Genomic DNA, 207,051 nt, shown 5'->3' with positions numbered 1-207,051 from the left:
ACCAATCCCAAAATCCGAAAACCCTGGGAACAAACCAGCCATAAAAGCCAATCTATCGTGATTTCTCCAAAACGAAGCAGTCCGTCGCTAGCAGCGCCGCCGCCCTCGTTCAGTGAGCGGACTTATAGAGGGGACATTGCCTTATCGTCAATAGGCCTTTGGAAAAAAATCATAAAAAATATTCGCTTATGATGACGACCTGTGGGAAACGCGACGTCTACACCCTCCGAAATCCCTGGCTGGCAAGGCGAAAGGGCGCCGTCCCCCCGACGGCGTCCGGGTTTATTCAGTAGCCGGCCTTATAGACAAGCGGCACCCAATCATAATTGCTGTCATCACGACGGACATGGCCAATCCCGGGAAAGGCGTGATGGGCGCCGGCCACCAGATATTTCTGGTCGGCGGCTTCCGCAAATGCGATGGCGCGGCTGGCTGCCGCCGCCTTCTGATCGACGTCAAAATCAACGGTGACTTCGGGTTGATCAAATTGCAGGACGTCGCCATGGGCGATGTCACCCCAGAAGATGATCTTCTCGCCTTTGCTCTCGACGATAATACCACTGTGTCCGGGCGTATGGCCGGCATGCAGCACCGAGCCGAAGCCCTGAATTGGCGCAGCGTCATCAGCAAAAGTCTCGAATTTGCCAGCTTCAACATAGGGACCGACGCATTTTTCCGCCTGGGCAATCTGCGGGCCGAGTACCTTGTCTACCTTTGCCTTAGCATCTGCCTTCAACCAAAAATCGGCCTCGCGCTGGTTTACATGCAGTACGGCATTTTCGAACACCCGCTTGCCGCCAATAACAAGACCACCGGAATGATCGGCATGGATATGGGTGAGGATAACGTGGTCGATCTCAGACGTCTTGTAACCTGATGCTTCGATATTGGCGACCAGCTTGCCAAGCGCCGGTCCCATCAGATCACCTGTCCCGGCATCAACAAGCACAAGTTTTTCGCCAGTATTGATGAGGAAGGCATTGACTGAGGTTTCGGCGTCACCGGCCTGAAAATGACCTTCAAGATAGGCCTCGGCATCCGTTTCCTTGATGTTCCGGTAAATCTTCGCCATCGGTAATTTGACCGTACCATCGGAAAGCGCGGTGATTTCATAATCGCCAAGCTTCAGACGGTAATAGCTGGCGGCTTGCTTGCCAATGATTGCTGCCTTGGCAAGCACGGTGGACGGTAGGACACTGATGACACCGGCGGCAAGAGCGATACCGGCAGAGGATTTCAGTAGGTTGCGACGGGTTTGCATAAAAGGCTCCAGGGATTGTGTTGACATGGTCTTGAACTGACCTGGAGAGCATTTATGTATCGGACTATCAGTGAACAAATCGATGCGGCTCATGGTAACTATCGATCATTTCAATCTTCGCTCTTTTGATCTCAATCTGCTCATCGCTTTTGATGCTTTGATGTCGGAAGGCAACGTGACCAAGGCGGCGAAGCGGCTGAAAATCCAGCAGCCCGCCATGAGCCACTCGCTCTCCACCTTACGGGTACTTCTGCAGGACGAGCTTTTTATCCGCGTCGGTCAGGTCATGCAGCCGACGGCCCGGGCAAGCAGTCTTGCTGTCCCGGTGCGCCAGGCATTGCGGCAGGCTCAACTTGCATTGTCAGGCGGCGTGGCCTTTGATCCGGCGAGCGAGGAGCGCACATTTCGTATCGCCATGTCGCCGGAGATCGAGTTGTTGCTGATCCCTGATCTCACCGCGCGACTGCGGCAGCTTGCACCGGGCATCAAGGTGCTTGCCCGGGTTTTCCCCTATGAGGCGATGGAGCCTTCGCTAGAGGATGGCAGCATCGATCTGGCCGTCGGCTGCACTTACACCAAAACCAGCCGCCGTGCCTTCGAACCACTATATGCGACGGATTTTGCCTGCTGTTTCAACCCTGCGCTTCTGGATCTATCGAACCCGGTAGATCTTGAAGCATATCTCGCCGCCAAACATGCAACGATCTCACAGAACGAAACCTTGCAGGGCTGCATCAAGGACGCACTGGAAATTGCCGGTGTCGAACTCGACGTGGTGATGGCAGGGCCGGGTTACATGTCGGTACTTTCGGCAGCGCAGATAAGCCCGGTCATCGCAACTGTGCCAAGCCGCATTGCCGAGCGTTACGGGCCTCTGCTTGGTCTGGAGGTCAGCCCGCTGCCAGTACCACTCAGCTTTCCACCGGTTAACATGGTCTGGGCGCAACACGCTGATGGCGATGCCGCCAACGCCTGGCTGCGTCAGCAAATCCGTGAGATCGTCGCTGATGTCGGCATAACCAGGGAATAACTGTCGACGACACCTGCTCGTTGAGATGACGAAGGTGAAGCTCCATCCTAAGCGCTTTTCCTGAGCCTTTTAATTGTCCGCTCCCCAAAGGTCCGGGTTCTGTCTGAAGTACTCGACCAGCATTTCGGTAAGTACTCGCACTTTCCGGGTGGGATGCTGGCTGGGTGGTCGCACGACATAGACTGCACCCGGAGGAACCGGAAAACGCGTCATGATCGGAACCAGGGTGCCGGCGGCTTCGTACTCATGCGTGATGCACTGCGGGAGCCAGGCGACGCCGAGACCTGCCGCGGCGGCGGCGGCAAGTGCTATGGCGCTATCGGCTTTGAACTTGCCCTGCGGCTGCACCGTAACGATCCTGTCGCCGTCCATGAACTGCCAGGCCTCCGTTCCCTGCATGAGGGCCGGATGGTTGACAAGTTGTTCTATATTGTCCGGCGAGCCGTGTTCCTTGATGTAAGCCGGGCTGGCGACAAGCTTGCCATGGATTGGCCCAACGCGTTTGGCAATCAGGTTCGAGTCCTGAAGATAGGCGCCCCGGATCGCGCAATCAAACCCCTCTGCGATTAGATCGACAAAGCGATCACTGTAAGAGGTATGGATGTGAAGCTGCGGATGCAACCGCGCCATTCCCGCAAGTACCGGGGCAAAGTGGGTTGGGCCGAAGGTAAGCGGCATGGCAACCCGCAAACGACCATGCAGTTGGCCTGTCGGATGGATGGTTTCCCGGGCAGTATCAATCTCAGCACTGGCGCGGGCTGCGTGATCCCTGAATGTTACTCCCGCCTCCGTCAGCGCAGCACCTCGGGTCGTCCGTGCAAGAAGCTGCACACCAAGCTCGGCTTCAATCCTAAAAAGCCTGCGACTGACAATCGACTTTGATACGCCGAGGCGACGGGCGGCCGCCGATACTCCTCCGGCATCGGCCACGGCAACAAATGTCTGCAGGTCTTCGATATCCATCTCAGCGTTCCTGATTCCGCGACACAGCTAGTCCGACCTCGAGACTATTACAACATCAATAGGAACGGCAAATTGTCTTCGGGCAGCATCGCCCGCTGGCGTGTGTTTCCTGTGAACCCATAGCCGTCCACAACGGCAAAAAAAGGAACTCTTGATGACCCCTCGTAACGGCCTCGATTCTCTTCTTCGTCCCGAAGATTCGGTCCTCGTTCTGATCGACCATCAACCTTATCAGCTCGCGAACCTGAACAGCCACGATCCGCAAGCTGTCGTCAACAACACGACCGCGCTGGCGAAGCTGGCAAAAGCCTTCAATGTTCCAACCATTCTTACCAGCGTCATCGCGGCGCGCGGTGGACTGCTTTTCAAGCAGATCACCGACGTCTTTCCGGGCCAGGATGTCATCGATCGCACCTGGGTAAACACCTGGCAGGACGAGAATGTAGTCAACGCCGTCAAGGCGACAGGAAGGAAGCAATTGATCATTGCCGGTCTGTGGACCGAAGTTTGCGTTGCAATGCCTGTAATCCAGGCCGCTGGAGAAGGTTGGGACGTGACCGTCATCACCGACGCATCAGGCGGGATTTCGAAGGAGTCCCACGAGGTTGCCGTCCAGCGCATGATCTCGGCCGGCGCCAACGTCATGACCGTAATGGCACTGGCAGGTGAATTTCAACGTGACTGGGCACGCACCGAGCATGTCGGTGAGCTGACTGAGATCCTCATTCAGCACTTCGGCGGCAGCGGCATCGCCTACCTTTGGGAGCAACAGCTACTCAACACGCCAGTCGCTGACTGATCAAGCCAGTAAATCAAGCATTTCGGTGAGGGCGGAGATGCCCTCGCCGCCTTTCTCTCAAGCAACGACAGAGCAACCATGAAAGCAGCAGTCTACGATCACGCCGGAGCGCCGGATGTCCTCCGTTACGTGGATATGCCCGATCCAGCCTGCCCAAACGATGGCGTTCTGATCCGCGTTGAGGCCGCCGCCATTGAAGGTGGCGATTTGATCAATCGTGCGTCCACGCCTCCTCCCCATGCAGCCTTCATCGTCGGTTATGCTGCCGCAGGAGAAATCATTGCGGTCGGGAAAAACGTGGCGGACCGTCATGTCGGCGAGAAGGTGACGAGTTTTGATCTTGCCGGGTCACATGCAGAATTGCGCGCTGTTGCGGCCAGCCGGACATGGCTTGTGCCTGATGGGCTGGACATGGCCGCCGCCGCCGCTCTGCCAATCGCATTCGGCACCGCTTACCACTGCCTCTTCGCAAAGGGAGATATCAGGCGCGGCGAGACGGTCCTCATTCAGGCGGGCGCTGGCGGTGTGGGGCTTGCCGCCATTCAACTGGCGCATCAGGTAGGCGCGACGGTGCTTGCAACCGTCTCGGGGGCTAAGAGGACGGAACGCCTCCTACAGCTTGGCCTTGACCATGCAATCGACCATCACTCGACAGATGTCACGGACGCGGTGATGCACCTGACGGCAGGTCGCGGCGTCGATCTGGTCATCGACCCGGTCGGAGCAACCCTGCAAAATTCTCTGGCCGTTCTGCGTCCCGAGGGACGTCTGGTTTTCGTCGGCAATGCCGGCGGTTCAAAGCTCAGCCTTGACCTTTGGCCAGCACTACAGGCAAACCAGTCGCTTTTTGGCGTTTTCATGGGAACACAGTTGGAAAAGCCGGATGTCTACAACATGATTTCCCGAATGCTAAAGTGGGCTGTGGCCGGGACACTCAAAGTGGTTGTAGACAGGACGTTTGCGCTTGAAGCGGCTGCAGAGGCCCATGCCTACGCCGAAAACAATTCCATCCTCGGTCGCGTTGTCCTCCTTCCCTCGGGTTGAACGCTAACGACAAAAAGCAACCGATTTCCAAGTCGCCATTCTGCGGAAAGCATACGGCGAATGGCAGCCCAGCATTTTTATCATGCGCCACCAGACGATGGCTTCCTGTGAAGGAAAGCAGTGAAGTGGCAGGCTGATTACGGCTTCAGGGCTTATCGTGTTGCAGGCGGCCCAATCGCCTCAGACTTTGTGTCTCTCCTGCTTCCGATTGATTGCAGCAAGTTCCAACGCATTGCGAACCCCCATCTTCATCAACACCTTGCCGCGATGGGCCTCGACGGTTCGCATGGCGATGCCAAGAGTGTCGGCGATTTGTTTGTTCATCGCACCAGTCAACATCAAATCCATGACCTCGACCTCGTTGATCCGGTCCATTTCGGGATCATACTGATCGTGAATATGGAAATCGGTCTCGCCACGCCGCCAGTTGGACTTAACCTCTATGTTGGTTCCGCGATTTCACGACTGGGTCTGACGGACGTCTCCAAATCTGTCGTGCCCTGGCTGCTGACAGCCATCGTTTTCCTGATGATGATCACCTACATCCCGGAAATCACGCTCTTCTTGCCAAGGCTACTGGGAATGTAAAAAGCAACCTTTTATTGCCCCAAGCCGCGGTCGACCTTGCGTCAGCCGCGGTTTTGTTTTGAACATGCCATTGCCTTCGTCGCTCCACAAAAGCCGCTTGCCACGATGTTCTTCTGCGGTAGCTTGGTCCTGCAAAAAAACACGGCAACAAGGGGGAATATATATGGAGAGTTTTCGCAAAGGCCTGCTGTTTCCTGTGGCGCTTATCATTGCTGGCGTGGCGATATTCTTCCTCTACCTGTTCATCATCGGCCATGATCCGGATGAGCGCCCACTGACACTCACGCAATGTGTAATCGGTGGAATTTTGATCGGTCCCGGCTTCGGTTATCTGCTGAGGTGGAGGAAAGCGAAGGATAGCCAAACGGCAAAATTGGACTGATCCACCGATCACCTTTTATCATCCAAACAGCCTTACTCTTCTGCACCGGAAAGCAATGCCTCGAGTTGATCCAATTGCTCCGGCAAAGCGGCCGCCGATCCCTGCAGCGCATCTTCAAGTCCGTCACTTGATGGATAGGCCTCATGGTAAGTCAGCAGTGTTTGACCGTCTCGGTCCTCAAAGGTCACGGTCGTGATTGCGCCTCCTTCGCCCTCGTCATTGGTCCAGACAATACGCGCATTCGGCACGACCTCGAGATACTTGCCGTAAAAGGCCATGGTTTCCGCGCCTGCGACGGAAAACTCCAGCCGATATTTACCGCCGGTTCTAACATCCAGCTCACATGAGACAAGCGAAACACCGTGCACCGATTTTGGGAACCACCACCGCTGGAACAGTTCAGACTGGCTCCACGCTTCGTATACCCTACTCGGCGGCGCATCGAACACCCTGATCACAACGAGTTCGCGATCTCCTCTGCGCTCGACTGAAGTACGGTTCCGCGCAGAACCTGCATTGCTAGTGCGCTCGCTCATCGCTTCCTCCTGTTCCACCTCTTGGGTGATGTCATCCAATGCTAGAAATGGATTTCGAAGAATTTGCGGCGGCAATGTCTCCGTCGCTCCCGCATGCACAACACACATATGGTCTTTCACAGGAGCCCTGCGCCCAGCCTTTCCGGCCGGGCGCAGGTTTTAATTGGTTTAGTGAGCCTTCATCTCGCTAACTATCTGTTTTGCGTCCATCGATGACGGATAATAGGTCGGCCAATTTGTGACCTCTTCCAGAAGAGCGGCACGGTCATTACCCCAGTAGAGATGGTAATGGTCGGCTTTTTTCGGTGCGATACCGTGGTCGCTAAACTGAATGAACTGCGGGGCAGCGGCATCACCTTCGGTTTCTTGAAGATAAACCGCACACCACGATTGCCCTTCTTGTAGGTCAGAGTTTCCTTGCCGTCATAGGCATAGCTGCCTTTCGTCGGCTTTCCGTCCTTGTAGAAACTGACAACATCACCCTCGATGGTGATCCGATCCACATCGGTCTTGTAACCAACCTCGTATTCGGCTCGGTATTCCGCGGCACTCATGGAACCCTTCTCGGCCTTATGGGACCAGACTGGATCAAGCGTGCCGTCCTGCAGGAACGGATAAACCGACTGCCAATAGCCGGCATAGTCGGAGAGTGGGCGGTCTTTGACCTGCGCATCTTCGAAATAGCCTGCGTAGATCTTCGGATCACCGTGGCTGTGGCCAGCATGGTCATGGTCTTCACCATGTTCATGAACCTTGCCGCTGCCGCCTGCTACCGCAATGTTGTAGGGTTTGCCTTCAACAGCGATCGTGCCGATTTCCTTGAGATCATCCTTGGAGATCCGGCGTACCAAGCCGGCATTCGGATCGCTCATGACAATCTCATCACCGGCCATCGCGACACGGGGGCGAGGATCATTCCAGTGGCCATCCATGGAGTAGGGTTCGGTCACTTTGGCACTCTTGGACAGTGTACCGTCCAGCACATCAACCTGATGAAGGGATCCATCTTCTGTCAGGACATATCCAAACCGGGCATTGGCCGGATCGAGGACAAAATCGATGCGACGGAAAGGAAGCTCGATATAACGGAAGTTGGGGGCATCGACAGGGTCAACGACAACGAGGCCTTTTGCTCCATAATTTCCAAGGAACACCTGCACGCTTTTGGCACCAAGCAAGGTGCCTGTGGTCTGGCCTGCAGGAAGGTCATCGGGATAGTTCAGCATCCTGGTGACCAAACGACCTTTACCTGATGTCACCGTGATGATCCCCTCCTTGCACCCGGCTGCCAGATAGGCACCTGAAAAAGCTTCGCCGTGGATGCCGGTGCACGTTGCAACATCGCCAACCGGCGTGCCGTCGACGCTTACAACTTGCAAGCCGACGCGTGATGGTGCTGCGTCGCCTTCCACCGGCGCGTCAGAGGCAACTGTCGTTACCCAACCCTTGCCGACCGGTGCGACAAATCCATGATGGGCACGCGCTTGTGTCAACCGTGTTGATTTTATTTCACCTTTAGACAAATCGTGTGCCGCGATGATGTCGGCATATCCACCTTTGTCGAAGTGAACGACCACCTTGCCGTCATGATCGATGACGTGGAATGGGCGCGGACCGATCAGTGTTTCTTTTACCGCAGCCGGGTCAGCAATCTCGATATCGGAATGATCGCCGTGCGAATGAAGGGAAATACCGCTACTGATGAAGTTGACCGCATCATTGTCTGATTGGACGGCAACAATGCCTGCACCCTCATTGACGCTATAGAGTTTGTTCTGGCCGGTGGTATCGAATGTCCAGCGATTACCAGGCTTTTCAAGATCAAACGCGGTAATCTTGCCCTCGTCATGGTCTCCAACAAAGACGCGGTACAATGTTACATTCTCACTAGCGCCATCATCGGCAAAGGCCATCGGTCCGATCAAACTTGCCGATAGCGCAAGGGCGGATACGCCCAGGATTAAGTGTCTCACGTTTCTCTCCTTTTTTAATGATATATCATTACCTTTTAAGGTTGTTTAAAACCGGGGAATATCGGGGTTTCAGCCACCGCTTATTGCAGCCTCCGCTGTCGAGGTTTCATTCCACACCTCAAGAATGCTGAAGGGCTCGAAAAGCATCAGCGACATCGTGTTCCAGGACGTCCGCCATGGCTTTGTGAATGGAGACCTGGATCGTGTCGCCATTGCTCATCACGAGAATGACGGTTTCCTTTGGCGGGCAATCTGGCAGAGCACATGAGATTTCATTGACAGAAACAACCGCATCATCCGGAATTGCCAACACCTGCCGGGCCCATCGTTTGATGGACCGCGCCTTTGCGATGATATCTGAGGTGCCACGCGCCAACGGGTTGTGGAATGCTGCACTCATGTCCTTGCACCTCGTTTTCGCGAAGGACTTGCTGCCACCGCGCGAAACAGGTCACGAATAGGACCAAGCGGCATATCCAGCCCGATCAGTACGACACGACTGGAACGGTCGTGATCAGGCCACGCACTCAGCCGTTCAATCGGGTAGAGTCGGTGTTGCACCGCGTGAGCAATGGCCGGCTTTTCCAGATTGTCCGCAAGGGCGAATATGCCTTTTAATCTCAACAGGCCGGACCGGGTATTCGTCGTGATAACATGGAGAAAAGTTTGCAAGGCTTGCGGAGACAGGGGCACATCATGCGTCAACACCACAGCTTCTATCTTGTCACCATGCCGGTGAATGTCGTGTGTATGGTCTGCATGTTCGGTCAGCGCTTCCATTGCCAACCAGCCGCCCACATCCTCGGCCTTGCCTGAAATGGAATAAGCATCACCGTCCAAGAGATCCGCAATCTTGAAATCGGCATCATTTTTATCGTGAAAATGTGCTGCCGGGTTGAGCAACTTGAGCTCACGCACCCAATCCTTCCTCTCATCGGCCAGATCTGTTTTTGTCAAAACAATATGATCAGCAAAAGCCAGCTGCTTCCAACCTCCGATGACACTTTGAAGTGTCATGCGGCCGTTCAAAACATCGAAAGTGGTCACAACTCCAGAAAGTCGGAATTGCCTGGCAACCACATGGTCTCTCAGAGCGGTGGCAGGCGCACCTCCGGGTATGATGCTGTTTATGATGGGAGCAGGATCGGCCAGTCCGGTGGTTTCTATGATGACACGATCGATAGCCGGTATTTTCCGCTTTTGCATAGCATCGTGCAATTCATATAAGGAAACGCGAATATCGCTGGTCGCGGTACAACAAATGCAGCCGGTTGTTGTTTGAAAATACCGTTCCGATCCGACACGCACCAAACCGTGATCAATAGGCACACTACCAAATTCATTGACGATAACAGCCGTGCCCGCCATGCGTGGATCAGTCAGAATCTCATTGAGCAAAGTGGTCTTTCCAGAACCAAGAAAACCCGTCAGGAGCAATACCGGCACGGAAGCTTCGTTGCTCTGGCCCTCGATTTGAGACGGACCAGACGGTTGCGATCTTTTGAACAGCCGGTGGAGCATTACCATCTCGCAATGACATGAGAATAGTCTAGTTGTCCGCGACACCAAGATCCGTTGAACTGGTTGTGTTGGGTCAATGCAACCCGAATATGTTATGACATTACACGCGTCAAGCATTTTGTCTTGTTATAACATAACTTTCTATCTTGTAATCGATTTTGATAACGCCAGCGACGCTCTTACAGGGTAAAGCGCAGAAACTTACCTGGGGAATTGAACCGCGCCTGAAGCCATCACTCTGATAAATTGAGTGCGATCTTGCTCAGCAGACGCCAGTTCGACTCTCACGAGTTAAGATCGATTTTTCGCCTTACACCAAATATTATGGATGCCGGGCCGAAGAAGGTGGTTCAGGCAAAGGTTTCATGGTCCGTGAAGGCCTTGTTCGACGATGTGGACATTGCTTTTTGCTGGCACCCGGCACCGTTTGCCGGCGTCAATGATCCAGTTTCACTCGCCTGCAATGGACATAACGTTCCATTCCACCGGCCGTGCCGCCCATGCCGCTTCCGCCCCTCACCTGGGCCGAAGCGCACTGGATGCAGTCGAATTGATGAATGTCGGCGCAAATTACATGCGTGAGCACATGCCCTCCTCTGCACGTATTCATTACGCCGTGATGGATATTGGCGGGTTTGCACCCAATGTCGTGCAGGCAAAGGCCGTTGTTCGTTGCCTGATACGCGCCCGCAGCCTTCCGGACATGCAATCCCTGCTCGAACGTGTCAAAAAGATTGCGGAAGGCGCAGCCCTGATGACCGAATCCACAGTACGAAGCGAAATCGTCAGTGGTGACGCCAATCTGATCGGAAATGTCCCGCTCGAACTCCTCATGCAGCGCGCGCTTGAGCGGCTCGGGCCGCCTGTCTTCGATGAAAAAGATCAGGAAACAGCGCGGCGCTTTCAAGCAACGCTGACCAAGGAAGATATCTCCGACGCCTTCCGCCGTTTTGGTGTCGAGCCAAAGGCGGATCTCGCGTTATGCGATGCTATTTATCAGCCCTACCACGGCGATAATTCCCTTGTCGGGTCGACCGACGTTGGCACGGTAAGCTGGGTTGTCCCCACCGTGCAGATGCGTGGTGCGACCTGCGCTATTGGCACGCCGCTTCATTCGTGGCAGATGGTGGCGCAGGGAAAATTGCCTGCTGCTCATAAAGGAATGGCTCATGCTGCCAAAGTCATGGGCAACACGGCGGTCGAACTGTTTCGAAATCCTGATCGGATTGCAGAAGCCAAGCGAGACCACGCGTGTAAGCTGGACGGCGTTACGTTCGTAAATCCAATCCTGACAGCGTGCAGCCGGCTCTGCCCGTCGAAACGAAATGAAAGACAGCTCCTGGAGTTGACGGAAAGTGAAATGACGTTCAATTGCCCCCTCAAATTATGGCCTGATACACCATGAAGGCCTTTTTCGACATTCTCAGCTTCGGTCCTGACGGCTGGGGTTATGTTTTAACCATGGCGGTCCTTGTGACGGTATCGCTGGCGGCGATGGGATTTGCGCTTGGTGCAGCCATTGGCGTCTTTGCCGCCTGGGCAAAGATTTCCGGCGGGCGTACATTGCGGACAATCGCTGATGGTTACACGACGATCATTCGTGGCATTCCCGACCTGCTGGTTATCTACCTGTTTTATTTCGGCGGCAGCGCAGCCGTGACCGCCATCGGCAAGTTTTTCGGGGCGCAAGGTTTTCTCGGTTTTCCGGCTTTCCTTGCCGGGGTGCTGGCCATCGGCATTTCCTGTGGCGCCCATCATACCGAAGTGTTTCGCGGTGCATTCCGTGCCGTGTCGAAGGGAGAGCTGGAAGCAGCCTCCGCCTGCGGCATGGGACAGGCACTGAAGTTTCGCCGCATCATCGCGCCGCTGGCGCTTCGCCACGCATTGCCCGGCCTTGGCAATGTCTGGCAAGTTGCCCTGAAGGAATCCGCGCTCATTTCTGTCGTTGGTGTTGTTGATATTCTGCGTCAGGCGCAGATCGGTGCCGGGTCTACGGGGTTGCCGTTCAACTTCTTCCTGATCGCAGGCGCGCTCTATCTGCTGATCTCCTCGGTTTCAGGCACGATGCTGCAGGCCGCCGAGCGACACTTCTCACGTGGTGTCAGGAGGGCAAAATGAACCTGGAATTTTACACCGAAGCCTTGATGGCAATGATGGGTGGCGTGCCCCTCACTCTGCAACTGGCAGTCAGCGCCATTATCTGCGGCGCAGTGCTTGCCCTGTTACTGGCGCTGATGCGCCTGTCCGGCGTCACTGTGCTTGACTGGATTGCACGCCTCTACATCTTCGTGTTCCGCGGCACACCACTTCTGGTGCAGATATTCATCATCTATTATGGGCTTAGCCAGTTTCCGGCGATCCGTTACTCCTTCCTGTGGCCCATTCTGCGCGAACCCTACTGGTGTGCGATCATAGCGCTGACCTTGAACAATGCCGCTTATGCCGGTGAAATCATCCGTGGCGGTCTTCTGTCCGTGCCTCACGGCCAGGTTGAAGCAGCCAGGGCCTGCGGCATGTCGCGTTTCACCTGCTTCCGACGCATCGTGATGCCACTTGCCATCCGGCAGGCCCTGCCCGGTTACGGCAATGAGATGATTTCCATGGTCAAGGCAACATCGCTTGCCTCGATCATTACATTGATGGAAGTCACCGGTATTGCGGCGAAACTCATCTCGGAAAGCTACCGCGTCATTGAGGTATTCGTCATTGCCGGTGCAATCTATCTGGCCATCAATTTCGTTCTGACCCGCCTGCTTCTGATCGCGGAATACAGGCTTACACCCTATCTGCGCCAGCCAACGGTCAGCATCCTCACCGAAGGAAAATCACTTTGAGTAAAGTTATCTCTGCCAATGCCCCGGTGGCGCTGAACGTTGAGAACCTGCGAAAAAGCTTCGGCCCGAATGAAGTGCTGAAAGGCATTTCGCTTGAAGCGCGAGAAGGCGAAGTCATTTCAATTCTTGGCTCGTCGGGCTCGGGAAAGTCCACGTTGTTGCGCTGTATCAATCTGCTGGAAATCCCGACCTCCGGCACGGTGACTGTTTCCGGCGAGACCATTCGCATGGCCAAAAATTCGAAGGGTGAGGCTTTTCCTGCCGACAAACAGCAAGTTTCGCGCATCCGCTCTGAGCTGGGCATGGTTTTCCAAAGCTTCAATCTTTGGTCACACAAGACCATCCTCGAGAACATTATCGAAGCGCCGATCTATGTTCAGGGCCGCCCCCGTGCCGAATGTGTCGATGAGGCGGAAGCCTTGTTGGCCAAGGTCGGTATCGCGGACAAGCGTGACTTTTACCCGGCTCACCTGTCCGGTGGACAGCAGCAGCGCGCCGCGATTGCCCGTGCATTGGCAATGAAACCCAAAGTCATGCTGTTCGACGAACCGACATCCGCACTCGACCCGGAACTGGTCGGCGAAGTTTTGCGTGTGATGCGTGGGCTAGCCGAAGAAGGACGGACCATGCTGGTCGTCACCCATGAAATGGGTTTTGCCCGCGACGTATCCAACCGTGTCATCTTTGTTCATCAGGGTGTGGTGGAAGAAGACGGCGCGCCGGAAGACGTGTTCACCAACTCCAGATCGGAGCGGTTTCGTAAATTCATCAGCCACGAAAATGCGGGCTGAATATTTTAAACGGCATTCATTCATGCCAAACGCGGTTTGGCATTTAACTGCAGTAAGGGAAGTAAAATGAAGACCAAGGGATTTTTGAAAGCCCTGTTCGTTTCGGCCATCGTTGTGACCGCCGCTTCGGCACACGCTGAAGAAAAGACATGGACCAAGATCACCATCGCGACCGAAGGCGCCTTCCGGCCCTACAACTTCACCAAGCCTGATGGCACGCTGGATGGTTATGAAATTGAGTTGAGCAAAGACCTTTGCGCACGCATGAAGGTGGAATGCACCATGATTGCGCAGCCGTTCGACGGCATCATTCCGGCACTCAACGCCGGCAAGTTCGATGCGATTATGGCAGGCCTCACAGCGACCGCAAAGCGTGAAGAAACCATCGATTTCTCGGTATCTTACGGCCTGACACCACAGACTTTTGCGACGCTGAAGGACAGCCCGTTCGCCAAGCTGCCACACACTGGTGAAACGCTTTATCTTGCCAAGGACGAAGCTGCGGCGCAGAAGGCGATTGACGACGTTGCTGCGGAAATCAAGGGACGGACGATCGGCGTGCAGACTGCGTCGCTGGGCCTGACGCTTCTCGAAAAATATTTCAAGGATTCCACTGATATCCGCGAGTACAAGACCACCGACCAGCACGATCTCGACCTGAAGTCTGGTCGTGTTGATCTCGTTGTCGCATCGCTTGCCTATCTGAGCGACACCGTCAAAAAGCCAGGCAACGAAGACATCGTTATGACCGGTCCATTCTTCAAGGGTGGCATTCTTGGGCGTGGTGTTGCCGTTGGTCTGCGCAAGGGCGAACCTGAGCTGCAGAAGATGTTCAATGAGGCGATCGACGCTGCGAAAGCAGACGGCACAGTCAAGCGCCTGTCTGAAAAGTGGTTCGGCTTCGACGTCACGCCGTAATCTCAGAACACGCTTTTTAAAAAAAGGCCGCCTCAGGGCGGCCTTTCTTTTGAGGCGTTAGGAGATAATCAGGTTCTTCGCATTGATCATTTTGAAGCTCATGGCGCATGGCGCATGCCATCACACATGCGATCGCGTCACATGAACAATCTCATCGCTGCGAAGACAGCAGCTTTTCCAACAACGAAGACAGGGTTTCCTGCTCATCCTTGCTCAAACCGTCCACAATCAGGTGCTGGTTTGCAACATGGGCAACGACAGCTTTCTCAATCAATTCCAACCCGTCTGCGGTAAGCGCAACGAGCGTACCACGCTTATCGGATGGGTTTGGACGACGCTCGATCAGCCCGGCTTTTTCCAACCGATCAATTCGGTTCGTCATGCTGCCGGAGGAGATCATCGCCACTTCGTAAAGTTCAGTCGGCGTCAGCGCGTATGGAACACCACTGCGTCTGAGCGTCGCCAACACATCGAATTCGCCGGGTTGCAGACCAAAGCTTGTAAAGACCGGACCAAGCCGGTCGCGACCAATGACCAAAGCGGCCTCGTTCAACCGACCAAGCAGGACCATGGGACCAGTCTTTATCGTCGGCATTTCATTGGCCCACTGTGTGGCCGCAAACATCGCTCTATCCATACCCCACCTATCTTGACGTCAAGATACATTGTCTCTACATCGAAACATATAGCTCTACATAGAGGTATAATCCTCGAGCCTTCCCGGCAATAGCTCTGGCAGAAAAATGAACAAGTCTCCTTCTCCTCTCCTGTTTTTTACAAGCGTCATACTCGTTGGCCTTAACCTCCGCCCCATTCTTGCATCCATCGGCCCGTTACTCGATGGCATACAACGAGATACCGGCCTTAACGACAGCGCCGCAAGCCTTCTGACAACATTGCCTGTCGTCATGATGGGCGTTTGCCTTCTCGGAACATCATGGCTTCGACGGACTATCGGCGAAGACAGAGGAATCCTTCTTGGGCTGGCGCTCATTTTCTTAGGCGCTCTCGCTCGGATCAGCGGGCCGACGTCGACAAAATTGCTGCTCACGGCAACGTTAGGCGGGGTTGGCATCGCAATCGTGCAAGCACTGATGCCGACCGTTGTCAGGAGACGCGCTGGTTCTCAGACTGCTCAACTCATGGGGCTGTATTCAACCGCTATTATGGGCGGTGCGCTGCTCGCCAGCATGATATCTCCGTGGCTTGCAAACATGTGGAGTTGGCCGTTAGCACTTGGCGCATGGGCACTCCCTGCCCTTTTGGCGATTGTCAGCTGGCTGATAACGCGAGACGGCCCGCAGGTCATAGCAACCTCATCAGCTTTGAACATTCAAAGGTCGCCACGGGCCTGGGCACTGCTTGCTTTTTTTGGATTGGGAACAGGCGCCTACACCCTTGTTCTGGCCTGGCTACCACCATTTTTCACCCAGCTGGGCTGGTCGCCTCAGGCAGCAGGAAACATTCTCGGCGCCCTCACAGCCGCTGAAGTCGTCGCGGGAATTGCCGTCTCCTTATGTGTGGATCGCAGCCATGATCGCAGACCGGCATTGCTAACCGCATTGGCATCTCTGCTTGTCGGAATGCTTATGCTTTGCCTTGCGCCTCTTGCATTGGCCTGGCCAGCTGCAATTTTTGCGGGACTGGGGATCGGCGCACTGTTTCCTTTGTCGCTTATCGTCTCACTGGACCACGGTGAGGGTAATGAAGCTGGTGTAATCCTAGGCTTTGTTCAAGGGGGAGGATATGTACTGGCCGCTACACTCCCCTTTGTCGCCGGCATATTGCGACAAAACCTCTCTGACCTGACACCCGCATGGTGGCTGATGTCTGGGCTTTGTGTGGTGCTTGCCACTATCGCCATTCGTTTGCGTCCCACCGACAGAATTTACTTGTCAGAGATAAAATCCGCTCAATCTGCGTAGGCAACATGAAGCTGGCAGGCGACGCTCAGCAAGGTAAAATCCGCAGCATCGGCAATGTTGCGACCCGTCAGAGTCTCGATACGGGTCAGCCGCTGATAAAGCGTATTGGTGTGGATTTGTAACGCATCAGCTGTGCGCCCCGCCGACTTTCCCTCCTGCACGTAGCGAAACAGGGTCTGGTAAAGGACGCGATGTTTTTGGTCATTGAGAAGTGGATCCAGGACCTGACGGGTAAAGCGCAATACTTCTTGCCGGTCACGCCCACCCAATAGCAGTTCGATGCCCATGTCCCTGTTGGTTAGAATACCTGGACGGCCCCGTCGCAAAAGGCACTCGGCCGCCTTTATGGCTTGGGCCTGTGCAAATCTGTGAAAACCCGGCTGTTCGTAAATATCGCTCGCCCCAATGCATACCGACACCGCACTTGTCGCATCCATCAATACCGCAAGGTTTCTCTCAAGCGCCGCCATGGTCGAGGCCGAAAAAAGCATGACGATCTGCTCGCGCTCATGAAACACAAGAGCATTGGTCAACTTAGTTGCGTTCTGGAGTTCGACCTCATGTTTGTGCAAGGCCAGTTGCGCTCCGACGAGCGCCCGCTCACCGGGAGGCGTCGCAACGAGAATTTGGCTGAAACGATCCGGTCTGAAGCCAAATTGCGATCTGAGAACGTCGCCCTCTATGCCCTCAGCCAGATCCTCGAAATAGGCTTTTTTGCTAGCGTTGAGCACATTGACGCGGGACATGTCACGAACGAAATCCAGCGCGACAAAGGCGGCCAACGTACCAAACAAAGCGCGGTGAAAACTGGTGTCACCAGACACATCGAAATGGAAGTATCCAACCGGCGCCTCAGCCACCTCAACGACTTGCTGCAGTGTTTCGCGCTCGCTGCTCCACTGCCCGGAGTGATAGTCCATACCAAGAACGTTTTCGAACCGAAACTCGACATTGAACAGCTTGGCGACCATGGCAAGTTGTTCAGCCAGCCCGCCGCTGGTCGAGAATATACGCAGCAATGTGTCGTGTAACTGAACCGCACGATCAAGCTCTGCATTCTTGCGGGCAAGATCGCTGCGCATCGCTTCCAGCCGGTCAGATGTCGCAAGCGCGTTCTGGTAGACAAGCGACCTCTGGTAAGCGATCGCAACCTGTGCCGCTAGGGATTCAAGAACCTGCCGGTCGAACACCGAAAAAGCACCGTCGCGTGAAAAACACAGCGTTGTCAGTGTACCAAGGCGCTTACCTTCGGCCATGACGGGCACACACAGTAGCGCATTGGAAATTTGCGAGCGTTCCATGAAGGATTGATTTTCAGGGCGCATGACCCGGTGGGCATCAATAATGTTTTGACGACCGTTATGGATCGATGGCCGGCCGGTGGTGAATACTTCACCGGAAACGGATTCGTTGGGTTGCAGGCGATAGTCTTTGTAATCATCAGGAAGTCCGTCATACGAGACGGGGATAAGATAACCGCTGTCTTCATCAAACAAGCGAAATACTCCGGCATCCGAATGAGGCAAGACATGCATCACTTCGCGCAAGACGTTATCGACAATTTCATTGTCGTCCAGCGAGTTGATGACAGCAGCGTTGACCGATGCCAGCATACTGACCGTCTTGCTTTGAACAGAAATGATTTCATCCCTGACGATTTGCAGGATTTCGGCGACAATCACCTCACTCTTGCTGCCGAAAATTTCAAACCGCGTTTGCTTTGCAGTAAAATGCGAGTGGTCAACAACCAGCAATAAACTGCCACCTGCACGCGTGATGGAGTGGTTCAAAGACAGCGGTGCGTTTTCAATGTCGACATCAAAATCCTGAAAACGGATTATCCCGGATCTCGCCAATTCGCGCAGCCGAGAATGAGAGTGCAAATCGATTTTCATAGACACCTTTATGGCTGAACACACATAACAATAATCATTCTCATGTGAGTTTCAACATAGCTTTATTTTGAGGGGGTGCCACAAAGAACAAAAGCCAAAGCAAGGGGAACTCTAGACATGTTTTCGAATATACAACGCCGCCATGTGATCATAGGAATGTTGTTCCTGTGCTGGGTTGTCGGTTTTATCGACAAGACCGCAATCAACATCGCCATCATCCCGATCAGTGAGGAGTTCGGCCTTAGCTCAGATCATCAGGGCATGATCATCAGCGCGTTTTTCCTTGCATATTCGATGACCCAGCTGATCGGCGGTTATCTGGTGGACCGTTTCGGAGCGCGGCGTGTGCTCAGTTCCGCTGTCGCCGTCTGGTCGCTTGGAACCGCAGTCTCTGGCGCGGTGAGTAACGCGGTGGGTCTTGCCGCTGCGCGTGCCGTTACTGGTGCAGGTGAAGCAGTGTTTCCGGCAGGCGGCTCGGTTGCCATCACGGAACACTTTGAAAAGTCGCAGATGGCGCGCGCCAAGTCGGTGCTACAGTCCGGCGCATCGGTTGGTTTTGCCGTCGGCTCGATCGTCATTACAGCACTGATTGCTGCCCATAGCTGGCAGATGATGTTTTATGTGCTGGGCGGCGTTGGCATCTGCATGTCAATCGCGCTTTTCTTTGTCATGAAGCCAGTCGATGACCAGTCCGTTGCCAAGGCAAAGGTTGAAAAGGTTTCAGAAAAGAAACGCATTGGTGCGTTGCTGAAAAACTCGCTGACCTGGAAAATCACGCTCGTCTATTTCTTCACCAACATCGTCTTCTGGGGTCTGCAGTCCTGGCTGCCGTCCTACTGGGTGAAGGTGAAAGGCATGAGCATGGTGCAGATGGGCGCCTATTCGATGATCCCACCAGCACTCGGGTTTATTTCCTTCCTGACTTGCGGCTGGCTGCTCGACCGCTACTTCCACCAAAAGGAAAAGTATCTCATCTGCATCGGCTCTGCCGTGTCTGCGATCTTCATCTACCTGATGGCCAATGAAGAATCCATTCCGCTCGCCTTTGCCTATCTCTCGGTTTCCAACGTCTTTCTCAATGCGATCTCGATCAGCGTCTTCGTCAGCATTATGAAGCACTTCCCACAGAACACCGTCGGAACGGCGACTGGCCTGATCAACTCGCTCGCCCAGCTTGGTTCCTTTGCATCCCCGATGCTGATCGGAGCTGTCCTTTCGGCCACCAATCAAAATTACGGCATCGCGTTCTCGGTGATTGTCGCCTGTGCGGTTCTGGTCTGCATCATCGCCACCACCTTTCCCGCCGTACACGGCAAAAAGCCTGTCGAACAGACCGCCTGAAGGAATAAAATGACTTACCTCGACATTATCGAACGGACCGTCACGTCCCAATCCGACAATCTCAAATCCGTATCCGATGCGATCTGGTCTTTTGCTGAAATCCGCTATGAAGAAACGCGCTCCGCAGCCCTTCTCGCCGATGAGCTGGAAAAGGCTGGATTTGATGTGACGCGTAATGCCGGCAACATCGAAACCGCCTTCGTCGCCAGCTACGGCGAAGGCCAGCCAGTCGTCGCAATCCTCGGTGAATTCGATGCTTTGACCGGCCTCAGCCAGAAGAGCGGTGTCACCAGCCACGATCCAATCGTTGCAGGCGGTAACGGTCATGGTTGCGGCCACAACCTTCTCGGCACCGGCGCGCTTGCTGCCATTCTGGCGCTCAAGGCCTGCAAGGACGAACTGGGGCTGAAAGGCACGATCCGTTATTATGGCTGCCCGGCCGAAGAAGGCGGCGGCGGCAAGGCCTACATGGCGCGCGAAGGCCTGTTTTCGGATGTCGACGTCGCATTCACCTGGCATCCGTGGGATGAAAATCTCGCCTATAATGCCCGCATGCTGGCGACCAATCAGCTGTATTTTACCTTCCGTGGAACAAGCGCTCACGCAGGTTTTGAACCCCATCTGGGACGCTCGGCGCTGGACGCAGTCGAACTGACCAATGTCGGCTGTAATTATCTGCGCGAACACATCCTTCAGGATGGCCGCATTCACTACGCGATCACCGATACCGGTGGGCGCGCGCCGAATGTGGTGCAGTCGCAGGCACAGGTACTTTACAAGGTGCGCGCCCCGCGCATGGATCAGGTCCGTGACATTACCGAACGGGTCAAGGACGTGGCACGCGGTGCAGCGCTGATGACCGGCACCCAACTGGAAATTACCTTTGATGCGGCATCGGCTGATCTTGTGCCGAATGTCACGCTGGCACGGATGATGCATCAGGAGTTCGAAAAGTTCGGTGTTGCCGGTTTTTCAAACAGCGAAAAGGATTTTGCCGGTAGCATCCAGAAAACGTTTTCGAGTGAAGTTCAGGCTCGAATTGCCAAACGCGGCAAGATCCTGTCAGAGGACCTGAACGCATTTGAGGAGGCGCCAACATTCCTGCATGGTTCGACCGATGTCGGCGACGTCAGCTGGCTTGTTCCAACAGGCCAAGTCTATGTGGCGACCGAAGCCTATGGCACACCTCCACACACATGGCAGATGGTGTCGCAGGGAACCTCGGGCTACGCCCATAAGGGTATGCTGCAGGCTGGCAAGGTGCTGGCAGCTTCCGCCGTGCGTGCACTGACCGACCCGGAACTGATTGCCGTCGCAAAACGCGAACACCAGGAGCAGCTGGGCGGCGAAGCTTACATTCCACTGATCCCAGCAGACGCCACCCCGCAGCGTCTCCGCTGACAGACAATCCTCACCAGATCCAACAGCCCTGACTTGAGAAGCGGGTGATCACGTGAAGCCAGACATGTTGACCCGCCCGCAGCCTCGAATAAGCGCAGTCGTGTGATGAGGGCTTGCCGGGCGTTGGAACCATTTGTTGGTCAGGAAGCGCAAAGCCTTTGTCCTGAAAGGACAAAGGCCGCCTGACTATCTCTTCCGAAGTCGAGACTATCGGACCCCCGTGCGTTTCGTCGTTGGGAAATCAGGCCGCATCTTTCCTGCGGCCGTCGTAGTTGAGCGGGTAGACACCACGCCGTTGCAAAATCGGCACCACTTCGTCAACGAACAGCTCCAGATCATCTGGCAGATAACGAGGCGAGATGGTGAACCCATCCGCGGCACCGGCCTGCCACCAGGAAATCAGATAGTCTGCAATGCCATCGGGTGTGGCGATCAAACCGGGCAGTTTTTCAACCTCCGCCAGTCCACGCAAGGACAGCCCATTATCAAGGGCGACGGTCCGTCTTGCCCGCACCACACCGATGGGGATGACGCTTTGCGACACATCCTGGAAGTCTGATACTGACAGAACCTTGTCAGCAGTTGTTCGCGTCAAATCGACACCAAGTACACCCGCCAACTGTTCTATATCCTTGTCCGTGACCGGTGCTGCGGCAAGCCTTTCGCGTTTAAAGGCGACGACCTCTTCCTCCGTCGATCGAATGATCGGCGATATCGCCGGCATCAACTTAGGCAATGAATTGTTCGGCCGTCCCAGGGCCAGCGCCGCATCTCGCAACTCGGCACGGAAAGCGCGAGATCCTTCGAACGAACCACTGGGCGCATAAACATAATCGGCGTAGCGCGCAGCAAGAGCGACGCCGTCGCGCGAGCCACCCGCCTGCACGATCTTGGGCCGACCCCAGGACGGGCTTGGAAGATTGAGCGGTCCGGCAACATTGAAATACTGGCCTTGGTGGTTGATAGGCTTTACATCGCCGTAGAACGGGCTTTGATCTCCTGCTGTTCCATTCCATGGGAATTGCCAACTGTCCCAGAGCTTATGCACGACGTCCACAAACTCCTCCGCTTTGGCGTAACGGGCCGCGCGATCCGGCAACCCATCGGCTGAAAAATTGGCGGCAATTTCAGGATGCCAGCTTGTGACGATATTCCAGCCGATACGACCGTTTGTCAGAAGATTGAGGCTCTGCAGCTGCCGAGCCATCGTGTAGGGATCGCCATAGGTCGTCGACGCTGTGACGATAGCCCCGATATCCGGCACCTGCGACAGCACCGCAGCGAAAATGACGAAGGGGTCAAATGTCTGTTCAGGGCGGGTATTTTCATTGATCAACAACTGCGGCCTGTCCGACATGAAGATGTTGCTAAACACCCCTCTATGGGCAATCCGCGCGTTATCGACATAATAATCCAGGCTGAAGATACGATCGAGCGGCAGATCCGGGCGTCGCCAGGAATCATTTGCCGAGCCGGACGAATTGATCCAGGCATTGAGTTCAAGTTGCTGCGTCATAATAATTCCCGTTAGGCGGAAAGTTGATGGAACTGGCGCACGGCATGCCGGAACGACGACGTCTCCAATACGTCCTCATCTTCAACTGGCCGCACAGTCGTGATGCCATCCTGCGTGCTGACATCGACTTGCAGATCAAAGACCTGGCTGAGAATATCAGCGTTGAAAACAGCTTGCGGCGGGCCATCACTAACCAGTCGCCCTTCGGCAATAATCACTGCCCGGTTACAGTAGCGAGCGGCATGATTGAGATCGTGGACAGCCATAAGCGCGATGCCACCGCTGCGGGTAAAATCTCTGACAAGCCGCATGGTCTCAACTTGATAACGGAGATCCAACGCGCTGGTCGGCTCATCAAGCAGCATAACGCGTGTTCCCTGCGCCAATGCGCGGGCGATCATCACCCGTTGCTGCTGGCCGCCAGATAGCTCGTTCACATAGCGATCAGCCAGTGCGGCAAGGCCGAGTTTGTCGATGGCGGCGCAAGCCGTCGCGTGGTCCTCCTCATTAAAGCGGATGCCTACGTAAGGGCTGCGGCCAAGCATCACCGCATCATACACCCTCAGATCAAATGGCACGGGTGAGGATTGTGGCACATAGGCGATACGTTTGGCGCGATCACGACGCGATAGTCCCAGCAGATCTTCTCCGGCAAGTTTGACAGAACCGTTGGATATGGGAGCAAGCCCGAGCACGGCTTTCGTCAAGGTCGATTTTCCGGAACCATTCGGCCCCAGCAGTGCACAAAAGTCACCCGGTTCGAGCGAAAACGAAATGCCATGCAAGACCTGCCTGCGCCGGTAGTGCAGGTTCAGATTCTCGATCTCCAGGCTCATAGCGTATTCCTTTTCCGTAAGATGAGGTAGATGAACAGCGGCGCCCCGACGAGTGCCACGACAATCCCCACAGGGATGACGCGAGGGGGCAGGATCATCCGCCCGACCGTATCTGCAAGAAGCAGCAAACCGCCGCCTGTGACCATCGAAAACGGAAACAGGAAACGGTGGTCCGATCCGACGATCAGGCGGGCGATATGCGGTGCCACAAGCCCGACAAAACCGACGACCCCGATGAAGCTGACAACAAGGCTCGAACCGCTGACGGCCAGGAAAATCAGCGAGATACGCAAAAGATTGACGTTTACGCCAAGGCTTTTTGCGGTGTCATCACCAGCAAAGGCCAGACTGTTAACCTGGCCCGCTTTCAGCTGAAAATATGGCGTTATAACAAGGATTGTCGCCGCCAGCACTCCGACATGGGTCCAGCGTGCTTCATTGACCGAACCAAAGGTCCAGCGTGTGATTGCTGCAAGCGCCTCATCATTGGCGATGTATTGCAGACCGGATGTCAGCGCACTGAAAATCGCGGTCAATGCAGTGCCTAGCAGGATCAGGACTGTGATATTCATTGATTTTGCCGAAGCAAGGCCAAGTACTATCAGTGAACAAGCCAATGAAAACGCGATGGCGCTCAGACTGATGGTGATGCCGACGCTTGTTCCATTGGTTTGCGCCACAAGAATAGCAAGCGCCGCACCAAAAGCCGCGGCTGGCGAAAGACCCAACGTATATGGGCTGACCAGGGGATTGCGCAGTAACCCCTGCATGGCAGCGCCGGACAATGACAGTATCGCTCCGGCAAAGATCGCCAGGAGAACACGCGGCAGCCTGAGCTGCAAAAGAACATTGGCAAGGCGCTCATCTTCGCGGGTTAGCTCGACGCCCAACAGCTTTGCGTAAGCAAGTCGATAAAGTTCGCTGAGCGAATAGCTCGATGTCCCCGATAAGGTCGCATAAACAGCCAAGGCGATCAGAAACGCGATGGAAACGAAAATCCAGAATGCCGTTCGCCTATGGCGGTGGATGCTGTCACGCGACAGCACCACATCTTTCCGGCCCGCAAACGCCATGTTCATTGTCCGGCTGTCCCGGCCTTGATGAAGTAAACGCCGTTGTCACCCTTGTACGGTACGCCAAGAAACTCTTCATCCCATCGACGGGCAATGTCTTCGGGACGATAATCTTTGAACGCTTCGGGATAAAGCCAATCGGCCACATAAAGGGAAGTCAGGGTCTTCGCCTGCTGGCCCAGATGATAGGCATTGACGATATAGATATTATTGTTCTTGGCCGCTTCGAGATTGACCCAGCCTGGCCGAGACTGAAGTTCCTTCCACTCTCCGTCAAAGACATCTTTGGTTGAGCCCGTATAGTTGTTGCCAAATTCGCGAATGACGAGATCGGGTTCTCTTGTGAGAATTTCAGCCGCATCAATCGGCGTTTTCCAGACCGTCCCCTGTGTGTGGCCCGCCTCACCAAAAACGACATCCTCAAAGAGGCTGCGTCCGCCACCCTTGACGATTGCCTCATAGAAACCAGAACCCTTGGTCGGCGTCTGGTAGGCGATTTCGTTTTCGTAATAGACAGTTTTTGGCGTCAAACCGGCTGTGCGTTTCGCAATCTCGGCGTAGATACCCTCACGGAAATCCAGAACCTTTTTCGCTCCGTTTTCGCGACCGAAGATCGAGCCGAACAATTCGACATTTTCGTTGAAGCGATCATTGCGCCAGCCGCTGGCAACAACAACAGGGATCCCGAAGGCGCTCAACTGCCGCTCAATCTCTTCCCAACCGCCATTGGCATAGGAAATGACGACATCCGGATCGGCATTGACGATCGCCTCATAGTTGACCTCGCCCGTCTCGCCAATATTATAGGAATTGTCCCATTTACCACCGGCCAACTTGTACTGTTGGACATCGCGACCGGTTACGCCTACGATTTTGTCTCGAGATCCGATCGCAGCGACGATATCGACATTGTAGCTGCCAATGACGATGGCACGTTCGGCAGGTTTTTTGAGTTCAACCGTGCGACCCGCCTCGTCTGTCACGGTAAGCGCGGCAGCGGGTGCTGCCCACACCGTGGCAGCGAGTAAAGCGCCCGTCAGCAAGGCCTTGGACTTTGAAACACTTACAATCACAATCATGATAAACCTCAAAATAATCTACTAATTTAATAGACTATTTTGATGAATGATAATTCTAAAGCGATGGGGTTCTCAAAAACGCCTCAACACTAAAAAAATAATGCGATTGAAGTCTGCACCTCTGCACAATCATCGGGGTTTGAGAAATAGGGGGCGGGAATGAGGATGCAGGGCAAGTTTAAGAAGGTCAGGAATAATGGACATCGACGACGTCCATCCGATGTCCGCCATCAACAGTCATTCCATTGTTCTTCGTGAGAATGTGTGGCGCATAGCGATTGGCGTGTTCAAGATCATGCATCTGGCCCGAGGCTGAAACCATCGCGGTCTTATCAGCACGAAAAAGCCCGGCATTGCTGCAGGGCTTTTCACTAATCGACTGAGCGTCAGATTAGAACGAACGGGTCAGACGAACCCAACCGGAAGTCGCGTCGTCGATATTCGCGCTTTGGTTATAACCTTGTAATTCCAATTCAATCAGTGAAGTTCTGCTGATCAAGCCCGAGAGGCGCGGCAAATGCGCCCGAGCATGAGAGCCAGCGCGCATCATGGGGCAGAGAAATTACAATCTTCCGTTGCAAAGCGTAAAGAGTTTGATAGACAAATAGCCCGATAGGCTTTTTGATGACGAGTGACATATGATCGAAACTGATAGGCTGTTGTTACGGCCATACGTGTTGGCTGAATGTCAGTCTTATCTGGCAATGTGCTCCGATCCCCTCGTACTCAAATTCCTGGGTGGAAAACCCTTTTCACCCGAGGATGCGTGGCATCGGATTTTACGCTACACGGGCCACTGGTCATTGTTGAATTATGGCATCTTCGCCGTCATTGAGAGAAGTTCAGGCGAATATATCGGTGAAACCGGGATCGCAGATTTCCACCGGGGACTTGGTGACGCCTTTGATGGGTACGGTGAAGCCAGCTGGACATTCGCTTCGCGGGTGCACGGGCGTGGATTTGCATTGGAAGCGGCCGAGGCAGCGCACAAATGGTACAATGCCAATTTACGCCAGAACCGAACCGTATGCCTTATCGATCCCGATAACGCAGCGTCTCTTAAAATGGCTGGTCGACTGGGCTACACCGCCTTCGATACGAGAGATTATAAAGGGCAGAGCATGATCGTGCTCGAACGCACGGCCTCTGCTTAGTAAACTATCGGCAGGCCTTTATAGGAGGCAGGTCGACAGAATGGTAAAGTGCGATATCGACAAAACACGCACATTGGTGACCATTTCTGCTGGCCTTGTAGGGTGTTGACCCCAAGCCCCGTCAGCTCACCGCCAAACGCGATGACGCGCTGAATGATTTAAAATCACTCAGCGATTTTATCGATTTACCGTCATCTATCGATGCAGAGTATCACAGCATTGGCAATTGTCATGGGCACGACGAGCAACTGCGACTCACCTGGATCTCCTCTTGAAACCAGGATTTGATGATCCGGTGCGGGATCAATATGGGCGCCACCAACATCTGTAACTGCTAATGTTTCCACTCCTCATTTTGCCGCCAAGTCACGGATTTCCTGAAGAAGCGGCGGCGCCATTCGGACAGCAGGCAACCAGACAACATCGTCCTCAGATAAGGTCGTCAATACCCCTGCCAACTGGTGCATTTGGCTGGCAAGATCGGTTGCGACATAACTGGAGCGGTTGAGGCGGAGGGCTCTAGCGCCTTTGCCTCGCAGACCTATGCTCAACGAGGTCGAATGATATTCAATGATCCGGCAGTTTGAGCCTACGGGTGAGTTTTTCGCAGCGCCAGTAAGAGATTGGTCATGGAAACCCCATAGGCTCCTACCGATATGAAAGGTGGTGGCTGCCATGGTTTTATGGGCATGATCCTTGATTACAGTTCACTTTTGATTGCGCTTGCCGTCTCGGCGACGTGTCTTGGTGTGACCCTGCTCGGCAGTTGGTTCGCACGCCGCTCCGAGACCTTTCTACTCAGCTGTACGCTAGGGCTCGTGCTTATCGTTGGCGGCATTGTGACCTACGGTTTCTATGTAGACGATCCTGCTGTGTCGTTTGGCGTTGTGTCGTTCATACTTCTTCATGCAGGTTTCGCAATTATCTGGGGAGCGGGCTGCCAATTTCGCAGCAACATCTTGCCGCTGCGAGCGACAATTGCCTGGGCTTTGGCAGCAATGCTTGTCTCCATCCCTCCGTTGCTGATCGGTTATGACGGGATCGCATTTATCGCTCAAAATACGGCGATTGCCGCAATGCTCTTCGCGACCGCCTGGCAATATTGGCGCGCCCGCAGGGAAGCACTTGTTCCTCTCATCGGTATTTCCATCCTCTATTGCCTGGCGGCAACATCCTTTGTTGTCTGCGCCGCCGTTCTAGTTGCCGACGGAAAGACCGTACTGGGAGTTGCGCCTAACAATTGGGCCGAGGATCTCAACATCGCTGTCTGCATCGCCGGCATGACCGGCATCGGCGCCCTTTCACTGGCCCTTCACCAATGGCGGCTCGCCGCACGTCACCTTCTGGAAGCCATCACAGATCCACTAACCGGCCTCCTAAATCGCCGTGCGCTATTCGAGCGCTACGGTCAGCGTTTGATCGGGCCGGAAACGGCAGTATTGGTCTTCGACCTCGATCATTTCAAATCCATCAACGACACTTTCGGGCACGCTGCCGGCGACCGGGTGTTGAAGATTTTTGCTGCTGAGCTTGCGGCTAATTGTGGACCCGGCGACACTGCTGCGCGTCTTGGTGGCGAGGAATTCGCACTGATTCTGACCGACGTCATGCCGAATCGTGCCGAGATGGTGGCAGAGAGCATTCGCAAAGCCTTCGAAGATCACAAAATCCATGTGGAAGGCGACACCTTCACGTCCACGGTCAGCGCCGGGATCGCCTTGGGATGTTCTGTCCCGATGGATTTCGACGCTATGCTGAGTGCGGCAGACAAGGCACTCTATATCGCCAAACGCGCGGGCCGTAACCGGATCGAGCTTGCAAGCCACCTGCACGCTGTATCGATTGGTGCCGCTCGAACCGTATCGTAGGCGAATTGTGCATCAAGCGAACCAAGGACAAGGGTGTCACACCGCTCTCATCGTTGATTACAGCCGAAGCAGTTCGACAACTAACTCGACCCTTCGTGCTTGATCGGCCTCGGGCCTGGCGACGACACCATACACGCAAGAAACGCAAGGTCTATTGGCAGGAAGAGCCCATCAGCCACTGCGGACATAAGCGATATCGCCACCATGATTTACCTCGGTTAGCCGAGGCAAACGATTAGGTCCTGGCCTCGCAAACCAAAGATGCGCCCTGGTAGCACACCTAGCCAAGGAAATCAGGGCGTTGTCGGGGCTGCCGTCGTAGAAAAGGCGATCGACCGTCTCCAGACGACTCCGCTGAGAAAATCGAGTTATTCACGACGCGTCAACCGCGGAACAAGGTTCATTCACGCAAATTATGCGCAAAGAAAAAGCCCGGCATCTCTGCCGGGCTTTCATTAATCGACTTTTCGTCAGATTAGAACGAACGTGTCAGGCGCAAGAAGCCAGAAGTGTTGTCGTCGCCAACGTCTGGGCTAACGTAGTCAACAGTCGCACCAACCTTAAGGCCCGTTGCAAGCTGGTATTCAGCCAATACACCAACACCCCAGATGTCGTTGTTGTCCTGCGTGCTCCAGTAAGCAAGGGAAGGAGCGATTGTCAGCTTCTCTGTTGCCTTGAGAGCGTACGAACCGGAAACGGTCCACTCGTAGGAAGTGGCAGCGAAGTCAGAGTCAAAACGGTCGACGTATACGTTGTCACCCGAAGACCAGCCTGCGCCGAGTTCCAGAGTGCCTGGTCCAATCGGTGCAACGAGCGTTGCATAGATGGCGCCTTCTTCAGCTTCGTTGTCGTAAACACCGCGCAGTGCAGCGTTTGCGGAACCGAAATCAACCTGTGCGTAACCCTGCAGACCAAATTCGGAACCTGCACGGTCGGAGTATTCGCCAGACAGATCGTTGATGCCAACACCAATGCGGAATGTACCTGCGTCGTAGAGGTAGCTGACAGTGTTGAAGTTTGTTGCAGCTTCAAACGCGTCAAGCTCACCGTAAATGCCGATGTCATCCCACCAGGTCAGAACTTTACCTGCAGTCAGGCCGCCGATGCTGACCCAGGCCTGCTCAAGCTCGAGAGACGAGGAAGCGTTTCCATCGCGAGGACGGTAGTCACCCTCCAAACGAATGTAGGTGCCGATGGTGCCGAGTTCTGAGTCGGTCTTCGTGTCGAAGAACACGCGAGCACGAACCTGGGAGTTCCAGTCAGACGAACGACCGCCTGGAGCCAGACCACCAATGTCCTCGCCGAATGCGACGGTCGCACGAACTTCGCCACCAATGCGCAGGCAGGTTTCAGTGCCTGGGATGTAGAAGTAGCCAGCGCCAAAAGCGTCGCAAACGCGTACGTATTCCAGAGGCTCTGGCTCGGCAGCGACGATAGCGTCAGCGGCATGTGCGCCAGAAACTGCTGCGAGTGCTGCAGCGGAGCCGATGAGAAGGCTCTTGATGTTCATAGTGACCTCCAGTGAAGGATTAAATTGTTATCGGTCAGATTTGAGAAAATCATCTCAAAACCTAAACCAGTTAAATAAAAACAGGCAAAGCCCGCTTCTTGACGGCAAGAATACGCGACGCACTCACGGTTGCAATCACGTCGCCTCAATTAGTGCAAGTTTTTGGACGCTTCCCACCGGGACGTTGCAAAATACACACAAAAGTAATGAAGCGGCATCAATCGTCACTTATTTCGATATCCATCTAAAAAACAACGAATTGTGTTAGAAATCTGGTCGAATTACGGCAAAAATATGCCATTGTTTTCGGAATGAAAGCATCAGACAAAGAGGCCGACACGCCTCTTCCGTGAAAACTGAGCGTCTACAAATTTAGCCTGACGACAACAATCATAGATTGTATTTCAATTCAAACATCAGGTCCTCCCGAGCTTTTAAAGCTTGTCGTTAAGGAGAAATCTGAGAAGAGATGCGGACCATCGAGAAGCCATCAAGCCGGTAAATTTGACTTATCTTTCGATCCAGCTGATTGCGTCATCTTCTCGGCACGTTACTCCAAGAGAGCGTGCTGCGTGTTGGAAATGAACTTTCGGAACCGCTCTGATTTAGGATTACGAAACACCTCTTCAGTCGGACCGTCCTCCTCAATGACGCCCTCGTGGAGGAAGACAATACGTGTTGCCACATCGCGTGCGAAAGCGATTTCATGCGTCACCAGCAACATGGTCCTTCCTTCTTTGGCAAGCGCACGCATTACGGCCAGAACCTCGCCCACGCGTTCGGGATCCAGTGCCGAAGTCGGCTCGTCGAACAACATGACCTGGGGATGCATGGCGAGCGCCCGGGCAATCGCAGCACGTTGCTGCTGCCCACCGGAAAGATGACCAGGATAGGCATCGCTTTTGTCGGCAATCCCGACCTTTTCCAGAAGGGCACGAGCTTCAACAACACATTCTGCGCGCGGGCGCCCCTGGACGTGGACCGGTGCCTCGATGAGATTCTCAAGAATGGTCATGTGAGACCATAAATTGAAGCTCTGAAAGACCATAGCGGCGCGTGCACGAATACCATCGATCTGCCGACCATCGGCAATGGCAAGACCGTTACCCTGCTTTTTGAGCTTGACGGTTTCCCCTGTCACCACGACCTCACCAGCTGTCGGAATTTCCAACATGTTGATGCAACGCAGCATCGTACTCTTGCCGGAACCCGAAGAACCAAGGATCGCGATGACCTCGCCTTTACGGGCATCCAGCGAGATGCCTTTGAGGACTTCGAGCGTCCCGAAGCTTTTGCGCAGGCTGCGCAGAGAGATAACGGGTTGCATGGCTGCCTCTTCAGTCATTGGGCGTGCTCCATTTTGCCGGTTGTCGGAATGCTGCGCAGATGGGGTGTCAACCACCAATCCAAAATCGAGATTGCGCGCGTCAGGAGGAAATTGATGATCAGATATATTGTCCCTGCAGCAATAAACACTTCCACCGGACGGTACGTCTCGGAGATCAGTCGCGCCGCGATGCCAGTGACTTCCATCATGGTGATGATTGAGACGAGCGAGGTCGCCTTGACCATCAGGATCAGTTCGTTTCCATAAGCCGGCAACGCTTGACGCAGTGCCAGTGGCAGGATGATACGACGGTAGAGTAACAGGCCGGACATGCCGCAAGCACGACCTGCCTCGATTTCGCGTTTGGAGACTGACATCAGGCCGCCACGCAATACTTCGCTTCCATAGGCAGCGCTGTTAAGCGCCAGCGCAAGAATGCCGCACCAATAGGCTTCGCGGAAGAACTGCCAGAGCCCAAAGCTTTGCAAGGTCGGCCGGAACTGACCCAGACCATAATAGATCAGGAAGATCTGGACGAGCAGCGGGGTGCCACGAATGGCAAAGACATAAACACTGGCCGGAGCACGCAATATCCAGAAGCTGGAAATTTGCATCAGTGAAATCAGCACTGCCAGGAGCAAGCCAAGACTGAAAGCAAAAGCGGTTAGCTCGAGCGTCAGGGGCACACCGGCAAGAAGCTGGACGAAGCTGTTGTAGACAAAGCGCGGATCCATCAGGCAAGCCCTCCGGCCATGCGGCGGCGCGCACGTCTCTCAAGCCATGAAAACACCCGTTGCGACACCCAGGTGATGACAAGAAAAATCGCCCCCGCGATGAGATAGAACTCAAACGGCTTGCGGGTAGATCCAGCGGCGATTTGCGACTGGCGAAGCAATTCGACCAGACCCGTGACGGAAATCAGTGCAGATTCCTTCAGGGCCATTTGCCAGATATTGCCGATACCTGGCAGTGCATGGCGAAAAACCTGAGGTGCAATGATACGACGGAACAGCAAAAAAGGGCTCATGCCCGCCGCTTTGCCTGCCTCGATCTCGCCCTTTGCGAGCACGCGGAACGCCCCACGGAACACCTCTGCCTGATAAGCACCGGAAACGACACCGATGGCCGTTGCACCGGCAGCAAAAGGTGGCGTGCCGACAAAGCCGGTCTCGCCCCAAAGGTTGAAGAGCCCGGTCACGGCCATGCTACCGCCGAAGTAGAAAAGGTAAATTACCAAGAGGTCGGGAATGCCGCGCAGGACAGTGGTGTAGGCATCGGCAGACAAGCGGACCGGCAAATTACCAGCCAGCTTGCCCCAGGCGATGAAGGCACCAATGATAACACCGATTAGGAAGCCACATCCCGCCACCGCGACCGTCATGAGAGCGGCTGTGAGCAAGGCTGGGCCCCATCCATCGGGACCGAAACTCACCAGTTGCAAGAGCTCCATCATCTTTGCCCTGTCCTTCTAAAATCGTTCCGGCAGCGGCTCAAACGTTGAACTGGAAACCGTCGACTGTCAGCGTTTGGCCAGTCATGAAGCACGGTTCGGACGTTGCGAGGAATGTTACCAGCCGCGCGACGTCATCGGCACAGCCAAGCCGACCGAGTGCAATGCCCTTGATCACCTCATCGGCACGGTCAGTGACGTTGGTGTCAATCTCGGTGCGAATGACACCCGGGCATATAGCGTTGATCGCGATCACGGGCCCAAGTTCCTTGGCCAGTGCACGTGTCATACCGAGAATCCCAGCCTTTGCGGCAGCATAGGCAAAACGGCTGACGGCCGCAGTGACACCACCCGATAGTGCATTGAGGGACGACATGGAGACGATGCGACCTCCGCCCTGCTTCAACATGTGTGGCGCAGTGTGCTGGATATAGTTGAAGCAGCTCTTCAGGTTGATCGCGATGGCCCGGTCGAACTCATCCTCGGAGATATCAAGGATACCCACTGGCGCCGAACGGCCGGCATTATTGAGGAGAAAGTCAATCCGGCCGAAAGCCTCGATGGTCTGCGCAACAACCTCGCCCGCACGCTGATGGCTCGAAACGTCGGCAACGAATGTCAGGACCTTGCGACCTTCCGCCGAAATCAATGCTGCTGTCTCGGCAAGCTCTTTTTCCAGGAGATCAACGAGAACCAGCGTGTATCCCGCTCGTGCAAGATCCATGGCACACGCCTTGCCGATTCCGCGCGCACCGCCAGTGACGATTGCGACCTTCTCATGTGCACTCATGTCTCAAACTACTCCTTTTCAAAATTTCCCACACATGGTATGGCTGCAACAATATTCTTCAATGAGAATTTGGTTCACATATATGAACAACAATACTGACTCTGAAGTGAAATCCGCCGTTCGTGTTCTGGAAGTTCTGGAGCTTCTTGCCCGCGCACAGAAACCCCTGACCCTGAAGATGATTGTCTCGGAACTGGGATACCCCAAGAGCAGCACCTTCAATTTGCTCGCGACCCTGGTGTCCCGCGCTTACGTCACGCGGGACGAGTCCGAGGCCTACCGTATCCACGAGGCCTTCCGTAACGGACCCGGCTGGTCAAGCGGGCGTGATGCGCAGTTGATCGCGACGGCACAGCCGATCATGGATGCCCTACGCGATACCGAGGGAGAAACAGTCTTTCTTGGCGCGCGTCGCCGCGATGGTCGCATCAAGCTTCTCGCCAAAAGCGTCAGCCACCAACTCGTGCGTTTTGATTCTGACCTGACCGGGTCAGATGCCTCCTTCTGCACCGCGATGGGCCGTGTTCTGCTCGGTTATTGGAAACCGGAAAAAACGGCAGCCTATCTAGCCCGCGAACGCATCGTGCAGATTACGGATCACACCGTCATCGACCGTGTGCAAATCCGCAGGATTATCGAAACAGCCCGTCAGAACGGATATGCAATCAGCGACCAGGAGGCCGTTGCGGGCGGATCCGGCGTTGCCGCACCAGTGCGCGACGCAACGGGTGAGGTAATCGCTGCTCTCAACATCGCCACTGTCACGGCGCGCTTCGATGCAAGCCGTGACAGAATGATCGCCGCCGTTATCCGCAATGCGGACGAACTCAGCTCCCGGCTCGGCTACAAGAGCCCAAACACGGAAAATCAGTGACATGGATATTCAATTTGAAGGAAAGCGCGTGCTCGTCACGGGTGCTGCCCGCGGTATAGGACGCGCCATCTGCGAAGCCTTTGCAGCCGATGGTGCCACAGTCGTGGCAACGGATGTCAATCTGGCCGAATTGGAACCCCTGCGCAACAGCACGATCGCCAAACGCGGAGGCTCAATCATCACTGCCAGGCTGGACGTGACAGATGAGGATAGCATTTCAGAAGTGGTAGCCGAACAAGGCGGTGAATTCGACATCTTCGTTCATGTCGCAGGCGGCGTATTGGGGCAGAAACGTCAGCCGGTCGAGACCGTCCCCGCAGCGGACTGGGACAGCATCTACAACGTCAACGTACGCGGCGCGTTCCTGGTCGCACGCGCCGTCGTTCCCGCCATGAAGGCGCAGGGCGCTGGCAAGATGGTGTTCATTTCGAGTGGTGCTGGGCTCGGTGTCAGCCTCACTGGCATTCAGGCCTATGCCAGTGCCAAGGCGGCCCTCATCAGTCTTGCCCGGCAGCTCGCCCATGAGCTTGGCCCCTTCGGCATCAACGTCAATGCAGTTGCGCCCGGTTTCCTGCGCACCAGCCCGGACTACGAACGCCAATGGGCCTCATATGGCGATGACGGACAGCAAGCCATGCTCGACCAGATCCCGTTGCGTCGTATCGGTCAGCCGGACGACATCTCAAACGCCGTCCTCTTCCTTGCCTCACCCTTTGCCAGCTGGATTACCGGCCAGACCCTTTCAGTCAGCGGAGGACCGGTCTCGTGAGCACCGAAAACACCGTACTCCCCACATGGACCTGGCCTGAAGACCGGCTTCAGGGTTTGATGAACCGTGCTCGCGCCGGGCGTAGTCTCAAACCGACAACCTGGCCAAATGATGCGAAATGTGCCGTCGCGCTTTCGTTTGATTCCGACCACGATACGTTCGAACTGCGCGATGGCGGCAAGTCGATATCCGCCCTGTCGCAGGGTCATTTCGGTCCCCGGCAAGGTATACCGCGCATCCTTCGGCTACTGGCCGAAAAGGCCATCCCGGCAACCTTTTTTGTGCCAGCCATCACTGCCCTGCACTATCCGGACGAACAGCGCGCCCTGATTGCCGAAGGACACGAAATCGGCCTGCATGGCTGGATTCACGAACGCAACACGCTGCTGGATGAAACGACGGAAAGAGATTTGCAGTATCGCGCCGCCGATACGCTGGAACAGATCACTGGCATCCGCCCTGTCGGCATTCGTACGCCTTCATGGGATTTCAGCGAAAACACATTGAAGATTACAGCCGAGATGGGTCTGCTTTATGACTCTTCGTTAATGGCGGACGTGGATTGCTATGAGCTGCTGCTTGACGGCGCGCCATCAGGCGTCATCGAACTACCTGTCGAATGGATCCGCGATGACGCCGCCTATCTGGTCATGGATCGCTGGGGCGGACTTCGTCCCCAGATCGCACCGCACGATATCCTGAAAATATTCATGCGGGAATTTGACGAGGCCTATGATGAAGGTGGCCTTTTCCAGTTGACCATGCATCCCGACATCATAGGACATCGCAGCCGGCTGTGGATTTTGAGGGAGCTGATCGGGCACATCCAGACGCGCCAGGATGTCTGGTTTGCAACGCATGCGGATGTTGTGAGATACGCAAAATCCTCCTGCCCATAAGGGTAGGCCGCGTCTTCCCAAACGCCCCGACCCGGCGCATTCAGCTGCGCCGGGTGTTTTCGTTTTGCATCGAAACATTAGTTGTTTTTCTGAACTTAATTCACATACATGAACGCCATTTCTCTTTTCAGGGACAACGCGCAGGTACAAACTGATTGTTAGTCAGGCCCGGCATCACCTAATCCAGGTGCCGGATGTCGGTCTCCGCTACCCAACCAATAAAAATGAGGGAACCATGTTCAAGAAATCCGCTCTCGCAACAGCCACCGCGCTCTGCGCATTTTCGATGCTTTTCGGCAGCACGGCACTCGCCAAAGACTGGAAGCAGGTCACCATTGGTGTCGAAGGTGCATTTCCGCCCTTTAACTCCACCACCGCCAGCGGTGAACTCCAAGGCCTCGACCTCGATGTAATCAAAGAGGTCTGCAAGCGCGCTCAACTCGAATGCAATATTGTTGCACAGGACTGGGATAGCCAGATTCCGTCGCTTCTTGCCGGCAAGTTTGACGCCGTTTTGACCATGGGTCCGAACGAGGAGCGCCGCAAGGTCATCGACTTCTCTGACCCTTACGTCATCACGCCCAACACGTTCCTGGTTGCCGCAGATGGTCCGCTGACGAAGCTGCCGCACACCGGCGAGCATCTCAACACCGACACCGACGAAGGCAAAAAGGCGATTGCCGAAATCAAGGATGCGCTGAAGGGCATGACACTTGGTGCCTCTCTTTCCACCAGCCAGTTGAAATTTGTTGAGCAGAACTTCGGAGACGTCGTCGAAATCAAGACTTATAAGTCCTCCGAGCAGGTGCAACTTGACATCGAAGGCGGCCGCCTTGACGGGCAGTTCGACAATGTCGTGTTTGCCCGCGACCGCGCAGACGCCAGCAAAGGTACGCTGGCAACCAGCGGTCCACTGCTTGTCGGCGGCATTCAGGCGACCAATGTTTGCATCGGCCTGCGCAAGGAAGAACCGGAACTTAAGGCCATCCTCGACAAGGCACTTGGCGAAATGGCCAAGGATGGCACGCTCGCCGAACTTTCGACGAAATGGTTTAAGGTGGATCTCAGCCCGAAGGGTTAATTCAAAGCAGTTAACTTTAGCGCATCATATCGACCCCGCGAGACAGCGGGGTTGTTCCAATCAGAACCTTTTCACAATGAAAACTTCGGCTCTTGACCCTTTCTAGAGCCCCAGACTTCCGCTAACGCGGATCTTAAACTCGGCATTCTCAACGCATTGACGGCATCAAAGCGAACGAAGACGCCAACGACGTCACTAGTTATGATCTCGCGTCTTCCATCTCATCCACTTCCGGGCCGAATATCATGGCTCGCACGTCCATCTGATCGACCGTGCGTTGTCGCAGATATCCCCTTCAGCTTGGGCCTACTTCGATAACATCGGAACCGAGATCATGGGAGCCGGCAAATTCGGCCTGCACAACCTCCTAGATAACATTCGCCTGCGAAGACGACTTTGGACCGGTCGTGTTGAGGAACTCGTCATTGTCGTAGCGACCGGAACGCTGCTATCTCCTCGCTATGGCAAGGGAACGCAATGCCACCACGGTGGCTTAATGATAAGTGTGGCATCTACGTTTTGTAGCTGGGGTGATACGGGTGCCGAACTGTTCGCTCTATTGTCTAGCCACAACTTGCGCGGTTTCACCCGCACTGGACTCACCCTCTTTAACCCCGGCCAGCGACAGGCTGGCCAAGGGTGATCATCGACAGCTGGTAAATATTGCACTCCCATACGGGATCAACATTTCAGCACCTATTGTCGTCATACGGGGCACAGAGCGCTGCTCCTGCCCCATATGAGTGCAGATTTTAGAAGTGGTAGTTCACGCCAGCCTTTACTGTGTGGTCGCTTACGGTCGTTTCGCTAAGCGGGCCACCGGTGCTGCTGCGCACATCGCCAGTGCGCGCGTAGTTGTATTCCACCTTGCCGGAAATCTGCTGGTTGAACTTGTGTTCAACGCCAGCGCCGACCAACCAGCCAGGCTTCCAGCCGTCGGGACCCTGCGCCGTACCGTCGCGCATGCTGGTAATCGTGGCGCCTGCCGTGCCGTAGACCAGTGTATCGCCAAGAGGCATGCCGGCCTTGGCCTTGGCAGAGACGCGGTAGCGCTCTTCCAGATTGCCGCCTGGTACGAGCACCTTGGTGTCGCCTAGGTGTGACAGTTCCCCTTCGCCGCCGACGACGAAACCGTTCGTTTCCATGTTGTAGCCACCCTGGATGCCACCCATGAATTCACGGTCGCCGGAGAAAGGATTGCCATGGCGCGAAGCCGTACCGGCATGAAGACCGACATAACCACCGGTCCAGCCGGAAGACTGGGATGCCGGCTCGTTGTACGACGGTGCTTCATAGGAATTGGTGAGGTCGGCTGCGAAAGCAGGACCGGAAATGACAGCGGCTGCAAGCACTGATGCGATGTACTTCTTGATCATGACTTTACTCCATACACAGCCCGCAGATGGTGAATGCGCAGGCGAAACATCGGCTTTCGCCACGGGTGAGTTCAAATCGGAACAGCTCAGTCGCTGACCGTAAGCACACCCGCACCGGTATGCCTTTCATTTTCATTAAAACATTAACAGCCTGTTAACCGAGAGAGGCGAGGTGCCGAGATGAAGTGTTCAATTGGTCGGCTTATACGGTGGCTCACACCGCAATAGTGTAGGGGGGCAGAACGCGAGAGACAACGGAATCAAATGCTTGCAATCGATCCAGGGATCGCCATCCTTCGATTTCCAAACAGAGAACATTTTTTCGTGAGCGTTGCGCTAAAATTACGTGATCGCGACGTGTCGAAACACGATTCATAGACTTTCGTCTGCAGGTGGTATGACAATCGGGTTTCTCGCGGTAATAACCGGCGGCCCTTCTATCATCGTACTCCATTGGCACTAATGCGGCGCTCTGACCAACTTCATCGCGCAATGTTCAAACAACGTGCCAACACCAGGGCCGGTATTGCCTGGCACCGTCTTGGGACGACCTTATGAGCGCATGTTATTCTTGAGCCCACCCTAGGCGCCCCTGCGTTCCATCCGGATCATATCCGCTGCCTTTTCGGCAATCATTACCACTGGCGATGCGGTGTTGCCGGAAATGATACGCGGCATGATCGAGGCATCGACAATACGCAATCCTTGAATGCCTTTTGCCCGCAACGCCGGGTCAACGACGGCGTCGGCATCCACTCCCATGCGGCATGTGCCGACCGGATGGAAGATGGTAGTGGCAATGTCGCCTGCTTTTTCCAGGAGCGCGTCATCACTTTCGAACTGGCGGCCGGGAAGAATCTCCTCGGGCTGGTAGGGGCGCAATGCGTTGGCCGCCATTACTTGCCGGGCCTGACGGATCGCTGCGATAGCAACAGAGCGGTCATGGTCGGTCGACAGATAGTTTGGCCGGATTTCCGGTTGCTGGTGCGGATCGGTCGAGCTGATGTGGCATGTACCCACACTGCTCGGGCGCAATTGGCAGACCGAAACGGTAATGGCCGGGAACGGATGCAGCGGATCGCCGAGCTTGTCGGTGGAGAGGGGCTGGACGTGGTACTCGATATCAGGACGGTTTGCGCCGGGAGTGGATCGCGTGAACATGCCGAATTGGCTTGGTGCCATCGACATCGGTCCGGAGCGCATCAGCGCATATTCCGCTGCGATTTTGATCTTGCCCCTCCAGGAATTGGCAAGCTGGTTGAGTGTGATGGTGTCCTTGACTTTAAAGACGGTCCGGATTTGCAAATGGTCTTGCAGATTTTCACCCACAGTGGATTTCGCCAGATTGACCTTGATGCCAAGCGATCCGAGACGGCCGGGATCACCGATGCCGGACAATTCCAGCAGCTTCGGTGAGTTGATGGCGCCGGCCGACAGGATTACTTCACCGCTGGCTTTCGCATGAAATGAGCCTTCGGATGTGCGATACTCGACACCGGTGACGCGGCTTCCCTCCATCGTCAACCGCTCCACCAGCGCATGTTTGATGAGGCGCAGGTTTGGGCGCTTCAGAGCGGGTCGCAAGAAGCCGCGCGCCGTGTTCCAGCGCACGCCCTTATGCTGGTTCACGTCGAAGAAACCCGATCCTTCATTGTCGCCATCGTTGAAGTCCGCACGAGGCTCAATGCCGAGTTCGCGGGCACCCGTCTGCACCGCCTCGAGGATCTTCCACTTCAGCCGCTGGCGACTGACCTTCCAAGGTCCGCCGGTCGAATGCATGTCGCCTTGCGGACCATGGAAATCTTCGGAGCGTTTGAAATAGGGCAGCACATCCGACCACCCCCAACCGTCATTGCCGAGTTCGCGCCAGCCATCATAATCGGCCGCTTGCCCACGCATATAGATCATGCCGTTGACCGACGTGCAGCCACCCAGCACCTTGCCGCGCGGGTAAGCGAGACTGCGCCCATTGAGGCCTGCCTCGGCAGCTGTGCGCATCATCCAATCGGTCCGTGGGTTGCCGATGCAATAGAGATAGCCCACGGGGATCTGCACCCAATGATACCGATCAGAGCCCCCGGCTTCCAGCAGCAGGACACGTATGGTTGGATCTTCGGTAAGGCGGGCGGCCAACACACAGCCTGCCGTCCCTGCCCCGACGATCACATAGTCATATTGGCCTTCCAGGCCAGTCGCTTCCGCCATGGTTCCTGTCCTCATTGACAACGGTAGTCGCGTTACGTCCTTGCGAACTAACTCACCCTAATTTTTCAAAGCGTTCCAGAAATTCCGCATCTGGCCTGTGAGCGCCGCGTAGATGGCATAGCGTCTGCGAAAATGCTCGAAGTGTTTGGCTTCAGGGCGAAAGTCGCGGGCGACCCGGGTCATTGCCTGAACGGCATCTTCGTAAGAAGGATAATGGCCAACGGCGACTGTCACGCCAATCGCAGCCCCCAACGCTCCAGTCTCTCTTGCTTCTGCCACGATCAGCGGAATTTCCAGAACATCCGCCATCATCTGCGGCCAGTGTGGGCTTCGCGAACCACCGCCCGACATGACGGCTCTACTGACCGACAGTCCGGCATTTTCAAGCACTTCTACATGGCGCCGATGCTCGAAGCAGACGCCTTCGAACAGTGCCCTCAGCATGTGCCCTTCACCGTGCCAGCCCGCCAGCCCATAGAAGCCACCGCGAAACTCCGCGCCTAAACGCGAGCCGAAAATGAAGGGATGGAAGAACGGATCGTCGGCGCGTGGCACGACTTTGCCAACTTCCTGATTGCAGCGCTCGAAGGCCTGGTTACCATGGTCACCGCGCATGCGGTGAACATACCATTCAAGATTGGCAGCAGAGGTGGCGCTGGACTCGATGTTGACATATCGGTCCTTGCCGAAGACCGTCACCATAAAGACATCGTCACTGATAACGGGCTTATCGGCAAAGACCTGGTTGATACTCCAGGTTCCAGCCACCACCGAGGCCTCTCCTGCGTGAATGATGCCGGAGCCCAGCGCACTCGACACCACATCGAAGAAGCCACCGATGACGGATGTTCCTTCAGCAAGTCCGGTGACCTGTGCCGCCTTGGCGCTCACACGTCCAACGATCTCGGCCGATTCAACGCGATCAGGAAAGAAGGAAAGCGCATCCTCCAAATGGTAGAGGCTCAGCAAAGCCTCGTCGAGCACGCTTTCCGGCATGGCGAGAAGCCCGGCTCCACTCAGGTCGGAAATGTCGTTGGTCAGACGGTCCGTCAGGCAAAAGTTGATGTAGTCCTTACAGAACAGCACGGCGCCGATCCGGGCGTAAAGCGCTGCTTCGTGACGTTTGACCCAAGCAAGAAGTGTCGGCGTTTGCGATGGCCAGGGTCGTTGCAGACACCGCGCCTGAAGAGCCGCGCCGTTTTCTTGGTCAAGTTCGGTGGCAATATCACAGGCGCGGCTGTCGAGAGACTGGATGCCCTTTAACGGGCGCATCTCCTTATCGAGCAGATAAAGCCCGTTGCCATGGCCGGCGCAGCCGATGCCGAGGATCCGGCTGGGATCGACCCCGGAGCTTGAAATCACCTCGCGGATAGCCCTGCAGCCATTCTCCCAGAGCTCGGATAGATCGCGTTCAACATGCCCAGGTTCCGGGATACTCGATTTTCCGTCGAGCGCGCATTGCGCAACCTGATGCCCTTTTGTGTCGAACAGCACAGCCTTGATAACCGTGTTGCCCACATCGACGCCCAGAACGTAATTTGTTTCAGCCACGGTTGTAGATATCCCACGCTTCTTCGCCACCGGCACGCTGATGAATGATAGCCATCAGCGCCTTTACGACGGCCTTCGGATTATCATGTTGATAGATATTGCGGCCATAGACCATACCGTTTGCGCCCTGCTCCATGATAGCAGCAGATTTTGCCAGCACGGTACGCAAATCCTCCTTCCCGCCGCCGCGCACGAGAACCGGGCAACGGGCCGCTTCGATCACCTTGTGGAAATCCGCAGGGTCCGTCGTCGGATCGGCCTTGATGATATCGGCGCCCATTTCGGATGCCAGGCGCACCAGGGTTACGATCTTTTCGGCATCTCCATCCACCTGATAACCGCCACGTACATCATTGGGCAGCATCACCAGCGGCTCGATCATCAGGGGCATGCCGTAGCGATGGCAATCGGCGCGCACGCGGCTGATGTTTTCGACGCATTGGCGAAACAGTTCCGGTTCGTCCGGCAGCATGAACAGGTTGACGACAACGCAGGCCGCATCCATTTCCAGCGCGCCAATGATCGGCTCTTCGTGATTTTGCAGTTGCGACCACATGCTGCGGTGGCGCGTGGAATTGTAAGGATTGCCCATATCAATGCGCATCACGAGTGCCGGCTTGTCGCGTTCCGGTCTGGATTGCAGCAGGTCGGCCTGACCATAGGCCATCTGAATGGCATCTGGTCCGGCTTCAATGAGTTTGCCAACAACACCGGCCATATCTTCCAGACCGACGAGAAAGCTCGGCTCGTTGCAGACCCCGTGATCGAGTGCGACATCGAGGCAGCCGCCTTGACGAAACAGCCTGTTCATTCTTGCCTTGCGGGAAACGCGTCTCATGATGCCTTGTCCTTTGCTGTACATCTATCCTGAAGCATTTCGATCGACACGCCGTAATAGGCCTGAAGTTCGTCAATCACCTGTCGCCGTTCGGCGAATGCGTTATCAGCTGTCCAGCCGAGTTCGCGCGATGCGACGGCAAGCAGCGTGTCGAGGATGTCGAGATCAAGCTCGCCGGTAATGGCGAGGCTAGTGCGTCGCAGCACCAGATCGGACAGGTGCCGCACATCTTCTGCCTGAATAAGCCAGGCGATCTCGGCGAGCGTCATGGCCGTCGCGGCAGAGAACGAGACATCGTCAGAGCGCGAACGGCAGAAGGTCATCAATTCGAAGGCCCGCGAGCCATAGGTGGTCGCCAGATGATAGGCACGCGCTTTGCCAATGGCAAACTCACGGGAGAGCTGTTGGGACAAGAGATCCGCGCTACCCGGGTGGTTCATGCCGCCGCCAATGGGGCGATTGTCCGTGGAGGTGACGCGGGACCGTCCTATTCCAGCCAACACCTCGTCGGTGAGTTGCTCACCAAATGCGCGGAAGGTCGTCCACTTGCCGCCGACCATGCACAATTGCGGCGGGTTGGAATCGACGCGATGGATCAGGTGGCTGCGCGAAATCTTTCCCGTGAACTCCGCTTCGCTGCGCGGCAGAGGGCGAATACCGCTATAGCTGAAGACGATATCCGAGGCCGCAACATTGACGTTCGGAAAAACGGTGCGCACCGCATCAAGGATGTAGTCGCGCTCTTCCGGTTCGCAGCGTGTCCGGCCAGGCGTGTTCACCTTGATATCAGTCGATCCGGCAAGCACGCGTCCGAGATAGGGAAAGAGAATACAGACCCGATTGTCGACATTCTCAAAGAAGACCATGTGCCCGTTCAACGCCTCATAGAGCGCCTGATTGGCAAGGATGATATGGGAGCCCTTGGTGCCGGTAACGCTCGGCTCACTGGTTTTCGCGGCATTGCCAAGAGCGCCGATCGTCTCGTCGATCCAGGCCCCCGTTGCATTGACGATCATCCCTGTGCGGATCACCAGTGGTTCATCCGCCTCTTCCGCCAGGAGATGATAAGCGTCGCCGCTTCGGTTCAACTGCGCATAGTTCAGGGCGATTGCCTGCGGCGCGTCGCGACGCGTATCCAGCACCAGTTCCAATGCCAGCCGCTCGGGCTGGCGGATCCAGGCGTCGAAATAGGTTGCCGAGAAGCGCACGCGCTCATCCAGTTCTGGCCAGCGCGATCTGGTGGTGCGATTGTTGTGAAACTCGTGCCGTGGCAGGAGACGGTTCTTGCGAGTGACGAAGTCATAAAGCGCAAGCCCGATCTTGATCGCCACCGCCCCACGGCTTGCAGGCTTGCCCGATGAGCCAAAGAACGTCGCCGCAGCATTAAAAAGGCCGCCAAAGATCGAATGAATTGGGATCGTCGTGGGCAAGGGATGAACCAGATGCGGCGCGAGGCGCAGCAGTGTATCCCGCTCCATCAGCGATTCCCGCACAAGGTCGAACTCGCCATTTTCCAGATAGCGGAGACCGCCGTGGATCATGCGGGACGGCGCTGCACTGCATCCGGAAGCAAAATCATCGCGCTCCACAAGAAGCACTCTCAGGCCCTGCAAAGACAGATCGCGGTATGCACCGATACCATTGATCCCGCCACCCACAACGACGACATCGAAATCGGCATCTTGTCGAATTCGTCTGAGCGCATCCTCGCGGAAATTGGACATGGAAATACCGTTCGCTGGTTTTCAAGCCAACGTCCCAATCTGGTGTTGCGGTGTTTAAGACTTAGAGCACCTCCGGTGAACATGAATTCACCTGCGCTGCTCTAACTATTTGTTTTCACGCATTTCCGGGCGCAAAGCCGAGTAAGCGTTCTAGAAATGCTCTAACGGTCCTGATCGACCAGATGCTCTGCAATGCCATCAGATAGTATCGCCACCTCGTGCGCTGTCAGACGCAAGCGCGCCGCTCCAGCATTCTCGATGGCTTGTTTGGGATCACGGGCACCGCACAGGGAAAAAGTGATCCCAGGCTGGGCCACCGTCCAGGCAATTACCACCTGCGCTATTGTTGCCTGATGACGATCCGCCACCGGAGTTACGACCTCCATCAGGCGCGCCACTTTCTGACGATTGCCGGGGCTGAAGCGCGGATTGTCTTTCCTCTGGTCATCACCGGTGAAGACCCTGTCCGGCCCCATCTTGCCAGAGAGAAGACCAAGCGCCAGCGACGAGTAGCTGAGGATGGAGACGTCATTGGCAAGGCACGTCGGCACGAAACTTGTTTCGATGTCGCGCTTGACCATCGAGTATTCTTCCTGGATGGCATCGAGGGCACCGGTAGCGATGTAGGCGGCAAGGTCTTCCTTCGAAACGTTGCTTGCGCCAATCGATCGGATCTTGCCCTCCTCCTTCAGCCGCGCCAGTTCACCGACTGTGTCTGCGATCGGTGTCGTGGCGTCCTGCCAATGGGTGACGTAGTGATCGATGTAGTCAGTGCCGAGCCGTTTGAGGCTGTGTTCGATCTCGTAGCGAATGGAGTGCGGACCAAGGTAGCGGTGCACTGGCCTGCCATCCTGGTGAAAGAAATAGGCGCCTTCCTCCACATTCCAGACCAGGCCGCATTTGGTCACGAGCACGACCTTGTCGCGCTGGTCAGCAATGGCTTTGCCGACGATCGCCTCTGCGAGACCCATGCCGTAAGCAGGCGCCGTGTCGATGAGAGAAATGCCAGCGTCGATGGAGGCCCGGATAGCATCGATCGATGTCGTCTCGTCGGTGCCACCCCACATCCAGCCGCCGATCGCCCAAGTACCGAGCCCGACAGCAGACGCTTCGATGCCGCTTTTTCCGATGGGCCGCTTCAAGACAGGTGCGTCATTCATTCGTGTTATCCTTCCCAAAAGTTTCAAGCGCCTTGGCGATTTCCTCATCGACAACCAGCGATGTCAGGAACCGCCCCGCAAGCGCTGCGGACACCGGGCCCGCCTTCAATTCACCCGCAGCAACCCCGATGACCGAAGGGCAATTGGCAAGTTGCTGCGGATCGAGAGCCACGACCCGCGAGTTCAAGTCACTGTCGGCAAGCGAACCATCCGCGCGGATCAGGTGCGCCAGAAACTCGCCTGCAATACCTGCATCCATCAGCGCCTGGCTGCCTCGGGCCGGATCCGGTAAGAGATCGTAGTAGCCAGAGCCCGGAGCCTGTACGGATCCGATGCCGACCAGCGCTACTGTTGCCTGACGCGCCAAATCGAACACGTCGCGGATCGAGGCGACATTCATGAGCACGTCACGTTGCTGCTTGTCCTCGACGAACAGAGGCGCATGAACCAGCTGTGCCGTGCCGCCGAGCTTTTCCGCCAACTGGGTGGCGAGATGGTTGACGTCGGTATAGTGCTTCCCCTGCACTCCCCCTGTCAGCGGCACCACCCGCACGTCGAAGCGCCGCTCCGCCTCCAGACTGTCTACGACTGCGCTCACTGCCTTGCCGCCGGTGATGGCGATGACATCGCCGTCACGGATCGTTTCAAGCAGATGGTTCGCAGCAACGCGTCCGACCATCTGCAAGGTTGTCTCGGGATTGTCCGAAACGGTTGGCGTCACCATGGCCTGCTTGAGACCAAACCGTCCGACGACGTTATTTTCCAGATCGACGAGCCGCTGGTAGGGGCTTGAGATGCTGATCTTGACCATGCCCGCCTTGCGGCCAGCGGCAATCATTCTGTTGACTTTCGTGTGAGACAGATTGAGCTTTTCAGCGATCTCCGACTGTTTCACACCCTCGATAAAATGCAGAACGAGAACGGAATACATCTGACGCTGCTGATCGAATTCGTCCCTGTAGTCCACCATGATGTATCGTCTCCTTCTTGATCGTCGGCACTTTAGCGGCGGCGCTTCACCAGGTAATGGTCGAAGAGCACGGCGGCGAGCAAGATGCTACCCCGAATAATGTCCTGCCAGTAAACGGAAACGTTGAGCAAGGCGAGCGAGCTTGAAACCACCGAAAGCAGAACGGCACCGAGGATTGCGCCGAGGATCGTACCAGATCCGCCCGAAAGGCTTGCCCCACCGATGACTGCAGCAGCGATCACGTTAAGTTCCATGCCGACACCGAAGCTTGGTTGAGCCGAGCCGAAGCGGGCCATATAGATCACCCCTGCCACACCGCAAAGCATTGAGCAAAGCGTGGTCGTGGCGAAGACGACGCGGCCAACCCGAATGCCAGAATAGGCGGCGGCTTTCGGGTTGCTACCGACGTAGAAGACTTTACGGAAGGCCGTCGTGCGGCGCAGCATCAGATCGAAGGCAACGACGACCACCACGAAGATGATGAGCACGAGCGGAACGCCATAGACCGAACCTTGGCCGATGAACTTGAATTCCGGCGGCAGAGAAAAGAGGCTAAGTGGCCGGCCACCCGTCGCAAGCAGGCACACGCCTCGAGCAATGACCATGACGCCAAGCGAGACGATGAAGTGGTGCAGTCCGACGACCGTCGTCAGAAAGCCCATGGCCATACCGATAAAGGTGGTGGCCACGATTGCGAGCGCGGCGGCGACCCAGGGGTCTACACCGTTCAGGAACAGCCAACCGGCAACCACCATGGCAAGTGCCGTGACCGAACCGACCGACAGGTCGATGCCGCCGGAAATCAACAGGATCGTCATGCCGACGACGACGATGCTTTCCACCGCGAAGGCCATGGCCATCGCTCGAAGGTTGTCGACCGTCAGGAAGTAGGGCGAGATGAAGGACATCACGGTAAAGAGCGCAAGGATGATGACGATAAGGCCTGTCTCGCGCGCCTTGATCGCGGGGGTCCACCACCGCACACGGGCTTCTGCCGCCGTCGGTGCGTGATGCTCTGTATCGATCGTTGCCATGTCTGCTATTCCCCTCACGCTTCGCAGAGCTGCGATTGACTGCTGATCGATGCGAGATGCATGATCTGTTCTTCCGTCATGTCCGCACCGGTGACCTCGCCGGTGATCCGCCCTTCCCGCACCACGAGAATTCGGTCGCTCACACCGATGAGCTCGGGGAGTTCGGACGATATAACCACCACACCGACACCCTCATTGGCGAGATCGCGGATCTGTCGATGGATTTCCGCCTTGGCGCCGACATCGACACCGCGCGTCGGCTCGTCGAGAAAAACAACCTGCGGCTCGACCGACAGCATTTTCGCCAAGGCCACTTTTTGCTGGTTGCCGCCGCTCAGCGTATTGACCGCCTCACCGACACCATTGGAGCGCAACTTCAGCCGGTCGCCGAAGTAGCTCGCACGCGCAGCCTCTTTCCGTCGGCTGATAAGGCCCAACCCGTTCGAGACGCGTCCGACATCGAGAGCCGAAACATTGGCAGCAATCGACATGTTGAGAAACAGGCCGTCTCCCTTGCGGTCTTCCGAAACGTAAACCAGCCCCTCGCGAATGCTGTCGCGATAGTCGCGCAACGAAAGCTTTCGACCTCTGAGGCTCACCTCGCCCTCCGGCTTGCCTTCCAGCCGACAGATGGCGCGCACGATCTCACTGCGCCCTGCCCCAATCAGGCCCGCCAGCCCAAGAATTTCACCGTTATGCAGATCGAAGTTGACATCGCGGACGCGACGCCCCTCGTTAAGTCCGCGCACCGACAGGATCACCTCGTCGGACTTTGCATCCAGCGCCTGTTTTGGCGGATAGAGCTTGTCGAGCACGCGCCCGACCATGCTGTTGACAACATCTTGCGGGTTGATCGAAGCAATATCCGCCGTCTTGATATGGCAGCCATCGCGCATGATGGTGATCCGGTCGCAATGCTGGAAGATTTCCGCCATACGATGGGAAATATAGATAATCGCAATGCCGCGCTCAGCGAGGCGATGCATGATCTTGAACAGTGTCTGCGCCTCGGTCTCGGTCAAGGCGGCGGTTGGTTCGTCAAGGATGAGAATGCGGCAATCGAGCGTCAGCGCCTTGGCGATTTCGACGATCTGCTGCTGCGAGATCGAGAGATCGCCGGCACGGCACCTCGGATCGATATCGCCAAGTTCCGTCAGGATGTTTTCGGCACGCACGCAAAGCGAACGATAGTCCATCAATAGCGTGCGGCTACGGCCTGTTTCCGCCATGAACATGTTTTCTGCGACCGAGATTTCCGGGCAGAGTGCAATCTCCTGATGGACGAAACCAATACCGAGGCGATTGGCGGCATTGGGTGAGGATATGCGAACTGGCGCACCGTCCAGACGGATTTCACCGCTGTCCGGCTGCAGAATGCCGTCGATGATATGCATCAGGGTCGACTTGCCGGCACCATTTTCACCCGCCAAAGCGTGGATCTCGCCGCGGCGCAATTCAAGCTCGGCGCCCCGCAAGGCCCGGACAGGCCCGAATGACTTGTGAATATTCGTCATGCTGAGTACGACCTCTGCCATGACACCCTCCCGATCAATCATTGTTGATGACCCCGGCAGTGCAAGCCGCACCGCCGGAGATCTCTAGGGACGTCGCTCAGCGACCCTTCATGTAGGTGTTGAGGTCGAAGGAGTCGGCGTTGTCCTTGGTGATCACAGCAAAACCATTGTCCATTGACGGGATCTGCATCGGATTGAAACCGGAGACCTTATAGTCGTTGAACGGATCGCTTAGATCGGGATGCGCGCCGAGGAAGGTATTGATGAACCCCATGAAGCCCTGAATGCCCTGGTTAGGGTTGATCGCCATATGGATGTTTCCCTGCTTGATCTGCTCAAGCGTTGCGGGCGTGATATCCGCGTGCAGAATAAGGACCTTCTTCTTGGCGGCAAGGACGGCAGAAACTGCACCTTCGGCAGAACCGGCTTCAGGAATCCAGAGAGCGCCGAGGTTCGGATTGGCCTGCAGCATGGCGGAAACCGCCTGATAGGCCGCGTTGGAATCCTGGTTCGTCGCCTGGCGGGCAACGAGCTTCATGCCAGGATGAGTGGTGCCCATGTAATCGACAAGTGCGGTGACGCGCAGGTCATGGTTGCTCTGGCCTGGATTTTCGAGGACGGCATATTCACCCTTCTCACCCAGAACCTTGACGATTTCGTCCGCGGCAAACTTGGCCTCGGCGACGTTATCGGAGGTGATGTAAGCCGTGCGCTTGGATTTCGGAGAGTCTGCGGCGAAGGTTGTGATGGAAATACCGGACTCGATTGCCTTGTTGATCGGCTCGATGAATGGGTCAGCCTGCATCGGGTGCAGCAGGATGCCCTTCGGCTTCTTGACCACCTCCTGCTCGAAGGAGGCGATCTGCTTGGTGATGTCATATTCCGGCGTGCCGGTGAAAACAGCCTCGCAGCCAAGAGACTTGGCGGCCTGCTTGAAGCCTTCGAAGACTGGCACCCAATAAGGATGGCTCGAGACCATCACGTTCATCGCATAGGTTTCACCTGGCCCGCAGGCAAACTTTCCCTCAGCATTGGCAGACTTAACAGACCAGCCAGCAACAACTGCAGCAATCAGAGCCATAGCCGTCGCGGCTTTCAAAGACTTCAGCATTTTCCCCTCCCAGAGATAATTCGGTCAATGAAATAAAAATCTACATGAGAAATTTATTGCACGGAGGGATAACTAACCTACGGCCCAGCTCGCGTCAATGGCTCTGCATAATATTTCTATCTGTGCAATTTATTTCACATCGGGAAATGATGAAGATAAAAAGCAAATGAATCTCGGTCCGCATGCGCATCAGCTGTACGCCGTCCCAGACCGAAACACCGTCGGAGGCATTGCTTGCTCTGCAGCGCGAGAATTGACGGGAGCCACGTAATGTCAGCTTCGATATTCTCCGTTCCACCGGACAACCTGTAAGCTTTCTATTGCTGGAGGCATTCGAAGATGAAGAGGCGCTTGCTGCAATTGCGTGGATGGCTTCCTGCCGTGCACCACAACGTGAAGTAGCCGCTCGGCGGCGTGCTCATATAAGCCAACGAGCGTGTCGTTTGCTGACATTTCCACATTCTTACGATCGCCTTTCGCGACAAAGTCAGCAATCCGCGAGATGAAGGTGGGCGGAAGCTCGCCAACATTTGCATGCCTCCCGTGCAAGCAGATGCCTACTATCCTCCCTTCAAATTGCTTATTTTACAGGCAACAGAGTTACTGGAGAACGATCATGAAATTTCGTGAAAAGCTTAAGAAAATGGTTCAAAATCGCCGCGCATTCCGCGAACTGTCATCGCTTGACGATCGCACATTGGAAGATCTTGGTGTATCGCGTTCGAACATTCTCGCGGCTGTAGAAGGTCGTCGTTGAACTTCAAAATATGCAAACTGACGAATGTTACATCAGGTTGCAAAAGTCTCTACAGGGCGAACTATCGCCCTGAATTTCCGGAAATCGCGAATTTTTACGGTCCGCATTCGTGAAAATGTACCGACGTATGTTCCAACTTGTTCTACTGCTGTCCTTTATCAAGCCTTTGCGATGGATCGGAGTTGGTTCGAAATGTCTGCCAGATGTATGTAAAACTCTGGTGATGCACGGCGATCTTCGCCATCCGCACCCAGTGACAAACGGATCTCTTTGACGAAGCGACCCGGCGATCCGGCCATCAAGATGATCCGATCGCCAATAATCAATGCTTCTTCCACCGAATGGGTAACAAGAACAGTTGTCATGGATGGTCCCGATGGCAGCGATGTCAGGTTCGTTAACACGCCCTGCATGTCTTCCCTCGCGAGCGGATCGAGATTGGCAAAGGGTTCATCAAGCAGCAAAAGAGGAACTTGCAGAGCCAGCGCCCTGGCCAGCGCCAGACGCTGTTTCATGCCACCCGAAAGTTCATGTGGCCATTTACATGCATGATCCTGCAGCCCAACTCGCGACAGCAACTCATCGATGCGCTGTTTTTTCTGCTGTTTTGAGTGCGATTTCAAAACCACGTCGATGTTGCCTGCAGAATTTCGCCAAGGCAGCAAGCGTGGATTCTGGAACACCAGCGCCGAACTTACACCCGGCTGTGGCGCTTTTCCCTCAATGTCGACGGTACCGCTGCGGGCGGACATAAGACCACTCAGTATGTGCAAAAGGCTCGTCTTGCCGCAACCGGAAGGTCCCAAAATGACGACCCTTTCTCCCGTAGCAACCTCAAGATTGATGTCGCTCAATACCGCGACACCTGAGTAGTCATGGTTCAGAGCCTTAACATTAAAAAGGGAGCGTTGCGCGCTGGTCATTCACGATCCAACGGATCGCCAAGATCGGAAGTGCCGATTTTTGTGAGAACACGATCCATGGGAGAGAAGTTTGCCCAGTTTTCAACCTCGATACGAAATGGTGTATCTTCGCCATCCACTTTCAGAACAACACCTGACTGAGTGTTCTTGGCAGTATAAATCAGCTCTCCAAATTGCAAGCCGCCATTTACGGTCCAGCTACCCTGATAAATTTTTGCCAGTTCGGAAAGTGTTGCGAATTTGACATCGGGTCGCGCCCGTTCCATGGCTTCCACCCATTTTTCAGGTGACTGTGCGTAATCCCTGGCCGCCAGGGTCAGGGCCTCAAGGACCTTGTCCACCTCGTCTGCGCGTGTCTCAAGTGTACTGCGCCGCACGACGTCAACCTTGGTCACCAGCGGAACGGTCTCGAAGAAGTCGGTGACATCGACCAAAATCTTGAAACGGTCACGTTCAGGCATGGCAAGAAACGAACCGATCGACATGGTGGTTGCGTCGATACGTCCAGTCGCCAGCGCCTGGGCGCGAACCTTTGGTTCACCAAGGGGCACAAGTTGCAAGGTGTCGATATTCACTCGATGACCCTCCAGAACTCGGCTGGACAATTCATGGTCGAGGCTACGGATACGACCTATTCCAAATGAGGATCCGGCCATGGTTTCAAGCGTCAAATCTTTTCGGCCGGCGATCACATAAGGAATTGTTTTGCCCGAGGAATGAATGGCAACCACATCATTTGCACCTTCACGATGCAAGGAAATCAGAGCGTCAACCGAGATGTTGGCCATTTCGCCCTGCCCCGAGCGAAGGGCTGCCACCGCCATGGGCGTTTGCGCGGCTGGCACCAGCTCCACATCGACACCAGCCCTGTCGAAGTAACCTTCTTCCTTGGCCAGATAAAGAAGCGAGTTTGGAACAAGCGGTGTTTCGGTTTCCGTCACAATAATGCGAAATGGATCAGCAAGCACAGGCCCCGCTGAAAAGCTCAGGCCGAACGCTATGGTGACACCGATAGCCTTGATAATATGTTTCATCTCAATTGTTGCCTATCAGGATACGGTAAGATTTCAGGCCAGGTAGCGGCGTCGCGATGGCGGTGAAAGACGATTTTCCAGTAAGGATAGCAGGCCGGTGAACACAGTGCCGATAGCCGCATAAGTCAGGACAACCGCCAGATAACGGTCCATGCGGAAACTGTTGCCATATGCCTGCAGGAGGGCACCGAGACCAGTCATTGCGGTGTAGAAATCTGCAATGACCGATGTGACAAGGCCGGCAATCGCTCCAAGGCGTAACCCGGCCATGATCTGCGGCAATGCTGCAGGCAGGTAGAAATGCCTCACGCGGCCTGTCAAAGAAACGTTATACGCGGCGGCCATCTCTCGCAAATCGGAGTCCAGGCTTTGTACGCCTGTCTGGGTGTTTACAAGCACAGGCATGACCGCACCCAGAGCGATAATCAAAACCTTTGCCTGCCAGCCTAACCCAAGAAGCAGAACAATAAGCGGGATCAGTGCAATGACGGGTAACGCTGCCACGGCATGGATGAAGGGCGCGAAGGTTCTCGACAAAAGCGGTATGCCGCCAAAAAACGCACCGAGCAAAATTCCTACCACGGCGGCGAGCAGAAATCCCGAGAGATATACGAAAACTGTTGTCCCCAATGCGAACAGGAAATCCTGACGATTGTCAGCCAGCATCAGGAAAAAAGCATCAACGGTCAGTGTTGGCCCGGCAAAGAAGCCTTTTGGAAGGACGCGAGCCAGCCATATCCATGCCGACAAGACAAGCAGCAATACAGGAAGCCGAAGCCAGACATGCAATGGCACACGCCAAAGCCAATCCAGGTCATCGCGGAACGAACCCAGCTCCTTGCATATCCATGCCTTAAATGAAGTCATGAAATTCATCCCGCCGCAAACGACGCGGCATTTTACAGAATATCACCTGCGACCAACGTGTAACCGGCGCGGTCGAGTTTGCCCGCGCCGGTCTTTCATAGGCTAACTTAATCCAGCCTGTAGGCTATGACGGAGTCTCCGGCAGTGGTGCCCAGCGATCCGTGGCCGCCTGCGGCAATGACAACATATTGTTTGTCGTCTTTACCACGGTAGGTCATCGGGGTCGCCTGGCCGCCTGCTGGCAACTTGTGCTGCCAAAGCGTCTTGCCGGTCTGCATGTCATAGGCGCGGATGATGTCATCAAGAGCCGCGCCCGTGAATGCTACGCCACCTGCCGTTGTCAGTGTTCCGCCATGGGCAAGCATGCCCATTTCGAACGGGATCGGGAACTGGATGCCGGCGACCTTCTGGCCGGCGACAGTGCCGTTCCGGTGTTTCCAGGCGGTCGTGCCATCAGCGAGATTGACGCCAACCCTAACACCCCATGGCGGCGTGTTGCAGGGCACTTGCAGCGACGAACGCATGTGGGAAATGGATACGGCATATGGACCGCCGAGGTTTTCGTTGCCCGGTTTGGACTCACCGCCTGCTTCACCCGGCTTGCCGAACATACGCTTGTTCAAGTCGCCTTCCGGACGCGGAAACAGCTTGTAGACGTATGGCAGATATTGCGGTGTGGCGATCATCCACCGGTTGACCGGATCAACCGCGACCGAGCCCCAGTTGAAGACACCGATATTACCCGGCCAAACAATCGAACCAGTCTTTGTTGGAGGGGTGAACGAATTGCCGTCATAGCGGTTGGAGCGGAACGTGACCCTGCATTCGATCTGGTCGAAAGGTGTTGTTCCCCACATGTCAGCTTCTGTCAGCGGTGCAGGCGTAAAGCTCAGGCCCGACATGGGCTGCACTGGTGACAATTTTTCGTTCGGGATATCGGTTTCAGTCGATACCTTCATGTCCCGAACTGGCTGGATCGGTTTGCCGTCACGACGATCGAGAACCCAAATATTACCAATCTTGGTCGGGATGAGGATCGCCGGAACGTCTGCACCATCATGTGGCAGGTTCAGAAGTACTGGCTGTGACGGGTTATCACGGTCCCAGAGATCGTGGTAGGACGTCTGGAATTTCCAAACCATTCGGCCGGTCTTGACATCGAGTGCTGCAAGAGCATCGACATAGGCCTGATCTTCTTCCGAACGGAACACGCCGACCTGGTCTGGAGACTTGTTGCCAAACGGCACATAGACGAGACCGAGGTTTTCATCTGCGGCAAACTGTGTCCAGGCAACTGCCGAGTTTGGCTCGTAGAGTTCACCGGCTTGTAGCGGACGTGTGTCGTCCGGTTTGCCAGCATCAAACTTCCAGGCGATTTCGCCGGTGCGCACGTCATATGCGCGAATGACGCCCGACGGGTTATTCTCGTAGTAGTTATCGGCAATTGCACTGCCGAGGATGATAAGATCCTTGGTCACGAGTGGAGCGGACGTTTGCTGATAGGTCGCCCGTTGCAGGTTCGGCATCTGCGCTTTGAGGTCAACATAGCCGTTCTCGCCGAAGGTCGTGCAAAGCGCACCGGTATCAGCATTCAAGGCGTAGAGGCGCGCATCGACAGACGAGGCGATAATGCGGCGTGGGCACTCGGCCACCGCGGCAGAAATCGCCTGTACCTTGACAGGATCGGTGTCAGCAGGTGGAACATAGGCGCTGGAATCGTCGTAGGATACACCACGGCACGTCTGATGCTGGAACTGGTTGTCGCGCTGCATCTTCGGATCGAAGGACCATGCGAGCTTGCCGGTTTCCGGCTCCAAAGCCTGGACGATGTTGTGCGGCGTGCAGAAATAAAGCATGCCGTTGACTTTGATCGGCGTCGCCTCAAAAGTGTATTCTTTCGCGTCGACTGCGTCACCTTCGCGAAGATCGCCCGTATGGTGCTCCCACGCAACTTTCAAACCGGTGATATTGGTGGTGTTGATGTCTTTCAGCGCGGAATAACGCTGGCCGAGATTTGTGCCGCCATAGGCAATCCAGTCATTGGCAGGATAGGCCACACCGCTGGGATCGACTGCGGTGTCGCCAGCCGTCGCAACCTTTTCAAGGGTGCCCTGCTTTTCCATCGGATCGATGAACCAGACGGCAAGTCCCATGACGGCGATGAGGGCAACCACAGTGCGTAATGCAAGCGGACCGTTGCTGAGGCTGAAGGACCAGAGTTTTGCAGGCTTGTCGCGCAAACCATTGACGACAAATGGCAGGGAAAGCAGCAAGCCGATGAAGATGATCAGCGCGCCTCGTGGAATCCACTGCCACTTATCAAGCCCAACTTCATAGAGGGTCCAGATGAATGACGCAGCAAGGGTCAATGCATAAATGCCCAAGCCGTTTTGACGTTGCCGGGCGATTTGAATTCCTGCGATCAACAGGCCGATGCCCATAACCACATAGAAAAAGCTGCCGCCGATGATTGCAAGCCGCGCTCCATAATAAAGGATCGCAGCTCCCAGTAGTGCGGATACAATACCGCCTAACCGAGCTAGCATGGCTCAAACTCCTATTTAATTTCATTGGGGAGGACTGAAAGTCCCGAGATGAGTGCTGAGGCAGAATGTCACATCAGCCTCTATTTAACGTGATAAATGTCAATGCTGCATTGCACAATAGATTAATCAACCGATCTTGAAAATGTTGGATTTTTTATCTACTTTATATGCGCCTCCAAGAACCTGCATGCGCTGGCCATCGTTTTAAGTCACGGTAGGCGTGTGTAGATCACTTTGATTTCGCTGACTATTTTTACTGTTGCACCCCATCACGTTGACACGTTTGCCTCTATTCCCGCTACGAGGCTTGTTACTTTTCAAGGCGCGCCGGTGGGTGTCTCGCGCGTGCTCAAGGCTGTGATGGTCGTTAATCAGGTTGCGTTACTGTTAGCCTGTCTGTGGCAAATTGAACGCCCCGCTCTGCTGCCTGTCGCAACCGCAAATCGGATAACCGCAGTGGTTCGTCTCATCGACAGGACTGCTGCGAAATATCGCACATGGCCCGCACAATGTGAGAGATGCCTTGGCAGCGGACATTTTGACAATCACGTGATCATATGAGCAGGCGAGTATGCAATTCACGATACTCCCAGCACCGGTCAACGTCACCATGGCCGCCTCCCGCCATAGGAAACGCTGGCCTGAACTCCTCAACGCATCATCGCGTTAAACCGGACAGGGTTCCTAGGAGAAGCAGTCAGACCAGAAGTGTGCCGAACGGCAGGTCAATGATGATGTCTACACCGTCATTGCGCCATTCGTATGTAATCCTGCCATTCAAATTGCCCACGGTGCGCTTGATCAGCGTCGAACCAAATCCGGTATGATCCGACACGCTTTTTGCCGGTCCATCCCGTTCACTCCAGGTGATTTGCACGCTGTCAACATGTCGACATGAAATGACGAGGTGGCCTTGATCAGAACTTAACGCCCCATATTTCGCGGCATTGGTGGCAAGCTCATGGAGGATCAGGGCAATACCGGTAATGTGCGCCGACGGAACCCGAATATCATCCGTTCCGACAAAGGTGATTTTTTCAGAGGACGCTTCACCGTCATACGGTGCCAGAATATCCGCCATAATCTGCCGAAGCGGAACGGCAGCGTCCGAAACGTTCTGTGTTGCAGAGGTAGTCTTGGGACGAACGAGATCATGGGCAAGTGCGAGTGCACGCAGACGCCCCCTCACCGCTGCAGAAAAATGATCTACGCCGGTCGCAGATTTCGCGGTCATTGCCACCATCGCATCTGCCAGCGCAAACACGTTTTTCACCCGGTGGTTCAGTTCATGGATGAGAAGAAGACGCTGCTCTTCAGCACGTTCGCGGGCCAGTTCGTTGCGATAGCGCTCAATGGCAATCGCGGTCGTTCGCGTCACCATGCCAATAACTTCGAGGTCTCGCTCGGTCGGCTCACGTGGTTCCTGGTAGTAATTGGCGAAGGTTCCCAGGATGGTGCCATCCGCAGCGCGGATCGGCATTGACCAGCAGGCACGTAAACCATGCTTCAGCGCAATATCACGGTAGTTTGTCCAAAGCGGATCGACAGCGATATCGCTGACCATGACCTGCTCTCCCGTAAAGGCAGCAGTACCACAGGACCCAACCCCGATGGCAACTGGGATACCGTCCACCGCCGCGTTGTATTCCGCAGGCAGGCTTGGCGCCGCTCCTTCAACGAGATTTTTGCCATCCTCTGTGGTCAGAAGTATCGACGCAAGCAACTCGCCATTCGCCGGCTTCTCAATGAGAAGAATAATGTCCCTCAGCACATCCTTGAGTGGGCCACCCAAGGCAACACGTGCGAGAATGTCTCGCTCGGCGATTATGAGGTCAGACGAGACCGACGGGCTGTTTATGTATGTCATCGTCCGTTCTTCTCTGTTGAAGAGAGCCGAATGTCAACGACAGCGGCAAGTTTGTTACAATAGGATATTTGAATCAAAAGTCATCCCAATTGCGGCGCTGAAAGAGGCCTGCGCAAAAATGCAACTTGAACAGGAATTCTCATGACTTACCCGTCAAATCCGCAACGCGTCTCGCAAGTGCATCGGCTGCCACTGGTTTGGTGAGAACCTGCATGCCTCGCTCAAGATGGCCATGGTTCAAAACGGCGTTTTCAGCATAACCCGTTACAAACAACACTGGCAGATCCGGCTGACTGCTGCGCGCGGCATCGGCAAGTTGTCGTCCATTTATACCGTTTGGCAAGCCAACATCAGTGACAAGAAGGTCTATGTCATTGCGGGACGCGAGGACCTTCAACGCGGAGGGTGCGTCTTCCGCTTCAAGAACAAAATAACCAAGTTCCTCAAGCACTTCGACCGCTACCATACGGACCAGAGGTTCGTCATCAACGACCAGAATCGTTGTTTTTCCTGACGCTGGCGCCGCAGGGGTTTCCAGCGCAACAACCTCTACCACTTCGCCATCAGCGTGATGTCGCGGCAAATAGATACAGACCATCGAGCCCTTGCCAACCTCGGAATATATTCGTGCCGCGCCACCCGATTGACCCGCGAAGCCGTAGACCATTGAAAGACCAAGTCCGGTTCCTTGCCCGGTCGGTTTTGTCGTGAAAAATGGATCGAAGGCCCGGGATATAACGTCCTGTGTCATACCCGTCCCGGTATCGCTGACGCACATCGAGACATATTGGCCGGGCTGGACGCCGCGCTCCCTGGCGGCACGTTCGTCGAGCCAGCGGTTTCCCGTCTCAATGGTCAGCTTGCCACCGTCAGGCATCGCATCTCGGGCATTGATACACAGGTTAAGCAGTGCATTTTCAAGTTGGCCCACATCAACGAAGGCCGTCCAAAGCCCGCCTGCGCAGGCAATTTCGACATCGATTGCCGGCCCGACGCTGCGCGTCACCAGGTCCTGCATGTCGGTGACGACGCGATTGATATTCGAGGGTTTTGGATCAAGTGTCTGGCGCCTTGAGAACGCCAACAGACGCTGTGTCAGACCCGCGGCCCGTTTAACAGCGCCTTGTGCTCCCGTCAGATAGCGGTCAATGTCACCAATACGCCCCTGAGCCATTCGCATCTTCATCAGCTCAAGGCTACCGCCAATACCAGCCAAAATGTTGTTGAAGTCGTGAGCAAGTCCACCCGTGAGTTGCCCAACGGCCTCCATTTTCTGAGACTGTCGCAAAGCATCTTCGGCCTGCATGAGGGCTTTCGTTCGATCCTCGACGCGCTGTTCAAGCGTTTCGGTCAAGGCACGAAGTTCACTTGTCGCCCTGTCCCGTTCCTGCTCAATGGCACGGCGATTTTCGATGTCGAGCAGCACTCCGGGAAAAAGCATCGCACGGCCGTCGGGGCCAAGATCAACACGACCATTTGCCTCCAGCCATCGGTAGTGTCCGTCCGACCGCCTTGTTCTATACTGGTGAAGAAACGGTCCTCCCCGTTTCAGCGCCTCATCAATCGCTTTGGACAAACTGGCCTGGTCGTCAGGATGGACCGTCTCGACAACCTGCGCCAGACTGAGCCCTGTCCTGCCAAGCGAATGGTCAAATCCGAATGCTGTTGCAAAGGCATCATCGACGGTGAATTTGTCCGCTTGAACATCCCAAGACCATGTGCCGATAATGGCCCCGGCAGCCAGCGCAAGCTGAACACGCTGGATGTTTTCTCTCGCCACAGCCTCGCTTTCGCGCAGAGCTTTTTCCGCTTGTTTGCGGGTCGTGATATCCCGGAAGAGAACAGAAACCTGCTTGAGGCTTGCAGGCTCAAGTCGCGTTGCAGATACTTCAATGTGGCGATTGATCGCCTTGAACTCCTGTTCGAAGCGCACCGTCACGCCAGTTGTCAGAACATCCCCGTAAATCTTCAGCCAAACGTCGGCGTTATCAGGTTCGATCTCGCGAAGACGCTTTCCCACAATTCCTTTGATACCAGTCTGGCGTTCATAGCCCGTATTGGACTCCACATGTACATAATCACTCATCGGGCCATCGGGACCGTCGATAAATTCTATGATGCAAAAACCGTCATCAATCGCTTCGAACAAAGCACGCCTTCGAGCGTCGCTGCGAAATAGCGCATCATCGTCATCACGTTCGGGCTGCTTGACCAAGTTTTCGTTTGTCACCGATGATCCTCAAGGCACACTCGTCCGCTAATAGATATGTGGCTTCGTCTCGAAGTCAATGAAAACACTTGACGATTCGAAAAATTACAAAGGCCAGTAAGCCTCTTGGCTTAAGGGTTGCGTACAACTTTGGCCTATTCTAGTTTTTGCGGCTCAGGAACCAAAATCAACCAGCTTCATTGTGAAGTAAGTTGTGCAGAGTACGGAACCAGAATGACGGATAAAGAGCAGCAACAAACTGATGCCCGCAGTGCCGGTGATCGCCTAGTGTCCGGGCACGTTAGCGAAGATCCATTTGCTGCAGCCTTCAAGGCAACACGGATGCCGATGATCGTCACCGACCCCAATCAACACGACAATCCCATCATCTTCTGCAATGCTGCGTTCAATAAACTCACCGGCTACACCAATGAAGAAATCATTGGGCAGAACTGTCGCATCTTGCAGGGTCCCGAGAGTGATCCCAAGGCCGTTGAAAAGATGCGAAAAGCAATTGCGGCCGGTGAAGACATCGCGGTCGACGTCACCAATTACCGCAAGGACGGGTCGACATTCTGGAATGCCGTGTTCATCAGCCCCGTGCGAGACGATAGTGGCAAGATCATATACTTCTTCGCTTCGCAACTTGACTTCACGCATGTGAAAAGCCGTGAGGCAGACCTTGCCGCCGCTCGACACAAGGCCGAGGAGGAAGTGGCCAGCCAAACCGCCAACCTTCGATCTGCACTGTCTGCCAAATCACTCCTGGTTCATGAAGTTGATCACCGCGTAAAAAACAACCTACTGACGATGGCCTCCATCGTAAAAATGCAGGCGCGCGTAACTACTGACCAGGGGCAGAAGCAGGCTCTTGAATCCGTTCTTAACAGGATCGAGGCCCTGAGTACCGTTCAGCGCAAACTTTTCACCTTGGATGATGTCTCGAAGTTCGACATTTCCGAGTTCACCCGTGAACTCGTCACCGACCTGGTCGAGGCAACTGGCCGAAAAGACATACACCTTTCCCTTGATCTCTCACCCGTCCATGTTCCGGCCGTCAAAGCAACACCACTATCGCTTGTCGTCAACGAGCTGGTCGGTGATGCGGTATTGCGAGGTCTGAGCCAAGGGGGAGACATACATGTTGTCGTCCGACGGACTAACGGTCATTTTATCATCGTGGTTGAAGATACATCAGAGCCGATTGAGGTGGATAAGGAGCGCGCGCAGTTCAGTCGCAAGCTGCTCGAAGCTTCCGCTTTGCAGCTTGATGCAAAAATCGAGCGGACCGTACAGAACCGAAAGACAAGTGTAAGCGTTACTGTGCTTGTTGATGTAAACTTGGAGACGACGCATTGAAGGTAATGATAGTTGAGGATGAAATGCTGCTCGCAATGGAGCTTGAGAGCGAAGTCGAGCTGGCAGGTCATGAGGTTACTGACATGGTAATGAGCAGCGACCAAGCCCGAAAGGCACTAGCCTCGACAAAACCAGATTTTGCATTTGTCGATATTCATCTCATGGACGGAGCTACCGGGATAGATTTCGGACGCGAACTATCCCAAAACGGCGTACCCTACGTCTTCGTCAGCGGAAATATCAAAAAAATCCCGGACGATTTTGCCGGAGCACTCGGCGCGATCGAAAAACCGTATACCGCAAACGGGATGAAAAATGCTCTGACCTATCTCTCGGCAATCGTCGACGGAGACGAAAGTCTTGAGCCGCCAGCAAGCCTTGTATTGGCGGATGATGCGCGGGCAAGCCGTCGCTCTTAAAAGTAAGACCAGCGTCTGCCACCGGGCTGGCTAACTCTCAGCGACCAGCCCGTCAGCCGTACGGAAACGACCTCGAATAGCGAACGCAGTTGACGCGGAAAATCTGAAATACCTACCGAAGTGGATCAGATCTCCTCTACCTCGTCCTGGCTGCTCTCTTCGTCAACAGCCGAATGTGCGACAGTCTTGTGATAGCTGTCATCGGAAAGCTCCGCCGCTTGCTCTGTATTCATGATGCCGAATGGCGTGAGATTTCCGTCCGAGTCAGATACGGACACCTCGATTAGCGTTTTTTTCGTCAACGTCATTTCCTCAGCAATTTCCTGGAGCGGCCACAGACCGATCAATCAAAAAGTCAGCAACCTGTGCAGAAAATGCGCTCGACGAATCATTGTTCCATGATGTGGTACCGCAAAGAGACGATTTCTGAGCTAAAGCCTGCTGTGTGTCTGGGATACATCGGCGAACAGAACGAGGCCCATGATGACCTCGCCGATTTGCGCGAATTAGCCGTGGAATTGCGTTGCAGTCGACTTCGCAGTTGTCGCACTGAGCCTAGAGTGCTGGCTCGAAAAGATCGACAATTTCGGGCGTCCCTGCAACATATGCAAGCCTGTCTTCCAAGCCTGTCGCATTCCAGTCGATTGAACATTTACCGCCCATTCGATCAACAATTGCCAGTCCTGCCATCACGTCCCAGCTGCGTGCGCCAAAGCCAAGAACTGCATCGATTTGACCCGTGGCCATCATCATGAAGGCGACTGTTGTGGAGCCGCAGTTGCGGTAGGAAAACTTCAGATCCTCGAGGATAAAGCGCAGTGCCTCAACTTCCGAAGCGACGGGGGTGTCGGTGCTAAAGCCAAGCGATACCACCCCTCTTGAACGATCAAGAACCGCCAGTTGGTCCAATCGCTTTCCGTTGAAGACAACGTCAGCACCTACCCCCCCCGAAATGGTCTCCTGCCGTGCGGGGGCGTGGATCACGCCGTAAATGGGTTTTCCGTTTTCAAAAAGGCCAATTGAAACAGCCCATTGATCCATTTTTCGTACGAAATTGAATGTGCCGTCTATCGGGTCGATCACCCACTGCCGTGCCGCCGCGGGATTGATCACAGATCCTTCCTCGCCAACTATTCCGTCGTCCGGATAGCGTTTCAGCAGTTCTGCAACGAGGAAGCTCTCCACATCCTTGTCGGCGCGGCTATGCTACCCACCTGTTTACGGACATGCCGACTGCGGCAGGTATTTTGCGCTTGAACCAGTAGGAAACGCTGATCCCGGCCGTTGCGGCCACCGTCAAATGTCTATGTGTCTGCAAAGCGGGAACAACATCTGCCCTCGATGGTTCGGCTCAATAACCAACAGCCGACGGTTTCACCGAGGAGATGCCACATGCCACTGAAAGCTCTTGCCCTGAACGGAACTCTGAAACCATCCTCGACGAAAGACAAATCCTCCACGGAAAAGATGCTGCAGCTTATCGCTGACGAATTCTCCGCCCATGATGCGCAAACAGAAATCCTGCGCCTGGCCGATTACGACATCAAACCGGGCGTCACATCAGACGAAGGCGACGGCGATGCATGGCCGGAAATTCGTGGGAAGATTCTTGCCGCCGATATACTCGTTGTCGGAACTCCAATCTGGCTTGGACAACCATCCAGCGTCTGCAAACGCGCACTTGAACGCATGGATGCCTTTCTCGAGGAAACCGACGAAAACGGAAGAATGGTGTCCTACGGAAAGGTCGCTGCGGTTGCGGTCGTGGGGAACGAGGACGGAGCCCACCATGTATCTGCCGAGTTATTCCAGGCCATGAACGACGTCGGTTTTACACTTGCCGCCAACGCAGTGTCATATTGGGTGGGTGAAGCCATGGGCAATAAGAACTTCGTGGATTTCAAAAAGCCGCCTGAAACGGTAACAACCATGGTTTCCATGTTGGCGCGCAACACGGTTCACCTCGCCACGCTGCTCAAGAACAAACAATATCCTGGAGAAAGCGCGAATTGAGGCACATTGTGAGCGAGTAAAGACGGCGACAACGTATCGCTATTTTGACTGGTATCGTTGGGTGCGATTCAAGGCCTTGCACTCCGTTTAATGCTTCCCATCTGAGCGGTATTACAGAAGGGAGCATCGTCATGAAACAGTCCAAAGCCGATACTCTGTCGGAATGCAAGATCGAAATCCTGCCACCTGACCGCAGATGCGCACCGGGTCCCAAAACCGTCACCTGCCCTTGCTGCCAAAAAGCGCGGCCCGCCTCGACCATGGACGCCGATGGCTGCGGTATTTGCGACGAATGTCTCGCACCATGATAAATGATGCAGTTAATGAGCCAAAATCTCGACAACGTCTCCTTTTTGGAACTCCAGGGCGTTCGCGGCGTTTGTGATGAGAGTATTTAAAGAAAGGTATTTCATGACGCCGAACGCCCCTGACGACCCAATCTTGCGCAAAACGGAACCGAACGACAGCAAACCGGAAAAGCGGCGGGCTGGTAAATTCGTTATGGCGGCAATCATCATTGTCTGCGTGGTGGTCGTCATAATTTACGCAGCTCTCATCGGCTTCAGTGTTTCGGGGGCTTAGGTGTCTAAATCGACCGATTGCCACGACCCATCGCTGACAGCTTCGCACCGCGAGCTTCCAATTGAGCCCCTGCAATGCGGGGGCTTATCCTTATGATCGAATGGCTAAACTCGCTAGGCGTTCAAATCAATATCGTCCCACACCTGGTGGCACTCCTTTTCGCCTACCTCCTCGCATTGCCGATTGGGTGGGACCGGGAACGCAACGAACGGAGTGCAGGCCTTAGAACGTTTCCGCTGGTGGCAATTGCTGCCTGTGGCTTTATCCAGGCAGCCGAAACAGTGACAGCCGACAATCCCGAGGCCACAGCACGCATTGTTGAAGGCCTTATCAATGGCGTTGGCTTCATTGGTGGTGGCGCCATCCTTGTGGGCAAGGCAAGTACCCGTGGAACCGCGACAGCCGCCAGTCTTTGGGCAACCGGGGCAGTGGGCGCCGCTGTAGGCTTAGGGGCTTACGACACTGCAATCGTATTATCGATCATGACATTTGCAACCTTGCGGCTCTTGTCCGGCTTCAAGTCGGAAACCAATGACAAGGAACCACCTGCCGGTGATAGCACTGGCGAAAAGGTGGTTTCCTCCGTCAAGAGCGGTGCCGAGACATAGGCAGTAACTCGCCGTTATTGTGTGGTTATCGGTCTCGCAAATAGAGATAACCATAGGTTACGCCGACGATCGCACCCCCGAGGATGTTTCCAAGTGTCGCGGCTGCGATGTTGCTGGCGATTGCCGACATCGCAATGCCGGACAACTCATCTGAGCCGAGCTGAACAATATACCCGTACGGCAGCAAAAACATGTTTGCAACCGAGTGCTCGAACCCACCTGCCACGAAGGCAGCAACAGGCAAAAGCAAACCCAGCAGCCTTTGCGAAACAGTATGTCCGGCAAGTGCCAGCCATACACCCAGACACACAAGGAAATTGGCAATTACGCCGCTGAAAAACACCGCGGTAAATGCCTTGTCACTCTTGGTGACGGCAAGTTCCACTGCAGCACCGGCCACGGCATCATCGCCGCCAAGATGAAAGCCGGACAGAAACACTATCCCTGCCAGTAACAGAGAACCGGCAAAATTCGCCAGGTAGGCCACGCTTAGAACACGTATAACGGGCCAGAAGGCCAGTTTGCCAAAGGCAACTGACCCAAAGAACAGAGTATTGCCGGTGAAAAGCTCCGCTCCCGCGATTACGACCGCCACTAGGCCAAGCGCAAAAACCAGTCCGGAAAGCAACTGGGCAACACCAAACGGCATGGCGTCAGCACCCGATAAGACCGTGATCGCGAAAACGCCCCCCAGACCAATGAACACGCCCGCAAGGGTGCCGAGGATTGCTACCGTCTTCAGCGGTTGAGAGGCTTTGTCCTCAAGCGTTTCAAAATTCGACGCTGTCAGTTGTGCAGGTGTCGGGAATGTACTCATACCGGCGCCACGCGCACCGGGACCGATTTGGCGGCGGGTGTTTTACTCTCTTCAGCAAATTGCCACAGAGGGATCAGATTATTGCATTCGGGGTAATAGGCTGCGCAGCTGCCCGGAGGAATATCGTAATCGATAACCTGCAGAACGATATCCCGGATGATGCCGTCATCAACGGCAGTGGACACTTTCGCAAATCCGTCCTTTTGAATGCCTGCGCGAACTCGATCATCGGCGTTCATCATGATGATTGATCGGGACTTGTGAATGCCCCTCAGACGGTCATCATAGCCATAGACCGTGGTGTTGAACTGGTCATTCGATCGAAGGGTTATCAGCCGGAAGATGTCACTGTCGTCAATGCTTGCGAAACTCGAAGAGAGCGCCTTCGGCAGCAGGAAGTTCGCCTTGCCGGTTTCCGTCTCCCACTCGCGGGTACGCGCTGCCACAGGTCTGGGAAATCCTCCTGGAATGTCCAGTCGGTTGTTGAATTCACGAAACTGCTCTGGGAAGGTCGCTTCAATCGCATCTCGAACCAGGGCGTAATTACCAACCCATTCGTCCCACGGCACCGCCGGGTTTGGTGGCAGTGCATGTTTGGCGATCTCTGCAACAATGGCCGGTTCCGACAGAAGCGTATCGCTCGCTGGCTGGTATTTGCCGCGGGATGCGTGAATACATGTCGTCGAATCCTCCATCGACACGATCTGTGGTCCCGATGCCTGCTTGTCGATCTCGGAGCGCACAAGGGTGGGCAGGATATAGGTCGTCGCGGCGGTGATCAGGTGGCTGCGATTGAGCTTGGTGGCAATCTGCACGGAGAGATCGAGGTCACGCCATTTTTCTTCCATCAGGTCGCGCTCAGGAATGGCACGCACGAAGTTGCCGCCGAGACTGATGAATGCCTTGATGTGCCCTTTGACGATACTTTCACACGCCTCGACAGTGTTGAGGCCGTCATTGCGTGGTGGCTCAAAGCCATACTGCTCTGCAAGCCGGTCCAGCGGCACCAATTCGGTTTTTTCCGCAATGCCGACTGTTCGCTGGCCCTGGACATTCGAGTGCCCGCGGACAGGACAGATGCCGGCGCCCGGTCGACCGATATTGCCGCGCATCAACAGCAGATTGATCAACATCTGCACATTGCTGACACCGTAACGATGCTGTGTCAGCCCCATGCCGTAGATGGCAATGACGGATTTCGCATTCGCGTAGGTACGTGCAGCGGCCTCGATCGACGCCCGGCTCAAGCCGCTGACGTGGAGAATATCCGTCCAGCTCGTGGTGCGGACCATTGTCTCGAAATCAGAAAAACCGTGTGTATGCTCTTGAATGAACGTTTGGTCGATGACCCTTTCGCGGCCATGTAGCTGTGCCTCATCATCCCATTCCAACAGGAACTTGGCCATTCCCATCATGACCGCGATATCGCCACCGGCATTGACCTGATAATATTGCGTGGCAATTTCGGTAGGCTTGTTGGTGATCATCTGGCCGGGTCGTTGTGGATTGACGAACTCTTGCCAGCCGCGTTCTTTCAGCGGATTGAAAACGATCACTGGAGAGCCGCGCTCCCGCACCTCCTGCAAACTGTGAAGCAAGCGAGGCGCATTTATTCCGACATTTTGACCGAAGGAAAGGATGCAGTCCGTATGAGCGTAATCCTCCAGCAGAATGGTGCCGACAGGCGTGCCGATACTCTGGGGAAGTGCAACCGAGGTTGTCTCATGACACATGTTGGAACTGTCGGGCAGATTGTTGTTGCCATAAAGTCTGGCCAACAGCTGATACATGTAAGATGTCTCGAGAGATGCCCGCCCCGAGGCATAAAATACGACGCTCTGCGGATCGTAGCTTTTCAGCTTTTGACCAATATCGGAAAAGGCCTCCGCCCAACTCACTTCGACATATTTGTCACTTGAGGGATCGAAGCGTAACGGGTGCGTCAGGCGCCCCTGGTTTTCCAGTTCGTAATCAGACCAGCCAAGCAATTCAGTAACGGTATGACGCGAAAAGAAATCGGGTGTTGTTCGTTTCGCCGTTAAATCCCAGAAGGTTGCTTTGGCACCGTTTTCGCAGAATTCCGCCAGATGTGGCTTGCCAGGCTTTGCCCACGCACAGCTAGTGCACATGTAGCCGCCGGTCTTGTTATGATCCTTCAACAGTCCTGGCAAAGTTTTCACGGCCCGTTGCTGCACCGCGTTTTTTGCCAGCGACTTGACGGAGCCCCATCCTCCCGTTGGCATAGTGTATTTGGCATATTTGACTTTGTCTTTCACTGGTACAACCTTTCGCAACTGGCGGGGAGAGCGCCATTCTGACAACCTGCTGGGCTCGATTTGGGCAGCCGCGCTATTGGGCGTTGGCCAGCTTTTGAAATGCATCCTTCACTTCGAAGAAGCGCTTTTCGGGCACCATCACCCTGACAATGGTCGAGCCTTGTTTGAGTTTACGGACCACATCTTCGGGTTCTTCGAAGCCACTGCTCATCAGAAACCCAAGTGCCCCCCCTGCGGTTCCCCCGGTCGCAGCACCCGCCATACCTCCTGTGATCGCAGTCACCAGCCAACCGGATGCAACGAGGGGGCCAGCACCAGGTATGGCGACCAGCCCAAGGCCCGTGAGAGCACCGCCAACCGTACCCAGAACACCTCCAATCCCAGCGCCGGCTGTTGCGCCCTGCTTGGCGTCCGGATGCGGGGCCAGATCGGCAGTTGGGTCATAAGCGATGATTGAAATTTCGGCGGGATTGATGCCGATATCCTCAAGGTATTTCACCGCGCGGCGGGCACCGTTGAGATGTTGAAACAAACCTGTGACATCTGGCATACGAAACTCCTTAAGCACAATCCAAGGTTAGGTAACGGGCAAAACTCCTGCATTGTTCCGATGAAATGCCTATTTCAGGTTGTCTCTCACATTTTCGCGACAAATCTTGGAACCGTTGGGAGCCGGACGCGTTGCGATAACTGAACGGATCTCCGAAATCGGACCAAAGGGGGCACAAAAATTTGTCGCGCGTGTTTGAGCCCTACTGCGGCGCTGCTCCCATGCCTGCTAACCTGTCCTCTTCGTGGAATTTTGATCCCGCCCTGATCATCATCTTGGCTGCGGGGCTAATTGCGTTGTATTACGCGCAACCGCGCGCGCAACGCGGATTGACGACAGCACTTGGCATGGTTGTGTTTGCCGCCTTCATCTCTCCGCTTTGTGCCCTCTCAAGCGCCTTGTTTTCAGCCCGCGCGGTACATCATATTCTTGTTGGAGCAGTCGCCGCACCGATGATTGCGATGATACTGCCCCTTAGGCTCACCTCTCGTGTTAAAGTACCGGTTGAGCTGGTATTTGTGCTGCACACCGCAATTTACTGGTTGTGGCACTTTCCCGTCGCCTACGACTTTGCGCTGTCTGGCTCATGGCAATACTGGCTGATGCAAAGCGGGCTAATTCTCGCATCTGTCTGGCTTTGGACTGTCATGCTGTCACAGCGCACATCTGTTTTTGCAGCGATCGGTCTGTCAGTCGGCACGATGGTCCAGATGGGATTTCTGGCCGCAGTCATAACCTTCGCGCCTTATCCGATTTTTGAAGCGCACTTTTTGACGACCGAAGCATTTGGTCTCAATCCACTTCAGGATCAGCAACTTGCCGGCCTTTTAATGTGGACCGTTGGTATTTTGCCTTATGCCGTCACTGCGATCTGGATGGTAAGTTCACGGTTGATGGCCCCCGTTGAGCGACGGGGCGGCAACTGATGGTGACGCTCGTTAAATTTATTCATCTGGCTGCAATATCGATCTGGGCCGCCGGCATCGTCAGTTTACCGGGTCTTTATGTTCAAAGAGCCCATATCCGCAAAGATGATGAACTGTACCGTCTGCAGAAGATCGTCCGGTTTTCCTATGTCAGGATTTTGTCTCCCGCAGCCTTCGTCGCCATCGCCACAGGCACAGGCCTGACGTTCCTGCAACATCCCTATAGTGGCTGGTTCTCTGTGAAGCTGGTACTCGTCGGGATGCTGATTGTCATACATGTCCTGACGGGCCTCGTGATTATCCGCCTGTTTGGAAAGGGAGAGGTATATCCCGTCTGGAGATTTATCATTGCCACCATGCTGAGCTGCCTGGTGGCTGGCGGCATCATTTTTGTGGTGTTGGCACGGCCAGATATCAACTTGACCCTTCCACCTGGCGTTTTTGAACCTGGTGGGCTGAAAAAACTCGTGTCGGAAGTCAGTCCTTGGGAGATACCATGAGGCCGATACCGTGATCAAATATCAGCTTACCGCCGTGCCAGCCTGCCAGTCCTGTGAGCATTGTCGCCAGCACCGACAGACCCAAGCCATGTGGCAAGACAGCAATCACATCCGTGACACGCCCTCCCCAGTTCGCTCCCGCGACGGCGATGAGGCCCATGGCTGCGATGCCATGCGCCCAGCTTGCAACCCGTGCCCTTATGCCGGCTACCAGCAAAAGCTCGGCGGTACCGATCAAACCAGCGGCAACACCACTAAAGAAAGCACCACCCGCCGCCCACAGCCCGGCTCTTTGCCAAAAGGTGTCAGCCGTCCACCAGAACATGATATCGGCAGCAAGGGTGGCGATGACCAAAGCAATTGGAAAATGAACCGTCATGGCATGAAGTGGATGACCGGCGACGGCCACTGCAGAACTGGTCGTTTTCTCTTCGAGTTTGGAAATGACCGGGTTCGGACCTTCAGTATCTGGCATATCTTCTCTCCTGTGTTCAGACCAACACGCGAAGCACTGATCAGGTTCCAGCATCTCTTGGTTGCAGGCCTCGCCACATCCCTGTTATCCAGCTGCCGCAGTGATCTGTCGACACTCGACCCTGCTGGACCTTCCGCAAGCATGGTCGCCGATCTTTGGTGGGTCATGTTCGGTGGGGCCGCAGTTATTTTTGTACTGGTCATGGCTCTGTTCGCGATGGTGATGTTGCGCACAGACAAGGTACGCCACATCAGCGCAAAACACTGGATTGGAATTGGCGGCATCGGCATGCCTGTTCCGGTCCTTATCGCGCTTCTGATCTTTGCATTTTTTCAGGGCGAAACGCTTTTTGGGACTAACGCGCCGAAACCCGACGTCACGATAACGGCGACATCGCGCATGTGGAGTTGGGAGTTTACCTACACCATCGATGGAGACCAGGTGCACAGCCGTGACGTTCTTCATATGCCGGTAGGACAAACAGTCCAGATCGACACGACAAGCATCGACGTCATCCATAGTTTCTGGGTGCCAAGGCTGGGCGGCAAGATCGATTCCATACCTGGACAGGTCAACAGCATCGTCCTGAAGGCAGATGTCGAGGGTACGTTTGGCGGTATCTGCTCAGAATATTGCGGAATAGGCCACGACCAGATGAGCTTCCGCGTCAACACGCACAGCCCGAATGATTTTGAAGAATTGCTGAGGAATTTGCGCCAGTGATGGATCGAACAGAAACCCGACGAACATCATCTTTGGCACTGCACCGCCAGCTGGAACATATCTGGGAAACGGGAACGGGTCTGCGCCGCCTTTCAGCGGTCAATCACAATGTCATAGGCAAACGGTTCATGGTAACGGCCCTGGCTTTTTTCGCCATTGGTGGCTTTCTCGGCATGCTCATCCGCACACAGCTTGCAACCTCTGCAAGCGCCTTCATGGACGCTGGCCAGTATGCCCAAGTGTTCACCATGCACGGCACCATCATGATGTTTCTGTTTGCCATACCATTCTTCGAGGGTCTGGCGATCTATCTTTTGCCCAAGATGCTTGGCGCGCGTGACCTCGCATTTCCCCGCCTGTCAGCATACGGCTACTGGTGTTACCTGTTTGGCGGCTCGATGCTTGTTCTTGCCCTGCTGGGTGGTGTGGCGCCATCGGGCGGTTGGTTCATGTACACACCGCTATCGTCGTCAAAGTTTAGTCCTGGCATCAATGCCGACATATGGCTACTGGGCATCACCTTCGTTGAAATCTCGGCAATCAGCGCCGCTATCGAAATCGTCGTGACCATCCTGCGCATGCGCGCGCCTGGCATGTCGCTGGTTCGAATGCCAATTTTCGCATGGTATATGCTGGTCGTTGGCGGCATGATGCTGGTTGGTTTTCCGCCACTTATTCTGGGCTCAATCCTGCTTGAGGCAGAGCGGGCATTTGATCTGCCATTTTTCGATCCAGACAGGGGTGGTGACCCCTTGTTATGGCAGCATCTGTTCTGGCTGTTCGGGCACCCCGAGGTCTATATCATATTCCTTCCGGCAGCCGGCGCACTGTCAACGATTATACCGGTTCTGGCCCGCACGACATTAACGGGCTACCACCTGATTGTTGCGTCTCTGATCGCCATGGCATTTCTTTCGTTCGGCCTGTGGGTACATCATATGTACACGGTGGGCATTCCGCACGTTGCCCTCTCGTTTTTTTCTGCCGCCAGCGCTTTGGTTACCATACCAACGGCCATTCAGATTTTCAGCTGGCTGGCGACACTTGCCCAGGGGCGCCCTCAACTCAACGTCCCGATGCTTCACGTCTTTGGGTTCTTTTTCGTCTTTATCATCGGCGGCTTGACCGGCGTCATGCTGGCAATGGTGCCGTTCGATCAACAGGCCCATGATACCCACTTTGTCGTGGCTCACCTGCATTATGTACTGGTTGGCGGTTTCCTGTTTCCCATGCTTGCAGGCCTCTATTACTGGCTGCCCCACATGAGTGGTCGCCAACCCGTTCAGCACCTCTCTCGTGCGGCATTCTGGATGATATTTTCAGGTTTCAACCTGACATTTTTCATGATGCATCTGACCGGTCTGCTTGGCATGCCGCGCAGGATTTCTACCTATCCCGACGCGTCACCATGGGAGTGGCTGAACCTGTTGTCATCCTTTGGCAGTTTCGTCATGGCGATGGGCTTTGTTCTCGCCGCCCTGGATATCGTGCTGATCTTCCTCTACGGCAAACCCTTCAGGAGAAACCCCTGGAAGGCCGGAACACTTGAATGGGCAATGCCTACGCCGCCAGCGTCCTACAGTTTTGCATCGATCCCGCATGTTTCAAAGAGAGCGGACGATTTGCCAATCGATCAATTGGGAGCAGAGTTGGCAGCGGGAAAGGGCTACCTCGGTTTCGCACGAAACGGCTGGATGGAATCCATCGGCGTGGATGCGGTATCCGGAGAGGCCAATCAGATCATCATCTTGCCCAGACCGACCTACCTGCCGCTACTGACAGCTATTGCGACTGGCGGATTTTTCGTATGTCTCCTGTTCAAATTATACGGCCTCGCGGTCGTGTTTCTGCTCGCCACGCTCGGCATCTTTCTGCTGTGGACAAGAAATGGCGATGCGCGCCAGGATCGCGGCCCTGTGTCTGCGTCACCTGAAAGCACGCTTCCCTTGAACTTCGAGAGCCGGGATGCGCCCAGCATACTTGCAATGCGCCTGACACTGGTCGCTAACTCCACCTTATTTTCGTCCCTGCTGTTTGGCGGTCTTTTCCTCTGGGTTTCCGCAGCACCGGCGACAAGCGCGATCGCGTCCGAAAACAACATTATCTGGATCACGGCCACCGCCATGGCCGCGAGCCTATCCGGAATACTGGCCGGATATCGCAAAACATGGAATTACGCGTTTCTGGCAGTCGCTTTTGTCGGTTATCTGATCGCTTCGGCCCTGACGTTGAATGAGTTGCTTCAACAGACATTGGCAACCTCGCACGCGCTTGAGGCGGTGAAGTTCGCCGTTTTCACCTATTTGACAATTCATCTCATGCTGGGGGCGGTGTTTTCCGCCTTTTGCGGCTTCAGACTGTATCGCGGCTACATTTCGTCAGTCCGCCAAAATGACCTGCTGATTGCACGCCTGTGGCACGGTTACTGTCTGGCAGTCACTATCGTTGCAGCCATCTACCCCTTCATTTTCACGGTCGCGCTGAAGGGGAGCTGACGATGACGCGTTATCGAATCATGATGATTTTGATCGGACCTCTCCTGCTTTGGGCCATGTTCTTCAGCCTGTTTTATGCAGTGCAATCCGTTGGCTGCCGGGCCGGTTGGGATCTCGTCCTGTGGGGAGACATCAGCCAGTTGCGCGTCCTCATCGTCGCCGTGCTGGGTTTGGCCTTGATCGTGTCGGCCTATGCCTATTTCGCGGTGATCAAAAGCGAAGCGGCAAGCGGCGGCATCAACCGTATAGGACGGTATTGCGCCATCGCCGGAATGGCATCGACCATACTGGTGTTCCCGGGGATATTCTGGCTGCAACTGTGCTGATAGATGGCGGCCGGGTGGCGCAGAAGACCATGAACATGCTTTAGACGGGAGCCGTCAAAGCCGGTTACGATAATGCCCTCGGCGGTATGGTGTCACCGAGGGCATACTCAACAATGGCTTTTGCGACTAGGCAGCATTGACCCGATCAGCGACAATTTTCCAATTGATCAGATTGGTCAGCACAGCTTTGATGTGTTCTGGTTTTCGATTTTCATAATCAACGTAATAGGCGTGCTCCCAGATATCGATGCCGAGATAGGCCGGGCGTCCGACTGCCACGGGATTGTTGCCGTCTTCATATCCGACAAGTGCCAGTTTGTTGCCATCGTCTCGTGTCAACCACACCCAGCCGGTGCCAAATACCTCGTCGGAGGCCGCCACGGCCTTGTCGATAAAAGCTTCATAATCGCCGAACGTCGAGGTCAGCTCTTCTGCAAGTTTACCGTCGGGCCTGTTGGGGCCACCCGGTGTGAACTGCTGCCAATATACCACGTGGTTCCAAGCCTGTGCAGCGTTGTTGAAAATCTTAGTGTCCTTGTTCTTGGCGGAAGCAACGACGATGCCTTCGAGGTCCATATCCGCGTAGGGCGTGCCTTTCACCAAGGGGTCCAGCTTGTCAAAATATCCCTTGTGATGTTTTCCGTAATGCAGGGCGACGGTTTTGGCCGAGATATGCGGCGCAAGCGCATCCTCCTTGAACGGAAGGGCAGGAAGCTCAAACGGTGCCGCGGCAGAAGCCACATGTGGACTGCTCAAGATGCCCGCAGCCGCAGCTGCACTTGTGACGACCATTAGGTCGCGTCTCGTCATATGCATGGATCTGTCTCCTGTTCCGGTTCTAGAAGTAGGGCTAACCATTCTGCGGATCAAAAGTTCGCCATTTCTTTTTGTCTCACCGAAAAATCTGACAGACCGGGCACGATCGCAAGTTCTGCGATGGCTGTATATTCCGATACGCGACTTTAGACCGCGTTTAAGCTGCTTTGCAGCCCATCCAATCTTCCAGGTTTAAATGGGCTGCAGGACTTCGCTAGTTACTTGCGGCAGGTAACGCGTAGGCTATGAAATAGTCCCCTATCGGTGTTTCCATGAAATCGTGACCACCCGCGTTGATAACCACTATTTGTCGGCCTTTGGCTTCATAGATCATCGGCGTTGCCTGGCCACCAGCCGGGAGCTTTTCCTGCCAAACCTCTTTACCCGTGCGGATATCCACGGCACGCAGTATGTCATCCGTCGCGGCAGCGATGAAAAACAATCCTGATGCAGTGACAACCCCACCCCCATTATTTGGTGTTCCGATATCCACTGGCAACATCGAAGGGATACCAAATGGCCCATTTTTGCGAGCGGAACCGAATGGACGATCCCACAGAACTTTTCGGGTATTGAGGTCGATCGCTGTCAAACCGCCATAGGGGGGCTGTTTGCAAAGAAGACCTGTCAACGGCACCCGCCAACCTGCATTCACACGAATTCCATAGGGCGTAAGGGCTTGCGGATTGATGCTGCCGTGCGAACCGGAGCCGGCGTCAGGATTGTAGTTGGGATCGGTAATCGGCAACACACCCATGGCATCAACTTCCTCTCGCGGAACCAGCTGATTGTAATTGGGCATATTGTTGTAATTGGCGATCATAATGTTGTTGACCGGATCCACGGCTACGCCGCCCCAATCCGAGCCGCCGTTGTAACCGGGAAACTGTATCCAGGGCCTGTCGACCGTCGGCGGGGTGTAGACGCCATCATAGGCAGCCTGGCGGAACTGTATCCGGCACCAAAGCTGATCAAGTGGTGTTGCACCCCACATATCGGCTTCAGTCAGCTGTGGTTTGAGCAGGTTCGGAAAATCGGTGACAAACGGCTGGGTGGGCGACAAACGCTCCGGCTCCACACCACCGGTCGGTGCAGCTCGCTCCTCGATATTAACGAGAGGTTCACCAGTCGCCCGATTGAGAATGTAGAACTGTGCCTGTTTCGACGGCATTATGATGGCCGGTACCGGTCCATTCGGTGTAGGGAAATCGACCAGACTTCCCTGCCCACCCAAGTCATAGTCCCATACGTCGTAGTGCACGGTCTGATAATGCCATGCGACCTGCCCTGTCTCGACGTTCAAGGCAACGATGGCAGTCGAGTAGGTGTTTTCTTCGTCGGAGCGATCACCACCCCAATAGTCGACAGCTGAGTTACCCATGGGAAGGTAAACCAGTCCCAATTGGTCATCGCCAGAGGCTATGGTCCACACGTTGGGTGTTCCCGGCGTGTAGATTTCGCCCTCTGGCGGAGCTCCGGTCTGCCCGGGCTTTCCCATATCCCAGGCCCATGCAAGTTCGCCCGTCACTGCATTGTAGCCACGGATAACGCCTGAGGGGGCTTCCCGTGTTTGTCCGTCACTGACCTGGCTGCCGACAACCAAGATGTTTCGAACTAGGGTTGGTGGTGATGTGGGCGAATAAAAGCCTGGCGCAGAGTCGCCGATGCCATCCATCAGGTTGACGATGCCCTCCTTACCAAAGCCGGAGCAAAGTTGACCGGTTTCCGTGTCGAGGGAAATCAAGCGCGCATCAAGGGTTTGAACAACTACACGAGCAGCACACATTTCGTCTGTTTCAGCTGCCGGGTTCTTGTAATACGCAAGACCACGGCAAGTGGCGTTGTATCCAATTGCGTCCGTGGACACTTCGGGATCGTAGGTCCAGAACTCTGTTCCCGTTGCAGCATCAAGTGCTGTTACCTTGTTCAGCGCTGAACATACGAACAACCGACTACCAACTTTTACCGGCGTGTTCTGATTACCGAAAGCTTCATTTCCCTCGGGCAGGTCGCCGGTTCGGAACTCCCATATTTTCTCAAGCTTTCCAACATTGTCAGGTGTTATCTGATCAAGGGGGGAATAGCGCTTTGCTTCATGCGTCCCGCCATAGGCGGGCCAGTCAGATCCGGTTTCCAACACTTCATAGCTTGCCTGTGTGGCGGATGGCTGAACAGCGGAAGAAGGTGGTTGAACACCTTGCGCGTCGCTTGGTTCAGAGTTGTCGGGCTGCGGCTGTGAGGGGGAGACATCTTGCGCAAGTGACGGAGGAGCGCCGACGTCCCTCAGGACTATTGCACCTCCCAGAAGGAAAAAACCGATGCCTATCGAAGTCAATGCGGTTCGCAGCCTGGTTGGGCCCCGTAACATCGGAAATGCAGACACGACAAGAAGAAGAACAACAGTCGGCGCAACGAGCCTCGGAACTTGTGCCCACCCGTTAAAACCGGCTTCCCACAAAGCCCAAATGACCGTCGCAGCAAATGTGACGAGATAGACCCAAAATGCCGCTTTGTCCCGGCGTATCAAGAAATAGGCGGTCGCCAGCAATCCCAGTCCAGCCGGCACGTAATACCAGGAGCCGCCGAGTGTTATAAGCCATATGCCACCCGCAAATATCGGTACACCGAAAAGTATCAGGACAATTGCTACGGCGACTGGCCACCAAGATCCATTACGCACGTCTCGAACCGTTCCTGTCACTTCCGACATCATCCACCTCCAGTTGTATCTTTTTGCGAACGTCGCAGGACCGACATTGTTCCGACTTTTTTTGTTTGACTGGAGGATCATCCTGTTATCGTGGTTGTCAGAGGAGAACTTGGCGAACATTCCGAATAATGTCGCCTAGCGTACCAAGCTCTTGTATTGAAGGGCCGCCGGGAACCAACCACGGCCCCTTCAGTTACCCTACAGAGCGCGAACCGTGTCAACCGGACGCGACAGGGATGGTGAACATCGCGGTTTTTCCGGTTTCTCGCGATGGCCAACGAAACGGCAGACGAGCGCCCCACCTGTCCGGCTTCGCACTCGACCCATCATGGAAGGGTAAGATTACATCACCAAGTTGATACATATCGTGGGGCTTGCATCACGTGTCACACTATCATCTGGATGCAACCCCTTGACAAAGGTTTCGTATGAAATCGTTTCCGTTGGCGGCAGCCGAACAATTTACGACATCTGCCCTCCCCGCAGCATTTGATGCCGGCGATCAAAGTCAAATGTTTCAACACCCATTGCCTCAAGGGGGCGCGAGTTTCTCCAGTTGTTTTCGGAGTTTCCGGGCAGTGATATCTCTGGCAATTCTAGTAAAACCTATTGGTTTGCCCTCGTGATAGAGCTAAAACTCTCCCTTTCGCGCGATCCCTGTGATTTCACCGCTATCAGCTTTGCGAATACAGTACTTCACCTCGGTGGCTGCATCGCCATAACGAGACCTTGATGGGCGGGATACCAAGCTTTCGTCGTTCCTTTATCTGTGCGAGCAAGCGGAAATTCATCTTCGTCAGCGAAATGACGTGTTTTGATTGGCCCCTAGCACCCCCCACAATTTGCCACTCGGGTGGATATGACTGCCTAAGGCATCGATGCCGAGCGGAGCGAGCTTTGCAAGTTCAAACCGTGCATGGCGGGAAAGACTTGCTGAGATAGTTGGATCCGCTCAGTCCAAACCGCCAGGGCACATCTTTGGCCTTTGAAATTCCTATCCGAGGTCCGCATTGCAGCGGCGAGTGCAACACAGGGATCGTCAGCGAAAAAATTGGCAACTCGAGCGACAGGCCATTGAACTTGCCGGTGATGTCCAGTGCCTGGCACAGTCTGCCCGGCCCGGCACACAGCAGTGTGTCATTATGCATTTTCCTGCGCGCATACATCTGGGCCAGTCCGTGCTCGGGTGCAATTGCCCGGATCAGGACGGCACTTGCAGGTAGGCACACGAAATTGAGACACCAATGAAGGCCATAGGAACGATAGACATAAATATCCCCCGGCTTGCCAAACATCACGCTGTTGCCTGGCGTTTTACCCCTGAAGCTGTGGGAGGCCTCGTCATCGGCTGTATAGGCTTCTGTCTCGACGATGACGCCGCCAACCTCGTCGACGGTGAAGGTCGCACCAACAAGGTCTCTCGCGACATCAGCAGCATGTCTGGCAAAAAACTGTTGGTGTGACATCGACCTTAACCTCGCCCGGTTTGCCTCAAGCAAGCATGTGATCCCCTACATATTTCATGCCTCAGTCTGATCGCAACAAAACAACACTGCGATCGGACACCACATACTCATTGGCGTCTAGCTGCTGCTCCTTGACATCTGGATCGGTCGTGGTCAGCACCGCCGTCCATTTCCCGTTCGCTTGAGGAAGAACGAAGGGTACAGCGGCATCATGAGGATTGAACAATATCAGAACGTCTTTCCAGCCCTCTTCGTCACTGTCATCTCGCGATAAACGCAGCGCCATGGTCCTGCTTCTCGCATCTGCCCATTGTTCGCCACCACGCTCACTTCCATCGGGATTATACCACGTCACAACTGTTCCGTCGTGCCAGCTGTCGCGCCGGAGGATGGAGTGATTTTGCCGCAGCGAAATGACCTCCCTGGTGAACTCGCGCAAGACATGCGTGCTTTCAGGAAGGTTGTCCCAATGCACCCAGCTCAATTCGTTATCCTGGCAATATCCGTTGTTGTTACCCATCTGGCTGCGGCCGAACTCGTCGCCTGCCAGCAGCATGGGCGTGCCGTGAGAGAAAAGGAGCGTCAGGAGGAAATTGCGCTTCTGTCTTTCGCGTACCGCAATGATATCCTGATTATCGGTGGGGCCCTCCGCGCCGTAGTTGAAGCTGCGGTTATGGTCGTGGCCGTCCTTGTTGTCTTCGCCGTTGGCGTCATTGTGCTTGTCATTATACGAAACGAGGTCGTGCAGCGTAAAGCCATCATGGGCCGTCACGAAATTCACACTGGACCACGGACGCCGGCCGCGCTGGTCATAAATATCGGCTGAACCCAAAAGTCGCGACGCGAATTCCGGGGCAGTGCCATCTTCATTTTTCCAGTATTCGCGCACAGTGTCCCGGTATTTGTCATTCCATTCTGCCCATCCCGGTGGAAAACCACCGACTTGGTAGCCCCCTGGGCCAATATCCCACGGCTCTCCGACCAGTTTCAGGCGAGAAAGCACCGGGTCCTGCCCGACCGCATCGAAAAATCCGCCGCGCTGATCAAAACCCTCCGGTTCACGTCCCAGAACGGTCCCAAGATCGAAGCGGAAACCGTCGACATGCATCTCCTGCGCCCAATAACGCAGCGAGTCCGTAATCAGCTGCAAGACGCGCGGATGCGAGGTGTTTACCGTGTTCCCGGTCCCGGTATCATTGATGTAATACCGCGCTTCATCGGGCATCGTGCGATAATAGGAAAAGTTGTCGATGCCTTTGAATGAAAGCGTCGGCCCAAGCTCGTTACCCTCGGCTGTGTGGTTGTAAACGACATCGAGGATCACCTCGATCCCGCCGTCATGGAAGGCACGTACCATATCACGGAAGCCCGCAAGGCCGCGCGGCCCGTAATAGCGGGGTGCGGCGGCAAAAAATCCAAGCGTGTTATAGCCCCAGAAGTTTTTAAGCCCATTGTCGAGCAGGTGCGCATCATCTGGAAACCAGTGGATGGGCAGCAACTCGACGGAGCTGATGCCAAGACTTTTGAAATAATCCACGATCTGTCGGTGACCGAGGCCCTCGAAAGTGCCTCTCACCTCCTCCGGCAACTCAGAGAAGAGCTGCGTGAACCCTTTGACATGGGTCTCATAAAATATGGTCTTGGACCATGATATTCCGGGCTTGATATCGCCCGCCCAATCATACTCCTTGGGATCGATGATCCGCGCCTTCGGCATAACGGGCGCGCTGTCCGTTTCATCGAATGACAGATCCTTGTCTTCACTGTCGAGACCATAACCAAAATGCGGTTGGCCCCACTCGATGTCGCCAACAATTTCGCGTGCATAGGGGTCAACGAGCAGTTTGTTGGCGTTGAAACGGTGACCCTTTGCGGGCTCGTAGGGGCCATGGACGCGGTATCCATAAAGGGTGCCCGCCTTTAAAGCGGGGACAAAACCGTGCCAGACCTCGTTGGTGTATTCTGGAAGCTCAATGCGTTCGATTTCACTTTTTCCATCCTCACTGAAAAGGCAAAGCTCGACCCGTTCCGCATGGGCGCTGAAAATTGCGAAATTCACGCCGTCATCATTGAGCGTTGCCCCTAAGGATGTGTAGTCTCCCGCCGTTATGCGGGCATTGTTTTTCGGCATCGATCGACCTCGCGTAGATCCAACAAGAAAGAGATGAAGACACGCGAAGCTGATTAGCCTGCGATGAACCGAAAGACAGCCGGTTCACGGTTGGCATAACCACATCAGGCGAAAATGGTTCCCGCGATGCAAACGCGACAGCGGTTCTCACTCCAGGTCTGTCTGAATCCAGCGCGGCGAATGGTGAATGTCGATCGTCTGCAGTCGACCAGGCCCAAGATTGATGAAACGATGCGGTAAGCCTGCGGGTCCCAGAACTGCCTGCCCGGCTTCGGCCTCGATGACCTGATCTCCGACAAAAAAGCGGGCTCGACCGGCGACAATGACGAAGGTTTCATCATAGGGGTGAACGTGGAGGCGCGGACCTTCACCCGGCGTGTCGTTACCATAGGCCAAAACGGTAACCGGTGAGCCCAGCATTTCTCCAGGCAGCGAGCCACGCCATGGACCATCTGTTTCGAGACTGAAAAACGTAGCTTTAGCAGCTGGCCGACCATCTTGTCTGACTGTATCGGGATCAAAGTCCTTACGTGCCATCGCAACCGTCCTCCGCACTGGTTTCCATCCTAAGCGGAATTTCGCCAACAGCGAAGTGAATTGATCATCGCGACCAAAAGCTCAACTATCTCGAAGGTCGAACGTGAGTGGAAGTGGGAGGACGTGTTGGCATCACACCATTCATCAAAGAACGACTGTATCCGACGGAACAGAATGCCTCGCATCCGGTTTGTTGTTCACAACAGGAGGAATGCCCCATGAGTATCAGCTATAACAACGATGCGCCTCGATTGGGAGACGCAGCGACCACGAGCAACCTGACCGCCCTATTCGATAGTCGCGCCGATGCCGACAGTGCCGTAAATCGACTGAAGGCGGCTGGAATTGATGAAGTCCGGCTACTGCCCGGATATGAAGTCAGCGAAGGCGCGGCAACGACGCTCGATCAAAGTGGCTTTTGGGCCAAGCTGGAGGACTGGTTTTTTCCGGACGATGACCGGGCGACTTATGCTGAAGGATTGAAACGAGGCGGTTTCCTTGTTTCAGTCGATGTCGATCGCGAAAGATACAACGCCGCCCATGACATCCTCGATGATGACGGCACGATCGACATCGATGACCGGGCCGATCTCTGGCGGCGTGAGGGCTGGGATACCGACAAGGCAATCTCGGAATTCAGACAAGTGCAAACGGACCCGGTTTCCACTGTCGCTGACGCGGACCGACGTCAACAAGCCGCAGGCGCGACGGATGATATTTTTGCCGGAGATCCATCAGGCAATGCTGGCGTCGGGCGGCTTACGCGGACAGCAGAGCCCCGCTCGGGGCGGGTCCGGTCTTATGATGTCGATATTTCGGAGATCCCAGACGATCTTAGAGACGATATCCTACCGACCGGCCATCAGCTTTCGGTAGACGAAGCTAACGACACGGCTAAGAGGGAGATGCGTCAGTCTCAGGACATTGACGGACTGCGGCAGGATCAAATCCTCAACCGTGATCGATGACAAAATATCGGGCGTTCATCCCGCAAGTGAGCGCCCAACATTGTCTGCTGGTAAACAACCCGAACGAATTTTTGACTGGTGAGGTGAGGATGATTGAGAAAGTCGAGGCCACACGAGGCACAGAGCGATCAACCGCAACACGGGTCGGCGAGAGCATGTCGATCACGTCAGAGCCGGACAACACGTGGTTTGCCAAACGCCAGTCGACAATCAATGAAAATCTGCACAAGCGTTCCGTGCTGGCAGACACTGATGATGATCGCTCACCCGGTGAGGAAAATGACGCCAGTCAGAATTCAGCCGACGGCGACAACTCCAACGACGATAAACTGTTGTCAGGCGAAAGCCCTCGAATTGGAACTGGTAATTGGGATGACGATGTCTCGGATGGTGAGCACGTTGGATATCTGTAACCTCCGCCTTGGATAGGACGCGGGCACACCAACCTTTTGACGAATTTACTCATCATAGACGGATAATATTGCTATCAATGATGTCTCCCGCCAAGTTGGAGAAAAGGGGCGGCAGATATGATTTCGACAAAAGCCATCGCAAAAACGCACATTAAGAGTGCTCTTTCTTGCCGACCTCGTGGTCGACCTGTAAAAGGTAGTGAGATGGCGGTGGTTCAGGACATCGTTACCGCAGCCCAGACATTATTTTTCCAGAATGGTTATGAGCGCACAAGCATAGACCAGGTGGCAGCGCTCGCGAAGAGTTCAAAGAGAACTGTGTACTCGAAATTCGCGACCAAGGCTGAATTGTTTGATGCCGTGGTCCGACGCTTCATCGAAGAAAAACAGGCTATTGCAGATCCGTATGTTCTATCTGGAACGACGCTACGAGAACGGCTGATGAACATGGCTGAAAAATCGGTTGAAGGCTTTTTGCAGGAGGATGTAAGGGCACTGTACTTTCTCGTGCATCGGGAAGCCGACATGTTTCCAGAGTTGGTCCGGATCGTCGAGGAGGCAGGGCGTAAACCCGCTCAGAGGCGGATCATGATTTTACTCGCCGAAGGTGGAATTGAGGGGGACCACAGCTTCCTCGCTGAGCAGTTTTCATCTCTCCTCTATTGGCCACTGACGCGTCGCGTCATTGCAGGCGACACAGACGTCACCGATGAGGTGCTCGCCAGTGCCCGATCATCTGTAGAATTTTTCTTACGAGGCTGCGGCTATAGCGACCCTTAAGAACCCCGGCCCTTACAGACCGAGGTCATAATCACGACTACTGGTAATCAACGTAATCAATAATAGGGCGACTGGCACGTTGCACGGACGCCAACTCGCGGTACGTATGTGTTATCGTAGGCGCGATATGTGCGGTAGCGCGCAGAGCACCACTGATAATGACGTGGGTTTACACCAGAAGCTGATGGCCGCGAGTTACTGATTGCACCACCGATCACCGCACCTGCTCCGAACGCGGCCAGCGGATACCACCAGCCATCGGAATGACGACGATAGCCGTGGCGATACTCGCGGTGTCCGCGGTGACCACCATACCAGCCTCTACGATCATGACGATCATGGCGTCGGAAATCTCGGTGGTCTCGCCGAAAATTACGATGGTCGCGACGGTACTGAACAGTCTCCACGTCCTTATGGTCTGAGATTATCGGCTTCATCACAGTCATTGGTACTGCGGATGCGGGAATGACAGACGTCATCACGGTGACAGCGGACAATGCTGCGATCAAAGTCTTCTTGAAAAGCATCTCGTTCTCCTGATTTCCAAGTCCCTAACTATCGATGGATAAATATTGTTCCCGACAATATAAACTCATCAGTACCTTTTTTATGTCACGTTACGGTGAGCACCGTATTTTTGCCGATCCCAACGAGGGGTTCTTTTTTCAAAAATTCGAGATAGATATCAGGCAGTTTCAGTCAGAGGTTTTTTCGTGCTCCGTATCGTGGTCCTGTTCTGCGTTCTCTTCCTCAGTGCATGCGCGCGTCCTGGGCCAGCCACCCTCGCCCTCGTGGCACCACTCCCTGATGCGAAGACCGTATCGATCCTCGTGGCTTCAAATCGCGTTCCCGCCAAAGACGACTTCCAGTCTTTTACCTCCGGCAGGTCGGATCGGCTCCGCTATCTGGAAGTGACGGTGTCCATCCCGCCGGGCCACAAGGCGCCGAACATCGAATGGCCTACCGCCAAGCCTGATCCCCGCACATCTTTCGCAGTCGTCTCGCACCGGAATCTTACGAAGACCGAGTTCATCTCGCGTGCGAAAGAACGCGCCAAGGCAACTCCAACCGGAATATTTGTGCACGGCTATAACTACAGCTATCAGGAGGCTCTGTTCCGGCTTGCGCAGATGGCCGCAGATTCTTCCGCCGCAGATGTTCCGATTTTGTTTGACTGGCCGTCGCAGGGATCCGCGACCGGCTACCTCGCCGACAGAGATTCTGCTGCATTTGCGCGAGATTATCTCGCATCCGTACTGACCGATCTTGGCAGAGCCGATGTTCGCAGCATCGTGCTGGCCCACAGCATGGGAGCCTGGCTTGCCGTTGAGGCGGTCAGGCAATTAAGCCTGACAGGACGAAAGGATGGCCTCAGTAAGATCGATCAAATTGTACTGGCGGCGCCAGACATCGATGTCGATCTTTTGAGCAAACAACTTGCCATGACCGGTCGTCTCAAAAACCCGATCGTCATTCTGGCGGCCAAGGACGATCTCGCACTTAATTTGTCACGCAGGCTCGCAGGCTCGGAATTCAACGCCGGTGCTCTTGATGTAAATGACCCACGAACTCGCGCTCTTGCCGTACGGGAAAACCTTCAGATCATTGACATTTCAAGCCTTCCATCTGCCAATGGGAGTAACCATGACCGTTTCGCAGCACTGGCGGCAGCTTACCCGCAATTGCGGAATGAAAGAATTGCCAATCCCGTGGCCGGAACCGGCTCGCTTGTCCTGAATGGAGTGGGCGCGGTTGTCTCTGCTCCGTTCCGGTTGGGCGGCGCGCTACTCAGCCAATGACATCAATCGATTATCGCGGGAGCAATCTTCGCTCTGCTTGGATCTCACAACAAGTATGAACAATTATCGACCTGCGAGGGTGCATTTCGACCTTGTGACGGAACTGCAAACATCTTCCGAGGGTTATGTCTGCTTGCGAAGCAAGCCGGCGGCTGACAATGTGAAAATTCCGGCCGACTTTATCTCAAACGGGGCCATATGAACGTTGAACACGTAATTTTTCAATCAAGCGCCTGGGTCCCGAACAATCCAAACCTCCCGGTTTTACTTTATCGAGCCGCGTTGCAGGAGTTAGACTGGTCGGACTTCGAAACGGCCTTCGCCGCCAACGGCTGGACGGGAATATGGCGAGACGGCGTATTTGATTTCCAGCATTATCATTCTGGCGCTCATGAAGTGCTTGGTGTGGCCAGCGGTGACGCAGAGCTTTTGATTGGTGGTGTTGGTGGTCACGTCTTCCATGTCGTGAAAGGTGACTGTCTCATTCTGCCAGCAGGTACCGGTCATCAGAATTTGGGAGCATCACCCGACTTCGAGATTGTTGGGGCTTATCCGAAGGACCAGTACGCCGATATTCAAACGGCCGCCCCTACGCAGGCAATGCAAACGACAATTTCAACACTGCCAATTCCCGATACAGACCCTGCGTTTGGTTCGAACGGTGGGGTGCTGGAATACTGGCGCTAGAACGACAGAATCTGGTCGCAGAGAACGGGCCTGTCATGAGCTTCGCCACAACCAGCGAGCCCTTCTTGTCGTACTTTATCGCTTAACAGGAACCACAGCGTTAGCGCGAGCATTATAAGTGGGAAATATTGCAAAGGAGCGTATTGAATGGCACTTGTTACCTATCACGTCGACGAGCATGACGGCGGTTATGCATACCGGTATGGCGATGTCTGGTCTGAAACATTTCCAACTCACGATAATGCGCTGGCCGCTGCCAGATCTGCGGCCGAGCGACAGCAGCTTGAAGGCAGCGATGCAGAAATTTCATTCCAGCTCGCCGACGGTAGCTGGAGGACCGAACATGCATCGGGTGGCGACCGGCCAGACACAGAGATCGTTGACGACACTAAGGCGAGCAGCGAATGAAAGCCGTCAGGTTCTTACAGTAGCCCTTCAAAAATGGAGCGACTGACAGGGCTGCTACATACGTAGCAGTCCGCCAGCCGAGACGATAGCTTGAGCAGTGTCTACGTCACACCTTGCAGCGGCTCCGATATCGACCAGACTGGTATCCAAACCACTCCTTTTGATCGCCATTTTACCCCCATCTTCGTTCTCCAGCATTTGCATAGCCCTGAACAATATCCTTGGAATGATGACCGGGTGTCCGGGCATAATGCCATCGGCTCCTCGCACAACAACTTGGCCGTCAGTCGACGTGAATGCTAGCAGCAACTGATCGATGTGCTTGGCCTCTATGGTGGGCATATCCGCCAGCATAATGAGGACACCGCCACAGTCGGACAAACCCTGATACCGAAATCCGCTGGCGATCGATGTTCCGAGGCCTTTCGCAAAATCGGGGTTGTTCAATGTGATGACAGGGAGTCCACGAAGGGCCGCTTCTACCTCATGTCCCCGATGCCCGGTAACGGCAACAACAGGCGACAGTTTGCTCTCCAATAATGTTGATGCAGACCGCCGAACAAGGGGTATGCCATCAAACTCAGATAGCAATTTATGAAAGCCTCCTGCGACCCGACTTGATTGTCCCGCAGCGAGAAGTAGTCCCGCGACATTGATACCATCTGGTCTCATCGACGTCATGCAAATGCCTCAAGCCGGGCTGCGGCGACGTCGGCCAGGATCGAAATGGCCAGCGAAACGGCATCACGTGTCGGGCCAAATATACCGATAGGTGCTTTGATCCGGTTGAAACTCTCTGCGGGTACGCCAGTGGACCTTAACCTTTCTACACGAAGGCGATGGGTACGCGTACTGCCGAGCGCCCCGATGTAAAACGCCGGCGATGAGAGCGCCCGATCCAGAACGCGCGTTTCCCGATCGAGATCATGATGTAGTAGAACAACCGCAGTAAACGGATCAATGTTCAATGGTACTCCCTGATCAGCGCAAACGACTTGATAACCCGTAGCTTCAGCAAGGCGGCAGACCACCTCCACCTCCGCGGTCTGGCCTGAAACGACCAGACGCGTCTGCGGGCGATAAACCGTCAGAAACTCGCCTCCTCGCCATCCGCATCTGGCAGGTATTCTGTCAGAGAGCGTCAGCTGCTGGGCCTCAGTGTCCAGGACAAGTCCGACCGACTGACGTTCGGAAATTGCCGCAAGTATTCCAGAGATAGGGTCAATCGTGCGCAGCACATGGATCGCCACCGTTATGCCTCCACCGCAAGGCAGAGCGATGTCGAAAAACGGCGAGCCTTCACCAAATTTGACGATCCGGTCAACACCCTCAGCAATGGCTTCCAAAGCTTCTGCAGCAACAGCGGTTTCAACGCAGCCCCCTGAGACATAACCGCAATATCTGCCGTCGGCCGCCACCGCAACCTGCGCACCCAGTGCGCGAGCGGCACCTCCCCTGATTTCAACAAGAGTGGCAAGCGCCGCCCCGCCACACCGCATTGCCTCCACAGCGAACTGCAGAATCTCTCCCGGATCATCTCCAGCACGAGCTCGAACAGGTATAACTCTCGTTGTTGATGTGACATCACACAACATGTTGCCTCCGACACTTGACGCTTGTTCGGTCCACTCCTTGAGTCCAATCATCCGACTTCGGGCAGCTTGCTTATCAGCTTATCCAGGGTGATGGGGTACTGCCGAACTCTGATGGCGGTAGCGTTGTAGATAGCGTTAGCGATTGCGGCTGACACACCACACAGGCCAAGCTCTCCGATGCCTTTCGCTTTCATGGGTGATGAATACGGATCCGTTTCATCCATGAAAATGACGTCCTGGTGTGGAATGTCTGCATGGACAGGCACCTCGTAACCAGCGAGGTCATGATTGACGAAGAAACCGTGGCGGGTATCGACAGCCAGTTCCTCCGACAAGGCCGCTCCGGCCCCCATTGTCATTGCGCCAATGACTTGGCTTCGAGCCGTGATCGGGTTCAAGATACGGCCCGCTGCACAAACCGCGAGCATGCGCCGGATCCGCGTTTCGCCGGTTGCGATATCCACGCCAACTTCAACGAAGTGACTACCGAAAGTCGATTGCTGGTGCGTTTCGGTCAACTTCCCCCATTCAATCGTGTCTTCGCCAACCAGCCCCTCAGCTCCCGCAGCATCTGCCAGAGCTACCATACGGTTGCCACTTCTCACCTGTCCGTTCTCGAAAACAACCTCAGAGGAGTTGAAACCGAGTTTGCTCGCTACGGCCTCTCGCAACTTTACACAGGCAGCGTAAACGCCAGACGTTGCAGAGTTGGCACCAAATTGTCCACCTGACCCTGCCGACACTGGAAAGCGGGAATCCCCCAGCCGCACGTCGACACGTGTAACATCAACGCCAAGCATCTCTGCTGCGGTCTGGGCAATGATGGTATAACTGCCAGTTCCAATATCGGTCATATCGGTTTCGACGGTGATCATTCCGGTTTTATCGAGCATCACCCGAGCGCCGGAAGGCATGACGAGATTGTTGCGAAATGCCGCCGCTACTCCCTGCCCGATCATCCAAGTACCTTCGCGCCGTTGAGCAGGTAGCATGCGCTTTTCCCATCCAAATTCTTGGGCACCTCGTCTGAGGCAGCCGACGAGGTCACGATGGGAAAATGGCCGTCTGGGATTTTCGGGGTCCACAAGTGTGTCGTTTAAAATACGAAACTCGATCGGATCCATGTTAAGCTTCTCAGCCATCTCATCCATTGCAATCTCGAGCGCCATCAATCCCGGAGCCTCGCCAGGTGCACGCATTGCATTGCCCTCAGGAAGATCAAGCGTCGCCAGTTTCGTCGCAGTCATCCGGTTTTCGCCTGCATAAAGAAGGCGTGTTTGCATGACCGCTGTTTCCGGTCCACCGCCTGGCAGATCGCCTGACCAGCTCTCATGTGCGATTGCCGTGATCTTCCCGCTGTTTTCGGCGCCGATGCGAATTCTCTGAATTGTCGCTGGCCTGTGGGTGGTGTTGTTTGCGATCATAGGGCGTGGAAGGGCAACTTTGACCGGGCGCCCCACTGCCTTCGCGGCAAGGCAGGCGAGAACACAATCTACCCTGAGAAACAGCTTGCCCCCAAAACCTCCGCCGATGAACGGTGACTTCAGGTGAATTTTTTCTTTGTCTACTCCAAGCGTGATCGCCAGGTCAGATCGCCACCAATCGATCATTTGACTTGAAGTCCAAACGGTAAGCTCATCGCCGTTCCACTGAGCGATAGATGCATGCGGCTCCATCATTGCGTGAGATTGGTCAGGAGTGGCGTACTCGGCCTCCAGCGTGACTGGTGCGGTTGCGAAGGCTGCTTCGAAATCCCCTGACGACGATTCAGGCTCGGTTGACGGATCAGGTGCGGTCGCATTTGCCATCTCCGACCGGAGATCAAATCGCCCTTTTTCGGCTGCATATTCAACATCGAGCAGAGCTGCGGCGGCGCGCGCTTCCTCAAACGTATTGGCAACTACCACGGCAATAGCTTGGTGATAGTGCTGAACTTCAGTGCCACCAAACAGCTTTGCCGTATTGAGTTTGCCCTTTTTCAGCTCCGGATTATCGAGGGTGGTGATGATGCCCAGCACGCCGGGAGCGGCTTGGGCGGCCGCTGTGTCTATAGAGATGACATGGCCTTTGGCGATAGTCGAGCCGACAGGATAGCCATAGGCGTAAAGCAGGTCTGGATCTGACCACTCGTAGGCATAAACTGCACGCCCAGTGGTTTTCAGCTCGCCATCGACCCGGTGGACAGGTCGTCCAACCACTTTGAGCTGATCGATTGGGTTGATTGTTGCTGGCTTGTCAAATTGCATGACTTATCCCCTTGCCTCAGCCAGAACGGCCGCAATTGTTCGCTGGACCAGCTCGATCTTGAATTGGTTCTGATCTGTGGGATGGGCACCCGCCATGAGTATGGCGTTCACGTCACGCGATCCCTTTGAAATCTCCTCGTCGGCGGCTTCGTCCCGCCATGGTTTGTGCGCTACGCCCCCAACGGCGATTGCACCTTTTCCATCGGGTTGGATAATCGCAGCGACCGAGACCAGGGCAAAGGCGTAAGAGGCGCGATCACGAACCTTGCGGTAAATCTGGCGACCACCCACTGGTGGCGGCAACACAACGCCGGTAATCAACTCATCTCTGGCCAGTGTGGTGTCGATGTGGGGTTTGTCTCCTGGCAGCCGATGGAAATCGGCTATTGGAATTGAGCGTTTCTGGCCATCAGGCTTTACGGTTTCAACCACCGCATCCAGAGCCCGCATGGCAACTGCCATGTCGCTTGGATGCGTCGCAATACAAGCCTCACTGACACCCACAACGCCAAGCTGGCGACTAAAGCCGCCAATTGCCGAACAGCCACTTCCGGGACTACGTTTGTTGCAGGCTTGGGCAGGGTCGTAAAAATACGGGCAGCGTGTGCGCTGCATAAGATTGCCCGCGGTGGTGGCCTTGTTGCGCAACTGGCCAGAGGCACCGGACAAAAGGGCTCGAGACAACACGCCGTAGTCGCGCCGAACGGTGTCATCGGCAGCAAGATCGGTATTGCGCACGAGCGCCCCAATTCGAAGGCCACCGTGCGAGGTCTTTTCCACTTTGTCGAGACCGAGACCGTTTACATCAACGAGGTGGCTTGGGGTTTCGATTTCCAGCTTCATCAGATCCAAGAGATTGGTACCGCCGGCGATAAATTTTGCATCCGCATTATTTGACACCGCAGCCGCGGCAGCCTGCGCAGATGAAACTCGTTCATACGAAAACGCTCTCATGCTGGCACCTCTGCGACTTCGTTGATCGCGTCAAGAATGTTTGAGTAGGCTCCGCACCGACAGATATTGCCACTCATACGTTCCCGGATTTCCTCCGATCCTATAACAACCGTATCTGTCAGGCATTTGGTGACGTGGCTGGGTATATTTGACCTCATTTCTTCCAGCACCGCCACCGACGAACAGATTTGTCCGGGCGTACAGTAACCACACTGGAAACCGTCATGCTTGATGAATGCCGCCTGCATCGGATGAAGGTTGCCAGGGGCTCCCAATCCTTCGATCGTGGTGATTTTATCATCCTCATGCATCACCGCCAGCGTCAGGCAGGCGTTGATGCGACGCCCTCCTACGATCACCGTACAAGCGCCGCATTGGCCATGATCACAGCCTTTTTTTGTCCCAGTCAGGTGTAAATGTTCGCGCAATGCGTCGAGCAGTGTCGTTCGATTATCCAGTGTGAGATGAACGACGTTTTCGTTGACCTGGAAGGAAACCTCGGTTTTCGTTTGCAATATTACCACTCCCTAAACGGGCGCGCCAAAGAAGTGCCGCTGGCGCTGAGTTTCATGACCCTGGACAAAAGCAGTTGCGGTCCCGAAAGTTCCATGAAGCGCAGGCTGCGCTTAAGCCATTTCAATGGCTAAGAAGTACCTCTTCGGCCGAGAGCGGCTGAAAGCTAAGGTCCATCACGCTTGGCGATGGAACAATCCAATACGCAAAACAATTTAGCCCCGAATATCAGTCTCAAAACTGACTGAAGTGTTTTGGAGGAAACATCATTATGATCTTTAACCAGCCCACATCCCCTGACGAACAAGATACTGGCACATTCCCCGACGGTCTGATCCGCTTCGACAAGCAGCAAATTGTACCAAGCAATCAGTTCAAGCGCCGCGAAACGGCACATGAGCGTGACTATGGAGAGCGTCGCACTGTCAACAGATCAGCGATCGGGTTGGTGTGACCGGTATCTCTCACAACAGCAGATTGCAGCATTCCCTCATAAGACTATATCTTGAATGCTGCGCAACCTAGTGCCGGACAAAGCGGTCAATCCGGAGTTCGGGATCGGATACCAATATTCTTAGTTGAGGGTTGATCCAAATGACACTTTCTCCACCTGTGCCCTTTTCTCCAGAACTCGAAACCTTCAGAGCAAATGAAACGGAAACAATCGACGGTCTGAAAGATGCTTTTGACGCGATAATGGATAAGACAGCAAACGACTATGGTCATGCTGTCCGGTCTGTTCACGCAAAATCTCACGGCATTCTCAGCGCGAAGATGACTGTTCACTCGGATTTGAGCAATGAGTTGGCGCAAGGTCTGTTTTCCCAACCTGGCACCTACGGCGTCCATATGCGGCTTTCTACGAACGCCGGCGACATCCTCCCCGACACCATTGCTTTACCGCGGGGGTTGGCGATGAAGGTTGTGGGCGTGCGTGGCAAGCGCCTGCCTGACGCAGATGGTACAAGCCAAGACTTCGTGATGGTCAACGGTCCGGTCTTTCAAGCGGCAAATGCAGAGAAGTTTCTCGGTAATCTCAAACTGCTCGTGAAGACGACCGACAGGCTGGAAGGGACCAAGGAGGTCCTTTCCAGCGTCTTGCAAACGGTCAATAAAGGTATGGAAGCCATAGGTATTTCCAGCCCCGCGATCCAGTCACTAGGAGGCGCGCCCAACGTTGATCCACTTGGCGAAACTTACTTCAGTGTCACTCCATTCCGATATGGTGATTTTGTCGCGAAGTTCCGATTGAAGCCTATCTCAGCGGGTCTCGTTGAACTTTCCGGCCGGGAAGTCGACACGAGTACCGGTGACGACGCAATCCGGAACACTGTTCAGGCCGAGATGCTCAGCATTCGGGCCGAATGGGAGTTCCAGGTGCAGCTCTGTCGCGACGTGAGTAAACAACCCATAGAAGATCCAACAGTGGAATGGAGCGAAAGTGACACACCTTTCGTCACTGTCGCGACGGTCGCGGCCGACCCTCAAGACACGTGGCGTGCAGAAAGCGTCCAGGAAGTCGACGAAATGATGCGCTTCAGCGTATGGACAGGGCTTGCCGCTCACCAACCGCTGGGTAACATCAACCGGGCCCGAAAAGCCACGTACCAGCGTTCCGCAGAGTTTCGCCAGTCATTTAATCGCTGTCCGATCCGTGAACCCGACTAGATACAGCGAGTGGCTCCTTGAATGACAAGTGCTCATTCGGTTTTCAGATAATCGCACGGCGCGCCAATTGGAAGTAAAGCATGGTAAATTTTGATCTTTACTACTGGCCGGTTCCTTTCCGAGGACAATTCGTCAGAGGCATTCTGGCCCATGGAGAATGCTCCTGGGATGAACATGATGCCAACACCATTGAAGAAATCATGGGCCGTGAAGTCAACAAGCAGCCGATTGGGTTTATGGGACCGCCAGTTCTCATTGACCGAGATAGTGGCTTTGCAATTTCTCAGATGCCGGCCATAGCGATGTATCTTGGAGAGCGCCTTGATCTCCTCCCCACTACCCCAGAAGGTCGAGCCCTGACTGCGAAAATAGTAAACGATGCCAATGACGTCCTTGATGAGCTCACCCTCGACGGCGGGCGAGAAATGTGGACGATCGAAAAATGGACTAATTTTGTCCCCCGTTTACAGAGGTGGATCACTATTTTCGAGGATAGTGGAACCCGAAATGGTCTTTCGGCAGGATCAGGGTTTATGCTTGGCACTGAAAATCCCGGTGTTGCTGATATCGTTACCTCCATCCTATGGATAACTGTCGCTGACCGATTTCCTGTCATCAGGCGTATAATCGAAGACACCTCGCCGACGATATGGTCACTTTCCAAACGAGTTGGAGATACCGCACGCTTGGCCGCGTTAAATCAAAAAAGTTTCCAAGATTATGGAAATGCTTATTGCGGCGGGGAGATCGAAAAATCTCTCCGCCATGTATTGGCCTAGTTAGCCACATGTATTGGTCTAGTTAGCAAATAGAAAAGTCAGCACCACAGGCCGTTGAGTGAGGGGATCACCCACGTCCTGAGAAGCATCGCCCCTAACAGACAATAGATCGTCGGCATAGACAGGAGAAAAACTCCTGTCTTTCGTTAACGATCAGACTCTTCCTCTTGTTTCAGGGGCACAGGGTTGGCCACGTATAATGCGCTCGCCTTCGACAAAGTAACCGTTAAATCTGCGTGATCGTAAGGTTTTGCGAGAATGAGCGCGTCATGCTGCCCCTTCACTGCCGTCGGATCGCCAGTCGCAAATACAATTGTTATTGATGGTCGTAGTTTCCTCGCCTCGCTTGCTAGCTCAACGCCTGACGCGCCCGGCAGATTGAGATCAGTGACCAGAATATCGACCGGCAACGTCTGCAGTGCTGTGAGGGCATCTTCAGCGCTTGCGGCATCGACGACTATATAGCCTGCATCCTGCAACATTTCAGCTGTCGTCAGTCGGATCAGTCCATCGTCCTCGACCAGCAGCACCGTCTTTGCGTCAGCTGTAAGCCGAGCCGATGTGATTGGCGTGGCAATCTGCTCCACGGTATCTGAAACCGGTGTCGCCGTATTCTCTACGGCCCGCTGTTTCTGGTTTGCCAATACATGGCGGAACTTTCGAGCGAGCGCCTCACGGGTATAAGGCTTGGACAGCAACTCGACCCCCGCATCAAGCTTGCCCCCATGCACGATCGAATTTTCCGTATAGCCTGATGTGAACAGCACTGCGATATGAGGCAGGCGTTCTTTGGCCTTGCGTGCCAGTTCCGGGCTTTTCAAGGTCCCGGGCATGACGACATCGGTGAACAGAAGGTCAATCGGTATTCCGCTGTCGATTACTGTCAAAGCACTCGCCGCGTCCACTGCTTTCAACGTGCGATATCCGAGGTCAGCCAACAGCGCTACCACAGTTTCCCGGACTTCCTCGTCATCCTCAACAACAAGAACGGTCTCCGTTCCACCGGTGATCGGACCATTGTCGACGACAACCTCGACATCCTCGGATTCCAGTGCGCGAGGCAGGTAAAGTTTGATCGTCGTGCCGTGACCTACTTCGGAATAGATTTTGACATGGCCGCCCGACTGTTTGACGAAGCCATAGACCATTGAGAGGCCAAGCCCCGACCCCTTTCCCTCTCCTTTGGTGGAGAAAAACGGCTCAAAAACCTTGTCAATGATGTCTGGCGCCATCCCGCTGCCAGTGTCTGTCACAGCCATCATAACATACTGGCCGGGTGAAACTTCGTCGTGACTGCGTGCATAGGCATCATCTAGATGTGCATTGCACAGCTCGATCGTCAGTTTACCTGTTCCCTGCATCGCATCGCGGGCGTTGATCGCCAGATTGAGAAGGGCATTTTCGATCTGGTTGGGGTCGATAAAGGTATTCCACAAACCGCCTGCGACAACCGTTTCAACCTCGATAGCCTCCCCGATCGCCCGGCGGATCATGTCATCCATATCACGCACAAAACGACTGACGTTCACAACCTTGGGCTCAAGTGCCTGTCGTCGACCAAAAGCAAGAAGTTGGCTGGCCAGCTTTGATCCGCGACTAACACCCGCCAATGCATTCGAGATCCGCATTTCGGCACGTTCGTTGCCGACAACTTCTTTCGACAAGAGCTGGAGATTGCCAGATACGACCTGAAGAAGGTTATTGAAATCATGCGCAACTCCACCCGTCAGCTTGCCCACGGTCTCCATCTTCTGCGCCTGGGCGAGTTTGGTTTCCGCTTGCCGCCTTTCGGAAATCTCTGCGATCACCCTTGTTTCAAGAGTATCGTTCAGTTGTCGAAGCTGCTCTTCCGCTCGCTCCCGATGTCGAATCTGACGCGACAGGTTTTCTGCCTGTTCACGGAGTGCTCTTTCGGCAGCTCTTTGATGAGTGATGTCCGTATGGACGCCGACCCATTCGACAATTCTGCCAGACGAGCCTAACAAAGGCAGTCCTCTTATTGCGAATTGCCGCCATTCGCCGTCATGCCGACGCACGCGATGCTCATGCACATACATGGATTTGGTGGCGACCGCATCATTCCATGACACGGTCGACGCTTCTCGATCGTCTGGATGAACCGCATTTACCCAGCCAAACCCTTGGTATTCATCAAAGCTCTGACCTGTGAGGGCCGCCCAACCCGGTTGTTCGCCGACCATTTGTCCATCCGCGGAATTGGTCCACAGCACTCCATGAACCGCATCCATCGCAGTTCGGAAACGGCTATTGCTGATTTCGAGTTCGGCCTCGCGTACCGCACGTTCCTCGATATCAATGCCAAGGATATGCACGCCTGGTATCGAACCGTCAGGCTCGACATGAGGAACATACCGGATTTCCAGCCGTCGGGGCGCACCTCCCCCATATGGCATATCTGCCTCTGCAATACATGCCTCTCCGGCGAGAGCACGATCAAGGTCCGGACGGCGATTGGAATAGGCCTCATCACCAACAACTTCCGACACATGTCGCCCCACCATATCGGCAGGTTTGGACCCGAACCAACTGTCGTAAGCCGCGTTTGCAAAACGATAGACATGGTCCCGGTCCACATAGGCAATCAGCATGGGAATAGCGTCAGTCACGCGACGAAGTTCTGCTTCATTTGCCGCAATCTTGGCTTTCATCGCAGAGCGATCGCTGTTGTCAACCACGGTACACAGCACGCCACCAACCGTCCCATCCGCTTCGTAAACTGGCGTGTAAAAGAGGTCGAAAATAAATGTTTTCGGAATGCCTTCTCGGACAAGTTCCATGGGCTGGTCGCGGTAGGAACGGAGTTGCCCGCGAAAGCCAGCTTCAAGCATTTCCCTGTTCCAGTCCCATATCTCAGGCCATATGCCCGGGACGGTACCACCCAGAGCATGTGGATGGTTGGCACCGGCTATCTCCGCGTAACGATCATTGTAGATCATCACGTGGCTCTCACCCCACATTAAAACTTTTGCCACGGGTGAATTCACGACATTTGCAACGGTGGTCCGCAGTTCAACAGACCATGTTTGAACAGCGCCAAGCGCCGTTGATGCCCAGTCAAACTCGCGGATCAGTTGGCCGCACTCGCCGCCACCAATTGGCCAGTCTATTGTGCTAACCGGCTTTGCTTGAACTGGTGCAGCACGCAGGGTTTGAAGAGCCGCGCAAACCACTTCGCTTGCATTGGCATACTCCCCCTTTTGAAGGCACTCATCAATGAACGCCTCGAACTCGGAGGTCAGCAAAATGTCGTATGAGAATTTATTGGCCATGAGCTTTCGTCGCAGTTGGATGATGGTGTGTCAATAACCACCGGACACGAGAAAATGCCAGCCAGACTTATTTCACACCTTGTCTGGCGTTGCGCATCCAAACACTCAGCTCGGAAAGGTCGTAGGGCTTTTCGAAAAACTTGACGCTACCTGGCAGAGCAGACTGTGATGGCCGAACCATGCCAGAAGTCATAACCACGCTCATCGAGGGCCATCGCTGACGGATGACCCCTGCCAGTTCCATTCCGTCGATTGAACCAGGCATGTTCACATCGGTAAACACGACTTCAATATCTTCCCGGTGCTCGAGTATTGAAATTGCTTCGTCAGCATTCGCAGCTTCGATGGTCACAAACTGATCGTCAGACAGATAGTCTGCGACATCCATGCGTATAAATGCCTCGTCCTCGACGATGAGAACCGTGATGGGGGGAGAGATCGCTTCTTTCAAATCTTGCATCCGTACCAGTTCTTTTCTCGAAAATCGCGATTCCAAGACATGACTGCGATTTGATCGCTTGCCACAACGTGGAAGCACACAAATGGTTCCAGCGCTTTTTGATTAAGCAATCAATACTCAAAAAACGTTGATGTTTCCCAACCAAGCTCGTCAATGTTTGCAGAACGAAAGCGCGATGTCATTGCAGGTGAGCCACTGGGTCCCTTCGAGTTTTCAATAGGTGATAATGGTATCACCATTAAACAGTGTTGCTGCGCACCGTGTCACGACAACTCCAGTGAACAATACTTGCACGATCGGGACTGGCGCAAACATCTGCCCGCGTCGATAACTGCGATCTCGACACCATTTGCGATTATTCGAAATGCCCCCTTGTAGAGACGGATATGCAGGCGACTACCAGAAGCCAAGAGAAATGGCCATGTCGGCACACAAGCCGCCTATCTTCGTCAAGCAAATGGCTTACGGTGCCCAGTTGTCTTCGCGCACCGTGTTCACGCAGTTGCTATCGATGTTTATATTCATGATAGGTCCGTCATTTGGCAGTCTCTTGCTTCATCTTGGCTATGCTTCGGTCTCGGGTCAGCAAGCGGCCGTTCAAGCCGACATAGGCGACGAGGCCGATAACCAGTCCCCAGAATGCGCCACCAATCCCAAACAGATTGATGTTCGCCGCCGACGCGAGGAAGGTTATAAGTGCTGCCTCACGGGTGACGGGGTTTGCCAGGGCGGTAGCAAGGCTGTTACCAATGGTACCTAGCAAGGCAAGCCCTGCCAGCGCGGTAATGAAGGTCGAGGGAAACGCCATGAAAACGGCCGCCAGCGTCACACCAAATACGCCGACCAGCACGTAGAAGAAGCCCGCCGCAATACCGGCGATCCAGCGCCTTGAAGGGTCTTCATGGGCCTCCCGTCCTGTTGCGATGGCGGCGGTGATCGCGGCAATGTTGAACGCATGCGATCCGAACGGCGCCATAATGAGCGAGCCAAGGCCGGTCACCGCGAGTATGGGATTGGCACTCGTCCTGAAACCATCACTCCTTAAAACAAGCATTCCCGGCATATATTGACCTGTCAGAGTAATGAGAAACAATGGCAGCGCAACGCTTAACAATGAATTCAGAGAAAAGACCGGCATGGTCAAGACAGGTGCCGCGAACTGAAGCTGCAGCCCGGACAGATCAACTCGCCCCTGCATGACCAGCAACCCAAGCCCCAGACCGAGAATACCGACAACTGCATATCGAGCAGAAAAACTCTTCAGCAGGACGTAGGCGACAATAAGAAGACCAACGAGTAGGGGATCGACTGTTACACCGGCGAAGGCACCAATGCCGAATTGAAGAAGGATGCCGGCGAGCAGGCCCGATGCGATACCAGACGGGATCAGGCGGACGATTCTCTCAAAGCCGCCCGACAGCCCCAGCAGGACAAACGCAGCCGCCGATACAATATAGGCGCCGACCGCTTCGGCATAAGGGGTTGTACCGAGTGCTGTCGCAAGGAACGCCGCAGCCGGCGTCGACCATGCGGTGATGATGGGCTCACGGTAGCGCCAACTGAGGATCACCCCCGTCACACCAACGCCGATCGAAACCGACCAGACCCAGGATGCGGTGAGGTCGGGTGTGAGACCCGCGACGCGCGCGGCTTGAAATACCAGAATGAAAGTCCCTCCGTAATTAACGATGACGGAGATCAGTCCCGCAACGATCGGGTACACGAGATCGGATAGGTATGTGAGATATGGTGATTTCAGACGAGTGGACATGGATTTTAGATGTTCCTTCAATCGCGGCATTTGCAATTCTTCTGCTTGACTTCTAGGCGGAAAATGGACGGATATTCCCATCCATTTTTCGAGAGAGATGCAGACCAATTGTTCAGGCATTCACAACTGGAAACCGTACAGGCTTGGCTTGCCTATCCCGGCCATGCCGCGATGCCTATTCATGCCAGGATACAACGGGCAATCCGCCAAATGATCATTGACGGGGCACTTCGCGCCGGCAAACCGCTGCCCGCATCGCGGTCGCTCGCACGATCACTTGGTGTTTCGAGAGATACAATCGAATCAGCCTATGCCCAGCTTCATGCCGAAGGTTTTATCGAACGGCGTGTGGGCAGCGGCAGCTTCGTCTCGGCGATGACTGAGTTTGCACAGCATCACCGGCTCCAGCAGCGTGGCACTTTATCGCGCAATCAGGCCCCTGACCTCAGCAAGCGTGGAGCGGCCATGTCGCACAGCGGGGGCGTGCGAGAGATTCTGGCGCCTCGCCCTTTTGCGCACGGTGTTCCAGAAACACGCAATTTTCCGCTGCAGCTCTGGGAACGACTGGAGCGGCAGGTGCTGAAAGAGCATGGCACCAGTGCACTTCTTCACGGCGACCCGCAGGGAACGGAACCCTTGCGACGCGCTATCGCCGATTATGTAAATCTCGAACGAGGTGCTAGCGCGACAGCCGACCGAGTACTGGTACTGACCAGTTCGCAACAAGCAATGACGCTCTGCGCAAACATGCTGTTTGATTCTGGCGACCGAATATTCATTGAAGATCCGGCCTATTATGGCGCCCGAAAGGCGTTTGACGCCGCGGGTCTTGAATGTATTCCGGTCAGCGTTGATCATAACGGGATCGTTGTCGACCAGATCAAGGCTGAGCCACGCAAGGTCAAAGCGGTATTCCTGACCCCGTCCCATCAGTTCCCGACCGGTGCCACGCTTTCCCTGGACCGTCGCCTGGCCTTGATCGACTGGGCGGCCCGGCAACGGGCATGGATCATCGAAGATGATTACGACAGCGAGTTTCACTATGCTGGGAAGCCAACCGCGTGTGTGCAGGGTTTGGATCCTCATGACAGGACAATCTACATCGGCACCTTCACAAAGGCACTCTTTCCGGGATTGCGCATTGGTTACGCTATCCTTCCATCGCAACTCGTCAAGCCGATGACTGTAGGACGCACCCTTCTGGACGGTCATACCGCTTCCATAGCGCAACTGACGCTAGCCCGTTTCATGGAAGGTGGACATTTTGGCTCGTACGTACGTGTCATGCGCAGCATGTATGCGCAGCGGCTGGACGTCGCTTCGCAACTGGTTCGCAAACATCTTTCGGATTTTGTTGAACCGGCACCACCCGCCGGTGGCTTGCAAATGCCTTGTCATCTCATCGGCGACATTTCAGAGCAGGCTGCCGTCAACGCCGCCCGGCGCTTGGGAGTGGAACTTCTGGGTCTGTCTGCGCTTTATGCCACCGGAGACGCCAAGCCCGGGTTACTGATGGGCTTTGCCGCCTATACACCGCATGAAATTGAAATTGCCGTCAGAAAGCTGTCTATTGCATTCAGATCGCTCAGCCTTTCATAGCCGGGCTTTCGCCAAACTGGTGGTGCCCCATGTCTTGGAAACTGGCACATTGTGGGCGACTGGGGCAAAGAAATACGGATGGTAAATGACGCCTGCGCTGTTTTGTTTGGAAAAGTGCGGAGAATTTCGCCTGCTGCCCATCAGAAACCATTCTGGAATCTGTGGTATCTGAGAAAAGTTCACAATAAGCATTTTGGCATTTGAAAGCGTAACGGCATGGATCCTGACATTTTCGACCACACGAGATCAATACCCTGCACAATCGATGACCGCACATTTGTCATTTTTGAATCCACCCAGACCCGTTGAACCCTCCCACGTCACGCGCCCTTTGCCGGAGGAAATCCAAGCGCTGCAGCGGAACACGTTCGAGTATTTCTGGTTGGAAAGTCACCCCAGTACGGGTTTTCCGCGTGATCGGCTGCGATCGGATGGAAAGCCCATCCACGAGATCGCCTCTATCAGCGGGATCGGTTTTGCATTTCTTGCAATCGTTGTTGGCGCGTATCGATCCTGGATCACTGCTGCCGATGCCTTGGAGCGGACAAACCAGATCTTGTCATCGCTTGGGAAGGTAAAGCGTTACCATGGCGCCTTTCCTCACTTCGTGAATGCCGCGACATGCGAGTTGATACCATTTGCGAAGTTCGATGACGGTGGCGATCTCGTTGAAACCGCCTTCCTTATGCAAGGTCTTATCTGCTCACGTGAATTTTTTTCAGGATCGACGCCCGCTGAACGCAAACTACAGACCGCAGTTGACGAGTTGGTGCAGGCTGTGGAGTGGGACTGGTATACAAAGGGAGAATCCGGGCCTTTATGGTGGCACTGGAGCCCTCGCCACGCCTGGGCTCGTAATCTGCCTATACAGGGCTGGAATGAGGCCCTGAGCTGTTACGTCCTTGCTGCCGGTTCCTGCAAATATGGGATTGATCCCGCCTGCTATCATTCAGGGTGGGCACGAAATGGAGCAATATCAAATGGCAACGAATACCTGGGCGTTCGCCTACCGCTTGGCGACCCGTTTGGCGGGCCGCTTTTCTTATCCCAGTATTCATTTTGCGCCTTAGATCCAAGGGGTCTGGGAGACGGCTATTGCAGTGATTACTGGATGCAAATCCATGCACATGCCAAAATCAACTATCTGCATTGTCGATCTCGATACAAAGATGCCGACGGATGGGGATTGTCTGCCTGCGACGGCCCAAGAGGTTACTTGGTCAATTCGCCTATCAATGACAGCGGGGTAATTGCTCCGACAGCCGCCCTCTCCAGCATTCCGTTTTTGCCAACGGAAGCAATCGAGACCGCACATCAATTTCTGCATTGGAGAGGCGGACGCATTGAAGGCCGCTTTGGCCTCATGGACTCTTTCAAGCCGTCTACGGGATGGGTGTCCAAAACTCATCTTGCAATTAATCAAGGCCCAATTGTCGCGATGATAGAAAACTATCGCAGCGGCTTGCTTTGGGACTTGTTTATGGGCGCGCCGGAAACAAAATCTGGTTTGAAACGGCTTGGATTTAGCAGCCCTGGACAACAGCTCATGACTTGATCATGCGGAGCGATGTTTGCTGCAACTGACGCTCTGTTATCGTTGCGCAGTACTGACCCTGTCGATGTCTGACGCAGGTGCCCGCCCGAACCGCGACACGATTATGCTGCTGTGAAAGAAAAGATTATTCACCGATTTCTTTTTAAGATGACACCATTCGATCATCCGGTCGATGAGATGCAGCACAGATATCACCGCCTAGTAGCCTCAACTCACCAGTATCTTGTTCCTCGGGCCGTGATCAAGCGCGCCTTTCCTTTGCCACTGCGAGTGACCATAACGACCTTCGCGCAAAACACTTGTCAGCGGAAAGATGAACTCGGGAAGAACACCACCATGCGACCGAATGCGGTGCCCTGCACGTTTATTTGCAGCTGAGGAACGATATGTTTGCAATGGCGTTTGCTAGTGCCGCATCACGTGGCAAGGAGTACGTCTTATGACTGACACTCGCAAACCTGATCAAAAGAACGATCAGAAATCGGACCAACGCTCCCAGACTGCCAATCCATCGAAAAAAGACCACGGCCAAAAATCGGGTGGATCAAAGTCTGATGAACAAAAGCGTGGCCGTGACGAACGGTAGGCCCCGGTGTTGGCTGGGTACAACCCCAGCCGGAATGATTTTCATACTGATGTTGGTAGATCACCAGTCACCGATGTAAAACGAAGTTTGCCAATCCGATGATAGGGAAACGGGATAACATGCGCTATTATCCCTAGACGTTTTTGTTCACTGCTGGCTCGTTTTTGAGCATCTCGTTTGTTCCGATAACCAAACATCAGTGTTTCGAAGCCATCAACGACTTCAACCATCCAGGCATCGTGAGATTTATAGAGAACCACGCTGGAATTCACACGTATACGCGTTACCATTTGTCCGTCCTTTTGTGAGAAAAGGCGAGACAATGCTCCCGCAGTCGGCAACGTCCTGATGAATTTGCTGTCGATTGCCAGAGTATACACATTCTCAGTCAGATAACCAATCCGATGGCTCTTACAACAAATCACTAATCCTGAGGTGTCGTTGTTATTTTTGCAGTACCAGTAGAAACCAGTGGAGGACCTCCATGCGCGCTTATATAATTGGCAGTATAGTCATCTGGTGCGGGGTGTTTCTGGCTTGGTATTGCTTGACAGTCTTTACACGCCAGGACAGCCCTCAGGACGCAGCTTCCCCCGCAGCAAACGTTGCAATCCTGTCCGCCTCACAGTGCCGTTTTGCAGTTGAGACGCTTTTTTCGATGACCGACAAACTGTTGCAAGCCGGCGGCCCGGAAGTCCCCACGGAGTTACGTCGAAACATCGAATCTTGCATTTCGTCGGATTCTGTCACCCGCGACAAAATCACAGCAACACAACTCATCCGACTTTTTCCGTGAAGAACACGGCAAACAGTCACAGCTGCTGCTTCCCCTAAGTCATAACCGGGATAAACCATGGTAGAAAATGTTTGAAACATATGCCCACCCGCGTCCACACGGTCTGCTGACACGACGTTTACATCATATGTGATGGTTTGATTGCTTGTATCTCGCCCAGACATTCACGAAGAGGACGCTTTCCGCACCCATGGCCGAGGAAATGAGCGCCAAGAGAAGGTCAGCCAATCTAAGTTAAGCAAGATCGCTGATTGTCAGAACATTCAAATTGCGCCCGTATTTCGCATATACCTTCTTGGCCGCCTCATGGATGGGCTTGAGCATTGTGTCAAAACTCGAGAGATACTGGGCTTCCGACATTCGCGTTCTATGTGTCGTGCCCTTGGCCAAGGCCTCGGCTTCGACAAAAAAACGAATTTCGAACATGCCATCATAGCCGAGAAACCGCACGGCGTTTCGCACGTCATCGAAGCTGCGCGCACGGTTGGGGAAAGCCAGTGTCATGATTGACACCTGCTGCGCTCTTGTCTGAGGGTAGCATTGCGTCGATTGAGTGACAACATCCCGTCAGTCGCCTCAGATATGCTCAGGTCAATGAGCGTGCAGTCCCCTATTCGTACCGGCACTCCCGTGAACACATGGTAGATCGTCCATGAGCGATCTCTCTCGATCCTTCTGCCGTATTGGTTATCAGGTGTATCCGTGATGCAGGCCCCACCCTCGTTTTCCCAACGCTCTACGCTCAGTGCTTGACGTCTGTGTTTGCCGTTCGTGTTCATGGTTTTGGCCTTTCGTTGCAGTTCGAACAAATTCGTCCGCGTAGAGCCAGTTTTCAGCATGAGCGCGCGCACTGGAGAAAGTCCAGCACAAGACGAGCCGATAAAAAAAGCAGATCAAAAGCGCGTGTAATTCATACAATGCGGCTGTAATGGAAAGAAGTTCCGGCGAGATATCACAAGACACGCCGGTATGTTTTCCAATCATGCGCCCTGATTGCGCACAAAACAAGGCCGTATTGAAAGTATTTGGGACCAACCACTTGCGATCATTGGCCATTTCATCGGGAACAATCTCTTTCAGTTCAGCCCCCGTGCAGCAAACTCTTCGGTAACCCCAGCGGCTTGGGGCGCAAAAGAGTTCTTCAACTCACTCACGCGGATCGCCACTTTTGCGCGAACAAAATAACGACCAAAAACTTTTGGTTGACAATCATTGCAAGACACTTTACGAAGTGTGATCGAGTTTGCTTGCTTAGCTTTGATTATCTCGCGATTGGCACCGCGGTCTGAACGAACCTCTCCTTTCAAAATCGTTATCATCATATACGGCACCGAGTGCTGTGTTTTCTTTATCGTTATGAAAGGGTTCATCATGAACACTGGCACAGTAAAATGGTTCAATTCCACAAAAGGCTTTGGCTTCATACAGCCTGACAATGGGTCCGCAGATGCGTTTGTGCACATCTCCGCCGTTGAGCGCGCTGGGATGCGTGACCTCGTCGAAGGCCAGAAGATCGGCTTTGATCTGGAGCGGGACAGCAAGTCCGGCAAAATGTCGGCCTGTAATCTTCACTCAGCCTGAGGAGATCGTGCTTTCCCTTGACCACGGATGTGCTGGCACTTCTGAAAGCACGTCACGTTTTTTATAAAAGGCCAGGCAAATCACCTAGCTTTTTAGCTGGGCCTCGTTGGCCAACTTTGCAACAGGAATTCAAATGACCGAAAAGTACAGCATTTCCCGACAGAAAGCGGAAATTGCTTTCAACGATATCCAAACGCCCTTCTTCGGGAAGGAAAAAGCGTTTGATGAGCTTGAGGCAATAACGCAGAACCGCGAAGCAAAGACTTTGCGGCTCAGGCAAGCGCGCCTTGAAAAAGAGCATTCTGACCGTGTCTCTGCAACTTCCGCTCTTGTCGCGAAACGCAAACGCACAACTTAAATGTGAAAAGGCTTGAACCGCCAAGAGCGCAGGCGATGGCCGCAGCTTAATGCGCTTTCGACACTGAGCACGCCAAAGCCGCAAGGCGACACGGCGGTCGTCCCCCGATGGAACGTCCCTTACTTGAGTGCGTTGCAATTGAACGGCTTGATGCCTTTCACTAGGAACACCTCTATGAAAATACGTGCCGGCTTTAATATCGGTTATCAGTGCGAGCATGAGACGGCGATGCTGCTTGTCCTCAATATTCACCCCAGCCGGCGCGCCGACCTACTTACTGAACAAACGCTCACCTTTGATCGGCCGATTGAGGCTTGGGGTTATCTCGACATATTCGGTAATGTCTGCAGTCGTATATCTGCTCCACCCGGCCTTACGACGATTTCTACCAAGTTCGATATATATGACAGTGGCCTGCCAGATCCGGTTCCTGAAAATGCCTTTCAGCACGACATAAAGGATCTACCTGATGATGTGCTGGTTTTCCTGCTAGGCAGCCGCTACTGTGACACCGACAGATTGGCAGACTTCGCCTGGGAGACATTTTCCGGTACCCCGCTTGGCTGGCAACGCGTGAAAGCAATTGTTGATTTTGTCCACGAGCACATAACCTTCGATTATGATAGAGCAGATCCCCTCAGAACAGCTCACGGAGGGTTCACCGACGGAAAAGGTGTTTGCCGGGACTTTGCCCATCTGGCTATTACGCTATGTCGTTGCATGAATATCCCTGCCCGTTACTGCACTGGATACCTTGGAGATATCGGCGTACCCAAGAACCCGCACCCGATGGATTTCAGCGCATGGTTCGAGGCCTACCTGAGTGGACGGTGGTACACGGTCGATGCCCGCCACAACACACCACGCGTAGGACGAATACTGATGGCCATAGGGCGGGATGCGACCGACGTTGCGCTATCGACCGCTTTTGGCCCCGCGATTTTGACGAGCTTCGAGGTCTTTACAGACGAACTTCCGTCATGACCGAAGCCATTTGAGACAGACCGAGCCGTGTTGCTCGGAAAATCACGACACTGCTATAGTACTACCAAAATCTGTACTTGCTGAAGAGAAAGCTAGGTTCGGCTAGCCAACAAAGGCACACATGTCTATTCAACGAACAAGCTTCTACATCTTGCTGGCGGTAGTGACGATCGCGTTTTTCTGGCTTTTGTTGCCATATTACAGTGCCGTGCTATGGGCAGTTATTCTTGCCATCATATTCTTTCCGGTACACAGGCGGGTCGAGCATGCATTAAAAGGGAGAAGCGGGATAGCGTCGTTGCTAACCGTATTGTTGTGCATTTTTCTCGTCATCCTGCCCTCCATGATTATCTTGGGGTCGCTCATTCGTGAAGGCTCCAACCTTTATCAACGGATCAATAACAACGAGATTGATTTTAGCGCATACTCCACGCGCATCGAGGAGGCTTTGCCCGCGTTTGCCAACGACTGGCTAAGATCAATTAGGCTGGATGGCTTCACAGATTTGCGGGAGAGTGTCTCTGCTGCCTTTATGCAAGCAGGACAGTCGATTGCCGGAACAGTTCTCAGCCTGGGCCAGAACACACTGCAGTTTTTTATTGGTTTCGGCATAATGCTTTACCTCATGTATTTTTTGTTCAGGGATGGTGCGGAACTTGCCAGAACAATCCAGCAGGCAATTCCATTAAGCGATGACTACACGCGCCAATTCGTCGATAAATTCGCAGCAGTTGTGCGCGCTACCGTGAAGGGTAACGTCATCATCGCGATCATTCAGGGAACGATTGGCGGTATTGCTTTCCTATCTCTTGGTATCGAAGCTCCTTTATTGTGGGGCGTGGTAATGACCTTTCTGTCAATGCTGCCGGCCGTTGGAGCAGCTCTTGTCTGGGGCCCAGCTGCTATCTGGCTTTTCCTCACCGGAGCATGGTTGAAGGGGCTCACCATGGTACTCATCGGAGTGCTGGTCATAGGGCTGATCGATAACCTCTTGCGACCATTGCTGGTAGGTAAAAGCACCCGGTTACCAGACTACATTGTTCTGGTTTCCACTGTCGGCGGCATTTCACTTTTCGGAATTAACGGATTTGTCATCGGGCCGCTCATTGCCGCCCTGTTTATGTCGGCATGGTCGCTTTTTGGCCGACAACAGAACGCCAAAAAAGCTGAAGCAGCCGACGAAGTGATCATGTAGGGCCGCAGACGACTGGCTCGCCTTTTTGCATCCCGGTTTTGCTATCTGAGTTTGACGACAGACGATTTAATTGTCCGGAGAAGACAATTTGGAACACAACAGCAAGAAATTGTGTTGAACCGACGACTGGTGCGTTAATGCACGCGCTTTGTACTTGAGGCCGATCGCCGCGGCAAACTACCCCAAAAAATATTAGCTTCACTGCCTATTTGTAGTGCTGCCGGGCGACCGAGAGTGAAAACCGTACTCACCGTCGAAGGGAACTATAATGACCGATAATAAAGAGTTTTCAATCAGCAGTAATGGTGATCGTTGGTCGATTGAGACAAATGACGGAGACATAGTCGTCCTGCACACAGCCAATAAGCCTTCCGGAGGTCAGCAGACCCGCAAGGCTCTTTCTGATTTCCTTGAAGAGAGTGTTGGCAAACCTGAGCACACGGCGCTTCTTCAAATTTTGGGGCAATCCAAAAACGAGATCAACGACCAACTGGGGAATGAAGTCGTAGATCCGTCTGTTTTCGATAAAGGATGATCGGAAATGAATGAGGCCGTTAGCGAACTCAAGTGTCGTCACACTCTGACAACGCAAACGCAGACATCATAAACCTAACCGCCAGATAGGATCTCATAGGGCGAAGCTGCGTTTATGGCATGGTTGGTCATATGAACACCGTCTCCGACAATACTTCCCTATGATCGCCACAACCGCTGAGACATTATGTCGGCCGTATCATCGATAAGAACCTGGACACATGCGCCTTTCGTCACAGCGTTCTCCCCTTCTTTTACGGGTCAGTAATTGGGTGGAACGCAGTCCCGTTCATAGCCGTTCTATCCACCGATACTTCAAAGACTTTCAGGCATATTGATTACAGTTCGGGAATTCGTCGTGAGTAACATCCGCGCGTCAAAATACTTCGTAGTAGACATGATTTCCTGGAAAACCAGACGCTGGAAAGATCAAAACCTATGAAGCCTTTCGTCATAAACCCTCCAGTCTTCTATGGGTCACTCTTCATCATCGGTATCTTTCTCGCCATAGGTGTCTTTATGCCGGGAGAGGCCGGGTTGCTGTTCAGTGCGGTGCAAAAGTCAATTTTGAGCGCTTTTGGATGGTTTTACCTTCTTGCAGTTGCAATATTTCTGCTTTCTGTCCTGGTACTGGCATTCGGACGTTTCGGGCAGCTGAAACTCGGTCCTGACGATTCAGTTCCTGATTTTCGTTTCACGTCATGGGTGGCCATGCTTTTTGCAGCCGGGATGGGCATCGGCCTCATGTTCTATGCGGTAGGTGAACCCATGACGCATTACATGGCACCTCCCACAGCAGAACCACGTTCGATTGAAGCCATGCGGGAAGCGATGACAGTGACGTTCTTCCACTGGGGAATTCACGCCTGGGCAATCTACGCTGTCGTGGGTCTGTCTCTAGCTTATTTTGGCTACCGCTATAACTTGCCACTCACGATCCGTTCTGGCCTCTATCCCCTCCTCAAAAATCGGATAGATGGGCCAATCGGGCATGCTGTAGATATTTTTGCAATTGTGGGAACAATGTTTGGCATAGCAACCTCTCTTGGAGTAGGCGTTGCGCAAATCAATGCGGGGCTAAATCACCTGCTGGGCATCCCTATTGGCACAGAGATTCAGTTGCCTTTGATCGCCGCTGTGACCCTGGTTGCGACCTTGTCAGTGGTCTCTGGCCTCGACAAGGGTGTGCGGATCCTTTCCGAAACCAACCTGCTACTTGCAATACTGCTGATGATCTTCGTGCTGATCGTCGGACCAACTGGCCAGATTTTCAGGGACTTCGTGCAAAACCTCGGAATGTATCTGGACACGATCGTTTTACGCAGCTTCAACATATATGCCTACAAACCCACTCCATGGATCGACATTTGGACATTGTTCTACTGGGCTTGGTGGATTTCGTGGTCGCCATTTGTTGGCATGTTCATCGCCCGCATATCGCGAGGTCGCACAGTGCGCGAATTCGTGATGGCGGTACTTTTCATACCGGCAGGCTTCACTTTTTTCTGGATGACGGTGTTCGGCAATACAGCTATGTTTATCGATACCGGTGTGGCATCTGGCGCCTTGGGCGATGCTGTGGCCAATGATATGTCGGTCGCGCTTTTCCGGTTTTTCGAATATCTCCCCCTTCCCGCCATCACCTCAACCTTGGCGGTGGTTCTGGTTTCGATCTTCTTTGTCACGTCCGCAGATTCTGGTGCACTTGTCGTCGACGCAATAGCAGCAGGCGGCGAAACCACCACAACCACTGGGCAACGCGTCTTCTGGTGTATGATGGAGGGATTGGTAGCGGGTTGCCTGCTTCTGGCCGGCGGCCTTGCGACTCTGCAGTCTGTTACAGTTGCGAGCGCGCTACCCTTTACAGTAGTGATGCTCGCTTTGGTATGGTCCCTGTTTAGGGGTATGAGGGAAGATCTCGCACAGCGGGAGGCTCATCAAGGCCAGAGTGTCCTTCCACCGGCGCAGCCTGCCAGCGGGCAAACATGGCAACGTCGTCTTGGTTTAATGTTGACTGCAGCCACCGAACAAGACGTTCGCCGCTTCATGGAAAAGAATGTGCGGCCCGCCCTTGTGCAGATGGCGGAAGAACTCACTGCACAGGGCAGAATTTCAGAGATTTTGACAGAAGACGCCGATGCAATTGTCCTGCGATCACCAGCTGAAGGCGTGCGCGACTTCGTATATGGCGTGTCCCTGACGAGCCACCGTGTTGCAAGTTTCACAACAGTACGTGCAGGGCAACCGGAGCTCAGGTACGAGGCAAGGACTTATTTTTCGAGTGGCAACCGGGGGTACGACCTGATGGGAATGTCACGAGATCAAATTCTAGCCGATGTGCTTATCCAGTTTGAACGATACCTGCATCTGGTTAACTCTCCCGATATGCAGCTTGTCCACGGTGCCCCGGAACATCCCTCCGGAGTTTGATACAATCTCACAATGCAGGAAATCAACGGCAGGGCTTTGCAAAAACATCCAGTAGACCAACGGTCCCATATGCTGATCGAAACCGACATGCTGTTGTTGCAGCCGCAACTAGCCCCGCCGTACAAGTGACTTTAACCCCACAGGGCCCATATCAGGTGATCAGTATAGCGCGAAAATCGTTGACGTTAACACCGGTTGGCCCACAGACGAACAAATCCCCGGCCAGGGAGAAAGCCGAATAACTGTCGTTGGCGGCAAGCAGGGCCTGCCCATCAATGTGTTTCGTGCGAAAGCGCTCCACACTGGTTCCGTCGACAAATGCTCCAGCATTGTTTTGCGAACCATCGATGCCATCAGTATCAGCGGCCAAGGCGTGCACCTCTAAACCGTCGATGGAAAGGGCCAGCGAGAGAGCAAATTCGCCATTGCGCCCTCCCCTGCCACCTTCAGATTTTAATGTCACGGTAGTTTCTCCGCCTGAAAGCAGCAGGCAAGGTTTTGCAAATGGACTGTCACGTGTGGCAATTTCACGGGCTATGGCAGCGTGGACGCGCGCAACATCCCGCGCCTCGCCTTCAATGGCATCGGACAATATCACCGCGTTGACACCATCATGCTGTGCAAATTCTGCGGCAGCATCGAGCGCCACACGCGCCAAAGACAAAACGTGCCATGTGTTGCCCTCAAAGGCAGCACTTTTCGGACATGGAGCATCTGCAGCGGGCGTGCTGAGAAAATCCAGCAGTTTGGACGGCAGCTCCATGCGGTAACGCGCAATTATGTCCAGTGCCTCCTGACGGGAACTGTCGTCGGGAATCGTTGGACCAGACGACACGAGAGCAGCAGTGTCCCCGGGAATATCCGAGACGACAAAAGTGACGACGCGTGCTTTCGTCGCCGCAGCAAGGCGCCCACCCTTGATGGTGGAGAAATGTTTTCGTACCACATTCATTGCTGAGATTGGTGCGCCTGACGCAAGAAGTACCTCGTTGAGACCTATCTCGTCGGCTAGAGTAAAGCCATCCGGTGGTGATGGGAGAAGAGCTGAACCTCCTCCGCACACCAGAGCAATTACGAGATCGCAAGCAGAAAGGCCTGACAGGATGGATTTCAGCCGCTTTGCAGCGGCAAGCCCGGATTCATCAGGCACCGGATGAGCCGCACCGACAACTTCGATATCACGCGTTTCGCACTCGTAGCCATAAGGCGTCACGACAAGTCCGCTGAGCGGACCGTCCCAGACATGTTCAAAGGAGCGTGCCATCTGGGCGGCTCCCTTCCCGACACCGATCACCACGACGCGACCTTTGGCCGGTGGCACAGGCAGGAATTTCGTCATGCCATTTGCAGGATCTGCCGCCTTTACAGCCACATCATAAAGAGAAGTCAGAAAGCGGCGTGGATCTAAAATCACAGCAGTTTCCTTTCTAAGGCCATCAGCGGGGATCGACTACAAAAGCTCAAACAACGCCGAGTGATCCTTGTCTCCGAAGCCTTTGGCCAATGCACTGTTCATGAGTTGTTGCACCAATGCTGCGTTTGGCAACATCAGCTCGAGAAGTCGTGCCGATTCCATGGCAAGCGACAAATCCTTGTGATGCAGACGCATGCGGAAGCCTGGTTCAAACGTTCCCTTGATCATACGTTCGCCGTGCACTTCAAGAACACGAGACGCAGCGAAACCACCCATCAACGCCTTACGTACGATCGCGGGGTCGGCGCCTGCCTTTTGAGCAAACCTGAGTGCCTCTGAAACCGCCTGGATATTGAGAGCAACAACGATCTGGTTCGCAACCTTCGCAATCTGGCCGTCCCCGACGCCACCAATCAAGGTGATGTTCTTGCCCATGCGCTCAAATAGCGGTCTGGCACGCTCAAAGACCTCAGTCTTTCCACCAACCATGATGGTCAGAGACGCTGCCTTTGCGCCAACCTCGCCACCCGACACCGGCGCATCCAGATAGTCGCAGCCCAGGGCTTCAACTCGAGCCGCAAAGTCCCTGGTTGCCAACGGTGAAATGGAGCTCATATCGATGATGAGCTTGCCGCTGCTGAGACCTTGCTGAACGCCATCCTGGCCAAACAGAACTGTTTCGACATCAGGCGTGTCGGGCAGCATAAGAATGATTACCTCGGCCGACTTCGCAACCTCCGCCGCTGTGTCGCAGGCAACCGCACCACTCTCAACGAGATGCGAAGAGACGGGCTTGACCCGATGCACATAAAGGTCATGACCGGCTTCAATCAAATGCTGCGCCATCGGGCGACCCATAACGCCCAGTCCGATAAATCCAACTTTCAACGTACCTTCTCCCTTATTGATATGCCTTCAGCCAGCCGAGCCCCTGGCTGGTATCGCCCGCCGGGCGGTACTCACATCCGACCCAGCCATCGTAGCCAAGCGCGTCCAGACGTTTGAAAATGAAATCGTGATTGATCTCGCCTGTGCCAGGTTCGTGGCGCCCTGGATTATCGGCGACCTGAACATGGCCAATGGATTTCTGCAGCCTCTCGAACGTTCTGACGATGTCGCCCTGCATGATCTGCATGTGATAAAAATCGTACTGTATCAACAGATTGGGATGGTTGACCCGCCCGATGATACGTTCGGCATGATCTGTGTTGGTCAGATAATAGCCAGGAATGTCGCGGGTGTTGATCGGTTCGAACACCAAGGTCACGCCTGCATCCGCAAGCCGCGTTGCCGCATAACGCAGGTTTTTTACCAAGGTCTCTTCCAGAATGTCGGGAGCAACATCCTTGGGAGCGATGCCGGCAAGACAATTGAGTTTGTGACAATCAAGAGCACCAGCATATGCCAGTGCAGTGTCCACCGACACCTCGAACTCGGCGACCCTGTCGGGCAGGCAGGCTATGCCACGCTCTCCTGCCGCCCAATCACCGGCAGGCAAATTGAAAAGAGCTTGTGTTAAACCGTTTTTCTTCAATTCGGCGGCGACCGCCTCGGGTGTTTCCTCGTACGGGCTGACATACTCGACGGCCTTGAAACCGTCCGCAGCGGCGGCAGCAAAACGCTGGATTAATGGGTGCTCCGTATAAAGCATGGAGAGATTGGCTGCGAATTTGGGCATGTGCTGGCCTCAGGTTTGCTCTGCGCGCAGACGATGAAGCATGCGCTTGTTGCGTGGATCGGGATTTGGAACGGAGGAAATCAACCGCCTCGTATAGGGCTGCGATGGGTTGGTGCAGATCGTCTGCGCATCTCCAACTTCAACAATCTTTCCCTTGTGCATCACCGCCACGCGATCACAGAAGTAGCGCACGACCGAAATATCATGAGAAATGAAAATGAAGCTGAGATGCAGATGCTTCTGGATATCAAGCAGCAGATCGAGGATCTGACTACGGATCGATACATCGAGTGCAGAGGTTGCCTCGTCTGCAACGATCACTTTGGGATCAACTGCCAGCGCTCTTGCTATGCCGATGCGCTGCCGTTGGCCACCAGAAAAGGCGTGCGGATAACGCTCCATCGCCAGTGGGTCCAGGCCCACTTTTTCAAGCAGTTGGGCAACGCGTTCTTCGAGGGCTTGCCCGCTCATTTTCCCCGATACGATCAGTGGATCCGCAATGATCTGCTTGACTGTCATTCTCGGATTAAGAGATGCAAAGGGGTCCTGAAAGATCAGTCGCACATCCTGATGGTAGCGACGCAGATCAGTTTTACCGAGCGAGGTTACCTCAACAGGTGCAGTGTCACCATCGGGGCGGAAATGTACGCTGCCCGCGGTTGGCTCTATCACACGCAACATCATGCGCCCTAAGGTCGTCTTGCCTGAACCGCTTTCGCCAACAATGCCCAGATTTTCACCCGGAAAGAGGTCAAGAGTGGCATTGTCGACCGCAACCAGTCCCTGACCAGCGCTTGCGCCGAAAAGTTTCGATGCCCCACCGTAAATTTTCGTCAGTCCGCGTATCGATAGTACCGGCTCGACCGAAGAACTGAGGGACGAAGGTAGTGCCCGTTTTTCGGCAGCGCCCTCTAGCTTCACGGTCGCGTTCAAAAGTTGGCGCGTGTAGGCATGCTGGCTGGCGTGAAAGATCTCATCGACTGGTCCCTTCTCAACGATCCGCCCAAACCTCATCACTGCAACATCGTCAGCTACCTCGGCGACCACGCCCATATCATGGGTGATCAGCAGCATTGCCATGCCACGCTCGTCTTGCAGGCGTTTAATGAGGTCAAGGATTTCCGCCTGGGTGGTCACGTCCAGCGCGGTCGTGGGTTCGTCAGCAATCAACACTTCAGGATCGCAGGCCAGAGCCATGGCAATCATAGCTCTCTGGCGCATTCCGCCCGAGAACTCGAAAGTGTATCGCTTGGCCATCAAATCTGGCTGTGGGATCTCGACCTGCCTCAACAGATCGATACAACGCTCCCAAGCTTCTTTCTTCGAGACCTTGTTGTGCAAGCGGATAGCCTCGACAATTTGCGATCCGATCGTGTGGACGGGCGAAAGTGAGCTCATCGGCTCTTGGAAAATCAACCCGATGCGACCGCCACGGATCGCAAGTACCTCGCGACTGCCCTCTGCCATTTTTGCGACATCAACCGGACCGCCTGGTCCGTCGAGAAGGATCTCGCCGTCGATCATGCGACCAGGTTTGTCGATGAGCCGCATCAATGAGCGGGCGGTAACCGATTTTCCCGATCCACTTTCCCCGACAAGTGCCAGTGTCTTGCCGCGTTGCAAATCGAAATTCACGTCACGCACGGCATGAAGGATGTGTGTTCGCAAATGGAAATCGATGGAGAGATTGCGCACCGAGAGCAATGTTTCAGATTTTATCATCGTGATGCACCTCATGTGTCATAAGGGTCGGCCGCGTCGCGCAAACCATCGCCAAAGAAATTGAAGGACAGCACAGCCAGCACGACGGCCAGGCTTGGCCAGATCAGCAGCCACGGGGCTGTTGCGACCGTACGGACATTTTGTGCGTCCTGAAGCAATACGCCCCAACTGACGACAGGCGGTTTGAGCCCGACCCCTAGGAATGACAGCGACGTTTCCGCAACGATCATCGTGGGAATGGCGAGCGTCACGACAGCAAGGATATGGCTGGTAAGCGACGGAAGAATGTGACGAAAGATGATGCGGCGCTCGCTTGCTCCATCCAGCCTGGCGGCCGTTACAAAATCTTCGCCACGCAGCGAGAAGAACCGCCCCCTGACCTCGCGGGCAAGTCCCGTCCATCCCAACAATGAAACGATCAGCGTGACCATGAAATAGACAGATAAGGGTGACCATGTCAGAGGAATGGCGGCGGCCAGCCCTAGCCACAACGGTATGGTCGGCATGGCGCTGACGATCTCGATGATACGTTGTATCAGGGTGTCGACCCAGCCTCCGTAATATCCGGAGACCGCCCCCATGATAACCCCAAGAGTGAGCGAAATGGCCACACCCACGAGGCCAATCGACATTGACACTCGAGTTCCGTAGATCAGTCGGCTCATCAGATCTCGTCCAAGACGATCCGAGCCGAGAAGATACATCGGTTCCCGCTGATCGAGCGGTCCCAACAAACGAGTTTGCATCGGGATAAGCCCCCAAAGCTTATAGGGCGAACCTTCCACAAACAGGCCAATGGGAATGATCTTTGTTTCGTCAACGACAAAGCTGCGGCGCAGGGCCTTCGGATCAATCTCGATCTTGTAACCTTTGACATGGGGAAGAAACTTGCTTCCGCCATCCGCCGAGGGTGCAAACAGGGCAATTCTCTGCGGCGGGGCAAACGTGTATTGCGGCCTTGATGCGTTGGGCAGACCCGGTGCCAGGAACTCGGCAAAAACACCAATGACGTAAAGAATGAGAATGATCACACCAGCAACGGCGGCGACCTTATGTCTGAAAAAGCGCTGGCGGATCAGTGTCCATTGACCAGCTGCCACCAGACTCTCGACTTTGCCGCTACGTTTCAAAGGACTGATTGCGGGACCTGTTTCCAGCGTGGAGACGCTATTTGTGTCACTCAACATGGAGAGCCCCTTCAGTTGAAACGGATGCGCGGATCAAGCGCAGCCAGAAGAATGTCGGAAATCAGCATGCCAACCAGGGTGAGCACGCCCATAAGAAGAATGAAACTGCCGGCGAGATACATGTCCTGCCCCACAAGCGCCCGAAGCAGTAGCGGGCCTGCGGTTGGCAGATTGAGGACAATTGCAGTTATGGTCACACCGGACACAAGATCGGGCAAAACCCAGCCAATTGAGCTGACGAAGGGGTTCAGCGCGATACGCACCGGATATTTTACAATGACTTTCCGTTCGGGAAGCCCCTTTGCACGCGCCGTAATCACATAGGGTTTGCTCAATTCGTCGGAGAGATTGGCGCGCAGAATGCGGATCATTGCCGCAGTACCGGACATTGCGATGACAATGATCGGTATCCACATGTGGCTAAGCATGTCGGTGAATTTGGCAACACTCCACGGCGCATCGACAAATGCAGGAGAAAAAATGCCTCCGACGCTTTGGCCAAGAAAACGGTAGCTCATATACATCAAGGTCAGTGCCATGATGAAGTTGGGCACTGCCAAGCCGATAAATCCAAGTAGGGTAAAGGCGTGATCACCGAACGAATGCCTTTTTACCGCTGAGTAGATACCGATGGGCAGTGAAATGGCCCAGACCATCAACAGACTGGCAAACGAGATGAGCAGGGTCGAGCCCATGCGATCCCAGATCAGCGTTGACACAGGCTGGTTCCACTCGAACGAGTAGCCGAAATCGCCCCGCGTCAGAATACCCGTCATCCAAACGAAATACTGGACATAGACGGGTTGATCGAGACCATACTGCGCGCGCAGCCGGGCAATGGTTGCTTCATCCAGGTTCTGTCCCCCATCAGCCATGGTGGACAGAAGCGAGGTTAGATAATCGCCAGGCGGCAATTGAATGATCATGAAGGCGATTAAAGACATGCCGAACAATGTCGGTATCATGTAGAGAATACGTTTCAGCACATAGGCCAGCATGGCTTCCTCCCACTGGTTTTCTCGGCTTATGAATGCCAGGTCAGGTGGACCGTCTCCATGGCCTCGACCGATGGCACCTCCACCTCGACCCGGTCGCCCACGATACGGCAGGTGCACTCCTGACCTTTCACCAGCATCTTTGCGACGGCAGACCGCTTTCCTTTCGGCAGTGCTACTGAAAGCGTCTGGACCCCAATGGGGTACGCCTCCCGCAGCGGTCCCTTCATCATCATCGGGTTGGTCAGATTGACTAGGAACACCACCAGTGCGTCGTCCTTTTCGTAGATCGCAATATCGATGATCCCCTTGCCATCAATTCTAACACGATGATCTTCACCGAAAGCCCAGTTGACTGCATTAGCAATCAACCGCCCGTGGTCCGGTGCCAGCACTTTCCAATAGACTTCACCGAGGTTGAAGGGGATGTAAACCACTCGACCGCCATACCCTGTGTCCCTCGCGACAACGGCTGCGCCCGTCGGCTCTTGTCGCGGATAGACCTCTTCCATAGGCAAATCAGGAAAGTCGGGAACGTAGAGAAACGGTGTGTCTGCAGCTTTTTCTGCATTGACGGCTAACAGGTGCGTACCACCGATGATGCGGGCAGCGCCGTCGTAACCTATGTTGATTGGATGGGGACCTGAAAGAGCAATGTAGGTGTTTTTGACCGGCCCGCGGGTCGACGAGGTCAAATGTGCCCCAAAGACGTTTGCCAGACCAAAATCAGTGCGCGGCTTGCCCACCTGGTCGTAAAGCGACGTTTCGTATGCAGCAACAACCGATCCGCCGCGCTGGACGTAGGCTTCGATCGCGCTACATTGTTCATCGGAAAGGTAGGCGGCGTTTGCCAATATGATTAGCTTGAAGCGATCCAGCGTTTCTGCTGTCATGACTTGATCGGACACAAACTCGAACGGAATACGTGCCTCGACCAGAGCATGATAGAAGCCGAGATCGTTTTGCTCGGCAATATGCCGTTCTTCTGGCGCCCAGTGCCGCAGCGTGGTTGAAGGATCGATAATCGCAATCTCGGCAGTTGGTTGCATGCCGTCGATGTGCGGCTCGATGTCAGCATGAAGATTGAAGGCCTCGACGACCGGCTGCACCCAGCGATCGTCTGGAACACATGCATTGAATTTCGTGAACCACGGGAAAAGTCCCTGCGCCATGCCGTCATGGATCCAGAGCTTAATTTCCTCTCCGCTCTGAACGGAATCCTTCCAGCGATATTCCTCCTCTGGCCCGATGGACGTAATCAAACCAACCGGCCGGTCTCGAAATGTAGCGCGGATACGTTTGCCGTTTCGCCCCGCTGACCAGCCAACCTCAACGCCTTGACGTGCCTGATGGTCAACGAAAAGAATAGGGCAATGTTTCTGAATAAGTGAAAGGTCAAATTCCATGAGCGATGAGCCGCTCATGTTGGGGATGAAGCTGGCATGTGGCCGAATGCCTTTTACGGTCTCGTCCCAATAAACAACCAGCTCTGTCAGAATACGCCTGCGCCACGCAGCCCATGCCTGCCAGGCAGGATCACTCGCATCCGGTTTTAGCGGCAAGTCAAAGCCGGTTTCATCCTTGAAACGCCTCTGGTTATCCTCGCTGTAGGATACCCCATGACCTTGCCATCGATTGGCAAACACCGCGTCAATGTCGTATTTCGAAACAATCTCACGAATGACGTCGGTCGTAAAATCGCGGTTGTAGCTTCCTAATGCGTCGGTCACATAAATGCCGGGAAACGCCCAGTGCTCGCGCGGACTGCCATCCTTGTTGATTGCAACCCATTCAGGGTGGGCCTGCGCTGCATCCGCATGAATTGCATGTGGATCGACACGTGCCATCACGTGCATTCCCAATTTGCGTGCACCCTCAACGATCGTGCCAAATGGGTCTGTGCTGCCAATGAACTTGGACACATAATGCAATGGGATTTCGCTGGGGTAATAGGCAATGTAGCCGCCCGCCGAAAGGCATAAGGCATTCGATTTCGTGCGCCGGAAAACATCGATCCAGAATTCTGGATCGTATTTTTCCGGATCGTCCTCCGCAAATGTAAGCTGTGTCCATCGGGTGGCAGATTTGTACCACTCATGGGAGCGGCTGGCTGTATCGGTGGACGTATTTGGTCGATGAAGCATGTTGATATCCATGGCAATAGGTTGCCGTCGCGCCGGGGACGGCACGTGCGACACGTGGAGATTTACTCTCCCCGAACCGGTTTCTCAGTCCGGGGAGGGAGAGCGATCAGGCTTTGAAAAACGTCTCGGGATTGGCTGGCGCAGGTGTCGGATAGCCCCATGAATTCGGCATGGTTTCAGGAACGTTGCGCATGTCCTTTTTGACGACCCCGTAACTGTCCGTTGGCAGGCATATGCCAAAAACGTAGAATTGATCGGCTGCAATTTCCAGAATCTCAGCCATCAGTTTCTTCTGCTCGTCAGGATTGGCCGAACCAAGCACGCGGTCATAAAGGGTCAACGCATCCTTGACCGGTTGAGGTGGCTCAACTGCGCCCTTGGAACTGGGATCTCGATACCACAACTGCCATCCCTTGGCGTAAAGCGCTTCGGTGGTATTTGGAATGTAGTAGCGAGGATCAAGAATGGCGGCAATTCCGCCGTTACCGCCGAAGCGGTGAGCCGTCGCATCATATTCGATACCCTGACGCACCCTTACTTCCCACAACGAGCGGTCCATCGTTCGCATTTGAACATCGACACCAACAGCCTGGAACATAGGCAACGCTAGCTGAAAAATATCGAGGAAGGTCGCACGCGCCTGATCAATTTCAAATATGACCGTTACACGTTTACCGCTGTCATCCAGACGGTAACCCTCACCGTCCTTGTTGGGAAGGATCTTGTCGAGAAGGGCATTTGCGCCTTCCGGGTCATATTGTGTGAACTGCGTTGCGAGGCGCTCGTTGTAGAGTGGATCTTCTGCTCTGAGTGCGGGTTGTGATACTGTGCCCTGGCCGATGAAAACCGTGTCGATGATGGCTTGGCGGTCAAGCGACATCGATAGAGCAGCCCTGAAATCCTTGTTGTTGTAAAGCTGGCGCTTGAACTCGTTGGGGTGATTGAGGTTGAGCTGGAACACCATCTCGTTCGTTTCGGTTGACGTCAGGGTATAAAAACCGAAGTTGCCCTGCTCCTGTGCGTCATAAAGTACGGCGCGATTGGCCGGGGTTGCGATGTACTGGTCCATCAGGTCAATCTCGCCCTGCATCGCTTTCAAAAGCAACACCTGGGGATCGGCGACCATCTGGTATACAATGCGGTCCAGATAAGGCAGCTGCTTGCCGTCAGTATCGACCTTCCAGTAGAAAGGATTGCGCTCGGCAATTGCCCTATCGGTGCTTTGTCCGGGAGCCACGGTCATCTTCCAGGCGTGGATGACGGGGCGTTGCGAATTCTGGAAGAATTCATTGTCGACAACCAGCCCGGCCTCGCGCTGGAATAACTGGATCCAACCGGAGGCGCCCTTTTTCTTCGCCTCTTCCTCAGCATTCTTATTGTACTTGATGTGGAACTGTTTGAGATAGTGCTTTGGCGCCCGGGTCGTCTGATCATCATTCGCCCACGCCAGTCTCAACGGGAAAAGCCCGTTTGGCGCGGCGAAGATTACCTTGAATGTCACGTCGTCAACGGCTTCAAACCGTGCTTTCTTTCCACCGGAACGCAGGTGGTTCTGGCCGACATCATCCAACCCCTCATAGTTGAAGATATCTTCGTACCAAAACAGGATGTCTTCGGTGGTAAAGGGTTCACCGTCCGACCATTTCATACCCTTACGAAGCCTGAAGGTGAATTCTGTCGCATCAGCATTGGCTTCGTAATGTTCGGCGACGTTTGGCACAACGCCCGACCAGTCTGGCGAATATCGCAACAGCGGTTCATAGGCTTGGTACCGGAAAAGCATCGACAAGGAACCGCCGCCAACAATGGCACTGTTCCAGTCGCCACCGTGTGAGCCGACCCGCTCAAGCGGTGTGACAATCAACGGGTTCAGCGGCAAACGATCCGCCAGCGCAGGCAGTTTTCCTTCGCCGACAAGGTCTTTCAGCATTTCAGCTTCAGTGAAAGTCATTTGAGCCCAAACAGGTAGGGCAGGCAGCAAAACAGCTGCTGTTCCCGCAGCGAGAAACGCGCGGCGTTTTAATCCTTGCATGTTTTCCTCCTCGTTTCATACGCCGAGTGAATCTCCCCTCCTCTGGGCCGACACCTCAGCTTTCTTGCAGATAATTCTCCGTTGAGTTTTTGTTTTGTTATTTTGTTAGCTTGCATTATGTATTTTGTTAGGTAAAGCGTTATGTTAAATTTTTTTATTCACTGCGCGATGCGTCAATATTCAGGAGGGTTCGACATGGGTCGGGTCACGCTGCAGGACATTGCCAGCTACACTGGGCTGTCCAAATTTGCCGTCTCCCGCTCCCTTGCGGGAAAGGAAGGTGTGAGCGAAAGCACGCGACAGCGGGTTGAGGAGGCTGCAACCGCACTCGGGTACAACCGGCAAAAGCCGATTGAGGAACAGCGCGAAATCACCCTCATCTTCCATGATAAAGTGGATAGTGTCAGCTATGAGCTGCGCACGATGCTGCAAGATGGCATGCAACGGGAGGCCCACCGGCTCGGCCAGCCGGTTCGGTTGCAGTGGACCCACGATGCCAATCGCGTAGAGGCAATGGCCAAAGATAGCGCTGGCATCATTCTTGTTGGCCCTCACGAGCAGACCACGCTTGATATCGTCAAAGCGTCAGGTGTACCCGTGGTCCGGCTGGGCTGGGTTTCCCCTCTGGAGCAGGCGGATCATGTGGGCGGAACCGATCATGAGGCCGGAATTGCTGTGGGTGAATATCTGCTTGGTCTTGGCCACCGCAAGATCGTCTTTCTTCAGGGGGAAGAAGGATATCGCGGACGACGGGAGCGATACTATGGTCTGAGGGAGAGCCTGGAGGGTTGCCCGGATGCAGAACTCCATGACCTGCGTTTTGCAGAAGACGGCGGCTTTATCCCGGCCCTGTTAACACTCCAGAAATCCGGCGTCCTCCCCACGGCAATGTTTTGCGCTCATGACGGGTTGGCACTGACCGCGGTTTCCGAGCTTCTAGCCCGCGGCTTCAGGATTCCCGAAGATATGTCGGTTGTCGGCTTTGGCGACTTCTCCGCTGCAACCCAGATATCTCCACAACTTACGACGATTAAAGTACAGGGCCTGGAAATGGGTGCAACGGCGCTTCGGCTTTTGCTGGAACGGCTTGAAACGCGCGACCTCTCGGTTCCGGCAAGACGCATTCTTATTGCATCGACATTCATTGAGCGGAGATCATCGGGGCCGGCTCCCGTGCAAGCGAAACAACTCAACGAGGCTTCGAGGTAACTTGCCTTTGGCCGGGTTCGAACCGGCAATCCAACAGCATGTTGGTTAGGCCATGGAAGCAGGAGGCGTGAAGAACTCACGATCATCCAGCGAGACACGATGGCCATTTTCACGCGTGTGGTGAAATCAATCGCCAGAGGCGTAGAGTAAAGAAATATCGCGGTGGTGTAGCTGACAGTTGGCACTTTCACTCTTCACCACAGCACGCTTTGGCTCCAGTACGACCAAGCAACCACTTCGATAAGCATATTCCCGATCTCCGTTCGGCAGGGTCTTTTGAACTGGCACTTCGTCCATTGGCCGTACTTCCTGCGCCGTTTCTTTTTGCACATCAGCAGAGGAGCAAGCGGCGAGCGTTGCCATAATCGGGAGGGCAAAGATGAGGCTATATTTCAGCATGTCTGTCTCCTTCTTGATGTCTTACGCTAGGAGCAAGATGAGGCGAAAAGACGAGCGCGCCCGCCTCTCGGTAAACCATCGATCGCCGGGCCACACAGCTCAAATCGGCGGCACTGGCATGTGCAAAGCACTCCGACACTGACGTCGCCGATCGGAGCAAGGTTTTCAGCAGGCTAAGCTGAGTTGGAACAAGCCGTGTCCCATCTCAACTGGTTTCGGCCATTCATGCCGTCCTTGCCCAACGAAGTAGTCGCGCCAGGGGTACGAGAGAACCCGAGACAATGCGTCAGCACTTCACGCGTCCACCATGAAACTCGATGAAAGCTTTTATCCCCTTAGATATTCGTCAGGCAGATGGTCAAAGCACCAGTGGTCGGTCGCCCTGGCGTCCCCGCGACATCCGTGCCCCCCATTATTTCCGCTGTTGGTCTGTGAGCGCTCTTCAAAACCGGGCGTGTGGCCCGCTCAGGTCAGTCGGCAAGTCAAACTAGTCTCCAGCAGCATGGAACAATTGCCGGGTCCTGGGGTTAGGGACTGAGGAGTTCGTAACTACGAGCTCCAAACGAGAGGAATACCCCAGTGAAAAATTATATGCTTGCCGCGGCGCTGCTCAGCGCCAGCGCGGTTTGCGCATTCGCTCAGACAGCGCCGACCGCGAACTCTGATGCAACGACACCAGCTATCGCCACACCGCAGCCTAGGAATGCCACCGCACCCGTTGAAGGGGCAAACAGCTTCACCGAAGCACAGGCGAAAAAACGGATCGAAGAAGCAGGGTTCTCCGTCAAGGACCTGAAAAAGGATGACAATGGCATCTGGATGGCCACCGGCGTGAAGGACGGCAAGTCCGCTTCGGTCGCACTCGACTATCAGGGCAATGTCGTCGCGAAGTAACCCAATATAACAATAGGAATTTCAATTATGAAAACTGTAACCGGCCTTTTCGACAACTATTCCGATGCAAGCGCAGCTGTCGGCGCGCTTGAGTCAGCGGGCGTAAAATCCAGCGACATCAGTATCGTTTCTCACAATGCGGACGATCGGCACGCGGACAATTCAAATGCAGCCGAGGGCGCTGGCACAGGTGCCGGCATAGGTGCCGCCATTGGCGGCACTGGTGGCCTGCTCACGGGTCTCGGTCTGATGGCAATCCCAGGCGTTGGACCGGTCGTGGCCGCCGGATGGCTGGCCGCCACAGCTGCCGGTGCCGTTGCAGGCGCAGTCGCAGGCGGCGCGACTGGCGGGATAATCGGTGCCATGACAAGCTCGGGCGTAACCGAAGACGACGCGCACGTCTATGCCGAAGGCGTTCGCCGCGGCGGAACGCTGGTAACGGCTAAAGTCGAGGACACGCTCGCTCCACAAGCAGACGCAATTCTGAAGCGCTCGAACCTGGTTGATCCGACAGAGCGGCGAGCCGCTTACCAGGAGCAGGGTTGGACGCGTTTCGACGACACCCTTGACCCCTACCCCGCCGAGGAAATCGAGCAGGAACGTAACCGCTATCGCCGCACAGGCGCTGGTCTCTAGCCCGACAAAGCCCGCCAATAAGAGGCGTGTTTTCAAGTTTCAGTTCACCCCCTTTAAGAAATAGGACAACACCAATGGCTAACGAAAAAACATTGAACGACCTTTTCCTCGAGACGCTCAAGGACATTTACTTCGCTGAAAAACAGATCCTGAAGGCCTTGCCGAAAATGGCGCGCGCCGCGCAATCAGAAGAAGGCAAGGCTGGCTTCCTCCAGCATCGCGACGAAACTCAGGTTCAGATCGAGCGTCTGGAGCAGATTTTCGAGCTTCTTGGCAAGCCCGCTCGCGGCAAGACATGCGAAGCTATACAAGGCATTCTCGCAGAAGGCGAAGAGATCATGGAGGATTACAAAGGCACGGCAGCGCTCGATGCCGGACTGATTTCTTCCGCGCAGGCTGTCGAGCACTATGAGATCGCCCGTTATGGCACGCTGAAGTCCTGGGCCAGCCAGCTTGGAATGAAGGAGGCGGCCTCGTTACTGGATGCCACCTTGCAGGAAGAGATTGCCACGGACCAGAAGCTCACGGCGCTCGGTGAATCTTCAGCCAATGCCAAAGGCACGATGAAAAAAGCCAGCTAGACTACCGACACTACGGATCAGGCCGCCCTTTGGGGGCGGCCTTTCTGCTTTCGGGCCGCAGGCGCCCGTCGAACCCAGTTCATCAGGAGCCCACCATGGCCAAGAACACAACCGCTAAATCGCCGCATTCCGCACCCGATACCGCCACGATACACGATGTGACGCTACAGCGCGGGCCGGGTGGCGAACTACACCAGATAGCCGAAGGCGACACACCCATATTGACCACCGCCCAGGGCGGACCAATTGCGGACGACCAGAACTCACTGCGCATCGGGGCCCTGGGACCACTCGTCGTCGACGACTTTCACTTCCGTGAGAAGATGTTTCATTTCGACCACGAGCGGATTCCCGAACGGGTCGTGCATGCGCGCGGTTATGGTGCGCATGGATTCTTCGAAACGTACGATTCTTTTGCCGCCTACACGAAAGCTGATTTCCTACAGCGTAAAGGCGAAAAGACGCCCGCCTTCGTACGTTTCTCGACCGTAGCCGGAAACAAGGGGTCTGCCGACCTCGCACGCGATGTGCGCGGGTTTGCCGTCAAGCTCTACACACAGGAAGGCAACTGGGATCTGGTGGGCAACAACATTCCGGTCTTTTTTATCCAGGACGCCATCAAATTCCCGGACCTCATTCATGCGGCCAAGCAGGAGCCGGATAGGGCTTTCCCCCAAGCGCAGACGGCCCATGACAATTTCTGGGATTTCATCAGTCTCACTCCGGAGAGTATGCACATGGTCATGTGGACCATGTCCGACCGTGCCATACCGCGGTCCTTCCGCTTCATGGAAGGTTTCGGGGTGCACACCTTCCGCATGGTGAATGCCAAGGAGGAGTCGACTTTCGTTAAATTCCACTGGAAGCCAAAACTGGGCCTTCAGTCCGTGGCCTGGAACGAAGCGGTCAAAATCAACGGCGCCGACCCGGACTTCCACCGTCGCGATCTCTGGAACGCCATCCAGTCAGGCAACTTCCCGGAATGGGAGCTGCAGGTCCAGCTTTTCGATCAGGCGTTCGCCGACAGCTTTGATTTCGACGTACTCGACCCGACGAAACTCATCCCAGAGGAAATCATCAAGCCTCAGCCGATCGGGCGGCTGGTCCTTGACCGCATGCCAGACAACTTCTTCGCGGAAACCGAGCAGGTTGCCTTCATGACGCAGAACGTACCTCCGGGCATCGATTTCAGTAACGACCCTCTTTTGCAGGGCCGCAACTTTTCTTACCTCGACACACAATTGAAACGCCTGGGCGGGCCGAATTTCACGCACCTGCCTATCAATGCCCCGAAGTGTCCGTTTGCACATTTCCAACAGGACGGTCATATGGCAATGCGCAATCCTGTCGGTAAGGTCAATTACCAGCCGAACTCGTTTGGCGAAGGGCCGCGGGAATCGCCGACCCGTGGGTACCGGCATTTCCCCGCCGAAGAACAGGGGGCAAAAGCCCGGCTACGTCCGGAGAGCTTTGCTGACCACTATAGCCAAGCAAGGCAATTCTTTATCAGCCAAACACCACCGGAACAGCGCCACATCGCCGCTGCTTTGACATTTGAACTCAGCAAGGTTGAAATCCCGGTCATTCGCGAGCGCATGATATCCCATCTTTTAAACATCGATGAGACGCTTGCCACGACTGTTTCCCAGAAGCTCGGCATCAAGAAACTGCCAAAGCCTGCTGACGCTGCGGTACCAACGCGCCAGGATCTGGAGCCATCCCCCGCGCTCAGTATCATCGAAAACGGGCCCCAGCGCTTCGAAGGGCGAAAACTTGGTATTCTGGTCACCGATGGTGTGGATGCCAGGCTGCTGAAAGGTCTGACAGATGCCATCATAAAGGAAAAAGGTGTTGTCGAGCTGATTGCGCCCAAGGTAGGTGGGGTAGAAGCCTCTGATGGGAGTTGGATCGAGGCTCAGCATATGATCGATGGCGGACCGTCGGTCCTGTTCGATGCCGTGGCCATTCTCACGTCGACCGATGCGATTGACGACCTGGTGAATGAGGCGACTGCCAGAGACTTTGTGGCCGACGCTTTTCAGCACTGCAAATTCATCGGTTACGATCAATCAGCGCTCCCGCTGCTTGAAAAAGCGGGGATTGCAGACCTTGATGAAGGCGTTCTGGCTTTGCCCGGAGAAGAGGGCCTGTCAGCTTTCGTTTCGGAACTTGGCAAACTTCGTGTCTGGGGCCGTGAGCCATCGGTAAAGCTTGGTAAGGCTTCTCCGCCAATCAAGTAGCCTAGATGGGCGGGGTTGTCCCCGCCCATCAACCAGCAAACGATCGCACATCCAAAGTGACACACGGAGCGCTGCGAGCATGAAAATACTACGGTCGTAGTATTGGAATAACACCCGTTTCAATGGACTTCGTCTAATCTGTTGCTGCAATCATCGCGGCTATAGGGAGGGATGTATGATGGCGAAGATTCTTATGATTACCGGTGACTTCACCGAGGACTATGAAACGATGGTTCCGTTCCAGACGCTTCTGGCCTGCGGCCACAGCGTCGATGCCGTATGCCCCGGCAAAAAGGCGGGCGACAAGGTCAAGACCGCGATACACGATTTCGAAGGCGACCAGACCTACTCGGAAAAACCCGGCCACAATTTCACTTTGAATGCCGATTTCGCATCGGTCGATCCAGCGCATTACGATGCGTTAGTCGTCCCGGGCGGCCGTGCACCGGAATATCTCCGGATGGACGCCGATGTACTAGCCAAGGTGAAGCATTTTTTTGACGAGGGGAAACCGGTTGCCGCAATATGCCACGGTGCCCAGTTGCTCGCTGCAGCAGGCGTTCTGAAGGGTCGTATTTGCTCGGCGTACCCGGCCTGCGCTTACGAAGTAACGGCATCTGGTGGGACATTCGCTGAGATTGCAGTGACAGAAGCCGTCACCGATGGCAATCTGGTGACGGCGCCAGCATGGCCCGCCCACCCGGCATGGCTCAAGCAGTTTCTTGCGATTTTGTAAGAGCAGTCTCCAGCTCCGGGCTAACAGGTAGACAGTAGGGTTGTTGTCAGCTCGAGTAATGGTCACACTGCTCCAACATTAAAGGGAAGGGAGGCCCTTGCGATGTGCGAACTCTTTATCAAAGCCGATGCCAGTCAGTGGCAAAGCTGCACACATAGTCTGCGCATTGATGGTGTGACCACTTCGATCCGGATCGAAAATCATTTCTGGTATACGCTCAGCGAAATCGGCCTGCGCGACGGTATGACTGTCGCGCAGCTCATAACAAGGCTATGGCATGAGGCGATGGATGCCGATCATGATCTCGGCAACTTCACCTCATTCTTGCGCGTATGCTGTGCCCGTTACCACGCCCTCATCGCTGCGGGCGAAATTTCGGCAAATCTAAGCATCCCGATTGCCGATCACGCGGCCCGCGAAATACTTGCCCGGGAGGCACAGCAGTATAGCACGATAGTCAACTGACAAGGGTGCTCTGCCGTGATTTGCCTTCTAGCACGCACCTCACGCAACTGGCCTGCCCGGACGTTTCAGATCCTGTGTGGCGAAAGTGCAGTTTCGCTAAATCCCGATCTGCCGATCACCGACAAGATGGAAATGACGTGGCGGCCGCATTAACACTCATAGGTAGAATCACCCATAGACAAAACTAAAAGTTGACAATCAGATTAAGTTCCACTATCTAATCATTATCGATATTTTCTTGCTGAGCTTTGGTTACCGCGCGATTAGCACCGCGCTTTCAACGAACCCTCCCTTTAAAACAATCGTTATCATCATCCGCAGCGCAGTCGCGCTGAGGTCATCTATATTGCTATGAAAGGGTTCATTATGATCACCGGCACAGTTAAATGGTTTAATTCCACCAAGGGCTTCGGCTTCATCCAGCCTGACAACGGCAGCGCTGACGCGTTCGTTCACATCTCTGCCGTCGAGCGCGCCGGAATGCGCGAAATCGTCGAAGGCCAGAAGCTTAGCTACGATCTGGAGCGCGACAACAAGTCCGGCAAAATGTCGGCTTGCAATCTTCAGGCTGCTTAAATCGGTATCTGCTTTCCTTTGACCACGGATGTACTGGCACTGTTGAAAGCACAATACCTACTGAGGTCAGGCAAGTTGCCTGGCCTTTTTTTTGCCTGATGACACCGCAATTGCGCGGGTGGCCCAGGTGGCCAGTGGCCGCAATAACAGGAGTTCTCGATGACGAACCAAGCCAACGAACTTCAGGCAATCAACACGGCTTGGCAGATTGCCGTGCAGGAAATTCTGCGGATGGTCGTTCGAGACCTGTACAAATCAGGGGATGAGGCGTCCTTCCAAGCGCATATCAAGAGAGTTGAAGAGGCGGCCGTCGACAGCATCTACACCGGACTGATGCTTCGCGGGACTGATGAATGGACGGAAGTGCTTGTCAAGGAAAAGGCCAGTAACTTCGTCACGACGCTTTTGACGTCCTTCACCTATGACAAGGTCTAATTATGTCAGCACTAGCGACGCTGCCATAGCGTTCCAATGTGCCACTTCATCAATAGATGATGGACCACACGGTATCACCACTTCCCAGTTAGATGATTCTTAGAAATCGTTCTTAACAATCTCTGTTAAGCGAAAACTGGTTACAACGGTCTTCGCAACGGTAGACCGGGCAATTCTGTACATCGCGCGTCGGAACGCTGTTTCGGGCAGCATATTCACCAATCTCGCATTGCCGGGCACTGCTGACGTAACGGTCGTAGAGTGTCATGTGACGAACGCGTGTTGATGGATAACGGAGAATGACGGCACCTTCCCTGTCAATCGCACTTTGTACCGCTGCGCAGTTCATTGAGGGCGTTTCATAGCGGGATATGGCAGATGCTGGTGAAGCTGCAAGAGTAGCAAGTACAATCATAAATGTTGTCTTGAGCATGGGTTTGCCTTTCCTTGACGTCGAGACCACTTGCGTCAACCGCAGACGCTGCCCAACCGAGAGTCGAACAATCGAAACACCAATTAGTTCCTCAGCCCCATGCAATCGCTGAGAAGTAGGCGCCTATGCCGCCTGGCGGCAGCGGCCTCGCCCGCGGTGTGGCAATTCCGTGACCAACATATTGAAGAACGTTGCCAACCAGACCGTCACGGACGAAGGCAGTTGCAAACCCACCATCACGATTGAGGAAAAGCAACAGTCTGCTGCAAAATCTCTTTCACCAACCGAGGCGAAGTGGCTTTCCGGTGCGTTTCGCTCGCTCGACCCCAAGCCCAGGTTTTTGTCTCGTGAGATGGTAGAGCACAACGCACTATGACATGAAACCCTGGCGACTTGACGCAATCGGCCAGACATTGCTTGCCTGGCCGATCCATCTAAAGCAGGTACTTATTCCTTGCGGAGCAGAAATGTCCGCGATCAGGCAGCAGCCTTGACGGGCGCGCCGATCGTCACGGTTAGCGTGCCGAGATTGTCGATGCTTCCCACGAGTACATTTCCCTCGGTAACGGGCCCTACCCCGTCCGGCGTACCGGTCATAATGACATCTCCCGGCTCCAGCGAGTAATAGCGCGATAGAGTTGAGATGATTTCCGGTGTGCGCCATATCATCAGGCCAAGGTCTGAGTCCTGATGCGCCTTGCCGTCGACTTCCAGTTTAATACGGCCTGTTGCCGGGTGACCGACCTGTTCAACGGGATAGACTGGACCGCAAGGTGCAGACAGATCGAATGACTTTTTCAACTCCCATGGCGAACGTGGCCCTTCTGCGGTGTCGAGAAGCGTCCGTCGTGTCATGTCGAGGCAGATGCCATAGCCGAATACATGCGATAACGCCTCGGCTTCGGGAATGTCATATCCCCCTGACTTCATGACGACCATCAGCTCAAGTTCGAAATGAAAATCATTGGTTTTGGGCGGATACGGCACGGTCCCCCCATCCTGAACCACGCAGTCGCGGGGCTTTTGGAATACAAGCGGAAAATCGCGTGTTTCGTCTCCGCCCATTTCACGCACGTGGGCAACATAGTTGCGCCCGATGCAATAGATGCGTCGGACAGGAAATCGTTTGTCACTGCCAACGACAGGCAGGCTCGGTTGCTCCGGTGCAGGCACGGCAAAGGTGGCTTCTGGCTTCATTTAGGCAATCCTGAGAGTTTGATACGCCTCAGAACAATATGCATGTTACTGCGTCTGTCTATCAAAATCTGCATATTTTTAAAAAAAAGAAAAAAATATGAATATTGATTGACAGTCCGCAAAGATAGTGACTTCCTGAAGACGTTGCAGAAGACAACGAAGGGGAACAGCAGATGATCACACGCAGAACACTGATGGCCTTCACGGCATCCGCCGCGATGTTTCTATCCGGCCATGCCATGTCCCAGGAGAAAAAGGAGCTGGTCATTGCCTATCCCAGCTCCATGGGACTGGGTTATTTCGCCCTCTACAACGCAATCGGAGAGGGATATTTTGAGGAGGAGAATATTACGATCCGTCCCGAAAGCCTCAATGGTTCCGCCCAGGTAATCCAGGCTCTGCTTGCTGGTCAGGCGCAGCTTGGCCATCCCGGCCCCGGTCCGCTTTTGAATGCCCGTGGCCGCGGTGAGGATCTGGTCTATATCTACAACTACTTTGCGCGCAGCCAGTTTAACCTGGTAACGACAGAGGATTCACCCTTCCAGACACCTGCAGATCTCAAGGGCAAAGTCATTGGTGTGGGTACGTCGGACGGAGCCGAAGTCGCTTTCGTGCGATCGATCTTCGATGCCGCCGGAATGAAGGAAGGCAGCGACTATACCTTTATTACCGTAGGTGAAGGAGGAATGGCCGTTGCCGGGTTCGCAAACAAATCAATCGATGCATACGCCGCCGATACTGCCGGCACCGCGACGCTGCGTTTGCGCGGTGTAAAACTGCGCAATCTGACCCCACCCGACTTCAAGGCCTATTTTGGCAATGGATATGTGACGACACGGGCGTTTCTCGATGACAACAAAGATGTACTTGAGGGCTTCGGGCGCGCACTCGTCAGGGGAGTGAAGTTCGGCATCGATCCTGCAAACCGCGAAGCAACGCTGCAACATGCACAGATGGGCAACCCGCAGCAGCTAGAGGACAAGGAATTCGCAAGCGCACTTTTGGATATCTACTTCGATCTCACCACACCGCTCGATCCCACGAAGGGTTATGGATACCAGAACCCCGTGGCGTGGCAGCAGTGGCAGAGCACCCTTGTGGCGGCAGGCGATTTGAAGCAGCCTTTGGACAATCTCGAGCAGGCCTACACCAACGAGTTCATTGAAAAGTGGAACGCTCCGAGATGATAGCTGCACAGAGGAAAGCTGTGGTGGAAAAGCCTGACAAGCCGGTCTTTCAGTTGAGTAATGTCAGCAAGATCTATGGCCAGCGCGACGTTGTTGCGCTGGAGGCTGTCGACATAACGCTGAACAAGGGGGAATTTCATTCGGTCATTGGCTCCAGCGGGTGCGGAAAATCAACGCTTCTAAAGATCATGGCGGGTCTGACACCTCCATCCCGAGGCAGGGTCATGCTATCGGGAACGCCGGTTATGGGGCCACGTCCGGATATTGGCATGATGTTCCAGCAAGCGACATTATTTCCATGGCGAACAACACTGGAGAACATCCTTTTACCCCTCGAAATCCGCGAGGGACGCGCCGTGGCTGCCGCGGCGCGAGCAAAAGCCGAAGCTCTTTTGTCGCTGGTCGGTTTGAAGGGATTTGAACACACCTATCCCGGTCAGCTCTCAGGCGGCATGGCACAACGGGCAGCAATTTGCCGGATGCTGATTGCAGATCCCGATGTACTGCTGCTGGATGAGCCGTTCAGTGCGCTCGATGAAATCACTCGCGATTTCATGAACATGGAATTGCAAAGAGTGTGCCTCGAACGCGGCGCCTCGGCATTTCTCGTGACGCACTCCATTTCAGAGTCTGTCATCCTGTCGGATATTGTCCACGTCATGTCCGCAAGGCCTGGACGCGTTGTCAAATCCATCAAGATCGACCTACCTCGCCCAAGAACACTTGAAATGAGCACGCTGCCGGAATTCGGGCATTACACGTCCACCATTCGCAACCTTCTCGACAAGGGGGCTTTCCTATGACCGATGCAACATCCTCCGGCTTGATGTCAGGCTCGGAAGACGACACCGTATGGACAGAGCGGGTTTCATGGATATCCCTGCTCCCCAGGTGGGTCTCAATGACCATCCTGATGCTGGCATTTCTGTCATGCTGGCAGCTTGTGTCGTCGGCAGGCATCGTTTCCCAGCTGATCTTGCCATCACCGCTGGCCACACTTTACGACCTCGGATTTGTGGGCCGTAACCTGCTGTCTGGCCAGTACATGCTTCCCGCACTGTGGGTCACCGCGCAAGAAGTCTTCTGGGGCTTCATCCTTGCGCTGGCAATCGGCGTTTTTCTTGGAATGCTTGTCGGTGAGACCTCGTTCGGCGAACGCGCAGTGATGCCCTATGTCGTAGCAATCGATACCATGCCCAAGCTTGCATTTGCGCCATTGTTTGTTGCGTGGCTGGGTTTTGGCATCACCTCCAAGGTCGCACTTGCAGCCTTCATATCTGTTTTCCCCATTGTGGTAGGTACGGCTGCAGGGCTGCATGCCGCAGATGAGAATGCCAGAATGCTCTTTAAAAGCATCGGCGCATCACGGTTGCAGACACTGCTCAAACTCAAAATTCCCACCGGACTGCCACAGTTCTTTACAGGTTTGAAAATTGCTTCGATAAGCGTTGTATCTGGCGCGATTGCCGGTGAGTTTCTGGGTGGGGGCAAAGGATTTGGAGAACTGATCCGCATCGCTGCTGCTCAACTCGATACGCCGCGTGTATTCTCGCTAATTATGTATCTCAGCCTTCTGGGCCTGCTGATGTTCGGACTGGTTTCATGGATGCAGTACCGGTTTGTTTTCTGGCAGAGAGGCCCGGATGCGGTCAGAAAGACAAAGAAAAAATGAAGCTTCTGTCTCATGGAAAGAATGAATGGCAAAGGTGAGCGACAAGACAACGCTGGCAACCGCAGTGTACCAGAAGTTGCGAATGGATATAATCAATGGCTCATTCAAGCCTGGCGAAAAGCTTCGCATTGAAACGATTGCCGCCAATTATGAAGTGGGTAGCAACGCGGTTCGGGAGGCATTGTCGCGGCTTTCCTCCGAGCGGTTGGTCGATCGCCACGAGCAGCGCGGTTTTTCTGTCCCGTCCATAGCGCTAGAGGAATGGCGCGTCTTGGTGAAAACACGCTGCTGGCTTGAAACCAGGGCGCTGGAAGAATCCATCAACAATCGCACCGCAGTCTGGGAAGAAGGCATCGTTGTCGCATTCCATCGGCTGTCACGCTATAAGTCGTCGGGTTTTCCCGATGACAGGCCAGGCTGGGAAGATGCGCACCGCAGTTTCCATCGCGCGCTGTTGTCGAATTGCGGCTCGCCCTGGTTGCTCGACTTCTGCGACATCCTTGCCGATCACGCCGCACGCTATGTCTCCATTTCCAATGCGTATCGCACCGTCCCCCGTGACGGCACCGCCGAACATGAAGCCCTTATGAGGGTTGTGATCGACGGCAACAGCCAGGATGCCTGTGCAGCGCTCATCACACATTACACAAGAACGCTCCAGTTGATCGAGCACCTGTTCGATGGAGGTGTCATGACCGGTAATCCCGGAAAGACAACCGATCTTCCCGCGATTGATCCTGCAGAACTGTTGAAACTCAATTTTTGAAAGATTAAAATGAAGTTCCCGGTTTCCCCGAAATACGTTTCCCGCCGCTCACCTGTCATGGCGCGCAATGTCGTTTCGACATCGCATCCGCTGGCCACTGAAGCCGGTCTGTCGATGTTGCGCAAGGGTGGTAATGCGGTTGACGCCGCACTTGCTGCAGCGATTACCCTGCCTGTGGTAGAGCCTACTGGTAATGGGCTTGGCTCGGATGCGTTCTGCATTCTTTGGGATGGCAAGGAACTTCACGGCCTCAATGCCTCGGGACGTTCACCCGCCGGTTGGACGCCGGAACGCTTCACTGGTTCTTCAATGCCCCGCAGAGGCTGGGAAAGTGTTACGGTCCCGGGCGCTGTTTCCGCCTGGGTTGATCTTTCGTCGCGCTTTGGCAAACTTCCGTTCGAAACTCTGTTTGAACCGGCGATCCATTACGCCTCGCACGGCTTTCACGTAACGCCGATTATTGCCGACCAATGGCAACGAGGAGCTGATGAGCTGAAAAGCCAGCCGGGGTTTGCGCAAACCTTCATGCCTGGAGGACGGGCTCCGGGTGCTGGCGAATTATTCCGCTCGGCTGATATGGCGCAAAGTCTGCGCCTGATTGCGCAAACGAAAGGCGAGGCATTCTATAGCGGCAGCCTGGCTGAAAAGATCGCGGCATTCGCAAGAGAAAATGATGCTGTACTGAATGTTGATGATCTCGCGCAGCATAAAAACGACTGGTGCGGGACCATCAGCCAGAACTTTGGCGACACAAGCCTTCATGAAATTCCCCCTAACGGACAGGGAATTGCAGCGCTGATGGCGCTCGGCATCTTGCAAGGCACCGAAATTGCGGATCTGGACCCCGACAGCCCCGAAGCAATGCACTTGCAGATCGAGGCCATGAAACTGGCATTTGCCGACATTCACGCCTATGTCGCCGACCAACTGCATATGACCGACGTCACCATTTCACATCTGCTAGAGCCAGCTTATCTGGCCCGACGCGGCCAACTAATTGATCGCACAAATGCGACAAACTTCCCGACCGGCGCGCCGAAAGACGGTGGTACGGTATGCCTTGCCACTGGTGACGAGAGCGGAATGATGGTCTCGTTCATTCAGTCGAACTATGCCGGTTTTGGCTCGGGCGTGGTTGTGCCTGGGACGGGTATCAGCCTCCAGAACCGTGGCTTCGGCTTTTCGACCACCGATGGTCATCCAAATCAGGTCGGTCCTTCGAAACGGCCATTTCATACCATTATTCCAGGCTTCGTGATGGGCAAATCGGCACCGGTCATGGCTTTTGGCCTTATGGGGGGACCAATGCAGGCTCAAGGTCATCTCCAGATGATGCTACGTACGCAGGTATGGGGACAGAACCCGCAAACCGCCGCAGATGCTCCGCGCTGGCGGGTGATTTCAGGGCTTGATGTCGCGCTGGAGAACTCAATGGATGCGGCGACAATCGAAGGACTTGCTGCACTGGGCCACCGCGTTACAGCCGAGGCCCCCGAGGCAAGCTTCGGGTTCGGCGGCGCTCAAATGGTCCATCGCATCGATGGTGGCTATGTTACGGGGTCAGACCCACGCAAAGACGGTTGCGCGGCGGGATTTTAAGGGAAACATCGCGGTTGCAAGGCTTCTAGTTGTTTGAGCCTCGACCGTCGCATGGCTTGACGGACGGATGAGCTGTGCAGGAGCGCCAATAGGAAAACTGATGCCTAACTTTGTTCACTCGAACGAAGAGGCCTTGTAATCGGACAAATCGGCACGACCTTCGGTTATAGTGACAGCTTGTTTTCGGACCGCTGTCGCCGAGGGGCAAAACCTTGCTCCCAACCAAGGAGGCCAGCATGTCTTCCAGTCCAGCAGAAACAGTGCAGATCGACAATGCCGGCTTCAAGCTGATCAGGGACGTCCTGAGGGCTGCCGGTCTTCGGGGTATTGAAGCCGACGCCAGTTCCGACATGAAACGCGACGCACTGATTTTTCTTACCACCGAGTTCCGTGATGGAACCAGGACGAAAGCTCACCTTTTGAAAGCTCTCACTCGGAGAAACCGTTCTGCAACAGCCACGGTCCGCGTTGGGCACTTGTCGACGGAAGATTCCATCGCCAGGTCACAGGATAAAGGAGGCTTTTGATGGCTATCACCTTTCCAAATGAAGCACGCAGTTTCGACGATAAAAACAGGTGTGTGCGATTCAGCGGTTATGACGGAATGTTCGAGGTGAAATTCTATCTCGCGACTGAGGTACTCGCCTGTGAGAAATCACACCGAAACGCAAGCGAGAGCGACTATCTGACATCGTTCGACACGCTGCGACCGAGAATCTTGAAAGCAGCTGCCTCTGCCTATGCGAAAGAAGGAAGCAGTGCCATTTCCCTCAGTCTCGAGAATTTCCGCTGAGGAGATCATTACACGGGAAGGGACGACTGTGCACCATTCAGCCACTGAAACACCTCCCTCATCAGCAGAGGTAAAAACCGTCCTGGTCAGCGAGTTCGCAAGACGGTTTCGCCTGGATCAGATCGAGGAAAACAGATTACGGAAGCTCCTCGGCCCAGTTGCCAAAGAAATAGATCTACTCAGAAACGCGGGCCGATAGGCGCGGATAACTATTGGCCTTTTGCACTCAGGTCAGGACGCCCATGCCCATGCAGCCGTGATTGTTGTGTGATGAAAGCGTAGCTTCTGATGCTGCGGACGACAGCCTCGACCTTCAAAAACAAAGGACAAGCAGCATGAAGTCAATTCAGGAATGGCTCAATGACAAGTGCGAGGAAATGGCCACTTCTTCAGGGTTCTCCAACGACACAGTCTATTTCGAGCGACAGGCGGACATCTTGTGCACTCAAGCCCGGGAAGACGGCTACGGAACTCTGGAGCTCGCGGACCATTGTGAGGGCAATATCGCCACCTATCTCATGAACCGGGTCAATACTCTGAACCGAGCCGAGATCGTACGCGCAGTCGAGAACGCACCGTATGGAGAATGACCACTATAGCTCAGGCCGGTCCGAGCCCGTCGTCTGAGATCAGCAGGTGAGCCGTCAACCAAGTTAAAGTCGTGGGTCAACGGGCAATTACCACTCGTGTCATGCCTGATACCTTCAAATATCGCGTAACCGCTTAACAGGAGCAATCATGACCAAGGACAATGCAGACACAACAGCGCAAGAGGCTGTTGAGGAGACGGCAAAAAAGGCACCGATTGCCTCGGACAACCCAGCCGCGGGTCCCCACGCCAAGCAGCACTTGATGGACAAAAGCAAAACACCGGGCACTGGCACTTTGCCCGATGTTGAAGACAAAAGCGTTTCGCCCGACGGCGGCTGATATCGATGAACACACAGGAGAAAGCGACAGGATCGCCAAACAACGCGCGGTCTTTAATGCTGCATACCGCTCCTCTGATTGGCGACACCATTCGTCGGCACCTGCGCCCAAGGTAGGATCACAACCAGGAGGCATTGGCCGATTACATGAAGCGATAATCCGCTCGATGTTTAGCAGCAAGGGAACCGCTTACTTCCAGGCTTGTTAGAGCTACGTACCAATGCTGGTACGGTCATGGCGGCGATCCTGCTGTTCAATTCAGTGAGGGAGCGGGCGCTACGCGCAGTGGAGAGTGGACGATGTCAAATGTGACCAAAACAAGCGGCCTCGAAAACGATAATAAAACGAGTGAAACACATTTTGGGCAATCAGTAGAAAGCCTGGCGCAAATGCGGGATAGCGCGTCAGCCGAAGGACCGGCCGGTGAACCCCTCAATATCTACAGGCTGGAACCAACCGCCAGCATTGACGATCCGAGGTGGCAGAATGCTCCTCCGAGCGGTCCCATCACTGTTGCTGCTCGCACTTCAGGCGACGCCCGGTTTGTCGCATCGAGCCGTGAAGTGGACTTCATGGAAATCGATTCCGCTCCAGCCGAAGACGTCACAACCGTCAATGCCAGTGCATTTCGAGACGAGAAGCTTTATACCGTCATCGAAATCGAGCACGGCCGGACCGATGTCCGTCGAGGTGTAATGGAAGGAACCGTTCGGGTCGATGCAATCCGGCCTCTGAAGGACTAGCAGTGAAACGGTGTTAGTTTTACCACACTTGGCGAGGCGTCACCATAGATGGCCTTGGGACGTAGATATGTCTCGCAGGCTTTCGGCTGGAAACTCGGGATCGCGACCGATCATCCCCAAGAAGGATATTGATAAGTCGAGCGATGTGCGGGGCAGAGCACCACCTATTAACCTGCGAGACCATGTTGGGAACTACGCGACCCCGGCCCTGCACGACGCTGGAGCGGGCTGCGCGCGCGAGCCCGCTCTAACACCAGATTACCCGTTTAAGGCTTGAGGTGCTTGAGCATTTCAAGCGGCCGCTTATGCGGCGGCTTGCCTGCGGGGCCCAGCGCCTCAGTGCGTCCATCTTCGTGAACGATGTAGCTTCCGTGCAGGAAACCATCGTCAAAGCGGCCCTGTATCGTTACAAGTTCACTTGATGCGACAAGTTTACCGCCCTCGCCTTGTGGCCCAGTTTCGACAAGTGCACGACCGGAGTCGTCCTGAACGATGAACTTGTTGCCAAAAATCTCGGCCACCTTGCCTCTGATTGTAACGAGGCTGTCATCCGCCATAGCGGAGATTGCGACAGGCGTCATCGGAGCCACCTCGACGCTCGGCCTTGCCAACTTCATGGCGCCCGCGCCTCCTGCGAGGCCGACAACGAGCCCAAGCGCGGCCAGTCCAAATGCACCAGCGCGCCTGCGTCTACGGCTCGGATCATGTGGCAGATGCGGCTCAGTTGGATCAACGGTATTAATGTTATCGGATATAGACATCGTCGTCTCCTTTGGTTCAGACAACACCGTTCTACGCCACTCTTCCCGGCAACAGCCTGAACCAATCGGTTCAGCTTGAGTTAAGCGTGAAACTCATAGAACATTGCTAATCTTAGCCAGGATCGGACCTTTGGATGCGCGTACTTCTTGTCGAGGACGATATGGATCTCTCCAGCCGTCTCGCAGCGAGCCTCCGGACGGAGAATTTCGTTGTCGATATCGCACGCAATGGAGAGGACGCCGAGCATGCCGGCCTTACAGAGATCTTCGACGTCGCAATTCTCGATCTCGGCCTTCCGAAAATTGATGGCGTTTCAGTCCTGAAATCCTGGAGGGACGCAGATCGATCCTTCCCCGTGTTGGTTTTGACCGCGCGTGATGGCTGGCCCGATAAGGTGGCAAGTTTCAAAGCTGGCGCCGATGATTTTCTCTCCAAGCCATTCAAAATTGAGGAGCTTGTCCTGCGCATCCGCGCGCTTGTGAGGCGCGCCACGGGCCATGCAAGCGCTCGAATCAACTGCGGGCCACTGACGTTTGATGCACAGCTTGGCACGTTCGAGCATAACGGCGTACCCCTGAAGTTAACGGCGCTCGAATGGCGCGTACTGTCCTGCCTGACGCTGCGAAAAGAAACAGTGGTCGACAGGCGTGAGCTTTTTGAAAGGGTCTATGACGGCGACGCGGAGGTAGATTCAAATTCGATTGAAGTGATCATAGCACGCCTGCGCCGCAAGATCGGCCCGCAGCATATCGAGACCGTGCGGGGTCGTGGCTACATGCTGACGGCAGCATCATGAATATCTCAAGGCTTCTGCAGCGCTCAACGATATCCGGGCGGTTAATTGCGTTCTCCGCTATCTTTGTTGTTGCCGCAATCGTCGTCGCTTCAGTCGTCCTCTGGCTGATCGTCGCTGGTGTCGTCCGTTCGCAGGTCGATCAGCGCCTCGACACTCAGATACAGGCGTTGCGGAGCGCCATCACCACCGCCCCCGACGGTGCAGTAACACTTTCCATTCAGCTCGACGGGCCACCCTTTGATAGGCCGGGATCCGGGTGGTACTGGCAGGTTTCCGGACAGTCCGTTCGGCTTACATCTCGCTCACTTTCCAACGGCACGATTGAGACACCAGGTCACGCTTTCGAATGGCGCCAGCTTTTCGCTGGCATGCCCAGGCCCGGTGGCACCACAGCACTACGCGGACAGGCCTTGCACTCGAGAAGGGCAGAGGCAACCGTCGGCGACAGGATCGTGACGATCACCGCCACCGCACCAGAAACTGCCCTGACCTCCCCCGCATTCCGGTCATTGATGTGGCTTCTTCCCGTCATGGCGCTGCTTGGCGGCAGTCTCATCGCAGGTACTATCTTGCAGGTTAGGTTTGGTTTGCGCCCCCTTCGCCAAATGACGGCAGATATTGGATCTGTGTTGACCGGCAATCGTTCGACCCTCCCCGAGCCGGGCGTTGAGGAACTTCGACCTGTCGCAACTGAGATCAATCGACTGATCGATCAAAGTGCGCAGCGTCTTGCCGACACGCGCGTGCATTTTGCAAACATGGCCCACGGGCTTAAAACACCGGTGGCCAGTATGATGCTGGCTCTCGATGATACAAATGACCCAGATAAAAGCATGAGAAAGCTGATTGAAAGAATTGACCGGCGTATTCAACATCATCTCGCCGACGGTCGTAAGGCAACAGTTGGCGATATGGCTCGCTCAACATCAACGGTCAGACCTCACCTTAAAGACCTGCTTTTTGTTTTGGAACGGATCTATGCACACAAACATCTGTCTGTTGAATGCAACATCGACCCTTCTGTTGTTGTAGGCTGTGCAAACGAAGACTTCGATGAAATTTTTGGCAACATTCTCGACAACGCATTCAAGTGGGCAAATGAAACCATCCGGATTTGTGCTCGGATCGAAGGTTCAGCCGTAACGATCGGTATTTTCGACGATGGACCAGGCATGCCCGATTCCAGCATCGAAGACGCGCTTCGCCCCGGATTTCGACTTGACGAAACTGTTGCAGGAGATGGCTTTGGCTTAAGCATATCGAAGGAGATTGTAGAACTGTACGGCGGCAGCATTGAATTGGCACCGATGAACCCGGGCTTGATGGTTAATGTGAAGCTCCCTGGCTCCCAAGATCTTAGGTGACGTAAGGTATTACCCACTTGGGACAATCCGGCCAGCGACAAGGTGTGCAACATGGAGTTGGGTCTGACCCTGCAATCCGCAGCGGCGGCATTTAGACCTGTTGGCAGGATGGCACAAGGAATTTAGCTGCATCCAGTCCTTTGAGGCGGTTATCTGGCACCCTCAGGCCAAAACAATTTTCTAAACACAAGTCCGAGGAAACTTAAAAAGATCTGCGGTGTTACTGCATATGCTGAGCGGGTACCCTGGATTTCCAAAACGAACCCCGACCCGTCCGGCAAATCGTCGCCTGATGCTCACGATGGCTCCCGCAGGTTGTGATCGCTTTTTTCAGGCAATCCGTTACAGCACGAACTCACATATTGGAAACCATGGCAACTGAAAGCACCATCAAGGTTCGCGACCAGTCAAGCGGCAAGAAGCTGCGGCGGTTAGTGGTGATCAGTGATTTTCAGGAAGGGCCGCCCAGTTCTGTGGACACGCTATCTGTCGAGATGTCTCGCCAAAAGTGGATCAGCGGTTCACAAGGCCCTCCTCCCAGCCCTGTATCGTCACCACATCAGGTCATCGTTGAAGGCGGTTACATTGAACGCCTTCCTCTCGCCGCGCTCAAGAATGAGCTTGTCGACTGCGCGGAAGTCTGGACACACTGGCGTGGAGATCTCCCTCCGAAAGACCTGATATCTGCTAGCCCTTTCTTGAGGCGTCGCTCCTTCAGGATGAACGGTCCAGAGGCTCCGTTCTCGTCAAACGACATGCTGGGTCATATACAGGCCTTCGGGCCACCTGCAATATTGTGTGTCTGGGGTCTTGGTGTGAGTGAAGACATTCTTCTGGCATGCAGCGAAAGCTTCAAGATCTACAATTCCATCGATGCTCCCGCCCTTCGGGTGCCTGCAGAAGTAAGCCGCCACTTTGATCTTGTTATCACCGGTGCTGAGTGGCAATCGGAAATTGTTCGAGCTCGTCATCCAGGAATGCGAACCGCAGTCATGCCCATCGGCCCTGAATTCGCTTCCGAGATCACGTTCAGACCTTTGAACCTGCCCAAAATATATGACGTGATCTACGTCGCGGCAGCGCAACCTTACAAACGGCATGACATCCTGTTTCAGGCTCTCCACAAACTGCCGCGAACCTTAAAATCGCTTTGCGTGTGCGGTTATGGCGAAATGATGAGCGATTTACGCCGCCAGGTGGAAGAACTCGGCATCAACGTCGACTTTGTAGATCCTCCAGGCGTACCCTTCGCGGAAGTAAATCGGCTGATGAACCAGTCGCGCATGGGGGTCGTATGCGGTATCGACGATGGTGCTCCGGCGATACTAACCGAATACATGCTGGCTGGCATCCCTGTCCTTGCCAACAGCCTTCTGTCCTGTGGGTTGCAGTATATAACCCCAGACACAGGCCGGACCGCAACGGCTGAACTTTTCCATGAAGGCATCAGCCTTATGTTGAATATCCCAGATGCCTTTCATCCGCGCAAAACTGTGTTGGAAAACTGGACCTGGCCACACAGCATCCAGAAGCTGCAAAACATAATCGACGAAACATAGCCAGATATCTTCAGCAACTGGAACATTATCTGACAATTGTTGTTAGGGGGCTGTCTGTTGCGAGGTAAGTTATGAATCGCCTGAGCTCATTCCCCGAGAAGTTTCTACCCGAAAATGCCCCGCTCATCTGTTTTTCACATCTGAGATGGGATTTCGTGGTGCAGAGACCTCAGCATCTCATGCAGCGCTTCGCTGCAGATCGCCAAGTATTTTTCTTTGAAGAATTCATCCCAACGGATCATCACCTCGCCTATCTCGAAATCCACCCTTTCGATGGCACTCCAGTCAAGGCGGTTCGCCCACGGATTCCGCACTGGTGGAACGAGACCGAACGCGAGGCTGGCCTTGCAGGTCTTCTCAGCGAGCTCCTTGCGCTACACGGCGGCGAGCGGCCAGTGCTGTGGTTCTATACACCAATGATGTTTGGTTTTGCCAAGCATGTTGATGCTGCAGCAGTGATTTATGACTGTATGGACGAACTTGCAAACTTCAAACTGGCACCACCACACCTTAAGTCGACGGAAGCCGAGTTGATTGATCGTGCGGATGTTGTCTTTACGGGCGGCGTAAGCCTGTATGAGGCTAAAAAGCATCGTCACGACAATATCCACCCGTTTCCATCAAGCGTCGACAAATGTCATTTTCTGTCCGCTAGAGGCAAGCTGCCTGAGCCGCTCGACCAGGCATCGATTCCTCACCCGAGGTTTGGTTACTACGGTGTCATTGATGAAAGGCTTGATCTGGAACTGATTGGTTCACTAGCCGCTAGCCGTCCGGAGATGTCGTTCGTCTTTCTTGGACCTGTGGTGAAAATCTCGACGAGTGACCTGCCGCAAGCACCAAATATCCATTATCTGGGCCAGAAACGTTACGACGATTTGCCTGCCTATCTGTCAGGGTGGAATGTTGCCCTTATGCCATTCGCACTCAATGAAGCGACACGGTTCATAAGCCCGACCAAGACCCCCGAATATCTTGCAGCCGGTCGCCCGGTTGTTAGTACCGCAGTGACAGACGTTGTGCGCGGCTACGGAAATGTGCCTGGGGTGTTCATTGCCGATGGGACTGAGGATTTTTGCAATGCTTGCGATAAAGCGATCAAGATTGCAAAGTCAGGTACTTCCTGGCTGCGCGATGTTGATCGTGTCCTCGCATTATCGTCCTGGGATATAACATTCCGCTCCATGTCCGCTCTGGTGGACGAAGCAGTATTGCGAAATGGCAGCGCGCGCGATGCTGCTAAAAAGCCGCTCCTGAGGGAAAGTAGCCAGGTCCAGAGCGATACATATGACTACCTGATCGTTGGCGCAGGTTTTGCGGGTTCAGTTCTTGCCGAGCGGTTGGCTGCAGACGGAGACAAGAAGGTTCTCGTTTGCGACAGACGTCCTCACGTCGCCGGTAACGCCTATGATCACTATGATGAAGAAGGGGTTCTTGTTCACAAGTATGGCCCACACATTTTTCACACCAATAGCGACGAAGTCTTTGCCTACCTATCCCGCTTTACGGCGTGGCGCCCTTATGAACACCGGGTATTGGCGCAGGTCGGCGAATTGCGCGTGCCGATCCCGATCAACCGAACCACACTAAACATGATTTACGGGCTCGACCTGCCGAGCGAAGCAGCAGCTGCACTTTTCCTCGCTGGCCGCGCCGAACCATGTGATCCAATCTCGACGTCAAAGGACGTCGTCATTTCGCAAGTCGGCTCTGAGCTCTATCGGACATTTTTCGAAGGATATACCCGCAAGCAATGGGGTCTTGATCCCTCCGACCTGGACCGCTCTGTGACCGCGCGTGTTCCAACCCGCACCAGCACCGACGACCGCTATTTCCTCGACACATTTCAGGCCATGCCGCTCAACGGTTACACCCAGATGTTCGAGCGTATGCTGGATCACGATAATATCACCTTGATGCTGGGCACGGATTTTGCCGAACTCAAGCAGGCACGCCTTGCAAAACATATTATTTTCACGGGTCCGATCGATGGGTATTTCGACTATCAATTCGGGCGCCTTCCCTACCGAAGCCTGAAATTTCGGCATGAGACACACGATGCCGAATGGGTATTACCAGTCGCGGTCGTGAATTACCCCTCCGAGGAAGTCGAGCATACTCGCATCACTGAATACAAGCATCTGACAGGCCAGTCTCACGAGAAAACCAGCATAAGCTATGAATATGCCTGCGCAGACGGAGACCCCTATTATCCTATACCTCGGCCCGAAAACCAGGCTCTCTACAAGCGATACGAGGCACTCGCGCGTCAACTGGGTGACGTGACCTTTGTCGGTCGGCTTGGCACCTACAAATATTACAACATGGACCAGGTGGTTGGTCAGGCGCTTGCGACGTATAGACGCCTGAAGAAACGACACGATGTCGGCGCGGTACTGGCCGATATCCATCGTGACTGACAAGCTGCGAATAGTGCTCGCCACAGACAGCCTCGACCCATCAGGCATGGGCGAGCACATGATTGCACTTGGTCGAGCACTCAGTTTGGACTGGGATGTAACTCTGTCTTTGATAACGGAAGACCGGACAGGCGTGTTACCCCGCGCTGCGCGTCATGGTCTCGGCATACGGCTTTCTGGCAATCACGAAGAATTCGGCAACTGGCTGACCACAGCCGATATAGACCTCCTGCATGTCCACGCCGGGATCGGATGGGAAGGACATGATCTTGCAGCGGCAGGCCGTGAAAAAAACATTACGGTTATTCGAACGGACCACCTCCCGTATTTGCTGACAGATCCTGCACAAAAGGAGCACTACAGGCAGCAGACCCTGGGCGTCGCGCACCACATAGTCGTTTCCGCTGCATCAGCGGAAAGCTTCCGTAGCAGCGTCGATCCTGCCCGTCTATCAACCATCCGTAACGGTATTTTTCCTTTCGAGCCCAGCCTCGAAACTTCCAATTTTAAACAGGAGTTAGGGGTTGAGGGACGGATCGTTCTGTTAACCGTCGCGCGTTTCACGGCACAAAAAGACCATGCAACCCTCCTGCATGCACTGCCGAAGATTGTTCGGACTTACCCGACCGTGATTCTGCTGTTGGCAGGCTCCGGAAGCGAGCGGCAAAAAATCGAGACCCTCGTCAAAGAGCTTGGCCTTGAGGACCACGTCCGCTTTCTCGGGCAAAGACAAGATATTGCCCGGCTCATGGAAATTACCGAACTTTTGGTTCTCCCGTCGCTTTTTGAGGGCCTTCCCCTCGCGATACTTGAGGCCATGTCGCTTGGCGTTCCAGTCGTTGCCACGCGTATTGGTGGCACTGTTGAGGCTCTGGGCGACACTCACCCGTTCTTTGCAGAACCAGGCGTTCCGGATGCCATGGCCTGCGCCGTCATCGAAGCCCTCGCCGATCCTCGCCGCATGGCAGAGGCCGGGACAATGGGTCACGATCGCTTCTGCGACAACTTTTCTGCCCACCGCATGGCAGCGGAGACGGCCTCGATCTATCAGCGATTTATCAGCAAGCCAGCCAAGCGCTTTCACAAGGACAACTCCATGCAAAAGACACGTCTGGCCTTCATCGGTGCCGGGGGGATTGCCCAACGTCATCTGGATATCCTCGCGCAGTTTGCCGACGTGGAGATGGCAGGATTTGCTGATCCTGATTTGGCCAAAGCAGACCAGGCCGCGATCCGGTTTGGCGCGAGATCGTTCGAGCATCACCGAGACATGTTGGACGCAGTAAAACCTGATGCTGTTTATATTTGCATCCCGCCGTTCGCCCACGGGAAACCGGAACATGACCTGATCGAACGCGGGATCCCGTTTTTTGTTGAAAAACCGGTTTCGCTCCATCTGCCGACTGCCGAAGAAATCTCAGCGGCCGTCATCGCCAAAGGGTTGATCACGGCCGTCGGCTATCACTGGCGTTATCTCGATATCGTTGATGAAGCGCGGGCTCTTCTGGAGAACAATCCCGCCCAGCTCCTGTCGGGTTACTGGCTGGATTCTACCCCCCCACCCGAATGGTGGTGGAAGCAGGACAAGTCAGGCGGACAAATCATCGAGCAGGCGACGCACCTCCTTGATCTGGCTCGGTTTCTTTTCGGCGAGGTGACCGAGGTCTACGGCCGTGTTGGACACAAAGACCGACCAGACTTCCCCGGTTTGGATGTTCCAACGGCCACAACAGCCAGCCTCACCTTCCAGACCGGAGTGATCGCCAACATCGCATCCACCTGCCTGCTCGGCTGGAACCACCGCGTCGGCCTGCATATCTTTGCCGATCGACTTGCTATCGAACTGACAGACCGCGAAATCATGGTTGACGTTGGGAGCGGTCGACCGGTGCGTGCTGCCGACGGCGATCCCGTCTGGCGCGAGGATCGCGATTTCGTTGACGCCGTTCGCGGCGGCGAGAACCGTATCCGCTGCTCTTACGAAGACGCGCTTGCAACGCACAGGCTGGCGCTGGCTGTCATGTCTTCTGCACGTGCGGGGAAACCCGTACGGCTCGAAGCAGCACCTGTGCCGCGAACGCCAGTGGCACCCCTGATACACCAGCCGCGATCAGAAGAACCGCAGGCAGTGATGCCGCCTGGCCACCGCCATATTCGTTCTCTCGGTGTGGAGGCGCCCGGGCGGACCTACTTCTTCGAATATGAGGAAGGCCCTCCCGTCGATGGTCAGGTCAGGCTGGACACGCTCTATACTGGTCTTTCTGCGGGCACCGAACTGACTTTTCTTAAGAACACCAATCCCTATTTCCGGTCTCGGTTCGACCGCGATCGTGGCGTGTTCATCGAAAACGAGCCCGATCTGCATTATCCCGTTCCCTTTCTGGGATACATGGAGGTGGCGCGAATATCTCAATCCCGCGCCTTCGGACTTTCCGATGGCGCACTTGTCGGATCAGCTTACGGGCACAAAACCGGCCACACCGCTGACCTTTTCCACGACGTGCTGGTACCCTTGCCGAACGAACTTGATCCCTTGCTTGGCGTCCTGGTCGCCCAGATGGGCCCTATTTGCGCCAACGGTATCCTTCATGCTGATGCGGAAGCCTTTGGGCTACACGTTCCTGCTCTCGGGGCCGGCGTCAACGGTCGCCCCATTATGGTAATCGGTGCGGGAACCGTTGGCCTGATGACGGCATTGTTTGCCCGCTCGCTGGGTGCTTCGGACGTGATCATTACTGATCCGTCTGAATTCCGGCGGGGCAAAGCCGACGCAATGGGCCTCACGGCCATGACAGAGGAACAGGGCTGGCAGCATGCAAAGGCACGCTGGCATGATGGTGCGATGGGGCACGGCGCTGACCTTGTATTTCAGACGCGAGCCCATGCTGGCAGTCTGCACACGGCGCTAAAGTCCTTGCGTCCTCAAGGCACGGTGATCGACCTGGCGTTCTATCAGGGCGGAGCCGATCACTTGCGGCTCGGTGAGGAGTTTCACCACAATGGCTTGAACATTCGCTGCGCACAGATCAATCGAGTTCCCCGCGGGCTGGCACCGCTCTGGGATCGGCGCAGGCTGGCCCAAGCCACGGTGGATCTTTTACTCACTGAAGGCAAAATCATCCGTGAGCACATGATTTCGCATGTGCTTCCTATCGATGACGCGCCTGGCTTTTTAAACGACTTAATCAAGAATCGACCAGAATTCCTGCAGATTGTCTTTCAGGTGAACGAATGATTGGGGAGGCCGCACCTGTGCGAATTCTGTTCGTTTTTGCCTGGTTGGTCGTAGGCGGTGAGGAAACCGAAGTACGGCTGCTTGCAAAGAATCTGGATCCCAAGCGGTATCGTATCGATGTGACAGCATGCTTCCATAGACCTGGAATGACAGAGCAAACTCATGAGCAACTCCGCGCACTTGGCGTCGACGTTGACACGACACCCTACGGGCTGTCCTTCGATGATACGGTCGAGTATCTGGCCGGGAAAATTCCTCTCTACGACGTCGTAATATCTTGCCAGAACGTTGCTGACATTTACCCGGCACTCGAGCGATTACATCTGCGCCCGCCGCTAATCGAGCACGGCGGGCTTGTATCGGAGGCGCTGGCGGGACCTAAGCACTACACGACCAGATATGTTGGCGTCTGTCAGACCATCCGCGATGCAGCAGCTTCCATGATGCCAGGGCGAGAACATCATGCCTTGGAAATACCCTCCATGGTGGATCTTATTGCCTTTGATGCGAACGACCGTAGCGCCATGCGCAAGACGCTGGGAATTCGCGACGGTGATATGCTGGTAGGATGGGTCGGACGGCTGGATCCCAAAAAGAATGTTGAGGATTTTATCAAGGCGGCGGCATTCGTTCACGATAGGCATGAATCCGCACGCTTCGTCATTGTTGGCGGCCCGGACGCTTTTTACCCCGACTATGCAGAGCAGTTGAAGGAACTCGTGGCCACCCTTGAACTGGACAATACCCTGCAGTTTCTTGGGGACCGCAAAGATGTCCCCACCCTCCTTTCGGCTTTCGACATTTTTGTCTGGCTATCAACTGGTGAGGGCATGCCGCATGTTATAGCAGAGGCGGGTGCGGCAACACTGCCCGTCATCGCAACACCTGACAACGGCGTGCTCCAACAAATCGATCCTGGCACGTCAGGACTTCTCGTACCATTCAACGATCCGGCTATCGTTGCGCAATGTATTAGCGATCTGATTGTCTCACCGGAGCTGCGCAATGCCCTGGGTCAGGCATTGCGTTTGAAAGTAGAGGCAACCTACTCCGTCGAGGCGGTGCTGCCGCAATGGGAGAACCTTATTGACGAGGTGGTGAAAGAACGTCGGCCAGCTAAGCCGACGGGTCTTTTTCACTCCTTCCTACAGGGAGGATTTGAATGTTCTACACATCGTCTGCGTCCCAATGAAAATCAACCTACCGGGCGGCGCCTCGACCTAATAGCATCGACTGGTCACGATACTTATGCTGCTCAAGACTACCGCCAGCTTTCTGATCTTGGAATACGAACAGTAAGGGACGGTTTCCGTTGGCATCTGATCGATCGGCCAAGCGGCTATGAATGGACAAGTGTCAGACGGATGTTACGGGCGGCCTCGGAGGTTGGAACACAGGTCATCTGGGACTTGATGCACTACGGATGGCCAGACGATGTCGATATCTGGTCTCCCCGGTTCATTGACCGTTTTGCGGATTATGCCGCCGGCTGCGCACGAATTGTTCAAGAAGAGAGTGATGGTATCCCTTTTTATTGCCCCGTTAACGAGATTTCGTTCTTATCCTGGGGAGGTGGTGATGCAGCCTATCTCAATCCGTTCGCACATGGTCGCGGTTTCGAGCTCAAGGTGCAGTTGGCACGTGCAGCGATTGCTGCCATGGACGCAATTCTGACTGTGGACCCGCAAGCTCGTTTCGTACACTGCGAACCAGCTATCAACGTTGTCACGGATCCAGAACGCCCTTGGGAGGAACGTTTAGCCGACGGGCACCGGAAGTCACAGTTTCAGAGTTGGGACTTGATTGCAGGACGGTTATGGCCCCAGATCGGTGGCGCGGAACGCTATCTCGACGTCGTGGGTGTCAATTACTACTTTAATAATCAGTGGATCCACGGGGGACCGCCACTCGATATCGGGCACAGTCTATACAAACCCCTCAGCAAAATATTGATAGAGACTTACGCCCGCTACGGCAGGCCAATGCTGATTTCCGAGACAGGTATCGAAGATGAGCGAAGAACCGTCTGGTTCGAATATGTGACGAGGCAGGCTGACATCGCAATGGAAGCCGGCGTACCGTTGGAAGGCATTTGCCTGTATCCCATCGTCAACCATCCCGGCTGGGACGACGAGCGGGCCTGCCAAAACGGCTTGCTGTCTGCGGTGGCCAAACCTCCGAAAAGAGACGTCTATCAACCTCTTGCAACCGCCATAGAGATGTATTCCCTGACTCACCCGTGTTCACAAGCCAAATGACTTCTGCAGCAGGAACACTGGGAGAACCCAGACATGTGAGATTTTCGTTATCGCGATATTGATTTTCGCGATGCGAGAACGTAAATCTTTGAGTGACAGGAGCACTCAAATGACTGATAAAGCCAATCCCCCGCCCCCTTTAACCGCGCAACTCTGCTACTCGATCTATTCGGCCGGGATCGCAATACAGCGAGCATACAAGCCTTTTCTTGACGAACTCGGTCTGACTTACCCCCAGTATCTCGTGCTGAATATTCTTTGGGCTCAAGACGAGCAAACGGTTGGATCGATTGCCAACAGCCTTGCCCTGGAATCCAGTACACTGACACCACTCCTGAAACGACTTGAAGTTGCGGGCCTGTTGCATAGAACTCGCAGTAAAGAGAATGAACGGCAAGTTGTTGTGGCGCTTACTGACGAGGGGCGCGCCTTGCAGCGAAAAGCTGGTTGTCTAAGCGACGCTTTACTATCAGCGTCTGCACATAGTCCACATGATCTGGCCCTTCTCAACCGCGACATCAGAAATCTACGCGACGCAATTTACGCGAATATTGAAGGTTGGAGTGCTCCCGTCTGACCGACGAGAGCCCTGCATCTGTGCCAAGCACCATGACGACACTGTAAATGCATCCCGCCAAGATCAGTGCGTTCGCAACGTGGGCCATTAAGAAATGGCCCACTGCATTTTCTTAAGGCAGCTGGCCTAATTCTCTGATTTGAGCGCCGTCCACAGCCTGTTCAGCACACGCTGTTGCGTAGCGTCGTATGGTGAAATTGTAAAAAGCCTGTCGAGGACCGCCGCTGAAGGATAGATTGAGGGGTTTTTGCGAACTTCCTCATCTAGAAACTCTTGAGATGCAAGGTTACCATTTGCGTATTGTACGTAATTGGAAGCTCTGGCAATGACTTCGGGCTTCATCAGATAATTGATGAAAGCATGTGCTTCATCCACGTTTTTTGCATCGGCAGGAATGGCCAGATTGTCAAACCACATATAAGTGCCCTCTTTGGGAATGACGTAACCCAAATTGACCCCGTTGCCAGCTTCTTCCGCCCTTGCCTTCGCCTGCAGCACGTCACCCGAGAAACCGATCGAAATGCAAATGTCGCCTGTTGCAAGCTCATTGATATAGGCCGACGAATTGAACGAGCGCACCGACCGACGGATTGATTTGAAGACCTCAACACCACTCTTGAGATCATCCGATTGTTTGCTATCGGGATTTTTACCGAGGTAAGACATGGCAATAGCGACCGTCTCGTCAGGCGCGTCCAAAATATTGATGCCGCACGCTGCCAGCTTTTTTGCATTGTCGGGGGCAAAAAGTACGTCCCAGCTGTCGATTGCGACATCGCCTAACGCAGTTTTGACCTTGTCGACATTATATCCGATGCTTGTCGTGCCCCACATGTAATTGACGGCATATTGATTTCCAGGATCATAAGCAGCAAGCCGTGTCATGATGTCCGGCCACATATTGGGGAGATTGGTGAGCTTCGATTTATCCAGTTTCTGGAAAACCCCTGCGTTGATCTGTCTGGCAAGGAAGGGGCCGGTCGGAACAACAACATCGTAGCCTGATGCTCCTGCGAGGAGTTTTGTCTCAAGCAGTTCGTTGTTGTCGAATACGTCGTATATAACCTTTATTCCTGTTTCTTTTGTAAAATCATCAAGTATTGACTGTTCGATATAGTCGGACCAGTTGTAAACGTGCACAACGCGGTCAGCAGCGATGGCGGAAGTCGCACTACCGATAACGGCAGCGCCGAAGATTACGCGCAACAATATTTCGTGCATAAATGCCTCTTTTATGAAGTTGATAACATAGCGTCGCGAGTAATTCAGTGTGAGACGGGCCCTTCGACGGTGCCGACAAAGAATTGCCAGGCCGCGCCCCTAAGAGGCTAATGGCTGCAGCCAAGACGTTTCTGGATCAAACTGGGCACACTTGAAATACGGACGACGGCCAAAAATGCGTGCGACCTGTTTCCTCTGTATTTCCGTTTTGTGGATTCACATTTCAATTGCAGTACGACACCTGCGCGTTGCGCTATGTGACTGGCGAAACTAAAGCAAAGAATGGTGCGCGCAAAACATCATCAATGGCACAGAATAAAATATAGAACGGCCATGATGCTCAGCAGAGATAAGGCTGCCGCGCCGATCGTGTATAGTTGTCGGAATTCATCTGGTTCACCGTCGGAAGAATGGAATGACTGTTCATTGCGTTGCCTCAGATCCAACGTAACGGGCAAATCAGGAGCGCATTTAGCACCAAATTTCTGGCCAGATTTATCAAATAACCGATCTTGATAATCCCACGATATCAGCTCTTTCCTGCGTCTCTCGGATCGCTTTGGATTGAGGTCTTCAGGTCTGTCACTACTTGGCGCTTTTTCAGCGTAGTCCTCGGGTCCAACTCCCATTCCCTCACCTCCGTCGCATGAGAGACTAGAATTTCATGGCCGCTTTTCAGCCGAGTTACATTTCATTACTTATGTCTTATAAATGAAACATGCCCGGTTATTTGAAAGGTCTGCTCACACAGGGTAGCGAAGGTTTTCTGACGCTTACTGACGGGCAACAACAGGGCGACATTGCCGCCAGCACCCCACAATAGGACGCAGCTTACAGGCTCTGAGGAGCCTGTAAGCCAGTCATAAAGGTCAGGACGAAATTCCGTTATCCGCCTTTAACATGTCTGCCGCACGCTCGCCGACCACCACACATGGAGCCATCAAATTGCCCACGGGTATTCTCGGCATAACCGAGGCGTCGGCAATGCGCAGATTTTTGACACCATACACACGCAGGCGTGAATCAACGACTGACATGGCATCTCGTCCCATTTTGGCCGTACACGACTGGTGCCAATACGTGACAGCGGAGTTGCGTATAAAGTTCTCCATACTCGCGCGATCGCGTATGGCGGGAATGACTTCCCGCTTGATCAAGGACCGAAAACGATCACTGTTGCCCAATTCCCTGCACAATTCGATAGTGCGAAAGGCTGTCTCCATATCCTGAGGATCGCTCAGTGAGTTGGGTGTAACAATGATCGGGTCGTTGGGTTGCGAGCCGGACAGGCGAACGCGTCCACGGCTCTTGGGCTGAGCAAGCCCGGCGAACATCGTCCAACCATGTTCAGGCGCTTGCAATCCTACCTCAGGTGGCGGCGGCACTGCGAATTCCAGCTGGCACTGCACCATATCAGGCGCAGGCAAGCGCGCATCGCTCTTTGCATAGAGCACTGCTTCGCAGCCGCCACCACCCACCAATTGAGGTTTCAAATATTCCCAGGTGCAGCCGAAGGCTATGTGGTCCTGATGATTTTCCCCAACCCCCGGAAGGCCCTGGACCATAGGAATACCGTGGCGTCGCAATTCATTTTCCGGTCCAATACCGGATTGCATAAGCACTTTGGGCGTATGTACCGCCCCAAGAGATAGCACAACTTCGCGATCGGCACCGACGCGCAAAATCTTATCACCAACCATGGCTTCTACGCCGACGGCTGTCTTGCCTGAAAAAATGATCCGAGTGACAAGCGCGCCCGTCAAGACCGTGAGGTTTGGCTGGCTCATGATCGGTTGCGTATATGAACGAAAAATCGACTGCCGCTTGTTGTCACGGATTCGCAACTCAGCAATGGCGGCTCCGCCATCACCCTCCATCATCTCGCCATTGGCGCTTTCAAATTTTGCGATGCCGAGATCCTTCGCGGCATCAACCGTGATCTCCGCAAGCGGCTGAGGGGAATGGGGCTGTGCAACATATACCGGTCCACCCGCCCCCCGTCGTGTAGGATCAGCTTTACCCTGCCAATCTTCAATACGACGGTAATAGTTCAGAATAGAATCGTATCCCCAGTCCGGATCACCTGTCTCGTCAGCAAAATAGTCCCAGTCAGCCTTGTGACCGCGGGCCCAAACCATGACATTGATACTGGACCCACCGCCGAGTACCTTGCCCATGTTCAAGGGAAGACGACGACCATTAAGGTGTGGTGAGGGCTCGCCCTCGAATGCCCAGTCGTGCGATGAACCAAGATTAAGCGGCCATTGTGCCGGGTCTGAAATCGAAGGCGCGTTGTCGTCGCCACCAGCCTCAATAAGAAGGACCTGAACGTTTTTGTCCTGGGCCAGGCGAGCAGCGACCACAGAGCCGCTAGAGCCAGCTCCGCAGATGATGAAATCGAAATGGGTACGAAATTTAGTGCGATGAGCCCGTGCTTCCGGACCGTCGCGGTCTGTTGTGGCGTGTTCCATAAGTCACCTTGTATGTTGAATTAAATGTGTTGTTGCGCCGAGCGCAATGCTCAACCGATCTATGTCGGGAGCCGCGTTAGACAGAGATTTCAGCTTGTGGTCCGTCAGTTTCATTTGAAGTGAACGGGCCGAACTCGTCTGGAAAATGCATTGGTGTTTTCAAGCGAGTGCATTTTTGCACTCGCTTGATGTTTCTGTTGTCAGTTTGCTTTGTTGTTGTCAGTTTGCTTTGCTTTGAATTGTCTTGGCGGCCTCATCGATCGTGTCTGCGACAACCTTTGGCTGTGTCATGAACAGCGCATGGCTGGCTGAGACCTTGGTAATCTTCGCCTTGATCCGCTCAGCCATGTGAATGAGCATCGCCTGATCAAAGGCCTTGTCTTCCGTAGCAATGACAGCCCAGCTGGGCTTGGTGCGCCAGGCAGCATTTTTGAGCTTTGTGCCGAACACCTCCAGATTGATAGGAACCTGGGAGTCTCGCATGAAGGCAGCATCTTCATCACTGACATCATGGGCAAACCCGGCTTTGAATTTCTCGGGGCTGACAAAACCGAAGCCGTCATCGGCCTTGTCGATCACAAATTCGGAGGCTGGGGCAAAACCCTCATATTGCTGGCCGGTCGTTTCACCAGCATCTGGAGACAGGGCCGACACATACACCAGGCCAGCGACATTGGCGTGAATGCCTGCCTCCGTGATGACGGTACCGCCCCAGGAGTGACCGACAAGAATGGTTGGGCCGTCCTGACGGTCGAGTGCGCGGTTTGTCGCGGCAACATCGTCGTCAAGAGAAGTCAGGGGGTTCTGGACAATCGTTACCTTGTAGCCACGCCGGGTGAGCTGATCGTAAACGCCGCGCCATCCCGAACCGTCTGCGAATGCACCGTGGACGAGGACGACATTCTTGACGGGCTGGGCTGCTGATACTGAAGTTGCATGTCCTGCGGCGGCGATAGCGATAGCGGCGGCAGCTGTGAGGAATTTGTTGTCGGTCATCTGCATCACTCCGTTGTTATGCGATAACTATTATCGCGATAACTATATAAAACCAGACATCACCATCTCAGTCAACTCCTTTTTTTCGAGACGGGTTTATTGGCGCTCGCAAGTGCGGCTGGTTATGGTTTTACCGCTGCACCTTATTTTTGTTTTGTCGTCAACGACTAAGGGAAAACCGCGGCTTTTCAAATAGTTGGGCGGTGTTCGCAGTAATGCCATCTATTCAAGTTCAAACATGGGCAGACGCGTGCGCCAAGCCACCTGCCTCGAAAGTCAGCGGGATATTGTGCTGCGCCACCACGCGGTCATTCATCGTTGGGAGAGAATTGTCTCAACGAGACGAACCCAGTAACTCACGCCGAATGGGATGGCGTCATCGTTAAAATCATAGGCGGGATTATGTAATCCTGGCGTATCGCCGTTTCCTATGATTATGAAAGCACCCGGTCTGCTTTCCAGCATGTAGGCGAAGTCTTCTGCTGCCATGCGGGGCTTGATGTCAGACGCTACCTTCTTTTCGCCAACGACCAGTTTTGCCGCCTCTAGAGCGATCTCGGTCTCTTTCTCATGGTTGAATGTTACGGGATAACCGTGGTTATAAGAGACGTCTGCTGTGGCCCCAAAGGTGCTTGTCGTTAATCGCGTCACATCCTTCAGCCTCCTTTCCGCAAATGCGCGCATTCCAGCGTTCAACGTTCTCACGGTCCCAGTCAATCTCACTGTGTTCGGGATTACGTTATGGGCATTCCCCCCTTGAATGGATGCGACCGTAATCACCAGCGCATCGGATGGTTCGGTTTCGCGCGACACGATAGTCTGGAGCGCGATGACAAGGTGGGAGGCGACCACAATGGGATCAATTGAAAGATGTGGTTGACCAGCATGCCCGCCACGACCGTGAACAACGATATCGAAAGTGTCGGCAGCAGCCAGAATTGCTCCTGCCCGGATTGCAAAATATCCAACAGGAAGCATGGGCTCATTATGCATCCCAAACACACGTTCTATGTCAAACCTCTCCATGAGCCCGTCCTTGACCATGGCAAGCGCCCCAGCCCCACCTTCCTCCGCTGGCTGAAAGATAACAGCCACTGCACCTCGGAAATTGCGCGTTCCACTGAGGTATCGCGTGGCTCCAAGGAGCATGGCCATGTGACCATCGTGCCCGCAGGAATGCGCACGACCGGATATCTTCGACGCCCAGGATTTGCCGCTTCGTTCAAGGATCGGCAGGGCATCCATATCTGCCCGCAACCCGATGACCGGCCCCTCGCCCAACCTTCCTTTGATAAGCCCCACAACCCCGGTTTCGCCGATACCAGTCTCAATCACATCGCAACCGAATTGCGAGAGTTTGTCAGTGATGAAACGGGCAGTCGCATGGACGTCGTAGAGAAGTTCCGGGTTCTGGTGGAGATGTCGCCGCCAGGCAATCACGTCATCACCCATCTCGCCAATACCGTGCGCAAGCAGCATCTTGAAAATCCTATGTCTTGAATAATGATAGACCGCCATGCTGGTCTCACGTTCGCCACCAGCACATTCGAGCCGGGTGGTCAGTCGGTGTGATCTGGTTCTAATGGGGCCACCTTGTCTTCACAGTCCGTCAGGCGGCCGTCGACTTGCAAATGCAGAAAATCACCCTCGTCAGGCCACGGGTAATAAGGAGAAAAGTAGTAGGCTACACTACCGATACCGACGCTTTGTTTGAGAAACGAAAACGCTCTGCTGGCGCCCTTGAGAAGCGCAGAGTACAGCGGGCTAAGCCGCGAAATGGTTCCTGAAGAAACACTCAACTTCATGACAAATCTCCCGCCTATAGGCCGCTTTAGGAGCCTGCAGGTTGGCGAGGTGAGGTTTCGCTTTCGTATCAGCGATGGGTGTGTTGATTACAAATGGAATAGATTGCCAATTCCAACACTTCTTGCATATTTTCCATATTTTACTATATCTAATGTTCAATTAGTGGGTAAGTACGTGAAAGATATTCTGACTACGGCGGACGCCGCGGAGTTATTAGGTGTTTCTGTGCGAACTGCCCAGTTATGGGTGGAAAGCGGTCAATTGCCGTCTTGGAAAACACCAGGCGGACACAGACGAATTCCCCGACAGGCAGTTCTGGATCTGATTGATGATCCCCATTCCGATGATATTCGGGTTTCAGCCCGGGGTGTGGTTGTCGCAGCTCAAGGTCGCGGTGCCCACTGGCAGCTGACCGGCCTTCCCGGATCAGGCTTGCTCCTGGATGTCGTGGAAGATGTCGAGGCCTTGTCCAAGTTGATCGCGGTCATCCCTCCTATGCTGATTATCGTTGAAAACGCAGATGAACCTGATCGAAAGCGGCTCATAACCGCGCTCGGCAACGATGTTCGCTACAGACAAACGCTTATCGTCAGTGCAACCGAAGCCGACGTTAATCATCCAGCGACGCGGATGTCCCGGCGCGTACAAGTGAAGATGTCGAGCGACGTCTCGCAGATGAGCGCAGCGGTCGTGGATTATCTGCGATCGACCAAGCCAGCTGATAATTTGTCCGCCGGCTTTCCGACGCCCTGGAATGAACGTGCGCGTCTGGAGGCAGTGAAGCAGTCCGAGTTGCTTCAATCGCCACCCGACACGAGCTTTGATCGCCTTGTACGCCTGGCAGCCGACGTCACGCATGCTCCTGTCGCAATGTTCACTTTGATCACCAAGGACGCACAGTGGTTCAAATCGCGAATAGGGTTTGAAGGAGAACAGACCCCTCGAGACTGGGCATTCTGTAACAGTACGCTCATGGCGAACAAATTTACGGTGATAGAAGACCTGTCGAGAGTTGAGATATTCGAGGGCAATCCGGCGCTTGCAGCGCCATTTGGCTTTCGATTTTACGCGGGCGCTCCCGTTCGCGACAAATTCGACTTCGCGCTTGGCTCAATATGCGTCATCGACGTTGTACCGCGTACCTTGGCCCCTTCTGAATTCGAAGCGCTGACAACTATCGCCGAGGCAACTACCAACTTAATTCGCGTTCGCGCCCAACAACGTGAAGAGCAAAACGCGTATTCTGCCATCTGAGCGGACACACACGTCGACAGCGCTTACGTAGCCACGGATGGGTAGGTGAGGCCCTGCCAATGCGCCAGCTTACCCGCAAATTCCCGCTGAAATGATAGCGGTCCTGACCTCGCGGCATATGGCTCGTCGTAGATGCCTATGAAAAGAGTGAGATTGAGAAAGAAATGTGCTCCCATCTCAAACAAAGCCACGAAGTCATGTGCGGTGAGCGCATTGCGCTCATCTACCGTCAAGCTCAAAACTGTCGATTCCTCTGCTGAATTTGACAGCAGAGTCGCACCGATCGTTTGTTCCCAACGTGCGACAAGGCCATGTGGATCGATGGTATACTGCCGCAACAATGCGGGATCTCGGTCCACCATGAAGAGAAACTTGTTGACGAAATATTTGCTCACGCGGCAGGCTCCTTTGGATACCAGGTAAAATATGCTTCCATTGTGTGAAACAGATCGAGATTGTCGACGTAATCAGCACATTCCGCACCAGCGACCCCCAGCATCAGTATAAAATTCAGAAAACCGTGCGTCGCGTTTCCGCTTTTTTCCATACTCTCGTGGCTGACATTTCGAAGTATTGCTTCGACATCACCAGCACGAAGCCACTCAATAGCTTGCCGGTCAAATACCGGATCCGGTCCCGTCTCCGTGAATTGACGAGGTCCGCCCAACTCTAGGGAAAGATGGCCGGTACCGATTGCTGCGACCCTTTTCGAAGATGGAAAGCCCTCAATCGCTCGGCGAATAGCCAGGCCAAGGTCATAAAACCGTCTGACTGACGGCAAGGGTGGTGCAAAGATATTGGTGTATATTGGCACAATGGGCAGGTCGTTTTGGGGCCGTAAAGTAATGATCGGGCAAACGATCGAGTGGTCGATCTTCAATTCATTGGAGAATGCAAAGTCAAAGTTCTGATCAAGCAATGACGTGTGCATGAACGCCGACATAGCCTCATCGCCCTGCAACATGTATTTCGGCAGGCCAAATTCGCGCTCTTCGTTATAAAATGTCGCGTCATACCTTGGAGCCTTCCCGATCAGAAATTGCGGACAATTATCCAGAAAAATCTGATGAAAATGGTCAGATCCGACCATGACGAGGATATCAGGCTGCGCGCGTGCCAAAGTCTCGCGATACGCTTCAACTTTGAGTCTCCATTCCGGCGCCTGAGGCATCTGCTCCTCAGCAGGCGCTGTGGTCGCTCTAAGATAAAATGGGTGGTGAGTGGATGCCAGTGTGGCAACTAGTTTAGCCAATGCCCTGCTCCTAAATAAACAGATAGGGTTAAGTCGGGCCAGACTGAAGCATTGAGAATGCTAGTGCGATTTAACCTACCCGAACTGTGAGGTTTGCATCAGCTTTCTTAGGCAGGAACGCTTTCGCGGTTGTTTCAGATATGCATGTTTCTGTTGCGGGTGTAACAGTTTGTCGGGACGCGCGGAGATAGCCGCGCGCCGTATTTCGAGGACACCCTTGTCCTTGATCGCTTCATGACACTGCAGGGAGCGACAACCTAAGCTCTGCCAACCATCCTGCTAGTCGCGCCTCTGTACGTCGCGGTTACATCCGCATCAAACATGTAACCGGCGCCCCTCTCCGTCTTGATTAACGCTGGCTGTGAAGGATCCTTCTCCAGCTTTCGGCGTAATCTCAGGATCAGAACGTCGATACTCCTATCGAACACTTCTTCATTGTAAATTCGACTTGCCGAAAGGAGCTGCTCACGTGACAGGACCTGACGCGGCGATCGCAGAAAAGCTGTCAAAAGGTTGAACTCACCTGCTGTCAGCTTCACTTCTTGTTCGCCGCAATACATCAGCTTACGAAGCTTGATGTTGAGCTCCCATTCGTTAAATGAATATATTTTCTTGTCTTTCTTGACTTCTATGGCAGGTTTTTCTCGCAATGATGAGCGAACGCGTGCCAACAACTCCCGCGTGCCAAAGGGCTTAGTGATGTAGTCGACAGCTCCCAGTTCCAGACCAACGACTTTGTCGGCCTCTTCAAGCCTATCTCCGCTTATGATTATAATAGGATAATCTGACGTGCTTGATAGCTTTCGAACAATGTCGAGACCGTCTTCATTTCCCAAATTCAGATCGACGATGATTAGGTCAATCGGGTCCGTGCTCAGAACTCTGGCAAGGTCCTGGCTTCCGCTGAGAACAGTTACCCTAAAGGCGTGTTGCGACAGGTAGTCCTTCAACAAGCTGCGCATGGCGGAATCGTCGTCTATCACCAATATGTGTTTCACGGCGCGGCTCCAATCTCCGCAAGGCAAATGACGGCTAATTGCTCGTCTCGACCTAAAACGTTGCAGTCCATGGGTCTTCGGTTCGGGACGGATTGTTTTGACGGGGACGGACCCACTATCAGATCTTCCTCCCTTGCAGACCCGCAAGCCATTTGATGGCAGTGGCCCGAGAGGCGTTTCAGCAAATCATACACTTTGAGTTTCCTTTTTTGACCTATCAAAAAGCTACGTCTATCGAAGGTTGAAATTACCGTAAATATCATTTGTATCAATTTTATCATTTTGTAAAGCGCCCTTGAAGTTATTAATTGTCCGGGTTTGCGTTCCGCGACGATATTTTTGGGCGGGGTATGTGCTCTCCCTCCTGAGTTTCGTGTTCATGTCCGGAAGCTGGTGAAGGATTGCAAATGCAACATTGCAAAGGGCTCCCAGCCAAGGACCGTTGAGACCGAGACTGTGAGCGATGGCCTGTTAACTGATGGCTGATTTTTGAGTTTGGCGCTTTTTTCGAGGGGGTAGCCAAAGCTAACTGATGTTAGGAGACCGCAAATAAATGCCCATCCAAGAAGCAGACATTTAGTAATTTTTTTGTTCGAAGCATCGACAGGCAACTATAAGGGCAATAGCTAAGCCACTGAAAGGACCAGAATATATCCTTCCGTGGCTCCATAAATCCATGAAACACCATGCGACGAAGAGGATGTGTTTTGTTGAAAGCCAGTTCGAGCGGCACAGGCTTTTTAAGGCTCAGTCATTGATGACCGTGGCTGCCAGACAATATTAAGTACCGTGTCATATGGGACGGGTCAGACTGTCGAAAATGGCATTTGCCAACGAAGCGGAACTGAACGGGGTTTTCAATATCCGCGATCGCAGGTGAGAAAGTTCCGGGGTAAGTTCGAGGGTTCTGTCGCCCAGTAACAACATTCTCCCCTGCCCAAACAGAGTTTCGATATGACCAAGATCAGCCTTGGCGATAACGCATTTTTGATTGAAGATAGCGAGATCGGCACGCATACCGCGATCAAGCTCCCTGCGCAAATCGACGATGTCTGTGTAACCAATCGGCTCGTAGCCTAATGCGGCGACCTTCTCCTCATAGAGTTCCCGCAGCATCTTGTCCTCCTCAACAATAATCACCTGCTCCCCATTTCCGGTCGGCACCGCTCGCTCATTAAAGAAACTGTCTATCGGTAGCGGCGCTTTGGCTGTGGACGGAAAATAAAGCGAAAACTCTGTGCCTTTGGCGCTTTCACTTTCCACGTTGATGCAACCACCCAAAGCACTGACTATTCCGTGGACGGCAGAAAGGCCAAGACCCGAACCACCAGAACTGGAATTCGTCGTAAAAAATGGCTCAAATATATGGGGCATTACATGTTCTGGGATACCAGGCCCCTCATCTTTGACCGAAAGGCAGACATATGCACCTGGCGCAATTTCGCCATGGGACAAAGCCTTTGTGCGAGCGACATCAAAAGTTTGAACCTCGATTTTCACTCTTTGCCCACGAGCCGATGCCTGACTGGCATTTTTGCACAAGTTCATAGCCAACTGGTGGATCTCCACCGGATTGCCTTCGATAACGGCTGACGTTTGGCAAAGGTACCAGTCCAGCACAACCTTGTTGCCCAAGGTAACCTGCAGGAGAGGCAGGATGTCGGCAATGGCATCAGCAACGTCAAATGGTTTGACAATCCGCTCGCGCTTGCGGCTGAAAGTCAAAATCTGATCCACGATATGTTTCGCCCGCGCCCCGCTCTTGAGTATTTCCTCGACATAATTGCGTGTCGCTGACGGTTTTCTAAGAAGCTGAACTGCCATCTCACCGTATCCGAGGATAGCACCGAGGACGTTGTTGAATTCGTGCGCAATGCCTCCAGCCAAAGTCCCGACGGCCTCAAGGCGTTGTGCGTGCTGCAGCCGCGTTTCCAGCCCGTCGCGCTCCTGCCGTCCCTTAATTGTCTCGATGAATTCCATGAACGTCTTTAATGTCGCCAGCAACAGGTGCATCTCATCTGTCGTGAAGTGCGCGCGTGCATTGTCGAGCGCAAGAACAAGTACCGCAATGTCCTGTTCACCCACTTCAGCGCCAACAACCAGATGGCAAATGTTCCTGTCGCGGACATCAAAGAGGTTGCCCAATCTCATAGAATGGCAGCAGGAAGTCTTGTCGTAGAAGCGAAATGTCGGAGCGCCTTTCTGGCGAGTATGATTGCGGGTGAAATCCTTCAGGATAGCCCTGCTTTCACTGCTGTCTGGAAACTGGTGTGCGTCTCTCAGTTCGGACCGATCGGAGTTGTAGACGGCAAAACTGGCGTGATGAGCACCAAATATGGTTGAGATACGGGCCAGAGCGCGATCCATGAAGTCAGGGAATCTTGTAGGACAGCAGTCAACCATATCGTCTTTGATATCCGCTATGACTTGCTCATAGTGCAGTCGTCGCTTCAGACGGGTCGTTTGTGCACGAAGTCGATAGACAAGAACACAAATATAGACAGACAGAAAGGACGCTATGATCCCCAGCATAATGCGGCTGGTAGACGCTCGCGACGACGCATCGGCCGCAATGCTAACGTACTTTGACTGAAGTTTTTCCGCACGCAGTGGTGTTGGCGATGCCTGAATAGCTGCGATCTTGGAGTCAACCCGCGGCAACACGGCCAAGATCATCTTTGCGTGCACAATCACGGTGCCAAAACTTTTCAAGACCGGAGCTGCGGTGTCGAATTCGGGCAAGTGGGACAGCCTTGCCTGGATCAGGGACTGGAGGCTTTCGTCAGGCCTTGTTGAAAACCGCATCATGAGGTTTCCAAGGTCGCTTGCACGGGCCAGCGCACGTTTAACCACCTCGTTGTCGGATTCGTGTAAAGTCGTTAGTGTCTGGCCAAACACACTAATCGAGTTTTGCAAAAGAGCGTTGCGTGTCTTGAACCCTTCAACCAAGACCTCATCTGAATCTATGCCTTTTGCCAAGTCCGTCAGCAGCTGGTGCAATTCGTCGTCATCATTGAAGGGCGGGGTTTTCAGAAGCTCGGTAAGTTCGCTGATGGTACGCCTGAGATTTGAAACAGAATGGACGAGCGCGTCATATGACGGCAATAATCCTGCTCTGGCGCGCAGCACGTCGCGCTGCAAAGACGCATGATTGACATCAACTGCCCTCAAGTTCTGCATAACGGCTTCATGGACAGCACGGCCGGGATCTCTGCCTGCTACCACAAGCGCCAGAATGATTGCCGATATCGTCAGGATCCCGATTGGGAGGATTTCACCGAGACTCGTCAGTGACAGCCGTCGAGAGACGCTTACCATTATAAACCCCGGTCAAACTTTTCAGGAAAGCTTCTAAAGCTGCAATATCTTCGTCGTTGAGCTGGCGACCTAACTGGCTCTCCCCCATGATCGCGATCGCCTCCCTCAACGTTTCGGTTCGACCATCATGAAAGTAAGGCGCGGTGACCTCCACGTTGCGCAGACTTGGCACGCGAAAGACGTTCTCTTCTTTATCGTGGCGCTGCAGCCGCTTTTCCAGATCTTCAGGCTCATGCAAGGAGCGCGCATCCGGATCCCCGAAAACGCCAAATATCTGGAACATGTTGCCACCGACGTTGGAGCCTTGATGACAAGACACGCAGCCATACTCCATAAACAATTTCAGGCCCTGTTTCTGGATAGGAGAAAGAGCCTGTTGATCACCTTCAAGGTACTGATCAAACGACGAGTCCGGGGTAACGAGTGACAGCTGGTATGCCACTAGAGCATCTAGAACGTTTTCGCGGTCTGCCTGCCGTCCATATTGCGCCGTAAAAACCTCGATGTAACTTTTTTGCCCATTGAGCCTTGAAAGCAAATCAGGCCATTCAATCGCCATCAGATTTGGATCATGAAGAATGGTCTCGTTCTGCGCCGCTAAAGACGTAAACCTGCCCCGCCAACCCAATCGGTAATTGTTGCCTACGTTAAATATCGTGGGCGCGTTGAACTGGTGCACTTTCCCCTGGTATCCAACCGTTCTGGAAAGACGGATCGTGCCACCTGTTTGCAGATTGTGACAGGTACTGCATGACATCGCATTCTGCCCCGACAGAACAGGATCGTGAAAGAGACGTCGGCCAAGCGCAATCTTACTTGCATCAAGAACCGGCGGAGGCGGCAGCGGCGCCAAAGCCTCCTGATGGCCCGGATAAGGCTCTAGGCTCGCCGCAAATGTCGTGACAACACTGCACGATATTACAGCCGCCATCGCCAGAGGTTGGACGTACCGTTTTTCCGGGAAGCGACGGCGTACTTCATCCATACAGCGTTTCGCTCCCTACGGCTCAACTTTGAAATGACAATCAGGCTCATCACCCAAGACGGACTAGCCTCCTAAGCTGCCGCAAGTAAGGATATCAAATTTCAATTATTTCACAAGTATCAATTTATTCATTTTTTACGTCATCTATGCATGTCTGATTGGGGTTTATGGGTGAGCGACGGGTGCTTGAAAAAGAGCGGCGAAATGATCGCCGCGCACAGCCAACCTAAGATACAGCCGCCGAGTACGTCGGTGGGCCAATGTTGTTCAGTAACAACACGTGACAGGGCAATAACGACCATCATCCCGACAGCAGCTCCCCGCCACCCGGGCAACCTCGAGACGATGCAGTAACAAACGGCGCCAGAAAGGGCAGCTTGGGCGGATGGAAACGATTCAAAGGCCCGCGAAACAGAAAATGGGCTGAAGAAAAACATATCGGGCACTGCCAACGTCGTTGGACGAGCCCTGCCAATGGATACTTTTGCAATGATGGCGACTAACAGTGCAAATACGCCGCTGACTAGAACAAAACCAAGAAGTTTTGCAAATGCTGAAGCCAAACTACGTCTCACGACGAATGCGAAAAGCGTTGTGAGAACGAGTAACGTCGCGATTGCGGACAATAGGTTTGTCGGTTCGGTAAATTCAGTCAGATCCTGAAAAAAACCCTTAACGATTGCTGGCGTTTCTCGAGCAGCCATCACGACGGCTTCGTCCAAAAAAGCCACAGTTCCAAATGTGATGACCACGATGCAAGCCCTAGTTATTCTGGCTTTACGCGAGGCCGGAATTTGCGGACTGTCTTTACTGGTATCTGTTGATAGGCCGGACAGCCATTTTACGGATTTCAACACCATGGGTTCTCAAGCCTTAATTATACGATGGGCTAGAAATGCATGTCGCATCACGTGTGATTCACGACCGCAAGGCCGCAATGCGTTTCAGACTTTTGAACTTCAGCATTATGTCGGTGAGGTGAAAAATCATTACACTTGAAATATGAGACTGCGACGCGCCGGGTAAACATTCGCGCATCAAAGGGGCACCGCTAGCTGTCGATGATGGAGAGTATGCGCTGTTGTAACGTTGCCCATCCCACGACATCCAACAGGTCCCCGATGGACGTCACTGGCCAGGTTAACAGCTAGGTACGCCCGTTAACCGGCTTTTCACTCATTCGGCTGTGCCGTTGAGGTTGTACGATCCCCGCCCGGCGCAACAGACAGGCACGTCACCGCTTAAGGGTACCAGTCTGGATAGAGTGGCGCAGACTGCAGGAGAACGGAAAAGATGGTAATGTGAATTATGCTGAGAGCAAGCAAGAGGATTAGGGGAAAAATGCCATTGAACCAAACGTCTTCTGCACTGTTTTCAACTGCCGTCTCACTGCCTGAAGCCGTGGTTGCAGTTTCATCAACGTGCTGAGACATCACAATTGGCTCGGTTGGTTTGAACGACGGTTCACCCAGTATGGCGATGATGCTCTCAGCGGTTTGTGTATAGTGCGGATCGTTAACTTCCGTCCGAAACCGCGGCCTGCGCAGTTCATCTTCAGATCGAACGCTTACCAGATGGAGATGGCTGCTCTGAGGTTTTAAACTGGCTTCTTCGCGGTAATCTTGCATGCGGATTTCTCCTTTGAAATAAAGGTTTGGTGTTCAGGTAGTGCTGTGGGGGGTGAAGTCAGGAATTGTCCTGGGCGCACAATCAAGCTTAAGCCGAGCCGCCGTTACGCAGGCGCTTGGCGTCACGCCGCTGGGATCGCGAACCCTATCAATGTGGATATGTTTGCAGTCGGCGAAGACAGCTCAGATATCTTCGAGAAATCTTTCCAGATAGCCATTAAACTCTTCGCTGTTCTGGAGAAACGGGGCATGCCCGGCCCGCGGAATACGAAAGCACGTACCCTTCCATAGTTTTGAATAAGGCACGCTATCAACGTAATCCAGGTTAATGATCGGATCGTCAGCGCCATTGACAATGGCTGTGGGAATGGTTGTCGAACTCACAATGGCGCGCTGATTGCTTTTCTCCGTAATTCGCGCAGCGGAGAACAGGATTGTCCGGAAACTGAAATCTGTTCTCATCGCCGCCTGCTCCAGTTGGTACGTTGCTTCATCGCCGAAAACTCTGTTCACGAACTGCATCGCCTCCAGTTCGGTGAACTTTCCCCGAGATGCCAGACCCTTCAGCAGACCGCCGCTGAAACCTTCCGATATATCGGGCCCCACTGGTGGCGTACCTGTGAGAAACAGCCCGCGGAGTGGGTACGAACGCGCTGCTACTTCGATTGCAACGTGTCCGCCCAAAGACCAGCCAACAAGGACGGGTCTTTTAAGATCCAGCTTTTCAAGAAGTTCAATGCACGCGTCTGCGAGGCCGGGTAACGGATATGTTCTCTCCTTGACCTCAGCGTCATCGGACTGTCCGTGCCCGGGCAAATCTATGCAGATCAAACGATGGTCTCGGCCAAGGTGGGAATTTAACTGTCGGTGAAAAACCCTGCGGCAAGAAGAGTTGCCGTGGATAAGCACGACGTCCAAACCCTTGCCAAGTGTCATCTCGGCGACAAGATTGCCATGGGACGTATCTACGTTCTGAATTACGGTATCAAACATGTCAGCCTGCTCTCATGCGTTGAATTGTTATGCGGGTAATCCGTCTGAACTTCTTTTCATTGCAGGAAGTTCTACGATGAAGGCTTGGCTTCGCTGTTTCGGATTCCGAAAATCGGGTTACAACTGAAAGCCATGGATCTCTTGAAATACGATAAGGCTCAGTGTGCTTACCCCCGTCCTGAAGGATGACATCCACGCGAGTTGACCCAAGGCGCGGACACGCGTGTTTGGCAGACTTGAGTTGGACTAAACTAAGCCGCCCAGTCACACGTGTTGGTCTCACTGCGCAGATCACTGCTGTTGCTTTACTTTATCAGGAGGCACCAACCGCAGCGTGTGAACGGGAACTGCCTCCGCGCGACCAAATGGCCCGGGCACCTTGTTTTTCACCGGCTTGAGAGATTTCAGATATTCCACAAGCGCGAGAATATCGGGTTCTTGCAGTTGAGCTAAATCAGCCCACGGCATGACCGGAGACAGAAGTCGGCCATCGGGACGCTCCCCTGTTGTAAGGGCCAATCTAATGTCCTGTGGGGTCCAGGTACCGATCCCCGTCTCATCATCAGGTGTTATGTTAGGGCCGATCACAGTGCCGAGATTGGGGTCCCAGAAACCAACGTCGGACCCAGACAGTGTTTTGCTTTGATCACGTTTACCTAGAAAATGCCCGGGCGTATGACAGTGCTCGCAATTACCAAGCTGAGAGAGATAGTAACCACGGCTCACCAACTGCTGGTTTAGTTTGTCTGTCGCTCCAGCAATCCCCGCAAAACATGTCGTTAGCACGCACACGCTGGCGCAAGAGCTGAAAAAGGTGAAGAAGCTGGGTAATTTCATCGGTTTGATATCTCTTGTCATATGGATCAAAGTGCTGGTTGAAAAACACAGCCAGTGAGGCGTTGTGGCTGGCGGGGCGCTAGCCGCTTGGGATGGATAAATCGGACAACCGCCTATTCACGACCTTGTCGCCGCGAAATGGAGGAATTTTCGCCGCCCCGTTCATCTGCATCTCGCGCAGAGACAGACACGGGATAAACCAGACAGGCTGCCGGGCCAAAAAGGGAAAAGAAACGGAAACAGAGCGACGGACGAGACACGTGAGCGGGGTCTAAATGCTGGTCGCTATGACTTCCAGCACGCTCGTTAGTACGAACCGACCCAACCAAGCCCGTCTCGTGGCCGACACAGGAGAAATCGTCTTCTGAAAAAGAGCGTCTCTCTCTATTTTGCCGTTCAACCAGCCAAGGGTGGTCAACACGCCTCACTTTCCCGACATCTTCTAAAGGCAGGCCGAGACAGCTAACTTCTTGACGGCTCATGCCCAAGTCGCGAAGAATATGGTCATCGAGTAACCGCAACTGCTCGATTTGACGGCGAATTTTGCGCTGAAAATTCCACCAAGACAGTGGTGCTGTAAGAGTCTGCGTCAGTCGTTTTGCACGGTGAGACCAAATAGATCTGCAGCCGTACAGTGATTCGTTGCGAGAGTTCGTATTCATCAATAGGGCGCTCCAAGCGGTTTTGATCGCTTGACATTGCCCATCTGTATTTGTTGCAAGATTGCGATATCAGACAACTCGATTACAGACGTAATCGCATGTGCCGCCGAACAATTTGCGCTTGATTTGACGCAAAGCGCCGTCTTTTGAACGTGTATTGTGGACGTCCTTGAAAACAGGACAGGCGCACTTGCAGAAAGTGCGCCTGTCTTCACAGTGTTGATCCTACTCAACTTTATCGCGATATGCTTTAAGCGGGGCTGACAATCAATTCGTCAACGTTTCTGATGCCTGCATGTCCACTGACGCGCAACGACGCATCCCCCAAGCGCAACTCCTGCATGCAATCGAGTAAGGCACCCAATGCTTCTTCCAGTTCTATTTGCGCTAAGGCTTGTCCAAGGCAACGATGCTCGCCGTCGCCATAAACAGGATGCCATCGTGGTCGATTGCGCTCGAGTGAAAACACATCCGGCTCAGGAAAGACGCAGGGATCACGCAGAGCTGACATGGTGGACAAGATAAGCATGCTTCCACGCGGTATTACGTGGCCGGCAATTTCTATATCCTCCACTGCGAGGCGTGGGATCGATCCCACAGCGGGCTCCAGTCGCAAGCACTCTGCAACAGCAGGTACAATAAGGCGGCGATCCTCCTTCAATCGCAGCCAGATGTCGGATTGTCCAAGCAACAATCCGGTTTGAATCACGATTGCCGCACGTGTGGTATCTGTTCCACCCAAGATCACGCTAGCGAGTTGCATGACTGCCTCAGAAGGTGAAAGCTCGCCCTCTCTATCCACGTTAGCAACGTATTCGGAAATAAAATCGTCGTTCGGCGACTTGCGGCGTTCCGCGATCAACTCTTCGCAATACGATATGAAAATGGCAGTTGCCGCTTCCATTTCCGGTACGTCCTGGTCAGTCCAAGACGTGGTCAGCACCCTGGACACCTGATAAACCAATGCGGTGAAATGCTGGACATCCGACGCGGGAATCCCAAGTATCGCAGCAATTGTGATAGCGGGTATTTGAGCCGCGAATTCATCGCGCAATTTCAATCCATCTTCGCGCAAATGTTTGGATAGCAGATTTCCTGCCAAAGCTCGTACTTTGGGCCGTAGGGCCTCCATCATTCGGAAAGAAAAACACTTGGTCATTGGCTGACGTCGTCGGCGATGTACGTCACCATTCGAAAACAACATGCTTTTCGACAGAAACTCCAGAATCGGTCCACTGGTTATTCCACGAGCGCTCAAATATTCAGTTTCAATCTGTTTGGTGCGTGGGTCCTTGACGAAACGCTGAACATCTTCCCCGCGCAAAAGGAGATATGCTCCATCCTCCCGCTTCAGGAACGGCATGTTTGCACGATATTCTGCAAAGATTTGGTGGGGTCGGGAGTTAAGCTCGGCGTATGTAAGGACTGGCGGAGTTGGCATCATCGAATAATATGTCAAATGTAGATCCTTGGATGAGAGGGGCCACCCTTCTGATCCGGCAGTACTTTCTGATCATTACAAGGACGCCTGAATCTATTGCATTTGACATGAGTTCATTACGCTGACCTTGGCTCGAGCTCAGCTTGCCGGTGGCAGATCATCGATCGTGGAGAGCGTCAGTCTGGAAAATGCATTGGTGTTTTCAAGCGAGTGCATTTTTGCACTCGCTTGACGTTTCTGTTGTCAGTTTGCTTTGTTGTTGTCAGTTGGCTTTGTTCTGGATTGTCTTGGCGGCCTCATCGATCGTGTCTGCGACAACCTTTGGCTGTGTCATGAACAGCGCATGGCTGGCTGAGACCTTGGTAATCTTCGCCTTGATCCGCTCAGCCATGTGAATGAGCATCGCCTGATCAAAGGCCTTGTCTTCTGTGGCAATGACAGCCCAGCTGGGCTTGGTGCGCCAGGCAGCATTTTTGAGCTTTGTGCCGAACACCTCCAGATTGATAGGAACCTGGGAGTCTCGCATGAAGGCAGCATCTTCATCACTGACATCATGGGCAAACCCGGCTTTGAATTTCTCGGGGCTGACAAAACCGAAGCCGTCATCGGCCTTGTCGATCACAAATTCGGAGGCTGGGGCAAAACCCTCATATTGCTGGCCGGTCGTTTCACCAGCATCTGGAGACAGGGCCGACACATACACCAGGCCAGCGACATTGGCGTGAATGCCTGCCTCCGTGATGACGGTACCGCCCCAGGAGTGACCGACAAGAATGGTTGGGCCGTCCTGACGGTCGAGTGCGCGGTTTGTCGCGGCAACATCGTCGTCAAGAGAAGTCAGGGGGTTCTGGACAATCGTTACCTTGTAGCCACGCTGGGTGAGTTGATCGTAAACGCCGCGCCATCCCGAACCGTCTGCGAATGCACCGTGGACGAGGACGACATTCTTGACGGGCTGGGCTGCTGATACTGAAGTTGCATGTCCTGCGGCGGCGATAGCGATAGCGGCGGCAGCTGTGAGGAATTTGTTGTCGGTCATCTGCATCACTCCGTTGTTATGCGATAACTATTATCGCGATAACTATATAAAACCAGACATCGCCATCTCAGTCAACTCCTTTTTTCGAGAACTGTGTGAATTGGTTCGCGTTGCCGCTCCAGCCAAAGGTTCTCAGGAAACGATTTCAAACAAAAGCGGCACTCACGCATTATTTTTCGAATGGTCGCCTGATCTGTAGCGGCAGCAATCGACACTACATTCAAGGACACCCGATACGGTGTCGCTGAGGCCGTAACAGTACATTCGCGGCCACAGTCAACGGTCACATACCTTTGCAACCGATTTCAATGGAAACGTTATGGGCAAGTTTTGTAACCGGAACGCAATGCCGACCTTTCAACACCGGAATGAGCGTGACGCAGTGTCATGCAATACTCGAAAGGAAATTCGAATGGATACGTCGGTAAAAATGGTAAACAAGTGCCCTGGGGACGACAGTGAATGGTGGGAGGTCACCCCCGGTGAACGGTTCACGATCCGTACCTCTGTCGCGGTTACCGGAGGCCTGTACACGATGATCGAAGTCACTGCGGAGTCACGTAACGGTGTACCCGTTCACACTCATGCCAACGAGGAGGAGCACTTCATTGTTCTTGAAGGCAGTATTCACCTTACAAATGGTAACCAGAGTGTGACATTGTCAGCGGGGGACTCTGCAACAGTCAAGCGCGGCGCACATCACGCATGGTGTAATCTGTCAGACAATCCTGCCAGAATGTTGATCATTTTTTCCCCGGGACATATGGAACAGGCATTCAGGCTCATCGGCTCCCTAGAGGGTGGCGATCTATCAGCGATCGCTGAGTCAGCCGAAAATGGCGGCTCGACGATTGTTGGGCCACCACCTTTCGATAACATTTATTCTGTTATGTCACCTCGTCCAAGTCGATGACCCCTACAATAAATGGGCTGGCTGAGATCGGTCCATTTCCAACATTGCCTTATAGGGCATGTATTTAAGCGGCTCAAAGCACCTATTAACGCTGATCAGCTTGCCCGCAACTGGCATTCTCATGCACCCTCGCCCCATTTTGGTGGCAGCAGCGCATCGAAGACTGAAGCGTCGGCAAGACGACGCTTACATATACAACAGGAAGGTTACACTTGAAGCTACTAAACGTTTGCTTCAAGCGCCTCGCAAACGTAATTGAGCATCAGGTGATCTGTATAGACATCCAGTGATCCTGTTCCCCTAGAGGTTATACCTCGAACTTAAGCCTGGGCAACCAGGCTTTTTTTTCGCGTGGATAAAGCATGCAGCCTCATGAGCGCCTCTTGAGACCGTCAGTCCTTGCTCGGTCTTCGCCAAGCTTATCTGGCAACTGGCCGACCCGGGTTACATTTGAAACACAAAAAAATTAGCAATATCGGCAAATTTGATAAATATGATAATCCAGGTATTATTCGTGACACCTCATGATGAATTACATCACACATGGAGATATTATGCTGACCGTAGCGGAACTGGACTCAGACCCTCACAAAGCATTTGCCCGGCAGAGGCCTAATCATCGTATCGTTGAATATGAAGGTGGCGGCTTCTTTGTGCTGCACCATGCCGATGTTATTCGGTTGAGCAATGATCCGCGCCTCGTTTCAACAGAGACGGCCATTCCCGACTCCAGAGGGGTGTCTGAAGGAAGTCTGCACCAGTTTTTCAGTCACGGAATGTTGACGGCGAATGGTGCACACCATGAAAGACGTCGCTCGCTCATATCGCGCTCATTATCGATGTTTGTGGCAACGCAATTGCGAGCGCATGTCCGCGACGCCACTGAAAGTTTGATCGACGCAGTATATGAGGACGGAGAGGTCGAGTTCGTCAGCCATTTCGCCGACCAAATTCCTGTCCTCGCCTTGGCTGGCCTACTGGGAGTGTCCGACCAGGAACGTAGTTCTTTCATGGTCAACATTCGCGAACTCAGTCGTTTCTTCAGCCCTTCATCCAGCGAAGCAGACATCAAAAGATCGTCAGAGGCAATGGATTTCCTACGCGACTTCCTGATGCAAAAAATCGCAGAGCCAAATGGGGCCGACGATCAGGCATTCATTGCCGCGTTCAAAAGCGCCTGTTTTGCCGAAGGCGTGCCACCGCTTGAAGCTGCTATCCAGATCATTCAACTGATCATAGGAGGAACGGAGTCTGTTCGAGCGTCCATTGTCGCTCAAACCTCCCTTCTCCTTTTAAATCGAAGCCAGTGGAATTCGGTGTGTGATGATCCAGACCTCATCCCCGCAGCCGTTGATGAAGCTATGCGTTACCAGCCGGGCATCGCGGGACTGGTGCGGCTGACTACGGAGAAAATTGAATTGCAGGGAGAAACACTTCCTGCGCAGGCCCTGGTAATACTCTCAACATTATCTGCATTGAGGGACGAGACAGTTTACCATCGCCCTGACATATTCGACATCAGACGTGCGGATTCCACTCGAGAGCATTTGGCCTTCGGTGCGGGCCCGCATCGATGCGTAGCAGATCATTTAGCACGCATCGAACTGGAAGAATGCCTGCATGTCCTTTCGCAACGGCTGCCGAAGCTTCGGCTTGAGGATATTCCTGTCTTCAATGGGCATGTTTTCATCCGGGTCCCAAGCTGTTTCTGCGTGAGCTGGCCAGTCTGAATGGACTAGGCTCCCTCTTATGAGTGCCGCTATTCCATGAACTCCCAAGTCCGGCGAGAGCCTCGTCGGACACATATATCGCTGTTCTCCAGCCACACGTCCCGTCGTGCCTGGTCACTAAGTTCTTGCGATCGAGGCATAAGGACTGCGGCCATGGCTGGTTGCACAGTTCCTGTCACTCTGGTCCGCGATCAACTGAGCGACAACACATCTGCTTAAAGAACAGTGTGAAAAAGCGGGCGTTACAAGCGTAATCCGTTCAGTTGAATTCTGAAACGGTGCTGCTTTTTTTGAGGAGCAAAATGTTCCTCCCGACAATCTCGATATTACAAATCATTACCGGAGTCACAATGAAGTTAACTGCTCTGACGGTCGTACTGACTACCATTACCGCTGCACCTACCTCGGCTTTCGAGCCTTTTCCCTTCAGCCTCACCTACCCGACACAGTCACGGGCAAAGGCATCAAAACCCTCGGCGAACCAGCCGAAACCGTCATTTAAAACTATGTTCAAATACGACCGTGTGCATAGGGAAAAACCACCGGTCGCAAAAAACGCTCGTCAAAATGCCAGACAGGACGACCGTTGAAGGCAACAGTATCGAGCCTCCATATATCGATATCGAACAAGAGCTGCACACTTTTTTGCATGTGGATGTCACGCCGGATGAGCAGCCGTTGATTTGACCCGGCGACATGTCATTTAGACAGTTGCGGTGACAACGAGACATTCGGCGACCGGTCACGCCGTTGTTCATTCTCTGTGATCCAGAATTAGTATTCCGTTGAGGTGATCAATCTCGTGTTGAATTCCTCTCCCCAAATCGCCCTCTGCAATGATTTCGCGCTGCTCTCCGGTGAGGAGAGAATATCGGACCCTCACTTTACTTGGTCGCGTAACATTTATTATTACCCCAGGGATGGACAGGCAGGCTTCGCGCGCGGTGACCATATCACCAGCGGTCTCAATGATCTGCGGGTTCACGAAGGGCTGAGATTGCCGCAGGCCACTGCCAGTTGGATCGACGATAATTACCCGCTTGAGAATACCGATCTGGATAGCAGACAATCCCGATCCTCCCGCAGCACACATTGTGTCACACATATTTCTGACGAGCCGACCTATGCTGTCGTCGTCTCCTGACACAGGCAGAGAGACCTGGCGTAGGACACTGTCCAGTGACGATACTATTTTCTTTACAGCCAGCTTTTGCTCCATCGCATTAGGATTAATTGCCAAGAAGCAGTTTTTCTCTCCCCATTGCGGAAACGGGATTTTGAAAAACCTGGATATGACTACAGCTGAAACAGGGTGGCGCCACGCTGCCCGCAGTCATCCAGTGCGCATGAGATAGGATTATCCTGCTCCGTGGCCGCAGCGCAGGTGGCGTTACATCGGCTACAGCGCCACCAAAACACATTTTCAAATGCGAGGCTGTCACGGCAGTGTTTTCTTGATCATACAGGCGGAATGGCCCAAGTCCGCAGACCCGGAGTGCGACCTGCACTGTGCGATTTCCATGCTGGAGCCCTTCCTACAAATGCAATCAAATATACAGCTCGTGAAACGAGTGAGCAGCACGTCTCGCCTAAATATTGATCGTCTGGCGCAAATCATTTGTGCATTCAGATTATTTTTAATGCGCGGGAGAGCGTGATGAGAACTCAAAATTCGAAATTATTCTGGCCACTCGGGCAAATCATTGCTGGCGTCGAGCGCAGGTGGAGGTTGCGAAATGCGGCAAACCATCTTGCAGAACTGGATGACCATATGCTTCGCGACATTGGAGTAGGCCGTTGCGATATTGAATATATCGTGCGTCGTGGGCGTGATGGACACTAGGCCTATCTACACCGAACACCCTTTGCCGCCACTTTGAGCTATCGCATATCATGATATTGGAATTCACCTGGGATTATCCCGGATATTGCGATCCGGGATAATCTATTCATGCACGAACCACGATCTTCGCATCGGCCGTTATGATCAACTCAGCTACGACGCTTGCGCGAATCCGCCTACCCACCCATCTTAGGCAGATCGATTTTGAAGGCAAAAAACTGGCTTTTCTGGCGCTTAGAGAAATTGTTGTCAGCCGCCAAGATCATTACATCAGTCCCATCCTTCGCCTTACCAACAGCGATGCCCTCAATATTATCGGGCGTCAAACCGATTGCGCGCAGGTCAAGCACCTGGGATTTGCGAACGGGTACAATTCGCTCAGCGGTCTGAGCAAGTGACGTGATGTTTGAAACATCAGTCGCCCCTTCAACATCAATCATGAAGACCTTGATATTATTTCCAAAACCCTGAGAGAAATTGCGTTCGACGACCAGAAGATAACGATCATTGAGCGCTATCATGTCTGAGGCACCGTTGTCGTTTGCTCCGTCTGCACTGTCCGACGCCTGAGGAATAGGCGATACCGGATAGATGTATTGGGCCTTGGGTGTGCCAGTTGAGCCATCGTATCTGATAATCCGCGCAAGGCTGCCCTTTGTCAGGCTTGCCACGTCACCATCTTGAAAAAGTGCAGCCTCAGTCCCAACAAATACATCTCCTGACGGGGCAACTGCCAAATTTTCGAACGAAAGATTTTCCCGCACTCCATGGGCTTTGTCGGCGGTCGGAAAAAACTGCGCAGGAAGCGAAAACTGCCGGATAAATTTCCCACTTCTTGAGGCAACTTGAACGGATGGAGGGTTCATTGGATTGGCACCTCCTTCGCTGGACCAGTAAATTCCATCCGGGCTGATCCGAATTGCCTCGGGATCCACCTCCGCTTTGGAAAAGGCGTCCCCTTCAGTGTTCAAAAACGCAATATGTTTGTTTACCCGGACACCTTTTAAGCCGTCATGGCTGACGTCGATGTCAAGCTCATAGAAACGGGCCGGACCTTTTTCGGAACGATCATCACTTATTGCAATGTAACGGCCACTGGCCGCATCGAAGTCAATGCCGGATATCCCCCCAAACTCAATTCCATATTCCGTGCTGCCGGTGGGAATGACGAAGTCACCGAGATATGTAAATGAGATCGATGCTTGGCACTCTCCAAACGGGCAAGGCGTGGAACTAACGGGGAAGTTTTCATCTGCGTGCAATGTTGAAGCGCCCAACAGCAAGGCAACAAATGTGGAATGGACTAAACGTTTATGCATGAAAGGTTCCAATCTGTTTCAGTTGATGATCCGCGCCACTAAAAGTTGCCTCCACGATGATCGAAAGCGGAACAAGCGCGTGCCGTACTGAACAACACACTGGCTGACGAAACCGGCGTTCAATTCGCTATAAGGGAACGGTTGGCATAGCTTGCTGTCGGCGCGCATACATGGTTGGTGGAACGGCACGCCTTCAGCGCGTGCCTTCTATGCCGCGTAAGTTGGCGACGTCGAAGCATCTCCAATCTTCAGACATGGTCGATTTCACAAAAGCCCGACACGGGCTTCAAATGAAACGCGGCCTTGCATTCTGCGTTGTGCCCCACCTGGATTTAATGCCCGCGCGATGCGCCTGCATACCAAATGATTTCATCGCCATGTCGCGGAGCAGGACGAACGACGCTCGTCATGGAGCCTCAAGGGCGAGCGTTCTTGCCAAGAAAATTACGTCTGAAACCTTGATTGCTCGGCAAGAAATCTGCCTGAAGCAAATAACCATCACAAAGCACTCCTCAACAAAGGAGGTACGCAATGACTAAGTTTAAACTCGAGTACATCTGGCTCGATGGTTACAAGCCGGTAGCAAACCTGCGTGGCAAAACGCAGGTCAAGGAATTCGACGAATTCCCGACACTCGAGCAGCTTCCGCTTTGGGGCTTTGACGGCTCCTCCACCCAGCAGGCCGAAGGCCACAGCTCGGATTGCGTTCTGAAGCCAGTTGCCATTTATCCTGATCCAGCCCGTACCAACGGCGCGCTCGTCATGTGCGAAGTCATGATGCCAGATGGCGTTACGCCACACGCATCCAACAGCCGCGCGACCATCCTCGACGACGAAGATGCATGGTTCGGCTTCGAGCAGGAATACTTCTTCTACGAAGACGGCCGTCCGCTTGGCTTCCCTGAGCAGGGTTACCCAGCTCCGCAGGGCCCATACTACACAGGCGTTGGCTACAAGAATGTCGGCTCCATCGCCCGCGAAATCGTTGAAGAGCACCTCGACCTCTGCCTCGAAGCAGGCATCAACCACGAAGGCATCAACGCCGAAGTGGCCAAGGGTCAGTGGGAATTCCAGGTATTCGGCAAGGGCTCCAAGAAGGCCGCTGACCAGATCTGGATCGCTCGTTACCTGCTTCTTCGTCTTTGCGAAAAGTACGGCATCGACGTTGAATTCCATTGCAAGCCGCTCGGCGACACCGACTGGAACGGTTCGGGCATGCACTGCAACTTCTCCACCAAGTTCATGCGCGAAGTTGGCGGCAAGGAATATTTCGAAGCCCTCATGGCCGCGTTCTCCAAGAACTGGCAGGAGCACATCGACGTATACGGCCCAGACAACCACCTGCGTCTGACCGGCAAGCACGAAACAGCCCCATGGAACAAGTTCTCCTACGGTATCGCTGATCGTGGCGCGTCGATCCGCGTTCCACACTCCTTCGTCAACAACGGTTACCGTGGTTACCTGGAAGACCGCCGCCCGAACTCGCAGGGTTGCCCTTACCAGATCGCATCTGTCGTTCTGAAGACGATCGCCACGGTACCGGGTTGGACGAAATCCGCAGTGGCTTGAAAACATTGGCGAGGCACGGTCACAACCGGCCTCGCCTTTTTTACTTCAAGCAGAATAAAAAAGGGGGTTATTTTTTGCGTCTCATTTTAGATAGTGCCTTGTTTTGCCTGACGGTTTAAACGAAATGGCACATTGTTCTTTAGAGAATAAAAAAATATCTATGGTTCCGCGCAATTCAGGGGCGCTCTCAACCTGCCCGATTGCCTTCTGCTGACAAACAGCCACATACGCCGATAAAAGGAGCGTGGCAGCTGTAGAGGATCCTTATGGATTCTGCGAGAGTTCCAGTTGCCCAGACCCGCCATTCAGGGCTGCGACAGGAGGTGCAGCAGTGACTTTACCGTTCTGAACGTTGCGAAAACGCGCAACGTTGGAAATCGTCTGAACAACGGGCATCGAAATTCTCTCTAGGGCCGCCAGCTCAAGAACAGCGTCGCAAATGCTTGATAATTCGAGACGTTGACCCCGTTCGTAGTCCTGCAACATCGACGTTTTTACATCGCCCATGCTTTTCCCCATCTCAAGTATGGCTTCCGGTTCGACCTCGAGTTTAGCTTCGTACGCGCTGACAACAGGGAGAACCTCATAGAGCATTTTACGGCTGATGTCTGAAAGATAGGGATCTCCAAAATTTTCTCTTAACGTGGCACCAGTTATAGCGGTAAGTGGGTTGGAAATCAGATTCCTCGTCACTTTGGTCCACACAGAATCTCGTATTCGCGACGCGATATTCGTTGTAATTCCAGATTGCCGCAGGATCTCGGCGATAGCTTCCAGCCGCCAACTCCTCCGATTGTTCAGCTCACCTATCGTCATCTGGAGTGGATTGAATGTGACCGCCGAGCCCCGATCAATACGCTGAGCCGTCATGACCGTGGTGGTGCCAATAACTTGATGAGACGGAATTATCTTCTTTAGGACGTTTTGCGGATCGACAGAAAATATGGTCTTTCCTTCGCGCGCGCCATCAATTCCATCGAAATACCACCAGGGTATCCCATTGATGACGGGAACCACCGTCGTATCAGGCCCAATCAGATGAGCAATTGACTGTGCAAGAGCAGGTAGATCATGCGACTTCGAGCAAAGGAAAAGAAGGTCGGTTCTGTGAAAATCTGCCGAGACCCCTATGTCTACCTCAAGTTCATGATGCCCTTCAGTGTCGTCAAGGCGCAAACCATTCTCGCGAATGAAATCAACGCTTTCTTGTTTGGCGATCAGTCCAACGTTATGTCCACCAATTATCAATCTGGCCGCGAGCGTAATGCCAATAGCGCCAGCCCCAGCCACGCAGATGCGGGTTTTGTATCCGAGAGATTTCATGAGCCAGTCCTTCCTTATCGTAGAGACTGGATGATCGGCTGCTCACATGCATCGTTTGTTTCGATATGCAGGCAATACGCTACAGTCGAAATAGCGCGTCCCCTTTGGATGGCGCTGTAGAGCATGGGTGGCAGCGGAACGTTTTCCCAGCTGCCGCAGAAATGGCGGCACTAAAAACACCTGTTCGATGTCACCGTGGAAAGCAGGCTTTTCACCTGTACAGGAGGCTGGTGCCCACCCTACGATCAGCGTTTCGCTCTAGCGACTGGTCCCTGCGTAAAACCTAGTTGAATAGGGAGGCTGTCAGAACTGTGCAACGGAAGAATTGCCTACGGCGTTGCTGGCGGACTGTGACCCGGGCCCAAGACACTGTTTTCGAGTTCCTGTGAAAGGCTGGTACGTGTTGTCCTCTACCCGATAGGAACTATATCGATCCATACACCACCGGGCATTTCCGTCCAGGCCTATTGCATCTCGAACACCCGCTATGTGCTCGGGTGCCTGCATTCCGGTCGGAGGCACGCAGGTGCGGCGAGGTCCTCCGCCGTATGGCTGGTAGGTATTGCTCCCAGGATCGTAAGAGCGGTAGCGCGAACTGCACCATACGCCGGTATCTATACTCTGCGCTTTGACCGGCGACGCACTTGATAATTCGCCTTCGTTTGCCAATTCTTGAGGTATGGAAAAGCGATTGACAGCTTTCGCGCTGCTAGCAGGTTTGGCGTCGGCGGCCATAGCAAAAGAAGAAAGGCGAGCTGGAAGTCGCTCATATGATTGGTCGCTGAGATCGACACGCCTTACCTGCGATGTCCAAAGCGGTTCATCGTCAAGATTTGTAAAAGCATGCGGTTTCGAAAACTGCATCATGTGAGATGACACCTTCATAGCGCCAGCAGTCATTGGAAGAAGGCAGGAGACAAGAAGCAAGCTTGTGAGAAGTTCACGCATGGTATCGACGGCCCGATTATCTTGCAGGCGCAAATGCCTTTGCGGAAAAATTGTTCCCGATTACAAACGCGGTTTGTCACGGCGTTCACTTTTCTTCGCCACAAGGCGGAACGCTTGAAACTCAGCCAGGGGTCACTGGTCCCTTCAGCGCAGATTCGCTACGGATACCCCCGCTAAAGCAATCTCTGCGCGCAGCCGCGAATGCCAGACGCCCGACTGGGGTGGCATATTTACTTGTAAAGCACACCGTCGTCTTGTGCGAATGCGCCGACCCGAGCGCGAGTGCCCTTGATCAAACTGCAGTTCTGTCGCGTGTCGCGCAGACTTTGAGCTTCAAGTTGGCAGGCTCTCGAGAGACGTCGTGCAGACGAGGCGCTGGTGCCAGTCGAAAGGTGGCCTGAGTGCGGGCTTGAAACAGTTCTGCCAAGCCCGCCCAAGTGATCAATTCGACGCTTTGATCTTTGTGACCTCTTCTGCGCTCAACTCTCCGACTGTCGTCACTTCACCATTAGTAATTTTCCAAAGGCGGAACGGGCCTGTGATATCGCCATACTGGTCAAAGCTGACAGGACCGATAACGCCCTCATACTTTATCGGCTTGCCGTCTTTTATAAGCTGCAGCGCCTTGGCAAATTCTTCCTTGCCGGCATGAATCGGTGTCCCTCCATCGGCCACAACCTCCGGCACCGCAGCCTTGATGGCAGCGGCATCCGACTTGCCTGCCTTGGCAATAGCCAGCGCCACGATCGCCCCGGCATCATAGGAACGATCAGCTGCCGGAGCAGATGGGGATATACCGCCAGAGAAGGCTTCGTAATTGCTGTTGAAATACTCCGTCGATGCCGTAGGGCTTGTGCCAGAAGACGTGCCGTAGGCATTTTCGAGATATTGCGCGCCCACGCTTTCAACGAAGTCCTTGGAGTTCATGCCATCGTTTAAGAGAAAGGTCTGCTTGCCGCCGCCGGAAATCCAGGCGCGTGCAATCGTTGCGCCGTCCACCGGCGTGCTGACAAGATAAAGCGCATCAGGCTCGCCCGCCATCGCAGCACTGGCTTCAGAAGCATAGCTCGACTGCTTTTCGTTGTAAGGCGTCGTCGAGGTGATGGTCCCGCCTAGTTTCGTATAGGCAGTGGTAAACTCCTTCACCATGTTAACGCCGAAATCGTTGTTGACGTTGATAATGGCGATCTTCTTCAGGCCTTGATCCATCGCATACTTGGCAGCCGCAGTGCCCTGCAGGGCGTCAGAGGTGATTGTGCGGAAAAACACACCATTGGTCTTGCCTTGTCGGCCAAGCTCGGTGAGCGTCGGTGAGGACGAAGCAGGCGAAACCTGCACGACCTGGGCCGGAGCTGTGACCGAGGTCAAAATCGGGATCGACACCGACGAGATGATACCCCCGATGATAACCGGCACCTTCTTAATGTTGACAAGCTGCGTTGCCTGATCAACGGCGACGTTGCCCTGGCTCTGGCTGTCTCGCGTATCGGCGACCACCTTGCAGCCATCGACACCACCGGCATCGTTGAAGTCACGAAAAGCCATCTCGACAGATTTTGCCCCCGCCTGACCGTATTCGCCGGCAGGCCCTGTCAACTCCATGACGAGGCCAACAGTGATATCGCAATCGGCTGCGAACGCTGGTGCCGTGGACGCCGCCAGTGCTGCAACAATGGCTGAAAGCAGAAATTTCGTTCCCATTTTTATTCCCCTTTATTGAGATTGTATTTCATGATGCTGCCGTGACGGCCCTCCCGGTCCCGCTCCAGCGTATAGACGTCACCCTCGAGCTCTTTGGCTTGACGCAGGATCAACTCGATCTCTGCTAGGTCGGTGTCGGTAAGTTTGACATTTGCGATGGCGAGATTGGACGGCAGGTGGTCGCGGTTGCGCGCACCAACAATCACAGCGGCCACGCCGGGCTTGGTCAGCATGGCTGCACTGGCGATGGTCGCGATATCCACATCATGCCGATCAGCGATCTTGCGGAGTGTCGACAGCAGGGCCTGGAACAGCTCCCAGCCGCCGAAATCGTCGATAATCAGCTTGTATTTGGTGAGCGAACGGTTTTCGAGCGGATGTTCGGGCTCCGGCTGGCCCAGCCAACGATCACCGAGAAAGCCGCCGGCCACCGTGCCGTAGCAGAACAGCGAAAAATCCTTATCGGCAGCGAGCTCTACCATTCGCTTTTCCGGGCGAAGGTCGAGTAACGAATATTGCAGCTGAAGTGAAGTGAACGACACCCCAGATGCAACGATCGCCTCGATATGATCGGTATCGAAATTGGTAGCACTGACCTTGCCGATCTTGCCGGCCTGCTGCAGTTCCTTTAGCCAGCCAGCTGTCTCCTGCCAGCCTGGAATATCGTACGCCCACCAGTGGAACTGGACGAGATCAAGGCAATCAAGATTGAGGCGCTCGCGCGAGGTATCTATGACGCCCTCGACATATGCCTTTGTGATGACTGGCAAAACGGCCAAATCAGGAACGAACTTTGTGTGCACCCGGATGCGCGACAGAGCTTCGGTGCCGCGCTGGTTACCATAGGCCAGACGGAAGCGGCCAATCAGCTCTTCAACGCCAGTATAGATGTCAGCGCAATCAAATGTGGTGATGCCTGCATCGGCAAAAGCGATCATGTCATCGATCGCACTTTCGCTATCAATCGCGCCATGCCCGCCCGCCAGCTGCCAGCCGCCACGGATGACGCGCGATATTTCATAACCGGGGGCGATGGTGATGCGTTGCATGTCTACTGGCCTATTCTGCTATCAAGGGAACCGCTGTCGTCGCGGCGTGGCTGAAACGGCGGAGACCCGTACGGATGATCCTTAGCCGGGTGGAACAATTCGGATCGGGGCAAGCGATATCGGTATCCGTCGTCATCCAGTCGTTGCGATGGGTCGCACGCTGCTTTGCGGCCAGCAAGGGCAAAACGGATGCCAGCGAGTAAATGGAGATGCCCTGTCCGGGCGGTAAGTGCAGCATTTCGCCACGCAGTTCGAAGTGATCACCGGGCTTTGCTCCACAATAGACGGCCCCGCCTTCGGGAAAGACCACATCGATGCGCAGGTCGAAAAGGTCGAAACCGTCATCCAACGGATCAGCCATGGTTGTGCCCTTTCCCTACCTCGTCTTCCAGTCGCCCTCGGATCAGATCGAAAGATCGGCTGATGTCGTTGGTGAGCGATTGCGTCGCCCCTTCAACATCGCGTCTTTCCAGCGCATCGATCATGGACCAGTGGTGGTTGGTCGCCGCCAGTCCGCCCTGTTCATCATGGATATGCGCCGCCTTGCGGATGATCGCCCCCGACTGCAGCCAGAGGCTTTCAACGATCGGGATCAGTACCGGCGAGCGTGCGGCCTGATAGATGTGGAAGTGAAAGCGCTGGTTCAGCGCAGAGGTGACGTGGCCGATATCCTTGCCGTGCTGCTCGAAAGCCAGATCGCAGTCGACATTGATCTGCTTGAGGACGGCGAAGTCGTCGGCTGTCAAGTTTGGCAATGCGAGAGCGACCATTTGCCCCTCGATCAGAATACGTGCCCGGGCAAGGTCATCGAGGCGACTGCGAGTGATAAGCGGTACGCGCACCGACCGGTTTGGCAAAGATTCAAGCGCCTGCTCGGACACGAGCCGACCCAGCGCCTCGCGCACGGGCATGGTGCTGGTCTGCAACCGTTCAGCAAGATCGACAATGCGCAAGATGTCGCCAGCATCGAACATGCCATTGATCAGCGAATTGCGCAGCTGCGTGTAGACGCGATCTTGCAGCGTCTCGCGACCAACCGGCGCAAGTGCATCACCGCGATCAAAGCTGCTGGCCTCAGAAACAATACTCATCTTGATTACCGTCCCATTTGCATCGCCTGAAACAACTTTTTTTGGGTTGATTTTCTTCATGAGGTAAAGTTTGATCAAACATCACCGATCAAATCAAGAGACTTCTTTCGTTCATGCACTCTTCCGCGTCATCAGCCCCCGTGACCAATGCTCCCGATCTGCGGGCCGTGATCGATGCACGCGACCTCGTGAAGCGTTTCGAAGGCCATACGGCCGTCGAGGGCATGTCGCTAAAACTCGCAGCTGGCGAAATGTTGGGACTGATCGGTCCAAATGGAGCCGGTAAGACAACGCTTTTCAATCTGATTGCTGGCAGTCTAAGGCCGACATCGGGAGAAATCTGGATCGGTGGCCTCGACGTCTCCCAAGAGAGCCCTGAACAGCGCATCGGGCGCGGTGTCGGGCGCACCTTCCAGATCCCAAAGCCCTTCCTCGAAATGACTGTGCTGGAAAACGTTATGACCGGGGCGCAAGCCCAGGACGGCGAGCGTCTTTTCACGAATTTCCTGCGGTTCGGTCACGTCCGAAACCAAGAGAAGCTAGCGATCGAAAAAGCACGGGGCCTGCTGGAGTTTGTTACGCTGTCAGGCCTGGAGGCCCAACCGGCAAAAGTGCTCTCAGGTGGCCAGCGCAAGCTTTTGGAACTGGCCCGCATCCTGATGGCCGACCCGCAGGCCATCCTGCTTGACGAACCTGCAGCGGGCGTCAACCCAGCCCTGCTCGAAACCATCATGGAGCGGGTCATCGATCTCAACAAGCAGGGCAAGTCCATACTGCTGATCGAGCACAACATGGACATGGTTTCGCGGCTATGCTCTCGCGTTGTTGCCATGGCGCTCGGCAAACCTCTGGCTGAAGGCACACCTGCCGAAGTGGCTGCCAATGCCGACGTGATCAATGCCTATCTCGGGATTGCAGCATGACGGCGCCCGCGCTTCGCACCCAAGCGCTCGTCGCAGGGTATGAACCAGACCTGCCGATCGTGCGTGGTGTAGACCTGTCAGTCGCCCCCGGGGAGCTGCTGGTGCTTCTCGGACCCAATGGAGCCGGCAAGTCGACATTCGTCAAGGCGATTGCCGGTGTCGTCCCTGTGCATTCCGGCAGCGTCTTCCTGGGGGAGAGCGACATCACGCGCGTTACTACCCACCGCAAGATCGGAAAGGGCCTCGCCTTCGTACCCCAAACGGAAAACATCTTCGCAACGCTTACTATTCACGAAAACCTCCAGCTTGCTGCCGCCGTCCTGCCAAAGCCCATCCGCGCTGAAAAAATCGCTGCTCTTTACCATCGCTTTCCCGATCTGATGACAAAACCATCGCGGCTGGCGGGGGCGCTTTCCGGCGGACAGCGCCAGATGCTTGCGGTAGCCAGAGCGCTGATTGTTGATCCTCCAGTCCTCATTCTCGACGAACCATCGGCCGGTCTGTCGCCGAAGATCGTGGCGGAAGTCTTTGCGATGCTGCAGGAAATCAATTCCGGCGGCGTCACCGTCATTCTGGTTGAGCAGAACGTCAAGGCTGCCCTTTCGATTGCCAATCGCGCCGTCATTCTGGTCGAAGGTAAAATCCGCCATGAAGGAGATGCATCAAGCCTACTTGACGATCCTCTGATCGCCAAGCTCTATCTCGGCACATCGCAGCAACATGAGGCGCCGCAGCCATGAACCCACAATTCCTGACGGATGGCCTGATTGCCGGCGCAATGATTGGCCTTGGCGCCATCGGCGTCACGCTGACCTACTCGATCCTGCGCTTTGCCAATTTTGCCCATGGCGAGCTTCTCTCCTGGGGGGCATATCTGGCGCTCGCAGTGAGCGGCGGCCTCGGCCTGCTCTTCTCCACTCTGACAAAGCCTGTCGGGCCCTTCTCCTTCGGCTGGTCTCTGCCGCTTTCAACCGTGCTCGCAATCATCCTCACAGGTGCTTTGGCACTCGCCGTGGACGCGGTATTGTTCGGCCGCCTGCGGGCGCGCGGCAGCGCCGTTATCATTCTGGTGATGGCAAGTTTTGGCGCCTCGCTTACCCTGCGCAGCCTGCTTGAGTTCATATTCACCTCGAAACCTGCCTATTACACCAAGGCACTGCAAATCGCCGTTCCGATCATTGGCAGACTGCGCGCAACGCCCGATCAGCTTCTATCGCTCGGCGTCTCTCTCGTTGCCGTCATCGCCATCCACCTGCTGATGACGCGAACTGATGTTGGCCGCTCGATGCGGGCTGTCAGCGAAAACCCCGCACTAGCGGGAATTGCCGGCGTCGATGTACGCCGGGTAATTCGCTGGGTGTGGTTCGTTGGTGCAGCGCTCGCCTGCATCGCGGGCGTCATGACCGGGCTGCTGGTTCAGATACGGCCCTATCTGGGTCATGACCTGTTGCTACCATTGTTTGCCGCCGCGATCCTCGGCGGCATCGGTAGCGTACCCGGTGCCATGATCGCAGGATTGATCGTCGGGATTTCAGAGGCTGCGGCCGTGCAAATGATCGGCGCGGAATGGCGCGCTGCGGTCTCCTTCGTGATCCTTGTTGCGGTCCTTCTTCTGCGTCCACGCGGACTGTTCGGGAGGGCGACATGAGCCTGGACCTGATTGCCTACTCCGCCTTCTTCCTCACGATGGCACTGACCTATGCCATCATGTGCCTCGGTCTCAACGTGCAGTGGGGCCAGACGGGTTTGTTCAACGTCGGCATAGCCGCTTTTGTGGCCATCGGCGCCTATGTCTCGGCCCTGCTGACCACACCTGATGCTGCCGGTCGTGTCGGCGGCTTCGACCTGCCAATCCCCATCGGCTGGATCGGAGGCGCGCTTTTCGCAGGCCTAGCCGCCTGGCTGGTCGGAGCGCTTACCATCCGGCTTCGGTCCGATTATCTGGCAATCGCCACTTTCGGTGTGGCCGTCACAGTGCAGCTTTGCGTGCTCAACCTGCAGCCGCTCACAGGCGGCGCTTTCGGTATCGGTTTCATTCCGCGTCCGTTTGGCGATCTGGCCGGCGATCCGCTTGCCTTTGGCCTTTCTAATCTCGCGCTGATGGCCGCCGTCGTATTGGCACTGTACCTCGCACTCCAGCATCTGGCCAAAAGCCCGTGGGGGCGCGTGCTAAGGGCTATCCGAGAGGATGAAGCTGCCGCGCAGGCGCTGGGCAAGCGCCCGATGCGCTTCCGGCTGCAGGCCTTTACCATCGGTGGCGCCATCATGGGGCTGGCGGGTGCCGCACAAGGGCATTTCATCGGCTTCATCGCACCCGACAACTATCTACCGATCTTGACCTTCCAGGTCTGGGCAATGCTGATAGTCGGTGGCTCCGGCAACAATCGCGGCGCCATTCTTGGCGCGGTGATCGTTTGGGGCCTCTGGGCGCTGTCGGCCGCAACTGTTTCCGCTTTCGTCCCGCCGGAGCAGCAGGCGCGCGCTGCATCACTGCAGATTGTCATGATCGGGGTAGGTCTTTGCCTAATCCTGCTCCTGCGCCCTCGCGGCATTCTCGGCGCGTCGAACACAATTGCATCTCTCACGCGCAAGCGCGCGGCAAAATCTAAGGAATAGACCCATGGCAAAGCGGCCCGATCGCATCGCGATCACCAAGGACCTCTCAATCAGCCGTCTTGTCTGCGGGCTCTGGCAGGTTGCCGATATCGAAAAGAACGGCACGGTAATCGACCCGGACAAGGGCGCCGATGCACTTCAAGCCTACACGCGCGACGGCTTCGACACATTCGATATGGCAGATCATTATGGCTCGGCCGAAGTGATTACCGGACGTCTTTTGGCGCGTTATGACAGCAACGCCAGACCAGTCGCTTTTACCAAGTGGTGCCCCGAGCCCGGCCCGATGACTGCGGATGTCGTGCGACGCGGCGTTGAGGAACGCCTGAGCCGACTAGGGGTCGACAGTATCGATCTGCTTCAGTTTCACTGGTGGAGTTTTGAGCACCCCGCATGGCTCGACGCCCTTCACGAAATGCAGCGCCTTCGCGAAGAGGGCCTGATCGGCGCGTTAGGACTGACCAATTTCGACGCCGGACATCTGTCGTTGGCCTTGGCCGATGGTATCGAGATCGCCACCAATCAGGTCTCGTTCTCTCTCGTTGATCGCCGGGCGGCCGGAGCGTTGTCCGATCTCTGCGCCAAAAGCGGTGTCAAGCTGCTGGCCTATGGCACACTTTGCGGCGGTTTTCTCTCCGAAAAATGGCTCGACCGGCCCGAACCCGTCAACATCCCCGACTGGAGCCGCTCGAAGTATAAGCGCTTCATTGACACCGCCGGCGGGTGGGACGCGTTTCAAGGCATTTTGCGGGCGGCCTCCGGTATCGCGGTCAAACACAGTGTCTCGATCTCCAATGTCGCCAGCCGGTGGGTCCTCGAACATAATGCTGTCGCCGCGGCCATCGTCGGCGCGCGGATCGGAGAAAACGAGCATCGTGACGATAATCTGAAGGTATTTTCCTTCGCGCTGGATGGTGAGGACCATGCGGCCCTTAACGCAGCTTTTGCAAAAACACATCCCATTCCTGGTGACTGCGGCGATGAATACCGCAAGCCACCGTTCCTAACGGCATCTGGCGATCTCAGTCACCATCTGGACGCCATCCCGTCTATCTATACCGCAGTCCCTGTCCCCGGCCGACCTGGTCGTTCCCGTGTATCGTCGGGCAGCATCTGGGAGCCGATCGCTGGATATAGCCGCGCGGTCCGGATTGGCAGTCGCATACTCGTCTCCGGCACAACAGCGACCCATGGCGCGGACCGATGTGTTGCGCCCAAAAATGCTGGCGCACAGGCCACCTACATTCTTGATAAGATCGCAGCATCCATCTCCGCGCTGGGCGGCAGTATGGAGGATGTTGTACGAACCCGAATCTACTTGCGCGATGCTAATCAGTGGGAACCAGTTTCCCGGGCTCATGGTCGTGCCTTTTCATTGGTCCTGCCGGCCAATACACTGATCGAGGCCGGCAATCTGATCGGGGATTACGAGGTTGAGATCGAGGTGGAAGCGATCTGCGACTGAAGCCGATAATAATCCCTGTCGCGCCTGGCAAAACAGTTGCATCGCGGATACCAGATGGGCGCGCCCAAGGGTTTTCTGGCTCCACCCCCGCTGATGTCAGGCCTTGCCCCTGCAGGAGCAAGGTTTAGGGTTCCAGTGGCTGCAACGAGCCTCCAACAGCAAGCGCCATCACGCCAGCACTGGCTGTCTTGACGCCTGTGTGTGTTCTCGTACTATCGGTACAGAACCATCCACAACGATGGCAACGAAGCCATGCGCGTCACGCTTCGTGACCTTTCTGCTCGCAACGTAAAAAATACGTAATTTCCAGCCTGTTGGCCGGAAGACATCTTCGCACACCTGCTCGCTACCGCGCTTGGCCGATTTTTTGTAGAGCAGACCTCATATGCGCGAGCCCACGGAACCGGGACGGGCCAATGCCGAATAGCGAATTATGGTTCGCCAGATAAATGCACCATATGGTCAAACACTGCGGCCGGATCGTCATGATCCGGGTCAAGCATATCTGCAACCCGTTCAAGCGACGCAACAAGTGTCATTTGCTCCCAATCTTTAAGCCGGGAAAAATGTTTCTGGAATTCGGCATGCACCGCATTTGGCGCTTTGGCCAAAATTTTCTGGCCATGATCTGTGATCGACAAGAGAGCTTGTCTGCGATCTCGCTCGCCGCGGCGGCGATGGATCATCCCGATGGCTTCCAGCTTTTTCAACAGAGCAGTCGCCGTTGCCTGAGTGATCCCCATGTGAGCAGCAACATAACCCGCGGTCTGTTCACCCTGCCCGTCCAACACCTGCATGAAGATAAGTTGTGACGGCGTCAGGCCCGTTTCTAGCATAAGCTCTTTTGAATTAAGCTCAGACGCGCGCAAGATTTTTCGAATTGCTGTCAGTGCAAGCTTGGTACGATCTTCCATCGTTTTTCCCTGTCGGTTCACTGCGCTGTAACTCTAGAGGGAACCAAAGACAATAGGAATGCATTTACATGCCCTCCACATCCTTAGATAAGCTAAGCATTATCGAGCATCAAATCAAAAAATAGAAACGATTGAAATTATATACGAGGATAAAAGTCCGTCTATTCAGGCATTTAGACGATACTTTAGAGAATCGAAGTTTAATTTGCGGCTTTTTTGTGGTTGATATTTAGTTCGATTAATCTAAATAAATGGCGTGTTATCGAAAGCAGAAATCTGCTTTTTTCAGATTTTACACATTGGAACAGCCTGTCGACTACGGGCACGCGCGCACCGCGCGGGATGGAAATGCGGCGACGAAATCAGCTTTGTCACTTGTCCATCCAAGCATGAAATCAGGAGACGTGTATGACCAAATTTTCACAGCAAGTTTTGACCCTGCTGACACTAGCCGCAACGACAGCATTGGCGGCTAATCCCGGCAACGCCGCCACCCTGGAAGAGATCAAAAAAAGCGGAACCGTGCGTATCGCCGTCGCAAATGAAATTCCTTATGGCTATGTCGACCCATCAGGTGAAGCAAAAGGCGCCGGTCCAGATGTGGCAAAGGTCATCATGGAAAAGCTGGGCGTCGAAAAGATTGAATGGGTTGCCACCAACTTCTCGTCTCTTATCCCTGGTTTGCAGGCGAACCGCTTTGATATGGTCGCCGCAGAAATGGCGATCTTGCCAGACCGGTGCAACCAGGTCCTTTTTTCCGATCCGAACACGTCTTACGGCGAAGGTCTTTTGGTCGCCAGTGGCAATCCAAAGAACATTCATGCTTTCGAGGACTTTGCCAAAAACGGCGATCTGAAAGTGGCAATTATGGCTGGCGCGGACCAGCTTGAGATGATGCAGAAACTTGGCGTGGACGAAGCCAATCTTGTCACCATCTCGGCCAACGCAGATGCCATATCGACTGTATCCACAGGACGCGCCGACGCATATGCCGCGACAAGTCTCACGGTCGGCAACCTGGCTGAGCAGAATAATGGCGTCGAACTTGCAGAAAACTTTACTGACCCGGTCGTTGACGGAGAGGCCGTGCGCAGCTGGGGCGGGTTTACCTTTGCAAAAGACAACGTGACATTGCGTGATGCCGTCAATCAGGCGCTTGTTGACATCAAGAAGACTGAAGACTGGGCGGAGATCGTCACCTCCTATGGTTTCACTCAATCCGATCTGGATGGCTCACTCAAACGCAGCACACAGGAACTCTGCTCTGTGTCAAATTAATCCTGTTAAAGCGCCTCGGAAGCTCAACTTCCGGGGCCAAAAAATCTTAGTCTAAGGATCATTCGATGCATTGGACCGAATATTTCGGACCGCTTCTCGAGGGAGCCTGGGTTACAATTCAGTTGACCGTTTATTCCACCGTGCTGGGTGCAATCCTCGCATTTCTGGCGGGAATCGGAAAACTGAGCAGATTTGTGACCGTCAGGGTTTTATCTATTGCCTATATCGAGATATTTCGCGGCACCTCGCTCTTGGTGCAATTGTTCTGGCTATATTTCGCGCTGCCGCTGGCAGGTATGGCAATCGGAATTGATTTGCGCCTGCCCCCCATACTCGCTGGTGTTCTGGCGCTCGGTTTGAACATAGGCGCCTACGGAGCCGAAGTCGTGCGTGGTGCTATTGTGGCCGTGCACCGGGATCAGCGTGAAGCTGCGCGAGCGCTCAATTTTACGCTGCGCCAGACATTATTGACAGTCATTATACCCCAGGCGCTGCCGGAAATGATGCCTTCCTTCGGAAATCTCGCAGTGCAAAACCTAAAAGACACAGCACTGGTTTCGCTCATAAGCCTCGGCGACTTGGCTTTTCGCGCCGAACAGATCCGTAATTTCACCCAGGACAGCACGACGATCTACACAATGCTTTTGTTTGCCTATTTCGGGATGGCCCTGGTCCTCACGGCGATCATGCGCAGTGTGGAACTCTATGTGAGCCGCTGGCGCACAGGAAGGAGCTGATCGATGCTCTTCGGTTATGAATGGGACCTGTCCAGTCCCTCTGCGTTTGCGGCTTCCATCCTGCCGATCTTGCTCAATGGCCTTGTGGTCACAATCCAGGCAGCTGTGTTAGGTTTTGTCGTAGCACTGGTGCTTGGTCTGGTGTGGGCAGTTCTCAAGAATGCACCGTCGCGTTTCATCTCCTGGCCCGCCAAGGCAGTTACCGAGTTCATACGCGACACGCCATTGCTCGTGCAGTTGTTCTTTCTCTACTATGTGCTGCCGGAACACGGCATAGTTCTGCCGGCATTCATGACCGGTGCCCTGGCCCTTGGCATTCAGTACAGTGCCTATACGGCCGAGGTCTATCGCGCTGGTCTGGAAGCTGTTGGCAGGGACCAGCGCGAAGCGGCGCGTGCGCTTAATCTGAGTTCCCGACGCACGTTCAGCCACATCGTATTGCCGCAAGCGGTGCCGCGCATCATTCCGGCCATGGGAAACTATCTCGTTTCCATCATGAAGGACGTTCCCGTCCTCTCGGTAGTAACCGTTCTGGAAATGTTGAACGTCGCCAAAATAGTTGGAGACCGCACGTTCGACTACCTTATCCCACTGTCGATGGTCGGCCTCATTTATCTCATCATGACCATCATTGCGTCTGCCGGGGTTCGCCTTGTCGACGCCTCGCTACCCACTCGAGGAATTCCCCTGAAATGACTGATACAATCGTAAAGTTCGACAAGGTGGTAAAACGCTTCGGTGACCTCACCGTCCTCAACAAATTGGACTTTAACGTCCGCAAGGGTGAGAAAGTCTCCATCATCGGCCCTTCTGGCTCGGGCAAATCCACTGTCCTGCGAATTCTCATGACATTGGAAGGTATCAATGAGGGAAGCGTCACCGTGGATGGCGAGCCTCTGTGGCACGAACGAAATGCCAGTGGCGAACTGATCACGGCAAGCGAAGCGCACCTTCGCAAAATGCGCAGCAAACTTGGTATGGTGTTTCAGCACTTTAATCTGTTTCCCCACATGACGGTGCTGCGGAACATAACGGAGGCCCCAGTCCAGGTTCTTGGATTATCAAAAGCTGACGCCCGGTTGCGCGCAGAGGAATTGCTGGAACTTGTAGGCCTTTCTGATCAAGCCAACAAATATCCCAGCCAGCTTTCGGGAGGACAAAAGCAGCGCGTGGGAATTGCCCGCGCGCTCGCCATGCGGCCCAGCATATTACTGTTTGACGAACCAACGTCAGCGCTCGATCCGGAACTTGTCGGTGAAGTTTTAAATGTAATTGGCAAGCTTGCCGATGAACATGATCTCACAATGCTGCTGGTAACGCACGAAATGCGCTTTGCGCGGGAAATCTCCGACCGCGTGTGTTTTTTCGACCGCGGGAGAATTCGAGAAGAAGGTGCACCTGAAGATATCTTCACCGATCCCACCGAGGAGCGGACAAGAGAGTTTCTCCAGGCGGTGTTGAACTAGGTTCGGCAACCCTGCCCGGCACGACACTCATCTTGTCAGCAGCGGCAGTCATGCTGTCCGGTCCGCGGCCAGCGACCATTCGAACCTTTTTATTTCAGCCCAGACTTCGAAAGCCAGCATGCGTGCATGTAATATCGTTGCCAGTTTCATTCTCTTTCTATCGATGATCCTGCTATCCGCCCCATCATTCGCTCAAAACGGACGCGAAGCCGTTTCAAAGCAGGCCAGCAGTGTCGATGACCTGATCCGTATCCTCGAGAACGAAGAAGCACGTCACGCACTGTTGAGCCGCCTGAAAGGTGAAGCTGCAGCCCAAGCCTCGACCACATCAGATCCCGGTGAGCCCACGATTGCTCGCCAGATCGCAGAACAAACAAAAGCGGCGGCAGAGCATATCGTCGCTGGAGGCGAGGCCGTTTGGGAGGGTGTCTCCAGCATAGCGACGATTATCTCCGAACCAGACAGTATGAATTATCGCGCTTTTCAGGCGTTTGTTCTCAACGTCCTTCTGGTCGGGGCAGCGCTGTTTGCGTCTTATCTCGTGTTGCGCATGACAACTCATTTTCTACAGCACCGTTTTGCAAGCCGAGCCGATGGCAGACACTGGTCTTTGCGCGTGCTCTTCACGGCAGTATCAACGCTCATCGACATTATGGCTATCGCTTTGTCTTGGGGTGCAGGCTACATTATTGCCCTTCAGGTGGTTGGCGGCGGCACGGGCCGAATGGACATCAACCAGACACTGCTTCTCAATGCATTTCTCATGGTAGAACTGCTGAAGGTCGCCATGCGGACGATGCTGCAGCCGCGCTTTCCAGCTCTTCGCCTGCCTCCTGTATGCGATACGACTGCAGCCTATTGGTATTTCTGGCTGGCGCGAATAATCTCGCTCGTTGGCTATACGTTCTTGTTCGTGGCACCCGTTATCGCCTCGCTTGCCTCTGACACGGCAGCGCAAGTGGTTCGCGTCGTGGTAATGCTCACAGTTTTGCTCATCGCTGTGATCATTATTTTACAAAACCGTGACCGGGTGAAACAAACACTCTCTGCGAGAGCGGCAAGCGGTCGGGTCGACTTCATCAGTCGTAGCGGAGCTTTTTTGGCCGGCATATGGCACCTTCTTGCAATCGCTTATGTCGTCTCGGCTCTTATCGTTTGGCTCGTCAATCCGGCAATTGCGCTGCCCTTCATGGTGGCAGCAACGGTTAAATCGATCCTTGCATTCATTTTTGGGAGCTTGGTGATCGCGTTCGTGGCGCGCTTTGCAAATGCTGGCCTTCGACTGCCGGACGACGTACGGCTTCGTCTGCCAATGCTTCAGGCGAGGCTACAAGCCTTCGTTCCGCTGATGATGCAGATCGTCCGTTCTCTGGTGTCGGCCGGGGTTCTGATCGCGGTGGCTCAGTCCTGGGGATTGATCGATTTTCTAGGCTGGTTGGCATCGGAGACCGGCCAACGCTTCACTACATCAACCATTGCAGCACTGGTCATCCTTTTGCTTGGCTTTCTAGCCTATTTGTCTATGGCATCATGGATCGAATACCGGCTCAATCCCGAATTTGGTTCGATACCGACAAGTCGCGAGAAGACGCTACTTTCCCTGTTTCGTAACGCCTTCAACATTGCACTTGTGATCCTGGTGACAATGCTTGCACTGGCACAAATTGGTGTGAACATCGCACCACTCTTGGCGGGCGCTGGCGTACTTGGTCTTGCCATTGGTTTCGGTGCACAGAAGCTCGTGCAGGACATAATTACTGGCGTCTTCATTCAACTTGAAAATGTCATGAACGAGGGCGATATCGTCAGCCTTGGTAACGTGACCGGCGCCGTGGAGAAGCTTACCATTCGCTCCGTTTCCATACGTTCACTGGATGGCACACTTCACCTCATTCCATTTTCCTCGGTCGACACTGTCTCCAATCTCATGAAGGATTTTGGCTATCATGTTGCGGAAATCCGTGTGGGGCTCAGGGAAGACATTGGCGCCGTCAAAAGTGCCATGCAGGAGGCCTTTGATTTGCTGATGCAGACGGAGTGGAAAGACAAGGTGATTGACGACCTGGAAATGCACGGCATCACCGCTTTCGGCGACAGCTTCATAACGGTCAGAGCACGCATCAAGACGTTGGCTGGCAGTCATTGGGGAACTGGGCGAGCCTACAACGAAATCATCAAGCAGGTTTTCGATCAGCGCGGTATCAACATCCCGTTCCCTCACGTTTCCCTCGCCGTTGACGCCAGCGGTTCGGGCTACCTACCAAGTACCAACATTTCATAAGACTTCCATCACGGTCAGGACCTGGCACGACCAGGCCGGGTCGTCTGCGTCGGCAGCACTTGTTAGGGACAACACAACTTCGTTGCGCCCAGTAAGTCACGCCCACGTGTTGTCCGTTCTTTGCGAGCAGTCAGAGACCAGCTCAGCCTTTGGACGTAATGGCGGCGTTTCACCTGCCATTTATTCGACGCCATTCAGCAAACAGGGCCAGGTTGCTTTCATCCGTTGCCGGATAAAGACCGATAATCGTCTGGCCTGCCTTAACCCGTTCAGTGACGAAATCCTCATACGCCGTCATCTCGACGGCCTCATCAGCAATTTCATCGGCGATCTCCTCGGGTATGACGATAACGCTGTCGTCATCACCCACCATGATATCCCCTGGAAAAACGGCCACGTCACCGCAGCCAATCGGCACGTTGATATCAATAGCCTCATGCAGCGTCAGGTTTGTCGGGCTGGATGGTCGGTTGTGATAGGCTGGAATGTCGAGTTCTCCAATCGTCATTGCGTCGCGAAAGCCGCCATCTGTGACGACACCCGCGCCGCCACGTACCATCAACCTTGTAATCAGAATATCACCAGCCGAAGCCGCGCGCGGATCTTTGCGGCTATCCATGACCAGTACCGAACCTTCAGGGCAGGTCTCGATGGCATGGCGTTGTGGATGCTTTGGGTCGCGAAACACGGACATCGGATTACGATCTTCACGCGCCGGCATATAGCGAAGCGTAAATGCCGGGCCGACCATGTTGCGGCCCTTTGGTCGTACCGGCCGCACATCCTGGATAGTCTGGTTTTTCAAGCCGCGCTTGTAGAGCGCCGAGCACAGCGTTGCAACGGATACGCCCATCAGTTTCTCACGGGTATCGGGGTTCATATTATCCTCGTTCCTAATACGTGTTGCTCAATTGATGGCAGGCTCGGACACTTTTGCGCCGAACTCGGTTTTCAGAAAATCGAAATCACAACCCTTGTCTGCCTGCTCGATGTGCTTGGTGAACATAAAGCCGTAACCGCGTTCATACCGTGGCTCAGGCGCGGCCCAGGCGGCGCGGCGCGCCTCAAGCTCCGCTTCTGGGACGAGCATGTTGAGACTGCGAGCGGGAATGTCGAGTTCGACCATGTCGCCGCTTTTCAACAGCGCCAGAGGACCGCCAACAAATGCTTCAGGTGAGGCATGCAACACGCAGGCGCCAAAACTCGTGCCGGACATGCGGGCATCCGAAATGCGTACCATGTCTCTCAGTCCGAGTTTCAGCAGGGCCTTAGGCATGGGTATCATTCCCCATTCCGGCATTCCCGGGCCACCCTGCGGTCCGGCATTGCGCAGTACCAGCACAGTCTCAGGCGTCAACGGATAATCAGGATCATCGATGATCGCCTTCAGTTCGGGGTAGCTGTCGGCGACAAGTGCCGGCCCTTTGTGCCTGTGAAATTTAGGATCACAGGCGGCCGGCTTGATGACTGCACCATCCGGGCACAGATTGCCTTTTAACACGGCAAGCGAACCCTGATGATAAACAGGATTTGACAGCGGCCGGATAACATCCTCATTCCAAACTTTTACCGTATCCAGCCCTTCCACCAGAGGCTTGCCCGTCACGCAGATGGCGCTCGGGTCAAGCTTGTCACCGAGTTGTTTCATCAACGCGCGAAGGCCTCCAGCATAAAAAAAGTCTTCCATCAGATAGGTCGTGCCGGATGGGCGGATGTTGGCGATGACAGGCGTTGTGCGACCGATACGATCAAGATCATCCAGTTCCAGCGGAACGCCGGCACGCCTGGCCATTGCAATCAGATGAATGATCGCATTGGTCGAACAGCCTGTTGCCATGGCGACCGTCACTGAGTTGTTTACGGCCGCTGGCGTAATTATTTTGTCCGGAGTGAGGTCTTCCCACACCATGTCGACAATGCGCCGTCCGCACGCGGCAGACATGCGTTGGTGGTTGGCGTCAGCAGCTGGAATAGACGAGGCTCCGGGAAGCGTAAGTCCCATAGCCTCGGCAATCGCGGTCATCGTTGATGCCGTGCCCATTGTCATGCAGTGGCCATAGCTTCGGGCAATACCACCTTCAATGCCCTGCCATTCCTCTTGGGAAATTGTTCCGGCGCGCCGCTCATCCCAATATTTGAAACCGTCCGTGCCAGAACCCAGTGCCTTGCCTGCATAGTTACCACGCAACATCGGGCCTGCAGGCAGATAGATAAACGGAATGCCCATCGACACGGCGCCCATGACGAGACCTGGCGTGGTCTTGTCACAACCACCCATCAACACGGCGCCGTCGACCGGATGTGAACGCAGCAATTCCTCTGTCTCCATCGCAAGCATGTTGCGATAAAGCATTGTCGTCGGTTTCACGAAATTCTCCGACAATGAGAGCGCTGGCAACTCCATCGGAAAACCTCCGGATTGCAGTACGCCGCGCTTGACCCAGTCAACGCGCTCGCGGAAATGCATGTGACAGGGCTGCGCATCCGACCACGTGTTGATGATCGCGATGATTGGTCGACCTTCCCAATCTTGCGGCGCGTAACCCATCTGCATCGTGCGCGATCGGTGTCCGAACGACCGTTGGTCGTCCGGTATCATCCAGCGCGCTGAGCGCAACTCATTGTAGGTTTTCCGGTCTGCCATTTCATACTCCCGTGCCACAGGGCACCCAAGCTGGATCGATAATATCCGTTATTCAGTGAATGCCTCATCCCGCTTGCGACTGATGCTCGGCGACAATACGAGAGCCAGTACGACAACGGCAAAGACCAGCAATGACAGACTAAGAGGGCTGCGTACGAAGATGGTCGGATCACCCTGGCTGATCAGCATGGCTCGCCGCAGATTTTCTTCCAGCATCGGCCCGAGGATAAAACCCAGAAGCAACGGTGCCGGTTCAAAGCGCATCTTGCTGAGTGCAAGACCGATAACGCTGAAGGCAGCCATGACAAAGACATCAAACACACTGTTGTTGATGCTGTAGGCGCCGATACAGCAGAAACCGATAATCGCCGGAAACAGCAAGTGATACGGCACCGTCAACATGCGCACCCAAAGCCCGATCAGTGGCAGGTTCAGGATGACGAGCATGAGATTGCCCGACCACATTGAGACAATCATGCCCCAGAACAGCGCCGGTTCATCCGAGATCACATTCGGTCCGGGTGTGATACCCTGAATGATCATCGCACCAACCATCAGCGCCATGACAGGGTTTCCGGGAATGCCAAGGGTAAGCATCGGAATAAACGATGTCTGCGCACCGGCATTATTTGCAGATTCAGGGGCAGCAACGCCTTCGATTGCGCCTTTGCCGAATTCGGCTTTGTTGGGAGAAATCCGTTTCTCCACCGCATAGGAAGCAAAGGACGCAAGCATCGCGCCACCACCTGGAAGAACGCCCAGAAAAGACCCCAGTGCGGTGCCGCGCAGAACCGGAGCACAAATCCGCCGAAAATCATCCTTCGACAGCATCAGTCCTGTGACCCGTTTGACGCCGACCGAACGCTCCTGCTCATTTTCCAGATTGCGCAGGATTTCACAGATTCCAAAAATTCCCATGCTGACTGCCACGAAATTCAGGCCGTCATAAAGCTCCGGAACATTAAACACGTAGCGTGGCGTACCGCTTTCCACGTCAGTGCCGATGGTACCGAGGACGAGACCGAACACGATCATGGCAAAGGCCTTCAGCAGTGAGCCGCTCGCGAGTGCAACAGAGGCGACAAGCCCCAGCACCATTAGCGAAAAATATTCTGCGGGCCCAAATTTGAGCGCAACGGATGCCAGTGGCGGCGCGGCTACAGCAAGCAGGATGGTCGCAACCGAACCGGCAAAAAATGAACCAAGGGCTGCGGTTGCCAGCGCGGCACCTGCACGGCCATTTCGTGCCATCTGGTACCCGTCAATGGCGGTAACGACAGACGAACTTTCACCTGGAAGATTGATCAGAATTGCGGTTGTCGATCCGCCATATTGCGCGCCGTAAAATATGCCCGCCAACATGATAAGTGCAGATTCCGGCGGTAACCCAAAGGTAATCGGCAACAGCATTGCAATTGTGGCGGTCGGACCAAGGCCCGGCAGTACGCCGATCGCAGTCCCGAGAAGACAGCCGATAAAACCGTAAAACAAGTTCATCGGCATGAAGGCCGTTGAGGCACCGAGCCAGAGGTTAGAGAAGATGTCCATGTGTAATCCAATCCGGTTGCGCGGCTGGCTGGCAAACCTTAGAAAAAGTCACCGACGAAAGGAATCCAAGGCCCGAAGGCACTGACGGGAAGCGACAAGAGCTTCGTAAAAAGCAGAACCGAACAGGCCGCGAGAAACAAACCAAGTAAGATGGCATGACGCCAGTTGGCATAACGACTTGCCGTGGCAACCCCGACGATGAGCAGGAATATTGTGACGGCAAGACCCAGTCTGGCCAGTAGAAGTCCGAAGCCGATGGGCGCCAGAATGACCAGAAAATAGGCCATCCAATTCCACGCTTCAGGCCCATCATCTTCCACCTCAACTATCAGTGACTGCACAATGATCAGAGTTCCAAGGGCCATCAGCAGCAGGCTCAGCATGGTTGGGAAATAGCCAGGGCCCATCTGGAAAGAGTTGCCTACCTGTAGATCCCGCCCGAACCAAATGAACAGGAGACCGGTACAAATCATTGTTACGCCGCCGACGAAGTCGCGGCCGTTTTTTATCTTCAGCATGGCATGATACTCGCGTGTGTAAAATGTACCGGCCGGAACTGCGTTCAACTCCGGCCGGCAGATAACATCACTGCAGCGGCACGTTGGCAGCCTTGATAACCTCGGCCCACTTGGCCGTTTCACTGTCGATGAAGGTCTGGAATTCAGCCGACGTATTGCCGACAGGCGTTACGCCCATGGCTTTAAGTTTCTCCTGCATCGCCGGGTCTGCAATGATCGCCTGAACTTCCTTACTCAGTTTTTCAACAATCTCAGGCGGAGTACCGGCGGGCGCAAACAGACCGTGCCATGAAGTTGCTTCAAATCCCGGAATAACGCTTGCCATTGTTGGCACATCTGGCAGCAGGCTGGCTTTTTCCAGACTTGTTACGGCGAGCGCCTTGACCTTTCCGGCTTTCACCTGCTGGGCGGCGGTCGGGATATTGTCAAACATCATGTCCACGTGACCGGCCACGACATCGAGAATGGCCTGGCTGCTGCCCTTGTAGGGCACATGGGTGATTTTAAGATCGGCCTTGGTTGCCAGAAGCTCGCCAGCCAAGTGGATGGATGTACCAACCCCGGACGATGCATATGTATGCTTTCCCGGCTCGGATTTCAGAAAAGTGATCAATTCTTCAACGGAGTTGGCTTTGATCTTGTCTGGATTGACAACCAGAACGTTGGGCAAGCTCGCAATCAGCGAAATTGGCGCAAAGCCTTTTTCCTTGTCATAAGGCAAAGTTTTGTACAGCGTCTGATTGATGGCGTTAGAGCTCACCGTGCCCATGCCAATCGTGTAGCCATCCGGCTTCGAACGGGCCAGATCACCAAGACCGATATTGCCACCGGCACCGGGCTTGTTTTCAACGATAAAACGTTGCCCCAGCCTCTTGTCCAGTTGCTCGGCGACCAGACGGCCAAAGGTATCTGTATTTCCGCCAGCTGCAAATGGAACGACAACCGTGACGGTCTTGGATGGATAGTCATCAGCTTGGCTCGACTGTGAACTGGCTACAGCCAATATGGCGGTAGCGGCCGCCAACGTCATGAAACGTTTGAGGTTCATTATAATTCCTCCTCTTTTCTGGCCTCCCGCCAGCGTTACCTACCCACCCTTCGAAATCCTCCGACGAAGGAATGGAAGCGCTTTCATTATAAAATTAAAATCCTGAACTTCAACCAGCGAGCGTATTTTTTAAAGTATTTTGAATCAATGGATTAACAAGCCAACTATGAGATTTTCTATATTGCCACTTGATTATACATAAAATGAAAGCGTAAATCATTTTAATGGGGACTATTGCGATGACCGAACACGACAAGACCAAAAACAATGTTACAAATGGTCCAGTGACACTTGCCGACATCGCCAAGCTGGCAGGTGTGTCGCCAGTGACAGTTTCACGGGCTATCAACACGCCTAGCCTCGTTAAACCCCGGACGCTGGAAGCCATTGAGCGAGTGATCGCCAAGACCGGTTATGTGCCAAATCTTCTGGCCGGCGGTTTGGCGTCCAGGCGGACCCGGTTGATCGCTGCCATTGTTCCCTCGGTTGCGAGTACAATCTTTGCCGAAACCATCGAAGGTCTGAATGCGGAACTCGTCTCCGCCGACTATCAGCTGCTTCTTGGTCTCTCCGGTTATGATGCCAGCCGGGAACTGGAATTAACCCGTGCGATCCTGGCACGACGCCCCGACGGCATCATTCTGACCGGTATCACTCACCTTAAAGAGACCCGCGCCATGCTGACGGGGGCAGGCCTGCCCATTGTCGAAATCTGGGATTCCACACCCTCGCCGCTCGATACAGCGGTTGGTTTTTCTCATGCAGCGGTCGGCGTTCTGGTGGCTGAACATTTGCTGATC

190 protein-coding genes and 3 pseudogenes (1 of these 193 cut by a window edge) are annotated in these 207,051 nt (G+C 54.3%); 91 read left to right on the top strand and 102 right to left on the bottom strand.

Annotation, left to right across the window (positions count from 1 at the left end):
* The coding region (locus IB237_RS26215) for a hypothetical protein (protein WP_210324019.1) at nt 1–192 on the top strand (192 nt) is incomplete at its 5' end.
* A 94-nt stretch (nt 193–286) separates the two neighbouring features.
* Here IB237_RS26215 and IB237_RS19260 read toward each other — a convergent pair.
* On the bottom strand, nt 287–1,261 hold the full coding sequence (locus IB237_RS19260) for an MBL fold metallo-hydrolase (protein WP_192490298.1): 975 nt from the start codon (nt 1,259–1,261) through the stop codon (nt 287–289).
* A gap of 91 nt (nt 1,262–1,352) precedes the next feature.
* Here IB237_RS19260 and IB237_RS19255 point away from each other — a divergent pair, with 91 nt between their 5' ends.
* A complete protein-coding gene (locus IB237_RS19255; protein WP_192490297.1) occupies nt 1,353–2,291 on the top strand; it encodes a LysR substrate-binding domain-containing protein in 939 nt (312 codons plus the stop codon).
* 69 nt (nt 2,292–2,360) lie between these two features.
* On the opposite strand, the gene IB237_RS19250 is transcribed toward IB237_RS19255, so the two are convergent.
* Nucleotides 2,361–3,254 (bottom strand): LysR family transcriptional regulator, encoded by an 894-nt coding sequence (locus IB237_RS19250; protein ID WP_192490296.1) that lies wholly within the window; start codon nt 3,252–3,254, stop codon nt 2,361–2,363.
* Between the two features lie 154 nt (nt 3,255–3,408).
* On the opposite strand from IB237_RS19250, the gene IB237_RS19245 reads away from it, so the two are divergent.
* Both IB237_RS19245 and IB237_RS19240 read left to right on the top strand, forming a co-directional pair.
* Nucleotides 3,409–4,053 (top strand): hydrolase, encoded by a 645-nt coding sequence (locus tag IB237_RS19245; protein WP_192490295.1) that lies wholly within the window; start codon nt 3,409–3,411, stop codon nt 4,051–4,053.
* A 78-nt stretch (nt 4,054–4,131) separates the two neighbouring features.
* The gene (locus IB237_RS19240; protein WP_192490294.1) at nt 4,132–5,097 is read left to right on the top strand and encodes a zinc-binding alcohol dehydrogenase family protein; all 966 of its coding nucleotides are present in this window, start codon (nt 4,132–4,134) and stop codon (nt 5,095–5,097) included.
* Nucleotides 5,098–5,277: 180 nt separating this feature from the next.
* Here the strand turns inward: IB237_RS19240 and IB237_RS19235 are convergent, their stop codons facing one another.
* On the bottom strand, nt 5,278–5,472 hold the full coding sequence (locus tag IB237_RS19235) for a LuxR C-terminal-related transcriptional regulator (protein WP_210324018.1): 195 nt from the start codon (nt 5,470–5,472) through the stop codon (nt 5,278–5,280).
* 24 nt (nt 5,473–5,496) lie between these two features.
* On the opposite strand from IB237_RS19235, the gene IB237_RS19230 reads away from it, so the two are divergent.
* Together IB237_RS19230 and IB237_RS19225 are read left to right on the top strand one after the other, a co-directional pair.
* Nucleotides 5,497–5,685, top strand: a complete 189-nt coding sequence (locus IB237_RS19230) for a TRAP transporter large permease subunit (protein ID WP_246788114.1) — start codon at nt 5,497–5,499, stop codon at nt 5,683–5,685.
* A 163-nt stretch (nt 5,686–5,848) separates the two neighbouring features.
* On the top strand, nt 5,849–6,067 hold the full coding sequence (locus tag IB237_RS19225; protein WP_192490293.1) for a hypothetical protein: 219 nt from the start codon (nt 5,849–5,851) through the stop codon (nt 6,065–6,067).
* A gap of 32 nt (nt 6,068–6,099) precedes the next feature.
* On the opposite strand, the gene IB237_RS19220 is transcribed toward IB237_RS19225, so the two are convergent.
* From IB237_RS19220 to IB237_RS19205, 4 genes and pseudogenes are all read right to left on the bottom strand, one after another.
* Nucleotides 6,100–6,603 (bottom strand): SRPBCC domain-containing protein, encoded by a 504-nt coding sequence (locus IB237_RS19220; RefSeq protein ID WP_192490292.1) that lies wholly within the window; start codon nt 6,601–6,603, stop codon nt 6,100–6,102.
* 168 nt (nt 6,604–6,771) lie between these two features.
* Nucleotides 6,772–7,442 (bottom strand): annotated as a pseudogene (locus IB237_RS26340) (ZinT family metal-binding protein).
* A 1,252-nt stretch (nt 7,443–8,694) separates the two neighbouring features.
* Nucleotides 8,695–8,976, bottom strand: a complete 282-nt coding sequence (locus IB237_RS19210) for a hypothetical protein (RefSeq protein WP_192490291.1) — start codon at nt 8,974–8,976, stop codon at nt 8,695–8,697.
* A complete protein-coding gene (locus tag IB237_RS19205; protein WP_192490290.1) occupies nt 8,973–10,097 on the bottom strand; it encodes a GTP-binding protein in 1,125 nt (374 codons plus the stop codon). The genes IB237_RS19210 and IB237_RS19205 overlap by 4 nt, the downstream gene beginning before the upstream one ends.
* A 317-nt stretch (nt 10,098–10,414) precedes the next feature.
* Between IB237_RS19205 and IB237_RS19200 the strand changes: the two are divergent.
* The 5 genes and pseudogenes from IB237_RS19200 to IB237_RS19180 all read left to right on the top strand — a co-directional run.
* A pseudogene (locus IB237_RS19200) lies at nt 10,415–11,426 on the top strand (peptidase dimerization domain-containing protein); the annotation flags it as partial.
* A gap of 72 nt (nt 11,427–11,498) precedes the next feature.
* Nucleotides 11,499–12,215, top strand: coding sequence for an ABC transporter permease (locus IB237_RS19195; protein WP_192490289.1), 717 nt, complete (start codon nt 11,499–11,501; stop codon nt 12,213–12,215).
* Complete coding sequence (locus IB237_RS19190) at nt 12,212–12,931, top strand: ABC transporter permease (RefSeq protein WP_192490288.1); 720 nt, start codon at nt 12,212–12,214, stop codon at nt 12,929–12,931. Before IB237_RS19195 ends, IB237_RS19190 begins: the two co-directional genes overlap by 4 nt.
* Entirely contained in the window at nt 12,928–13,722 is a 795-nt protein-coding gene (locus IB237_RS19185) for an ABC transporter ATP-binding protein (RefSeq protein ID WP_192490287.1), read from the top strand. Before IB237_RS19190 ends, IB237_RS19185 begins: the two co-directional genes overlap by 4 nt.
* A 66-nt stretch (nt 13,723–13,788) precedes the next feature.
* A complete protein-coding gene (locus IB237_RS19180; protein WP_192490286.1) occupies nt 13,789–14,640 on the top strand; it encodes a transporter substrate-binding domain-containing protein in 852 nt (283 codons plus the stop codon).
* A 151-nt stretch (nt 14,641–14,791) separates the two neighbouring features.
* On the opposite strand, the gene IB237_RS19175 is transcribed toward IB237_RS19180, so the two are convergent.
* The gene (locus IB237_RS19175; RefSeq protein WP_192490285.1) at nt 14,792–15,277 is read right to left on the bottom strand and encodes a MarR family transcriptional regulator; all 486 of its coding nucleotides are present in this window, start codon (nt 15,275–15,277) and stop codon (nt 14,792–14,794) included.
* A gap of 106 nt (nt 15,278–15,383) precedes the next feature.
* Between IB237_RS19175 and IB237_RS19170 the strand changes: the two genes are divergently transcribed.
* Nucleotides 15,384–16,565, top strand: coding sequence for an MFS transporter (locus tag IB237_RS19170; RefSeq protein ID WP_192490284.1), 1,182 nt, complete (start codon nt 15,384–15,386; stop codon nt 16,563–16,565).
* On the opposite strand, the gene IB237_RS19165 is transcribed toward IB237_RS19170, so the two are convergent.
* A complete protein-coding gene (locus IB237_RS19165) occupies nt 16,553–18,448 on the bottom strand; it encodes a GAF domain-containing protein (protein ID WP_192490283.1) in 1,896 nt (631 codons plus the stop codon). The genes IB237_RS19170 and IB237_RS19165 overlap by 13 nt on opposite strands.
* A 129-nt stretch (nt 18,449–18,577) precedes the next feature.
* Between IB237_RS19165 and IB237_RS19160 the strand changes: the two genes are divergently transcribed.
* Both IB237_RS19160 and IB237_RS19155 read left to right on the top strand, forming a co-directional pair.
* Nucleotides 18,578–19,801 carry an MFS transporter gene (locus tag IB237_RS19160; protein WP_192490282.1) on the top strand — a complete coding sequence of 408 codons (1,224 nt, stop codon included), beginning with the start codon at nt 18,578–18,580 and terminating at the stop codon, nt 19,799–19,801.
* A gap of 9 nt (nt 19,802–19,810) precedes the next feature.
* On the top strand, nt 19,811–21,202 hold the full coding sequence (locus IB237_RS19155; RefSeq protein ID WP_192490281.1) for an amidohydrolase: 1,392 nt from the start codon (nt 19,811–19,813) through the stop codon (nt 21,200–21,202).
* A gap of 241 nt (nt 21,203–21,443) precedes the next feature.
* Here IB237_RS19155 and IB237_RS19150 read toward each other — a convergent pair whose 3' ends face one another.
* The 4 genes from IB237_RS19150 to IB237_RS19135 are packed head-to-tail and all read right to left on the bottom strand — an operon-like array spanning nt 21,444 to nt 25,706.
* Complete coding sequence (locus IB237_RS19150) at nt 21,444–22,718, bottom strand: NtaA/DmoA family FMN-dependent monooxygenase (RefSeq protein ID WP_192490280.1); 1,275 nt, start codon at nt 22,716–22,718, stop codon at nt 21,444–21,446.
* A gap of 11 nt (nt 22,719–22,729) precedes the next feature.
* Nucleotides 22,730–23,554, bottom strand: coding sequence for an ABC transporter ATP-binding protein (locus IB237_RS19145; protein ID WP_192490279.1), 825 nt, complete (start codon nt 23,552–23,554; stop codon nt 22,730–22,732).
* Nucleotides 23,551–24,633 (bottom strand): iron ABC transporter permease, encoded by a 1,083-nt coding sequence (locus IB237_RS19140; RefSeq protein WP_192490278.1) that lies wholly within the window; start codon nt 24,631–24,633, stop codon nt 23,551–23,553. The genes IB237_RS19145 and IB237_RS19140 overlap by 4 nt, the downstream gene beginning before the upstream one ends.
* On the bottom strand, nt 24,630–25,706 hold the full coding sequence (locus IB237_RS19135; protein WP_192490277.1) for an ABC transporter substrate-binding protein: 1,077 nt from the start codon (nt 25,704–25,706) through the stop codon (nt 24,630–24,632). Before IB237_RS19135 ends, IB237_RS19140 begins: the two co-directional genes overlap by 4 nt.
* Before the next feature lie 638 nt (nt 25,707–26,344).
* Here IB237_RS19135 and IB237_RS19130 point away from each other — a divergent pair.
* The gene (locus IB237_RS19130) at nt 26,345–26,860 is read left to right on the top strand and encodes a GNAT family N-acetyltransferase (RefSeq protein ID WP_192490276.1); all 516 of its coding nucleotides are present in this window, start codon (nt 26,345–26,347) and stop codon (nt 26,858–26,860) included.
* A gap of 689 nt (nt 26,861–27,549) precedes the next feature.
* Complete coding sequence (locus tag IB237_RS19125) at nt 27,550–28,728, top strand: GGDEF domain-containing protein (protein WP_192490334.1); 1,179 nt, start codon at nt 27,550–27,552, stop codon at nt 28,726–28,728.
* 475 nt (nt 28,729–29,203) lie between these two features.
* On the opposite strand, the gene IB237_RS19120 is transcribed toward IB237_RS19125, so the two are convergent.
* The 5 genes from IB237_RS19120 to IB237_RS19100 all read right to left on the bottom strand — a co-directional run bounded on the left by IB237_RS19120 (nt 29,204) and on the right by IB237_RS19100 (nt 33,805).
* A complete protein-coding gene (locus tag IB237_RS19120; protein WP_192490275.1) occupies nt 29,204–30,238 on the bottom strand; it encodes a porin in 1,035 nt (344 codons plus the stop codon).
* 550 nt (nt 30,239–30,788) lie between these two features.
* Complete coding sequence (locus tag IB237_RS19115; RefSeq protein WP_192490274.1) at nt 30,789–31,583, bottom strand: ABC transporter ATP-binding protein; 795 nt, start codon at nt 31,581–31,583, stop codon at nt 30,789–30,791.
* Nucleotides 31,580–32,299, bottom strand: coding sequence for an ABC transporter permease (locus tag IB237_RS19110; RefSeq protein WP_192490273.1), 720 nt, complete (start codon nt 32,297–32,299; stop codon nt 31,580–31,582). Before IB237_RS19110 ends, IB237_RS19115 begins: the two co-directional genes overlap by 4 nt.
* Nucleotides 32,299–33,015 carry an ABC transporter permease gene (locus IB237_RS19105; protein ID WP_192490333.1) on the bottom strand — a complete coding sequence of 239 codons (717 nt, stop codon included), beginning with the start codon at nt 33,013–33,015 and terminating at the stop codon, nt 32,299–32,301. Before IB237_RS19105 ends, IB237_RS19110 begins: the two co-directional genes overlap by 1 nt.
* A 40-nt stretch (nt 33,016–33,055) precedes the next feature.
* A complete protein-coding gene (locus IB237_RS19100; protein WP_192490272.1) occupies nt 33,056–33,805 on the bottom strand; it encodes an SDR family NAD(P)-dependent oxidoreductase in 750 nt (249 codons plus the stop codon).
* A gap of 82 nt (nt 33,806–33,887) precedes the next feature.
* On the opposite strand from IB237_RS19100, the gene IB237_RS19095 reads away from it, so the two are divergent.
* From IB237_RS19095 to IB237_RS19080, 4 genes are all read left to right on the top strand, one after another.
* Nucleotides 33,888–34,679, top strand: coding sequence for an IclR family transcriptional regulator (locus IB237_RS19095; protein ID WP_192490271.1), 792 nt, complete (start codon nt 33,888–33,890; stop codon nt 34,677–34,679).
* Between the two features lies 1 nt (nt 34,680).
* Nucleotides 34,681–35,448 carry an SDR family NAD(P)-dependent oxidoreductase gene (locus tag IB237_RS19090; RefSeq protein WP_192490270.1) on the top strand — a complete coding sequence of 256 codons (768 nt, stop codon included), beginning with the start codon at nt 34,681–34,683 and terminating at the stop codon, nt 35,446–35,448.
* 59 nt (nt 35,449–35,507) lie between these two features.
* The gene (locus IB237_RS19085; RefSeq protein WP_192490332.1) at nt 35,508–36,347 is read left to right on the top strand and encodes a polysaccharide deacetylase; all 840 of its coding nucleotides are present in this window, start codon (nt 35,508–35,510) and stop codon (nt 36,345–36,347) included.
* A gap of 235 nt (nt 36,348–36,582) precedes the next feature.
* A complete protein-coding gene (locus tag IB237_RS19080; protein ID WP_192490269.1) occupies nt 36,583–37,428 on the top strand; it encodes a transporter substrate-binding domain-containing protein in 846 nt (281 codons plus the stop codon).
* Between the two features lie 752 nt (nt 37,429–38,180).
* On the opposite strand, the gene IB237_RS19075 is transcribed toward IB237_RS19080, so the two are convergent.
* The 10 genes from IB237_RS19075 to IB237_RS19030 form a co-directional block, all read right to left on the bottom strand.
* Nucleotides 38,181–38,804 (bottom strand): outer membrane protein, encoded by a 624-nt coding sequence (locus IB237_RS19075; RefSeq protein ID WP_192490268.1) that lies wholly within the window; start codon nt 38,802–38,804, stop codon nt 38,181–38,183.
* Between the two features lie 582 nt (nt 38,805–39,386).
* Nucleotides 39,387–41,009 (bottom strand): GMC family oxidoreductase, encoded by a 1,623-nt coding sequence (locus tag IB237_RS19070; RefSeq protein ID WP_192490267.1) that lies wholly within the window; start codon nt 41,007–41,009, stop codon nt 39,387–39,389.
* 57 nt (nt 41,010–41,066) lie between these two features.
* The gene (locus tag IB237_RS19065; protein WP_210324033.1) at nt 41,067–42,539 is read right to left on the bottom strand and encodes an FGGY-family carbohydrate kinase; all 1,473 of its coding nucleotides are present in this window, start codon (nt 42,537–42,539) and stop codon (nt 41,067–41,069) included.
* Between the two features lie 13 nt (nt 42,540–42,552).
* Complete coding sequence (locus IB237_RS19060; protein WP_192490265.1) at nt 42,553–43,398, bottom strand: class I fructose-bisphosphate aldolase; 846 nt, start codon at nt 43,396–43,398, stop codon at nt 42,553–42,555.
* Complete coding sequence (locus IB237_RS19055) at nt 43,395–45,122, bottom strand: glycerol-3-phosphate dehydrogenase/oxidase (RefSeq protein WP_192490264.1); 1,728 nt, start codon at nt 45,120–45,122, stop codon at nt 43,395–43,397. Before IB237_RS19055 ends, IB237_RS19060 begins: the two co-directional genes overlap by 4 nt.
* Before the next feature lie 161 nt (nt 45,123–45,283).
* Nucleotides 45,284–46,282 carry an aldo/keto reductase gene (locus IB237_RS19050; RefSeq protein WP_192490263.1) on the bottom strand — a complete coding sequence of 333 codons (999 nt, stop codon included), beginning with the start codon at nt 46,280–46,282 and terminating at the stop codon, nt 45,284–45,286.
* A complete protein-coding gene (locus IB237_RS19045) occupies nt 46,275–47,252 on the bottom strand; it encodes a sugar-binding transcriptional regulator (protein ID WP_192490262.1) in 978 nt (325 codons plus the stop codon). The genes IB237_RS19050 and IB237_RS19045 overlap by 8 nt, the downstream gene beginning before the upstream one ends.
* A gap of 32 nt (nt 47,253–47,284) precedes the next feature.
* Nucleotides 47,285–48,286, bottom strand: coding sequence for an ABC transporter permease (locus IB237_RS19040; protein ID WP_192490261.1), 1,002 nt, complete (start codon nt 48,284–48,286; stop codon nt 47,285–47,287).
* Between the two features lie 14 nt (nt 48,287–48,300).
* Complete coding sequence (locus tag IB237_RS19035) at nt 48,301–49,821, bottom strand: sugar ABC transporter ATP-binding protein (RefSeq protein WP_192490260.1); 1,521 nt, start codon at nt 49,819–49,821, stop codon at nt 48,301–48,303.
* Nucleotides 49,822–49,897: 76 nt separating this feature from the next.
* Nucleotides 49,898–50,881 (bottom strand): substrate-binding domain-containing protein, encoded by a 984-nt coding sequence (locus IB237_RS19030; protein WP_371815365.1) that lies wholly within the window; start codon nt 50,879–50,881, stop codon nt 49,898–49,900.
* A gap of 646 nt (nt 50,882–51,527) precedes the next feature.
* On the opposite strand from IB237_RS19030, the gene IB237_RS19025 reads away from it, so the two are divergent.
* Complete coding sequence (locus tag IB237_RS19025) at nt 51,528–51,668, top strand: DUF1127 domain-containing protein (RefSeq protein ID WP_192490258.1); 141 nt, start codon at nt 51,528–51,530, stop codon at nt 51,666–51,668.
* Between the two features lie 158 nt (nt 51,669–51,826).
* Here IB237_RS19025 and IB237_RS19020 read toward each other — a convergent pair whose 3' ends face one another.
* From IB237_RS19020 to IB237_RS18995, 6 genes are all read right to left on the bottom strand, one after another.
* A complete protein-coding gene (locus IB237_RS19020) occupies nt 51,827–52,591 on the bottom strand; it encodes an ABC transporter ATP-binding protein (RefSeq protein WP_192490257.1) in 765 nt (254 codons plus the stop codon).
* Nucleotides 52,588–53,625 carry an ABC transporter substrate-binding protein gene (locus IB237_RS19015; protein ID WP_192490256.1) on the bottom strand — a complete coding sequence of 346 codons (1,038 nt, stop codon included), beginning with the start codon at nt 53,623–53,625 and terminating at the stop codon, nt 52,588–52,590. The genes IB237_RS19020 and IB237_RS19015 overlap by 4 nt, the downstream gene beginning before the upstream one ends.
* 33 nt (nt 53,626–53,658) lie before the next feature.
* A complete protein-coding gene (locus IB237_RS19010) occupies nt 53,659–54,492 on the bottom strand; it encodes an ABC transporter permease (protein WP_192490255.1) in 834 nt (277 codons plus the stop codon).
* Nucleotides 54,493–54,599: 107 nt separating this feature from the next.
* Nucleotides 54,600–57,038 carry a membrane-bound PQQ-dependent dehydrogenase, glucose/quinate/shikimate family gene (locus IB237_RS19005; protein ID WP_192490254.1) on the bottom strand — a complete coding sequence of 813 codons (2,439 nt, stop codon included), beginning with the start codon at nt 57,036–57,038 and terminating at the stop codon, nt 54,600–54,602.
* 697 nt (nt 57,039–57,735) lie between these two features.
* On the bottom strand, nt 57,736–58,905 hold the full coding sequence (locus IB237_RS19000; protein WP_192490253.1) for a sensor histidine kinase: 1,170 nt from the start codon (nt 58,903–58,905) through the stop codon (nt 57,736–57,738).
* Nucleotides 58,906–59,044: 139 nt separating this feature from the next.
* The gene (locus IB237_RS18995; RefSeq protein WP_250985800.1) at nt 59,045–61,135 is read right to left on the bottom strand and encodes a response regulator; all 2,091 of its coding nucleotides are present in this window, start codon (nt 61,133–61,135) and stop codon (nt 59,045–59,047) included.
* A 213-nt stretch (nt 61,136–61,348) separates the two neighbouring features.
* On the opposite strand from IB237_RS18995, the gene IB237_RS18990 reads away from it, so the two are divergent.
* Together IB237_RS18990 and IB237_RS18985 are read left to right on the top strand one after the other, a co-directional pair.
* Complete coding sequence (locus IB237_RS18990; RefSeq protein WP_192490330.1) at nt 61,349–62,473, top strand: PAS domain-containing protein; 1,125 nt, start codon at nt 61,349–61,351, stop codon at nt 62,471–62,473.
* A complete protein-coding gene (locus tag IB237_RS18985) occupies nt 62,470–62,892 on the top strand; it encodes a response regulator (protein WP_192490252.1) in 423 nt (140 codons plus the stop codon). Before IB237_RS18990 ends, IB237_RS18985 begins: the two co-directional genes overlap by 4 nt.
* A gap of 125 nt (nt 62,893–63,017) precedes the next feature.
* Here the strand turns inward: IB237_RS18985 and IB237_RS18980 are convergent, their stop codons facing one another.
* Together IB237_RS18980 and IB237_RS18975 are read right to left on the bottom strand one after the other, a co-directional pair.
* On the bottom strand, nt 63,018–63,194 hold the full coding sequence (locus IB237_RS18980) for a hypothetical protein (protein ID WP_192490251.1): 177 nt from the start codon (nt 63,192–63,194) through the stop codon (nt 63,018–63,020).
* Between the two features lie 253 nt (nt 63,195–63,447).
* Nucleotides 63,448–64,080: pseudogene (locus tag IB237_RS18975) on the bottom strand (inositol monophosphatase); the annotation flags it as partial.
* 204 nt (nt 64,081–64,284) lie between these two features.
* Here IB237_RS18975 and IB237_RS18970 point away from each other — a divergent pair.
* Nucleotides 64,285–64,905: a flavodoxin family protein gene (locus tag IB237_RS18970; protein ID WP_192490249.1), complete on the top strand. Its 621-nt coding sequence runs from the start codon at nt 64,285–64,287 to the stop codon at nt 64,903–64,905.
* 131 nt (nt 64,906–65,036) lie between these two features.
* Nucleotides 65,037–65,213 (top strand): hypothetical protein, encoded by a 177-nt coding sequence (locus IB237_RS18965; protein WP_192490248.1) that lies wholly within the window; start codon nt 65,037–65,039, stop codon nt 65,211–65,213.
* A 12-nt stretch (nt 65,214–65,225) separates the two neighbouring features.
* Here IB237_RS18965 and IB237_RS18960 read toward each other — a convergent pair whose 3' ends face one another.
* Nucleotides 65,226–65,444 (bottom strand): hypothetical protein, encoded by a 219-nt coding sequence (locus IB237_RS18960; protein WP_192490247.1) that lies wholly within the window; start codon nt 65,442–65,444, stop codon nt 65,226–65,228.
* A 135-nt stretch (nt 65,445–65,579) separates the two neighbouring features.
* Here IB237_RS18960 and IB237_RS18955 point away from each other — a divergent pair, with 135 nt between their 5' ends.
* Entirely contained in the window at nt 65,580–66,095 is a 516-nt protein-coding gene (locus tag IB237_RS18955) for an MgtC/SapB family protein (protein ID WP_192490246.1), read from the top strand.
* A gap of 25 nt (nt 66,096–66,120) precedes the next feature.
* Here IB237_RS18955 and IB237_RS18950 read toward each other — a convergent pair whose 3' ends face one another.
* From IB237_RS18950 to IB237_RS18940, 3 genes are all read right to left on the bottom strand, one after another.
* A complete protein-coding gene (locus IB237_RS18950) occupies nt 66,121–66,912 on the bottom strand; it encodes a formate/nitrite transporter family protein (RefSeq protein ID WP_192490245.1) in 792 nt (263 codons plus the stop codon).
* Entirely contained in the window at nt 66,909–69,188 is a 2,280-nt protein-coding gene (locus IB237_RS18945) for an FdhF/YdeP family oxidoreductase (protein ID WP_192490244.1), read from the bottom strand. Before IB237_RS18945 ends, IB237_RS18950 begins: the two co-directional genes overlap by 4 nt.
* Nucleotides 69,189–69,261: 73 nt before the next feature.
* On the bottom strand, nt 69,262–69,738 hold the full coding sequence (locus IB237_RS18940; RefSeq protein WP_192490243.1) for a hypothetical protein: 477 nt from the start codon (nt 69,736–69,738) through the stop codon (nt 69,262–69,264).
* 221 nt (nt 69,739–69,959) lie between these two features.
* Between IB237_RS18940 and IB237_RS18935 the strand changes: the two genes are divergently transcribed.
* Nucleotides 69,960–70,664: a cytochrome c oxidase assembly protein gene (locus IB237_RS18935; RefSeq protein WP_210324017.1), complete on the top strand. Its 705-nt coding sequence runs from the start codon at nt 69,960–69,962 to the stop codon at nt 70,662–70,664.
* A complete protein-coding gene (locus IB237_RS18930) occupies nt 70,664–71,164 on the top strand; it encodes a CopD family protein (protein ID WP_192490242.1) in 501 nt (166 codons plus the stop codon). The genes IB237_RS18935 and IB237_RS18930 overlap by 1 nt, the downstream gene beginning before the upstream one ends.
* Here IB237_RS18930 and IB237_RS18925 read toward each other — a convergent pair.
* On the bottom strand, nt 71,142–71,639 hold the full coding sequence (locus tag IB237_RS18925) for a DUF2231 domain-containing protein (protein ID WP_192490241.1): 498 nt from the start codon (nt 71,637–71,639) through the stop codon (nt 71,142–71,144). The two genes, IB237_RS18930 and IB237_RS18925, sit on opposite strands and share 23 nt — an antisense overlap.
* On the opposite strand from IB237_RS18925, the gene coxB reads away from it, so the two are divergent.
* Genes coxB through IB237_RS18910 form a run of 3 tightly spaced genes read left to right on the top strand, consistent with a single transcriptional unit; the run spans nt 71,532 to nt 75,183 of the window.
* On the top strand, nt 71,532–72,362 hold the full coding sequence (gene coxB, locus IB237_RS18920; protein WP_371815359.1) for a cytochrome c oxidase subunit II: 831 nt from the start codon (nt 71,532–71,534) through the stop codon (nt 72,360–72,362). The genes IB237_RS18925 and coxB overlap by 108 nt on opposite strands.
* Nucleotides 72,362–74,857, top strand: a complete 2,496-nt coding sequence (ctaD, locus tag IB237_RS18915; RefSeq protein ID WP_192490328.1) for a cytochrome c oxidase subunit I — start codon at nt 72,362–72,364, stop codon at nt 74,855–74,857. The genes coxB and ctaD overlap by 1 nt, the downstream gene beginning before the upstream one ends.
* A gap of 2 nt (nt 74,858–74,859) precedes the next feature.
* Nucleotides 74,860–75,183, top strand: a complete 324-nt coding sequence (locus IB237_RS18910; RefSeq protein WP_192490239.1) for a hypothetical protein — start codon at nt 74,860–74,862, stop codon at nt 75,181–75,183.
* 126 nt (nt 75,184–75,309) lie between these two features.
* Here IB237_RS18910 and IB237_RS18905 read toward each other — a convergent pair whose 3' ends face one another.
* From IB237_RS18905 to IB237_RS18885, 5 genes are all read right to left on the bottom strand, one after another.
* Nucleotides 75,310–75,999 (bottom strand): superoxide dismutase, encoded by a 690-nt coding sequence (locus IB237_RS18905; protein WP_192490238.1) that lies wholly within the window; start codon nt 75,997–75,999, stop codon nt 75,310–75,312.
* A 214-nt stretch (nt 76,000–76,213) separates the two neighbouring features.
* Nucleotides 76,214–78,679 (bottom strand): membrane-bound PQQ-dependent dehydrogenase, glucose/quinate/shikimate family, encoded by a 2,466-nt coding sequence (locus tag IB237_RS18900; protein WP_371815358.1) that lies wholly within the window; start codon nt 78,677–78,679, stop codon nt 76,214–76,216.
* A 935-nt stretch (nt 78,680–79,614) separates the two neighbouring features.
* A complete protein-coding gene (locus IB237_RS18895; protein WP_192490236.1) occupies nt 79,615–80,175 on the bottom strand; it encodes a DNA-3-methyladenine glycosylase in 561 nt (186 codons plus the stop codon).
* 61 nt (nt 80,176–80,236) lie between these two features.
* The gene (glgX, locus tag IB237_RS18890; RefSeq protein WP_192490235.1) at nt 80,237–82,306 is read right to left on the bottom strand and encodes a glycogen debranching protein GlgX; all 2,070 of its coding nucleotides are present in this window, start codon (nt 82,304–82,306) and stop codon (nt 80,237–80,239) included.
* Nucleotides 82,307–82,453: 147 nt separating this feature from the next.
* Nucleotides 82,454–82,843, bottom strand: a complete 390-nt coding sequence (locus tag IB237_RS18885; RefSeq protein WP_192490234.1) for a cupin domain-containing protein — start codon at nt 82,841–82,843, stop codon at nt 82,454–82,456.
* Between the two features lie 218 nt (nt 82,844–83,061).
* Here IB237_RS18885 and IB237_RS18880 point away from each other — a divergent pair, with 218 nt between their 5' ends.
* From IB237_RS18880 to IB237_RS18870, 3 genes are all read left to right on the top strand, one after another.
* A complete protein-coding gene (locus tag IB237_RS18880; protein WP_192490233.1) occupies nt 83,062–83,811 on the top strand; it encodes a hypothetical protein in 750 nt (249 codons plus the stop codon).
* Nucleotides 83,812–83,900: 89 nt separating this feature from the next.
* Nucleotides 83,901–84,224 carry a hypothetical protein gene (locus tag IB237_RS18875; RefSeq protein ID WP_192490232.1) on the top strand — a complete coding sequence of 108 codons (324 nt, stop codon included), beginning with the start codon at nt 83,901–83,903 and terminating at the stop codon, nt 84,222–84,224.
* Nucleotides 84,225–84,341: 117 nt separating this feature from the next.
* Entirely contained in the window at nt 84,342–85,004 is a 663-nt protein-coding gene (locus IB237_RS18870; RefSeq protein WP_192490231.1) for a TetR/AcrR family transcriptional regulator, read from the top strand.
* A 56-nt stretch (nt 85,005–85,060) separates the two neighbouring features.
* Here the strand turns inward: IB237_RS18870 and IB237_RS18865 are convergent, their stop codons facing one another.
* On the bottom strand, nt 85,061–85,531 hold the full coding sequence (locus IB237_RS18865) for a BA14K family protein (RefSeq protein WP_192490230.1): 471 nt from the start codon (nt 85,529–85,531) through the stop codon (nt 85,061–85,063).
* A gap of 186 nt (nt 85,532–85,717) precedes the next feature.
* Here IB237_RS18865 and IB237_RS26330 point away from each other — a divergent pair, with 186 nt between their 5' ends.
* From IB237_RS26330 to IB237_RS18850, 3 genes are all read left to right on the top strand, one after another.
* Nucleotides 85,718–86,803 (top strand): alpha/beta fold hydrolase, encoded by a 1,086-nt coding sequence (locus IB237_RS26330; protein ID WP_192490229.1) that lies wholly within the window; start codon nt 85,718–85,720, stop codon nt 86,801–86,803.
* Between the two features lie 198 nt (nt 86,804–87,001).
* The gene (locus tag IB237_RS18855; RefSeq protein ID WP_192490228.1) at nt 87,002–87,490 is read left to right on the top strand and encodes a cupin; all 489 of its coding nucleotides are present in this window, start codon (nt 87,002–87,004) and stop codon (nt 87,488–87,490) included.
* A gap of 147 nt (nt 87,491–87,637) precedes the next feature.
* Nucleotides 87,638–87,898 (top strand): DUF2188 domain-containing protein, encoded by a 261-nt coding sequence (locus IB237_RS18850; RefSeq protein ID WP_192490227.1) that lies wholly within the window; start codon nt 87,638–87,640, stop codon nt 87,896–87,898.
* Nucleotides 87,899–87,952: 54 nt separating this feature from the next.
* Here IB237_RS18850 and IB237_RS18845 read toward each other — a convergent pair whose 3' ends face one another.
* Genes IB237_RS18845 through paoA form a run of 5 tightly spaced genes read right to left on the bottom strand, consistent with a single transcriptional unit; the run spans nt 87,953 to nt 93,208 of the window.
* Nucleotides 87,953–88,579, bottom strand: coding sequence for an NTP transferase domain-containing protein (locus tag IB237_RS18845; RefSeq protein ID WP_246788090.1), 627 nt, complete (start codon nt 88,577–88,579; stop codon nt 87,953–87,955).
* A complete protein-coding gene (locus tag IB237_RS18840; protein ID WP_192490226.1) occupies nt 88,576–89,493 on the bottom strand; it encodes an XdhC family protein in 918 nt (305 codons plus the stop codon). The genes IB237_RS18845 and IB237_RS18840 overlap by 4 nt, the downstream gene beginning before the upstream one ends.
* Before the next feature lie 47 nt (nt 89,494–89,540).
* Complete coding sequence (gene paoC / locus IB237_RS18835) at nt 89,541–91,739, bottom strand: aldehyde oxidoreductase molybdenum-binding subunit PaoC (RefSeq protein ID WP_192490225.1); 2,199 nt, start codon at nt 91,737–91,739, stop codon at nt 89,541–89,543.
* A gap of 3 nt (nt 91,740–91,742) precedes the next feature.
* Nucleotides 91,743–92,693: a xanthine dehydrogenase family protein subunit M gene (locus IB237_RS18830; protein WP_192490224.1), complete on the bottom strand. Its 951-nt coding sequence runs from the start codon at nt 92,691–92,693 to the stop codon at nt 91,743–91,745.
* Nucleotides 92,690–93,208 (bottom strand): aldehyde dehydrogenase iron-sulfur subunit PaoA, encoded by a 519-nt coding sequence (gene paoA, locus IB237_RS18825; RefSeq protein ID WP_210324016.1) that lies wholly within the window; start codon nt 93,206–93,208, stop codon nt 92,690–92,692. Before paoA ends, IB237_RS18830 begins: the two co-directional genes overlap by 4 nt.
* A gap of 269 nt (nt 93,209–93,477) precedes the next feature.
* On the opposite strand from paoA, the gene IB237_RS18820 reads away from it, so the two are divergent.
* From IB237_RS18820 to IB237_RS18810, 3 genes are all read left to right on the top strand, one after another.
* The gene (locus IB237_RS18820; RefSeq protein WP_192490222.1) at nt 93,478–93,660 is read left to right on the top strand and encodes a hypothetical protein; all 183 of its coding nucleotides are present in this window, start codon (nt 93,478–93,480) and stop codon (nt 93,658–93,660) included.
* A gap of 140 nt (nt 93,661–93,800) precedes the next feature.
* Entirely contained in the window at nt 93,801–94,874 is a 1,074-nt protein-coding gene (locus IB237_RS18815) for a catalase family protein (protein ID WP_192490221.1), read from the top strand.
* A gap of 80 nt (nt 94,875–94,954) precedes the next feature.
* Nucleotides 94,955–95,653, top strand: a complete 699-nt coding sequence (locus IB237_RS18810) for a glutathione S-transferase (protein ID WP_192490220.1) — start codon at nt 94,955–94,957, stop codon at nt 95,651–95,653.
* A gap of 146 nt (nt 95,654–95,799) precedes the next feature.
* Here IB237_RS18810 and IB237_RS18805 read toward each other — a convergent pair whose 3' ends face one another.
* From IB237_RS18805 to IB237_RS18795, 3 genes are all read right to left on the bottom strand, one after another.
* Nucleotides 95,800–98,943 carry a PAS domain-containing protein gene (locus IB237_RS18805; RefSeq protein WP_192490219.1) on the bottom strand — a complete coding sequence of 1,048 codons (3,144 nt, stop codon included), beginning with the start codon at nt 98,941–98,943 and terminating at the stop codon, nt 95,800–95,802.
* A 67-nt stretch (nt 98,944–99,010) separates the two neighbouring features.
* Entirely contained in the window at nt 99,011–99,403 is a 393-nt protein-coding gene (locus tag IB237_RS18800) for a response regulator (RefSeq protein WP_246788088.1), read from the bottom strand.
* Nucleotides 99,404–99,938: 535 nt separating this feature from the next.
* Nucleotides 99,939–101,174, bottom strand: coding sequence for a benzoate/H(+) symporter BenE family transporter (locus tag IB237_RS18795; protein WP_192490218.1), 1,236 nt, complete (start codon nt 101,172–101,174; stop codon nt 99,939–99,941).
* A 108-nt stretch (nt 101,175–101,282) separates the two neighbouring features.
* Between IB237_RS18795 and IB237_RS18790 the strand changes: the two genes are divergently transcribed.
* Entirely contained in the window at nt 101,283–102,773 is a 1,491-nt protein-coding gene (locus IB237_RS18790) for a PLP-dependent aminotransferase family protein (RefSeq protein WP_192490325.1), read from the top strand.
* Nucleotides 102,774–103,194: 421 nt separating this feature from the next.
* A complete protein-coding gene (locus IB237_RS18785; RefSeq protein WP_246788107.1) occupies nt 103,195–104,328 on the top strand; it encodes a glucoamylase family protein in 1,134 nt (377 codons plus the stop codon).
* Nucleotides 104,329–104,955: 627 nt separating this feature from the next.
* On the opposite strand, the gene IB237_RS18780 is transcribed toward IB237_RS18785, so the two are convergent.
* The 3 genes from IB237_RS18780 to IB237_RS18770 all read right to left on the bottom strand — a co-directional run bounded on the left by IB237_RS18780 (nt 104,956) and on the right by IB237_RS18770 (nt 107,032).
* Nucleotides 104,956–105,204 carry a hypothetical protein gene (locus IB237_RS18780; protein ID WP_192490217.1) on the bottom strand — a complete coding sequence of 83 codons (249 nt, stop codon included), beginning with the start codon at nt 105,202–105,204 and terminating at the stop codon, nt 104,956–104,958.
* A 740-nt stretch (nt 105,205–105,944) separates the two neighbouring features.
* Nucleotides 105,945–106,214, bottom strand: coding sequence for a DUF1488 domain-containing protein (locus tag IB237_RS18775; RefSeq protein ID WP_192490216.1), 270 nt, complete (start codon nt 106,212–106,214; stop codon nt 105,945–105,947).
* A 572-nt stretch (nt 106,215–106,786) separates the two neighbouring features.
* Entirely contained in the window at nt 106,787–107,032 is a 246-nt protein-coding gene (locus IB237_RS18770) for a hypothetical protein (RefSeq protein ID WP_192490215.1), read from the bottom strand.
* A gap of 49 nt (nt 107,033–107,081) precedes the next feature.
* On the opposite strand from IB237_RS18770, the gene IB237_RS18765 reads away from it, so the two are divergent.
* The 6 genes from IB237_RS18765 to IB237_RS18740 all read left to right on the top strand — a co-directional run bounded on the left by IB237_RS18765 (nt 107,082) and on the right by IB237_RS18740 (nt 112,792).
* Nucleotides 107,082–107,291, top strand: coding sequence for a cold-shock protein (locus IB237_RS18765; RefSeq protein ID WP_192490214.1), 210 nt, complete (start codon nt 107,082–107,084; stop codon nt 107,289–107,291).
* Between the two features lie 133 nt (nt 107,292–107,424).
* Nucleotides 107,425–107,649: a hypothetical protein gene (locus IB237_RS18760; RefSeq protein ID WP_192490323.1), complete on the top strand. Its 225-nt coding sequence runs from the start codon at nt 107,425–107,427 to the stop codon at nt 107,647–107,649.
* 174 nt (nt 107,650–107,823) lie between these two features.
* The gene (locus IB237_RS18755) at nt 107,824–108,633 is read left to right on the top strand and encodes a transglutaminase family protein (RefSeq protein WP_192490213.1); all 810 of its coding nucleotides are present in this window, start codon (nt 107,824–107,826) and stop codon (nt 108,631–108,633) included.
* A 121-nt stretch (nt 108,634–108,754) separates the two neighbouring features.
* Nucleotides 108,755–109,828, top strand: coding sequence for an AI-2E family transporter (locus IB237_RS18750; protein WP_192490212.1), 1,074 nt, complete (start codon nt 108,755–108,757; stop codon nt 109,826–109,828).
* Between the two features lie 268 nt (nt 109,829–110,096).
* Nucleotides 110,097–110,363 (top strand): hypothetical protein, encoded by a 267-nt coding sequence (locus IB237_RS18745; RefSeq protein ID WP_192490211.1) that lies wholly within the window; start codon nt 110,097–110,099, stop codon nt 110,361–110,363.
* 437 nt (nt 110,364–110,800) lie between these two features.
* Nucleotides 110,801–112,792 (top strand): BCCT family transporter, encoded by a 1,992-nt coding sequence (locus tag IB237_RS18740; protein WP_192490210.1) that lies wholly within the window; start codon nt 110,801–110,803, stop codon nt 112,790–112,792.
* 151 nt (nt 112,793–112,943) lie between these two features.
* Here IB237_RS18740 and IB237_RS18735 read toward each other — a convergent pair whose 3' ends face one another.
* The 8 genes from IB237_RS18735 to IB237_RS18700 all read right to left on the bottom strand — a co-directional run bounded on the left by IB237_RS18735 (nt 112,944) and on the right by IB237_RS18700 (nt 123,964).
* Entirely contained in the window at nt 112,944–114,206 is a 1,263-nt protein-coding gene (locus IB237_RS18735; protein ID WP_192490209.1) for a glycerate kinase, read from the bottom strand.
* 36 nt (nt 114,207–114,242) lie between these two features.
* Nucleotides 114,243–115,094 carry a 2-hydroxy-3-oxopropionate reductase gene (locus IB237_RS18730; RefSeq protein WP_192490208.1) on the bottom strand — a complete coding sequence of 284 codons (852 nt, stop codon included), beginning with the start codon at nt 115,092–115,094 and terminating at the stop codon, nt 114,243–114,245.
* 13 nt (nt 115,095–115,107) lie between these two features.
* Entirely contained in the window at nt 115,108–115,884 is a 777-nt protein-coding gene (gene otnI, locus IB237_RS18725; protein WP_192490207.1) for a 2-oxo-tetronate isomerase, read from the bottom strand.
* Nucleotides 115,885–115,893: 9 nt separating this feature from the next.
* On the bottom strand, nt 115,894–117,606 hold the full coding sequence (locus IB237_RS18720; protein WP_192490206.1) for an ABC transporter ATP-binding protein: 1,713 nt from the start codon (nt 117,604–117,606) through the stop codon (nt 115,894–115,896).
* Between the two features lie 11 nt (nt 117,607–117,617).
* Nucleotides 117,618–118,793 (bottom strand): ABC transporter permease, encoded by a 1,176-nt coding sequence (locus tag IB237_RS18715; protein ID WP_192490205.1) that lies wholly within the window; start codon nt 118,791–118,793, stop codon nt 117,618–117,620.
* An 11-nt stretch (nt 118,794–118,804) separates the two neighbouring features.
* The gene (locus tag IB237_RS18710; RefSeq protein ID WP_192490204.1) at nt 118,805–119,791 is read right to left on the bottom strand and encodes an ABC transporter permease; all 987 of its coding nucleotides are present in this window, start codon (nt 119,789–119,791) and stop codon (nt 118,805–118,807) included.
* A 26-nt stretch (nt 119,792–119,817) separates the two neighbouring features.
* Nucleotides 119,818–121,932 carry a family 10 glycosylhydrolase gene (locus tag IB237_RS18705; RefSeq protein WP_192490203.1) on the bottom strand — a complete coding sequence of 705 codons (2,115 nt, stop codon included), beginning with the start codon at nt 121,930–121,932 and terminating at the stop codon, nt 119,818–119,820.
* Nucleotides 121,933–122,038: 106 nt separating this feature from the next.
* Complete coding sequence (locus tag IB237_RS18700; protein WP_192490202.1) at nt 122,039–123,964, bottom strand: ABC transporter substrate-binding protein; 1,926 nt, start codon at nt 123,962–123,964, stop codon at nt 122,039–122,041.
* Nucleotides 123,965–124,159: 195 nt separating this feature from the next.
* On the opposite strand from IB237_RS18700, the gene IB237_RS18695 reads away from it, so the two are divergent.
* Nucleotides 124,160–125,173, top strand: a complete 1,014-nt coding sequence (locus IB237_RS18695; protein ID WP_192490201.1) for a LacI family DNA-binding transcriptional regulator — start codon at nt 124,160–124,162, stop codon at nt 125,171–125,173.
* A gap of 126 nt (nt 125,174–125,299) precedes the next feature.
* Here the strand turns inward: IB237_RS18695 and IB237_RS18690 are convergent, their stop codons facing one another.
* Nucleotides 125,300–125,572 (bottom strand): hypothetical protein, encoded by a 273-nt coding sequence (locus tag IB237_RS18690; RefSeq protein WP_192490335.1) that lies wholly within the window; start codon nt 125,570–125,572, stop codon nt 125,300–125,302.
* 591 nt (nt 125,573–126,163) lie between these two features.
* On the opposite strand from IB237_RS18690, the gene IB237_RS18685 reads away from it, so the two are divergent.
* The 8 genes from IB237_RS18685 (at nt 126,164) to IB237_RS18650 (ending at nt 132,135) form a co-directional block, all read left to right on the top strand.
* Nucleotides 126,164–126,466, top strand: coding sequence for a PepSY domain-containing protein (locus IB237_RS18685; RefSeq protein WP_210324030.1), 303 nt, complete (start codon nt 126,164–126,166; stop codon nt 126,464–126,466).
* 27 nt (nt 126,467–126,493) lie between these two features.
* Entirely contained in the window at nt 126,494–127,102 is a 609-nt protein-coding gene (locus tag IB237_RS18680; protein ID WP_192490199.1) for a general stress protein, read from the top strand.
* A 74-nt stretch (nt 127,103–127,176) separates the two neighbouring features.
* Entirely contained in the window at nt 127,177–127,683 is a 507-nt protein-coding gene (locus tag IB237_RS18675; protein ID WP_192490198.1) for a ferritin-like domain-containing protein, read from the top strand.
* A 95-nt stretch (nt 127,684–127,778) separates the two neighbouring features.
* Entirely contained in the window at nt 127,779–129,923 is a 2,145-nt protein-coding gene (gene catE, locus IB237_RS18670; protein WP_192490197.1) for a catalase C, read from the top strand.
* Nucleotides 129,924–130,098: 175 nt separating this feature from the next.
* On the top strand, nt 130,099–130,659 hold the full coding sequence (locus tag IB237_RS18665; RefSeq protein WP_192490196.1) for a DJ-1/PfpI family protein: 561 nt from the start codon (nt 130,099–130,101) through the stop codon (nt 130,657–130,659).
* Nucleotides 130,660–130,761: 102 nt separating this feature from the next.
* On the top strand, nt 130,762–131,124 hold the full coding sequence (locus IB237_RS18660; RefSeq protein WP_192490195.1) for a ribbon-helix-helix domain-containing protein: 363 nt from the start codon (nt 130,762–130,764) through the stop codon (nt 131,122–131,124).
* 366 nt (nt 131,125–131,490) lie between these two features.
* Nucleotides 131,491–131,700 carry a cold-shock protein gene (locus tag IB237_RS18655; protein WP_192490079.1) on the top strand — a complete coding sequence of 70 codons (210 nt, stop codon included), beginning with the start codon at nt 131,491–131,493 and terminating at the stop codon, nt 131,698–131,700.
* A gap of 159 nt (nt 131,701–131,859) precedes the next feature.
* Nucleotides 131,860–132,135, top strand: coding sequence for a hypothetical protein (locus IB237_RS18650; RefSeq protein ID WP_192490078.1), 276 nt, complete (start codon nt 131,860–131,862; stop codon nt 132,133–132,135).
* A gap of 112 nt (nt 132,136–132,247) precedes the next feature.
* On the opposite strand, the gene IB237_RS18645 is transcribed toward IB237_RS18650, so the two are convergent.
* Entirely contained in the window at nt 132,248–132,568 is a 321-nt protein-coding gene (locus IB237_RS18645) for a hypothetical protein (protein WP_192490194.1), read from the bottom strand.
* Between the two features lie 169 nt (nt 132,569–132,737).
* On the opposite strand from IB237_RS18645, the gene IB237_RS18640 reads away from it, so the two are divergent.
* Nucleotides 132,738–132,944, top strand: coding sequence for a hypothetical protein (locus IB237_RS18640; RefSeq protein ID WP_192490193.1), 207 nt, complete (start codon nt 132,738–132,740; stop codon nt 132,942–132,944).
* A gap of 101 nt (nt 132,945–133,045) precedes the next feature.
* Here the strand turns inward: IB237_RS18640 and IB237_RS18635 are convergent, their stop codons facing one another.
* Entirely contained in the window at nt 133,046–133,765 is a 720-nt protein-coding gene (locus IB237_RS18635; RefSeq protein ID WP_192490192.1) for a fumarylacetoacetate hydrolase family protein, read from the bottom strand.
* A gap of 173 nt (nt 133,766–133,938) precedes the next feature.
* On the opposite strand from IB237_RS18635, the gene IB237_RS18630 reads away from it, so the two are divergent.
* From IB237_RS18630 to IB237_RS18585, 10 genes are all read left to right on the top strand, one after another.
* Nucleotides 133,939–134,952 carry an ABC transporter substrate-binding protein gene (locus tag IB237_RS18630; protein WP_192490191.1) on the top strand — a complete coding sequence of 338 codons (1,014 nt, stop codon included), beginning with the start codon at nt 133,939–133,941 and terminating at the stop codon, nt 134,950–134,952.
* Complete coding sequence (locus IB237_RS18625; RefSeq protein WP_192490190.1) at nt 134,949–135,755, top strand: ABC transporter ATP-binding protein; 807 nt, start codon at nt 134,949–134,951, stop codon at nt 135,753–135,755. The genes IB237_RS18630 and IB237_RS18625 overlap by 4 nt, the downstream gene beginning before the upstream one ends.
* Nucleotides 135,752–136,624, top strand: a complete 873-nt coding sequence (locus IB237_RS18620; protein WP_192490189.1) for an ABC transporter permease — start codon at nt 135,752–135,754, stop codon at nt 136,622–136,624. Before IB237_RS18625 ends, IB237_RS18620 begins: the two co-directional genes overlap by 4 nt.
* Before the next feature lie 25 nt (nt 136,625–136,649).
* Complete coding sequence (locus tag IB237_RS18615; RefSeq protein WP_192490188.1) at nt 136,650–137,390, top strand: GntR family transcriptional regulator; 741 nt, start codon at nt 136,650–136,652, stop codon at nt 137,388–137,390.
* Nucleotides 137,391–137,399: 9 nt separating this feature from the next.
* Nucleotides 137,400–138,989, top strand: a complete 1,590-nt coding sequence (locus IB237_RS18610; RefSeq protein WP_192490187.1) for a gamma-glutamyltransferase family protein — start codon at nt 137,400–137,402, stop codon at nt 138,987–138,989.
* A gap of 236 nt (nt 138,990–139,225) precedes the next feature.
* Nucleotides 139,226–139,516 (top strand): hypothetical protein, encoded by a 291-nt coding sequence (locus IB237_RS18605; protein ID WP_192490186.1) that lies wholly within the window; start codon nt 139,226–139,228, stop codon nt 139,514–139,516.
* Nucleotides 139,516–139,782, top strand: a complete 267-nt coding sequence (locus IB237_RS18600) for a DUF1488 domain-containing protein (protein ID WP_192490185.1) — start codon at nt 139,516–139,518, stop codon at nt 139,780–139,782. Before IB237_RS18605 ends, IB237_RS18600 begins: the two co-directional genes overlap by 1 nt.
* Before the next feature lie 335 nt (nt 139,783–140,117).
* Nucleotides 140,118–140,372 carry a hypothetical protein gene (locus IB237_RS18595; RefSeq protein WP_192490184.1) on the top strand — a complete coding sequence of 85 codons (255 nt, stop codon included), beginning with the start codon at nt 140,118–140,120 and terminating at the stop codon, nt 140,370–140,372.
* A gap of 148 nt (nt 140,373–140,520) precedes the next feature.
* A complete protein-coding gene (locus IB237_RS18590; protein WP_192490183.1) occupies nt 140,521–140,712 on the top strand; it encodes a hypothetical protein in 192 nt (63 codons plus the stop codon).
* 299 nt (nt 140,713–141,011) lie between these two features.
* Nucleotides 141,012–141,455 carry a hypothetical protein gene (locus tag IB237_RS18585; RefSeq protein WP_192490182.1) on the top strand — a complete coding sequence of 148 codons (444 nt, stop codon included), beginning with the start codon at nt 141,012–141,014 and terminating at the stop codon, nt 141,453–141,455.
* Nucleotides 141,456–141,721: 266 nt separating this feature from the next.
* Here IB237_RS18585 and IB237_RS18580 read toward each other — a convergent pair whose 3' ends face one another.
* Nucleotides 141,722–142,216, bottom strand: coding sequence for a hypothetical protein (locus IB237_RS18580; protein ID WP_192490181.1), 495 nt, complete (start codon nt 142,214–142,216; stop codon nt 141,722–141,724).
* 134 nt (nt 142,217–142,350) lie between these two features.
* On the opposite strand from IB237_RS18580, the gene IB237_RS18575 reads away from it, so the two are divergent.
* The 7 genes from IB237_RS18575 (at nt 142,351) to IB237_RS18545 (ending at nt 154,426) form a co-directional block, all read left to right on the top strand.
* Nucleotides 142,351–143,013 carry a response regulator transcription factor gene (locus IB237_RS18575; RefSeq protein WP_192490180.1) on the top strand — a complete coding sequence of 221 codons (663 nt, stop codon included), beginning with the start codon at nt 142,351–142,353 and terminating at the stop codon, nt 143,011–143,013.
* Nucleotides 143,010–144,377, top strand: a complete 1,368-nt coding sequence (locus IB237_RS18570; protein ID WP_192490179.1) for a HAMP domain-containing sensor histidine kinase — start codon at nt 143,010–143,012, stop codon at nt 144,375–144,377. Before IB237_RS18575 ends, IB237_RS18570 begins: the two co-directional genes overlap by 4 nt.
* A gap of 371 nt (nt 144,378–144,748) precedes the next feature.
* Nucleotides 144,749–145,936, top strand: coding sequence for a glycosyltransferase (locus IB237_RS18565; protein ID WP_246788082.1), 1,188 nt, complete (start codon nt 144,749–144,751; stop codon nt 145,934–145,936).
* Between the two features lie 71 nt (nt 145,937–146,007).
* Nucleotides 146,008–148,356, top strand: coding sequence for a UDP-galactopyranose mutase (gene glf / locus IB237_RS18560; protein WP_192490178.1), 2,349 nt, complete (start codon nt 146,008–146,010; stop codon nt 148,354–148,356).
* Nucleotides 148,349–151,591, top strand: a complete 3,243-nt coding sequence (locus tag IB237_RS18555) for a glycosyltransferase (RefSeq protein ID WP_371815364.1) — start codon at nt 148,349–148,351, stop codon at nt 151,589–151,591. The genes glf and IB237_RS18555 overlap by 8 nt, the downstream gene beginning before the upstream one ends.
* Complete coding sequence (locus IB237_RS18550; protein ID WP_192490176.1) at nt 151,588–153,849, top strand: glycosyltransferase family 4 protein; 2,262 nt, start codon at nt 151,588–151,590, stop codon at nt 153,847–153,849. The genes IB237_RS18555 and IB237_RS18550 overlap by 4 nt, the downstream gene beginning before the upstream one ends.
* 109 nt (nt 153,850–153,958) lie before the next feature.
* Entirely contained in the window at nt 153,959–154,426 is a 468-nt protein-coding gene (locus IB237_RS18545) for a MarR family winged helix-turn-helix transcriptional regulator (protein WP_192490175.1), read from the top strand.
* A 126-nt stretch (nt 154,427–154,552) separates the two neighbouring features.
* Here the strand turns inward: IB237_RS18545 and IB237_RS18540 are convergent, their stop codons facing one another.
* From IB237_RS18540 to IB237_RS18515, 6 genes are all read right to left on the bottom strand, one after another.
* Nucleotides 154,553–155,647 carry a polyamine ABC transporter substrate-binding protein gene (locus IB237_RS18540; protein ID WP_192490174.1) on the bottom strand — a complete coding sequence of 365 codons (1,095 nt, stop codon included), beginning with the start codon at nt 155,645–155,647 and terminating at the stop codon, nt 154,553–154,555.
* 302 nt (nt 155,648–155,949) lie between these two features.
* Nucleotides 155,950–156,276, bottom strand: a complete 327-nt coding sequence (locus IB237_RS18535) for a hypothetical protein (protein WP_192490173.1) — start codon at nt 156,274–156,276, stop codon at nt 155,950–155,952.
* Between the two features lie 240 nt (nt 156,277–156,516).
* Nucleotides 156,517–158,118, bottom strand: a complete 1,602-nt coding sequence (locus tag IB237_RS18530) for a GMC family oxidoreductase (protein ID WP_192490172.1) — start codon at nt 158,116–158,118, stop codon at nt 156,517–156,519.
* 219 nt (nt 158,119–158,337) lie between these two features.
* Nucleotides 158,338–159,114 carry an alpha/beta fold hydrolase gene (locus tag IB237_RS18525; protein WP_192490171.1) on the bottom strand — a complete coding sequence of 259 codons (777 nt, stop codon included), beginning with the start codon at nt 159,112–159,114 and terminating at the stop codon, nt 158,338–158,340.
* Nucleotides 159,115–159,426: 312 nt separating this feature from the next.
* Complete coding sequence (locus IB237_RS18520; RefSeq protein WP_192490170.1) at nt 159,427–160,593, bottom strand: M20 aminoacylase family protein; 1,167 nt, start codon at nt 160,591–160,593, stop codon at nt 159,427–159,429.
* A gap of 80 nt (nt 160,594–160,673) precedes the next feature.
* Nucleotides 160,674–160,919: a hypothetical protein gene (locus IB237_RS18515; RefSeq protein WP_192490169.1), complete on the bottom strand. Its 246-nt coding sequence runs from the start codon at nt 160,917–160,919 to the stop codon at nt 160,674–160,676.
* A gap of 175 nt (nt 160,920–161,094) precedes the next feature.
* On the opposite strand from IB237_RS18515, the gene IB237_RS18510 reads away from it, so the two are divergent.
* Nucleotides 161,095–162,174 (top strand): helix-turn-helix domain-containing protein, encoded by a 1,080-nt coding sequence (locus IB237_RS18510; RefSeq protein WP_192490168.1) that lies wholly within the window; start codon nt 161,095–161,097, stop codon nt 162,172–162,174.
* A gap of 23 nt (nt 162,175–162,197) precedes the next feature.
* On the opposite strand, the gene IB237_RS18505 is transcribed toward IB237_RS18510, so the two are convergent.
* The 12 genes from IB237_RS18505 to IB237_RS18450 form a co-directional block, all read right to left on the bottom strand.
* Nucleotides 162,198–162,569 carry a hypothetical protein gene (locus IB237_RS18505; RefSeq protein WP_192490167.1) on the bottom strand — a complete coding sequence of 124 codons (372 nt, stop codon included), beginning with the start codon at nt 162,567–162,569 and terminating at the stop codon, nt 162,198–162,200.
* Nucleotides 162,566–163,426, bottom strand: a complete 861-nt coding sequence (locus IB237_RS18500; protein ID WP_192490166.1) for an extradiol ring-cleavage dioxygenase — start codon at nt 163,424–163,426, stop codon at nt 162,566–162,568. Before IB237_RS18500 ends, IB237_RS18505 begins: the two co-directional genes overlap by 4 nt.
* A gap of 257 nt (nt 163,427–163,683) precedes the next feature.
* A complete protein-coding gene (locus tag IB237_RS18495) occupies nt 163,684–164,424 on the bottom strand; it encodes a response regulator (protein WP_192490165.1) in 741 nt (246 codons plus the stop codon).
* Between the two features lie 792 nt (nt 164,425–165,216).
* Nucleotides 165,217–167,742 (bottom strand): two-component system VirA-like sensor kinase, encoded by a 2,526-nt coding sequence (locus IB237_RS18490; protein ID WP_192490164.1) that lies wholly within the window; start codon nt 167,740–167,742, stop codon nt 165,217–165,219.
* Nucleotides 167,699–168,727, bottom strand: coding sequence for a cytochrome-c peroxidase (locus IB237_RS18485; protein ID WP_192490163.1), 1,029 nt, complete (start codon nt 168,725–168,727; stop codon nt 167,699–167,701). Before IB237_RS18485 ends, IB237_RS18490 begins: the two co-directional genes overlap by 44 nt.
* 140 nt (nt 168,728–168,867) lie before the next feature.
* The gene (locus IB237_RS18480; protein WP_192490162.1) at nt 168,868–169,587 is read right to left on the bottom strand and encodes a phosphatase PAP2 family protein; all 720 of its coding nucleotides are present in this window, start codon (nt 169,585–169,587) and stop codon (nt 168,868–168,870) included.
* 381 nt (nt 169,588–169,968) lie between these two features.
* Complete coding sequence (locus tag IB237_RS18475) at nt 169,969–170,355, bottom strand: hypothetical protein (RefSeq protein WP_192490161.1); 387 nt, start codon at nt 170,353–170,355, stop codon at nt 169,969–169,971.
* 183 nt (nt 170,356–170,538) lie between these two features.
* Nucleotides 170,539–171,348: an alpha/beta fold hydrolase gene (locus IB237_RS18470; protein ID WP_192490160.1), complete on the bottom strand. Its 810-nt coding sequence runs from the start codon at nt 171,346–171,348 to the stop codon at nt 170,539–170,541.
* A gap of 291 nt (nt 171,349–171,639) precedes the next feature.
* Nucleotides 171,640–172,206 carry a cytochrome c gene (locus IB237_RS18465; RefSeq protein ID WP_192490159.1) on the bottom strand — a complete coding sequence of 189 codons (567 nt, stop codon included), beginning with the start codon at nt 172,204–172,206 and terminating at the stop codon, nt 171,640–171,642.
* 92 nt (nt 172,207–172,298) lie between these two features.
* Complete coding sequence (locus IB237_RS26590; protein WP_192490158.1) at nt 172,299–172,847, bottom strand: DUF1127 domain-containing protein; 549 nt, start codon at nt 172,845–172,847, stop codon at nt 172,299–172,301.
* Nucleotides 172,848–173,097: 250 nt separating this feature from the next.
* Complete coding sequence (locus IB237_RS18455; protein WP_192490157.1) at nt 173,098–174,306, bottom strand: cytochrome P450; 1,209 nt, start codon at nt 174,304–174,306, stop codon at nt 173,098–173,100.
* A 244-nt stretch (nt 174,307–174,550) separates the two neighbouring features.
* Nucleotides 174,551–175,327: an alpha/beta fold hydrolase gene (locus tag IB237_RS18450; RefSeq protein ID WP_192490156.1), complete on the bottom strand. Its 777-nt coding sequence runs from the start codon at nt 175,325–175,327 to the stop codon at nt 174,551–174,553.
* Nucleotides 175,328–175,739: 412 nt separating this feature from the next.
* Between IB237_RS18450 and IB237_RS18445 the strand changes: the two genes are divergently transcribed.
* The gene (locus IB237_RS18445; RefSeq protein ID WP_192490155.1) at nt 175,740–176,240 is read left to right on the top strand and encodes a cupin domain-containing protein; all 501 of its coding nucleotides are present in this window, start codon (nt 175,740–175,742) and stop codon (nt 176,238–176,240) included.
* 524 nt (nt 176,241–176,764) lie between these two features.
* Nucleotides 176,765–177,970 carry a cytochrome P450 gene (locus tag IB237_RS18440; RefSeq protein WP_192490154.1) on the top strand — a complete coding sequence of 402 codons (1,206 nt, stop codon included), beginning with the start codon at nt 176,765–176,767 and terminating at the stop codon, nt 177,968–177,970.
* A gap of 754 nt (nt 177,971–178,724) precedes the next feature.
* Here the strand turns inward: IB237_RS18440 and def are convergent.
* A complete protein-coding gene (gene def / locus IB237_RS18435; RefSeq protein ID WP_246788104.1) occupies nt 178,725–179,189 on the bottom strand; it encodes a peptide deformylase in 465 nt (154 codons plus the stop codon).
* A 438-nt stretch (nt 179,190–179,627) separates the two neighbouring features.
* Here def and IB237_RS26585 point away from each other — a divergent pair, with 438 nt between their 5' ends.
* Nucleotides 179,628–179,813, top strand: a complete 186-nt coding sequence (locus IB237_RS26585) for a DUF1127 domain-containing protein (RefSeq protein WP_192490152.1) — start codon at nt 179,628–179,630, stop codon at nt 179,811–179,813.
* A 176-nt stretch (nt 179,814–179,989) separates the two neighbouring features.
* Here IB237_RS26585 and IB237_RS18425 read toward each other — a convergent pair whose 3' ends face one another.
* The gene (locus tag IB237_RS18425; RefSeq protein ID WP_192490151.1) at nt 179,990–181,132 is read right to left on the bottom strand and encodes an esterase-like activity of phytase family protein; all 1,143 of its coding nucleotides are present in this window, start codon (nt 181,130–181,132) and stop codon (nt 179,990–179,992) included.
* A 531-nt stretch (nt 181,133–181,663) separates the two neighbouring features.
* Here IB237_RS18425 and IB237_RS18420 point away from each other — a divergent pair.
* Nucleotides 181,664–182,701 carry a glutamine synthetase beta-grasp domain-containing protein gene (locus IB237_RS18420; RefSeq protein WP_192490150.1) on the top strand — a complete coding sequence of 346 codons (1,038 nt, stop codon included), beginning with the start codon at nt 181,664–181,666 and terminating at the stop codon, nt 182,699–182,701.
* Nucleotides 182,702–182,965: 264 nt separating this feature from the next.
* On the opposite strand, the gene IB237_RS18415 is transcribed toward IB237_RS18420, so the two are convergent.
* The 6 genes from IB237_RS18415 to IB237_RS18390 form a co-directional block, all read right to left on the bottom strand.
* Nucleotides 182,966–184,024 carry a ketopantoate reductase family protein gene (locus IB237_RS18415; RefSeq protein ID WP_192490149.1) on the bottom strand — a complete coding sequence of 353 codons (1,059 nt, stop codon included), beginning with the start codon at nt 184,022–184,024 and terminating at the stop codon, nt 182,966–182,968.
* 303 nt (nt 184,025–184,327) lie between these two features.
* On the bottom strand, nt 184,328–184,759 hold the full coding sequence (locus IB237_RS26580) for a BA14K family protein (protein WP_371815363.1): 432 nt from the start codon (nt 184,757–184,759) through the stop codon (nt 184,328–184,330).
* A gap of 654 nt (nt 184,760–185,413) precedes the next feature.
* Nucleotides 185,414–186,673 (bottom strand): ABC transporter substrate-binding protein, encoded by a 1,260-nt coding sequence (locus tag IB237_RS18405; RefSeq protein ID WP_192490147.1) that lies wholly within the window; start codon nt 186,671–186,673, stop codon nt 185,414–185,416.
* Between the two features lie 2 nt (nt 186,674–186,675).
* Complete coding sequence (locus IB237_RS18400) at nt 186,676–187,722, bottom strand: aldo/keto reductase (RefSeq protein ID WP_192490146.1); 1,047 nt, start codon at nt 187,720–187,722, stop codon at nt 186,676–186,678.
* Nucleotides 187,723–187,732: 10 nt separating this feature from the next.
* A complete protein-coding gene (locus IB237_RS18395; RefSeq protein ID WP_192490145.1) occupies nt 187,733–188,083 on the bottom strand; it encodes a TIGR04076 family protein in 351 nt (116 codons plus the stop codon).
* On the bottom strand, nt 188,076–188,813 hold the full coding sequence (locus IB237_RS18390) for a GntR family transcriptional regulator (RefSeq protein ID WP_192490144.1): 738 nt from the start codon (nt 188,811–188,813) through the stop codon (nt 188,076–188,078). The genes IB237_RS18395 and IB237_RS18390 overlap by 8 nt, the downstream gene beginning before the upstream one ends.
* Nucleotides 188,814–188,926: 113 nt before the next feature.
* On the opposite strand from IB237_RS18390, the gene IB237_RS18385 reads away from it, so the two are divergent.
* From IB237_RS18385 to IB237_RS18365, 5 genes are read left to right on the top strand one after another with little or no spacing between them, the layout of a single operon-like run.
* Nucleotides 188,927–189,736, top strand: coding sequence for an ABC transporter ATP-binding protein (locus IB237_RS18385; protein WP_192490143.1), 810 nt, complete (start codon nt 188,927–188,929; stop codon nt 189,734–189,736).
* Nucleotides 189,733–190,476: an ABC transporter ATP-binding protein gene (locus IB237_RS18380; RefSeq protein WP_192490142.1), complete on the top strand. Its 744-nt coding sequence runs from the start codon at nt 189,733–189,735 to the stop codon at nt 190,474–190,476. Before IB237_RS18385 ends, IB237_RS18380 begins: the two co-directional genes overlap by 4 nt.
* Nucleotides 190,473–191,384, top strand: coding sequence for a branched-chain amino acid ABC transporter permease (locus IB237_RS18375; RefSeq protein WP_192490141.1), 912 nt, complete (start codon nt 190,473–190,475; stop codon nt 191,382–191,384). Before IB237_RS18380 ends, IB237_RS18375 begins: the two co-directional genes overlap by 4 nt.
* Nucleotides 191,381–192,352: a branched-chain amino acid ABC transporter permease gene (locus IB237_RS18370; RefSeq protein ID WP_192490140.1), complete on the top strand. Its 972-nt coding sequence runs from the start codon at nt 191,381–191,383 to the stop codon at nt 192,350–192,352. Before IB237_RS18375 ends, IB237_RS18370 begins: the two co-directional genes overlap by 4 nt.
* 4 nt (nt 192,353–192,356) lie before the next feature.
* Nucleotides 192,357–193,817 (top strand): aldo/keto reductase, encoded by a 1,461-nt coding sequence (locus IB237_RS18365; protein ID WP_192490139.1) that lies wholly within the window; start codon nt 192,357–192,359, stop codon nt 193,815–193,817.
* A gap of 431 nt (nt 193,818–194,248) precedes the next feature.
* On the opposite strand, the gene IB237_RS18360 is transcribed toward IB237_RS18365, so the two are convergent.
* Entirely contained in the window at nt 194,249–194,731 is a 483-nt protein-coding gene (locus IB237_RS18360) for a MarR family winged helix-turn-helix transcriptional regulator (protein WP_192490138.1), read from the bottom strand.
* A 408-nt stretch (nt 194,732–195,139) separates the two neighbouring features.
* Between IB237_RS18360 and ehuB the strand changes: the two genes are divergently transcribed.
* The 5 genes from ehuB to IB237_RS18335 all read left to right on the top strand — a co-directional run bounded on the left by ehuB (nt 195,140) and on the right by IB237_RS18335 (nt 200,493).
* Complete coding sequence (ehuB, locus tag IB237_RS18355) at nt 195,140–196,009, top strand: ectoine/hydroxyectoine ABC transporter substrate-binding protein EhuB (protein WP_192490137.1); 870 nt, start codon at nt 195,140–195,142, stop codon at nt 196,007–196,009.
* A 65-nt stretch (nt 196,010–196,074) separates the two neighbouring features.
* Nucleotides 196,075–196,746 (top strand): ectoine/hydroxyectoine ABC transporter permease subunit EhuC, encoded by a 672-nt coding sequence (gene ehuC, locus IB237_RS18350; protein WP_192490136.1) that lies wholly within the window; start codon nt 196,075–196,077, stop codon nt 196,744–196,746.
* Nucleotides 196,747–196,749: 3 nt separating this feature from the next.
* The gene (gene ehuD / locus IB237_RS18345; protein WP_192490135.1) at nt 196,750–197,442 is read left to right on the top strand and encodes an ectoine/hydroxyectoine ABC transporter permease subunit EhuD; all 693 of its coding nucleotides are present in this window, start codon (nt 196,750–196,752) and stop codon (nt 197,440–197,442) included.
* Nucleotides 197,439–198,212, top strand: a complete 774-nt coding sequence (gene ehuA, locus IB237_RS18340) for an ectoine/hydroxyectoine ABC transporter ATP-binding protein EhuA (RefSeq protein ID WP_210324015.1) — start codon at nt 197,439–197,441, stop codon at nt 198,210–198,212. The genes ehuD and ehuA overlap by 4 nt, the downstream gene beginning before the upstream one ends.
* A gap of 118 nt (nt 198,213–198,330) precedes the next feature.
* Nucleotides 198,331–200,493: a mechanosensitive ion channel domain-containing protein gene (locus tag IB237_RS18335; RefSeq protein WP_192490134.1), complete on the top strand. Its 2,163-nt coding sequence runs from the start codon at nt 198,331–198,333 to the stop codon at nt 200,491–200,493.
* Between the two features lie 169 nt (nt 200,494–200,662).
* Here IB237_RS18335 and IB237_RS18330 read toward each other — a convergent pair whose 3' ends face one another.
* From IB237_RS18330 to IB237_RS18310, 5 genes are all read right to left on the bottom strand, one after another.
* Entirely contained in the window at nt 200,663–201,373 is a 711-nt protein-coding gene (locus IB237_RS18330; protein ID WP_192490133.1) for a ribonuclease activity regulator RraA, read from the bottom strand.
* 27 nt (nt 201,374–201,400) lie between these two features.
* Nucleotides 201,401–203,137: an L-arabinonate dehydratase gene (gene araD / locus IB237_RS18325; protein WP_192490132.1), complete on the bottom strand. Its 1,737-nt coding sequence runs from the start codon at nt 203,135–203,137 to the stop codon at nt 201,401–201,403.
* Nucleotides 203,138–203,185: 48 nt separating this feature from the next.
* Nucleotides 203,186–204,685 carry a tripartite tricarboxylate transporter permease gene (locus IB237_RS18320; RefSeq protein WP_192490131.1) on the bottom strand — a complete coding sequence of 500 codons (1,500 nt, stop codon included), beginning with the start codon at nt 204,683–204,685 and terminating at the stop codon, nt 203,186–203,188.
* Nucleotides 204,686–204,723: 38 nt separating this feature from the next.
* Nucleotides 204,724–205,203 (bottom strand): tripartite tricarboxylate transporter TctB family protein, encoded by a 480-nt coding sequence (locus IB237_RS18315; protein ID WP_192490130.1) that lies wholly within the window; start codon nt 205,201–205,203, stop codon nt 204,724–204,726.
* Nucleotides 205,204–205,270: 67 nt separating this feature from the next.
* Nucleotides 205,271–206,251, bottom strand: coding sequence for a tripartite tricarboxylate transporter substrate binding protein (locus IB237_RS18310; RefSeq protein ID WP_192490129.1), 981 nt, complete (start codon nt 206,249–206,251; stop codon nt 205,271–205,273).
* Between the two features lie 239 nt (nt 206,252–206,490).
* On the opposite strand from IB237_RS18310, the gene IB237_RS18305 reads away from it, so the two are divergent.
* Nucleotides 206,491–207,051: the 5' portion of a LacI family DNA-binding transcriptional regulator gene (locus IB237_RS18305; RefSeq protein ID WP_192490128.1), read on the top strand. The gene runs 465 nt beyond the window's last position; only the first 561 of its 1,026 coding nucleotides appear in the window; the start codon lies at nt 206,491–206,493; its stop codon lies off the right edge, out of view.

Source organism: Agrobacterium sp. AGB01 (genome assembly GCF_014851585.1).
In the GTDB taxonomy this organism is placed as follows: Bacteria; Pseudomonadota; Alphaproteobacteria; order Rhizobiales; family Rhizobiaceae; genus Agrobacterium.
This window is presented reverse-complemented; position numbering and strand designations above follow the sequence as displayed.

Excerpts from the sequence above, each read along its gene's own strand:
- IB237_RS19075 (WP_192490268.1), bottom strand. The coding sequence starts at position 38,804 with ATGATCAAGAAGTACATCGCATCAGTGCTTGCAGCCGCTGTCATTTCC.
- IB237_RS26580 (WP_371815363.1), bottom strand. The coding sequence starts at position 184,759 with ATGGCCGCCGACGCCAAACCTGCTAGCAGCGCGAAAGCTGTCAATCGC.
- ctaD (WP_192490328.1), top strand. The coding sequence starts at position 72,362 with ATGGATCGAACAGAAACCCGACGAACATCATCTTTGGCACTGCACCGC.
- IB237_RS18540 (WP_192490174.1), bottom strand. The coding sequence starts at position 155,647 with ATGCACGAAATATTGTTGCGCGTAATCTTCGGCGCTGCCGTTATCGGT.
- IB237_RS19195 (WP_192490289.1), top strand. The coding sequence starts at position 11,499 with ATGAAGGCCTTTTTCGACATTCTCAGCTTCGGTCCTGACGGCTGGGGT.
- IB237_RS18370 (WP_192490140.1), top strand. The coding sequence starts at position 191,381 with ATGAGCCTGGACCTGATTGCCTACTCCGCCTTCTTCCTCACGATGGCA.
- IB237_RS18930 (WP_192490242.1), top strand. The coding sequence starts at position 70,664 with ATGGTGACGCTCGTTAAATTTATTCATCTGGCTGCAATATCGATCTGG.
- IB237_RS19170 (WP_192490284.1), top strand. The coding sequence starts at position 15,384 with ATGAACAAGTCTCCTTCTCCTCTCCTGTTTTTTACAAGCGTCATACTC.
- IB237_RS18515 (WP_192490169.1), bottom strand. The coding sequence starts at position 160,919 with ATGAAGTTGAGTGTTTCTTCAGGAACCATTTCGCGGCTTAGCCCGCTG.
- IB237_RS18855 (WP_192490228.1), top strand. The coding sequence starts at position 87,002 with ATGAACGTTGAACACGTAATTTTTCAATCAAGCGCCTGGGTCCCGAAC.
- IB237_RS19110 (WP_192490273.1), bottom strand. The coding sequence starts at position 32,299 with ATGGATCCGCGCTTTGTCTACAACAGCTTCGTCCAGCTTCTTGCCGGT.
- IB237_RS18780 (WP_192490217.1), bottom strand. The coding sequence starts at position 105,204 with ATGGTAACGCGTATACGTGTGAATTCCAGCGTGGTTCTCTATAAATCT.
- IB237_RS18420 (WP_192490150.1), top strand. The coding sequence starts at position 181,664 with ATGACTAAGTTTAAACTCGAGTACATCTGGCTCGATGGTTACAAGCCG.
- IB237_RS18660 (WP_192490195.1), top strand. The coding sequence starts at position 130,762 with ATGTGCGAACTCTTTATCAAAGCCGATGCCAGTCAGTGGCAAAGCTGC.
- ehuA (WP_210324015.1), top strand. The coding sequence starts at position 197,439 with ATGACTGATACAATCGTAAAGTTCGACAAGGTGGTAAAACGCTTCGGT.
- IB237_RS18535 (WP_192490173.1), bottom strand. The coding sequence starts at position 156,276 with ATGGGAGTTGGACCCGAGGACTACGCTGAAAAAGCGCCAAGTAGTGAC.
- IB237_RS19150 (WP_192490280.1), bottom strand. The coding sequence starts at position 22,718 with ATGACGCAGCAACTTGAACTCAATGCCTGGATCAATTCGTCCGGCTCG.
- IB237_RS18470 (WP_192490160.1), bottom strand. The coding sequence starts at position 171,348 with ATGTTTGATACCGTAATTCAGAACGTAGATACGTCCCATGGCAATCTT.
- IB237_RS18950 (WP_192490245.1), bottom strand. The coding sequence starts at position 66,912 with ATGAGTACATTCCCGACACCTGCACAACTGACAGCGTCGAATTTTGAA.
- IB237_RS18425 (WP_192490151.1), bottom strand. The coding sequence starts at position 181,132 with ATGCATAAACGTTTAGTCCATTCCACATTTGTTGCCTTGCTGTTGGGC.
- IB237_RS18840 (WP_192490226.1), bottom strand. The coding sequence starts at position 89,493 with ATGTTGTGTGATGTCACATCAACAACGAGAGTTATACCTGTTCGAGCT.
- IB237_RS18755 (WP_192490213.1), top strand. The coding sequence starts at position 107,824 with ATGAAAATACGTGCCGGCTTTAATATCGGTTATCAGTGCGAGCATGAG.
- IB237_RS18845 (WP_246788090.1), bottom strand. The coding sequence starts at position 88,579 with ATGACGTCGATGAGACCAGATGGTATCAATGTCGCGGGACTACTTCTC.
- IB237_RS18595 (WP_192490184.1), top strand. The coding sequence starts at position 140,118 with ATGAAGTCAATTCAGGAATGGCTCAATGACAAGTGCGAGGAAATGGCC.
- IB237_RS19230 (WP_246788114.1), top strand. The coding sequence starts at position 5,497 with ATGGAAATCGGTCTCGCCACGCCGCCAGTTGGACTTAACCTCTATGTT.
- IB237_RS18400 (WP_192490146.1), bottom strand. The coding sequence starts at position 187,722 with ATGCAACGCATCACCATCGCCCCCGGTTATGAAATATCGCGCGTCATC.
- IB237_RS18465 (WP_192490159.1), bottom strand. The coding sequence starts at position 172,206 with ATGACAAGAGATATCAAACCGATGAAATTACCCAGCTTCTTCACCTTT.
- IB237_RS19015 (WP_192490256.1), bottom strand. The coding sequence starts at position 53,625 with ATGAAACATATTATCAAGGCTATCGGTGTCACCATAGCGTTCGGCCTG.
- IB237_RS26585 (WP_192490152.1), top strand. The coding sequence starts at position 179,628 with ATGAGAACTCAAAATTCGAAATTATTCTGGCCACTCGGGCAAATCATT.
- IB237_RS19140 (WP_192490278.1), bottom strand. The coding sequence starts at position 24,633 with ATGAACATGGCGTTTGCGGGCCGGAAAGATGTGGTGCTGTCGCGTGAC.
- IB237_RS19240 (WP_192490294.1), top strand. The coding sequence starts at position 4,132 with ATGAAAGCAGCAGTCTACGATCACGCCGGAGCGCCGGATGTCCTCCGT.
- IB237_RS19190 (WP_192490288.1), top strand. The coding sequence starts at position 12,212 with ATGAACCTGGAATTTTACACCGAAGCCTTGATGGCAATGATGGGTGGC.
- IB237_RS18690 (WP_192490335.1), bottom strand. The coding sequence starts at position 125,572 with ATGCTGAAATATAGCCTCATCTTTGCCCTCCCGATTATGGCAACGCTC.
- IB237_RS18615 (WP_192490188.1), top strand. The coding sequence starts at position 136,650 with ATGGCAAAGGTGAGCGACAAGACAACGCTGGCAACCGCAGTGTACCAG.
- IB237_RS19060 (WP_192490265.1), bottom strand. The coding sequence starts at position 43,398 with ATGAGACGCGTTTCCCGCAAGGCAAGAATGAACAGGCTGTTTCGTCAA.
- IB237_RS18905 (WP_192490238.1), bottom strand. The coding sequence starts at position 75,999 with ATGCATATGACGAGACGCGACCTAATGGTCGTCACAAGTGCAGCTGCG.
- IB237_RS18810 (WP_192490220.1), top strand. The coding sequence starts at position 94,955 with ATGGTAAATTTTGATCTTTACTACTGGCCGGTTCCTTTCCGAGGACAA.
- IB237_RS19115 (WP_192490274.1), bottom strand. The coding sequence starts at position 31,583 with ATGACTGAAGAGGCAGCCATGCAACCCGTTATCTCTCTGCGCAGCCTG.
- IB237_RS18570 (WP_192490179.1), top strand. The coding sequence starts at position 143,010 with ATGAATATCTCAAGGCTTCTGCAGCGCTCAACGATATCCGGGCGGTTA.
- IB237_RS18965 (WP_192490248.1), top strand. The coding sequence starts at position 65,037 with ATGAAACAGTCCAAAGCCGATACTCTGTCGGAATGCAAGATCGAAATC.
- IB237_RS19220 (WP_192490292.1), bottom strand. The coding sequence starts at position 6,603 with ATGAGCGAGCGCACTAGCAATGCAGGTTCTGCGCGGAACCGTACTTCA.
- IB237_RS18815 (WP_192490221.1), top strand. The coding sequence starts at position 93,801 with ATGACACTTTCTCCACCTGTGCCCTTTTCTCCAGAACTCGAAACCTTC.
- IB237_RS18685 (WP_210324030.1), top strand. The coding sequence starts at position 126,164 with ATGCTTGCCGCGGCGCTGCTCAGCGCCAGCGCGGTTTGCGCATTCGCT.
- IB237_RS18525 (WP_192490171.1), bottom strand. The coding sequence starts at position 159,114 with ATGACCGACAACAAATTCCTCACAGCTGCCGCCGCTATCGCTATCGCC.
- IB237_RS19090 (WP_192490270.1), top strand. The coding sequence starts at position 34,681 with ATGGATATTCAATTTGAAGGAAAGCGCGTGCTCGTCACGGGTGCTGCC.
- IB237_RS19105 (WP_192490333.1), bottom strand. The coding sequence starts at position 33,015 with ATGGAGCTCTTGCAACTGGTGAGTTTCGGTCCCGATGGATGGGGCCCA.
- IB237_RS18655 (WP_192490079.1), top strand. The coding sequence starts at position 131,491 with ATGATCACCGGCACAGTTAAATGGTTTAATTCCACCAAGGGCTTCGGC.
- IB237_RS18380 (WP_192490142.1), top strand. The coding sequence starts at position 189,733 with ATGACGGCGCCCGCGCTTCGCACCCAAGCGCTCGTCGCAGGGTATGAA.
- IB237_RS18575 (WP_192490180.1), top strand. The coding sequence starts at position 142,351 with ATGCGCGTACTTCTTGTCGAGGACGATATGGATCTCTCCAGCCGTCTC.
- IB237_RS19120 (WP_192490275.1), bottom strand. The coding sequence starts at position 30,238 with ATGAACATCAAGAGCCTTCTCATCGGCTCCGCTGCAGCACTCGCAGCA.
- IB237_RS19080 (WP_192490269.1), top strand. The coding sequence starts at position 36,583 with ATGTTCAAGAAATCCGCTCTCGCAACAGCCACCGCGCTCTGCGCATTT.
- IB237_RS19255 (WP_192490297.1), top strand. The coding sequence starts at position 1,353 with ATGGTAACTATCGATCATTTCAATCTTCGCTCTTTTGATCTCAATCTG.
- coxB (WP_371815359.1), top strand. The coding sequence starts at position 71,532 with ATGAACCGTCATGGCATGAAGTGGATGACCGGCGACGGCCACTGCAGA.
- IB237_RS19010 (WP_192490255.1), bottom strand. The coding sequence starts at position 54,492 with ATGACTTCATTTAAGGCATGGATATGCAAGGAGCTGGGTTCGTTCCGC.
- ehuC (WP_192490136.1), top strand. The coding sequence starts at position 196,075 with ATGCATTGGACCGAATATTTCGGACCGCTTCTCGAGGGAGCCTGGGTT.
- IB237_RS18630 (WP_192490191.1), top strand. The coding sequence starts at position 133,939 with ATGATCACACGCAGAACACTGATGGCCTTCACGGCATCCGCCGCGATG.
- IB237_RS18925 (WP_192490241.1), bottom strand. The coding sequence starts at position 71,639 with ATGCCAGATACTGAAGGTCCGAACCCGGTCATTTCCAAACTCGAAGAG.
- IB237_RS18320 (WP_192490131.1), bottom strand. The coding sequence starts at position 204,685 with ATGGACATCTTCTCTAACCTCTGGCTCGGTGCCTCAACGGCCTTCATG.
- IB237_RS18610 (WP_192490187.1), top strand. The coding sequence starts at position 137,400 with ATGAAGTTCCCGGTTTCCCCGAAATACGTTTCCCGCCGCTCACCTGTC.
- IB237_RS18990 (WP_192490330.1), top strand. The coding sequence starts at position 61,349 with ATGACGGATAAAGAGCAGCAACAAACTGATGCCCGCAGTGCCGGTGAT.
- IB237_RS18740 (WP_192490210.1), top strand. The coding sequence starts at position 110,801 with ATGAAGCCTTTCGTCATAAACCCTCCAGTCTTCTATGGGTCACTCTTC.
- IB237_RS19160 (WP_192490282.1), top strand. The coding sequence starts at position 18,578 with ATGTTTTCGAATATACAACGCCGCCATGTGATCATAGGAATGTTGTTC.
- IB237_RS18760 (WP_192490323.1), top strand. The coding sequence starts at position 107,425 with ATGACCGAAAAGTACAGCATTTCCCGACAGAAAGCGGAAATTGCTTTC.
- IB237_RS18635 (WP_192490192.1), bottom strand. The coding sequence starts at position 133,765 with ATGAAGCCAGAAGCCACCTTTGCCGTGCCTGCACCGGAGCAACCGAGC.
- IB237_RS18665 (WP_192490196.1), top strand. The coding sequence starts at position 130,099 with ATGATGGCGAAGATTCTTATGATTACCGGTGACTTCACCGAGGACTAT.
- IB237_RS18475 (WP_192490161.1), bottom strand. The coding sequence starts at position 170,355 with ATGCAAGATTACCGCGAAGAAGCCAGTTTAAAACCTCAGAGCAGCCAT.
- IB237_RS18485 (WP_192490163.1), bottom strand. The coding sequence starts at position 168,727 with ATGGATGAAGTACGCCGTCGCTTCCCGGAAAAACGGTACGTCCAACCT.
- IB237_RS18445 (WP_192490155.1), top strand. The coding sequence starts at position 175,740 with ATGGATACGTCGGTAAAAATGGTAAACAAGTGCCCTGGGGACGACAGT.
- IB237_RS18955 (WP_192490246.1), top strand. The coding sequence starts at position 65,580 with ATGATCGAATGGCTAAACTCGCTAGGCGTTCAAATCAATATCGTCCCA.
- IB237_RS18910 (WP_192490239.1), top strand. The coding sequence starts at position 74,860 with ATGACGCGTTATCGAATCATGATGATTTTGATCGGACCTCTCCTGCTT.
- IB237_RS18490 (WP_192490164.1), bottom strand. The coding sequence starts at position 167,742 with ATGGTAAGCGTCTCTCGACGGCTGTCACTGACGAGTCTCGGTGAAATC.
- glgX (WP_192490235.1), bottom strand. The coding sequence starts at position 82,306 with ATGCCGAAAAACAATGCCCGCATAACGGCGGGAGACTACACATCCTTA.
- IB237_RS18330 (WP_192490133.1), bottom strand. The coding sequence starts at position 201,373 with ATGAACCCCGATACCCGTGAGAAACTGATGGGCGTATCCGTTGCAACG.
- paoC (WP_192490225.1), bottom strand. The coding sequence starts at position 91,739 with ATGCAATTTGACAAGCCAGCAACAATCAACCCAATCGATCAGCTCAAA.
- IB237_RS18565 (WP_246788082.1), top strand. The coding sequence starts at position 144,749 with ATGGCAACTGAAAGCACCATCAAGGTTCGCGACCAGTCAAGCGGCAAG.
- IB237_RS18745 (WP_192490211.1), top strand. The coding sequence starts at position 110,097 with ATGACCGATAATAAAGAGTTTTCAATCAGCAGTAATGGTGATCGTTGG.
- IB237_RS18645 (WP_192490194.1), bottom strand. The coding sequence starts at position 132,568 with ATGCTCAAGACAACATTTATGATTGTACTTGCTACTCTTGCAGCTTCA.
- IB237_RS19095 (WP_192490271.1), top strand. The coding sequence starts at position 33,888 with ATGAACAACAATACTGACTCTGAAGTGAAATCCGCCGTTCGTGTTCTG.
- IB237_RS19045 (WP_192490262.1), bottom strand. The coding sequence starts at position 47,252 with ATGGTGGACTACAGGGACGAATTCGATCAGCAGCGTCAGATGTATTCC.
- IB237_RS18530 (WP_192490172.1), bottom strand. The coding sequence starts at position 158,118 with ATGGAACACGCCACAACAGACCGCGACGGTCCGGAAGCACGGGCTCAT.
- IB237_RS19205 (WP_192490290.1), bottom strand. The coding sequence starts at position 10,097 with ATGCTCCACCGGCTGTTCAAAAGATCGCAACCGTCTGGTCCGTCTCAA.
- IB237_RS19145 (WP_192490279.1), bottom strand. The coding sequence starts at position 23,554 with ATGAGCCTGGAGATCGAGAATCTGAACCTGCACTACCGGCGCAGGCAG.
- def (WP_246788104.1), bottom strand. The coding sequence starts at position 179,189 with ATGGAGCAAAAGCTGGCTGTAAAGAAAATAGTATCGTCACTGGACAGT.
- IB237_RS18390 (WP_192490144.1), bottom strand. The coding sequence starts at position 188,813 with ATGAGTATTGTTTCTGAGGCCAGCAGCTTTGATCGCGGTGATGCACTT.
- IB237_RS18480 (WP_192490162.1), bottom strand. The coding sequence starts at position 169,587 with ATGGTGTTGAAATCCGTAAAATGGCTGTCCGGCCTATCAACAGATACC.
- IB237_RS18705 (WP_192490203.1), bottom strand. The coding sequence starts at position 121,932 with ATGCTTCATCGACCAAATACGTCCACCGATACAGCCAGCCGCTCCCAT.
- IB237_RS18700 (WP_192490202.1), bottom strand. The coding sequence starts at position 123,964 with ATGCAAGGATTAAAACGCCGCGCGTTTCTCGCTGCGGGAACAGCAGCT.
- ehuD (WP_192490135.1), top strand. The coding sequence starts at position 196,750 with ATGCTCTTCGGTTATGAATGGGACCTGTCCAGTCCCTCTGCGTTTGCG.
- IB237_RS18605 (WP_192490186.1), top strand. The coding sequence starts at position 139,226 with ATGTCTTCCAGTCCAGCAGAAACAGTGCAGATCGACAATGCCGGCTTC.
- ehuB (WP_192490137.1), top strand. The coding sequence starts at position 195,140 with ATGACCAAATTTTCACAGCAAGTTTTGACCCTGCTGACACTAGCCGCA.
- IB237_RS19180 (WP_192490286.1), top strand. The coding sequence starts at position 13,789 with ATGAAGACCAAGGGATTTTTGAAAGCCCTGTTCGTTTCGGCCATCGTT.
- IB237_RS19035 (WP_192490260.1), bottom strand. The coding sequence starts at position 49,821 with ATGGCAGAGGTCGTACTCAGCATGACGAATATTCACAAGTCATTCGGG.
- IB237_RS18885 (WP_192490234.1), bottom strand. The coding sequence starts at position 82,843 with ATGGCACGTAAGGACTTTGATCCCGATACAGTCAGACAAGATGGTCGG.
- IB237_RS18440 (WP_192490154.1), top strand. The coding sequence starts at position 176,765 with ATGATGAATTACATCACACATGGAGATATTATGCTGACCGTAGCGGAA.
- IB237_RS18580 (WP_192490181.1), bottom strand. The coding sequence starts at position 142,216 with ATGTCTATATCCGATAACATTAATACCGTTGATCCAACTGAGCCGCAT.
- IB237_RS18375 (WP_192490141.1), top strand. The coding sequence starts at position 190,473 with ATGAACCCACAATTCCTGACGGATGGCCTGATTGCCGGCGCAATGATT.
- IB237_RS26590 (WP_192490158.1), bottom strand. The coding sequence starts at position 172,847 with ATGAATACGAACTCTCGCAACGAATCACTGTACGGCTGCAGATCTATT.
- IB237_RS19260 (WP_192490298.1), bottom strand. The coding sequence starts at position 1,261 with ATGCAAACCCGTCGCAACCTACTGAAATCCTCTGCCGGTATCGCTCTT.
- IB237_RS19235 (WP_210324018.1), bottom strand. The coding sequence starts at position 5,472 with ATGGACCGGATCAACGAGGTCGAGGTCATGGATTTGATGTTGACTGGT.
- IB237_RS19125 (WP_192490334.1), top strand. The coding sequence starts at position 27,550 with ATGATCCTTGATTACAGTTCACTTTTGATTGCGCTTGCCGTCTCGGCG.
- IB237_RS19040 (WP_192490261.1), bottom strand. The coding sequence starts at position 48,286 with ATGGCAACGATCGATACAGAGCATCACGCACCGACGGCGGCAGAAGCC.
- IB237_RS19155 (WP_192490281.1), top strand. The coding sequence starts at position 19,811 with ATGACTTACCTCGACATTATCGAACGGACCGTCACGTCCCAATCCGAC.
- IB237_RS18850 (WP_192490227.1), top strand. The coding sequence starts at position 87,638 with ATGGCACTTGTTACCTATCACGTCGACGAGCATGACGGCGGTTATGCA.
- IB237_RS18710 (WP_192490204.1), bottom strand. The coding sequence starts at position 119,791 with ATGCTGGCCTATGTGCTGAAACGTATTCTCTACATGATACCGACATTG.
- IB237_RS18695 (WP_192490201.1), top strand. The coding sequence starts at position 124,160 with ATGGGTCGGGTCACGCTGCAGGACATTGCCAGCTACACTGGGCTGTCC.
- IB237_RS18590 (WP_192490183.1), top strand. The coding sequence starts at position 140,521 with ATGACCAAGGACAATGCAGACACAACAGCGCAAGAGGCTGTTGAGGAG.
- IB237_RS18385 (WP_192490143.1), top strand. The coding sequence starts at position 188,927 with ATGCACTCTTCCGCGTCATCAGCCCCCGTGACCAATGCTCCCGATCTG.
- IB237_RS19250 (WP_192490296.1), bottom strand. The coding sequence starts at position 3,254 with ATGGATATCGAAGACCTGCAGACATTTGTTGCCGTGGCCGATGCCGGA.
- IB237_RS18805 (WP_192490219.1), bottom strand. The coding sequence starts at position 98,943 with ATGGCCAATAAATTCTCATACGACATTTTGCTGACCTCCGAGTTCGAG.
- IB237_RS18365 (WP_192490139.1), top strand. The coding sequence starts at position 192,357 with ATGGCAAAGCGGCCCGATCGCATCGCGATCACCAAGGACCTCTCAATC.
- IB237_RS18600 (WP_192490185.1), top strand. The coding sequence starts at position 139,516 with ATGGCTATCACCTTTCCAAATGAAGCACGCAGTTTCGACGATAAAAAC.
- IB237_RS18680 (WP_192490199.1), top strand. The coding sequence starts at position 126,494 with ATGAAAACTGTAACCGGCCTTTTCGACAACTATTCCGATGCAAGCGCA.
- IB237_RS18830 (WP_192490224.1), bottom strand. The coding sequence starts at position 92,693 with ATGAGAGCGTTTTCGTATGAACGAGTTTCATCTGCGCAGGCTGCCGCG.
- IB237_RS19070 (WP_192490267.1), bottom strand. The coding sequence starts at position 41,009 with ATGGCGGAAGCGACTGGCCTGGAAGGCCAATATGACTATGTGATCGTC.
- IB237_RS18960 (WP_192490247.1), bottom strand. The coding sequence starts at position 65,444 with ATGACGACCACCACGCAGACAATGATGATTGCCGCCATAACGAATTTA.
- glf (WP_192490178.1), top strand. The coding sequence starts at position 146,008 with ATGAATCGCCTGAGCTCATTCCCCGAGAAGTTTCTACCCGAAAATGCC.
- IB237_RS18335 (WP_192490134.1), top strand. The coding sequence starts at position 198,331 with ATGCGTGCATGTAATATCGTTGCCAGTTTCATTCTCTTTCTATCGATG.
- IB237_RS19100 (WP_192490272.1), bottom strand. The coding sequence starts at position 33,805 with ATGAGTGCACATGAGAAGGTCGCAATCGTCACTGGCGGTGCGCGCGGA.
- IB237_RS18800 (WP_246788088.1), bottom strand. The coding sequence starts at position 99,403 with ATGCAAGATTTGAAAGAAGCGATCTCTCCCCCCATCACGGTTCTCATC.
- araD (WP_192490132.1), bottom strand. The coding sequence starts at position 203,137 with ATGGCAGACCGGAAAACCTACAATGAGTTGCGCTCAGCGCGCTGGATG.
- otnI (WP_192490207.1), bottom strand. The coding sequence starts at position 115,884 with ATGCCCAAATTCGCAGCCAATCTCTCCATGCTTTATACGGAGCACCCA.
- IB237_RS18875 (WP_192490232.1), top strand. The coding sequence starts at position 83,901 with ATGATTGAGAAAGTCGAGGCCACACGAGGCACAGAGCGATCAACCGCA.
- IB237_RS19225 (WP_192490293.1), top strand. The coding sequence starts at position 5,849 with ATGGAGAGTTTTCGCAAAGGCCTGCTGTTTCCTGTGGCGCTTATCATT.
- catE (WP_192490197.1), top strand. The coding sequence starts at position 127,779 with ATGGCCAAGAACACAACCGCTAAATCGCCGCATTCCGCACCCGATACC.
- IB237_RS18870 (WP_192490231.1), top strand. The coding sequence starts at position 84,342 with ATGATTTCGACAAAAGCCATCGCAAAAACGCACATTAAGAGTGCTCTT.
- IB237_RS19030 (WP_371815365.1), bottom strand. The coding sequence starts at position 50,881 with ATGGCTCTGATTGCTGCAGTTGTTGCTGGCTGGTCTGTTAAGTCTGCC.
- IB237_RS18720 (WP_192490206.1), bottom strand. The coding sequence starts at position 117,606 with ATGATAAAATCTGAAACATTGCTCTCGGTGCGCAATCTCTCCATCGAT.
- IB237_RS19020 (WP_192490257.1), bottom strand. The coding sequence starts at position 52,591 with ATGACCAGCGCGCAACGCTCCCTTTTTAATGTTAAGGCTCTGAACCAT.
- IB237_RS19085 (WP_192490332.1), top strand. The coding sequence starts at position 35,508 with ATGAACCGTGCTCGCGCCGGGCGTAGTCTCAAACCGACAACCTGGCCA.
- IB237_RS18940 (WP_192490243.1), bottom strand. The coding sequence starts at position 69,738 with ATGCCAGATGTCACAGGTTTGTTTCAACATCTCAACGGTGCCCGCCGC.
- IB237_RS18395 (WP_192490145.1), bottom strand. The coding sequence starts at position 188,083 with ATGGCTGATCCGTTGGATGACGGTTTCGACCTTTTCGACCTGCGCATC.
- IB237_RS18650 (WP_192490078.1), top strand. The coding sequence starts at position 131,860 with ATGACGAACCAAGCCAACGAACTTCAGGCAATCAACACGGCTTGGCAG.
- IB237_RS18750 (WP_192490212.1), top strand. The coding sequence starts at position 108,755 with ATGTCTATTCAACGAACAAGCTTCTACATCTTGCTGGCGGTAGTGACG.
- IB237_RS18775 (WP_192490216.1), bottom strand. The coding sequence starts at position 106,214 with ATGACACTGGCTTTCCCCAACCGTGCGCGCAGCTTCGATGACGTGCGA.
- IB237_RS18715 (WP_192490205.1), bottom strand. The coding sequence starts at position 118,793 with ATGTTGAGTGACACAAATAGCGTCTCCACGCTGGAAACAGGTCCCGCA.
- IB237_RS18545 (WP_192490175.1), top strand. The coding sequence starts at position 153,959 with ATGACTGATAAAGCCAATCCCCCGCCCCCTTTAACCGCGCAACTCTGC.
- IB237_RS19175 (WP_192490285.1), bottom strand. The coding sequence starts at position 15,277 with ATGGATAGAGCGATGTTTGCGGCCACACAGTGGGCCAATGAAATGCCG.
- IB237_RS18585 (WP_192490182.1), top strand. The coding sequence starts at position 141,012 with ATGTCAAATGTGACCAAAACAAGCGGCCTCGAAAACGATAATAAAACG.
- IB237_RS19005 (WP_192490254.1), bottom strand. The coding sequence starts at position 57,038 with ATGCTAGCTCGGTTAGGCGGTATTGTATCCGCACTACTGGGAGCTGCG.
- IB237_RS19050 (WP_192490263.1), bottom strand. The coding sequence starts at position 46,282 with ATGAATGACGCACCTGTCTTGAAGCGGCCCATCGGAAAAAGCGGCATC.
- IB237_RS18415 (WP_192490149.1), bottom strand. The coding sequence starts at position 184,024 with ATGAAATCTCTCGGATACAAAACCCGCATCTGCGTGGCTGGGGCTGGC.
- IB237_RS18675 (WP_192490198.1), top strand. The coding sequence starts at position 127,177 with ATGGCTAACGAAAAAACATTGAACGACCTTTTCCTCGAGACGCTCAAG.
- IB237_RS18770 (WP_192490215.1), bottom strand. The coding sequence starts at position 107,032 with ATGATGATAACGATTTTGAAAGGAGAGGTTCGTTCAGACCGCGGTGCC.
- IB237_RS19025 (WP_192490258.1), top strand. The coding sequence starts at position 51,528 with ATGAAATTTCGTGAAAAGCTTAAGAAAATGGTTCAAAATCGCCGCGCA.
- IB237_RS18970 (WP_192490249.1), top strand. The coding sequence starts at position 64,285 with ATGCCACTGAAAGCTCTTGCCCTGAACGGAACTCTGAAACCATCCTCG.
- IB237_RS18310 (WP_192490129.1), bottom strand. The coding sequence starts at position 206,251 with ATGAACCTCAAACGTTTCATGACGTTGGCGGCCGCTACCGCCATATTG.
- IB237_RS19210 (WP_192490291.1), bottom strand. The coding sequence starts at position 8,976 with ATGAGTGCAGCATTCCACAACCCGTTGGCGCGTGGCACCTCAGATATC.
- IB237_RS18880 (WP_192490233.1), top strand. The coding sequence starts at position 83,062 with ATGAGTATCAGCTATAACAACGATGCGCCTCGATTGGGAGACGCAGCG.
- IB237_RS19245 (WP_192490295.1), top strand. The coding sequence starts at position 3,409 with ATGACCCCTCGTAACGGCCTCGATTCTCTTCTTCGTCCCGAAGATTCG.
- IB237_RS18935 (WP_210324017.1), top strand. The coding sequence starts at position 69,960 with ATGCCTGCTAACCTGTCCTCTTCGTGGAATTTTGATCCCGCCCTGATC.
- IB237_RS19130 (WP_192490276.1), top strand. The coding sequence starts at position 26,345 with ATGATCGAAACTGATAGGCTGTTGTTACGGCCATACGTGTTGGCTGAA.
- IB237_RS18765 (WP_192490214.1), top strand. The coding sequence starts at position 107,082 with ATGAACACTGGCACAGTAAAATGGTTCAATTCCACAAAAGGCTTTGGC.
- IB237_RS18315 (WP_192490130.1), bottom strand. The coding sequence starts at position 205,203 with ATGCTGAAGATAAAAAACGGCCGCGACTTCGTCGGCGGCGTAACAATG.
- IB237_RS18625 (WP_192490190.1), top strand. The coding sequence starts at position 134,949 with ATGATAGCTGCACAGAGGAAAGCTGTGGTGGAAAAGCCTGACAAGCCG.
- IB237_RS18450 (WP_192490156.1), bottom strand. The coding sequence starts at position 175,327 with ATGACCGACAACAAATTCCTCACAGCTGCCGCCGCTATCGCTATCGCC.
- IB237_RS19000 (WP_192490253.1), bottom strand. The coding sequence starts at position 58,905 with ATGACATACATAAACAGCCCGTCGGTCTCGTCTGACCTCATAATCGCC.
- IB237_RS18795 (WP_192490218.1), bottom strand. The coding sequence starts at position 101,174 with ATGTCCACTCGTCTGAAATCACCATATCTCACATACCTATCCGATCTC.
- IB237_RS18895 (WP_192490236.1), bottom strand. The coding sequence starts at position 80,175 with ATGTCACACCAACAGTTTTTTGCCAGACATGCTGCTGATGTCGCGAGA.
- IB237_RS19135 (WP_192490277.1), bottom strand. The coding sequence starts at position 25,706 with ATGATTGTGATTGTAAGTGTTTCAAAGTCCAAGGCCTTGCTGACGGGC.
- IB237_RS18405 (WP_192490147.1), bottom strand. The coding sequence starts at position 186,673 with ATGGGAACGAAATTTCTGCTTTCAGCCATTGTTGCAGCACTGGCGGCG.
- IB237_RS19055 (WP_192490264.1), bottom strand. The coding sequence starts at position 45,122 with ATGTCCAATTTCCGCGAGGATGCGCTCAGACGAATTCGACAAGATGCC.
- IB237_RS18865 (WP_192490230.1), bottom strand. The coding sequence starts at position 85,531 with ATGCTTTTCAAGAAGACTTTGATCGCAGCATTGTCCGCTGTCACCGTG.
- IB237_RS18820 (WP_192490222.1), top strand. The coding sequence starts at position 93,478 with ATGATCTTTAACCAGCCCACATCCCCTGACGAACAAGATACTGGCACA.
- IB237_RS18520 (WP_192490170.1), bottom strand. The coding sequence starts at position 160,593 with ATGCTGCTTGCGCACGGTATTGGCGAGATGGGTGATGACGTGATTGCC.
- IB237_RS18360 (WP_192490138.1), bottom strand. The coding sequence starts at position 194,731 with ATGGAAGATCGTACCAAGCTTGCACTGACAGCAATTCGAAAAATCTTG.
- IB237_RS18550 (WP_192490176.1), top strand. The coding sequence starts at position 151,588 with ATGATTGGGGAGGCCGCACCTGTGCGAATTCTGTTCGTTTTTGCCTGG.
- IB237_RS18620 (WP_192490189.1), top strand. The coding sequence starts at position 135,752 with ATGACCGATGCAACATCCTCCGGCTTGATGTCAGGCTCGGAAGACGAC.